The organism is Kitasatospora sp. NPDC052868, assembly GCF_044547105.1.
Taxonomy (GTDB): Bacteria; Actinomycetota; Actinomycetes; order Streptomycetales; family Streptomycetaceae; genus Kitasatospora.
On record NZ_JBITZW010000007.1, the window covers coordinates 57,672 to 223,297 of the forward strand.

The 165,626-nt window shown below is 71.9% G+C and carries 134 protein-coding genes and 1 pseudogene (1 of these 135 only partly in view); 72 read left to right on the plus strand and 63 right to left on the minus strand.

The window, feature by feature from the left end; genetic code table 11:
* The 8 genes from ACIGZJ_RS14105 to ACIGZJ_RS14140 form a co-directional block, all read left to right on the plus strand.
* A protein-coding gene (locus ACIGZJ_RS14105) for an MbtH family protein (RefSeq protein WP_396457424.1) crosses the window boundary here: on the plus strand, window positions 1–47 show its 3' portion. The gene continues 175 nt to the left of window position 1, outside the view; the window shows 47 of its 222 coding nt (coding positions 176–222); its start codon lies off the left edge, out of view; the stop codon is at window positions 45–47.
* Between the two features lie 37 nt (window positions 48–84).
* Window positions 85–1,155 carry a 4-hydroxyphenylpyruvate dioxygenase gene (gene hppD, locus ACIGZJ_RS14110; protein WP_396457425.1) on the plus strand — a complete coding sequence of 357 codons (1,071 nt, stop codon included), beginning with the start codon at window positions 85–87 and terminating at the stop codon, window positions 1,153–1,155.
* Window positions 1,145–1,987, plus strand: a complete 843-nt coding sequence (locus tag ACIGZJ_RS14115; protein WP_396457426.1) for a class I SAM-dependent methyltransferase — start codon at window positions 1,145–1,147, stop codon at window positions 1,985–1,987. Before hppD ends, ACIGZJ_RS14115 begins: the two co-directional genes overlap by 11 nt.
* Before the next feature lie 196 nt (window positions 1,988–2,183).
* The gene (locus ACIGZJ_RS14120) at window positions 2,184–3,341 is read left to right on the plus strand and encodes an LLM class flavin-dependent oxidoreductase (protein WP_396457427.1); all 1,158 of its coding nucleotides are present in this window, start codon (window positions 2,184–2,186) and stop codon (window positions 3,339–3,341) included.
* 225 nt (window positions 3,342–3,566) lie between these two features.
* Complete coding sequence (locus tag ACIGZJ_RS14125) at window positions 3,567–5,120, plus strand: FAD-binding protein (RefSeq protein ID WP_396457428.1); 1,554 nt, start codon at window positions 3,567–3,569, stop codon at window positions 5,118–5,120.
* Window positions 5,113–5,886 carry an SDR family oxidoreductase gene (locus ACIGZJ_RS14130; protein ID WP_392932355.1) on the plus strand — a complete coding sequence of 258 codons (774 nt, stop codon included), beginning with the start codon at window positions 5,113–5,115 and terminating at the stop codon, window positions 5,884–5,886. The genes ACIGZJ_RS14125 and ACIGZJ_RS14130 overlap by 8 nt, the downstream gene beginning before the upstream one ends.
* A 141-nt stretch (window positions 5,887–6,027) precedes the next feature.
* Entirely contained in the window at window positions 6,028–6,636 is a 609-nt protein-coding gene (locus ACIGZJ_RS14135; RefSeq protein WP_392932356.1) for a DUF2306 domain-containing protein, read from the plus strand.
* A gap of 228 nt (window positions 6,637–6,864) precedes the next feature.
* Window positions 6,865–7,227: a YciI family protein gene (locus ACIGZJ_RS14140; protein ID WP_396457429.1), complete on the plus strand. Its 363-nt coding sequence runs from the start codon at window positions 6,865–6,867 to the stop codon at window positions 7,225–7,227.
* A gap of 134 nt (window positions 7,228–7,361) precedes the next feature.
* Here the strand turns inward: ACIGZJ_RS14140 and ACIGZJ_RS14145 are convergent, their stop codons facing one another.
* From ACIGZJ_RS14145 to ACIGZJ_RS14155, 3 genes are all read right to left on the minus strand, one after another.
* The gene (locus tag ACIGZJ_RS14145) at window positions 7,362–8,381 is read right to left on the minus strand and encodes an alcohol dehydrogenase catalytic domain-containing protein (RefSeq protein WP_396457430.1); all 1,020 of its coding nucleotides are present in this window, start codon (window positions 8,379–8,381) and stop codon (window positions 7,362–7,364) included.
* 21 nt (window positions 8,382–8,402) lie between these two features.
* Entirely contained in the window at window positions 8,403–9,635 is a 1,233-nt protein-coding gene (locus tag ACIGZJ_RS14150; RefSeq protein ID WP_396457431.1) for a cytochrome P450, read from the minus strand.
* Between the two features lie 144 nt (window positions 9,636–9,779).
* Complete coding sequence (locus ACIGZJ_RS14155; RefSeq protein WP_396457432.1) at window positions 9,780–10,958, minus strand: acyl-CoA dehydrogenase family protein; 1,179 nt, start codon at window positions 10,956–10,958, stop codon at window positions 9,780–9,782.
* Window positions 10,959–11,212: 254 nt separating this feature from the next.
* Between ACIGZJ_RS14155 and ACIGZJ_RS14160 the strand changes: the two genes are divergently transcribed.
* From ACIGZJ_RS14160 to ACIGZJ_RS14215, 12 genes are all read left to right on the plus strand, one after another.
* Window positions 11,213–11,641, plus strand: coding sequence for an SgcJ/EcaC family oxidoreductase (locus ACIGZJ_RS14160; RefSeq protein ID WP_396457433.1), 429 nt, complete (start codon window positions 11,213–11,215; stop codon window positions 11,639–11,641).
* Window positions 11,642–11,669: 28 nt separating this feature from the next.
* Complete coding sequence (locus ACIGZJ_RS14165) at window positions 11,670–13,061, plus strand: NAD(P)/FAD-dependent oxidoreductase (RefSeq protein ID WP_396457434.1); 1,392 nt, start codon at window positions 11,670–11,672, stop codon at window positions 13,059–13,061.
* A 13-nt stretch (window positions 13,062–13,074) separates the two neighbouring features.
* The gene (locus tag ACIGZJ_RS14170; RefSeq protein ID WP_396457435.1) at window positions 13,075–14,232 is read left to right on the plus strand and encodes an epoxide hydrolase family protein; all 1,158 of its coding nucleotides are present in this window, start codon (window positions 13,075–13,077) and stop codon (window positions 14,230–14,232) included.
* A gap of 390 nt (window positions 14,233–14,622) precedes the next feature.
* The gene (locus tag ACIGZJ_RS14175) at window positions 14,623–16,131 is read left to right on the plus strand and encodes a PQQ-binding-like beta-propeller repeat protein (RefSeq protein WP_396457436.1); all 1,509 of its coding nucleotides are present in this window, start codon (window positions 14,623–14,625) and stop codon (window positions 16,129–16,131) included.
* Window positions 16,132–16,927: 796 nt separating this feature from the next.
* Window positions 16,928–18,199 carry a PQQ-dependent sugar dehydrogenase gene (locus ACIGZJ_RS14180; RefSeq protein ID WP_396457437.1) on the plus strand — a complete coding sequence of 424 codons (1,272 nt, stop codon included), beginning with the start codon at window positions 16,928–16,930 and terminating at the stop codon, window positions 18,197–18,199.
* Between the two features lie 40 nt (window positions 18,200–18,239).
* Window positions 18,240–19,403 (plus strand): inositol-3-phosphate synthase, encoded by a 1,164-nt coding sequence (locus ACIGZJ_RS14185; protein WP_396457438.1) that lies wholly within the window; start codon window positions 18,240–18,242, stop codon window positions 19,401–19,403.
* Window positions 19,400–20,284: an SCO3242 family prenyltransferase gene (locus tag ACIGZJ_RS14190; protein WP_396457439.1), complete on the plus strand. Its 885-nt coding sequence runs from the start codon at window positions 19,400–19,402 to the stop codon at window positions 20,282–20,284. Before ACIGZJ_RS14185 ends, ACIGZJ_RS14190 begins: the two co-directional genes overlap by 4 nt.
* The gene (locus ACIGZJ_RS14195) at window positions 20,281–21,174 is read left to right on the plus strand and encodes a sugar phosphate isomerase/epimerase family protein (protein ID WP_396457440.1); all 894 of its coding nucleotides are present in this window, start codon (window positions 20,281–20,283) and stop codon (window positions 21,172–21,174) included. Before ACIGZJ_RS14190 ends, ACIGZJ_RS14195 begins: the two co-directional genes overlap by 4 nt.
* A gap of 59 nt (window positions 21,175–21,233) precedes the next feature.
* On the plus strand, window positions 21,234–21,884 hold the full coding sequence (locus ACIGZJ_RS14200; RefSeq protein ID WP_396457441.1) for an EboA domain-containing protein: 651 nt from the start codon (window positions 21,234–21,236) through the stop codon (window positions 21,882–21,884).
* Window positions 21,881–22,738 carry a TatD family hydrolase gene (locus ACIGZJ_RS14205; protein WP_392932382.1) on the plus strand — a complete coding sequence of 286 codons (858 nt, stop codon included), beginning with the start codon at window positions 21,881–21,883 and terminating at the stop codon, window positions 22,736–22,738. The genes ACIGZJ_RS14200 and ACIGZJ_RS14205 overlap by 4 nt, the downstream gene beginning before the upstream one ends.
* Window positions 22,735–23,886, plus strand: a complete 1,152-nt coding sequence (gene eboE / locus ACIGZJ_RS14210; RefSeq protein WP_396457442.1) for a metabolite traffic protein EboE — start codon at window positions 22,735–22,737, stop codon at window positions 23,884–23,886. Before ACIGZJ_RS14205 ends, eboE begins: the two co-directional genes overlap by 4 nt.
* A complete protein-coding gene (locus ACIGZJ_RS14215; protein ID WP_396457443.1) occupies window positions 23,883–25,271 on the plus strand; it encodes an alkaline phosphatase family protein in 1,389 nt (462 codons plus the stop codon). Before eboE ends, ACIGZJ_RS14215 begins: the two co-directional genes overlap by 4 nt.
* 74 nt (window positions 25,272–25,345) lie before the next feature.
* On the opposite strand, the gene ACIGZJ_RS14220 is transcribed toward ACIGZJ_RS14215, so the two are convergent.
* Both ACIGZJ_RS14220 and ACIGZJ_RS14225 read right to left on the minus strand, forming a co-directional pair.
* On the minus strand, window positions 25,346–25,717 hold the full coding sequence (locus tag ACIGZJ_RS14220; RefSeq protein WP_396457444.1) for a cupin domain-containing protein: 372 nt from the start codon (window positions 25,715–25,717) through the stop codon (window positions 25,346–25,348).
* Between the two features lie 73 nt (window positions 25,718–25,790).
* Window positions 25,791–27,326: an AMP-binding protein gene (locus ACIGZJ_RS14225; protein ID WP_396457445.1), complete on the minus strand. Its 1,536-nt coding sequence runs from the start codon at window positions 27,324–27,326 to the stop codon at window positions 25,791–25,793.
* Between the two features lie 239 nt (window positions 27,327–27,565).
* On the opposite strand from ACIGZJ_RS14225, the gene ACIGZJ_RS14230 reads away from it, so the two are divergent.
* From ACIGZJ_RS14230 to ACIGZJ_RS14250, 5 genes are all read left to right on the plus strand, one after another.
* Complete coding sequence (locus tag ACIGZJ_RS14230) at window positions 27,566–28,891, plus strand: MFS transporter (protein ID WP_396457446.1); 1,326 nt, start codon at window positions 27,566–27,568, stop codon at window positions 28,889–28,891.
* Between the two features lie 103 nt (window positions 28,892–28,994).
* A complete protein-coding gene (locus tag ACIGZJ_RS14235) occupies window positions 28,995–29,933 on the plus strand; it encodes a TauD/TfdA family dioxygenase (RefSeq protein ID WP_396457447.1) in 939 nt (312 codons plus the stop codon).
* 21 nt (window positions 29,934–29,954) lie between these two features.
* On the plus strand, window positions 29,955–30,941 hold the full coding sequence (locus ACIGZJ_RS14240; protein ID WP_396457448.1) for a class I SAM-dependent methyltransferase: 987 nt from the start codon (window positions 29,955–29,957) through the stop codon (window positions 30,939–30,941).
* Window positions 30,942–30,997: 56 nt separating this feature from the next.
* Window positions 30,998–31,732 carry an FAD/NAD(P)-binding protein gene (locus ACIGZJ_RS14245; protein WP_396457660.1) on the plus strand — a complete coding sequence of 245 codons (735 nt, stop codon included), beginning with the start codon at window positions 30,998–31,000 and terminating at the stop codon, window positions 31,730–31,732.
* A gap of 79 nt (window positions 31,733–31,811) precedes the next feature.
* Window positions 31,812–32,405, plus strand: coding sequence for an alpha/beta hydrolase (locus ACIGZJ_RS14250; protein ID WP_396457449.1), 594 nt, complete (start codon window positions 31,812–31,814; stop codon window positions 32,403–32,405).
* A 189-nt stretch (window positions 32,406–32,594) separates the two neighbouring features.
* On the opposite strand, the gene ACIGZJ_RS14255 is transcribed toward ACIGZJ_RS14250, so the two are convergent.
* The gene (locus tag ACIGZJ_RS14255) at window positions 32,595–33,134 is read right to left on the minus strand and encodes a GNAT family N-acetyltransferase (protein WP_396457450.1); all 540 of its coding nucleotides are present in this window, start codon (window positions 33,132–33,134) and stop codon (window positions 32,595–32,597) included.
* 249 nt (window positions 33,135–33,383) lie between these two features.
* The gene (locus tag ACIGZJ_RS14260) at window positions 33,384–34,058 is read right to left on the minus strand and encodes a sulfotransferase family protein (RefSeq protein WP_396457451.1); all 675 of its coding nucleotides are present in this window, start codon (window positions 34,056–34,058) and stop codon (window positions 33,384–33,386) included.
* Window positions 34,059–34,340: 282 nt separating this feature from the next.
* Between ACIGZJ_RS14260 and ACIGZJ_RS14265 the strand changes: the two genes are divergently transcribed.
* The 15 genes from ACIGZJ_RS14265 (at window position 34,341) to ACIGZJ_RS14335 (ending at window position 49,828) form a co-directional block, all read left to right on the plus strand.
* A complete protein-coding gene (locus tag ACIGZJ_RS14265) occupies window positions 34,341–34,601 on the plus strand; it encodes an acyl carrier protein (protein ID WP_396457452.1) in 261 nt (86 codons plus the stop codon).
* 33 nt (window positions 34,602–34,634) lie between these two features.
* Complete coding sequence (locus tag ACIGZJ_RS14270) at window positions 34,635–35,921, plus strand: condensation domain-containing protein (protein WP_396457453.1); 1,287 nt, start codon at window positions 34,635–34,637, stop codon at window positions 35,919–35,921.
* A gap of 119 nt (window positions 35,922–36,040) precedes the next feature.
* Window positions 36,041–36,955 (plus strand): phenylalanine 4-monooxygenase, encoded by a 915-nt coding sequence (locus tag ACIGZJ_RS14275; protein ID WP_396457454.1) that lies wholly within the window; start codon window positions 36,041–36,043, stop codon window positions 36,953–36,955.
* A gap of 16 nt (window positions 36,956–36,971) precedes the next feature.
* On the plus strand, window positions 36,972–37,910 hold the full coding sequence (locus tag ACIGZJ_RS14280) for a zinc-binding dehydrogenase (RefSeq protein WP_396457455.1): 939 nt from the start codon (window positions 36,972–36,974) through the stop codon (window positions 37,908–37,910).
* Between the two features lie 135 nt (window positions 37,911–38,045).
* On the plus strand, window positions 38,046–39,317 hold the full coding sequence (locus ACIGZJ_RS14285) for an ATP-grasp domain-containing protein (protein WP_396457456.1): 1,272 nt from the start codon (window positions 38,046–38,048) through the stop codon (window positions 39,315–39,317).
* Window positions 39,314–40,606: a type III PLP-dependent enzyme gene (locus ACIGZJ_RS14290; RefSeq protein ID WP_396457457.1), complete on the plus strand. Its 1,293-nt coding sequence runs from the start codon at window positions 39,314–39,316 to the stop codon at window positions 40,604–40,606. The genes ACIGZJ_RS14285 and ACIGZJ_RS14290 overlap by 4 nt, the downstream gene beginning before the upstream one ends.
* Window positions 40,603–40,863, plus strand: coding sequence for an acyl carrier protein (locus ACIGZJ_RS14295; protein ID WP_396457458.1), 261 nt, complete (start codon window positions 40,603–40,605; stop codon window positions 40,861–40,863). The genes ACIGZJ_RS14290 and ACIGZJ_RS14295 overlap by 4 nt, the downstream gene beginning before the upstream one ends.
* 87 nt (window positions 40,864–40,950) lie before the next feature.
* Window positions 40,951–41,343, plus strand: coding sequence for a holo-ACP synthase (gene acpS / locus ACIGZJ_RS14300; RefSeq protein WP_396457459.1), 393 nt, complete (start codon window positions 40,951–40,953; stop codon window positions 41,341–41,343).
* 79 nt (window positions 41,344–41,422) lie between these two features.
* Complete coding sequence (locus ACIGZJ_RS14305; protein ID WP_396457460.1) at window positions 41,423–42,262, plus strand: cupin-like domain-containing protein; 840 nt, start codon at window positions 41,423–41,425, stop codon at window positions 42,260–42,262.
* Between the two features lie 765 nt (window positions 42,263–43,027).
* Window positions 43,028–44,125 (plus strand): hypothetical protein, encoded by a 1,098-nt coding sequence (locus tag ACIGZJ_RS14310; RefSeq protein ID WP_396457461.1) that lies wholly within the window; start codon window positions 43,028–43,030, stop codon window positions 44,123–44,125.
* A gap of 204 nt (window positions 44,126–44,329) precedes the next feature.
* Window positions 44,330–45,106 (plus strand): hypothetical protein, encoded by a 777-nt coding sequence (locus ACIGZJ_RS14315; RefSeq protein ID WP_396457661.1) that lies wholly within the window; start codon window positions 44,330–44,332, stop codon window positions 45,104–45,106.
* Window positions 45,107–45,210: 104 nt separating this feature from the next.
* Entirely contained in the window at window positions 45,211–46,020 is an 810-nt protein-coding gene (locus ACIGZJ_RS14320) for an endonuclease/exonuclease/phosphatase family protein (protein ID WP_396457462.1), read from the plus strand.
* Window positions 46,021–46,284: 264 nt separating this feature from the next.
* On the plus strand, window positions 46,285–47,565 hold the full coding sequence (locus ACIGZJ_RS14325; protein ID WP_396457463.1) for an aspartate aminotransferase family protein: 1,281 nt from the start codon (window positions 46,285–46,287) through the stop codon (window positions 47,563–47,565).
* Between the two features lie 106 nt (window positions 47,566–47,671).
* A complete protein-coding gene (locus ACIGZJ_RS14330) occupies window positions 47,672–48,370 on the plus strand; it encodes a hypothetical protein (protein ID WP_396457464.1) in 699 nt (232 codons plus the stop codon).
* A 141-nt stretch (window positions 48,371–48,511) separates the two neighbouring features.
* Window positions 48,512–49,828 (plus strand): hypothetical protein, encoded by a 1,317-nt coding sequence (locus ACIGZJ_RS14335; RefSeq protein ID WP_396457465.1) that lies wholly within the window; start codon window positions 48,512–48,514, stop codon window positions 49,826–49,828.
* 30 nt (window positions 49,829–49,858) lie between these two features.
* On the opposite strand, the gene ACIGZJ_RS14340 is transcribed toward ACIGZJ_RS14335, so the two are convergent.
* A complete protein-coding gene (locus ACIGZJ_RS14340; protein ID WP_396457466.1) occupies window positions 49,859–51,190 on the minus strand; it encodes an FAD-binding oxidoreductase in 1,332 nt (443 codons plus the stop codon).
* Window positions 51,191–51,559: 369 nt separating this feature from the next.
* The gene (locus ACIGZJ_RS14345; RefSeq protein WP_396457467.1) at window positions 51,560–51,958 is read right to left on the minus strand and encodes a squamosa promoter-binding protein 15; all 399 of its coding nucleotides are present in this window, start codon (window positions 51,956–51,958) and stop codon (window positions 51,560–51,562) included.
* A 380-nt stretch (window positions 51,959–52,338) separates the two neighbouring features.
* Here ACIGZJ_RS14345 and ACIGZJ_RS14350 point away from each other — a divergent pair, with 380 nt between their 5' ends.
* The 3 genes from ACIGZJ_RS14350 to ACIGZJ_RS14360 all read left to right on the plus strand — a co-directional run bounded on the left by ACIGZJ_RS14350 (window position 52,339) and on the right by ACIGZJ_RS14360 (window position 54,469).
* A complete protein-coding gene (locus ACIGZJ_RS14350; protein WP_396457468.1) occupies window positions 52,339–52,638 on the plus strand; it encodes a hypothetical protein in 300 nt (99 codons plus the stop codon).
* A 157-nt stretch (window positions 52,639–52,795) separates the two neighbouring features.
* Window positions 52,796–53,557 (plus strand): MerR family transcriptional regulator, encoded by a 762-nt coding sequence (locus tag ACIGZJ_RS14355; protein WP_396457469.1) that lies wholly within the window; start codon window positions 52,796–52,798, stop codon window positions 53,555–53,557.
* A gap of 165 nt (window positions 53,558–53,722) precedes the next feature.
* The gene (locus ACIGZJ_RS14360) at window positions 53,723–54,469 is read left to right on the plus strand and encodes a hypothetical protein (protein WP_396457470.1); all 747 of its coding nucleotides are present in this window, start codon (window positions 53,723–53,725) and stop codon (window positions 54,467–54,469) included.
* 406 nt (window positions 54,470–54,875) lie between these two features.
* Here the strand turns inward: ACIGZJ_RS14360 and ACIGZJ_RS14365 are convergent, their stop codons facing one another.
* The 3 genes from ACIGZJ_RS14365 to ACIGZJ_RS14375 are packed head-to-tail and all read right to left on the minus strand — an operon-like array spanning window position 54,876 to window position 56,468.
* Entirely contained in the window at window positions 54,876–55,295 is a 420-nt protein-coding gene (locus ACIGZJ_RS14365) for an arsenate reductase ArsC (RefSeq protein ID WP_396457471.1), read from the minus strand.
* 52 nt (window positions 55,296–55,347) lie between these two features.
* Window positions 55,348–56,094, minus strand: a complete 747-nt coding sequence (locus tag ACIGZJ_RS14370) for an aquaporin (protein ID WP_396457472.1) — start codon at window positions 56,092–56,094, stop codon at window positions 55,348–55,350.
* Complete coding sequence (locus tag ACIGZJ_RS14375) at window positions 56,091–56,468, minus strand: ArsR/SmtB family transcription factor (protein ID WP_396457473.1); 378 nt, start codon at window positions 56,466–56,468, stop codon at window positions 56,091–56,093. Before ACIGZJ_RS14375 ends, ACIGZJ_RS14370 begins: the two co-directional genes overlap by 4 nt.
* 89 nt (window positions 56,469–56,557) lie before the next feature.
* On the opposite strand from ACIGZJ_RS14375, the gene ACIGZJ_RS14380 reads away from it, so the two are divergent.
* A complete protein-coding gene (locus ACIGZJ_RS14380; protein ID WP_396457474.1) occupies window positions 56,558–57,061 on the plus strand; it encodes an ArsI/CadI family heavy metal resistance metalloenzyme in 504 nt (167 codons plus the stop codon).
* 81 nt (window positions 57,062–57,142) lie between these two features.
* Here ACIGZJ_RS14380 and ACIGZJ_RS14385 read toward each other — a convergent pair whose 3' ends face one another.
* From ACIGZJ_RS14385 to ACIGZJ_RS14405, 5 genes are all read right to left on the minus strand, one after another.
* Entirely contained in the window at window positions 57,143–57,967 is an 825-nt protein-coding gene (locus ACIGZJ_RS14385) for a hypothetical protein (RefSeq protein WP_396457475.1), read from the minus strand.
* 228 nt (window positions 57,968–58,195) lie between these two features.
* Complete coding sequence (locus ACIGZJ_RS14390; RefSeq protein ID WP_396457476.1) at window positions 58,196–60,517, minus strand: bifunctional polysaccharide deacetylase/glycosyltransferase family 2 protein; 2,322 nt, start codon at window positions 60,515–60,517, stop codon at window positions 58,196–58,198.
* A 35-nt stretch (window positions 60,518–60,552) separates the two neighbouring features.
* Window positions 60,553–61,194: a hypothetical protein gene (locus ACIGZJ_RS14395; protein ID WP_396457477.1), complete on the minus strand. Its 642-nt coding sequence runs from the start codon at window positions 61,192–61,194 to the stop codon at window positions 60,553–60,555.
* A 381-nt stretch (window positions 61,195–61,575) separates the two neighbouring features.
* Entirely contained in the window at window positions 61,576–62,025 is a 450-nt protein-coding gene (locus ACIGZJ_RS14400; protein WP_396457478.1) for a DUF3237 domain-containing protein, read from the minus strand.
* Entirely contained in the window at window positions 62,022–63,188 is a 1,167-nt protein-coding gene (locus ACIGZJ_RS14405) for a flavin-dependent oxidoreductase (RefSeq protein ID WP_396457479.1), read from the minus strand. Before ACIGZJ_RS14405 ends, ACIGZJ_RS14400 begins: the two co-directional genes overlap by 4 nt.
* A gap of 86 nt (window positions 63,189–63,274) precedes the next feature.
* On the opposite strand from ACIGZJ_RS14405, the gene ACIGZJ_RS14410 reads away from it, so the two are divergent.
* Both ACIGZJ_RS14410 and ACIGZJ_RS14415 read left to right on the plus strand, forming a co-directional pair.
* On the plus strand, window positions 63,275–63,778 hold the full coding sequence (locus tag ACIGZJ_RS14410) for a MarR family winged helix-turn-helix transcriptional regulator (protein WP_396457480.1): 504 nt from the start codon (window positions 63,275–63,277) through the stop codon (window positions 63,776–63,778).
* 33 nt (window positions 63,779–63,811) lie between these two features.
* Window positions 63,812–64,009 (plus strand): annotated as a pseudogene (locus tag ACIGZJ_RS14415) (protein kinase); the annotation flags it as partial.
* 323 nt (window positions 64,010–64,332) lie between these two features.
* Here the strand turns inward: ACIGZJ_RS14415 and ACIGZJ_RS14420 are convergent.
* From ACIGZJ_RS14420 to sigJ, 3 genes are read right to left on the minus strand one after another with little or no spacing between them, the layout of a single operon-like run.
* The gene (locus ACIGZJ_RS14420; RefSeq protein ID WP_396457481.1) at window positions 64,333–65,004 is read right to left on the minus strand and encodes an NAD(P)-dependent oxidoreductase; all 672 of its coding nucleotides are present in this window, start codon (window positions 65,002–65,004) and stop codon (window positions 64,333–64,335) included.
* 9 nt (window positions 65,005–65,013) lie between these two features.
* A complete protein-coding gene (locus ACIGZJ_RS14425; protein ID WP_396457483.1) occupies window positions 65,014–66,000 on the minus strand; it encodes an SDR family oxidoreductase in 987 nt (328 codons plus the stop codon).
* 26 nt (window positions 66,001–66,026) lie between these two features.
* Window positions 66,027–67,022 carry an RNA polymerase sigma factor SigJ gene (gene sigJ, locus ACIGZJ_RS14430; protein WP_396457484.1) on the minus strand — a complete coding sequence of 332 codons (996 nt, stop codon included), beginning with the start codon at window positions 67,020–67,022 and terminating at the stop codon, window positions 66,027–66,029.
* Window positions 67,023–67,207: 185 nt separating this feature from the next.
* Between sigJ and cpt the strand changes: the two genes are divergently transcribed.
* A complete protein-coding gene (cpt, locus tag ACIGZJ_RS14435; RefSeq protein WP_396457662.1) occupies window positions 67,208–67,738 on the plus strand; it encodes a chloramphenicol phosphotransferase CPT in 531 nt (176 codons plus the stop codon).
* Window positions 67,739–67,882: 144 nt separating this feature from the next.
* On the opposite strand, the gene ACIGZJ_RS14440 is transcribed toward cpt, so the two are convergent.
* The 4 genes from ACIGZJ_RS14440 to ACIGZJ_RS14455 all read right to left on the minus strand — a co-directional run bounded on the left by ACIGZJ_RS14440 (window position 67,883) and on the right by ACIGZJ_RS14455 (window position 71,640).
* A complete protein-coding gene (locus ACIGZJ_RS14440) occupies window positions 67,883–68,380 on the minus strand; it encodes a GNAT family N-acetyltransferase (RefSeq protein WP_396457485.1) in 498 nt (165 codons plus the stop codon).
* On the minus strand, window positions 68,377–69,702 hold the full coding sequence (locus ACIGZJ_RS14445) for a DUF6271 family protein (protein WP_396457486.1): 1,326 nt from the start codon (window positions 69,700–69,702) through the stop codon (window positions 68,377–68,379). The genes ACIGZJ_RS14440 and ACIGZJ_RS14445 overlap by 4 nt, the downstream gene beginning before the upstream one ends.
* A gap of 466 nt (window positions 69,703–70,168) precedes the next feature.
* On the minus strand, window positions 70,169–70,870 hold the full coding sequence (locus ACIGZJ_RS14450) for an aspartate/glutamate racemase family protein (protein WP_396457487.1): 702 nt from the start codon (window positions 70,868–70,870) through the stop codon (window positions 70,169–70,171).
* A 254-nt stretch (window positions 70,871–71,124) separates the two neighbouring features.
* Window positions 71,125–71,640 carry an RICIN domain-containing protein gene (locus ACIGZJ_RS14455; protein ID WP_396457488.1) on the minus strand — a complete coding sequence of 172 codons (516 nt, stop codon included), beginning with the start codon at window positions 71,638–71,640 and terminating at the stop codon, window positions 71,125–71,127.
* A 273-nt stretch (window positions 71,641–71,913) separates the two neighbouring features.
* Between ACIGZJ_RS14455 and ACIGZJ_RS14460 the strand changes: the two genes are divergently transcribed.
* From ACIGZJ_RS14460 to ACIGZJ_RS14475, 4 genes are all read left to right on the plus strand, one after another.
* Window positions 71,914–72,837, plus strand: coding sequence for a hypothetical protein (locus ACIGZJ_RS14460; protein WP_396457489.1), 924 nt, complete (start codon window positions 71,914–71,916; stop codon window positions 72,835–72,837).
* Between the two features lie 153 nt (window positions 72,838–72,990).
* Window positions 72,991–73,491, plus strand: a complete 501-nt coding sequence (locus tag ACIGZJ_RS14465; RefSeq protein ID WP_396457490.1) for a hypothetical protein — start codon at window positions 72,991–72,993, stop codon at window positions 73,489–73,491.
* Window positions 73,492–74,058: 567 nt separating this feature from the next.
* Window positions 74,059–74,235, plus strand: a complete 177-nt coding sequence (locus tag ACIGZJ_RS14470; RefSeq protein WP_396457491.1) for a hypothetical protein — start codon at window positions 74,059–74,061, stop codon at window positions 74,233–74,235.
* Window positions 74,235–74,918, plus strand: a complete 684-nt coding sequence (locus tag ACIGZJ_RS14475; protein ID WP_396457492.1) for a restriction endonuclease — start codon at window positions 74,235–74,237, stop codon at window positions 74,916–74,918. The genes ACIGZJ_RS14470 and ACIGZJ_RS14475 overlap by 1 nt, the downstream gene beginning before the upstream one ends.
* 225 nt (window positions 74,919–75,143) lie before the next feature.
* On the opposite strand, the gene ACIGZJ_RS14480 is transcribed toward ACIGZJ_RS14475, so the two are convergent.
* The 12 genes from ACIGZJ_RS14480 to ACIGZJ_RS14535 form a co-directional block, all read right to left on the minus strand.
* A complete protein-coding gene (locus ACIGZJ_RS14480) occupies window positions 75,144–75,599 on the minus strand; it encodes a hypothetical protein (protein ID WP_396457493.1) in 456 nt (151 codons plus the stop codon).
* 8 nt (window positions 75,600–75,607) lie between these two features.
* Window positions 75,608–77,605, minus strand: coding sequence for a polymorphic toxin-type HINT domain-containing protein (locus ACIGZJ_RS14485; protein ID WP_396457494.1), 1,998 nt, complete (start codon window positions 77,603–77,605; stop codon window positions 75,608–75,610).
* Window positions 77,602–78,234, minus strand: coding sequence for a sensor domain-containing protein (locus tag ACIGZJ_RS14490; RefSeq protein ID WP_396457495.1), 633 nt, complete (start codon window positions 78,232–78,234; stop codon window positions 77,602–77,604). Before ACIGZJ_RS14490 ends, ACIGZJ_RS14485 begins: the two co-directional genes overlap by 4 nt.
* A gap of 1,149 nt (window positions 78,235–79,383) precedes the next feature.
* Complete coding sequence (locus ACIGZJ_RS14495; RefSeq protein WP_396457496.1) at window positions 79,384–83,493, minus strand: tetratricopeptide repeat protein; 4,110 nt, start codon at window positions 83,491–83,493, stop codon at window positions 79,384–79,386.
* Window positions 83,490–84,815 (minus strand): hypothetical protein, encoded by a 1,326-nt coding sequence (locus ACIGZJ_RS14500; protein ID WP_396457497.1) that lies wholly within the window; start codon window positions 84,813–84,815, stop codon window positions 83,490–83,492. Before ACIGZJ_RS14500 ends, ACIGZJ_RS14495 begins: the two co-directional genes overlap by 4 nt.
* Before the next feature lie 20 nt (window positions 84,816–84,835).
* Window positions 84,836–86,896: a hypothetical protein gene (locus ACIGZJ_RS14505; protein ID WP_396457498.1), complete on the minus strand. Its 2,061-nt coding sequence runs from the start codon at window positions 86,894–86,896 to the stop codon at window positions 84,836–84,838.
* The gene (locus tag ACIGZJ_RS14510) at window positions 86,893–87,867 is read right to left on the minus strand and encodes an AAA family ATPase (protein WP_396457499.1); all 975 of its coding nucleotides are present in this window, start codon (window positions 87,865–87,867) and stop codon (window positions 86,893–86,895) included. Before ACIGZJ_RS14510 ends, ACIGZJ_RS14505 begins: the two co-directional genes overlap by 4 nt.
* Window positions 87,864–88,835, minus strand: coding sequence for a hypothetical protein (locus ACIGZJ_RS14515; RefSeq protein WP_396457500.1), 972 nt, complete (start codon window positions 88,833–88,835; stop codon window positions 87,864–87,866). The genes ACIGZJ_RS14510 and ACIGZJ_RS14515 overlap by 4 nt, the downstream gene beginning before the upstream one ends.
* Complete coding sequence (locus tag ACIGZJ_RS14520) at window positions 88,832–89,266, minus strand: hypothetical protein (RefSeq protein WP_396457501.1); 435 nt, start codon at window positions 89,264–89,266, stop codon at window positions 88,832–88,834. Before ACIGZJ_RS14520 ends, ACIGZJ_RS14515 begins: the two co-directional genes overlap by 4 nt.
* Window positions 89,267–89,348: 82 nt before the next feature.
* The gene (locus tag ACIGZJ_RS14525) at window positions 89,349–89,684 is read right to left on the minus strand and encodes a hypothetical protein (RefSeq protein WP_396457502.1); all 336 of its coding nucleotides are present in this window, start codon (window positions 89,682–89,684) and stop codon (window positions 89,349–89,351) included.
* A gap of 277 nt (window positions 89,685–89,961) precedes the next feature.
* Entirely contained in the window at window positions 89,962–93,600 is a 3,639-nt protein-coding gene (locus tag ACIGZJ_RS14530; protein WP_396457503.1) for a WGR and DUF4132 domain-containing protein, read from the minus strand.
* A 103-nt stretch (window positions 93,601–93,703) separates the two neighbouring features.
* Window positions 93,704–94,441: a hypothetical protein gene (locus ACIGZJ_RS14535; protein WP_396457504.1), complete on the minus strand. Its 738-nt coding sequence runs from the start codon at window positions 94,439–94,441 to the stop codon at window positions 93,704–93,706.
* A gap of 323 nt (window positions 94,442–94,764) precedes the next feature.
* Between ACIGZJ_RS14535 and ACIGZJ_RS14540 the strand changes: the two genes are divergently transcribed.
* Window positions 94,765–95,610, plus strand: coding sequence for a hypothetical protein (locus ACIGZJ_RS14540; RefSeq protein ID WP_396457505.1), 846 nt, complete (start codon window positions 94,765–94,767; stop codon window positions 95,608–95,610).
* Window positions 95,607–99,809, plus strand: coding sequence for a caspase family protein (locus ACIGZJ_RS14545; RefSeq protein WP_396457506.1), 4,203 nt, complete (start codon window positions 95,607–95,609; stop codon window positions 99,807–99,809). Before ACIGZJ_RS14540 ends, ACIGZJ_RS14545 begins: the two co-directional genes overlap by 4 nt.
* 602 nt (window positions 99,810–100,411) lie before the next feature.
* Here the strand turns inward: ACIGZJ_RS14545 and ACIGZJ_RS14550 are convergent.
* The 4 genes from ACIGZJ_RS14550 to ACIGZJ_RS14565 form a co-directional block, all read right to left on the minus strand.
* Window positions 100,412–100,621, minus strand: coding sequence for a hypothetical protein (locus ACIGZJ_RS14550; RefSeq protein ID WP_396457507.1), 210 nt, complete (start codon window positions 100,619–100,621; stop codon window positions 100,412–100,414).
* Window positions 100,622–100,695: 74 nt separating this feature from the next.
* Window positions 100,696–102,105 (minus strand): UvrD-helicase domain-containing protein, encoded by a 1,410-nt coding sequence (locus ACIGZJ_RS14555; protein ID WP_396457508.1) that lies wholly within the window; start codon window positions 102,103–102,105, stop codon window positions 100,696–100,698.
* Entirely contained in the window at window positions 102,106–102,714 is a 609-nt protein-coding gene (locus ACIGZJ_RS14560) for a hypothetical protein (protein ID WP_396457509.1), read from the minus strand.
* A 5-nt stretch (window positions 102,715–102,719) separates the two neighbouring features.
* Window positions 102,720–103,211, minus strand: a complete 492-nt coding sequence (locus ACIGZJ_RS14565) for a hypothetical protein (protein ID WP_396457510.1) — start codon at window positions 103,209–103,211, stop codon at window positions 102,720–102,722.
* A gap of 516 nt (window positions 103,212–103,727) precedes the next feature.
* Between ACIGZJ_RS14565 and ACIGZJ_RS14570 the strand changes: the two genes are divergently transcribed.
* On the plus strand, window positions 103,728–105,230 hold the full coding sequence (locus ACIGZJ_RS14570) for a recombinase family protein (RefSeq protein ID WP_396457511.1): 1,503 nt from the start codon (window positions 103,728–103,730) through the stop codon (window positions 105,228–105,230).
* A 313-nt stretch (window positions 105,231–105,543) separates the two neighbouring features.
* On the opposite strand, the gene ACIGZJ_RS14575 is transcribed toward ACIGZJ_RS14570, so the two are convergent.
* The 3 genes from ACIGZJ_RS14575 to ACIGZJ_RS14585 all read right to left on the minus strand — a co-directional run bounded on the left by ACIGZJ_RS14575 (window position 105,544) and on the right by ACIGZJ_RS14585 (window position 108,440).
* Complete coding sequence (locus tag ACIGZJ_RS14575; RefSeq protein WP_396457512.1) at window positions 105,544–106,728, minus strand: alpha/beta hydrolase family protein; 1,185 nt, start codon at window positions 106,726–106,728, stop codon at window positions 105,544–105,546.
* Window positions 106,729–106,797: 69 nt separating this feature from the next.
* A complete protein-coding gene (locus ACIGZJ_RS14580; RefSeq protein ID WP_396457513.1) occupies window positions 106,798–108,264 on the minus strand; it encodes a sulfatase in 1,467 nt (488 codons plus the stop codon).
* Between the two features lie 77 nt (window positions 108,265–108,341).
* Entirely contained in the window at window positions 108,342–108,440 is a 99-nt protein-coding gene (locus tag ACIGZJ_RS14585) for a putative leader peptide (protein WP_396457514.1), read from the minus strand.
* A 169-nt stretch (window positions 108,441–108,609) separates the two neighbouring features.
* Between ACIGZJ_RS14585 and ACIGZJ_RS14590 the strand changes: the two genes are divergently transcribed.
* Complete coding sequence (locus ACIGZJ_RS14590) at window positions 108,610–109,221, plus strand: PadR family transcriptional regulator (protein ID WP_396457515.1); 612 nt, start codon at window positions 108,610–108,612, stop codon at window positions 109,219–109,221.
* A 454-nt stretch (window positions 109,222–109,675) separates the two neighbouring features.
* Here ACIGZJ_RS14590 and ACIGZJ_RS14595 read toward each other — a convergent pair whose 3' ends face one another.
* The 3 genes from ACIGZJ_RS14595 to ACIGZJ_RS14605 form a co-directional block, all read right to left on the minus strand.
* Complete coding sequence (locus tag ACIGZJ_RS14595; RefSeq protein WP_396457516.1) at window positions 109,676–110,572, minus strand: alpha/beta hydrolase fold domain-containing protein; 897 nt, start codon at window positions 110,570–110,572, stop codon at window positions 109,676–109,678.
* A gap of 40 nt (window positions 110,573–110,612) precedes the next feature.
* Complete coding sequence (locus ACIGZJ_RS14600; RefSeq protein WP_396457517.1) at window positions 110,613–111,935, minus strand: MFS transporter; 1,323 nt, start codon at window positions 111,933–111,935, stop codon at window positions 110,613–110,615.
* Window positions 111,936–112,010: 75 nt separating this feature from the next.
* Entirely contained in the window at window positions 112,011–113,228 is a 1,218-nt protein-coding gene (locus ACIGZJ_RS14605; RefSeq protein ID WP_396457663.1) for a M20 family metallopeptidase, read from the minus strand.
* 109 nt (window positions 113,229–113,337) lie between these two features.
* Here ACIGZJ_RS14605 and ACIGZJ_RS14610 point away from each other — a divergent pair, with 109 nt between their 5' ends.
* Window positions 113,338–114,396 (plus strand): AsnC family transcriptional regulator, encoded by a 1,059-nt coding sequence (locus ACIGZJ_RS14610; RefSeq protein WP_396457518.1) that lies wholly within the window; start codon window positions 113,338–113,340, stop codon window positions 114,394–114,396.
* Window positions 114,397–114,619: 223 nt separating this feature from the next.
* Entirely contained in the window at window positions 114,620–116,116 is a 1,497-nt protein-coding gene (locus ACIGZJ_RS14615) for a cellulose binding domain-containing protein (protein WP_396457519.1), read from the plus strand.
* Window positions 116,117–117,354: 1,238 nt separating this feature from the next.
* Here the strand turns inward: ACIGZJ_RS14615 and ACIGZJ_RS14620 are convergent.
* Window positions 117,355–118,164 (minus strand): exodeoxyribonuclease III, encoded by an 810-nt coding sequence (locus tag ACIGZJ_RS14620; protein WP_396457520.1) that lies wholly within the window; start codon window positions 118,162–118,164, stop codon window positions 117,355–117,357.
* Between the two features lie 292 nt (window positions 118,165–118,456).
* Here ACIGZJ_RS14620 and ACIGZJ_RS14625 point away from each other — a divergent pair, with 292 nt between their 5' ends.
* Window positions 118,457–119,230 carry a GntR family transcriptional regulator gene (locus tag ACIGZJ_RS14625; protein ID WP_396457664.1) on the plus strand — a complete coding sequence of 258 codons (774 nt, stop codon included), beginning with the start codon at window positions 118,457–118,459 and terminating at the stop codon, window positions 119,228–119,230.
* 130 nt (window positions 119,231–119,360) lie between these two features.
* Here ACIGZJ_RS14625 and ACIGZJ_RS14630 read toward each other — a convergent pair whose 3' ends face one another.
* Window positions 119,361–120,545, minus strand: a complete 1,185-nt coding sequence (locus ACIGZJ_RS14630; protein WP_396457521.1) for an ROK family protein — start codon at window positions 120,543–120,545, stop codon at window positions 119,361–119,363.
* Window positions 120,546–120,939: 394 nt separating this feature from the next.
* Between ACIGZJ_RS14630 and ACIGZJ_RS14635 the strand changes: the two genes are divergently transcribed.
* Together ACIGZJ_RS14635 and ACIGZJ_RS14640 are read left to right on the plus strand one after the other, a co-directional pair.
* Complete coding sequence (locus ACIGZJ_RS14635) at window positions 120,940–121,635, plus strand: class I SAM-dependent methyltransferase (RefSeq protein ID WP_396457522.1); 696 nt, start codon at window positions 120,940–120,942, stop codon at window positions 121,633–121,635.
* 78 nt (window positions 121,636–121,713) lie between these two features.
* On the plus strand, window positions 121,714–122,151 hold the full coding sequence (locus tag ACIGZJ_RS14640) for a GNAT family N-acetyltransferase (RefSeq protein WP_396457523.1): 438 nt from the start codon (window positions 121,714–121,716) through the stop codon (window positions 122,149–122,151).
* A 60-nt stretch (window positions 122,152–122,211) separates the two neighbouring features.
* Here ACIGZJ_RS14640 and ACIGZJ_RS14645 read toward each other — a convergent pair whose 3' ends face one another.
* Window positions 122,212–123,423 (minus strand): LLM class flavin-dependent oxidoreductase, encoded by a 1,212-nt coding sequence (locus ACIGZJ_RS14645; protein ID WP_396457524.1) that lies wholly within the window; start codon window positions 123,421–123,423, stop codon window positions 122,212–122,214.
* Window positions 123,420–124,766, minus strand: coding sequence for an NtaA/DmoA family FMN-dependent monooxygenase (locus ACIGZJ_RS14650; RefSeq protein WP_396457525.1), 1,347 nt, complete (start codon window positions 124,764–124,766; stop codon window positions 123,420–123,422). The genes ACIGZJ_RS14645 and ACIGZJ_RS14650 overlap by 4 nt, the downstream gene beginning before the upstream one ends.
* Window positions 124,767–125,116: 350 nt before the next feature.
* Between ACIGZJ_RS14650 and ACIGZJ_RS14655 the strand changes: the two genes are divergently transcribed.
* Entirely contained in the window at window positions 125,117–125,710 is a 594-nt protein-coding gene (locus ACIGZJ_RS14655; protein ID WP_396457526.1) for a hypothetical protein, read from the plus strand.
* A 117-nt stretch (window positions 125,711–125,827) separates the two neighbouring features.
* On the opposite strand, the gene bioD is transcribed toward ACIGZJ_RS14655, so the two are convergent.
* The 3 genes from bioD to bioB are packed head-to-tail and all read right to left on the minus strand — an operon-like array spanning window position 125,828 to window position 129,130.
* Window positions 125,828–126,565, minus strand: a complete 738-nt coding sequence (gene bioD / locus ACIGZJ_RS14660; protein WP_396457527.1) for a dethiobiotin synthase — start codon at window positions 126,563–126,565, stop codon at window positions 125,828–125,830.
* Window positions 126,562–127,863 carry an adenosylmethionine--8-amino-7-oxononanoate transaminase gene (locus tag ACIGZJ_RS14665; RefSeq protein WP_396457528.1) on the minus strand — a complete coding sequence of 434 codons (1,302 nt, stop codon included), beginning with the start codon at window positions 127,861–127,863 and terminating at the stop codon, window positions 126,562–126,564. The genes bioD and ACIGZJ_RS14665 overlap by 4 nt, the downstream gene beginning before the upstream one ends.
* A 19-nt stretch (window positions 127,864–127,882) precedes the next feature.
* Entirely contained in the window at window positions 127,883–129,130 is a 1,248-nt protein-coding gene (gene bioB / locus ACIGZJ_RS14670) for a biotin synthase BioB (RefSeq protein ID WP_396457529.1), read from the minus strand.
* A 214-nt stretch (window positions 129,131–129,344) separates the two neighbouring features.
* Between bioB and ACIGZJ_RS14675 the strand changes: the two genes are divergently transcribed.
* On the plus strand, window positions 129,345–130,169 hold the full coding sequence (locus ACIGZJ_RS14675) for a hypothetical protein (protein WP_396457530.1): 825 nt from the start codon (window positions 129,345–129,347) through the stop codon (window positions 130,167–130,169).
* A 69-nt stretch (window positions 130,170–130,238) separates the two neighbouring features.
* On the opposite strand, the gene ACIGZJ_RS14680 is transcribed toward ACIGZJ_RS14675, so the two are convergent.
* From ACIGZJ_RS14680 to ACIGZJ_RS14695, 4 genes are all read right to left on the minus strand, one after another.
* On the minus strand, window positions 130,239–132,731 hold the full coding sequence (locus ACIGZJ_RS14680; protein ID WP_396457665.1) for a DEAD/DEAH box helicase: 2,493 nt from the start codon (window positions 132,729–132,731) through the stop codon (window positions 130,239–130,241).
* A 103-nt stretch (window positions 132,732–132,834) separates the two neighbouring features.
* The gene (locus ACIGZJ_RS14685; protein ID WP_396457531.1) at window positions 132,835–133,521 is read right to left on the minus strand and encodes a hypothetical protein; all 687 of its coding nucleotides are present in this window, start codon (window positions 133,519–133,521) and stop codon (window positions 132,835–132,837) included.
* A gap of 114 nt (window positions 133,522–133,635) precedes the next feature.
* Entirely contained in the window at window positions 133,636–135,897 is a 2,262-nt protein-coding gene (locus ACIGZJ_RS14690; protein WP_396457532.1) for a DUF6571 family protein, read from the minus strand.
* Between the two features lie 25 nt (window positions 135,898–135,922).
* Entirely contained in the window at window positions 135,923–136,375 is a 453-nt protein-coding gene (locus tag ACIGZJ_RS14695) for a WXG100 family type VII secretion target (RefSeq protein WP_396457533.1), read from the minus strand.
* A 226-nt stretch (window positions 136,376–136,601) separates the two neighbouring features.
* Here ACIGZJ_RS14695 and ACIGZJ_RS14700 point away from each other — a divergent pair, with 226 nt between their 5' ends.
* Window positions 136,602–137,798 (plus strand): 8-amino-7-oxononanoate synthase, encoded by a 1,197-nt coding sequence (locus ACIGZJ_RS14700; protein WP_396457534.1) that lies wholly within the window; start codon window positions 136,602–136,604, stop codon window positions 137,796–137,798.
* Window positions 137,799–137,879: 81 nt separating this feature from the next.
* Here ACIGZJ_RS14700 and ACIGZJ_RS14705 read toward each other — a convergent pair whose 3' ends face one another.
* From ACIGZJ_RS14705 to ligD, 3 genes are all read right to left on the minus strand, one after another.
* Window positions 137,880–138,779 (minus strand): aminoglycoside phosphotransferase family protein, encoded by a 900-nt coding sequence (locus tag ACIGZJ_RS14705; protein ID WP_396457535.1) that lies wholly within the window; start codon window positions 138,777–138,779, stop codon window positions 137,880–137,882.
* Window positions 138,776–139,426 (minus strand): GNAT family N-acetyltransferase, encoded by a 651-nt coding sequence (locus ACIGZJ_RS14710; RefSeq protein WP_396457536.1) that lies wholly within the window; start codon window positions 139,424–139,426, stop codon window positions 138,776–138,778. Before ACIGZJ_RS14710 ends, ACIGZJ_RS14705 begins: the two co-directional genes overlap by 4 nt.
* A 77-nt stretch (window positions 139,427–139,503) precedes the next feature.
* Window positions 139,504–140,511 carry a non-homologous end-joining DNA ligase gene (gene ligD / locus ACIGZJ_RS14715; protein WP_396457537.1) on the minus strand — a complete coding sequence of 336 codons (1,008 nt, stop codon included), beginning with the start codon at window positions 140,509–140,511 and terminating at the stop codon, window positions 139,504–139,506.
* 81 nt (window positions 140,512–140,592) lie between these two features.
* Here ligD and ACIGZJ_RS14720 point away from each other — a divergent pair, with 81 nt between their 5' ends.
* The 4 genes from ACIGZJ_RS14720 to ACIGZJ_RS14735 all read left to right on the plus strand — a co-directional run bounded on the left by ACIGZJ_RS14720 (window position 140,593) and on the right by ACIGZJ_RS14735 (window position 154,097).
* Window positions 140,593–141,654 (plus strand): ATP-dependent DNA ligase, encoded by a 1,062-nt coding sequence (locus ACIGZJ_RS14720; RefSeq protein ID WP_396457538.1) that lies wholly within the window; start codon window positions 140,593–140,595, stop codon window positions 141,652–141,654.
* Between the two features lie 379 nt (window positions 141,655–142,033).
* A complete protein-coding gene (locus tag ACIGZJ_RS14725; protein ID WP_396457539.1) occupies window positions 142,034–145,153 on the plus strand; it encodes an amino acid adenylation domain-containing protein in 3,120 nt (1,039 codons plus the stop codon).
* Window positions 145,154–145,263: 110 nt separating this feature from the next.
* A complete protein-coding gene (locus ACIGZJ_RS14730) occupies window positions 145,264–150,915 on the plus strand; it encodes an amino acid adenylation domain-containing protein (protein ID WP_396457540.1) in 5,652 nt (1,883 codons plus the stop codon).
* On the plus strand, window positions 150,912–154,097 hold the full coding sequence (locus ACIGZJ_RS14735; RefSeq protein ID WP_396457541.1) for an amino acid adenylation domain-containing protein: 3,186 nt from the start codon (window positions 150,912–150,914) through the stop codon (window positions 154,095–154,097). The genes ACIGZJ_RS14730 and ACIGZJ_RS14735 overlap by 4 nt, the downstream gene beginning before the upstream one ends.
* Window positions 154,098–154,183: 86 nt before the next feature.
* On the opposite strand, the gene ACIGZJ_RS14740 is transcribed toward ACIGZJ_RS14735, so the two are convergent.
* Both ACIGZJ_RS14740 and ACIGZJ_RS14745 read right to left on the minus strand, forming a co-directional pair.
* Window positions 154,184–155,626, minus strand: a complete 1,443-nt coding sequence (locus ACIGZJ_RS14740; RefSeq protein ID WP_396457542.1) for a serine hydrolase domain-containing protein — start codon at window positions 155,624–155,626, stop codon at window positions 154,184–154,186.
* Window positions 155,627–155,750: 124 nt separating this feature from the next.
* Window positions 155,751–159,179: an AMP-binding protein gene (locus tag ACIGZJ_RS14745; protein ID WP_396457543.1), complete on the minus strand. Its 3,429-nt coding sequence runs from the start codon at window positions 159,177–159,179 to the stop codon at window positions 155,751–155,753.
* A 287-nt stretch (window positions 159,180–159,466) separates the two neighbouring features.
* Here ACIGZJ_RS14745 and tdh point away from each other — a divergent pair, with 287 nt between their 5' ends.
* From tdh to ACIGZJ_RS14760, 3 genes are all read left to right on the plus strand, one after another.
* The gene (gene tdh, locus ACIGZJ_RS14750) at window positions 159,467–160,495 is read left to right on the plus strand and encodes an L-threonine 3-dehydrogenase (RefSeq protein ID WP_396457544.1); all 1,029 of its coding nucleotides are present in this window, start codon (window positions 159,467–159,469) and stop codon (window positions 160,493–160,495) included.
* 30 nt (window positions 160,496–160,525) lie between these two features.
* Entirely contained in the window at window positions 160,526–161,719 is a 1,194-nt protein-coding gene (locus ACIGZJ_RS14755; protein WP_392932551.1) for a glycine C-acetyltransferase, read from the plus strand.
* 294 nt (window positions 161,720–162,013) lie between these two features.
* A complete protein-coding gene (locus ACIGZJ_RS14760; RefSeq protein WP_396457545.1) occupies window positions 162,014–162,925 on the plus strand; it encodes a LysR family transcriptional regulator in 912 nt (303 codons plus the stop codon).
* A 146-nt stretch (window positions 162,926–163,071) separates the two neighbouring features.
* On the opposite strand, the gene ACIGZJ_RS14765 is transcribed toward ACIGZJ_RS14760, so the two are convergent.
* Entirely contained in the window at window positions 163,072–163,773 is a 702-nt protein-coding gene (locus ACIGZJ_RS14765; protein WP_396457546.1) for a DUF3152 domain-containing protein, read from the minus strand.
* Between the two features lie 423 nt (window positions 163,774–164,196).
* On the opposite strand from ACIGZJ_RS14765, the gene ACIGZJ_RS14770 reads away from it, so the two are divergent.
* Window positions 164,197–164,421 carry a hypothetical protein gene (locus ACIGZJ_RS14770; RefSeq protein ID WP_396457547.1) on the plus strand — a complete coding sequence of 75 codons (225 nt, stop codon included), beginning with the start codon at window positions 164,197–164,199 and terminating at the stop codon, window positions 164,419–164,421.
* A gap of 162 nt (window positions 164,422–164,583) precedes the next feature.
* On the plus strand, window positions 164,584–165,480 hold the full coding sequence (locus ACIGZJ_RS14775) for a Gfo/Idh/MocA family protein (RefSeq protein WP_396457666.1): 897 nt from the start codon (window positions 164,584–164,586) through the stop codon (window positions 165,478–165,480).
* The last annotated feature ends 146 nt before the right edge of the window (window positions 165,481–165,626 follow it).

The following is a 165,626-nucleotide window of genomic DNA, read 5'->3' on the forward strand; positions in this document are numbered from 1 at the left end:
GGCCGGGCGGCCGCGCCGGGCGCCGGCCGAGGCAACCGGACAACTGACGATACGTCAAGAGTGCGTCAAGAAAGGAGAATCGGCATGGGCCAGGAGACCTTCGAAGGCATGCTCGTCGACCACATCGCCTGCTACGTCGCCGATCTGGCGGTCACCACCGCATGGCTGGTCGACGGCTACGGCCTGGAGGTGTACGCCGGATCGCCGCCGCAGGCACCGGATCTGCGCTCGGTGGCGCTGGGCCGCAACGGCATCCGGGTGCTGCTCAGCCAGCCGCTGGTCGGCGACCACCCGGGGGCGGCGTACGTCGAGAAGCACGGCGACGGCGTGGCCGACATCGCACTGCGGGTCCCGGACGCCCGGGCCGCCTTCGCCGCGGCGGTCGGGCGCGGCGCCCGACCGGTCGCGCAGCCGGCCGAACACGGCGAGCTGGTCACCGCGACCGTGATGGGCGTCGGCGACATCGCCCACACCTTCGTCCAGCGCACGGCCCGGGCGGACGAGCGGCAACTGCCCGGCCTGGAGCCGGTCCAGGCCGACCCGGCCGGGAGGGACTGCGGCCTCCAGCAGGTCGACCACTTCGCGATCTGCGTCGAGCCGGGGCAGATCGACGCGACGGTCGCCTTCTACCGGGAGGCCCTCGACTTCGAGCTCGTCTTCACCGAGCGGATCGAGGCCAACGGCCAGGCGATGATCACCAAGGTGGTGCAGAACGGCGCGGTCATCTTCACCCTGATCGAGCCTGACCAGGCCGAGGTCAGCGGCCACCTGGACGAGTTCCTCAAGGACCACGGCGGGCCCGGGGTGCAGCACATCGCCTTCACCACGCCCGACATCGTCACCTCGGTGGCCGAGGTCGCCGCCCGGGGCATCGAGTTCCTGACCACCCCGGAGGCGTACTACCGGCTGCTCTCCAACCGGCTCACCCCGCTGCGGCACTCGGAGCCGGAGCTGGAGCGGCTGAACATCCTGATCGACCAGGACCACGACGGGCAGCTGTTCCAGATCTTCGCCCGGTCCGTGCACGCCCGCGGCACCCTGTTCCTGGAGATCATCGAGCGGCGCGGTGCCCGGTCGTTCGGCAGCGGCAACATCAAGGCGCTCTACCAGGCCATCGAGCACCAGAAGGGCAGGGGGGCGGCCGATGGCGCGTGACGCGGTCTCCGACGAGCGGTTCCGGGCGGCGGTGGAGCGGCTGCGGGTGCCGGGCATGGGAACCGAGGTGGTGGCGCCGCTGCTCTCCCACCTGATCCACCTGGCCCGGCCCAGCCGGGTGCTGGAGGTCGGGATGGGCTACACCACGCCGTTCCTGGCGAAGGCGCTGGCCGAGGCCGAGGCGCTGGCCGAGACCGAGGCCGCCGCCCTGACCCGCAAGACCCTGCCGTACCTCGCGGACGGCCGGGAGCTCGACGAGGAGTGGATCGAGACCGAGCCCGCACTGCTGCTGCCGGCCGGCTACCGCGAGCCCTACCGGCCCCGGCTGGTGGCGATCGACGACCTCTCTGACACCGGCTCCTCGGCGGCCGAGGTCGGCCGGGTGCTGGCCGAACTCGGCCTCACCGAACGGGTCTCCGTGGTCAACTCCGACATGCGCGGGGCCGTCGGCCGCCTCCCGGAGGAGTTCCGGCCGATCGACTTCGCCTGGGTCGACGCCTGGGACTGCCTCTACTTCTTCGAGAACTTCTGGGACCTGATCGCCCCCGACGGCGGGATCGTGGTCATGCACTACCTGATGACCTACCCGGAGGGCGAGGCGATCCTGCAGTACATCGCCGAGACCCAGCGGCTGCGGCCCGGCGAGTTCGAGCTGCTGAACCTGCTGGAGAGCCGGAAGCTGCGGCAGAACAGCATCACCGTCCTGCGCCGCATCAGCGGCAGCACCCCCCGGGAGTACTCCGACGCCGGCCAGCGGCCCCGGATCGGCGACCAGGTGCGCGCGGACGCCGCCGAACTGGCCCGTTCGCTCGGCGAGTCCGGCACGGACTGAACCGGGCGGCGCCCGACCGGGAGCACGGCCCCCCGGATGTGCCGCCCCGGAAATCCGGGGCGGCAGGGCGGGACACTCCGGGCCCGTGGTGCTCGAAAAACTCCTGGGCAATATGGAAGATGACGGGCCGTCAGGGCCTGGATAGATTTGAGAAAAATCCGCTGCGAGCCTTTTGCGATCAGAGGGGATCCACCGAATGGGAACACTCGCCGAGGACCCGGACGTCGTCAAGTTCGTCTACTGGGACAACCTCACCTACGCGCCGCCGGGATCGCGTCTGCCGGAGGAGTGGGACCCCAAGCTCGGGGCCCGAATCTACGAGAGCTACCTCGACCACTGCGTCGAGGCCGAGCGCCTCGGCTACGCCGGCCTCAGCGTCCCGGAGCACTTCGGCCCGTCCTCGCTCTCCCCGCACCCGAACATCATGCTGGCCGCGCTCGCCGCGAGGACGACCAGGGCGCGGATCGTCTCCGGGGTGAACCTCGCCCTGCTGCACCACCCCCTGCACCTCGCCGAGCAGTTCGCCATGGTCGACGTGCTGTCCGGCGGCCGGCTGGAGGTCGGCGTGGGGCGGCGCGGCGACCGCGCCGCGTTCGAGCACGCGGTGGACCTCATCGACGGCGCCCTCAACCGGATCGACCACCCGGTGGCGAAGGCCGATCTCACCCCCACCTCGGCGGGGTTCCTCCAGGACGTCGAGACCGCGAAGGTCACCGTCTGGCCCCGGCCGGTCCAGGAGCGCGTGCCGGTGTGGGTGGCGGCCGAGACGGACGGCTCCCTCGCCGCCGCGGCGCGCCGCGGCTGGGACGTGTTCACCGGACTGAACCTCGACCCGGCGGCCGGGGGCATGTCCAAGATCAGCGTCGAGGAGATGGTCGGGCGCCTGCGGCGCTACGAGGAGATCGGCGCGGAGAACGGGCACGAACTGTCCATGGCGAATGTCGCCGCGAGCTGCTTCACCGTGGTCGCCGACACCGATCGGGAGGCCGCCGAGATCGTACGGAAGGGCTTTGTCTCGCATATCGAAGCGGCTTCGGGATATCTGGCGCGGATGGCCGGGGCCGTCCCCGGTGACAGCCCGCTGGAGGAGCTGGCGAAGGACGGCAGCACCGGTGTGCAGGGGGTGTTCGAGGCCTCGGCCGAGTCCTACCTCAAGAACCCGTTCGCGCTGGTCGGCTCGGTCGAGACCGTCAAGGCGAAGCTGGACGCGCTGGTGACGGCCGGGTTCCGCCGGTTCGTGCTGCTCTGCGGCGGCGTCGGCAACGCGCACGAGGTCGGCTGGCAGTCGGCGGCGGCCATGGCCCAGGACGTGGCACCCGAGCTGTTCGCCGCGGCGCGGACCGGCCTGGCCTAGCGTAACCGCGGCCCGGGGGCGGCCGCATCAGGGACGTCCGGCGGGCGGGGCCGGACCGGGCGGCGGGCGGCTCTGGAGCCGCCCGCCGCCTCCTGCTTTGGCGTCGGCGGCACTCGCGCCCGCCCGTCACACCGGCCCCACCACACCGCAATCCACGAGATGTGGCGCTCGGCCGCGCCATGCGAAGGTCTGGTGCGGCAGAGGCCCCAGGAGGGACGAACGAGCATGGCTGACACGACCGTTGATTCGACCGGGCCGGTGGTGATCAGGCCCGGGGACCGCAGGTACGAGAACCTCGTCGAGGGCTACAACCACCGCTTCGTCGGACAACCCGGCCAGGTCCGCCTGGTGACCTCCACCGAGGAGGTGGTGGCCGCCGTCGACCAGGCGGTGGCGGCCGGCCTGCGGATCGCGGTGCGCAGCGGCGGGCACTGCTTCGAGGACTTCACCGCCGCACCCGACATCGAGGTGCTGCTGGACGTGTCCCAGCTCGACGGCATCTCCCACGACCCCGGGCGCCGCGCGATCGCGGTCGGCTCCGGCGCCCGACTGGGCGAGGTCTACGGAGCCCTGTTCAAGCGCTGGGGCGTGACGGTCCCCGGCGGCACCTGCCTGGAGGTCGGCGCCGGCGGCCACATCGCGGGCGGCGGCTACGGCCCGCTCTCGCGCCGCGACGGCCTGGTCGTCGACCACCTGTACGCCGTCGAGGTCGTGGTGGTCGACGAGTCCGGCCGGGCCCGGGCGGTCGTGGCGACGTCCGACGCCGACGACCCGAACCGCGAGCTCTGGTGGGCCCACACCGGTGGCGGCGGCGGCAACTTCGGTGTGGTGACCAGGTACTGGCTGCGCACCCCGGGGGCGGACTCCGACGACCCGGCCGAACTGCTGCCCAAGGCGCCGGCCCGGGTGTGGAAGCGGACGGTCATGTGGCCCTGGGCCGCGATGACCGAGCAGTCCCTCGGCACGCTGCTGCGCAACTACGGCACCTGGTACGAGAACAACGACGACGCGGACTCGCCGGCGGCCGGCCTGTGGAGCAATCTGATCGTCACCCACCGCAGCTCCGAGCTGTTCGGGATGACCGTGGTCATCGACCACGAAGGGCCGGACGCCGAGAAGGTGTTCGCCGAGCACTACGACAGCGTCACCGCCGGGGTCGGGGTGGAGCCCGCGGTGCACAGCGCCGAGGTCGTCCCCTGGTACAGCTCCTGGCTGCCCTCGTACAGCTTCCCGAACGATCCGAAGGGGCGCTACAAGGACAAGGCGGGCTATCTGCGCAGGGGCTTCACCGATCACCAGCTCGGCGTGATCTGGACCTACCTGAGCGACCCGGAGCACACCAACCCGATGTCCTGCCTCGTGCTCGCCGGCTTCGGCGGGAGGGTCAACACCGTCGCCCCCGACGCCACCGCGACCGTCCAGCGGGACTCGGTCCTGAAGGCCCTCTACTGCGCGGGCCTCTGGCAGTCCGCCGACCAGGACGAGGCGAGCCTCGCCTGGGTCCGGGCCTTCTACCACGACGTGTACGCCGAGAGCGGCGGGGTGCCCGCCCCCGGTGGCGACGGCGACGGCACCTACATCGGCTACCCCGACGCCGACCTGGCCGACCCCGCCCGGAACACCTCGGGGGTGCCCTGGTCGACGCTCTACTACGGCGCCAACTACCCGCGCCTGCAGCAGGTCAAGCAGACGTACGACCCGCGGAACGTGTTCCGCCACGCACTGTCGATCGAACTTCCGCACGGTCCATACGATTCGATGGAGGCTCAGGATGCTTGAGAACAAGGTCGTCGTGGTCTCGGGGGCCGGTCCCGGCCTCGGCAGGGCGATCGCCCTGCGCTCCGCGCAGTCGGGAGCGGACGTGGTGCTCGCCGCCCGGACAGAGTCCCGGCTCGCGGAGATCGCCGCGGAGGTGGAGCAGACCGGGCGGCGGGCGCTGGTGGTGCCGACCGACATCACCGACGACTCCTCGGCCGCCGCCCTGGTGAAGGCGGCGACGGACACCTTCGGCCGGGTGGACGCGCTGATCAACAACGCCTTCGCGGTGCCCCCGATGGTCGAGCTCGGCGAGGTCGACTTCGCGGCCGTGCGGGCGGGGTTGGAGACGGACGTGTTCGCCGCACTGCGGCTCACCCGGCTGTTCACCCCCGCTCTGGCGGAGAGCCACGGCTCCGTCGTCATGGTCAACTCGGGGGTGCTGCGGCACTCCAGGCCGCCGTTCGGCGCCTACAAGATGAGCAAGACCGCCCTGCTGTCGCTGGCCCAGAGCCTGGCCAGCGAGCTCGGCCCGAAGGGCATCCGGGTGAACACCATCGCCCCGAACTACATCTGGGCGGACGCACTTCGCGAGGGCTTCGGCCACTGGGCCGCCCAGCGCGGAGTCACCGTCCAGGACATCTACGACGAGATCGCGGCCGGCCTCGACCTCGGCCGGCTGCCCGAACCGGACGAGGTGGCCGACACGGTGCTCTTCCTGGTGTCCCCGCTGGCCCGCGCGGTCACCGGGCACTGCCTGGACGTCAACGCCGGTGAATACCACCACTGACCCTACTGGAAAACGAAAGTCGAGGATCAGCGGGTGACAGAGAAAACGGACCGGTCCGGTGGCGTGACCACCGGGCCGAGGCGCGCAACACCGGATGCGGGGAAGACGTCGAGCGCACCGAGCTGGTGGCAGAGCCCATGGGTGACAGCACTGGCCGTCCTCGTGGTCTTCAACCTGATCTACGCCTTCCCGCGCTACCTGACAGGAGACTCGCACCAGGCCCGCATCCCGCTCGACCCGGGCTTCCCCGCGCACTACGCCGTCCTGGTGGCGCACGTCGTGTTCGGCAACATCTCGCTGGTGACGGTCTTCCTCCAGGTCGTGCCGTGGATCCGCCGGCACTACCCGGCGGTGCACCGGATGAGCGGCCGGGTGTACGTCTACGCCGGAGTGCTTCCCGGTGGGTTGCTGGCCCTGGTGCTCCTGCCCTACTCCACCGCGCCGTTCGGCCAGATGGGCCTGGCCATGATGGGGCTGCTCTGGCTGGTCACCACCCTGCTCGGGTTCCGGGCCGCCCTCCAGCGGAGGTACGTCGACCACCGCCGCTGGATGCTCTACAGCTTCGCGATGGCCCTCGGCACCAGCTGGGGCCGGGTGATGAGCGAGCTGATGCAGGCCTTCCCGGGCCTGGGGATCGACGTGATGACGCTCATCGAGGTGGCCAACTGGACCGGGTGGATGGTCAACCTGCTGGTCGCCCACTGGTGGCTCGAGCGGACCGGCCCCCGGGCCGCCCAACTGGTCCGCTGACCTGGCGTCGAGCGCGCGGCCGGCCGTGGTACTCCACGGCCGGCCGCGCGCTTTCGTTCCCGGGGCCGTCTGTTCACCCGCCGGGCCGGTTCGCCCGCCGGGGACGGCCGGAGAGATTTCCCGGAAGTCCGCGGCGGGGGATGTCGAGGGCGGGCCGCCGGCTCCGACGTCTCCTGTGCAGGGCCCCGAAAGCGCCCCGGGGCGTCACGGCCGCAAGGAGTAGGAATCATGAAGTACATGCTGGTCATGCACATGAACCCGGTGCTCTGGAACGGCCTTTCCGAGGACGAGCAGCAGGCGGTCTACTCCGGCCACGGCGAGTACACCAGGATGCTGCGCGAGTCGGGCGAGCTGGTCACCACCCAGGCGCTGGCGGAGCCGGTGCAGAGCACGACCGTCAAGGTGCGCGACGGCGCCCAGCTGCTGAGCGAGGGCCCGTACCTGGAGCACAAGGAGTTCGTCTGCGGCTACTACCTGGTGGACGTCGAGACCAGGGAGCGCGCGATCGAGCTGGCCGCGCTGCTGCCGGACGCCCGGCACACCGGCGTCGAGGTCCGCCAGGTGATGTTCGAGCAGGGCCTGGAGATGTGACCTTGGCGGCCACCGCGCACACGGCGGCGGTGGGCCGGGCTGGAGGACAGCCCGACCCACCGCCGTGTACGGGTGTTCAGTCGGCGACCGCCGCAGGGCGGAGCCCCGGGCGCGAGAGCGCGGCCGACGGACCGTCAGGCATAGCTGACGACCGCGCGGAACCGCGCCTCACCCCGGTCGACCCGGTCGAAGGCCTCGGCGACCCGCTCCTTGGGATAGCTCTCGACCAGGGGCGTGACCGCCCCGGAGGCCGCCAGGTCCAGTGCCTCGGTGAGCAGGCCGAGGCCGTTGTGGGTGGCACCGACGACCTGCTGGCGCTGCGCCCAGAACGGGCTGCCGGGCGGGATGGTGAAGGAGTTGACCGGGTCGATGGAGGCCAGCACGATCCGGCCGTGCGGGCGCAGGCCCGGCAGGGTCTCGCTCGCCGTCCGGTAGGAGGTGCCGGTCACCAGGATGACGTCGGCGCCGCCGGCCTCCTTCAGCTGCTCGCCGTCGGCGACCACGTGGTCCGCGCCGAGGGTCCGGGCCAGCGGGTGCTTGTCCGCCGAGCGGGTGACGGCGACGGTCTCGAAGCCGCAGGCACGGGAGAACTGCAGGGCCAGGTGGCCGAGTCCGCCGATGCCGAGGACGGCCACCCGCTCGTGCGGCTTGGGGTCGGCGGCCCGCAGCGCGCTCCACGCGGTGTACCCGGCGCACAGCATCGGGGCGGCGACCTCGTACGACACGGCGTCCGGCAGCAGCACCGTGCTCCCGGCCGCCACCGCGACGTACTCCGCGTGGCCGCCCTGGACGGTGAGGCCGGTCATCACCGACTCCGAGCAGTTCATCCCGGACTGCCCGGTGAGCGGGAGGTTGAGCCGGCAGTAGTCGCACCGGCCGCAGGTCGACTGCACCCAGGTGGTGCCGACCCGGTCGCCGACCCGGCGGGTGGTCACCCCGGGGCCGACCTCGACGACCTCCCCGGCGGCCTCGTGCCCGAGGACCACCGGGTCGAGCGGCGGGAAGGGGAAGACCCCCTGGCTGACCCAGAGGTCGTTGTGACAGAGCCCGCAGGCATGGACCCGGACCAGCACCTGGCCGGGACCGGCCTTCGGGGTGGGGATCTCGGTGAGCTCCCAGCGGGCCTTCATCGAGGGGACGACTGCTGCCTTCATGCGCGCATCCACCCTTTCCACTCAGCGGGCCTGCGGCGTCAGCCGGACCGGCAGGGTCTGGACGCCGTTCATGATGAACGTCACCTGCGGTGCCAACTCATCGCCGGGCACCGCGAGTTCGATGTCGGGGAACCGCTCGAACAGCGCCGAGAGGGTGACCTCGGCCTCCATCCGGGCCAGCGGCATGCCGATGCAGCGGTAGATGCCGTGGCCGAAGGAGAGGTGCTCCTTGTTCGGCCGGGCGGCGTCGAAGGCGTCCGTGCTCTCGCCGTGCACGGTCCGGTCGCGGCCCACCGCCGCGAAGTTGATCAGTACCGGATCGCCCTTGGCGATGGTGACCCCGCCGAGCTCGACGTCCTCCACCGCGAAGCGGAACGGGAGGTGGGCGACGGGGGCCTCGGCGCGGAGCGTCTCCTCGATCACGTCCGACCAGGAGACCGCGCCGCTCTTGAGCAGGGCGAGCTGGGTGGGGTGGGTGAGCAGCGCCCGGGCCGCGTTGGCGAGCAGGTTCATCACCGGCTCCGTCCCGGTGGCGAGCAACAGGTGCAGGGTGCCGACCAGTTCGGAGTCGGTCAGCCGGGAGCCGTCCTCCTCCTGGGCCTGGACCAGGTCGCTGGTGAGGTCGTCCCCGGGGCTGCGGCGTTTGGCGTCGACGAACTCCTCCATCTCCCGGTGCCACTGCGCGACGTTGGCGGCCGACTCCTCCGGGGTGATGGTGGTGTCGATGTTCACCTCGCCACCGCGCAGCAGCTGGGCGCGCTCCTCGGCCGGCACCCCGAACAGGTCGCAGATCACCCGGGCCGGGACCGGACGGGCGAACCGCGTCTTGAGGTCCACCACCTCGCCGGGCTCGCAGGTGTCGAGCTCGTCCAGCAGGTCGGCGACGGCCTTCTCGACGCTGGCCCGCATGGCCTCGACCCGGCGCGGGGTGAAGGCGCTGGAGGTCAGCCGGCGCAGCCGGGTGTGGTCGGCTCCGTGGCTGGTGGTCAGGTTGTCCATCAGGACCCAGCCGATCAGCGGGAAGTCCTCGCCGATCCGACCCTCGGCGAAGTCGGTCCAGTGCTTGCGCGGATCCTTGGAGAAGCGGTGGTCGGCCAGGGCCTGCCGGGCGAGCGCGTGGTCGGTGATCGACCAGGCGAGGGTGCCGCCGGGCAGTTCGATCCGGGACACCGGGCCGTTCGCCCGGATCCGGGCGGCTTCGGCGTGGATGTCGCATCCAGCGCGGTCGATGACGACGGGGGCATGGGGTTCCACGGGTGGCCTCCGAGGGGCGGGCGGATACGGATACGGATACGCGTGCTGGTACGAGCGCAAGTACGAGTACGGGTGCAAGTACGGGTGCGGGCAGGCGGGTGGGCAGGGCCGGCCGGGGCGCGGCCCTGCCCACGCAGGTGCCTGCTACAGGTAGAGCGTGTTGGGCTCGAGCCCGCAGGCGATCCGCCCGTAGAGCTCGAGGTTGGTGTTGGGGTGCAGGATGGCGTGCAGGTTGAGCGTCTGGACGTCCCGCTCGATGCGCTGGATCGGCACCGTGGTGTAGATCGAGGAGCCGCCGCTGGCGGTGTTGAGAATGTCCACCGCCTCCTTGGCGCGCCGGCAGACCGCGCCGAGGTCGAGCCGGATCCGGGCGCGCTCCTCCAGCGTCCAGGCCTCGCCGGTCGGGCCCTTGCTGTCCAGCAGGGCGGCCGCGCGGTGGGCGTGGAACTCCGCCTCGTCGATCCTGGTCACCGCGTCGGCCACCTGGAGGTGCGTCAGCGGGGCCTCGGCCTGGCTCTCGTAGGAGGTGTAGCTGATCTTCCGGCCGGGGAGCCGCTCGAAGAACGCCTGCTTGGCCGCCTTGGCCAGCCCGAGCGCGGGAGCGCTGATGGTGGCGCAGGCGGTGGGCATGAACGGCGCCTTGTAGATCGGGGAGTCCGCGTTCGCCAGGGAGCGGTGCTGCCCCATCAGGACGGGCACCATCGGAAGCACCCGCGCCTCGGGGACGAACAGGTCGGCGGCGACGGTGGTCACGCTACCGGAGCCGCGAAGGCCGACGGTGTGCCAGTCGTCGATGATCTCCAGATCGGCCAGCGGGACCGCCACCATGATCGGCTGCGGTCCTTCCGGTGTCATCAGCACCGCCGCGTTGGTGTTCCAGGAGCTCTGCAGAGCACCGGAGTTGAACGACCACTTGCCGTTCAGCACGACACCGCCCTCGGCGGGGACGGCGACCGCGGTCGGGCTCAGGATGCCGCTCACCCGCACGTTGGGGGCGGCGAAGATCTCGTCCTGGACGGCGTCCGGGAACAGCCCGGCCATCCAGGAGCTGATCGCCCAGACCGACATCACCCAGGCCGTGGATCCGTCGCCACGGCCCAGTTCGGAGATCACATCGACCACCGTGCGCATGTCGGACTCGTAACCGCCGTAGCGGGTGGGGACCCGGAGCTTGAGCAGTCCGGACTCCTCCAGCGCCGCTACGGTCTCCGGGGACAGTCGGCGGTGCCGCTCGTGCCAGTGCGCGTTCTTCTCCAGAACCGGCACCAACTCGACGGCCCGGTTGACGAGTTCTTCCCTCGACGGGGATTCCTTGGACGTCATCGGGGCTCCTCGGGAACGGGTGGCCCGGCAGTGCGGCCGACCGTCCGGGCCGCAGTCATTGATCGGCCCTGTCGAGGCTGGCAGCCGCGTGCGGCGGCCGCATCTCCGGGATTGCGGCGTGGACCGGTCCGCTCCGCCGGCCCGCCGGTCCAGCGCAATCGGGGAGATGCAGCGTGCGGGGAGCCGGTGTGAGGCTGTGCGTCATCTGGCCACGGCCATCCGCGGCCGTGGACCGCCGGATAAGGAGAAAAGCCATGTCCGCCACTCCCTCGTCCTCCTCGTCCCCCTCGCCGAGCACCGTCGAAGCGCTGCGCGCCGTCCCCGAACTCATCGTCGCCGCCTGGGCGGAGCACGATGCCGACCGGTTCGCCGAGACCTTCACCGAGGACGGGACGCTGATCCTCCCCGGGGACGTCTTCCTCACCGGCCGCGAGGAGATCCGCGGCTTCATGGCCCGCGCGTTCGCCGGCCCCTTCAAGGGCACCCGGGTCACCGGCCGGCCGGTCTCGCTCCGGTCGCTGGCCGACGGGGTGGCCCTGGTGGTCACCCGGGGCGGCGTGCTGGCCCCCGGCGACACCGAGGTGTCGGCCGAGCGGGCGATCCGGGCGACCTGGGTGCTGGCCAAGGAGGGCGGCGACTGGCGGATCGCGTCCTACCAGAACACCCCCATCGCCGCCGCCTGATTCCGAGCCACGAGAGGAGGTGCCGGCGATGGGTACCCACGTCGGAGACCGTGCGGTCGTCCTCGGCGGCAGCATGGCGGGGCTGCTGGCCGCCACCGTGCTCGCCGAGTCGTTCGCGGAGGTCCTGGTCGTCGACCGGGACGAGCTGAGCGGGGTCGCCGGCCCCCGGCGTGGCGTCCCGCACGGCCGGCACGCGCACGGCCTGGTGGCCCGCGGCCAGCAGGTCCTGGAGGGCCTGTACCCCGGCCTGACGGAGGAGTTGCGGACGGCGGGCGTCCGGCCGGGCGACTTCAGCAGCGACATCCGCTGGTACTTCAACGGCTACCGGCTGGCCTCCGGCCACACCGGACTGCTGTCCGTCCCGGCGACCCGCCCGGTGCTGGAGTACCACGTCCGCGGCCGGGTCCAGGCGATACCCGGGATCACCTTCCTGGAGCAGTACGACATCCTCGGGCTGGAGACCACCGCCGACCGGCGCCGGGTGACCGGCGCCCGGGTCCAGCGCCAGGGCTCCGGCTCGCCCGAGGTGCTGCACGCGGACCTGGTCCTCGACATCACCGGCCGCGGCTCGCGCACCCCGGTCTGGCTGGAGGAACTGGGCTACCCGCGCCCGGAGGAGACCAGGGTCAAGATCGACCTGGCCTACACCACCCGGCACTTCCAGCTGGACTCCGACCCGTTCGGCGACGACCTGGCGATCATCCCGGTGGCCACCCCGGCGCACCCGCGCGGCGGCTTCTTCTACCGGCTGCCCGGCGAGGACAACCGGGTCGAGCTGTCGCTCACCGGCGTCCTCGGCGACCACCCGCCCACCGACCCCGAGGGCTTCCTGGCGTACACGCGGTCGCTGCCCGTCCCGGACATCTACGAGGCGATCCGGGACGCCAAGCCGATCGACGACGCGGTGATGTTCAAGTACCCGGCCAGCGTGCGGCGCCACTACGAGCGGCTGCCGCGGTTCCCCGACGGGTTCCTGGTGATGGGCGACGCGGTGTGCAGTTTCAACCCGGTCTACGGACAGGGGATGACCGTCGCCGGCCTCGAAGCGCTCGCCCTGCGCGACCGGCTGCGCCGCGGCGCGCTGCCGGACGCCCGGCAGTTCTTCACCGAGATCGCCACCGTCATCGACGCCCCCTGGGACTTCGCGGCCGGAGCCGACCTCGGCTACCGCGGGGTCGAGGGCCGCCGGACGCCCAAGATCCGGATGGCCAACGCCTACGTGAACCGGCTGCACCACGGGGCCACCCATGACGCCGAACTGACCGCGGCCTTCATCCGGGCCGCCGGGCTGGTCGACACGCCCGAGTCGCTGATGCGGCCGGGCACCCTGCTGCGAGTCCTGCGGCACTCGCTGCGCCGCCCGGTCGGCGCACCGCCCGCCGCCCCGGCGCCGGCCCGGTCCGGCGAACTGTCCAGCTGAGAGGAATCGGCATATGCGTCCCTTCCGTATCGATGTTCCACAGGCAGCCCTCGACGACCTGGACCGCAGGCTCGCGGCCACCCGGTGGCCGGGCGAACTCCCCGGCACCGGCTGGCAGCGCGGTGTCCCGCAGGGCTATCTCAAGGAGCTGGCGGAGTACTGGCGCACCGGGTTCGACTGGCGCAAGACCGAGGAACACCTCAACTCCTTCCCGCAGTTCCTCACCGAGATCGACGGGGTGGACATCCACTTCGTGCACGTGCGCTCGCCCGAGCCGGACGCCGTGCCGTTGATCCTCACCCACGGCTGGCCGGGCTCCTTCGTCGAGTTCCTCGACGTGATAGGCCCGTTGACCGATCCGCGGGCCCACGGCGGCGACCCCGCCGACGCGTTCCACGTGGTCATCCCCTCGCTGCCGGGCTACGGGTTCTCCGGTCGCCCGCAGGAGACCGGCTGGGACACCGCCCGGGTCGCCCGCGCCTGGGCCGAGCTGATGCACCAGCTCGGCTACGGGCGGTACGTGGTGCAGGGCGGCGACTGGGGCATGCCGATCTCCCTGCAGCTCGGTCTGGCCGATCCGGTGCACGTCGCGGGCGTGCACGTCAACATGCTCGCCACCTTCCCGCCGCAGGACGAGGCCGCCTTCGCGCAGCTGGACGAGGCGGACCACGCCCGGCTGGCGTTCGCCATGCACTTCGAGCAGGACGGGGCCGGCTGGCGGAAGATCCAGTCCACCCGGCCGCAGACCCTCTCGTACGGTCTGACCGACTCGCCCGTCGGTCAACTTGCCTGGATCGTGGAGAAGTTCAAGGAGTGGTCGGCGGCGGAGTCGACTCCCGAGGACGTGGTGAGCCGGGACCGGCTGCTGACCAACGTCGCGCTCTACTGGTTCACCGCCTCGGCCGGGTCCAGCGCCCAGCTCTACTACGAGTCCAACCGTCTCGACTCCGAGTTCGTCCAGACCTGGGCCGGCCCCTGGCCGCTCGCCGCGCCGGTCGGGGTCGCGGTGTTCCCCGAGGACGCCGTCCGGCCGGTTCGCCGGTGGGCCGAGGAGATCCTCCCGACGCTCGCCCACTGGTCGGAGTTCGACCGCGGCGGGCACTTCGCCGCGCTGGAGCAGCCCGAGCTGTTCGTCGGCGACGTCCGGGCCTTCGCCCGTCTGGTGCGCTGATTCCTGACCAGCCGACCTGACCCGATCGGACCCGACCTGTACCGGTCGGGTCCGGTCGGGTCCGACGGGTGGGCGTCCGCGGGGTGCGGGCAACTCGTGCAGTGCGTGCAGCTCGTGCAGTGGGTGCAACTCGTGCGGTGAGCGCGGTGCTTGCGCTGCACGCCGCGCGCTGCACACGGTGCGCGGTGCGCGGTGCACGACCCCCGACCGGCGCCCGCCCGTGGGCCCGGGCCCCTGCGCCCCGGGCCGGTGCCACCTTTCCCGACAGCCCGGCGCCGACCGGCGGCACAGGGCGGAAACGGAGTTGATGTGATCGTCAGCAGGTTCTCGAACAGCCGGTCGCGGGTGCGGCGCAAACGGCTCACACCCCGCCGCATCGGGCTCACGGCCGTGGCCGTGTTCTCCCTGGTGATCGGCCCCGCCCTCGCCGATGCACGCCCGACGACCGCCTCGGCCGCGGACACCGCCGAACTGGGGAGGAGCCGGCACGACTGGGCCCTGTCCAACGGCGACCTGGCCAACACCAGGGCCACCACCCGGACCCCGATCAACTCCCACAACGTCAAGGACCTCAAGGTCAAGTGGCGGCTGCCGCTGGACGGCAAGCCCACCTTCGCCGGCCGGATGGCCTCCAACCCGATCGTGGTCGGCGACACCGTCTACCTGATCAACCTCGAATCGGGCGTCACCGCGGTGGACAAGGAGACCGGGAAGGTCCGCTGGAAGCACGAGTTCAACAGCCCCTCGGTCGGCCCGAACGGCGTCGCCTACGCGAACGGCCTGCTCTTCGGGACGACGTTCACCGGCGCCTTCGCGCTGGACGCGAAGACCGGCCGGACGGTGTGGACGCGGGAGCTGATCGCCGCCGGCCAGGGCGGTATCGACGTCGCCCCCCAGGTCTACGACGGCACCGTCGTGGTCAGCACCGTCCCGAGCACCTTCGGCCGGTACGTGCCGGGTTCCATGGGGACGGTCTACGCGCTGGACGCCGCCACCGGCGCGCCGAAGTGGGACTTCAACACGGTCAAGGACGGTGACCTGTGGGGCCACCCGGAGATCAACAGCGGCGGTGGCCTCTGGTACGCGCCGGCCGTCGACAGCCACGGCCGGATCTTCCTGTCCGTCGGCAACCCCTCGCCGATGCCCGGTACCCCGGAGTACCCCAACGGCAGCAGCCGGCCGGGCCCCAACCTCTACACCAACTGCCTGGTGGTGCTCGACAGCAGCACCGGAAAGCTGCTCTGGTACCAGCAGACGGCCCCGCACGACCTGCGTGACTACGACCTCCAGGACTCGCCGATCATCACCACCGCCAAGGTCGGCGGGGTGCGCACCGAAGTCGTCCTGGTGGCGGGCAAGATGGGCAAGGCCTTCGCGTACCGGGCCGACGACGGCACCCCGCTGTGGACCCTCTCGGTGGGCACCCACCTGAACGACGAGGGCCCGCTGCCGGCCGAGCCCGTCACCGTGCTGCCGGGCGTCCTCGGCGGCGTGGAGACCCCGATGGCGCTTGCGGACGGGCGCCTGTTCGTGCCGTGGGTCGACGAGCCCAACACGCTCAGCGCCACCGGCGGGTTCGGGCTGCCCGACTTCACCAAGGGCCGGGGCGGCCTCACCGCGGCCGATGCGGCCACCGGCAAGGTCCTCTGGCAGCGCAACCTGCCGCAGATGGCGCTGGGCGCCGCCACCGTGGCCAACGACGTGGTCTTCACCGCCACCTACGACGGCCAGATCTTCGGCTACCGGACCTCCACCGGTGAACTCCTCTGGAAGTCCACCGCAAAGGCCGGTATCAACGGCTTCCCGGCCGTGAGCGGCAACCTGCTGCTGGTCCCGGCGGGCGCCCCCGGGCTCTCGGGCTCCGCGGCGGTGCCCGAGCTGATCGCGTACTCGCTCTGATCCGACCGACCGCACAGGCTCCACCGCTCGTTCGTCCGTAGCGACTTCACCACGACGGCCACCGGCCCGGCATCCCCGCCGTGCCGGTGGCCGTCGTGCGCGCGTTTCCGGCGCCCGTGGCGCGCGCTGCCGTCGGCGGTGACGCGTGCGCGCCGATGAGCGTCGTGCGGGCGTCTCCGAGGTGCCCTCCGGCTGTGCGCTCCGGCTGTGCCTCCCGGCTGTTCGGCGGCCGCCGGAGAATTTCCCGAACTCCCTTCCCCGGGGGATGTCGATTCCGCGCGCCCGGTGCCGACTATCCAGTGCCGGACCGAAAAATCCGGCGTCGAGGCACCCCCGTAACCTCGACGGCTCGCGGTCGTCGGGGAGGGAGTGGATGCCCGCCCCGACGACCGTCTGCCAATCGTCGGAGAGGAGAGCGCCGGACTACCGAGCGTGACGGAAAAGCCGACCGGCTGAGCCCCGGACCACCCGCGACGCCTGCCCACCCGGCCGCGGGCGGCTTCGTCGCGAGCCCCGCCGCAGCTGCGCGCGAGCGCCTCCGACTTCTCGCGCCGTGCGGTGTACCCGGGCCCTTCGGTGCCCCGCCACGCTGGCTTCCCGGGGTTGATCCACCCCATCTGACCTGCCGGGTCACCCGTCTCCCCGGTGGTCGTCTGGCTGCTGCCCAAGCCCCGGGCGGTTCTTGACCATGCTTCGTGGACACTGCTACACATCCACCGTTGCCGACCGTAATCGACGGCGGACGGATTCCCGTGGTGAGTTCCGTGGAGGGGTCATGACATTATCACCGAACGTAGTGGCCGATGGGCTGGACTTCCCGACCAGCCTGGCCTTCGACGACGAGGGCGGGGTGTATCTGGCCGAGTCCGGACTCCCGTTCGGCGGCGCCGCCCCGGGCGGGCGGATCTGGCGGCTGACCCCCGGCGCCGGCACCTCGGAGCGGGTGCTGCTGGCCGACGGCCTGGCCGGCCCGGTGACCGGACTGCTCTGGCACCAGGGGTACCTCTACGCCTCCGAGGGCGGCGCCGGCCGGATCACCCGGATCGGCCCGGACGGTGAGCGGCGGGCCATCGTCGAGGGCATGCCCGGGCCCGGCAACTACCACCTCGACATGGCCGTCGCGGGCCCCGACGGCAAGCTGTACTTCGCCCAGGGGGCGATGTCCAACCTCGGGATCATCGGGCTGGACGCCTACGAGATCGGCTGGTTGGGGCGCCTGCCGCACTCGTACGACATCCCCGGTCTGGACGTGGTGCTGACCGGCGTCAACGTCACCACCGACGACCCGCTGGCCGGTGAGCCCGGCGCGCGGACCACCACCGGCGCCTTCGCCCCGTTCGGTACCGCGACCAAGCCCGGGCAGCAGGTGCCGGCCGGGCTGCCGTGTACCGCGGCGGTGATGCGCTGCGACCTCGACGGCGGCAACCTGGAGCTGGTGGCCTGGGGCCTGCGCAACGCCTTCGGGCTGGGATTCCTCCCGGACGGGCGGCTGCTCGCGGTCGACCAGGGCGCCGACGACCGGGGGAGCCGGCCGATCGGCAACGCCCCCGACCTTCTGTTCGAGGTCCGCCAGGGCGCCTGGTACGGGTGGCCGGACTTCGTCGGCGGAGTTCCGGTGACCGACCCGGTGTTCCGCCCCGAGCGCGGCCCGCAGCCGACCTTCCTGCTGGCCGACCACGACCGGCTGCCGACCCCCGAGAAACCGGTGCTCGACTTCGAGTCCCACGTGGCGGCCACCAAGTTCGCCGTCGCCCCGCCGAGTTCGCCGCTCGCCGGGCGGCTGGTGGTCACCCTGTTCGGCGACGAGGCCCCGATGACGATGCCGTCCGGCGGCCCGCAGCTCGGACGCGACCTGCTGCTGGTCGACCCCGCCGACTGGTCCACCGCCGGCCTGCCGGCCGGCCCGCGGCTGCACCGGCCGATCGACGTCGGGTTCGCCGCCGGCGACGGCGCGCTGCTGATCCTGGACTTCGGCCGGTTCGAGATGACCGACCACGGCGTCGAGGCCAAGGCGGGCAGCGGGCGGCTCTGGCGCTGGGAGGGCTGGGACCGGCCGTCGACCGGTTGACGTGACGTCATATCACCTCTGACACGAAGGAGTTGCAGAAATGGCAGGCAGAACCGGTCTGTGGCTGATCGGGGCACGGGGGTCCGTCGCCACCACCGCCGTCTGCGGTCTCGCCGCCTTCCGGGCCGGGCTCGTCCCGGCCACCGGCTGCGTGAGCGAGCGGCTGGAGCTCGACGAGGCGGCCTTCCCCGGCTGGTCCGACCTGGTGACCGGCGGTCACGACATCGTCCACACGCCGCTGGCCAAGCGGGCCGAGGACCTCGCCGACGCCGGCGTGCTGCCCGGATGGCTCCCGGCGGCGGTCGCCGAGGACCTCCAGGCGGCCGACCGGGAGATCCGGCCCGGCTACGACCCCACCGACGACACGGGCAGCCAGGCCGAAGCGGTCGGGCGACTCGCCTCCGACATCGAGGACTTCCGGCGCAGCCGGAACCTGGAGCGGGTCGTGGTGGTCAACGTCTCCTCCACCGAGCCGCCGGTCACGGCGCTGCCCGAGCACACCGACCCGGCCGCCCTGGCGCGCGCCCTCGCCGAGCCGGGCCGCCGGGTGCTCCCCGCCGGTGCGCTGGCCGCCTACGCGGCCTTCTCGGCCGGCTGTCCGTACGTCGACTTCACCCCCTCGCCCGGTCTGCGGATCCCGGCGGTCACCGAACCGGCCGACCGCCGGGGTCTGCCGTATGCGGGCTGCGACGGCAAGACCGGCGAGACCCTGCTGCGCAGCGCGCTGGCACCGATGTTCCTCGCCCGCGGCCTGAGCGTGCGGTCCTGGTCCGGCACCAACCTGCTCGGCGGCGGCGACGGCGCCAACCTGGGCCGGGACGGGCGCGCCGAGGGCAAGCTGGCGGCCAAGACCCGCGGCCTGGCCGCCCTGATCGGCACGGAGGCCACCGCACCGCTGCACATCGACCACGTACCGGACCTCGGCGAACGCAAGGTCGCCTGGGACTACGTCTCCTTCGAGGGCTTCCTCGGCGCCCGGATGAGCCTGCAACTCACCTGGGACGGCTACGACTCGGCCCTGGCCGCGCCGCTGGTCCTCGACCTGGCCCGGCTGGTGGCGGGCGCCCACCGGGCCGGGGAGTCCGGACCGCTCGGCGCACTGGCCTTCTTCTTCAAGGACCCGCTCGGCAGCGACGAGCACCGGCTCGCCCAGCAGGAGCAGCAGCTGGCCGCCTGGGCGCGGCGGATCGCGGTGGCCCAATGAGCACCGCGCCCGGCCGGGGCGCCGCGGGTGCCTGGGCCGAGCTGCTCCGGGCGCCGGCCGCGCTCACCGTCCTCGGCGACACCGCGGCCGGGGCGGCGGCGGCCGGCCGGCCGCTGCGGGGCCGGCGGCTCGCACTGCCGCTCGCCTCGGTGGCGCTGTACTGGTCCGGGATGGCCCTGAACGACTGGGCCGACCGGGCACTCGACGCGGCCGAGCGGCCCGAGCGTCCGATCCCGTCCGGCCGGATCGCCCCGGCGGCGGCCCTCACCGCGGCCGCCGGGCTCAGCGGCGCCGGGCTGGCGCTGGCCGCCCTCGCGGGCGGCTCCGACGCGCTGCGGATCGCCGTCCCGCTCGCCGGGGCGGTCTGGGCCTACAACACCGTGCTGAAGCCGACCCCGGCCGCGCCCGCCGCGATGGCGGCCTGCCGAGCCCTGGACGTGCTGCTCGGCGCCGGAGCCGGGCGCTGGACGGCGGCCCGCACGCCGGCCCTCGCGATGGCCGCGCACACCTTCGGGGTGACCGCGCTGTCCCGGGGCGAGGTGCACGGCGGACGCCGCGGCGACAGCCGGCTGGCCCTGGCCACCACCCTCGCCGCCACCACCCTGAGCTGCGCGGGCCGGGCACCCTCCGGTCTGCACCGCGCGGCGGCCGGGCTCTGCGCGCTCAGCTACGCGGGCACCACCGGCCGGGCACAACTCGCCGCGGACGCCACCCCGTCCACGGCCGCGGCCGTCCGCACCGCCACCATCGCCGGGATCCACGGCATGGTGCCCCTGCAGGCCGCCCTGTGCGCGCGGCGCGGTTCGCTGCCGACCGCCGCACTGGTGCTGTCGGCCCTGGCACCGGCCCGCCGCCTCGCCACCCGGCGGAGCCCGACATGACCGCGCCCGCCCTCGGCTACGGCACCAACGGATTCTCCAACCACCGGCTCGCCGACGCGCTACGGGTCATCGCCGACCTCGGGTACACCGCGACCGGCCTCACCCTCGACCACCACCACCTGGACCCGTACGGGCCCGACCTGGCCCGGGAGACGGAGCAACTCGGCAGTCTGCTAGCGGAGTTGGGCTTACGCTGCGTCGTCGAGACCGGCGCGCGCTACCTGCTCGACCCGCACCGCAAGCACCACCCCACCCTGGTCTCGGAGTCGGCCCGGCCACGGATCGACTTCCTGGTGCGCGCCGTCCGGATCGCCGAGTCGCTCGGCGCCGACTGCGTGTCCTTCTGGTCGGGCACCGCCGAGCCGGGGACCGACCCGCCCACCAACCGCCGCCGGATGATCGACCACCTCGACCCGGTGCTGGCCGAGGCGCAGCGCCGCGGCGTCCGACTCGGCCTCGAACCGGAACCGGGCATGGTCGTCCAGCACCTCGACCAGGCCCTCGACCTGCGCCGGGAGCTCGGTGAGCCCGACCTGCTCGGCATCACCCTGGACGTCGGCCACTGCGTCGCCGTGGAGCCGGCCGACGCGGCCGCCTGCATCCGCCGCGCGGGCCGGCACCTGGTCAACGTCCAACTGGACGACATGCTCCCGGGGATCCACGAGCACCTGGAGTTCGGACAGGGGCGGCTCGACCTCGCGGCCACCCTGGCCGCCCTCGACGAGACCGGCTACACCGGCGTCGCGGCCGTCGAACTGCCCCGGCACAGCCACGCCGCACCACAGACCGCACAACGGGCCATGGCAGCACTCCGCCAGGCCCGGGAGACCGTTTCCGTTCAGCAGGTGCATACGGGTGCACCGCTGTCATCCACGATCGGAGACCGTTGATCATGGCGTACCGAGAGGACCACCCCTGGCTTTCCGCCGGCACCCACGGAGGGAGTCCGGTGGCGATCGTCCACAGTCTGGAGAGCCGGTGGCTGGCCGGCGCCGAGCGGCGCATCCGGCAGCGGCCCGCCGCCATCCACGACGACTTCCCGCTGGTCGGCCGAGCGGTCGGCCGGGTACCGGTCCGGCCGGAGACCGACCCGCAGGGCCTGGTCTTCGGCACCGTCGACGACCAGGCCCGCGCCCGGCTGCTCGCCGTGCTCTCCGAAGTGCTGGTCTCCGACGCCCTGGAGGCCGAGGTCGGACGGCTCTACCGGCACGGCGACGACGCCGAGCGGCGCGGCGTCCTGCGCGCGCTCCCCCTGCTGCCGGACTCCCTGGTGGACCTCGGACTGGAGCTGGTCGCCGACGCGCTGCGCACCAACGACCCGCGTCTGATCGCCGCGGCGATGGGCCGGTTCGCGGCCGACCACCTCGACCAGGCGCAGTGGCGGCAGGGCGTGGTGAAGTGCCTGTTCACCGGAGTGACGCTGCCCGCGGTCGCCGACCTGGTCGCCCGCACCGACTCCGAACTGCTGCGGATGGCCCGCGACCTGGCCGAGGAACGGCTGGCGGCGGGGCGGGAGATCACCCCCGACCTGCGCGCCCTGCTCGGAATGACGGTGCTGATGGCACTCGTACCGCCGCGGGCGGAGGACAGCCGGCGATGAGGATCTTCGACCCCCACATCCACATGACCTCCCGGACCACCGACGACTACCGGAACATGCACGAGGCCGGCGTCCGGGCCGTCGTCGAACCCGCCTTCTGGCTCGGCCAGCCCCGCACCGGCCTGAGCTCCTTCACCGACTACTTCGACGGCCTGATCGGCTGGGAGCGGTTCCGCGCCTCCCAGTTCGGCATCAGCCACAACTGCACGATCGCCCTCAACCCCAAGGAGGCCAACGACCCCCGCTGCGCCGAGGTGCTGGACGTCCTGCCGCGCTACCTCGGCAAGGACGGCGTGGTCGCGGTCGGCGAGATCGGCTACGACTCGATGACCAGGGCCGAGGACGAGGCGTTCGGGCTGCAGTTGCAGCTCGCGGTGGAACACGGCCTGCCGGTGCTGGTGCACACCCCGCACCGGGACAAGAAGGCCGGCACCGCCCGCACCCTCGCCGTGGTCCGGGAGTCCGGCACCGACCCCAGGACCGTCCTGGTGGACCACCTCAACGAGGTCACCGCGCCGATGGTCGCGGACTCCGGCTGCTGGCTGGGCTTCTCCATCTACCCGGACACCAAGATGGACGAGCACCGGATGGTCGCCGTGCTCAAGGAGTACGGCACGGCCCGTATCCTGGTCAACTCGGCGGCCGACTGGGGGCGTTCGGACCCGCTCACGCCGTACCGGGTCGGCCGGGCGATGCTGGCGGCCGGCTTCACCCCGGCCGAGGTGGACACCGTGCTCTGGCAGAACCCGATCGAGTTCTACCGCCGCAGCGGGCACCTCGTCCTCGACGAGGCCGCCCCCGCCGCCGACGCGGTCTCCGCCGCGGGCAACTCCGTTCAGCGGGGCGGGTCATGACCAGGCTCTGCTACTCGACCAACGTCCACCCGGCGGAGGACCTGCCCGGCATCCTCCGCCAACTGGACGCCTTCGCGGCCCCGATCCGCGAGCGCACCGGCTTCGACCGACTCGGCCTCGGCCTCTGGCTGGCGGCCGGGACGGCGGCGGAACTGGCCGCCGACCCGGCCCTGCTCCGCCGGCTGCGGGCCGAGCTGACGGCCCGCGACCTCGCCGTCGTCACCCTGAACGCCTTCCCCTACGGAGGGTTCCACCAGCCGGTGGTCAAGCACGCGGTGTACCGCCCCGACTGGACCGAGCCCGCCCGGGAGCGCTACACCGCCGACTGCGCCGCCGTGCTGGCCGGACTGCTGCCCGATGACGCCGACGACGGCAGCCTCTCCACCCTGCCGCTGGCCTGGCGCCGGCCCTGGTCCACCGCCGCCGACCACGCCGCCGAGCAGGCCCTGCGGCGGACCGAGGACACCCTGCGCACCGTCTCCGCGCGCGCCGGCCGCCCGATCCGGCTGGCCGTCGAACCGGAACCGGGCTGTGTCCTCGACACCGTCGCGGACGCGGTGCGCTGGCTCGCCCCCCGGGTGGACCCGGAGCACATCGGCCTCTGCCTGGACACCTGCCACCTGGCCGTCTCCTTCGCAGACCCGGCGCAGACGGTGGCCTCGATCGAACGGGCCGGCCTCGCGGTGGTCAAGGTCCAGGCCTCGGCGGCGCTGCACGTCGACGACCCCGCCGACCCGGCCGCGCGCCGCGCGCTCGCCGACTACGCCGAACCGCGCTACCTGCACCAGGTCAGGGAGTCGGACACCTCCGGACAGGTGCTCGCCGCGGACGACCTGCCGCAGGCACTGGACACACTGCCCGCCCGCGGCCCCTGGCGGGTGCACTTCCACGTCCCGCTGCACGCCGCGCCGCCGGCCCCGCTGCGCAGCACGACCGACGTGCTCCGCGCGACGGTGGCGGCCGTGGCGGCCGTCCGCGACCGGACGGTGGTCGAGGTCGAGACCTACACCTGGCCCGTCCTGCCCGGCGCCGGGACCGGCGCCGCGACCGACATCGTCGCCGGGATCGCCGAGGAACTCCGCTGGGCGAAGAGCGAGTTGGCGAACGCATCGACGCTCCGGACCACGGACGGGACGGTGAACCGTTGAAGCCGGTGATCGTGCTGGACGTGGTCGGGCTGACACCGCGACTGCTCCCGCACCTGCCGAACCTCGCCCGGCTGGCCCGGCGCAGCGGCCACGCGCCGCTGCGCACCGTCCTGCCCGCGGTGACCTGCAGCGTGCAGTCCACGCTGCTCACCGGCAGGCTGCCGGCCGAGCACGGAATCGTCGGGAACGGCTGGTACTTCCGGGAGCTCGGCGAGATCCACCTGTGGCGCCAGCACAACCGGCTGGTCACCGCGCCGAAGGTGTGGGAGACCGCCCGCACCCGACAGCCCGGCTACCGGGCGGCCAACATCTGCTGGTGGTACGCCATGGGCGCCTCGACCGACCTGCTGGTCACCCCGCGGCCGGTGTACCACGCCGACGGCCGGAAGTCGCCCGACTGCTACACCCGGCCACCCGCGCTGCGCGACCAACTCACCGAGGAGCTCGGCCCGTTCCCGCTGTTCCAGTACTGGGGACCGACCGCCGGACTGGCCTCCAGCCGGTGGATCATCGCCGCGGCCCGCCGGATCCTGCGCACCGAACGCCCCGACCTCCTGCTGGTCTACGTCCCGCACCTGGACTACGACCTGCAGCGCTTCGGCCCCAACTCCCGGCAGGCGCTGGCCGCCGCCCGGGCGATCGACGCGGAGCTGGCACCGCTGCTGGACCAGGCCGAGGCGGAGGGCGCCACCGTGGTCGCGCTCAGCGAGTACGGCATCACCCCGGCGAGCCGGCCGGTGGACATCAACCGCGAGCTGCGCCGGGAGGGTTGGCTCGACGTGTACACCCAGGCGGGGATGGAGTACCTGGACCCGTGGACCTCGCGGGCCTTCGCCGTCGCCGACCACCAGGTCGCCCACGTCTACGTCCCCGACGAGGCCGACCTCCCGAAGGTGCGCGACCACCTGCTCCGACTGCCGGGCGTGGACGAGGTCCTCGACCGGGCGGAGCAGGCCCGCTACGGCCTCGACCACCCCCGCTCCGGCGAACTGGTCGCGGTGGCCGAGCCCGATGCCTGGTTCACCTACTACTACTGGCTGGACGACGCGCACGCCCCCGACTTCGCCCGGTCCGTCGAGATCCACCGCAAGCCCGGCTACGACCCGGCCGAGCTGTTCTTCGACCCGGCGGACCGACTGGCCAAGGCCAGGGCGGCACTCGGACTGGCGCGCAAGAAGCTCGGCCTGCGCCACACCATGAACGTCGTCCCGCTGGACCCGTCCTGGGTCCGCGGCTCGCACGGCCGCCTCCCGGACTCGGCCGCCGACGGCCCCCTGCTGATCTGCACCGACCCGGCCTGGGAGACCGCCCTCGACGCCACCGGCGCCATCAACGCCAGCGACGTCGCCGCCCTCCTCCTCCGACTCCAGGGGCTACATGCCTGACCACCCGCCACCACCTGCCGCCAGCCGCCAAGTCCGTGCCCATCCCCACCAGACGGGCACGGACAACGGCGGGCCTACTCGGCTCCAGGGCCCTCGCCTTCGTCGATGAACCGGACATGCCGTTCGTCCCGGTCGTCGAACGCCGGTGCGACGGTCAGGACCATCTCCATCGCGCCGAAGTAGTGGATGCGGGTGTTCGGCGGGACCGTGACCAGGTCGGTGGCGCCGACCTCCACCGCCTCGCCGTCCAGGTAGAACACCCCTCGACCGGCGATGACGTAATAGATGTAGGAACTTCTCACATTGTAGAACTCCTGAAAGTGCCCTCGCTCGACATGCACGCGGACGACCGTCGCGGACGGGTCGCGCTGACGGTAGACCGTCAGGTCGATGCCGTGCTTGTGGAACCTCTCCGCCTCTTCGGCCGTGCGCCGGTATCCGGCCATCGTTCAATTCCTCCTGATCGGCGGAGGGAGGGGCGCCGTCCTCCCGCTGCACCCCTCCCGGCCGACGCTTCGATCAATCCGGCAGATTCTCGGCCCGCTTGCGCAGTGCCAGTCGGTCGACCTTCCGGTTGGAATTCAGCGGGAACCTGTCCAGGTGGATGTACCGGCGCGGCAGTGTGCTGGCCTGCAGCACGGCGCGCATGGCGTCGGCCAACGTCGACTCCGGAACCTCGGCGCCGGTGTAGAACACGACCAGCTCCGTCCCGTGGGCCGTGGCCCGCGCGACGGTGACCGCGTCGCGCACCCCGTCGCACTCGCGGACCAGATGGTCGACCTCCGCCAGCTCGACGCGCCACCCGTGCACCTTCACCTGCGAGTCCATGCGGCCGACGTAGGCGAGCTCGCCGTCCGGATTCGCGCGTACCCGGTCACCTGTGCGGTACCAGCGCCGGCCGTCGAAGTCGACGAACCGGCCCTCGTCGTCGGCCGGATCGAGGTAGCCGGCGATCAGCTGCGGGCCGGTGACCCACAGCTCACCCTCCTCGGGGGACTGCTCCCCGTGTTCGGTCACCAGCCGGAAGTCGTGGCCCGCGTGCACCCTCCCGATCGGCACGGTCCCGTTGATGCCTCGCTTCACCGACTCCTCGCCGGCCCAGCGGTGGTAGGAGATGCCGATCGAGAGCTCGGTCGGCCCGTAGCGGTTCTCCAGCCTGGATCCCGGCGCAGCCGCCAGCCAGTCCTCGACGTCCTGGCAGCGCAGGGCCTCCCCGCCGAAGATCGACCACTTCAGGCCGCCGAGCGCGCCCTTCTCCAACCCGCCCATCTCCCTGGCCATCCAGATGCCGCTCGGCGTGGAGTGCCAGATGGTGATCCCGTGCTCGGCGACGAACGCCGGGAGATCCCGGTACGCCGAGGGCGGCACCACCTGGATCGTCGCACCTGCACCCCAGGCGGCGAACACGTCGTGGATACCGGGGTCGAAACTGAGGTCGTAGGTCTGGCCGAGCACGTCCTGCGGTCCGAAGTCGCACCGCCTGAAAAGCTGGTCGAAATAGTGCGCGAACCCGCCGTGCGAAACGGGGACCCCCTTCGGGATCCCCGTCGAACCCGATGTGAAGAGAACGTACGCCCGGTCCGCGTGGGTCACCTGGACGGGCGCCGTGAACTCCGGATGGGACGCCACCGGAACGGTCGGAAACCCGTCGGCGAAGCCACCGGTGTCGAGGACTCGAAGGGGCCTCTCCTGATCGGTGATCTCCGGCAGGACGGCCAGTCCCCGCTCGTCCACGATCAGGGTGTCCAGCTCGGCCACCCTGATCATCCGACGGGTGAGCTCGGTGGGAAAGCCCGGCTGCAACGGGACGACCGTGGCGCCCGCGTACAGGACGGCCAGCAGGCCCGCATAGGAGGTGATGCTCTTGCCCGCCAGGACTCCCACCGCCCGGGGGGCGCCGTTCGCCACCAGCGACCCCGCCCAGCGCATGGCCGTGTCGTGCACCTGCTGGTAGGTGGCGAGCTCCGATCCGATCCGCACGGCGGGACGGTCCGGGGATGTTTCCAAGCCCTGCAGGAACCGCTCGACCAGCGTGAGGGGCACAAGCTTTGCCATTCCCTATCCCTTGGTCGTGAATGCGTTATTCGCTATGACGATCAATTTCCTATAGTCGAACCAGCAGATTACCGACCGGTCCGGCGAACCGTACTGACACCCGGCAGGGCCCCGGCGAGTGGTGCACACCGCCATCGGTATTCGCCACCAGCCGTTGTGCGTCGGCGCGGCAATCCGAAACCCCCGAGCCTGTCCTATGTCAGGAGACGTGCACCAACCTGCCCCGCTAGCGTGCGCACATGTCCCGAGCCAGATCAGCCGTCCCGCCCTCCGCCCCTCAAAAACCGTTGGCACGCCTGCTGCGCCGGATGGCCCCGCCGTCGCCGACGGCGGGTCGGGTCAGTGCTCAGGCTCTGGTCTACGGAATCGGCACCGGCAGCTTCTTCACCGCGAACGCGGTCTTCTTCACCAAGGTCGTCGGCCTCTCCGCCGCGACGGTGGGCCTGGGCCTGACCATCGCCGGGCTCGTCACCGTCGTTGTCGCCGTGCCGCTGGGCCGGGCCGCCGACCGGGTCGGCCCGAAGGTCATGTGGGCGGCGGCGTCCCTCGCAGAGGCGGTCTGCTACCTCGCCTACCCGCAGGCCCGCGGGTTCGTCGCCTTCCTGGTGGTCGTCATAACCCTGGGAATGATCAACGTCGGCGGATCTGCGGGCTACGGCGCGTATTCGCTCAACCTCTACACCGAGGAGGAGCGGATCGCGGCGCTCGCCTACAACCGGAGCGCACTGAACGCCGGGTTCACCATCGGCGCGGGGCTGGGCGGCCTGGCGCTCGCCACCGGCAGTGACACCGCCATCCGACTGCTCCCCGTCTTCGTCGGCGGGGTGATGCTCCTCAACGCGGTGATGATCCTCCGGCTCCCCGACACCGCCAAACCCGTCCAGGAGCCCACCCGTGCGGGCGGGCGGGAGCAGCGGAAGCGGGGCGGCGCGCTGCGCAACCGGCCGTTCTTCGCCGTGTCCGTCCTGGGCGGAGTCCTGTCCACGAACCAGGTGATCCTCTCCGTGGTCATCCCGCTCTGGCTGGTCGAGGAGACCAACGCTCCGCACGTGCTGCTGGCGGGGCTGTTCGCGACCAACACCCTCATGGCGGTGACCATGCAGACCATGACCGCCCGCGGCACCCACACACTGGCGGGCGCGATCCGGGCGGCATACCGCAGCGCCGTCTGCTTCGCGGCCTCCTGCGTGGTCGTCGTGTTCACCCACGGCAGCAGCGCCGCATGGCTGACCATCGCCCTCGTCTGGCTGGCGCACATCGTCCTGACCGGTGCCGAGCTCTTCCAGGCGGCGGCGGGCTGGGGATTCACCGCACTGCTGTCCGACCCCGCCCGCCGTGGCGAGTACCAGGGCGTCACCCAGGTCGGCCAGACCATCGGCACCGTGTGGGCGCCGGCCGTCTACACCTACCTCGCCATGAACTGGCACACGGCGGGTTGGCTGGCGATCGCCGCCATCGTCGTCCTCGCGGCCGTCGCCACCCCGCCGGTGGCCCGCGCCGCCGAACGCTCGCTCGGTGCGGCTGCCGAACCCTCGCCTGCGGCGGCGGTCGCCAGTCCCTCCTGAGTCCCGTGAATCAGATCCGCAGCGCCCGCGTCCTGACGTCGCGTCAGTTCCGGCGGCACGAGGGGCTGCCCATCCGGCGATGTGCGCCAGTAGGAGGAGACAAGTGAGCGGGACTTCCCCCAGGCTGCAGGAAGAGGCTTCGATTCCCTCCTTCGAGGCCCCGACCGACTCACCGCTGCCGTGGCTGCGGGACATGGCGGCGACCATCCGCGACCACCTGCTGGTCCACGGTGCGGTCCTCGTCCACGGACTGCCGATGGACGGACCGGACCGTCTGGCCGAGGCACGGGACGCGCTGGGTATCGGCGGCTTCACGCCCACCGAGGTGTTCAACCGCCGGAGGGACTTCGGGCGCGGCGTCATCTCGCCCATCAGTTGGCCGCTGGACCGGCACATCTGCCCGATCCAGGAGAACTCCTTCAGCAGGAGGTTCCCCCCGGTGGTGCTCACCGCGTGCATCACCCCTCCGGAGGGCGAGGGGCGGGCCCACCTCAGCGACGCCCGCCGGATAGCGGGCGGGCTACCCGCGCACCTCTCCGACCGCGTGCGGGAGGGCGGTTGGACCATGACCCGGGCCTTCCACGGTGGATTCGGCATCGCGTGGCCGGAGGCCTTCCCGGGGACGGACCGTGCCGGGCTTGAGGAGCTCCTGGAGGCGGAGGGGATCGAGTTCGACTGGCTCCCCAACGGCACGCTGCACACGGTGCGGCGCCTGCCCGGCGTCATCAGGCACCCGGTCACCGGGGAGGAGTGCTGGTTCAACCAGCTCTCCTTCCTCAACGCCGGCAGCCTGGATCCGAACGAACGCGCCTACATGACCAGGGCCTTCGGCCGGCACCTCCCGATGAACACCTTCTTCGGGGACGGATCACCGCTGTCGGAGGAGGACGTGGCGGCCATAGACCACGCCTACGACTCGGTGAAGACCGAGCTCTCGTGGCGCCGTGGCGACCTGCTGATCACCGACAACATCATCATGGCCCAGGGCCGATCGCAGGTGGCGGGTTCCCCTGAATTCCTGGTCGCCCTGGGCGAGAACTAGCCTTATCGAAGAGAGGGAAAGATGAGTACGCAGGCCAGCAAGGCAGAAGTTGTGGTGTCGCCGGGCGAGTTCTTCCAGATCGGGGAAACGCAGCGGATCAGGTCCGCCATCAGGCTCGAACTGACGGAGCACTCGTACCTCCCGAAGTCGGACGATCCGCGCGCCGACTGGGTTGCGAGCGTCGCGGTGCCTGCCTTCAAAACGCTTTCCCAGATGGGATTCCTTGCACCGCGGTTCTGCACGATCGGTACGGGTGCCGGTCTGGACGCCCTGGCGGCCGTGGAGATCCTGAAGGCACGCACCATCGGGTTCACCGACATCCACGACGACGTTCTCGAACACGCCCGGAGGAACATCCAGAGCAACCTCCTGGCGCAGGACGTCGAACTGGTCGGAGGCGTCGGCGACCTGCTCTCCCCGTTGGTCGGGACGTTGTCGGAGGTCGATGTGATCTACGAGAACCTTCCCAACATCCCGATGGCCGAGACCGACGATCTCGCCGACGGCCAGACGAGCTCGACCTTCATCCGGGAGCGCAGCGAGGAGATCCCCGGCTTCGCCGAGAAGAACCTCGTCACCCTGCACTACCTGGCTCTGCAGCAGGCGTACCCGGTCCTGCGGGTCGGTGGCCGCGTGCTGTCGTCGATCGGCGCACGCATTCCGATATCGGAGATCCTGGCTCTTTCCGGGGCCGCCGGTTACAACGGCAGCGTGCTGACCTACACCTGGAAGGTCCAGTCCGAGCCGCACGAGGTGGTGGGCGGATTCGCCCGGTGGGAGCGGGAGGGTCTCGGCCCGTTCCACTTCTACCCGGTGAGCGTCCTGCGGGAGGCGTTCGAAGGCCTGTCGCCGGCCGCCGCCGGTGCGCGGGCGCTGCAGATCGAGAGCGAGCTGGCGCCGTACGAGATCGCGGCGGTGGACGCCCTCGCCCTGGTCGAGAGCGGTGAAAAGGTCGGGCACACGGTGACGGTCCTCGATTCCGTCAAGGTTCCCGACCACGCACTCTGAGAGTGGCCTGAGGGCAGAATTCCATCCACGATCGTGAGGGGGAGCAGGTGTACGACGTGCGAAGTCAGCGGACGGTTGTCGCTGTCGTAGGTCTTGGTGTTGCCGGGTCGCTGGCAGCGGTGCATCTATGTGACGGGGTGTCGAATCATCCCCAGGGTGTGCCGATCGAACTGCTCCTCGTCGATCCGGGCCTTGACACCGGAGCGGTCGGGTCGGCTCCGGATTCGGGTCGGCACCAACTTGAAACACCTGCCGAGGACTTGAGTTGCTTCGACGGTGACTCCGAGCACTTCGCCCGCTGGCTGTGCCGGCGAGGTGAGTGTCCGTCTCGCGCCGACCTGCCTCCCACCTGGTACCGGTACCGGACCTACCTCGCGCACACCGTCGGCGAGTCGATAATCCAGGCCAACGGAATTGCGACGGTGCGGAGGATCAGGAGCCGGGTCGAAGAGTTCGGCACGACGGACGAGTCCGGGGTGGTGCTCTATCTGGACAGTGGTGAGGTCTGCCGGGTGGATTCCGTGGTGCTGGCGACCGGACCGAGGTACGCCTGGGTGAGGGCCGACGGCGATCGGTGGATGTCCCGACCCGTCGATGGTGCCACCCCGGACGCGGTGCCCTGCTGTGCCCGACCGGAGTCCCGTGACGGCGAGATGGACGTCGAGCCTCCTGTGTACTCCCTGTCGAACTGCCCTGATACCTGTTCCTCCGGGCCGGCGGACCAGGTGTCCCGGTTGCGCAGGGAGGCGGAAACCGTTGCTGTCGCGGTACTTGCGGGCAAAGCGCCGTGAAGGCGATCGGATAAACCAGGCGGACTTTCCGCTCGGCAAACCATTTCCCGGTAATGCGGCCCCGATATACGGTTGAGAAATGACGAACGAGAACTACGAAACGCCAATTCGGGCCGCGGTGATCGCGCCCGGAAGAATCTACGGCCCCGGTACTTCGCTGCTGATGTTCAACCGTGAGGCGGTGGCCCGACGCGGGGCGTTCATGTACCCGGTCGAATGGGAACTCGGTACCGGGGACCTCTTCGCCGACGACGTGGACGACATGATCACTGAGCGGGTGACCGCGGCGGTAAAGGCAGTCGCTTCGGCCGGTGCGAGCGAGACGGTGATCATCGCCAAGTCGCTCGGTACGCGGGCAGCCCCCGTGGCGGCCGAATTCAAGCTGCCCGCCATCTGGTTCACACCGTTCCTGGCCAGCGCGCCGGTCGCCGAAAAGACCATCGCGGCGCTGCGGCGGAGCACCGCACCCTTCCTGCTCGTCGGCGGGACGGCCGACGAGTTCTGGGACGGTGACCTCGCCCGGTCGCTCACTCCGCACGTGCTCGAGATCGAGAATGCCGATCACAGCATGTTCGTGCCCGGCCCCCTCAGGGACTCCGCCGCCGTGCTCGGAGAGGTGGCGACGGCGGTGGAGCGCTTCCTCGACGATGTCGTCTGGCCGAGCAGCCGGTAGCGCCGAAGGTCTGGCGAAGCGCCGGCCGGCGCCGTAGGGGAGCGCCGGCCCAGGCGGCACGGAAGACGCCCTGGCCGTGACCGGACCGCGAACACGCGCGGTCCGGCCACGGCCAGGGCGTCGACGTCCATCACGTGGAAACGCGCCGCGGTGCGGTCCTCCCAACCCGGCGGTTCCGTCGTCGGAGACTCAACCGGACGGCGTGACCGGGGAGTACATGCCCAGCCACTGTTCGGTGCCCCAGGCCTCGAAGCGCTCCACCTCGGTGAACCCCAGCTTCGCCGCGAGACGCATCGAGGCGGTGTTCGCGCTCTGGGTGGTGAGGACCACGGGCTCGCCGGGAAGGGCGGCGGCGAGCCAGCCGAGTGCAGCCGTGCACGCCTCGGCGGCGTACCCGAACCCCCACGCGTGGGGGAGGAGCAGGTAGCCGAGATCGGCCTTCCCCGCGGCGGCCGGGCGGCGGTGGCCGGTGGCCCTCCTGAGCAGGATCTGGCCGATCATCGCCCCGTCGAGGTCGACGACGAAGCTCCCGGGCCACTGCTCGGGCACCTCGGGCAGTTCGCGCTCGAGCTCGTCACGCGGCCGCGGGCCGCCGAGGTAGGTGTTCACGTCCGGCGAGGCGAGCAGCTCGATGAACGCCGCGCGGTCCCGGGCCTCGGGCCCACGGAGCGCCAGCCTCTCGGTCCTGATCGGCTCGGGCGGCCACACCACGGATTCCAGATGTTCCATTTCTGCACCCTAACAAGTAGTCATACCAGTGGAGTTGATGATTCCAGTGCGTCCGGGAGGGGACCGCTGCCGGCAGTCGGGTTCCGAGACCACAGGACCGGAACAGCCGCCCGGACATGCGGAAACGGCCCGCCCGCAAAGCCGGCGAGCCGTCAAGACCGGACCCGACGCCAAGGCCGGCCGGCTCCGGGTGTCGCCCTGATCCGAAGCCGACCCAATGCGGAGCCGACCCGATCCGGAGCGGCGAAGCTACAGGTTCATCCCCTGCAGGACCCTCAGCAGACTGTCGACCTGGTACTCGTTGAAGACGGCGGAACCGTTGACGTGCGGCAGCGGGGTCTCCGGGACGGGGACCTCCAGGAAGGCGCAGAGCGGCTCCCAGCCGTCCTTCGGGGACCACTCCAGAAGTCGGTCGGCCGGGATGTGCGCGCGGACCTCCTCGATGTGCCGCTGCATTCCCGCGGCCACCGTGTCCTCGTCGAAGACCTCCGGGTCGGGGCCGAACAGCTCGGCCCGGGCGTACATGCCCCGCAGCATCCGGGCGTTCCGGCGCATCTCGGGATCGGCGGCCTCCACGGCCGCTGCCAGGTGGCGGGCCACCGTGTCGCCGTACGTGAGGCCCCAGATGGTGTCCCGGATGCTGCGGGCCCACGAGTGGCCGTCCCGCACGCTGAGCAGGACCTTCGCGTCCGGGTAGGCCTCGGCCAGTTCCCGGTAGTAGAACGCTGCCGGGTAGTCGACCGCTGCCGAGTACCCGGCGAATATCGCCGCCCAGTCGGGGTTGCCCTCGTACGCGGCCATCCACTGGTTCCGATCGGCGGAGACCGAGTTCATGTGATAGCAGGGGCCGTATCCCAGCATTTCAAGCGCGATCTTCTGAGTCAGTGTCGCCGTGCGCGGCAGGCCTGCCCCGATCAGTTTCATGTGACCTACTTTACGTTCAGGGTGAGAATTAAGGCGATGATCTACCCCTGCCCTCCGGGCCCGGCTTCAGCCGGCGGCTGGAGGTGGCAATGTCAGGCATAATAGGCGGCGCACATGAATATGCATACTGACAGGTGCCAGTATCGAAGTGCCGCCCAGGTGGCGCCCGTAGGCGGATTCGCGGTGCCGGCATGATCCTGACTGTTGTCAGTACATGCGAATCGCGCCGATCGGTAGCTTCCGTTCCAAGAATTCCGATGCGGGTCTACGTTATGGGGAGAGATGTCAGAGCGTACTGAAATCCTGACCAAGATCTGGCGACAGGTCCTCGGCAGGCCGGACCTCGACGAGAACTCCGATCTCCTCGACAATGACGGGACGTCGTTGCACATGCTGCAGATCGTCGGCGAGGTCCACCGGACCCTCGGCGTCGATGTGAAGCTGCGTGAGGTGTTCACCCACACCTCGCCGCGAAGCCTCTCGGACTTCCTTGAGGGCAAGCCGGGGCGCGAATCGGCCGACTCGCATGACATCAGTGCCTGAGGCATGCAGGCGCCGCGCATCCCTGGGTCGACGGTGACACCGCCCCCGGGCAAGAACTCCCTCGGGCCGACTTCGCTCTCCGAAAAGGCGAGGCTGACCGGGGAGTTCGCCGACTGGAACAATCTGGTGCACCGGGCGGTGTGGATAACCGGGGAACTGGACGCAGCCGCGGTTCGCGAGGCATGGCGGCGAGTCTGCCGGCGCCACGACGTCCTGCGCAGGACGTACGTCTCGGCGGACGAGGCGTGCACGCACGCCGACGTCCTGGGCGAGGTGGAGTTCCACACCGCGGAGACGGACGAGGACGCGATCGAGCTGATGCGCCGCTTCCTCGGGACCCCCTTCAGCCTGGACGGCCCGGGATTCGCACGCATCGCCATCGTGCAGCGCGGCGAGCGGAGGCATCTCTTCGGGATCGCGATGGATCACATCATCACCGACCTGATCTCGTGGCTCCGTATCAAGGCGGATTTCAGGGAGTTCTACGACCGCGCCCTGGCCGGCGGTGCCGGCGAGGACGGCTACCTCGCTGAGGCGGGCAGCTACCAGAATTTCGCCTCGGAGCAGCGCCGGCTGTTCTCCAGTGCGTGGGGAGAGGAGCGCAAGGCGTTCTGGAGCTCCTACACCCGGGAGTTCGGCGCCTTTCCGCCTCGCTTCCTGGCCGATGCGGAGCACACCGGCGGGTACCGGCACCGGGTGGTCACCAGAGATCTTCCGGCGGACGCCAGGGCCAGGGTGCACGCGCTCGCGCGGCAGGCCCGGGTGACACCTTTCGCGGTGGTCTCCTCGGGCGTGCTCGCGGGTGTGCGGGAGGTGGCCGGCGATCCGACGGCAGGGATCTCCGTCGCCCACCACGGTCGCGGGCTGCCAGGGACCTCGCAGACCGCGGGGCTGTTCGTCCAAACCGTGCCACTGCACCTCGGACGCCGGTCCGCGAGTCCGCTCGAAACGATCCGGCAGGTGTCCGACCGGACCCATGACGTCTTCGAGTACGCCCTTCCGCTCACCGTTGCGGGAACGTCGTGGAACGAGACGCTGACGGCGGCCGACCAGGAGGCCGCAGGACTCTACGTCGAACTGAACGAGTACCCGAGGTCCACGTACTACACCCCGCTGTTCACCGGTACCGGGGCGGAGTACGTCGAACTGAGCCTGCCCGGCGACAAGATCTGGACCGAGACCGTGGCCGTCTCATGGAACCTGTACGAAACAGGGCCGCAGCTCGTCGCGGACTACAACGCGAACCATCTCCCGGGCGCGGCGGTGGAGGAGCTCCTCGCGGCCGCCGAGAGCTTCGTGCTCTCGGCGACCAGGATTTAGCCGCAATACCAATACCAACACCTTGATATCTCCCGAACCTCGGCTCGGAAGTCCTAACCTCGGAAGTCCTGGCACGTAACAGGACCGGGGTCTGACGCGATAAGGCTACGGTGTCCGACATGGCGGATCAATCTACTGATGCGGCGATTGACGTGACGATGCGGGGGCGGCGGCCGGGGCCGGCGCTTATCGACAACAATGACGGCGAAATATCGGTGACCTTGCCCGAGGCCCACCCCGGGTACGGCGATCAGCGGTACATCGAGCGCCGCGAGTGGATCGCCGCCACGGCGATCCACGCCCGGCCGGGGGACCAGGCTTCGCACATCGTGTACTCGGACGACGACCGTCGGGTCTGGCGGCTGGTGACCGAGGAGCTGCACGACCTCCATCAGCGCCACGCGAGTTCGGTGTACCTGGAATCACTGAGCACGCTCGGTCTTCCGTCGCACCGGCCACCGCAACTTCGCGACGTTTCGGACACGATCGAGAAGGCGACCGGGTTCCGTATGACGCCGGTCGCCGGGAGCGTCTCGGCCAGGGTCTTCTACGAGAGTCTCGCCGACCGGAGCTTCCGGTCCACCCAGTACATTCGCCATGTCTCACGGCCCGGATTCTCTCCGGAACCGGACATGATCCATGAGGTCGTCGGACACGGCCCGCACCTGGTGAACGAGCGCTGGGCGCAGCTGTACCAGCTCGCCGGAGACGCCGTGCGGCGCCTGCAGAACTCCGAGGTCGTCGAGCTCGTCTCGCGGATCTTCTGGTTCGGCGTGGAGTGCGGGCTGGTGCGGGAAGGCGGCGAGGTCAAGGTGTGGGGGGCGAGTCTCCTGTCCTCCGTCAGGGAGCTCCGGCAGTTCCAGAACACCGACATCAGGCCGCTGGACCTGGCTGCCATGGCGAATCAGGACTACGATTCGCACGCCCATCAGCCGGTGCTCTTCGTGGCGGAGTCACACGCCCGCCTGGAGGATTTCCTCGGCGAGTTTTTCACGACGGTCGAAGACGATTCGACGTACGCGGTCAAATTCTGAGGGTGGGATCTTTTTCATGAAGGCTGTCATTCGGAACTCCGAGTGCACCGAGCTCGGCGACGTCCCTGAGCCGCTGCGACCGTCCGGTTGGGTCAGGCTCCGAGTGCTGCTGGCGGCGATCTGTCGCACGGACGTCCAGGCGGCAACCGGGCTCCTTCCGCTGGGGGGTACGAGGGTCCTCGGCCACGAGGTGGTCGGGGAGGTGGTCGAATCCGACCCGACGAGCAGCCACCGGCCCGGTGACCGCGTGGCGGTGGCGCTGCCGCTGATCCCGTGCGGCGACTGCAAGGCGTGCGCGGACGGCAACCGCTGTGCTCACCGGCTCATGCTCGGCGTCGACATCGACGGTGCGTTCGCCGAGCAGGTGGTCGTGCCCGAGGCGAGCCTGTGCGCCGTGCCGGCGGACCTGCCGTTGGCGCGGGCCGCCTGCGTGGAGCCGATCGCCGCGATGTCCGCGGTGCTCGGGGCCCCGATCCGGCCCGAGGAGCGGGGACTGGTGCTGGGTTCGGGGCGGATCTCCGACCTCACGACCCGGGTCCTTCGCGCCCGCGGCTTCTCCGACGTCGAGATGGCCCCGGCCCTGGACCCGGGCCTCGGCCTCGCGGGTGACGAAGTCACCTACGGGTACTACGACTTCGTGATCGAGGCGGCCGGCACCGACGAGGCGCTCGACCTGGCGCTTCGGTCGGTCCGGCCGGGCGGAGTGGTCGTGTTGAAGAGCCGCCCGGCAGTGCCGCTCACGCTGGACGTGACCAGGGCCGTCCGCAACGACGTGACACTGGCCGCCGTCTCCTACAACGTGCTGGACGACGTCGTGCGGCTGGCCGGCGAACTCGAGATGGACGACCTCCTGGGCCCGGTCTACCCGCTGGAGAGGTTCGACGAGGCGCTGGCCGCCAGCCTGGACCAGCCGCTGGGGTCCAAGATCTTCCTTGCTCCGGACAGGGCCCTTTAGGCCGGACAGGACCTGGCACCCGTCAGGTCCGCAGAGTTCCGGCACCGAGGAGTTGCAGTGGGTTTCGCCGATCGATTGAAGCGCGATCTCGTCGGAGACGGGAATGCGCGGTTCGTCTATCTCAACAATTTCGAAGTGGAACGCAGTTGGGCCGCAGGTGAACCCAAGCTGCCGGGGGCGGGCATCGCCTTCGCCACGGCGACGGTCAACCGCATGGAGGAGATGGGCGTACTGCTCGCCGAGGCCTCCGACATCGTGCTGCTGAAGTCACCGATGGACCGCGACTACGCCGCATACCTGCGGGCGGTCGAAGCCTCGGCGAGTGAGGTGGTCGCGGTCGAGCGGTCGCTGCCGACGCGTACCGTCACGGAGGACGCGCTGGAGTCGCCCGAGACGCTGGATCTCCTGTGCGGGCTGGCGGACGGCCGCACCTACCTGATGCCGATGGGGGTCTCCGCAGCCGAGGAACGGCTCTCCGAAGCCGTCGGCCTGCCACTGGCCGGCCCGTCGGCCGAGGTCTGCAAGCGGGTGAACGGCAAGATCTACAGCCGTCGCCTCGCCGACTCGCTCGGGCTGGCCGCCGTGCCGGGGCAGGTGTGCGAGCGGGTGGCCGACCTGGCCGGGGCCGTCCACACACAGATCGCCCGCGGCGGCCGGGCGGTCGTGAAGGAGTCGCTCGGCGTCTCCGGGCGCGGCATGGTGGTGCTGCCGGACCAGGCGGCCGCGGACCGGCTGCTCCGGCTGATCGGCCGTCGCGGCGGGCAGGCCCGGGCGGACATGGTGGTCGAGTCCTGGATCGAGGACGCCGGTGATCTCAACTACCAGTTCCTGGTGAGCCGTTCCGGAGAGGTCCGGTTCGAGGCGGTCAAGGAGGCGGTCCTGCACAACAACGTGCACCAGGGGCACCGCTTCCCGGTGCCGCTCTCCGCGGAGCACCTCGCCACGCTGCACGAGTCGGCTCGGCTGATCGGCCGCGCGCTGTATGCGGACGGGTACTACGGGATGGTCGGCGTGGACGCCATGATCGGCCCGGACGGGACGTTGTACCCGTGCCTGGAGATCAACGCCCGGTTCAACATGTCGACGTACCAGAGCCGGATCGCGGAGCGGTTCGTCCCCGACGGACGGCACGCCATCGCCACGACCTTCAACCTGAGGCTGTCGAGGGCGCACTCCTTCGCGGAGGTGGCCGAGGCCCTCGGCCGCTCCATGTTCAACGGTACCGACGTTCCGGGCGTGCTGATCAACAACTTCGCCACCCTGAACGCCGGGATCGGCTCCGGGGCCGGACCGTTCCACGGGCGTGTCTACGGCATTTGCATCGCCGCCGACGCGGACTCGGCGCTCGCCCTGCGGGGCCGGGCCGAGGAGCGTCTGCGCACCCTGGTGGAGAGTGGGAGCTCATGAGGATCCAAGGCATCGCCTACACCGAGCTGGCGGAGCGCTTCGGTACGCCGCTCTACGTGTACGACGGTGATGTGCTGCTGCGGCGCCTGTCGGAGTTGTCGGAGGCGCTGCATCCCGCGCTCGACATCTTCTTCTCGCTGAAGTCGAACCCGAACGTCAGCGTGTTCGGCACCCTGAGGGAGGGCGGAGCGCACGCGGAGGTGTCCTCGCTGCTGGAGCTGCGCACCGCGCTGCTGGCCGGCGCCCGTCCGCAGGACATCATCTTCCTCGGACCGGGCAAGAGCGACCAGGAGCTGGACGCCTGCCTGCGGGCCGGGATCTACGCCATCGTCGCCGAGTCGTTCGACGAGGTGGACCGGATCGAGCACCTCGCCACCGAGCTGGGTGTCCGGCAGCGCGTCCTGCTGCGGATCAACCCGGCGTTCCTGGTCAGCGGATCCCGCCTGACCATGGGCGGCAAGCCGCGGCAGTTCGGCATCGACGAGGCCCAGGTGCTCGCCGCCGGAGACCTCACATCGCGCTACCGGCATGTCGAACTGGGCGGTATCCACGTCTACATGGGCACCCGGATCCTCGAAGCCGAGGTGATCGGCAAGAACACCCGCCATGTGCTGGAGCTGGCCGACCGGGTGGCGGCGGCCACCGGAATCCCCCTGGAGGCGGTCGACATCGGCGGCGGACTGGGGGTCGCCTACTTCGAGGGGGAGGCGGACCTCGACCCGGCCTCGCTGGCCAGGGAGATCAACCCGCTGATCGAGGAGTTCACGCAGAGCCACCCGGACACCCGGCTGCTGATGGAGTCGGGCCGCTATCTGACCGCCCCGGCCGGCGTCTACGTCGTGTCGGTGCGTTACGTGAAGGAGTCGATGGGGGAGCTGTTCGCCGTCGCGGACGGCGGCACCAACCACCACATGGCCGCGGTCGGCATCGGCTCGTTCGCCAAGCGCAACTTCCCGGTGCGACTGCTCAACCGCGGTTCCGGCGACGACGAGCTGCAGAGCTGGAACGTCACCGGCCCGCTCTGCACGCCCAACGACACCCTGCTCAAGCGTGCCGCGTTGCCGCCGCTGCGGGTGGGTGACCTCCTGGGCGTCACCCGCTCGGGTGCCTACGGCCCCACGGCCTCACCCGGCCTCTTCCTGGGCCACGGCTTTCCCGCGGAGGTCCTCGTCCGGGACGGCGAGGCGCACCTCGTGCGGAGTCGTGATCTGCCCGATGACATGTTGCGTCAACAACACCTGTACAGCCGGGTCGCACCGTCGGCCGGAACAAGAAATGAGGTCTCGTGAACCGCGAGCAGATCGTCGAGCACGTCCGCGTCGCGCTCTCCAACGTACTCGACCGGGAGATCGCGCAGTTGACCGAGGACGTCCGCCTTGTCGAGGACCTCTCCCTGGACTCCACCAGTGTCATCGAGCTGCTGATGGCCCTCGAGGACACCATCGGCGTGGAGCTGGACGTGGAGGACCTGCAACCCGAGGTGTTCCAGTCGGTCGGGAGCCTGGCCGACTACCTGGGGAAAGGGGTCTCGGGCGTGGCTGCCTGAAGCCGCCGGAGGCCGTTGGATGACCGTGACCGAAACCGCCGCACCGGCGCTCTCCCGGATGCGCGTCGCCAGGGGGAGGGGGCCGGCATGAGGATCGGCGTCGACCTGCTTGCCATCGAGAGGTTCGCCCGGATCGCCCGGCACGACCGCTACCGCTCACTGGTGTTCACCGAGGCGGAGCTCGCCCAGGCCGCCACCCTGGGGCCGGAACGCAGCGTGGAGCGCCTGGCCGGCCGCTTCTGTGTCAAGGAGGCGACCTGCAAGGTCCTCGGGCGCGGGTTCTGGCAGGGGATCCGCTGGCGGGACATCGAGGTGCTCGGCGATCCGTGGGGCAGACCCGTCGTCACGCTGAGCGGCGGCGCCCGGAAGGCCGCCGCCGAACTCGGCCTGGCCGAGGTGGTGGTGACTCTCACGCACCAGGTCGGCCTCGTGGTGGCGGTGGCGGTGGCGTTGGTCGACGACCGAGCAGGAAGCGGATGACGGTCCCGCGGGCCGTGGGCACCGTCCGCCGGCCTGCTCGACCGGTGTCCAGCCGTCCTTCACCCCAGGGGAGTCCTCAGTGACCGATCGCAGCCTGATGTCCAGCATTGATCAGAAGGAGTTCATCGAAAGCCATCTGGCGGGGAACGAGCCGCTCGTCGCACGGGACTGCTTTCCGCGGACGGGGCCGCTGGCTTCGCCGTGGAAGCTGGACCTGCTGGCGCAGCGGTTCGGCTCCTGCCGTGTCCCTGTCTTCGACGACCTGTTTGAAATGCAGCGCACGGTCGGGTTCGGCGACTACGTGTCCATGGTGGAAGGCGGGCGGTCCGGCGACGAGCCCGTCCCTTACGTGCGCTGGTATGCCAGGCAGCGCCATTTCCAGATGATCTGCGCTGATGGGGCATTCGCGGAGCTGGCGGGGAGCTGGGCGGCCCCTTCCTGGCTGCCTTCGGCGAACTACGTGTTTCCGCCCATCGAGGAGGATGCGGATCCGGTGAGGGACGGTTTCCCCGCCAAGGGCATCTTCGTCTGCGCCGCAGGCGGGCGCACCCGCCTGCACGTGGATCCATGGGCGAGCGATGCCGTCCTGTGCCAGGTCACCGGGGAGAAGCGCCTTGTCCTGTATCCCCCGGACGCGGCGGAGTTCCTGTCGGACGGGGAGGCCGTGGTCGACCTGGACCACCCGGATGACGTGCGGTTCCCCGCTTGGCGGGCGGTCCGTCCCGTCATGGATGTCACGCTTTCTCCGGGGGATGCCATCTTCATCCCCGCCGGATGGTTCCATGCGGCCGTCGCCCTCACACCCAGCGTTTCCATCACCTGGAACTTCGTGCACGAGGTGAATGCCGACCGGTTTGCCGCCTATCTCGAATCCGGTGGTTCGACCGACCCGACCGTGAGGTACTTTCGCGCGTCCTGAGGCCGGCGATCTGAGGCCGGCGTCCCGCAGTTCAGTCGACCGGCTGATCCGCAGTCCCGTCCGGGGCTGCGGCGCCGGCGATTCTCCATGCTCCGATGTGTAGCGGCGCGAAGCGCGGGGGAGCGGCCGTCGCGCATCCGTTGCGGCGGCCGCGGGTGGAGTCGTCGCCGTCGGCGGGACGGCGGACCGATGGCGGTCGGTGGCCGGGTCCGTGTGGTGGGTGGCCGGGTGGCCGGGCCCGGAGCGGCGTCGGCTCCACTCGCGGTCCGCCCGTATGCCCGCGGACTGGAGGCTTGGAGGCAGTGGCCGAGATCGTCTGCTGACGGAGGATCAGTCCGGAATCCCGTTGACGATGTTCAAGGGTAAACACTAGTGTAATTTCACATGGCATATGTCACGTGGCTGTCAGGCCGGGTGGTCATCGTGCACGCAGGGGGGGGCGAACAGCATGTGCAGGGAACGTGCCGCACGCGTCGTCGGAGCGGATCCAGCGGCGGTGGTGGAGGCCTTCGGGCTGGTCGGGGCGGCTGCCGGGGGACCGTCACGGGGCTGCCCGAATCGACGGCCCGGAGGAACCGGCCGTGGTGACACCGGGGCATCGGACTGACCCGCGGTACGCCGACGAATCACCCCCGCCAGCCGATCTTCCTGCTGCCGACGCCGCATGGCACGCCATCCGCCGGCGCCGCCGCGCCGATGCCGGAGTTCCTCCGCGCACGCCCGGCCCCCGCAGCAGTCCCACCCGAGAGGAGCTTCCGGTTTCCCATGGCACGTGACAACCAGACCGCCGGTCAGGGCGGTTCCACCGTGTCCGTCGATCTCGTCCCGAGCCTGAGCCCGGTGGACGCCGGCCAGTTCGACGGGCTCGACGGCTCGGCAGGCGCGGCCGGGTGCTACCACCGAATGGTGCAACGCGAGTCCGACGGCCGCTGGAGAACGCAGTACGCCCGGGCGACCGACGGGGAGCGGCTCCTGGCGGTGCTTCCGCTGTACACGCCCCGCGGCAGCTTCTGGGCGAACCCCGCCTACGATCCGGCCAGGTGGCCCCTCCCGGCGGGCGCCACGGACGGCGACGGAACGGACCCCGGTTCGTATCTGCTGGTCGGCGGCAATGCGGAGCTTCGCTCGGCCACCTACGTCAGCGGCGGCCTGCGGGACGGTCCCTCCTTCGAGCGGCTGCTCACGGCCGCGGCCCGCGCGGCCGCGGCCGACGACCGCGGCATGCTCTTCCCCTACGTGTACCGGGAGTTGAGGGATCTCCTCGACACCTCGTCGGGAGGCCGCATCGTCTGGGCGCCGCTGGGACAGGAGGCGCACTTCGTGGATGCCCTGGCGGACGACGGCGAGCAGCGCTACGGATCGCGGGTCAGGCGGGTCCTGCGCCGCGACCGGAACCTGATGGAGCAGCAGCGGGTGGCCACTGCGGTGCACTCCTGGCCGGAGGTCGCGGACACGGCGGCCGAGGTGATCGCCCGGCACAACACCGGCAAGGGAATCCCCGACCACCCGGAGTTCGTCCGCATGCGCTACGCCGAGTGGCTCGACTGCGAGTCGGTCGAGCTCGTCGTCTTCACCGCTCGCGCCGGCGGCGTGGAGGGCGTGGCCACCGCGCTGAGGTGGCGGGACCAACTGGACGTCCACGAGATCGCGTTGACCGGGGAGGAGAGCCCTGACAGGCTCGCCGCCTACGTGAGTCTCCTGTTCCACCAGCCGGTCCGGTTCGGGCGGACCCACGGGCTGAGGCATCTCCGGGGCGGACTGAAGGCGGCGACGGCCAAAGGCATGCGCGGCGCCGCCTTCAAGGAACTCCACGGCGGGATTCTGAGCGCCTCCGCCACGAGGGAGCTCGCGAGCAGGGTGTAGGCCGGCTCCGGCCATTCCCGCCGGGCGCGCGACGCCGGGCCGGAGCCGTTGCAGAGGTGGGAAACGCCGGCGCTACGACAGCAGCGTCATGACGGTTGATCAGGTCTGTCATCGGCAGGCCGTCGCGGGGGATGCGACGGAGGACCGATGCCGGGTCGACCTTTGAACTCCCGTGAGGGATCCAGGACGAGGAAGGTGTTCTTCATGCAGGCTGGGATTGAAACCGATGTAGAGGTGATCGTGACCTGGCGGAAGAAGGGCCGCCACCCCGGTGACCCCGGAGTCACGGAGCGCAGCAGCCTGAAGGGCGGCGATCGACTGGACTTCGGCATTTCGAAATTCAGCGGCAGACTGCAGCCCGATGCCAAGCCCAGTATCGGCGCGTTCGAGGTCTGCGGCCATCACCTCCTGTTCTCGAACCTCACCGCCGGCACCACCTTCGCCATCGAGAACCTGGAAGGCGGAACGGAGCTGGTCAAGGCGCGCCCCCGCCAGCTGGGCATGGTGATCCCGTTCGAGATCTCGCGCATTCTGATCCCCTCGGGTACCAACATCAGCGAGCTCACCGTCTTCGCGCCCCCGCCGGTCCTGCTCGGGTCCGACCAGGCCGCCGCGTACGCCGAGTCCGCGATCTCCAATCTGGACATGGCGAGCAAGTACTTCGCCGTTCTCGTCGCGCTGTGCGAGCCGCGTCTGCGCGGTTCCTCCATGGCGGCGGTGCCCTCCGCCCAGGAGGTGGTCAAACGGTTGAAGGGCACCAGGCAGTTCAGGGATGCGAACCGCAGCAGCATCAACTACCACATCGACTACCTGACGGACCGCAAGCTCCCGGTCGGCCAGTGGGCCAAGTACGTGGACGAGGGCCGCATGCACTCCAAACGCGAGGCCCTGGTGGCGTTCGCGCTCCGGTTCGACCTGGTCCGAGAGGAGCACCTCGGTCTGCTCCCCGACCTCAAGTACTCCAGTGCGCCGCGTTCCTGAGGCGATGACCTCCTGCCGCGCGGCGGCCCCGTCGCCGACAGGTGCGCTGCACGCCGACCGGGCGCGGGTCCACGAAGGTTCTCCACTCCGGACGGGATGGACTCATGAAGCCTGCACTTCTGAAGGTCGGGACCTGGAACATCGGGGGCGGAATCCTCGGCAGATCCCATCAGCGGGGCGTGGACCCGTCGCTCGACTACTTCGCGTCGGTCCTGGAGGCGGGCCGGCCCGATGTGGTCTGCCTGCAGGAGTCCCACGACTACCACGGGCGCCGGGCGAGCCAGACGGAATGGCTGGCGGGACGTCTGGGGTATCCGTACTTCGCCTCGTTCCCGACGAGCAGGTCCCACATGGTGGAGGACGCCTCCCTGGCGCTCGGGATCGTCTCCCGGTTCCCGATCCGGGGCGCTGTGTACAGGCGGTTCCCCAACCCCGGGCTTCAGGTGGTCGGCCCGAACGGTGACGACTGGACGCTGCACGACAAGGGTTATGTCGTCGGGCAGTTGGAGCTGGGCGGCGGGCTTCTCGGACTGGTCAACGGGCACTGCTATCCGCTGCACCACTTCGGCGTGAGCCCGACCGAACCGATGTTCGCGCGGATGTGGGACATGCTGACGGCCGACCTGCTGGCCGCCGGCGAGGCCGGCCCGGCCGTCGCCGCCGTCGACCTGAACCACGCACGGGTGGGAGACCTGCTGGCCGAAGTCCTGCGGCCCGGTCGGTATTTCAGCGCATTCGAAGGAACCCCCACCACACCCCAGGGCGTACAGAAGGACCACATTCTCTACGGGCATTCGATCCGGCTGCTCACCACGACGGTGGCGGCCACCAGATCCGACCACTCGTATTGCCAGGCGAGCTTTTCCGGTGTGACCGGGTCGGTGGCGAAGAACACCGCGCCAAAACTAGCATGATCGATTCAATCAGGTCAGACCCTACCGTCCTGTTACCTGTTGGGACTTCGGGGAGCCGGGGTTCAGGCAGACTGGGTTTGAGTTGCAACGGGAACGAGTGCGCCAGGTTCTTCCCGGTCACGGGACGGCCTACCCGTACGCATACCGCGGAGCGCACCGTGCGCGGATCCCGGGTGTCGGCGCCACCCGGTCCGCACGGCAATTCCCAGCCTTCCTGAACGGGAACCCGAAGTCCCGACGACCCGTCCCCTGGAGTGTTCAGACATGCAGAATTCCACTTCAACGAGTTCGCTGTGGCGGCCTTGGACGTCGATCGCCCAACAGGCCAACTCCCTGCGGATCGTCGAGGCGAAAGGCAACCGCGTCCGCGACGCGGAGGGCAGGTGGTACCTCGACGGCATCTCCGGTGTCCTGAACGCGTCCTGCGGGCACGGGCATCCACGGCTGATCGAGGCCGCGACCCGGCAGTTCCAGCAACTCGTCCACTACGACCCCATGGTGTCGAGCCATGACCCCGCCGAGACGCTGACCGCGCGGCTGGCGGACCTCCTGCCGGGCGAGCTGAACGAGACCGTCCTGCTCAACAGCGGTTCGGAGGCCACCGAGGCGGCCCTCAGGATCGCGCTGCAGTACTGGCGCAACAACGGCGAGAACCGCAACCGGGTCATCACCTTCGAGGCGGCCTACCACGGCACCACCTACCTGGCCCAGCAGCTCTCGGGGCTGCCGTTCACGGTGAGCGAGTGGGCCCCGCCCTTCCCGATCGACCACGTCTCCCTGCCCGCGTCGCCGCGCGAGATACGCACCGAAGCGGGCGCCGAAGCGCTGATCGGGCTGTTCGCCAAGGCACTTGAGGCCGGCCCGCCCGCCGCGGCGGTCATGGTCGAACCGCTGCTGGGCCTCGGCGGCTGCGTCGTGCTCCCGACCGGATTCCTCGCCGGACTAAGGGAGTTGTGCGACCGGCACGGAGCGCTGCTCATCCTCGACGAGGTGTTCTGCGGATTCGGCCGCACCGGGCGGATGTTCGGCTTCGACCACGACGGGATCACGCCGGACATCGTCACCATGAGCAAGGGCATCAGCGGCGGCTACCTCCCGCTGGCCGCCGTGACGGTCACCTCGTCGATCAAGGAGACCTTCGTCCGGGAGCCGGTCGCCCAGGGGCTCCGCTACGGGCACACGACGGGCGGCCACGCCGTCGCGGCCGCCGTCGGGAACGCCGTGCTCGACGTGATGGCGGACGAGCGGCTGGTGGAGAACTCGGCGGCCCAGGGCGCAACGCTGCTGGAGGGGCTGCGGAAGCTCGAGTCGAGCCCGCTGATCGCCGACGTCCGCGGACTCGGGTTGGTGATCGCCATCGAGGCCGATGCCCCGGAGTCCGCCGCCGCCATCGCGGAGGCCGCGGCCCGCGCCGGGGTGATGACGCGTCACGAGCGCGGCGTGATCCGGATCGCACCGCCGTTGACGCTCACCGACGACGACACGGCGGAGATCCTCCAGAAGATCGCGGCCGCCGTCGAGGCGGCGGCCGCAGCACACCGTTGAGCCGAAGGCTATGCCTTCCCGTACCCATCGATCCATCGGATCACCAGTATCCGCAAAGGGGGAAGAGGCCATGATGCGGGCTTCGTCAGAGGCGACCCTGCAAGAAGTGAAGGACCAGCTGGAACGGGTCGTGGACAGTGGAGGCGGCACGACCTTCCAAGGGTCGGAGTCGGTCGTCCGCCGTCTCTCAGAGCCCGGCGAACTGCGGGCTCTGATCGGCCGGATCATCGCTGATGAGGCCGCCCTTGCCGACATGGCCGCCCGCTCCTACTACCATGCGAACAACTTCCTGAAGGTCGTCCTGCTGGCCGGCGACAAGAACCCCTGGAAGCTGCGCCTGCACCTGTGGCATCCACAACCGGACGCCTCGGGGACCATCACGGAGGACATCCACTCGCATCGTTGGGACTTCACGACCGCGCTCGTGGTCGGCGAGTACTTCGCCCAGGAGTTCAAGATCGGCCCCGGCACCGACTACCACCACTACCGGTACCTGCCGATCGGGCAAGGGAAGACCTTCTCCCTGGAGGCGCAGGGCAAGGAGCAGTTGTACGCCGCGTTCGAGGCGGTCCTGCCGGCAGGAACGATCTACCACATCAACCACGAGGTTCTGCACTGCATCTCGCGATCCGCCGGTAAGGCCGCAGCGTCACTCGTCCTGCAACAGCCCGCGGTGGAGGACTTCACGAACGTCTACCGGACCTCGCCGGTCGGCGCGCAGGCCAAGACCGAGATCGAGGTGCAGCGGCCGACCGTCGGCCAGCTGCGGGACGAGCTGACGCTCTTCCTGACCTGGATCGCCTGACCTGGACCGCCTGGGCCGGATCGCCTGGCCTGGACCGGCTGGTCTGGACCGGCTGGCCTGGACCGGCTGGTCTCGGCCGGCTTTCGCGCCACGGCCGAACGCCCTTCGCCCACCCTGAGAACCGGCACGGAGAGTGTGCAGATGCAGCAGTCCCGCGAGATGTCCTCCCCTGAGTACGAGCGGGCTCCGGTGGAGCGGCTCGGCCGGCCGCCCGGCGCCGAGACAGCCCGATTGTTCAGAACCGCCGCACAGCGCCGGGGCCTGGCCGGGAACGACCTGGCCCTGGCCCGTGCGGCGCGGGAGGAGATCAAGCAGCGCGCACGCAGGATTTCCGAACTGGTCGACAAGGTCGAGGGACTCCCGCTGACCGCGGAGGAGTGCTCCGTTCTGCGGCCGCCCTTCGGCCGCGCCACCCACCTGCCCAGTCCCGATCGCCCGTATGTACACCTGGCCGTCCATACGGGACAGGGCGGCGTGAGCGTCACGCCGGTCTGGGCGACGGCGGACGGCGGGAACGTGGTCATCAGCACGGTGGAGAACAGGATCAAGGCAAGGGCGACGGCTCTCGATCCGATGGTCGCGCTGTCCGTTCCGGCCGGCGTCGGGAGCCAGATCTGCTTCGAGGTGGGCGGCTTCGTCAAGCAGTCGCCGGACGGGGAGCGCTCGTTGATCCGCACCCTGGCCGGCCTGTACAGCAAGCCGAAGGTCGGCGAGCAGTCGGACGGGAACTACACCAGCTGGGACCAGCGGGAACGGAACGAGCGGCTTCGGCTGGAGGTGCTGGCCTACCGGGTGCGCAACGAACTCGGCGACGATCCGGTGTCCCGGTCCGCTCCCTACGTCCGGGCGCTGGCACCGAGGTTCAGCGACGACGACCCGGATCGAGCGCCCCGGCGAGGCCCGCACGACGCGTTCTGGGGACCGGACGGGGACTACGGCGACGACGAGCCGGAACTGCGCGGGGCCCGGGACGAGTTGGCGATCCTTGGTGTGGTGAGCCAGGGGAAGGGGGACAAGTACCGCTCGCTGAGTCCCACTTACGGACACCTCGCCTGCTTCGACCGCCAGGGCCTCCTGCGCTGCCGCCAGATCGGATTCGAGGTGATCGACATCGAGGGGGAGGCCCGAATCGCGTTCCTCGCCCGGAGGGGCGACTCCGACCTGCTGCGGAGGACCCCTGCGGTGGCCCTGTCCGTCGCCAGGTACGACAGCGGGAGCGTCTGGCTGCAGTCCCAGGGAGTGCCTCGGCTGCACGACGATCCGGACCTGGTCCAGGAGGCGATCCGGCGCCTGGAGAGCCGGTACAACCGGGTCCACCACCGACTGGCACTCGACCTGGGCTCGCCCGAGCGCACCGCTGAGGGCCACGTGCTGGTGACCCTCTCCCACCAGAGGCTCAGCAGCCGGTACCGGGAGACGGAGCGGTCGCTGCGCTCCGCCGGCGGGCACGTGAAGTGAGGCGGCACGAGGTCGCCGGCGTCGCCCGGTCTACTGCACCGGGTCGCCGAGGTAGCCGGGAAAGCGGCCTTCGGGGTCGCGGGCGGCGCGGACCTGCTGGAACCTCGACCAGGCCGCGTCGGACATGGCGCGGTCGGGTCGGACGGTGAAGTCGCTGTCGCCCAGGTAACAGCCGGCCGAGTGCGGCGCCACGCGGGTCATCGTGTCGTCCAGCCACGAGCGGCACCGGGCGTCCTCCGCCGCGGTTTCGCCGATCACGTAGGCGGCGAAGTACAGGTCCGTCGACACGGAGAGTGCCATGTCCGGAAGTTGACGTGACATCAGAGGCGTGAAGTCGCCCAGGACGGTGAACGTCTTGGCGGTGGGCAGCTCGCTGAAGGCGGGTGCCAGCGCCGGGACCAGCTCCGCCGTCGAGCCGGTGAGGAAGGCGTTGTCCGCGAAGTAGCGGTGGTGGTCGGGATTGCCCCGCAGCTGCTCCGCGTTGAGGTCGGCGAAGTCCACCGGCCGGGCCACCGTGGCGGCGAGGGCCCGGCCGGCCACCGGGCAGTCTCCGAGCGCGGCGAGCGAGGCCGGGCCGCCGTCGAACGAGACCGCGTCGATGACCAGCACCGGGCGGTCGGAGCCGGGCGGAGTGCAGCCGACGGCGGCCAGTTCCACGGACGGCGGCACGTCGCGGCGCGCCGTGAGGTACCAGTCCAGCACCTCCGGGGCGAGCTCGGCGGGGTAGACGTGGTTGGAGCGGGTGAGCTGCCGGAACCGGGGGCGCGTGCGCAGCCGGAACTCGGTGACCACGCCGAAGAAGCCGGGGCCGGAGCCGCGTGCCGCCCAGAACAGGTCGGCGTTCTCGGTCTTGGAGCACCGCACCAGCTCGCCCGTCGCGGTGACCACGTCCATGGACTCGACGGACTCCGCGGCCCAGCCCCAGCCGCGGCAGTTCCAGCCGATGCCGCCCTGCAGCAGGAACCCGCCCAGACCGACGGTGGGTGCATGGCCCACGGCGAAGAACCGGTCGTGTCGGGCGAGATACGGGTCCAGGTCAAGCCCGCCGCGCACCGCCGGGCCGACCGCCACGACTGCGTCGGCGGGGTCGTAGGACATCCCGGTGAACCGGGCCAGGTCGATCAGGAGGGTGTCCTCACGCAGTGACCAGGCGGCCCAACTGTGCCCCCCGGAGCGGACCGCGACCTTCCAGCCCTCTGCCGCGGCCAGCTTCACGCCGGCCACCACGTCGGCGGTGTCGGCGGCGCACAGCACCGCCGCAGGCCGCCGCGAGGGGCGCCGCCGGTTGAAGATCCGCGAGGTCGCGGCGGCGGCGAAGCCCGTGTCACCGCTCCGCCAGAACGCTCCGGTGAAAGCCGTCATCAGTATCGATCGCCCAATCGGTCCGTACGCGCTGCAGACCAGTAGTCACAGGTTCAGGAGAAGGAGCACGCCACGCGGTGTCACGCGGACGAGGCTCCTCACGGGTGCCGCGTGACCTCTGATGGCAATCCGGTCGGGTGCGGCGGAACCGTAGGCTACTGATCGGCCTGCTGCGCAGGTACTGACATGAGCCAGGACCGCGTCGCCGGCCCCGAGGGACGGGTCGGACCGGAGGCGGCGACCGCGGCGGGACCATCGGACCCCTGACCAGGGCCATCAGCCTCTCGTCGGCCGACACGTACCCGGGCACGACGGCCGACAGCGTCTCCGATGATCTCCGGGCCCGCGGCACCGGCCGCATCGGGAGCGTCACCCGTTCGACCAGACCTGTTCCTCCCGGCCCTCGGGCACGATCTGCCGCAGCTCCGTACCGTGGAACATCCACACACGGAAGTAGACCTGTTCCTGGTCCATCACGAACAGCTGTACGAACTCGGGGCGCTCCCAGGCGATGCGCTCGACATGCGCCACCAGCCCCGCCAGGTCGGTGTGGTTGAGCGCTCCCGCATAGACGTCACACTCCGGATACTTACCGCCGCCCCAGTGCGTGTCACTGCCGGTGGTCTCCTTGAGCGAGCCGACCCATCCGACAGCGCCCGGGCCGAAGCCGCGCCGTGGGGCGGACGTCTGCAACCACTGACTCAGCTCCTCAGCACCCGACCGATCATCCGAATCCACAGAAATCATGACGTTCGCAACGTGACTCACACCAGGATTCAACACAAGCGCTGGTTGTTCCGCTACTGAGGTCCCGCAGGTGAACCACACGGATGAGCCGACACACGATTGCGGACACGTCCGTACGACAGGCCACGCGGCCTAGACCGCAGCCACTGGTCGTGGCGACCATGCGAAACCGAATCGCGGAACCCGTACGACCCCACCTGTCGGTACCCAGTCTCCTGCCTCCTGCAGTCCGTCCAGCCTGCCCTGCCCTGCCCGACAGCGCCGGTGCTGTCGGCGCCGCCGCCCACCGATGAGGAGAACCGTCGTGTCCCCACCGCGCCACCCTGCTGGCCGTCGCCGCCGCCGGACTCGAACACCTCTATCCGGACGCGGGGGAGCCGTGGCAGCCCGACGCCCTCCACATGGCCACCCACCCGCACTCGGCGCTCGTCGATCTCGGCCCCCTCCTGCAGGGCGTCGGCAAGACGGCGCTCAGCGTCCCGGACGGCCTGGTGGACCTGACCTGCGACGTGAGTCCGTGGGTGGCTCGGAAGTGGGCCGCCATCTCGGCCCACCGCAGTGAGGTCGAACGCGAGCGCCCGCTCCCCGGCATCCTGACCCGACTGCCCGAGGACGTCCGCCACCGGATCATCGCAACCGAGCACTTCATGACCTCCACCCCCCACGGCCGGCCCCGCCCCGGGCAGCTCGGGGAACCCTAGGCACCTCTGGCAGAAGGCAGGCAGCAGGAGGCCAGGCGGCAGCGGACCGCGCAACGAGGTGGGCTGCAGGGGTTGAAGTTGTCGCTACGGCAGCTTCTACCGTCGTGGACAGGGCCGGACAGTCCGGCCCGGTGAGGCGATCGTGAGGGGTGCGGCGATGGAGTGGTCGATCGCGGAGGTCGCTCGGATGTCGGGCGTGACCGCGCGGACCTTGCGGCACTACGGCGAGATCGGCCTGCTGGTGCCCGCCCGGATCGGGGTGGGCGGTCACCGCTACTACGAGGAGTCCCAGTTGCTGCTGCTTCAGCAGATTCTCGTTCTGCGGGCGCTGGGCCTGGGGCTGCCGGAGATCGGCCGGGTCCTGGTCGAGCAGGTCGACGAGGTGGAGGCCCTGCGCGATCACCACCGGCGGCTTCTCGCCGAGCGGGACCGGCTCGACGCCCTGGTCGGCACCGTCTGTCGCACGATCGCGGAACTGGAACAGTCCAGAAAGGACGGCACATCCATGACCACCATCAACCGGCCGGAGAACCTGTTCGAGGGCATCCTGCCCTCCGTGTACGAGGAGAGCCTGCGGGACTTCCCCGAGCACGCCGAGGAGGCCGCCCGGAGGGTCGCCGCGATGAGCCCGGAGCAGGTCGAGGCCGGCCAGCGTGAGCGTACGGCGCAGATGATCCGGCTGGCCGAGCTGATGGCCGCGGGCCTGCCGGTCGACGCCGGGCCCGTGCAGGCCGAGGCCGACGCCCAGTACCGGGCCCTGACCGCACTGCGCAGCGTCTCGGCTGAGGAGTACCGCGCCATCGGTCGCTCCTGCGTCGACAACGACGCGTGGCGCGCCGCGTACGAGGCGATCGCACCGGGCCTGGCCGAGTACCAGCGCGACGCCATCGAGTCCTACGCCGCCGCCCGGCTGGACTGACCCGGGGACCGGCCCGTCCGGGAGGCGAACGGCAGGGTCGACGACGCCCTGTCGTTCAGGTGAAGATTCCACCCGGGCTCCAGGACGCCCGGGGGCCCGGGAAGACATCGCGAGTGACAGGCCGCTCGCCCGGAGCGGCCCCACCGGACCACGGAGACCTCCCCGATGCGCCCACTTCCCCGCCCCGCCGCATTCCTCGCCACCGCCCTGTCCACCACCGCCCTGTGCGCCACCGTCCTGGCCGGCCCGGCGCCCGCCGCCGCGGCGCAACCTGCGGCCAGCCGGTACCTGAACGTGCACCAGTGCGTCTTCGACGCGTTCCTGCCGGCGAGCTTCGACCTCCTGACCACCGTCGTCCCCAGCCGGGACGGGCGCTTCACCGCCGGGACGAACGTCTCCGGCACCGCGGACGCGGCCCCCTCCTGCGGCCCGGGGGACGGGACCTACGAGAGGAACGTCTACTCGGCCGCCGAGGGCTACGACCTGACGGCGGGCCGCTATCTGAACCTGCACCAGTGCGTGTTCTTCGGCGACTACGACCAGACCCACCTCACCACGCTGGTGGGGGCCACGGACTTCAAGTTCACCGCCGGCACCAACGTCTCCAACACCCGTGACTCCAGCCCGAGATGCGGCAGCGGAGGCGGCGTCTACGACCCCATCCCCCTGCTGTCGAGCGCCACGCCGCTGGACCTCGCCGCCGGCCGGTACCTGAACCTGCACCAGTGCATGTACTACTTCAACGGCCGCCGCGACCACTTCACGACGGTGGCCGCGAGCGGGGACGGCCGGTTCAAGGCGGGGACGAACATCTCCAACACCCCGGACACCACGCCCTCCTGCGGCCCCGGGGACGGCCTGTACCAGCTCGTCCCCCTGCTCTCGGGTGTCAAGGCCATCCCCGTGAGCTGAGCCCGACGCCCCACCGCAGGCTTCCGCCTCACCGGGCAACCGGTGGGTGAGCGCCCAGATCGACGCCCTCCCGGACGCTCCTACGTCCGGGAGGGCGTCGAGCCGCCTGCTCGCCCCGGCCTCCTCGTCGTGCCCGACGCTGCGCACGGGACGGAGTTGCCAGGCCAGGCCAGGCGGGCTGCCCGCCCCGCCCACCGCCTCCGCGCGCCTGCGCGTCCTGTGTCCCTACACGGTCACCGGTGCGCTCTTCCTCGTCTCCAGCAACGACCGCCGCACCCGGTTCGACTTCGGCGGCGACCCCGCCAAGGTCGCCTCAACCAGCACAGCGTGCACATCCACCAGAGCCTCAGCGGTCAGCTCACCGGCCACTGACCGTTCCCGCCGCGAACCGTGACGGTCCCGGCGCTCAAGCCGTGACCTGGACGCCGAGGTCGGCGAGCAGGCCGCGGATGCGCCGCTCGATCTCGTCGCGGATCGGGCGGACGGCCGCGACGCCCTGACCGGCCGGGTCGTCCAGCGTCCAGTCCAGGTACCGCTTGCCGGGGAAGTACGGGCAGGCGTCGCCACAGCCCATGGTGATCACCACGTCGGAGGACTGCACCGCCTCGACGGTCAGGACCTTCGGGGTCTCGGCGGAGATGTCGATGCCCACTTCGGCGAGGGCCTCGACCACGGCCGGGTTCACGCTGTCCGCGGGAGCGGACCCGGCGGAACGGACCTGTACCCGGTCGCCGCCGATCCGGGTGAGGAAGGCGGCGGCCATCTGGGAACGCCCCGCGTTGTGGACGCAGACGAACAGCACGGACGGAACAGCGGGAGCAGGCACGGCACGGTCCTTCGGGGCTCAGGGGGAGGTGGAGGGGGAGGGGAGGGCGGGTTCAGGGGGTGGCCGAAGTGGCCGGGGCAGCCGGGGCCGGCCGCGGGACGGCGGCCGCCACCGGGACCGGGTGGCCGAACAGCACCGCGACCAGGCCGAGGCCCACGGCCAGGCCGACGAGCTGGGCGGCGACGAACGGTGCGACGGAGGCGGGGGCGATGCCGGCGAAGGTGTCGGTGAACGCCCGTCCGATCGTCACGGCCGGGTTGGCGAAGGAGGTGGAGGAGGTGAACCAGTAGGCGGCGCCGATGAAGGAGGCGACCGCCGCCGGGGCGAAGCGCTCGCGGCCGGTCCGGGCGAGCCCGAAGACCAGCAGGACCAGGCCGGTGGTCGCGACGACCTCGCCCAGCCAGAGATGTCCGGCGAAGCGGTCGTGGGTGGACCAGGCGACGAGCGGCCGGTCGAACATCGCGTCGGCGAGCACCGCACCGCCGATCGCCCCCGCGGTCTGGGCGAGGGCATAGGTCGCGACCTCCCCCGGGCCGGGCCCGCTTCCGGTCCGGCGGCCGGTCCACCAGGCGGCCAGCGTGACGACCGGGTTGAAGTGGGCGCCGGAGACCGGGCCGAGCAGCAGGATCAGCACGCCCAGGCCGAAGACGGTCGCCAGCGAGTTGGCCAGCAACTGCAGGCCGACGTCCTGGGACAGCCCGGCGGCCTGGATCCCGGAGCCGACCACGACCGCGACCAGCGCGGCCGTCCCGACCAGCTCGGCGGCCGCCCGGCGGCCCAGCGCGGCAGTGTCCGTCATCTCGCGTCTCCGGCGGTGGCCGGGGCGTCGAGCAGGGCGGACAACCTGGCCAGGGCGGCGGGCAGCACCCAGTAGTAGACCCAGGTCCCCCGGCGCTCGGAGCCGACCAGTCCGGCTTCGCGCAGGATCTTGAGGTGGTGGGAGATCGTCGGCTGGGACACGGCGAACGGGCCGGTCAGGTCGCAGACGCAGGCCTCGCCGCCCTCGTACGAGGCGATCAGCGACAGCAGTCGCAGCCGCACCGGGTCGGACAGGGCCTTGAACATCTTCGCCAGGTCCACGGCGGCCGCCTCGCCGAGCGGTTCGCGGACCATCGGCGAGCAGCACGCGCTCGCGTCGTCCTGACTGAGCACCTCGAGTTTCGGATTCGACATGTGTCTATGTTGACAGCCATCTATTCCGAGAGGCAAGGTCGCTGTATCGACAACCGTCGAATCAAGGTTCCCGGATCGGGGAGACCGCCATGTCCCGCGTTCAGCTCGCCCTTCGCGTCGCCGACCTCGAAGGGTCCATCGCCTTCTACTCCGCGCTCTTCGGGGTCGAGCCCGCCAAGCGCCGGCCCGGCTACGCGAACTTCGCCATCGCCGAGCCCCCGCTCAAGCTCGTCCTCATCGAGGGTGAGGCCGGGCAGGACACCCGACTCGACCACCTCGGCGTCGAGGTCTCCACGACCGGGGAGGTCACGGCGGCCACTGCCCGGTTCAAGGGCGCCGGCCTCGCCACCGTCGAGGAGAACGACACCTCCTGCTGCTACGCCCTTCAGGACAAGGTCTGGCTGCACGGCCCCGGCCGGGAGCCCTGGGAGGTCTACGTCGTCAAGGCCGACGCCGACACGCTCGACAAGGCGGTCGGCGCGCCTGACTCCTGCTGCGGCACCACCGCCTGCGGCACCACCGCCTGTGGTACCTCCGATGAGCGGGCCCTGGACGCGGTCCGGACCCCGGCCGAGGCGAAGACCGTCGGCTGAGGTGCGGCGGTCCGCTGGACCCGCCGGTGACCACAGGCCGGGTGGCCCGTCCTGTGGTCACCGCGCCCGGGGGCGGTCAGGTCAGTGCTGACCGGCCCGGCGGCGGCGCATGACCAGGACGGCGCCCACCCCGAGCAGCCCGAGGGCAGCGGTCAGGGTCAGGCCGATGTTCGCCCCGGTCGAGGCGAGGCTGCCCGTACCGCTCACCGCCGTGGAGGCGGAGGGCGAGGCCGAGTGGTCGGCGGCCGCACCGGCCGTGGAGCCGGTCGAGGAGGCGGGCGCCACGGTGGGGCTGGAGGACGCCCCGGTGGTGGCCGCAGCCGACGCCGACATGGACGCCGACGCCGACGCCGACGCCGACGGAGAGGCGGAGGCGGAGGGCGACTTGGACCCGGACGGCGACGGGCCGGTGGTGGCGCTCGGCGAGGTGGATATCCCCGGCGTGGTGGGCGTCGACGTCGCCCGCGTGGTCGGCGTGGGGCTCGGCGAGGTGCTGACGGCCGGGCAGGTGTGCGAGAGGTTGAACCACTTCACCTCGCCGCCCTGGACCTCGGCGCTGGCCGACGTCAGCTTGGCGCCCGGAGCCGACCCGACATAGGCGTGCTTGGTGGTGGGCGGCCCGAAGACGGTGATCACCTGCGGGGTGCCGTTGTCGAAGGCGACCGTGAGCTTGACGAAGTCCGTCGAGTTGCCCGGGAGGACGAAGTGCCAGCCGTCCTGATTGGTGCCGATGCTCCCGCACTTCGCCTCGTGCTCGCCGAAACCGGCAGCGGTGAGGGGAAGGTCCTGGTGGACCGGGACGGTGTAGGTGCCGGCGGTGGCGAAGGCCGAGGGCGCCGCGGGAAGGATCATGAGACTGGCGGCCGCTGCCGTGAACACGGCGCGGGTGGTGAGAGTAGCGCGCATGGTGACCGTTCGCTGTCAGTGATGGTGGGTGAGAGCGGGCCTGGCCGACGGGGCCGGCGGCGGCCGTCTCTCATGCCCCTCAGCGCCGCCGAGGGTCCCGGTGTCACACCCTGGAGCCGAAACATTCCGGATCGATATCCGCGCCGCCGGTGGAACACTCCCCGGCCGGCCCGACCCGGGGTACCCGTCCGGCTCCCGCGTCCCGGGTGGCCCCGGCGCGTCGGGTCCTCAGCCGGAGCCCCCGCGGGCCGGGTCGCGGGGCGGGTGTGCGCCCGGATCCTGGGCGGGCCAGGGCGTGCCTGGCAGGCCGGTGTGCAGCCCCGGCCCGGTGCCGGCGGGCGCCGCGGCGTGGGCCTCACGGGTCCACGCGTCGGCGAGTTCGAGGCCGGCCGGAACCGACGGGCCCGCGGGTGCCGGGCGCGCGCCGCCCGGCACCCGCAGGCTGCCGTACCGCTCCATCCGCTGCCAGCGCAGCCGCGACCCGGCGACGGCGGTGAAGACCGACTGGATGACGACCAGGTACATCAGCTGGCGGTAGACGAACTGCTGGAGCGGCAGGCTCCAGAGCGGTCCGGCCCGCTCCTTGTCCAGCCGGAAGGCATAGAGGCCCATCAGTACCTGGAGCAGCAGGAAAGCGCCCCACAGACCGATGATCCGCACCGGGTCGAGGAAGATCAGGCCGTACACGGCGAAGACGTCCACGGCCGGGGCGAGCAGCGGCAGCAGGACCTGGAACATCAGCAGGTAGAGGAGGCCCCGCCGGCCGAGCTTGCCGGCCTGCCCCCGCTGCACGAGCGCCCCGCGGTGCTTCCACATCGCCTGCAGGGTGCCGTAGCACCAGCGGTAGCGCTGCTTCCACAGGGCGCCGAGCGAGGCCGGTGCCTCCGTCCAGGCTTTCGCCCGCTCCTCGTAGACGACGCGCCAGCCGTCCCGGCACAGGGCCATGGTGAGATCGGTGTCCTCGGCGAGGGTGATGTCGCTGACGCCGCCGACCCGCAGCAGGGCCTCGCGGCGGAACGCGCCGACGGCGCCGGGGACGGTGGGCATGCACTCGGCGAGGTCGAAGAGCCTGCGGTCGAGGTTGAAACCGACGACGTACTCGATGTGCTGCCAGCGGCCGAGCAGGCCGCCGCGATTGACGACCTTGGCATTGCCCGAGACGGCGCCGACCCGGCGGTGGGCGAAGGGCTGGACGATCATGCGGACGGCGTCCGGTTCGAAGACGGTGTCGCCGTCGACCATCACCAGCAGGTTGTTCGAGGCGGCGGCGATCCCGGTGTTGAGCGCGGCCGGCTTGCCGGCGTTCTGCTGGCGGATGACCCGGACCCCGGGGAGGTTCAGGGCCTCGACGAGGTCGGCGGTGCCGTCGGTGGAGCCGTCGTCGACGACGATGATCTCCACCGGGTGGTCGGACGCCAGCAGGGAGCGGACGGCGGCCTCGATGCCCGCGCTCTCGTTGTACGCCGGCACGATCACGCTCACCTCCTCGGTGATCGGCCTGCCCCAGGCCTTGCGGCGGGTGCGCACGTGGCGTCTGGCCGCCACGAGAACGGCGACGGCGCGCAGAACGCTGATCACGCCGGCCGCCCAGAGCAGCCAGGAGAGTCCCTGCAGCAGCAGGTCGCTGGTGCGTAGCGCGGTGATGAGGGCGAGTCCCTGCCAGTGGTCGGTGCCGGTGGCCGGTCGCTCGGCGGTGGTGAGGCCGACCGCGTCGGCGACCGTGGCGAAGCGGAACCCGGCGGTGGTGAGCTTCGGGATGAGCTGGTCCAGGGCGGCGACGGTCTGACCGCGGTCGCCGCCCGCGTCGTGCATGAGCAGGATCTGCCCGTCGGTGCCCTCGGGAGTGGCGTTGGCGACGATGCGGTCGACGCCGGGCCGGCGCCAGTCCTCGCTGTCCCGGGTCGTCAGGACGGTGAGGTAGCCCTCCCGGCCGGCCCGGACGATGCTGCTCCAGCCGGCGTCGTCCAGTGCGTCGCCGGTGGAGGAGTACGGAGGGCGCAGCAGCGGTGTGGTGACGCCGGTGGCCCCGGCGATGGCGAGCTGGCTCTCGCGCAGCTCCAGGGACTGCCGCCACGCGGGTGCGGTGCCCAGATCGGTGTGGGTGAAGGTGTGCAGGCCGATCTGGTGGCCCTCGGCGACGATCCGCCGGGCCAGCTCGGGGTGGGCGGCGACCTGGGTGCCGACGGTGAAGAAGGTGGCGTGGACGTGGTGGCGCTGCAGGACGTCGAGGATCTTCGGGGTCCAGACGGGGTCCGGGCCATCGTCGAAGGTCAGGGCGACGGTGTGGGCGGCGGGTGCCACGGTGCGGGTGGCGTCGCTCCCGATGACCGGGCCGCCGGTGGTGATCTGCCGGGGGACGCCGTCGGCCGGACCGTGTGCCCGGGGTGCGCCGTCGGCCCTGCCGTCGAACATGTGCTGGGTGTAGCCCTGGATCAGCAGGGCTGCGGCGAGGGTGGCGACGAGGGCGGTCAGCAGCAGCCAGTGGGTGCGCAGCGGGACGTTGCGGACGGTGCCGCGCCTGCCCCGGCGTCGGCGGCGGTTGTTCGACAAGGGAGGTGCTACCTGCCTGGTTCGGAAGGGGCGGGTCACGGGTGGGTGGTCGGCTTGCCGCTCTGGCCGGGTGCGGCGGAGGAGCGGCCGTGTTTGGTGGCGGTGTCCGTCGGCGGGCCGGCGGCGCCGGTGGTGGGGGCGGCCTGGCCGGCGCCCGGTACCGGTGTCGGCGTCGCCTCCGCCGCGCCGGGGCTGCGGGAGCCGGTTCCCGGTACGGCGGGCGTGGTTTGCGGTGGGGCGGCCGGCGGCTTCGTCGCGCCGGCCTTGGCCTGGCTCGCGCGTGGGGACGGCGGGGTGGGCTCGGGTGCCGGCGGGGCGGGTTCGGGGGCCGGCGGGGTGCTCGGGGCGGGCTGGGGCGCCTGCGCCGAGGGCAGGAAAGGCGACTGGATGGTGGGGCCGCCGAGCAGTGAGCTGATCAGCAGGACGAAGTAGGCGGCGGCGGGAACGACGAGCACGCGGCCCACGCGGCGGACGCGCCGCTGGCGCCGGCCGGAGGAGTCGACGAAGACGGGGCGGGGCTCGGAGGCGTCCGCCGGGTCTGCTCCCGCCCCCGGCGGGGTGCTCTCGTAAGCCGGCGCGTCCTCGTACGGCGGGGTGCCCTCGTAAGCCGGCGCGTCCTCGTACGGGTGCGGGATCGGCACCGTGTCCTCGGCCGCCGGGTGGGGGAGTTGTTGCATCGCTGGATGGCCTCTGTGGGTGGGGACGGGCTTGGACCGGTACCGACGAGCCGAGCGGACCGGGTCGGCCGGCCCCGGCCGTCCGGAGCCGGGCGGCCGCACGGGTGCCGCCCGGTGGGCGGCGGGAGGGCTGTGCGGCCGGCGGACGGACTGCCCGGCGGGGATCCGGGCCGGTCGGCCGGCCGCGCGGTGCTCGTCTCGGTTGTTTCAGCGCCGCGGGCTCCACGGGTGTCACTCCTCGCCGGGGATTCACCGTGAACGAGTGCCCGGGGGCGGTCCGTCCCCGCACGTCGCCGTTCCCGCACGTCGCCGTTCCCGCACTTCGCCTCGGGTGGCCCCGCCTCCAGACGGGGGCCACCCGCGGAATGACGAGCGGCGGCGCTATGCGACGGTGTAGGCCTCGTAGCGGACGGCCTCGGGGGTGCGGGCGCCCGATGCCACGGCCAGCGTGCGGTTGAGCCACCGGTAGCCTTCGTCCCCGGTCTCGAAGCGGCAGAAGAGCCGGAAGTAGTACTCGGCGGGGTCCACCGTCTCCCCCTCGGCCAGCCTCCGCAGGACCTCGGGCGGGCCGTGGCGTACACCGCTGGTGGAGAGGTAGAGGTGCGCGCCGTCGTGCGTGCGCAGGGTGTAGCGGGTGTCGATGCTGGCCATGCCGTCGGGATGCAGCACCTGCCAGTCCGCACCGCCCGGCAGGATCACCCCGGACAGCCGCGGTCCCTCGAAGGTTCCGCCGACGATGTTGATCACCCGGCGTCTGCCCCAGTGCGAGTCGCCGAGGTCGAGGACCGGATCCAGTTCGACCTCGAAGGCGGCCAGGTGCTCCAGCTTCACCGCACGCTCCAGGACGCGCGCTCGTTGAGCAGGGCCGGGTCGAAGCCTGCGGTGCGCTTGTACGCAGCGGCGATCTCCGCCCGCTCCGCGAGCGGGACGACCTGTTCGATGTCGTCGAAGCCGCCGGGCGCCCGCTCGTGGGCGAGCCGCATGACGACCTCGGGCCCCTGGCGCCGGTTGGCGAGCTGGAGGGCCGTGGTGGCGGGTCTGCGGATCTCCTCGTACGCGGCGGCGGACCCGGTCGTGGCGAGCGAGTGGGCGAGCACCCGGGCGTCGATGATCGCCTGGGACGCCCCGTTGGACCCGATCGGGTACATGGCGTGCGCGGCGTCTCCCAACAGGACGACGTCGTCCCTGGTCCAGGACGGGAGGGGATCGCGGTCCACCATCGGGTACTCGAAGGCCGCCTCGGCTCCCGTGATGATCCCCGGCACGTCCAGCCAGTCGAAGCGCCAGTCGGCGAAGTGCGCCACGACCGCGGCCAGGTCGGCGGGGCGGTTCCAGTTCCCGCGCTCGGGCGGTTCGCCGTCCAGCGGCCGCTCGGCGATCCAGTTGATCAGCCGGCCGTCCCCGATCGGGTAGGCGACGAACTTCTGCGAGCCGTCCCCTGCCATGATCATGGACCGGCCGGTCAGGAACGGTGCGCCGTACGTCGTACCCCGCCACAGCACCAGGCCGTTCCACGGCGGCGCCCCCTCACCGGGGAAGAGCGCGGCCCGGACGGCCGAGTGGATCCCGTCGGCGCCGACGAGCAGGTCGGAGTCGTGGCGCAGGCCGGAGACCCGGCTCCCGGTCCGGACCGCGTGCGCGCCCAGGCGCTCGCGGACGGCGTCCAGCAGCAGCATCTGCAGCCTGCCCCGGTGCACCGAGTACTGCGGCCACCGGTAGCCGGCGCCGAGCCCGCGCGGTTCGGACCAGATCGCCTGGCCGTGCCGGTTGTAGTAGGCCAGCTCGGCGGTGGGGACGCCGATCGCGGCCAGCCGGTCGGCCAGGCCGAGCTCGGTCAACTCCCGTACCGCGTGCGGAAGGAGGTTGATCCCGACGCCGAGCGGACGGATCGCCTGGCTCGCCTCGTGGATGACGACGTCGTCGAATCCGGCCGCGTGCAGGCTGAGCGCGGTGGCGAGCCCGCCGATACCGCCCCCGGCGATGGTGATCCGCACAGTGCCCTCCAGGGTTGATTGTTATGGCCGTGATTGTTATGGCCGTAACAATCTCCTGTCGGGCCGCCATGCGCAAGACTCTGTCCGTGAACCGACCAGATCTCAGCTACGCCGCCTACGCCCGCGACCGGCTGGCGGGCATGCCGCCGCCGGCCGACCCGGAGGCCTTCGCGCTCGGCTACCACCTGCTGCACCTGTCCTACCTGGTCGTCGCCGACCTGGAGGGCCACATCCACCGCCCGCGCGGCTGGACGCTCCCCGGGTTCAGGCTGATGTTCAAACTCTGGCTGCTCGGCCCCACGCAGCCCGCCAGGCTTGCCGAGATCTCGGCGATGTCCCGCTCGGCCGTCACCAACGCCGTCAACACCCTCGAACGGGACGCCCTGGTCGAGCGCAGGCCACTCCCGGACGACCGGCGTGGGGTCGTCGTCGCCCTCACCGCCGCCGGCGAGGACGCCGTCCGGGAGGCCTTCGCCGAGCAGACCCGCCGTGAGCAGCAGTGGTTCGCCCCGCTCGACGCCGAGGAGCGGGCCACCCTCACCGACCTGCTGACCCGCGTCCTCGCCGCACGGCCCGAGGACGCCGTCTGAATCCTTGGCGCGGTACTGCAGGCGACGGCCGAGATCGGGCTGGAGATCCTCGCGGCGCTGGAGGCCGCCCACACCGAAGGCATCCTGCACCGGGACGTGAAGCCGCAGAACGTGCTCCTGGACTCCGACGGCAAGGCACTGCTGACGGACTTCGGAATCGCCTCCGTCATGGACACCACCCAGCCCCTGACCGCGACGGGAGCGGTGGTGGGCACGGTGGGCTACATGGCCCCGGAACGATGCCTGGCTGCCTCCGTGGCGGTTGCGGTGCTTGCTGCCGGAGGGGTGGCCGTCGGCATGCGGCTGAACAGCGGACACGGCCAGGCCGCCTCGCACGGAAAGCCCTCGCCCTCGGCGTCGACCCCTGAGACCAACAAGTCTTTCGGGGCAGAGCGCCTGGACACCACCACCCCGGCTGCCGCTCGGCCTCAACCGTCTGGGTGCGCCCGGCGGCAAGGTCCGTCGGTCGGGGACCGCCACCCTGCGCGACCGTGTCGCGCAGGGCGGGCCGCGTCGGCCGCGTTGGCCGCCGACAGCCCGTCGGCGGTGCCGCGTCAGTCGGCGATGCCGACCGCGTGGCCGATCGTCGTGGGGTCGGCGAGGGCGCGGAGCATGAAGTGCGCCACGGAGGCGCGGGAGATCCTGCTGCCGCCGCGCAGGTTGCGGTCCAGGGCGGTGCGGTAGGTGGTGGTCAGCGGGCGGTCGGTGAGTTGGGGCGGGCGGATGCTGGTCCAGGCCAGGCCGGAGGCGCGCAGGGCGTCCTCCATCCGGGCCAGGTCGGCGTAGTGCGCGCGCAGTACGGTCTTCACCGCCGGGCTGAGCAGGTGGCGCATCATCGGGCCGTCGCCGGGGTCGTGCCGCGGTGGGTTGGGGCGGCCGGGGGAGGGCACGGTGCCGATCGGCGCGGCGCTGACCACGACGATGCGTTTGACGCCGGTGGCACGCATCGCCTCAAGGGCGGCCAGGGTGCCGAGCTCGGCGACGCCGTGGTCGGACCGGCCCACCGCGCCGAGTGCCGAGAGCACCGCGTCGGCGCCGACGACGGCCGGTTGCAGGGCGGTGCCGTCGGCGGTCGCCAGGTCGGCCCGGACGACCCGGGCTCCGGAGATGTCGGCCAGCTTGGCGGGGGTCCGGACCACGGCGGTGACGTCGTGGCCCGCCGCCAGGGCCTGGTCGAGGAGGTGGCGGCCGATGCCGCCGCTGGCGGCGAGGATGGTGAGCTTCACGGTGGTTCCTCAGGTGTTCGGGCCGCGGGAGGCGGCGGCGTGTTCGGTGGTGCTGGGGAGGTCGGCGCTGGGGAGGTCGGCGCTGCGCGGGTCGGCGCTGCGCAGTTCGGTGCCGCGGAAGGTGGACGTCAGGAAGGCGGCGCTGCGGAAGTCTGCGGTGTGGTCGGCGGCCCACTCGGCGAAGGTGCGGGCGGGGCGGCCGAGGACGCCGGCCAGTTCCCCGGTCGCCGGGTGCTGCGCCCGGCCGGCGTGCCGGATGTAGCGGGCCATCAGCGCCGTGACGAACGGCTCCGGCAGGCCGTGCCGGATCATGCCCTCGGCGGCGGCGTGCGGCGGGACCTCCTGGAACCGCAGCGGCCGCCCGATGACGGCCACGGACTCCTCGTGGCTCAGCGTCTCCGGTCCGGTCAGCCGTACCTGACGGTCGATCAGATCATCGGTCAACAGGGCAAGGGCGGCGACCTCGGCGAGGTCGCGCTCGTCGAGCGGGGACTCCTGGAACCGGGCGAACGGATAGCGGACCAGATCGCCGGCCCGGATCTGCGGGCCCCAGGCCTGCAGCGCGTTGCCCGCGAACGAGGCGGCCCGCAGGCTGGTCCAGGCCAGACCGCTGTCGGCGGCGGCCTGCTCGGCCTCCTTGTTGCGGTCCCCGCGGTACCGGGAGGGCTGCTCGTTCAGCGGGTCGTCCACGTTGAGCGCGGACAGCGCCACCACCTTGCGCACGCCCCGCTCCCGGGCCAGTGCGACCAGGTCGGACGCACCGTCACCGACGGCGCGCGGGTGGAGGAAGAGCGCGGTCGCACCCTCCAGGGCGGGGGCGAGCGCGGCCGGCCCGTCGGCCGGGTCCAACCGGACCAGCCCCACCCTGTCCGGCAGTCCGAGCGCTGCCGCCGGACCGGGGTTGCGGGTGACGGCCCGCACGGGTGCGCCCGCGGCCAGCAGCTGGGATATCAGGTGGCGGCCGACGGTGCCGGTCGCGCCGGTGATCAGGTACATCAGGCGTCCTTTCGTCCGGCGCGCGGTCAGCGCACCCGGCTGAGCTTGTCGGGGTTGGTGAGGAAGTAGACGCCGGCGATCCGCTCGCCGTCCGGTGTCAGGTCGAGGACCAGGACGGCGAACGGGACGGCACCGGCGAACAACAGCGCCGAGGGGTCGCCGTTGGCCAGGCCCCAGTGCACCTGCACGCCGTCCGGTGCCCGGTTCGCGCCGCCGGCCAGCAGCCGGGCCACCTTGTCGCGGCCGTGCACCGGGTGGGCGCCGGCCGCCGTGGCCTTGCCGCCGCCGTCGGCCCAGAGCGTCACGTCGGGCGCCAACAGGTCGAGCAGCACCGTCAGGTCGCCGTCGGCGACCGCGCCGGCGAACCGCTCGGTCACCTGCTGCCGCAGCTGCGGATCCGTGCGGAACCGGGGCCTGCGGGCCTGCACGTGCTCCCGGGCGCGGTGCGCGAGCTGACGGACGGCGGCCGGACTGCGGCCCAGCACCTCGGCCGTTTCGGTGTGGGCGTAGCCGAAGACCTCGTGCAGGACGAAGACCGCCCGCTCCAGCGGGGTGAGCGTCTCCAGCACCACCAGCAGCGCGATCGAGACGGCCTCGGCGTGCTCGACCGGGTCTTCGGCAGGCCCCGCGAGCACGTCCGCGTCCAGGTGGGCCACCAGCGGCTCGGGCAGCCACGGACCGAAGTAGCTCTCCCGGCGACGGCTCACCTCCACCTGCCGCGCGAGCGCCTTGTTGACCGCCACCCGCACCAGATAGGCGCGCGGGTGGTTGATCGGGCCGGTCTCGGTGGCCCGGTTCCGGGCGCTCCAGGAGAGCCAGGTCTCCTGGAGGACGTCCTCGGTGTCGGCAACGGTGCCGAGCAGGTTGTAGACCATGGAGAACAGCAGTTCACGGTGCTCGGTGAAGGCGTGCGTGGCCGCGTCGACGCCGTCGTCCGGCGTGCTGGGCGTGTTGGGCGTGCTGGGAGTGCTGGGAGTGCTGGGAGTGCGGGGCATGCTGCCGTTCGGCGTGGCCTCGGACATCGGGGACTCCTCTCGTTGCACACCCTGAGAGTGGTGGCAGCGGGAGAGTGTGACATCCGGCCGGCCCGGGCCCTGGTACGCGGTGTCCGACGGAAGCCGAGTCGGCCTCCCGTCCCACCGGCCCGGCCCTCTGCCGCGGAAATCGGTTTCGAGTGTTGCCCCGGTGCTTCTACTGTGGCGCGGTGATGACTCAGGTGATCGTTCTCAACGGTGGGTCCAGCTCGGGGAAGTCCGGGATCGTCCGGTGTCTGCAGGCGGTCCTGCCGGACCCGTGGCTGGCCCTCGGGACAGACACGCTGGTAGAGGCGATGCCGGCGTCCATGCAGGCGTCGGACGGCGGGATCGAGTTCGCGCCGGACGGAGGGGTGATCGTCGGGCCGAAGTTTCGAACGCTGGAGGCGGCATGGATCGAGGGGGTCGCCGCGATGGCCCGATCGGGCGCCCGGGTCATCCTCGACGAGGTCTTCCTCGGCGGAGCGGACTCACAGCAACGATGGCAGAAGGCCTTGGACGGCCTGCGGGTGCTGTGGGTCGGCGTCAGGTGTGACGGGGCGGTCGCCGCGGGCCGTGAGGTGGCACGGGGCGATCGGATCATCGGGATGGCCGTCTCGCAGGCGGACGTGGTCCACCAGGGCGTGGCCTACGACCTGGAGGTGGACACCGCGCAGGCCGAGTCGATGGAGTGCGCACGGGCCATCGCCGGGTATGTCAGATGATCAACGGCTTGGCCGGGAACGGCGCGGCACGGCCTGGACCGGCACGGCGGGCGGGCGGGCGGGCTGAGCGTATGCGATCACTGAGCGCATCACACCCGTTCGTCCGGTTCGAAGGAGTGTGATGCGCCCAGGCGCCGCTGCGGGTCAGGTCACCGGCATCGACATGTAGACCGCGCGCCGCCCGTAGGACGCGGGGACGGCCACCTCCCGGTGCGAGCGGTAGCCGATGATCCGCAGCAGGATGTCCGCGCCGCGCACCGCGACCATCGAGATCCGCTCGAACCCCAGCTCCTTCGCCCGCGCCTGGAAGTACCGCATGAACTCCAGCGCGACCTCCCGGCCGCGCAGGTCCTCGGCGATCACCAGGTCGTGCACGTGCAGGTTGTCCGACTCGAACGCGGCGGCCTCCGCCTGGGCGAGGTCCGGGCAGCGCAGCGGCGGGTAGGGCAGGCTCAGCAGGTAGCCGCGGACCGTGCCCTGCTGCTCCAGCACGAAGCAGGTCTCCGGCGAGCCGAGGGCGCGGGACTGCAGTGCCTCCCGGCCCTCCGACAGGCCGTCGGCCGCGTAGGCGTCGTGTTCCAGCGCGACCACGGCGTCCCAGTCGGCGTCGGTCAGCCGCCGGATCAGGATGTCCTCGATCACCCGGCCGTCCCGTCCACGCCGGGGTGGAGGCCGTCCGCGCGGGCGGCGGCGACCATGCCGGCCCAGGCGCCCACCAGCACCGCCCAGCGCGCGGCGTCCTCCTGCGCCTCGTCCATGAGCTGCTGCCGCTTCCCGGCCACCACGTCGGCGAGTTCGGCGTACTTGCCGCCCAGCTTGCGGTAGGAGCGGTCCAGGACGTCCAGGCAGTGCTCGTTCCCGGCCCGGTCCCAGTCGACGCTGCCCCGCACCAGGTCGAGGATCGGCTCGACCTTCAGCCCGTGCTGCTCGTCCAGCAGCCCGCGGCCGTGGTCGATCATCCCGCCGTAGACCGGGTACAGGTACAGCATCGAGAGCAGGAACTTGACGAACCGCATCTGGTATGAGATGAAGCCGGCGCCGGTGCGGCGCTCGGGCGTGTAGTAGTTGACGATGTGGCGGTTGTGGACGACACCGGGCGACTGTGAGTGGACCAGCGCGTGCAGCAGGGCGTAGTCGCAGCCGATGGTCTCGATCGAGGGCAGCAGCGGCAGCACCTCGTAGGCCCGGTGGTCCAGGGCGATGTTGCACATGTAGACGTTCCAGATGTCGGGCACGCCCAGGACGGACTTGTCGCCGTCGAACGGCTCGGCGCCGACGCCCTTGAAGGAGAGGTCCACCATCGCGTCCCGCTCCTCGTCCGACCACACCGGCGGGGTCCACAGGCGCACCAGGTCGCGGTAGACGGCCGGGTCCAGTTCGAGGATCTCGCCGATGTCCACGTTGAGTTCGCCGATGAAGGAGCCGCTGACCAGCATCACCGGCCTGTCGGCGTCCGCCGGGTCGAGCTCGGAGCGGGTCACGACGGCCGCCGCCTCGCCGGCCGGGCGGCCGATCGAGAGCAGCTCGTGGTGGATCGGGAAGACCTTCTCGCCGTCGACGACCTGGAAGTCGGCGTCGTCGTTGCGCAGGTGCGTCGAGGTGCAGCCCAGGGCGGCCGCGGCGAGGAAGAGCCGGTTGACGCAGGAGCCGTACGCGACGGCCTGCGGAAGCATCATGTCGAGCAGCAGCTCGGGGTCGGCGGCGCCGGACCGCTCGGCCGCCCGGCGCAGGAAGTCCCGCTGCCGGTCGTTGCCGAGGTGGTGGACGAACACGCCGGGCGTGGGATCCAGCGCGGCCACGGCGTCCGCGTTCTTCGCGAACTCGGCGTCGTCGGTGGTGTCGAGGACGAGGAGGTGCACCTCGACCCCGAAGGTCGCGACGGCGTAGGCCGCCTCCTCGGCGAGGTCCACGATGGTGCCGGGGCAGGAACGCATGGTGGGCAGGGCGAGGCAGACACGTTGCATGGTGTGGGAATCTCCGTCTGATCGTCAGATCCATGCGCCCGTCCGAGGATCAAGGCATGGCAACGCCGCAAGGCTCACTCAAAGCCGCGGTGAGGTAGTCGAGTTGATGGGTCGGTGAGTCCCGTGCGGTGTCGGTGCCGGGTTGCGGGGCTCCGCCGGACTCGTCTGGATGACCCTGCTTCACCACGGTGGACTAGACCAACTTTGGTGTCAACGGGATGCTTTCAGGGATCGGGCGGCGCACGCCGACATTGCCCGATTGGGCAGGCGCCGCTGCCCTCGCGCGAACCTCGGCGGGGCTCGGCGGGGTGCGGTCCGTGCGTGCGGTCCGTGCGTCGGAGGTGCGCGGTGGCCAGGCTTCAGGGCTTGGGGGCGTCGGTCACGGGTGGCAGGCCCGAGGGTCGATGATCAGGGCCGCGACCTGCGTGGGCGATCTGCCGGCACCCGCAGCGTCACCTCCGCGGAGTCACCCTCCGCCGACCGCGAGCGCCGCCTCGACGGCGGCCTCGGCGTGCAGGCGGGCGGTCGGGAAGAGCGGCACGGCGCTGTCCTCGGTGCCGACCAGCAGCTCGATCTCGGTGCAGCCGAGGATCACGCCCTCGGCGCCGGCCGCGACCAGCTCCTCGATCACCCGCCGGTACCCCGAGCGCGACTCCTCACGGACGACGCCCAGGCAGAGCTCCTGGTAGATCACCCGGTGGACGAGGGCGCGCCCGTCCGCGTCGGGGGTGAGGACGGTGAGGCCGCTCGCCTCCAGCCTGCCCCGGTAGAAGTCCTGCTCCATCGTGAACGCCGTCCCCAGCAGGCCGACCTTGCGCAGCCCGGCGGCCCGGACGGCGGCGGCGGTCGCGTCGGCGAGGTGGAGCAGCGGTACGGAGGCGGCCGCCTCGACCTGGTCGGCCACCCGGTGCATGGTGTTCGTGCAGATCAGCAGCAGTTCGGCGCCGGCCGCCTCCAGGGCGCGCGCCGCGTCGGCGAGGATCGCGCCGGCCTCGGCCCAGCGGCCCTCCGCCTGGAGGCGTTCGATGTCGGCGAAGTCGACGGAGTAGAGCACCAGTCGGGCGGAGTGCAGTCCGCCGAGCCGCTCACGGGTGAGCTGGTTGAGCGTCCGGTAGTACTCGGCGGTGGACTCCCAGCTCATGCCGCCGATCAGGCCCAGTGTTTTCATGGGGCATATATAAACACCTCTGGGCCTTATCGGGAAAGTCATAAGGAATGCTTTGGTGTGTTCGTTGCCCGGCTACCAGACCTCGGCTGGATGTCGCCGCCCCGGGCGGAATCCCGGAAGGGGAGCCTCCCGGGGCGGCGACCTCCAGCCGGAGCGATGGGACCTGACCTGACCTGGGTGAAGTCGCCCCGGTCGGAAGCCCCGGGCCCACCGGCCTCGTGGAGGCGCGGTGGACCGCCCCGTTGCGGCGCAGGCTAGCCGTTGTGCGGGATGCGCGGCGGGGCGAAGGACCACTGCTGGGCCGCCGTGTAGTTGCAGGTGAAGATCTGCAGCTGGGTGCTGTCCTGCATGCTGCCGCCGGGGACGTCCAGGCACTTGTTGGACTGCGGGTTGATCAGGACGTTGCCCTCGTACCGGACCCACCGCTGGGCGTCGCTGCCGTTGCAGTCCCACAGCTGGACCCTGGTGCCGTCCGCCGTGCCGCTCCCGGCGACGTCCAGACACTTGCCGAGCGCGGACAGGGTCATGCCGATCCCGTCCGGCTTGTCGGTCCCGGCCCACGTCTGGGCGCCCGAGGCGTTGCAGGAGTAGATCTGCACCGGGGTCCCGTTGGCGCTGTTGCTGCTGCGGACGTCCATGCACTTGTTGTTGTCGAAGATGCTGATCGTGCCGAACGAGTCGGCGCTGGCCGTCCCCGGGAGGGCCGCGACGGCGATCGCCGCAGCCGCCAGCGCGGTCCACGCGTGGCTCTTCCGCATGAGGTTCCTCATGGCTTCCGTCCTCTCTCGAACCTTCGCGCCGACCTGTCGCCGACGCTCGACGAGGATCGTGGCCGAGGCCCGTGGACGTCCGGTGGACGCGGCTGTTGACGGACTGTCTACGGCCGCCGGTTAGGTCCGGCGGGGTGGATCCTGACGGGCCGCGCTACTCGAGCCATGTGCCGCCGGCCGCGAAGGAGGCCGGGGCTGTCGTAAATGCTTTCGAAGAATGAGGGTGTTTCGTGAAAGTGTTCTCCCTGCTCATCCCCCTTTTCCGGAGACACTGTGACGATCCGCCGTACCACCCTGACCACCGCCGCCACGCTGCTCGCCCTGTCCGCCGTGGCCGCCTGCAACGATGGCGACGACGCGCAGTCCGCACCGCCGGCCGCCAGTGCCCCGGCCACCTCCGCCGCCGGCGCCACCGTGAGCCCCACCGCCAGTCCCACCGCCAGTCCCACCGCCAGTCCCACCGTGATCCCCGCCGTGAGCGCGAGTGCCACGCCGACGCCGACCGCGGCGAGTGGCACCGGTGCCCCGGTCGACGCCACCGGGGCGTTCGACCCCGCGGTGGCACTGGCCCAGGCCGACCGGACGCCGTACGCCGCCACCGAGACCATGAAGACGACCGCGACGGCTGACGGCCAGGGGAGCGTGATCACCCAGACCGGCCGGATCAACTTCTACACCCCGACCCGTGAGGGCCGGATCGAAACCAAGATGACGATCGGCGACGGCGGCGAGCCGACGATCTGGATGGAGTCGGTCAACACCGGCTCGGCCGTCTTCATGCGGGACAAGAGCACGCCGGGCAGCTCCTGGAGCCCGACGGACCCCGGCAACGACAAGGCCTCCTCCGACGACGAGGGCATCGCCTATGCCAAGGCGCTCGCCGAAGCCGGGCCCGCCGCCCGCAAGGGGATGGAGCAGAAGAACGGCGTCCCGGCCTACCACCTCGGCGCCCGCCTGACGGCTGCCCAGATCAAGGCCATCGACCCCGGTGAGCACAAGAAGATGGTCGACCAGGGCGTCGGCACCAAGGACTACGACATCTGGATCGACCACGCCGGCCGCATCCTGAGCCAGACGCAGTCCATGAAGGTGCCCCGCGGCGGCACGACCGTCACCTCCGTCATCACCGTGAACTACACCGACTTCGGCCCCCGCGAGACCTTCCCCGCGCCGACCACCACCACCACCACCGGCTGACCGGCAACACCCCGCTGCGCCGCCCGCCCGACCGCCCCACCCGGGCGGGCGGCCCAGCCACGCAGCCGCGACGGTCGTGTCGGTTCCTGCCGGAGAATCATCAGGGGCGAAGACGGCGATGCAGAGGACGGGACAGCTGTGTTGAGCGACTGGGTGCGTGACGTCGTGGACCAACGGATGCGAGAGCACCTTGCCGATCCCAATCCGGACCGGATGTCACCCGCGCCGGGCCTGCGGCCGCCGGCGACGCCGGATCAGGTCGCGGAACTCGAAGGCTGGATGGGGCAGCCACTGGAGCCGACCTACGCCGAGTTCCTGCTGCAGGGCGATGGCATGGCCAACTTCGAGCACCACAAGCCGGTGTACGGCTGGCGCGACTGGATCGGCGGCGTCCCTCCGGAGGCAGGGCGCAAATTCGTCGATCTCATACAGGGAGAATTCTGCGTCGACTCCGGTCTCGAGCCGGACGTGCTCCTCGCGCCGATCTCGGTACATCGTGACGGAGCCGTGGGAATCCTCATGATCCCGCCCGGGTCGGGCCCGGGACGCTTCCTCTGGTTCGGCAACGGCGACCTGGCGTTCTTCCCGACGTTCCGGGAGATCCTCGAATGCGCAGTCGACTACGGACGGTGGAAGGACTACTCCGCGATCTAGCCGCTCCACGGGGGTCGGGAGCCGGAACGGCGTCAGCTAGCCTTCCTACGACGTGGTGCGCGCTCGGTGGCGGCCTGCTTCACAGGCCACCGCAGTACGCTGCTGTCGAAGCGCCCGTACCGGCCTCACGACGGCGCAGCCGACTCGCCGGAGTGACACCGCAGTCCGAGCGCGGATGGTCGACGCCCTGCTTGTGCGCCGTCGGCGTACGCCGCCGCTTTCCGCCATATTCATGATCAGGGCTCCCGGCAGCGACGGGTCTGCTGTCCTCGCAGGCCAGGGACCCCGGTATACGTGCGGGGCTTCCGGTGCGGGCAACCCCGGGAGGAGCGCTCATGCTCCGAGATCGATCGACGACGAATGGTCAGTGCAGGTGGAGGGGTGGGTGCGGGTGGGCCGCCTCCGGCGGCCTGCTTGTCTGGAATGTACTCCTTCCCGAGACCGTCTGTTGATGATCCGTCACTTCCTGTCGTTGGCCGCTGGTACATCAATGGCCAGAAGGGCCGCGTGGTGCGGTCCGCCGACCGAAGGGAGACCTCGATGCCGGTTCCGGAGGGGTACCACGTCGTGCGACGTCACATCCGCCGCAACCCGCGGCCGGGCGCGAAGAGGATGAGCGGCTGGACGATCGCCGGGATCTGCGCGCTGGTCTGGCTGTGGGGGCATTTCATCGGATTCGGCGACAGCGCCACGACCACGCCGAGCACGCCCGCGCCCGCCGCCTCCGCCCCCGCGGCGCCCTGATGGCCCGCAGGCGGCGTCGACTGCGTCGGCCTCACGGCACCACCGAGCTCGCCGCAGCCGGGCTCGTCGCCCTCGCGGCGGCTGTCCTGCTCTTCCAGGCGGCCGAGGCCGGCGCCCGGGTCGCCGTGCGGTACTGGCCCGTCCTCGCCGGCCTCGCGGGCGTGGCTGCCATCGGCGCGACGGCCAGGTGGGTGCGGCGCCGCGCCGAAGACCAGGCCCGTGCACAGCGGCTGGCGTCGCTGCGGCTCGACTTGGCTGGCATCGACGCCCTCGGCGACCAGGAGTTCGAATACGTGCTACGGGATCTGCTGGTGCGGGACGGCTGGAGAGCTCGGAAGGTCGGCCAGCAGGGCGACCAGGCCGCCGACGTGATCGGTCAGCACCCAATCCTGGGCCGGATCGTGCTCCAGGCCAAGCACACCAAGGTCGGCGCGAAGGTCGGCTCCCAGGTGATGTACCAGGTCAAAGGGACCGCCGGACCCGCTCACGGCGCAGACATCGCCGTCGTGATCACCAACGGCTCTTTGACTCGCGACGCCAAGGCGTGGGGCGACAAGCACCGGGTGCACTGGGTCGACCGCGACCGGCTGCGCCTGTGGGCCGAGCACGGCGTCGCTCTGCACGACCTGCTGCGGCTTCCGGCCCGCGTGGCCAGGCCCAGACCTGGCCGACCGACGGCGTGATCCTCCCGCCACCCCGATTCGGTATAGAGGGCGGCCGTGCGGGACGACGGCACATTCGATCCGCTGCTGAAGTTCATTGCAGCAGGCGGGAGGCGGTGGATCCGGACGCTCCGGCCGGTCTGACGACCGGTCTGGAGTTCCGGATCGACGAAGCCTCAGCGTGGTTCCCAGGCGTGATCCGGATCGCCTCTTGAGGTTGCTGAGGTTCCAGCAACCTCCTGTGGGTCAGAGCCCGAGTTCCGCGAGGGCCTGGTTCTCGGCCAACTGTGGGTACTCGAGGCTGAGTTCAGCCAGAACGTCGTGCCGTAGGGCAATCCAGGCGTTCCTGAGCTCAGCCAGTTCACAGACCGCTTCGATGGTGGAGTAGGTGCATGCGATTCGAATCTTCCCAGCCTCGGGCGTGAACTTGATCAGCTCGGCGTTCTCGGTAAACCCTAGCGTCGAGCCCACACCTCGCTCTAGGTAGCCCAGTACACCGTGCATCGACCAGAGGAAGTCGAACACCGGCGTCCACGACCACGGCGGAGCCAGCTGAGCCCCGTCGACCGTGAACGACAGTTCGGACAGGAAGTAGTACCAACGCAAGTCGGCTCGGCTTACCCGGGCAAGATCCACTCCCTCTTGGTGTTCTCGGCCACGGTCCACATACTGGCCGGTTCGAAGATACTCAAGCGTGACCATCAGACCCCCTACGGTCGCTCGACTGGAAAGGCATTCCGAATTTCAAGCGTGTCAGGGTCCACGTAGACTCGGACCGTATACAAGTCTTTGATCTTGTTCGGGTCTGCGTTCCGGGTCTTCCCGATCACCACTGGTTCTCCCTTCGGGTTGACGAACTTGTACTCCCATGCCTCGCCGTCCCGGTTTGGGGTGTCGAAGACTTGCTTGCCCTTCGCGAGGACGGTCCGGATGAATGCTGCCCGGCTTTGCGGGGTGGTCCTGGGCAGGAACTCGGTCTTGGTGACGTCGGGGTTGCTTCCCTCGGGCGTGTGGCCTTCCAGGATGTGGTTGTCGTCGATGACGAGCTTGGCGAGGTCCAGACCGCAGTTCAGATTCTCGTCGTTGTGGACCAGCACCGCCGTGGCGCCCACGAGCACATAGTAGGTGTGGACACCCTTGACGGTGAGGTTGTAGGCGGTGAGATCCTGCGGGTAGCCGCGGACCGAACTGACCTCGACCGTCGTTCCGTTGGGGTTTCGCAGTCCTTCGCCGGGGTTGAGGTCCGCCGCGTCGGTGAACGCACCAGTGGTGGCGTTCCAGAAGGGATGCCGGTCGGTATCGTGCAGTGTCGCACCGCCGGTGACGGTGACGTCGACCATGGCGTGCGGTCCGGCATGCCGGATTGTCTGCGTCACGGGGTGGGACGCAGTGGCCCAGGTCGCCGTATCGGTCGCGAGGACCTGCGTACCAGGAGCGATCTGTTCGATCGGCAGGCTGCTGCCGTCGGTGAGCAGGACGTGTGTACCAGCGGCGAAGCTGTTGGGGGCTTCACAGGGCGTGAGGGACGCGACCTCATCGATGATCTTCTTGCCGCCGCCGTTGGGGACTGTGGCCTGGCCCCCTTTTGCGAGAACGGAGTTGAAGGCCTCCTGCCCTGGGCCCGACCCGCCTGCTGTGTCCCAGATCTCCAGTGCTTTGTAGTGGCCGTTCGGCTTCGGGATCAGGCCTTCGTAGGTGGCTACGGGGGCGAGCAGGGCAAGGTCCGAGGCGTCGAGACGGTTGACGGCGTCGGGGTCCAGGTAGGCGGTGACGGGTCGCTTGTCGACCTTGACGCCGTTCTTCCTCGCGTAGGCGTCGATAGCCGCGTTCTTGCCGACGGGGGAGCGGGCGTCGCTGCCTGCGGACGGTCCGCCGCTGCCTGCGGACGGTGCGCCGGTGACGCGGGCGGCAGGCGGGCGGGGGGCGTCGGCGCCCCGGGCCATCGGTGTTGGGGCGGGCCGGGTGCCGATGAGGCCCTGGTTCGCGGTGGCCGCGTCCCGGAGAATCTGCTGCCGCTGGGAGATCAGTTGCTGTGATTCGTTCTGGAACGCGGTGGCTTTGGTGCCGAGGGCACGCGCCTGGGCTCCGAGTTTCGTCGCCTCCTCGAGGACCTGCGACTGCCTGGCGCTGGCTTTCGACAGTTCCGGTTCGATCGCGGCCCGTTCGGCCTGGAGCTGGGACGCTTCGGCGTCGAGTCGGGCCTTCTCCGCGTCGTACGCGCTCGCGGCCGCGGCTTCGGCAGGCAGCTCGAAGACGTGTGGTGCGGCGTTGTGCGCGGCGATCCGGGAGTTGAGGGCGGCGCTCTTGGAGTTGAGGGCGGAGGCCTTGCCCAGGGCGGTGGAGGAGTCCTTGGCCGCGGCCTCGGAGTTCGCCTTCAGGGCCGCGGTGCTCTCGGTGAGCTTGCGGGTCTCCGCCGCCAGTTCGCTCGCGCGCTGGGGCAAGGTCCCGACCTGCTGGTCGAAGGCGGTGATCCGGGTGTTGAGGGCGGCGGGGTAGCCCGCGCTCGGCCGAAGCGGCTCGGGCACGGGAGCCACGGCGGCCGGGGCGGGCAGTGCGGCGACCGGTGGATCGGCCGCCGGGGCGGCCGCGCTCTCACCGGCCATCGGGACCGGGACCAGCGCCGCCAGGAGCATCAGGCACACGCCGCGCCACGCGGCGCCCGGAACGCGGGCTGCCACCCCTCGCCGTGCCGACCGCCGCCGTGTCATGCGGTCACCTTCCCGGCGATCCGGTCCGCGATCCGCGCGACGGCCGGCCGGCCGTCGCCCGCTGAGCAGAGCGCCACCTGCAGGACCGTCCGGCCCTTGAGTCGGGCCTGGCGGTGGCAGGCCCAGCCGTCCCCGGCATCCTGTGTCGCCGTCCAGCCGACGGTGTCCCGGGTGACGGTGTCGGTCTTGTAGGTCCACATCGACGTGCTGCCGTCCGGGTCGATCCGCACGGCGGACCGGCATCCCCTGAGGCCCTCGTCCAGCCTGCGGAACGCGGCGGAGGCCTTGTCCTCGTCGGGGTAGACGCCGATGACCTGGGTCACCGTGTGGTCACCCGTCCCCGCCGGGTCCTGGTAGGTCGCGGACAGGAACGCCGTCCACTCCTGCCCGTAGACCGACCTGGTGGCCGGCCCCGCCGCCACCGCACAGCCCGACGGCTCGACCGCGACCGCCTCGGGAGGCTCGCTGCCCCTCGGCCCGGCCACCACTGTCGTCCCGGCCAGCCTGCTGACCTCGTCCGGGACGAGCAGATCCGCCTGGACCGTCCCGGCCGCCACGTGCAGGTCCCCGCCGTCCGACGCCCGCAGCCACCACCATCCCCCGCCGGCGGCCAGCCCGACGCACAGCACGGCGGCGACCGCAACCAGCAGCCTCCGCTTCGCCCGGCCCACAGGAAGCGGCCCGCCCGGCGCCGCTTCCCCGGGGAAGGCCGGCTGCGCCGCCAAGCCCTCAGGCAGCGGTCCCCGTTCGTCCGCGGGCGCCGAGGGACGGGGCACGGCACCCGCCAAACCCTCGCCGGCCGGACCCGCTTTCGGCGGCTCGATGATGAAATCGGAGTTCTCGGCCACGCCTCATCTCCCCATGACACAGCGTCAAATCGGCAAGCCTGATAACGTTCTGTGGATTTCGCCGATGCACAGAGTGGCTGATCCGGCCCACTGCGGCAAGCCCTTCTCCGCTGGTTTGAGGCCTTGCTGAGCATTCCGATCGGCGCACGCCCGACTACCCTCCGTCGTCGGAAGGGTCATTGACAGCTGCCGTCGTGACTGTGTGCCGACTCCGGCGGGGCCGACCGGCTCGTCACCGAGGACGGGCCGGTGCGGACGTACTTCATGGCCATGCCGCTCGCGAGACCGAACCGGCGCCTGATCCACAGCGGTTCCCGCGCAGGCGGCGCCGGCCGGGTTCCGGGGAGAGACGTCGAAGCGCCTCCCTCTTTGGACGCGAGTTCACAAGGCCGAACAGCATGTTCACCGACGATCTGGATTCACTCGATCGAGTGACAGGTCTTCCAGTCTGGTGGGGCGTGCCACGAGGAGCCGCGCAGGAGGGTGCACAGGAGGGCGCGCAGGGCGGCTGTCAGGTTGACCGGGGTGTGCGCCTGGGTGATGTTTGTCGATGAGCCTGGTGGTGTCGGCTTCCACGCGACACATCGCGCTCAGGAGGGGGCTGTACGCGGACTCGGCCTGAGTGATCTCCGTCCAGACCGGTACCGTCGCCGTTAGCCGACCGGCGCCGCAGAGGCGGAGCCCGGTGTGTCAGTTCGCCCAATGTCGAAGGCCTGCCGACTCCGCTCCCTCGTAGAGCTGATGGGGGCGGGCGGGAGCATGGGAGCCACGGTGGGACAGGCTCGCTCCGGCCTGTGGCAGGCCACCCCGTCTCCAGCGTGAACCCGCTGCTGACTGGCGGACCGGCCTCGGCGCACGTCGGCGCGGCCGTCGCGGTCGCCGCACCGTGGGGCGTCGAGGCACGGCCCGGGGTCAAGGACCCGGCCCTGGCTACGGACCAGTGCTGCCTCCGCCGTGGTCGTGCCAGAAGGGCGCTCGCACGGCCCGGTCGCCCCGCCCGTCGCGGGGCTCCGTCGCCGGACCGTTCCCCAGGTCGTCGAGCGAAGCTGCCTCGGTGAGGACGCTGTGGGCCTCGGCGGTGCGGCCGGCGTCCGCCAGCCGCTCCGCGAGGGCGCGGAGCATGGCCGCGAGGCCCGGGACAGCGGTGTCGGGGATCGACCCGATGATCAGACGGTGGATCCGGACGGCTTCGGCGCTCGCGGTCAGGGCCTCGTCGAACCGGCCGAGGCGGCCCAACAGCATGGAGAGGCCGACGAGGCTCGTCACCAGGTCGGGAAGGAAGAGGTCGGGCACGGCATCAGCCAGCCGGCGTCGGAGGCCGACAGCCTCGGCGGCGACGTCGAGCGCGGATTCCAGTCGGCCGTGCTCGCTCAGCCTCCCCGCGAAGTTGTCGAGGGTGGCGGCGAGGCCCGGTAGATGGGCGTCGGGACTGGCCTCGGCGAGTCGGCGTTGGATCGCCACGGCCTCCACCATCGCGGCCATGGCCTCCCCGTGGCGGCCCTGGCGGTCGAGCAGGGTCGAGAGGTTGTTCAGGCTCATGCCCAGCTCGGGGAGGAAGGCCTCGGGGTTCGATTCGGTCAGTCGACGGTAGAGGCCGACGGCCTCGGTGATGGAGTCGAGCGCGGCCGCGGGCCGCCCGGCCTGGTCCAGGCCCAGGGCGAGGTTGTTGAGGCTCCTTGCGAGATCCGGCAGACGGGCGGCGGGGTTGGCCTCCGTCAGCTCGCGCCGGATCGAGACGGCCTCCCGGTTGGTGTCCAGGGCCTCCTCGTGTCGACCGAGGTCCGCGAGCCGGGCCGAGCGGCTGTCGAGGCCGGTGGCGAGGTTCGGCAGATAGGCGTCGGGGTTCGACGAGGCCGACCGGCGCAGCAGCTCGACGGCTTCGTCCGCGGCCTCCAACGCTTCGGCGCGCCTGCCGAGTTCGCCCAGTTCGGCCGCCAGGTTGACGAGGCTCCCGGCGAGCTCGGGCAGAAAGGTCTCCGGGGCGGCCTCGACGAGGTCCCGGTAGATCCGGACGGCTTCGCGGCTGGAGTCCAGCGCCTCCTCGTGCCGGCCCGCCGTCGCCAGCCGGGTGCCCAGGTTGCCGAGCCCGGCGGCGAGGTCCGGAAGGAAGGAGTCGTGGTCCATCCCACCGAGCCGGCGCCGGAGATGGACGGACTCCGTGGTGGCGCTGAGGGCCTCGTCGAAGCGGCCCATGGACGAGAGGTGGATGCCCAGGTTGCTGAGCCCCCTGCCCAGGCCGGACAAGTGGGGGTCGGACGGGGTCTCGGCCAGCCTGCGCCAGAGGCCGACCGCTTCGGTGGCGGCGCCCAGGGCCTCCTCATGCCGGCCCGTCGCGGTGAGGCGCAGGCCGAGGTCGTCGAGGCACTCGGCGAGTCGCGGCAGGTGGTCGGGGTCGTACTCGGCGCGCGGGCGGTACTCGGCGACGAGGCGCCTGGTGAGCCGAACGGCCCAGAAGGCGAGCCGCTCGCTCTGCTTCGGAAGGCGCTGGGTCAGCCGCTCCAGCTCGCTGAGGGGGAGGTCGGGCGAGGCGGTGATCTGCTCCAGGGCTTCGAGCAACGGCTCCGGCGCCTCCGCGCGGGTGACGGCCTCGACGGCCGCGGGCCCCAGGACGCGGGAGTGGCGCACGCACAGGGCGGAGAGCTCACGGCCGAGCAGACCTGCGAAGACCTGGTGGTTCGCGGCCCGGGCATAGACGTTCAGGAGCTGGGCGAGCTGCGCGGGGGAGGCGGCGGGTACGGCTTGATCGGCGAGCGCGGGATCCTCGGCGAGCTCCCGGCCGACGAAGCGCTCGGCCAGCCGGTCGGGTTGCAGGGTCTCCCACGGGCGGGGAGGGGCGGACGGCGACACGGCGGTGATCCAGGAGCGGACCGCATCCCGTCGGTCTCGGCTCTGGTCCGCCAGGGCGGGGACCCGGCGGAGGAGCTCGTCGGCCTCGGTGCTGCTCTCGGCCCCGAAGAGGAAGGCCACGGCCAAGGTGCTGAGGAGCGTGCGCATCGACAGTACGGAAGTAACGCCCCGGGCGTCCGCCAGCAGCGTCCAGTAGCGCTGCTCGTGGCCGAGCAGCCGGTCCTCCAGCTCGTCGGGCCGCAGAGCGGGTTCCTCGTCCGCGGAGCCGGACTCGAGCTGCTCGGCGGTGTCCAGCAGATCGGCGAGCGCGGTCATGTGGAGGGCCAGTACCGTCCGGTCTCGCTCCCGGGCGAGGCGCTCGCCCGGGTAGGACCGGACGACGAGATGGTCCGCGATGGGCGGCCAGTCGTGCTGCTCCCAGCCCGGTATCCGCCTCAGCTCCAGCGCGAAGCCGCGGACCGCGCGTACGTACTCCTCCGCGGGCCGGACCTCGAACTCCTCCTGCCACGGCGGGAGTGCGGTGACCCGGGCGTCCTGGAGGAGGCTCTCGGTGAGGTGACTGGCGAGGGTCAGGCCCTGCCACCAGTCGCCCGCGGTCCGGGCGAGGAGGAGAAGTTTGAACGGCGGGTCGGGGTACTCGCGGTCGGCGACGACCTCCAGGAGTGCGCGAAGCTCGTCGGTACGGGCTTCGGCGTAGTCCACGACGATCAGCGTCGGTACGACCGCGCGCCTCAGCTCTGCCAGGCTCACGGAGTGGGCTCTCTTGCGCAGCCACAGCACCGCCGAGTTGTCGGCGGCGGCCAGGTTGGTCAGTTCCTGCGCCAGTCTGGTCTTGCCCTGGCCGCCGGCGCCGTGGATCAGATGGATGCCGAGGCCCGGTTCGCGCACCCAGTCCCGGAGCCGGGCCAGAAGGGCTGCACGGCCGCTGAACGGGAGGACCTGTCGCCGGGCCTGGAGCAGCGCGGCGGGCGTTCGCCACACGGACCGGGCCCGTGGGCGGACGCCATCGGCGAGCTCGCGCCATTCGGCGGGTTCGAGGAGCAGGTCGGCCTGCGGCAGGTGCCGGAGCAACTCTTGGCGGAACGACGGCGAGGCCATCAGCACGGAACAGGGCACCACGTGGAGCCGGTCCCGGTCCGGTTCGTGCGCGGTGGTGACGCCGGTAAGCAGGTCGTCGCAGAAGACCGCGCCGCCGCCGATCGCGCCCGGGAACGAGGCCGAGGTGGAGGAGGGCCAGTGGGCCGACGTCATCATAGCGACCTCGGTCCTGACTCCGGCCTGGCGGAGGTGGCCGTAGACGTGGTGGAGCTCCCCCGGCCGGTGGGCCGACGGTGCCTGAACCCACGTCACCCGGCATTCCGTGGTGGGCGAGTGGGTGACCAGGCGCCCCCAGCGGACGGGGTCGGCCTCCGGGGCGCGGTCGGGAGCGTAGGCGTCCAGGCGGACCAGGGCGACGTCTCCCACGTACGTGCCCTTTCCGACCCATGCGACGGAACCGCGCAGCCAGTGCTCCTGCCCCGTTCTGTACACCTCCGTCGCCGTACCGGGCTTGGGCCGGCCCGGGAGTGCAGTCAGCACCAGACCGGGCGCGATCTCGTAGCCGGAGACCACCAGACCCGGGAGATGGTCCGACCCGAGGGGCGGGCGGGTCATCGACAGCCGGACGGAGACGACCCGCCCGTCCTGTGGTCCGTCCGCCCGTCCGACCCTCGGAGCGGGGACCGGTGAAGCGGCCGGCGGATTCACCCGGGGGCGCAGCGGCACGGTCGGAGGCTCCTCCACGGCCGGCCCGCCCGCGCCGGGTGCGAGGCCGACCGGCAGGTCGACGGTGCGGAACGGGATGCCGCCGGCCGTCACCAGCGTGAGCTGGAGGCTCAGCGCCCCGGTCCCCCCGCCGGTGGCCCGGCCCGGGACCGGCAGGTCCTCGGCGACGTGGGCCACGAAGCGCGCCGGACCGTACGTCCCGCCGTACCGGTGCAGGAGGACGGCGGTGGGGCCCAGGGCCTCGATCTCGAGGCCGGGGCAGCCCGAGAGCATGCAGCCGATCGCGAACTCCTCCTGGTCGTAAGGCCAGTCGGGCAGCGGCTCGGTGCCCGCGATCTCGACGTCGACCGTGACGAGGTAGCTGAGGCCGGGCTCCACCTGGTCCGGCCAGCTCACCAGCGGGCGCAGCGGAACCGACGGCGGTGTCATTGGTCCGTCCCCTCGTCGGCCCCCGTCGGGGCGGTACCGGTCGTGCTCTCCCCGTTCGCGACGGCGCCGGGGTGGGTGAGGTGCAGGGTGGTGTCCGGATGCCCGTAGTAAACGTACAGAAAGCTGGTCAGGAAGAGTTTGAAGTCCATCTCGAGGCTCTGCTCGTCCTTGCCGGAGCTGTTCCGGGTGCGTTTCGCGTAGTGCCGCCGGTGCTCCTGGAGCACGGAGGCGAGGTTGACGGGCTGGTCCGAGGCGTCCTCCAGCAGGCGGGCCGCGAAGTCGTGCGAGTGGTCGATGTCGATGTCGCCGATGACCGCCACGACGGCGCTCGCCCCCTTGCGGAGGAAGAGTTCGACGAAGCTGCGCACCGGTCGACCCGGCAGTTGCTCGTCCTGCATCGCCTGCCCGGAGGCACAGGCGTTGAGCAGCACCGGGGGCCCGGTGTCTTGGAGCGTGTGCATCGGGTAGCCCGTGAACCGGTTCAGAGACCGGCCGCCGATGGTGAAGGTGTTCCCGGACTGCGAGTAGGCGCCGTGGGCGCGGATCATGATCAGTCCGAGCGGTTCGTCCGGCTGGTCGAGCCGCCGCATCAGGTCGTCGACGGTCCGGTACGGGGGAGCGGCCAGGTAATCGGGGAAGCCGCCGACGGGGACGTCGAGGTCCCCCTCGAGCAGCATCACCAGGCCGCCCTTGCTGGCGTGTCGCGGTGCCGAGTAGTCCCACACCCGCGGACCGTCGTGCACGCTGGTCCAGCGGACGACTGGGACGAGTTCGCCGAGCCAGCCGTCGAGTTCGCCGCCGGAGGCCACCGACCGCTCGAGGTAGAAGAGCTCCCAGGGGATGTTGTACGAGGTGTTGTCCCAGATGACGAGCTGCGGCTGCGGCGAGAAGGCGAACAGGTCCCGGATCCAGCGGACCAGTGTGCTCTGGTAGAGCCACCAGTTCCGCACCTGGTGGTAGGCGGCGGACCAGGGGCCGTCACCCCCCGCGCACACCGGGCCGGCCGCTGAGGCCGCGGTGTCCTTCATCAGCCGGGCGAGCGACAGTCCGAGCTGAGGCAGCTCCGGCTGGCTGGGCGCCGACTGGACGGTCCGCTCGTGGTGCCAGGTCATCGAGATCCTGGGCTGCTCGGCGGAACCGCTGCCGGTGACGCAGAGCATCGCAGTCCCGGGGGGCAGGGCGTCGCCGAGGCCGGCCCAGCCGGGCTCGAACTCGTCGGAGGGGCCGGGGCGCACCACGTCCTCGGCGACCGGTCCGGTCGGCGGGCGGACGGCGGGGCGCGGTGCGGGCAGGCCGACATCGGCGGCGAGGAGCCCGCGCATGGTCGGAGGTTGCGGGGTCGTCATGGCTGTGGACCCGCCTCCGGGCGGCGGTCCGCGCCGACGGGTGACGGCGGGGCGGCCGGGGGGTCGGCCCGCCCGGTGGCCGGCTCGGCCGGTACCAGGAGCGCTTCGGCGGCCAGGGCCTCGGCGAGGTCGAGGACGAGGTCGGGGTGGAGGCCGCTGTCCGGGGCGATGAGCACGGTGCGGGCGCGGGGGAGAGCCCGGACGGCGGCGGCCGCGGTGAGGGCGTCGGTGACGCCCTCCCGACCGACCCGGGCCGTCACCCGGCCGATCAGGCTGGCGTCGAGCGGCACGTTGCCGCGGCCGTCGGTCACCACGACCAGGACTGCCCGGTGGTGGTTGCCCCGGGCCCGTCGGTGGAAGCGGCGCATCTCCTGGGCCGTGAGGTCCAGGGCGTGCGCGAGCGGGCTGGCCGGGCCCGGGGAGCGTGCGACGGAGGCGAGGATCCGCGGGTCGAGGAGCGAGGCGGCCCGGTACCGCTCGGCGACTGCCTCGTTGGGTGCTCCGAGGTGGCCGAACTCGACGACGGTGACGGCAGCGCTTTCCTGGTAGGCCCAGCGGAGGAACGGAGCCAGTGGCGGGCCGAGGTCCCAGCCCTTGCGGCAGGAGTGGTCCAGCAGCAGGAACAGTGCCCGGCCGCTGTCGCGGGCGCGCCGGTACTGCCGCAGGTCCGCCGCGCTCACGGACAGCCCGCGCGGCGGCCCGGCCGAGTCCGTCGCGTCCGGGCCCGGGGCTGCTGCGAGGCGGCGGACCGCCTGGAACTTCGCGGCCTCCAGCAGGGTGGGGACGAGGGCGAGGTCGTGGAGGTCGCGAGCAGGGCGCGCACCGGTCCGCCGACCACCCGTCGGCCGCTCGGCGGAGGAGCGGTGCCTGTCGGAGCGCAGCGAGGCGAACGGGGGCAGGGCGGCGGGGTCGTCCTCCGGGTAGGGCGAACCGGGGACGGTGCCCGGTACGGGGGCCTGCTCGGGGTCGAGCGCGCGGGAGGCCGGTGCGGCGATCGCGGACGGCGGTTCGGCCGGGTCGGCGCTCTGCGGGTTCGTACCGGTGGCCGCCGCCGTCGGCCCGGGGGCCGCCGGGGGCGCCGGATCCGTGGGCGGTTCGGCGGGTAGCGGGTCCGCCGCGCGGGGCGGGACGGGGGCCTGCGACGGGGGCAGACCGAGTAGCCGGGCGGCCTCGTGCACGTGATCCGGGCCGACGTACTCGGCGTCGGCGGCCAGGACCCGGGCCGTGCGGGCCAGCGCGAGGTCCCTGCGCCGACCGGGACCGCCGGGCATCAGCGCGACGACCAGGGCGGCCGCTTCGGGGCCAAGTCGGGCGGGGCGGGGGCGTGCGCGGCGGGCGGGCAACAGCGCGCCGAGCAGCGCCAGGTCGTCGGCAGGCTCGGCGGCGCCGGTCGCCGCCGCTTCCGCCGCCGCTTCCGCCGTCGTGGCCGCCGAGTGCCGCGTGGCGGCCCGCAGCGTGAGCAGGGCCTGCGCAAGGTCGCCTGCGTCCGCCCGAAGCGGGAAACGGTCCAGCAGGTGCGGGGAGAGCCGTGCCGCCGCCGCCCGGGGCAGGGCGGCCAGCCAGCGGGTCCGGGGCTCCCACCGCAGGCTGTGCCCGAGCCGCTCCACGGAGGCGGCGTCGGAGTCGAGCAGCGCCAGCGCGGCCTGGACGACGGGGAGCGGGGCGTGCTCGAGATCGGGTACCAGTACGACCGGTGGTGGACCGGCGTCGCCCTGCTCGACGAGGGCGCCGGGCCGCAGGGCGAAGCCGCGGCCGACGGGTGCGGTCGGCAGCCACAGGCTCTCAGCGGTGGTCCACGCCCCGAGGACGACGACGGGGCCGTGCGGCCGGGCCGTTCCGCTCCCGCCGCTCCCGTTCCCGTCGTCGCCCGGTGCCGCGGGCGACGCGGCGGCGCCCCCGTCCGGCCCGTCGGCCAGGCGCTCGGCGAGTACCCGGCCGAGCAGGGACAGCAGCGCCGGTTCCAGGTCGAAGAGCAGCAGGCCGCCGAGGCGCCGCTCCGCCGCCACGCAGTCGAGCAGGGTCAGCACCCGGGCGAGCGCGGAGGGCACAGAGGTCACGCCGGCCGTCCGGCCGCGACCGACAGCACCTCGTCGACCTGCCGGTCCTGTTCCGGGCCCCAGGCCGGCAGGGAGCCCGACTCCCCGGCGGAGCGACGGTGGATCAGCGCCAGCCGGGCCACCCGCCGCACGTGGTCCGTGCTGACCGTCGAAGCGCCCTCGATCGCGGCCAGGGCCCGCGCGGCCCGGCAGAGCACCAGGTCGCCGCGGTGGCCGACCACGCGGAAGTCGGCCGCCAGCCTTCCGCAGTCGAGCAGGGTGTCCGGGCCGTACTCGACGGAGCCGAGCCGCCCCCGGGCGCCGTCGAGTTCGGCCCTCCGTGCCTCGTCGGCCGCCAGCGCGTCCTTCAGGAAGGCGGACTCCGGGTCGTCGCGCTCGGCCTCGAACTGCAGGACCGTCTCGATGATCCGCTGCCGCTGCTCGGGCTCCTGCTCGGCGGCGACCTCGGCGACCAGGCCGAACCGGTCGAGGAGCTGGGGGCGCAGTCCGCCCTCGTCCGGGTTCATGGTGCCGACGAGGGTGAAGTCCACTTCCTGGCGCTGCTCGGCCAAGCCCTCGCGCTGGACGCTGAGCAGCCCGGTCGAGGCCACGTCCAGGATGATGTTGACGAGGTAGTCGTCAAGCAGGTTGATCTCGTCGATGTAGAGGATCCGCGACGCGGAACGGGAGGCCTCCACGAGCAGCCCGTCCTCGGGTTCGGCCAGCCCTTGCATCAGCTTCTTGATCTGCCAGCCGCCGAGGACCCGGTCGTCGGTGGCTCCGATCGGCAGGGTGACGGGCAGTTCGCCCGCGACCATGAGGCTGAACGCGCGGATGGTGGTGGTCTTGGCGGTCCCGCGCTGGCCGGTCGCAAGCACCCCGCCGACGGCCGGGTCGACGTAGGCGATCTCCAGGGCCCTGCCGAGCTCCTCCTGACCGACGAGCAGGGAGTACGGCAGGATCCGCCGCCGCCCGGTGGCCGGGGCCGTCATGGGTTCCCTCCAGTGCCGCCACCGGCGGCGTAGGTCCGGGCGGGGTCCAACGGGATGCCCTGCCGCCAGAAGTCGCTCAGTTCGGTGAACAGGGTCTGTTCCTCGCCCTGCCGGGTGGGCACCTCGAACCGCAGTGCCTTGAGCAGGTCGGCCCGGTGCAGGTCGAACGCCACATGGACGCTCTCCCCGTAGCCGAGTGCCGCCTGCACCGCGCCGCGGTAGGCCGCTGCTGCCACGACCAGCGGGACCAGCGCCAGCAGCCACCACCACCCGGTGCGCAGCAGCAGTACACCCGCAACGACGGAGGTGGCCGCCATGACGGCCGCGATTCGTACGGCGCCGTCCAGGGCGTCGCGCCGGTCGTCGACCAGGGTGCGTACCTCCCCGACGAGCAGCGGGTGGAGCCGGGGCCAGGCCACCACGGCGTCCAGGCCGTAGGGGCGCCCGGCGCTGTCCTCCAGCGCGGCGAGCGCGTTGCCCAGGGTGGTCGGGCGCAGCACGTGGTCGGGGAGCGCGAAGCGCCGCCGCAGCTCCTGTCCGGCCTCCCCGGCCCGCTGGACCGCCTCCGGGCTCGGCGCGGTCGCGCCCTGGGGGAGCAGAGCGGCCGTCTCCAGGGCGCGTTTGCGCCGCCGCTGGCGGCGCAGGGCCAGGCCTCCGCCGAGCAGACGCGGCCAGGCCCCCTCGAAGAGCCGGACCAGGGGGAGTTGGAGCGGATTGAGCAGGACGCCCAGCAGCGTGACGGCGAGCACGAGCGCCACCAGTTCACCGGCGCCCAGTCCGGCGGCCGTCGCCCAGGCGGCCTTGAAGTTCAGCCCCGCCCCTTCGGGCGCCGCCCAGGCGCGGGCGCCGGCCCACACGAGCACCAGGAGGAAGACCAGCGCGGCATAGGTCGGCAGGTAGCCGAGGAGGAAGAAGCGCCGCCCGGCGCCGAGTTCGGCGGGCGGCTTGAGTGCGCCGGGAAGGTTCATCGCCGCAGTCCCATCGTGCCGTGACCGGCGACGTCGCACACCGGAAGGGCGCGCGGATCGTAGTAGGAGAGGATGCTCGAACGGTCGCAGGCGGGGACGGCGCAAACGAACCGGATCGCCTTGAACTGCTGGGAGAGCCCCGGCAGCGTGGCCCGGTCGGATCCGCCGAACTCGGGCTGGTCACCGGCGGTTCCGGCCGTCGCGACCAGCCTGCTGGGGGTGGCGATCCCGATGTCCTGCCCGTCCAGGCGGATCACGACCGCGGTCAGCCCCGGCCGGGTGCGGAACATCAGTTCCAGGCGGGACCGCACCTCGTCGGACCGCTCTTCGGCGGTGATGTCGAGCCGGTCGCCGACCTCCGCCGCACGGGCGCCGGGATCGATCAGCCGACCCAACCGAGCCTGCGCCCGCCTGACATCCTTGTTCGTCATGACCCCCCTCAGGCACGAGCGACGGGGGTCATTCTATGGTCAACTCCCTTGCCGCTGGCCCCTTTGGCATCCATATCCTCCATCATTCCGGTACCGCCCCGGCTGCGGCCGCCGGAGCGCCGGGGGTCACGAGGCCCGAGCGGCCGAACGCGACCGGATTCGGCAGGAACGCGCTGCTGCGCGAACGCGGGACCACCAACCGCGAGGTCCTGCTGGTCTGCGGAATCACCCAGGCCAAGGCCCGCCCGTCATGCCGGCCAAGCTTCTCGTCTTCGCAGACCCTGAGCGCACTGACTTCCAACTCGGCGTCGTTGTGGACGGGGAGCTCAGCCGCGCCCACGAGATTGCTCTCCTCAACCACGGCGGTGCCAAGGCTCTCGGTATGGCGGCCGTCCGCAAGCTTGAGAACCCAGCCCACCGAGGGGGTTGGCCAACGTCGACGCCGATACCTGCGCTGCGGCCAAGACCAGACAGGAGACTCCTGGCCAAGCGGGGTCGCAGCAGGCACCGGGACATTGGAGCACATACATGCGGGCGGTGTCCGCCGCCTGCTCGTAGATGCGCCGGCGGATGTCGTCGATCGGAGAGGGCGGGCGGCAAGGGCGGTTCCCAGCCTGGCGGGTGGTGGTCGTGGTCCTCGGCGCGCAGCGCGGCCAGCTCTTCTCCCGGGCGGTCGTCGGTGAGGTGGCGAAGGGTCAGAGCGTGGTCAGCTCGGTGAGGTCGGTGATCACCTCGGAGGCGATCACCGGGTCGAGCTCGGCGAAGGTCGGGAAGGTGCGGTTGTGGGTCCAGTAGTCTCCCGGGCGCCTGTCGAGCCACACCGTTTCCACACGCTGCTCGGGGTACGAGTCGAACATGCCGACGGCGATGCCGTCCTCCGGAGCGATCACCACGTAGAGGTCGGGCCCGACCCGGCGGGACAGCCACTGCTCGACGCCGTTGTCCTGGGGCTCGCCGCGCCGCCACCCGCGCCGTTCCATGCCGACCAGCCGCGTGGTGGGCAGCACCGGACCGCTCTCGAAGCGGGTCAGGCGGTGGCCGGCCCGCTCCTCGTCGGTCAGCGCGTACACCGGACGGTCGAGCTGACGGAACGGCTGCAGGATCTCGTAGTCGGCGAACAGATCCGACCAGTCGGCAAGACCCTCGCCGAGCAGGAGCGGGTGCGCCAGCCGGACGCAGGCCGTGGCCGGCAGTGCGAACCCCTCGTCCCGGACGTCCGCCAGGGTGCGGTCCTCGGCGACGCGGAACGCCGTCACCTTGCCGTCCGTCTCGGACAGCCACACCAGGCGGCGCACCAGGTGCCGCAGCAGCGGATGCCCGACGAAGAGCTGGTCGAACTCCTGCGCCGTCCACGAGCGTTGGGTGACCATCGCCTCCTCCAGGCGGCGGATCTGGTCCCCCGCCGCCGTGCGGACGTCCTTCTTGAGCACCGCGAAGCGCTTGCGTTCGGCGGGCGCCAGCGCGTCGTCGTCCCGCGCCCCCGGGGCGGGCAGGTCCTTGCGGCGGGCACCGGCCGCGTCCAGCACGTACGGCTTGAGCTGGTCGTCGAAGCCGACCGTGAACGTCCGGGTGCCGTAGTCGATGACGGTGGTCCCGTCGGCGTCCAGCCCGAAGTCCGGGACCAGACGGTCGGACAGCTGCTCCCCGGTCAGGCCCAGACCGGCCGCCACCTCGGAGATCTTCTCCTGGGCTCGGGCCTTCAGCGCCTTGAACCTCACCCGCTGTGCGATGCCGTGCAGGTGCAGCAGGGCCGTGTCGGTGCCGATGGCGGCCATCACCTCCAGGCCGTCCACCGCCCGGTGGTGTGCCTTCTCGCCCGGCCAGGCGCGGAGCACCGGCGTCAGCCGACGGACTGTCTCGTCGTCACCGAAGCGGCCGAGCACGTGCAGCGCCCACCCGTCCTGGGCCGGCATGCCGGCCAGCCGCCACTGCTCGAACACCGCCCAGCAGAACTCCGTCAGCGACCGAGGCTCGCACAGCCGGGCCACCTCGTCGAGGCCCGGGTAGGACGCCCCGGGCGCGGACAGTGCGAGCATGGTGAGCACGTGCCGCACCGCCTCGGAGGGAAGGGCGCCCTCGCCGCCGCGCAGCAGCAGCTGCGGCAGTATCACCGGCTCCGCCCAGTCGCAGGGCGGGGGCAGCTTCGCCGGGAGCGCGGTCACCAGCGAGTCGGCCGACAGCAGTGCGCCCACGGCCTCCGCCGCCTTCGGCCCGAACTCGGCGGCCACCGCGCACACCGCCGCCGCGCCGTGCGCCTCGGCGACCACCCGCAGGGCCTGCTCGGCGCCGAGCCGGGCCGCCCCGGCCTTCCCGAGCGCGGCGGGCACCAGCAGCCGGGCCGCGTCCGCGCCGTGCCGGACGAACCAGGAACGCGCGGTGCTCCCGGCCGACTTGAGGCGCACCAGCCAGTCCGTCATGGTCTCGGCCACCTGGGCGTCCAGGTACGGAAGCAGCAGGGACGCGTGCGTGGCCGGGTTCCCCACCGCGGCGGCCCGGATCGGTTCGACGGCGTCCGTCCCGAATCGGGCGGCGACTCGGCGCAGCGAGTCCCCGGAGTGCCAGATGCGCTCACCGGCGCGCCACTGCGCGAGCAGTGGCCGGGCCAACTCCTCGTCGCCGTAAGCGAACAGTGCGAGCTCGGCGTGCTGTCCGCCGTGGAGCCGCGCGTTCTCGGGCTGCCCGATCCTGGCCCGGATCGTGGCCGCGACCCGCTGCCAGTCCTCGTCCGACCAGCTCGTGTACCAGGACTCGGAGTTCGCCGCCCACGCCTCGCGCTCACCGGGCAGCCAACGCATCTGCGGTTCCTGCGGCACGGCGAGGCCGGTCAGCACGCGGGGCTTGCCGGCGGAGCGCGGCCGCGTCCACGGCGGGCTGGTGAACAGCTCCGGCAGCGAGTCGGGGCCGACCTCCGGCACCCGCTCGCCGAGATCGGTGAGCGGCTCGACCAGGGCCGCCTGCTCCGGCGTCAGCTCTGGCAGCAGTGAGAGCGCGGTCGTCCGGTGGACGGCGACGTGGCCGGTCAGGAGCTGCCGGGCGAGCTGCTGCGCGGCCGGGTCGGTGGAGTCCGCGGAGGCCTCGGCGAGCAGGCGCACGGCACGCCGGGGGAAGCGACGCAGACCGGCCAGGAGGGCGGCGCGGGTGGACTTGATGCCGTCCTGCTGGGCCAGCAGTCCCTGGAAGCCCTCGTCGGAGGGGAGCTCGGCGAGCGCGTCCAGGATCCGCTTCTTGCTGTCCTTGTTGTGGTAGCTGGTGTTCAGGTCGTGCAGCATCACCAGTGCCGCGTCGCCGCCGAGGCCCTCGGCCACGGTCGCGATGATCTCGGTGGACCATCCGTCATAGCCCAGGCTCGGCAACGGGGAGAGCTTCTCCAGCGGCTCCGCCGAGGAGAGCGAGCACAGCAGCATCGACCATTCGACGGCTGTCAGTCGGGAGCCCGACGCGACGCACTCCTCGACCCAGGCGGTCTCGGACGGCACCAGGTACGCCGCCACCACCAGGCGGGTCAGGCTGTTCCGGCAGCTCGCCAGGGCCTCGACCGCCGCACAGTGGGTATCCTCGTCGCAGGCCGCTAGCAGCGACCGGACCCGGTCCGCGGCGGGGCGGTACGCGTGGTGCCTCTGGTTGGCCCCGCGCCGCACGCGGGGGTGGACGGACTTCTGGTGGATCCAGTCGGTCTCGACGGCCGTCGTGAACAGCTCGACGGTGGCCTTGGCCGCGAACGGAAGGCCGAACTCCGCCACCCAGGCGTCCACGGCCGCACGGAGCCCGTTGTTGCCGGGATACGAGAACACGGCGGCGAGCACCGCCGCACCGAGCGGGTCCCGGCTGCCGGACTGGTGGGCGCGGGCGGCCGCGACCAGCTCCGGGTCGCTGTGCTCCGAGGCGAGCGTCTGCTCCAGCCAGTCTTCCATCTGCCGCAGCCCGTCACGGTACGAGGCCACCGGGTCCTTCCCCGGCGCGGACGGCTTCCGGGGAATGCCGCCCCGGCGCGGAATCAGGGCCCGGCGCCAGAGGTCCGGCATGACGAAGGCATCCTCGTTCTCGGGACCGGCAGCCTCGGCCGTGGGCGCGACGGGCTGCGCCACGGACACCGGATCCGCCGGAGCACCCGGCTCCGTGTCCGCCCCCGCATGGATCTCGCGGTAGCCCTTGCGCTCCTTCTCGGCGACCACCTTGGCGAGGTGCGCCTGCGCCTCCTCCACGGTCGGGAACGCCTTGACCTGCTCCCGCCCGTTCGTACCGGACCGCCCGTATCGCACGGTCACCGCGGCACCGTCGACCGCGGCTTCCCAGAACTTGTCCGAGTCGCCCTCGACGAACTCCCAGCGCCGCACAGCCCCGCCCCTCTCCTCGAACTGATGATCAGGAGACGAACGTTAGCGAGTCCCACCGACAGGTCCCGGGCCGACCGCCCCCGCACCCACCTCCCTGCCGAAATCACCGTGCGCTGGAGCCTCGTTCCTCAGCGAGCGGCGTACACGTCCTGGACGAAGCGTGCCCCGCGCCGAGCTCGCCGCGCACCCGTTGGAGGAGAAGCTGTTCGGCCGGCCCTGGCTGCAGGAGGTTCGTCGTCATGGCCGGTGCGCCGACTTCCACCACCAGGTGCTCGCACAGCCATTCCAGGTCCTGCTTGGACACGGCCGTGTCACCGCCGGTCAGGAACCCGAAGACGTTGCCCGCTTTGCGTCGGCCCCGCGCGGGCAGGTCGAACCCTCGCCAGAGGGCTTCCGCGTCGAACCGCAGCAGTGTGGTGTTCATCCCCGCCAGGAACGGCGCGTCAGAGGAGCGGGCTGGCACCATCACCGCGTTCAGTACAGCATCGTCCGGAGGTGCGTCGCGCATCACGATGCGCAACCGGTGCGCGGTGGCGCCCGCCCCGGGGCCGTCCCGGTCGGCGACGGCAGCCGCCACGAGGCGGTCCGGCATCAGCCCGCGATTGTCGGTCGTGAACGTGGCGTAGCCGAGGGGGCCTTCCTCGTCCGAGTGCTTGGACTGCGTCCGCTCACGGGATCTGTCCGCGTTGATCACCGTGAGGTCGTCGAAGCGATCGTCCGTCATCAGCTTCTCATCGACATGGACCCTGGCGATCCCGCCGAGCTGCAGGTCGACGACGCGGCCTGCCTCCATCAAGTCCTGGTACTCGTACCCGCGGTGCGCGGCAGTCAGATCACTCATGTCGGCAGCATTTTCCACCGTCGACCACCCTGCTGGCACTGAAGTGACCAAACCGCGACGAAGGCCCCGATTAGGTCCACCGGCTTTGCTGTCGCTGAGAGCTCGCAACACGATCATGGTGTCCTGCACGTGGACTGGCCATGCGCACCCACAGCGGGGCGCCGACGATGATCTGGTGGGTGCCGTCGAAGTCCCATAGCTCGGGGTCGAGCGTGACGTCGGTGTAGAACACTGCCGGCCGACCGGCGTCCGTGGCCTGGCCGAGGAGCGCAGTAGCCTGGCGTAGATATCAGTTCAACCGTGGGGGTGGGACGTTGGCAGCCGTGGTCTTCGTGCACGGGATCGCCAAGCAGTATCTGGGGCCGAGGACGATGCACGGCGGGATTGCGGCAGCTGCAGCCGACGGGGTGCGTCTTGCGGGAGGCCCGTCGCTGGCCGCCGAGGACGTGGCGGTGGCCTTCTACGGCCATGTCTTCCGACCCTCAAACGGCAAGGGCGAGACCTGGCATGACCCTGATGCGTTGACCGAGGACGAACAGGCGCTGCTAGCCGCGCTGTGGCAGTCGGCCGCCAACGAGGAACCGGACCGGGTGCCGGCCGCCAACGGACGGGCTGGATTGAAGGCACGCACTCCGCTGACCGTCCAACACGCCTTGCACGCCGTGTGCCAGTCCCGGTTCCTGGCCGGCGTCGGGGAGCAGTTCATGCTCGGTGTGCTACGCCAGGTGACTCGCTACCTGAACGACCCCGCCTTGCGTGGGCGGGTCCAGGCGGAGATCGCCGCCGCCGTCACTTCCGACACCCGGGTGCTCGTCGGCCATTCCCTTGGGTCGGTGGTGGCCTATGAGGCGTTGTGCGCCCATCCCGAGTGGAACGTGCGAACGTTGGTGACGTTGGGGTCGCCTCTGGGCATCCCGCACCTGGTGCGCGAGCGGCTACTGCCGGCGCCAGTGGACGGGCTGATCACATGGCCGGGGAGCGCCGAGAGTTGGACCAACATCTGTGACCGCTATGACGTGGTCGCACTGGTGAAGGCACTCGCGCCACTTGTCGGCAGCAGCCAGGTCACCGACCTTTTGGTGGACAACGGCTGGCAGGCCCACGCGGTCGAGCACCACCTGACTGCCGTGGAGACCGGTGCGGCCATCGCGGCGGGACTGCACGGGTGACCGAGGTGGCCCGCCGGTTCGTCATCACTGCCGGCACCGCCCGCTACCGTGACGAAGAGATCGAACAACTGCCGCATGTCCCGGGCGACCTCGACCAGGTCACCGAGGTGTTCGCCAGCATGCAGTACGGGTCGGCACTGCGCCTGCTCGACCTCGACCGGAACGAGCTGCTCGAACGCCTGATCCGCTGGAAGCGTGCGGAATCGCACAGCGGGGACGCACTGGTGGTCTACTACAGTGGCCACGGCGAGCGCAGCGACGACGGCCACCACTATCTGCTCTGCCATGACAGTGAGTTCGGCGATCCGGACCTCGCACTTGAGACTGAGGATCTGGTCACTCTCTTCGGGCGCAGCGGCGTACGCCACCTGCTGGTGGTGATCGACACCTGCTACGCGGGGCTCGGTGCGACACAGGGAGTCAAGGCACTGGCTCGCGACCTGACGCTCCGACTGGCAGCCGGCGGCCCCGCGGCGTTGGACGGGTTCGCGGTAATCGCTGCCGCCCGCCCGCGGGAACAGGCCGAAGACGGGCTGTTCGCCCAGGCACTGACGGCTGCGGTGGCCGACCCGGGCCTGGGCGGCCCACGACAGGCCAGGCTCGCACTGGAAGAGGTGGTGAGGCGGGTCAACAGCGAGCTCTTGGCGCGTGGCGCACTGCAGCGCGCGGAGTACTACATGTCCGGGGACGGCACATTCGCCTTCATGCCCAATCCTCGGCACGTGCCGGACCTGCCGCCCGAAGTGGACTTGGCCGAGCAGCGGGCATGGGCAAGCCAGACAGCTCGGCGAGAGTCGGAGTGGGCACAGCGGGTGCTCGAATTGGAGCGCCTGCTGGCGAACGAGCGGTCGGAGCTGTCAGCAGCAGGGTCGCGTGTGCCGGAGCTGGAGTCACCTGCGAGTGTGCTCGTTGAACGACCCTCCCCGGCTAACCGGTACCGCTTCGAATCGCCGCGACGCCACGACTACTTCACCGGCCGCACAGCAGCTCTCACCGTGCTCGGCGAATGGCTGGCTCGCCGTGGACGCCTGTCGCACCCCGAATACGGCGTGTTGGTCACTGGTTCCCCTGGCGTCGGCAAATCGGCATTGCTTTCCCGCCTGGCCCGGGACGGCGCGATCACCGTCAGTTTCCAGGCCCGGAATCTCACGCTGGCCGACCTGGTAGACCTGCTCGGTGACCACCTTGTCCTGCCTGCGCCGCGCACGCTGCAAGACGTGCTGTCCGCCATTGCAGTGTCGGGAGAGCCGCTCGACCTCATGATCGACGGCCTGGACGAGGCTGTCCCGTCAGAGGTGCGGCCGCTGCTGTTCTCTCTGCTACGTCCGCTGGCCGCAATGCCATCCGTACGACTACTGGTAGGTACTCGCCCACACCTGGTCGACTTGGCCGGCCCCGATTTCTGGGTCCTGGACTTGGACGACCCGCGGTGGGCGCCCCAGGAAGACCTGGCCGCATACGCAGGACTGCTGCTCACCGCACCGGATGGTCCTGGCAGCCACGGCCGGCCGCTCAACCCGTCACTGGCCGCCCAGGTCGCCACCCAGGCCGAGGGCAACTACCTGGCCGTCCGGCTGATGGCCCGGACCCTGGCCCACCGCCCGCCCAGCGCGCCGCCGGTCGAGCTGCCGAGCGGCGGCCTCGGTGCGGTCATCAGCTGGGCGCTTCGCGAGCAGTTTGGCCCGGACGAGCGCACCGCCCGCGCAATGCTGACCCCGATCGCCTTCGCCCAGGGCCGGGGTCTGCCGTGGGGGACCGTCTGGCCGGCTCTGGCCTCGTCCGTCCTGGGCAGATCGGTCAGGGGTGAGGAGATCGCGGAGCTGGTGGCAGCGGCTGGCTCCTATCTGACCGAAGCCCTCGATCCACTCGGCCGCTCGGTCTACCGGCTGTACCACGAGGCCTTCGCCGACGAACTGCGGGCCGCTGCCTCACAGGATGCCCAGGCCCAGCTGAGCCGCGCGCTCGTGGCGCTGGTCCCACCCGCGCTTGACGGCACCGGCCCGGACTGGATGGCGGCTGACCCGTACATCCGCGCTCATCTGGCCACTCACGCGGCAGCTGCCGGGCTGCTGGACGAGCTGGCCACGGACCCGCTGTTCCTGCTAGCAGCTGATCATGCAGCTCTGTTGCCAGCCCTGGACTCGGTGCGCTCGTCATCGGCACTGGCTGCGCGGCGGGTCTATCAGGCCAGTGCGGCGATGCTGCTCGGTACCCACGAACTATCAGATCGAGCAGCGCTCCTGGAACTGGCCGCCGTCCAACACGATGCACGGTCGCTCGCGGCTGCCGTCCGAGCGCGGGTGCCCAGCCGCCGCTGGGGCACTCGGTGGGCGCTGCCCAGTCGGCCGCACCGGACCATCGGTTGGTCGCCTCACTCCGTGACGGGCGCCGCCGAGCGGGTCCTCGATGGGCAGACGGTGATTGTGACCGCTGGCCTGGTGCAGGGCGTGCAAGTGTGGGACTTTGCCTCCGGCGTGGCAGTGCGGGCACCGGTTCCTGGCTGGTTCGTGCGACTCACGGTTCCGCACGACGGCGATGGTCCGCTGGTCATGACCTTAGGGGAGGGCCAGGCACAGGGATGGGACCTGGATACCGGTAGGCCCCTCGGCCCTGCTCTGCGGACCGGGGCGGTCGAGATCGCCATGTCCGCCGGCCCAGATGGTCCGATAGGTGTCCTGCTCGAGCCTGATCGGATCGAGGTGGTCGATCTGGCTGCCGGCCGGGCCATCTGCACGATCGACCCGACCTTCCCGAGCCGTCGCGCCCCGCACCTCCGGCGGGTGGCAGCGGCCTGTCAGGGCAGCGAACTGACCGTCGCTATCGCAGCCGTCGGCTGGGGGCGCAATCACACCCAGCACGCCGAGTTGGAGGTGTGGTCCGTAGACCTGGTCACCGGGAGAACCCGCCGGACGGACCGGCTCAGTCATCGCGAGCACGAGATTCAGGAACTGCGCGTGCACAACGGGACCGTGCACGTGGTCCTGTCGCATCTGGCGTCTAACCGCGGTGGAACCGTCGTCTCGCAGCGGGGGCGGATCCGGACGATGCGGGTGCATGCGATAGTACGAGGCGCTGCGATGGCGTTCCGGGACGATGGACCGCACTACTGGTACAACCGGAACGACTGCCGACTGCGCAGCGTCGACGCTGCCGGTCACCCTCGGGCGCTGGTCGATGTCGATCAGTCGGCGTACCGCCAAGTCCTACCTCTGGAGTCAACCACTCGTCCCGCCGTGGTCACCGTCGACGACCTGGCCACGTTCATCCAGGTGTGGGAGCCGACTGCTGTAGTGGAGGACCGGTACCGGCAACGCAGCCCGGTCTCCGACCCCGAAGCTGTTCCGTTCGCACTGACCAGGATCGACGGGCGGCAGCATGTTCTGCTCGGTACACGGACCGGCCTGCGGCTCCTGGATCCGGCAACAGGAGCGCAGGGCACCGGGCTATCGGTGCGCCTGACCGGCGGCAGGCTTGCCACACACCCAGACCTGCCCCCTGTGCTGGTCGGTCCACCGATGCCGCGTGGCAGACGAAAGTTGGTGCGGTACAACGCTGCGACGGACGAAGCCGTCACCATGACTGGCGACCTCGGCAGGTTTGCCCTGGGCGCTGAACTGATTCCCTGGAACGGTCAGGAGTTTCTCGTGTGCTGTTTCCTTGACCGCTTTGAACTCTGGGACAGCAGGCCCAAGTTGGTCTGCAGGGTATTCGACGGAGATGGCCACTTCTCGGTATCGGCTTCCTTCTCCATTCTGGCCAAGCGGGAGTTGGGCCTCCTGCTCGCCGCTGGGGGATCGGTGATTCAGTACGACGGCACCCGAACTCCTACCATCCACTCACACCCAGCGGCTCGGGTTTCGGAGCTCAGCTTGCTGACCTGGTGGTGCGGCAGTCCCGTGTTGTGCTTCGCCGAGCCGGAGGGGCCCCTGGTCGTCCTCGACGCCCTCAAGGGGGATGAACTTCACCGGTGGTCGAATCCGAGCCTGAGTACGCGCCATCTGGCTGCCATTGAGGTCGACGACCGCTTGGTGATGGTGACGGCGGACACCGACCGGAGGCTGCGAGTCTTCGACAGTGCCTCGTCCGACTGCCGTCTGACCGTTCACATCGGCTCGTGGATCACGGGTCTGCTCATCAGTGACGAGCACCACGTCCTGGTGCGCACCCGCAGTGGGGTGATGTCGCTGCGCCTGCTCTGACCCCTCGGTTGCTGAGGCACAACCCTGCCAGAGGCGTTTCTGACCTCGGCTCATCAAGGTGAATCTGGGCGAAGTGCCTGATGAACCTGAAGCGGTGGCTGTATCCGATGGTGTGTGAGATATGCGGATGGGGGCGGGCTAACCGCCAAGGCCCATGCCGAGACGGTGGGCGGTGTGCTGGCAGCACGTGGTGATCGCGGTACGCGGGGTGGGCATGGCGCCTTGCCTGGCTTATGTGGGGCGCAGTGAAACTATCACCGGAAGCACAGTCTGGCTGCCACTGGCGTCGATCCGAGAAAAGCCGAGCTCAGAGGTATTCTGATTGTCTGTCAGCGTTAACGGGAAGCTGTGCTTCTGGGGACGGCTGCCTGTGCTTCTTGGTGGCAGATTCACCGCGTCTCCTTTGCACCAAGATCAACACCGCTGCGTCCACCCATGGGGCTTTCTGTTCCGGGGTCTGGTGTGCGCTGGCGAGCACCGCGAAGGGCGCCTCGACGACGGCATCGACGCCGTCGCCGTCAAACGCGACTTCCTCGTCGCCAACATGCTCGCGATCCAGGCCAGTGTGGAGTGGGCGTGCGGTGGGCTTGCTGCCCTGTCGCCTACTCCAAGGCGGCGATGAGCGGAGCCCACAGAGGGTGGGTCTGGGCCGGAACGACGAGGTGGGCTTGCTCGCGGGCGCGGGTCATGACGACGTACAGCAGCCGGGAACCGCTCGGAAAGGGTTCGCCTTCGGGGCCGTAGTACTCGTCGTCGCCGAGAAGAAGGATGGTGGTGTCGGCCTCGCGTCCCTTGCTCTGGTGCAGGTTCATCACCTGGATGGGGTGCGGGCGCGGCCGGGTGTAGCCGACGAGGGTCTCGTCGTGGACTTCCCGCAGTCGGGCGGCTACGGCGTCGATTCCGAGTCCTTCGTCGAGAAGAAGCAGGGCGCGCCGGGTCTCGGACGCTGCCTGTAGCCACGACTCTTGTCCGCGGAAGGTGCCGATACGGGCGTATGCCCCCGTGAGGACTTCCGCCAGACGCGCGATGTCCGGTCCGGCGCCCCCGGCGGAGCGCAGGTCTCGCGCCAGGTCGGACAATGCGGATTCCAGCACCGTGTTTGAGCGGTTGAGCATTTGACGAGCCAGCTCCGACAGGTTCCTGCTGCGCAGGCAGGCGGTGACGTAAACAGCCAGGGCCCGTCTGACCGGTGCGTCGTCATCGCCCAGCGCGTACTGCAGCAGCGCCAGTTGCGCGGACAGCGCACCTCGGCATGCGCCTCGGTGAAGCCAATCTGCTCGTGGGCCAGGCCGGCCTCTGTGAGGGCATCCGACAAGGCCGTCGTCGCGACGTTCGTGTGGGTGAAGACGCTGACCGTGTGCCCCTTCTCGCGTGCAGCCCGGGTCAGATCGATGACCTGTTCGTACCCGGAGCCGCTCGTGTACCGGGTGACGGCCAGGCGGCCATGGGATGCAGCCACGCCGAAGGCGGGGTTGCTGAAGTCGCGCGTGCGCGCGGCCTCGGCCGCGGCCGGAAGGACGCCGGAGGGGGCGCGGTAGCTGGCCGGTTCGAGGTCGATCCGCACCGCACCCGGATGGGCCATGGCCGCCGCGATCCGTGCGGCGGGGTCCACGCCGGGCTTGAAGCTCCCCTGGAAGATGCTCTGGTTGACATCGCCCAGCAGGATCCGCCGTGCCCCGGGGGCGATCTGCTGCACGAACTCCCACTCGGTGGCGTCGGTGTCCTGGAATTCGTCGCAGATTACCAGGGAGTACCGGCCGGCGTAGTGCTCGCTCACCTTGGGCAGCGTGAGCAGCTCGGCGGCTGCGGGCATCAGCTGGTTGTAGGTGAGTCCGGGCGGGGCGCCAGGCACGAGCCGGTTGGCCTCACTGAGGACGTACTGCGGGGGAGGGAAGCCGTGGTGGGCGCCGATGCTGCTGATGATCCTCCAGGCGAAGCCGTGGAAGGTCGCCACCTCCAGTCGCGGGCGCAGCGGACCGATCACCCCTGCGGCGCGGTCGATGATCTGCGCGACCGCGGGACGGGAGAACGACAGGAACAGCACCCGGGTAGCGGCCGGAAGTTGGGTGCGCTGCCCGCTGCGGGCAGCGTTTTGGCGCAGGAGTCCCAAGTCCCGGCCGGACGCTTTCAGATGCGCGCGGGCGGCCGCCACGGCGGTGGCTGTCTTGCCCGTTCCCGCGCCGCCGGTGACCAGTACCACCGGCGCCGTGCTGTCGATGACGTCCTGCTGGTCCTTGCGTGCCTCGTAGGTCATCAAGGAGGCCGCCGGCTGGCTGGGAAGCGCCAGGTCGATCACCTACGGGCCGCCGTACGCGGGGTCCGCCGCCCGGGCGAGTTCGGTGAGCGCGTTGAGGATCAACGATGGATGCTGCGCCTTGCCGTCGCTGTAGAGAGCCTCGAGGAACTGCTCGTGGAGCCCCTGCTTGTGGATCACCTTGCACAGGTTGGACACAGCCCACTTGTCCGGCGCCCCGCTCATGGGGTCGGGGATGCTGTACTCGGTGAGCGCTGCGCTGGCGGCGGCGATCTCGGGCAGGGGAAGCCCCTCGACCAGGGCGCGTTCGATGGCCGCTCCCAGGGGGAGCCGGAGCACCACGTCGCACGAGGCCTGGATCTTGGTGAGTTCGTCCGTCGTCTGCTGGTTGTCGCGGTCGCGGTCGATGAGGACCAGGACCCGGAACCCCAGCTGCCGTGCCAGGTCGGCGATACGAGGGATCTGGCTGGTCCCCCCGTCACCGCCGGTGCCGGCGGCGACCAGTCTGACGCCATGGGCGGACAAGGGAAGCTGGGCCGGAGGCCGGTGACGGTCCACCATGCCGATCGCTGCCACGTCGTGCGGTCCCTCGGTGATCGCGACCACCGGCGCCGTCAACGCAGCCAGCAACTGTGTGTGCCACTGCCGCATTGCGCTCAGCGCCTTGCGGTCGTGATCTTGGTGAACTGGTGGTGTGAGCGGACACCGCCGTGCCGCACCAGGCGTACCACCTCCGTGGGTTCGAACGCCCGCGCCGCCTCCGGGCGCCGCGTGGACAGCCACACCTGAGCGGAGCGGGTCCGCAGCAGCGTGGCCAGGTGCTCGGTCGCCGAGGCGTCCAGCTGGTCGCCGAAATCGTCGGCCAGAACCACCGCGCCGGGCACTGTGGCCAGCAGCATCGCCTCCGCCATGGCCAGCACGGCACTGACCGTGCTGCCGTGCTGGGCGAGCCCGAGCATCCCGCCGTTGTCGAGGTGCAGCGCCGCGCGCAGGGTCCGCAGCAGGGCCGCCACCGATCCCTCCTCGGCCCGGAAGCCCACCTGCTCCGCCGTGACCGGGGTGTCCCCGATGAGGGTCCCGGCGCCTCCGACGGCCAGGACCGCGTCGGAGCGGTTGAACGTCGCGGCGTTCACCACGTAGACCTTCACGCCACGCTCTTCTGCGCGGTGTCGGCAGCCTGGACCACGGCCGGCCCATCCGACTTTTACAAATCGAGTCGTTTCCCCTGTCGGCGTCTGCCCTCTGCGGCGCGGACGGTGTGACCTTCGCCGGTGTGGCGTGCGGTGTGGTGATGGGTAGGAGAGCGCCCGGGTTCTGCCCTGCCCCGGAAGTGGTTGCGGCCGAGGGGTCTCACGGGCGCTCTCCATCTTCCGTCAGCGTTACGGGAGTTGTCTGAGGTCGAAGACCGCCGTGACGGGTGCGTGGTCGGACCAGCGCTCGGCGTGGGAGGCGGGCCGCTCGACGTAAGCCTTTGTGCAGGTAGCCCGCGAGCTTCTGGGTGGCCATCAGGTAGTCGATCCGCCAGCGGAACGACGCGTTTTCTACAAACGTCCACCCGTTCGAGTGGGGGTGGTTCGGATGCGTCGGCTGGCTTGGGCTGTTGGGGGCTACCCGTGGGCAGTATGACGACTTTGGTGCGGGTTCGGGCGGTGGTTGGTGCGCGTGTGTCGGACACGCACGGGGACGAGGGGAAGGTGTCGGACCTGATCCAGGCGGAGTCCGCCGCCCGGCACGCGCTCGCGAAGAAGTGGGAGATCGTCGGGTCGTTCGAGGACCTGGACGTCTCGGCTGAGGTCACGCCGTGGAAGCGGCCGGACCTGGGGCCGTGGCTGACCGAGCGGCAGGGGGAGTGGGACGCGTTGGTGTGGGCGAAGGTGGACCGGGCGTTTCGGTCGGCGAAGGACTGCGCGGATGTAGCGCACTGGGCGGAGGAGAACCACAAGGTCCTGGAATTCACGGACGACGGGACCACCCTGGACTACCGCAAGGGCCGGGAGTCGACGTTCGGGAACGAGCTGGCGAAGGTGTTCCTGATGCTGGCGTCGATCTTCGCGGAGATGGAGCTCAAGCGGATCAAGGCCCGGGTGGCGGGCGCGCACAGGCATCTGCGGAAGACGGACCGGTGGGCCGGGGGTCAGCCGCCGTACGGGTACCGGATCGTGGATCGGCTTGATGGTGGTCGGACGCTGGAGCCGGACCCGGTCACCTCCGAGGCGGTGCGCTACATGGGCAAGCTGCTCTTGGAGGGGCAGAGCCAGTGGATGATTGCCACGGCGCTGGAAGCGGCGGGCCTCGACACCCCCGCCACGCACGTGTTCAAGCACCAGGGCGAGACGTACTCGAGCAAGCGCAAGAAACCGCCGTCGAACCACTGGAACGCCTCGAGCATCGGCAAGATCCTGCGCTCGCCGGCGACGATGGGCTTCAAGCTGGCCGGCCGCTCCGCCAAGGCCCGCAAGCTCGCCCGCGACATAAAGGGCCTGCCGATCCGGATGGCCACGGAGGAGGAGTGGGCGGCGATCCAGGCGGTGATGGACAAGCGGTCGGTGACGAGGGAGCGCTCGAACGGGGCTGCGCGGTGGCTGGGCGTGGTGCACTGCGACCGTTGCGGGGACCGGCTGTACCGGCAGGAGAACCACGCCCGCAACGGTCGGGTCTACGAGTACTACCGGTGTGTGCGGAAGACCGGGAAGCCGGCGTGCAAGGGGCAGTCCGTCAAGGCGCAGCGGGTGACCACGGTGGTCGCCGCGCTGGTGGAGCGCCTGGCTTGCTTGCCCATGACGGTCCGGAAGTTCATCCCTGGCGAGGACCACACCGAGCAGCTGAACCACGTCGCCCAGGCCATGAAGGACCTCCGGGAGGAGAGGCGCCGCGGCCTGTTCGACTACCCCGGCGGGGACGACGAGTACTCCGAAGCCCTCGAAACCCTCGTCGACGAACGCCGACGCCTTGCCGCCCTTCCACAGCGACCTGCCGCTTGGATCGACGTCGAGACCGGCGAGACCTTCGCCGACGCGTGGACCCAGGCCGACCAGGAAGGGCGCCGCCAACTCCTCCTCGGCCTCAAAGCCCGCCTCTACATGTCGCCCGCCACCGATGGCTGGTACCTATCCGCTGAACTCGAAGCTCGCGTCGGGCACCTGGAATGCGCTGGAAGCTCGGCGTAAGTCGGGTGACCGCAGGCGCTGACGGCTGATCCTGTGCGGCCAACGGGCGTCAGATCCGCCGCGGCCCGCAGAGCCTGAGCCAGGCAACTTGCGTGCCAGCCCATGTCGTAGCTCTGCTCGAGCATGCCTCTGACCTGCGGAAACATGGACCTTAAGGGAGATCATTCCACAACCAGTGCACATACGGCGGCGATGACGATGAGGTGCGGTGAGAAGCACGGAGTGGAGACTGACCGCCGCTCAGGAGGCACGGCGGCGAGCCTGTTGGACGGGGAGAGGCGACTGCCCGGGCACTACGGGCATGCACCCACTCTCAGGCGTACTGCCGGAGAAAGTCGGCGAGTTGGTTCTCGTAGCGCAGCGGGTCGGCGTTCCACGCGGCGGTGTGGCCGGCGCCGGGGAAAGTGGCGAGTTGGACGATGCCGGGCCAGTCCTGGGCGAACTCGGCGCTGCTCGTGTAGGGGATGAGGGCGTCGTCGGTGCCGTGGAGGACGAGGACGGGCTGCCTAGGTCCGCCGGTGCGGCGGTTGGCGGCCAGGGTGTCGATGTCGTCGAGGTCCACACCGGAGCGTAGTTGGAGGACCTGGGTTTCGATGTCGGCGACGAGGTCCGGCAGTTGGAGGCCGGTGACGATGTTGTGGACGGCGGCGCGGTAGTCGAGGGCGGGCGCGTCGAGGACGACCGCGCGTACGGGGCTGCTGTCGGTGGTGCGCTGGAGGTAGGTCTCGATGATGCCGCCGCCCATGGAGAAGCCGTAGAGGACGACGGCGGCGGCGCCGTGGTCGTGGGCGTAGCGGACGGCGGCGTCGAGGTCGCGCCATTCGGTGTCGCCGAACTTCCTCGTGCCGTCCGGGTCGTGGGGTGCGCCGGGGTCGTTGCGGTAGGTGATGTCGAGGACGGGGTGGCCGAGTTCGTGCAGTTTCGGCATGGTGGCCAGCCCTGCGAAGCGGCCAGCGCCGAGTCCGTGGACCTGGATGACCCAGGTGCGGGTGCTGCCAGGGACGAACCAGGCGGGCATCGGGCCGAGTTCGCCGGGGTAGGTGACGTCCTGGTAGTCCAGGCTGACGGCTTGCTTGGGGTCGGTGGCCCACAAGGTGACTGTGATCTTCGCCTTGGCGCCCGCGATGGGTACGGTGTCGGCGGTCAGTTCACGGGTGACGGTCCGGCTGTCCTGGGTGAGGACCGGCCCGAGACGGCCCGAGTGCCTTTGCCCGGTGCCGTCCTCCTGCCAGGTGAGGCCGTAGACGCCGGGGGCACGGCTTGCCTGGTTCGCGGGCACGGTGACGGTGCTCGGGGTGGCGGCCGTGATGCGGGTGTTCAGCGGTGTGTCGTCGATGGGCTGGAGCAGCTTGCCGGTCAGTACCCAGAGCGCGGCGGCCCCGGCGCAGGTCGCGAGGACGAGGACTGCTGCGAGGGCGGTGGCCAGGCGTCGTCGCAGCCGTCCGCGACGACGCCCGGCCACCGGAGCGGGCGGATCCGGAGCACTCCGGTCAGGCACCTGGTCCTCCTTGGGAAGGGGCACGGTGCTGGGGTCGGGGTGCATGGGGGCTCCGGATCACCGGCCGGGCTAGGCCGGCGTGGGGTAGGGAAGGAGGCTGGTGTTGGTCTTCTCCCAGGCGGCCTTGAGCTCGGCGAGCAGCGCGGGCCGGCGGGTCGAGTGGTCGGCCCATTCGCTGGGGTCCTGGCTGAGGTCGAAGAGCTGGTCGCGGCCGTTGAAGAGGGGGTTCTTCGCCTTGTCGGCGCGGTAGTACTTCCACTGGCCGCGGCGCAGGGCGCGTTCCCCCCTCACCCGCCAGAACAGGTCGCGCTGCGGCGCGGCCTCGCCGCGCAGCAGGTATCCGGCGAGACTGGCGCCGTCCAGCGGGAAGGCGGGGGCGGGGCGGGCGCCTGCGACGTCGAGGAGGGTGGCGGTGAGGTCGGGGGTGAAGAGGGATTCGTGGCTGACCTGGCGGGCGTCGATACGGGCCGGCCAGCGGATGATGGTGGGCACCCGGATGCCGCCCTCCTGGAGGGAGGACTTGGCCCCGTTGAACGGCCAGTTGTGGGAGTAGCGTTCGCCGCCGTTGTCGCTGGCGAAGACGACGACCGTGTCGCGCTCCTGCCCGGAGCGGCGCAGCGAGTCGAGGACTTCGCCGACCGAGCGGTCCAGGCCCTCGACCATCTGCCGGTACTTGTCCAGGGAGCCGCCGTCCAGGTGCGCGAGGGCGAGACGGGCGACGCCCGTGTTGGCCGACCTGACGGCCTTCTCCAGCCGGGCGGCCTCTTCGGTGTCGCCCTCGGCGATCCAAGGCCAGTGCGGGGTGGTGAAGTTGAGGTTGAGCAGCCACGGCTTCTCGTGGCGGCGCTCGATGTACTGGCTCGCGCGTTCGGTGAGGATGCGCGTGTAGTACCGCAGGTCCTGGTAGGGGACTTCGCCTTCGTAGAGGTCGTACTTGCCGTTGCTGGCGAGCTTGGAGTAGTACTCCAGTGACCCGGCGAAGTTCCCGAAGAACTCGTCCCAGCCCGACCGGGTCGGCGAGTAGTCGGGCAGGAAGCCGCAGTGCCACTTGCCGATCATCGCGGTCGCGTAGCCGCTGTCGCGCAGCAGCGATGCGAGGGTGGGATGGGTCGGCTCCAGCCCAGCCGTGGCGTCCTCGAGGATCGGCTCGTCCAGGCCGGCCCTGATCCGCCCGGGATAGCGGCCGGTGTAGAGACTGAGCCGGGTTGGGGAGCAGGTCGCCGATCCGGCATAGGCGTCGGTGAAGCGCACGCCCTGGGCGGCGAGCCGGTCCAGGTTGGGGGTCTTGATGTGGGGTGAGCCGTAGGAGGAGAGGTCACCCCAGCCCATGTCGTCGGCCATGATGAACAGCACGTTCGGCCGCTTGGACTGGCGGCCGCGTGCGGCGCGGAACGGCTGCTCCTGCGCTGCGGCCAGCGATCCGGCGGCCTCCGCGTGCGCGGCCGTGGCGGGCAGGCCGACGGCTGCTGCCGCCGCCCCGGCTCCGAGGGCTCCGCCGAACGCACGGCGGGACAGCTTCTGATCGGGCGTGGACACTGTGCGCTCCTGAACAGGGCCCCGCACGGGTTCAGTGTGGGCCCGGAGTCGAAAGAAGAGAAGTGAGTGATGGGTGTTCAGGAATCGCGTCGACACAGCGCGCTGGCGACCCGCTGCAGATCGACATGCCGGCGCTCCACCAGAAGAGTCCGCAGGCCGGAGAACAGCAACTGCATGCTCCCGTACCTCCCTCTCCCGTCGGAACGCGGCTCGGGTCAGGTCGTCGCCCTGGGCCGCTGATAGATACCGAGTTCTATAGGTACGTGGCCCGGCACGTCAAGCCCGGGCCGGTAGCATGGACGCCTCGACACCCCCGCACCCACCGCTCTTCGAAAGAAACAGCCGATGCGCCTTGAGCACGTGATCCTCGGACTGCTGGCCCTTCGGCCCGTCTCCGGCTACGACATCCGCAAGTGGATGGAGGGCAAAGGCAAGTACCTGGGCTACGACGTGCAGCTGCCGCAGATCTACCGCACTCTTCCGCGCCTGGTGGACAACGGCTGGGCGGAGTTCGACCTCGACCCGCGTGAAGGCCGTCCGGACGCCAAGGTCTACCGGCTGACCGGTGCCGGCCGCGACGCACTCCTGGACTGGGCACGCTCACCGTACGAGCCGTCACCGCGTCCGGCCGACCCCGACTTCCAGCTGCGTTTCCTCTTCGCCGGTCAACTCGGTCCGGAGTACGCGATCACCGCGCTGCGTACCGAACTCGACTACCGGCTCGCCCACTTCGGGGAGCCCGGCTGGATGGACTTCACCACCCTCGGCCTCGATCCCATCCCCGACATCGACACCGCCTGGGTCCGCAAACTCCACCTCGCCGCCCACGAACACGGCTACGCCTCCACGGCCGCCTACATCGCCTGGCTCCAGCTCACCCTGGCCCGACTGGAAGGCGAAGCCGGACTGCCGCCCAGGCGCACCCCCTACCGGGGCGCACACCACGACAGCCCCTGAGGACGCCCGGGACATCGGTGGGAATCGCCTGACGTCGACTGCTCACGGGGCCGGGTCCTGAGGTGCGGATTCCACTGCTGCGGCCGTTCTCGGTGCAGGCGGATTTGGGTGCCCCGCGCTCCTGGAGGACCGCGCGCAAACACGGCCGAGGAGCGCCGCGCGGTTGCGAGGGGCCTGCTTGCGGCCGGCGAGTGGCCAAGGCCGGTGCGGGAGGCCCCGCCGTGAGGGCGTGTGAGCTATAGATGACTACGAACATAGGACTGCGATCCAGCGGCCGGTGCTTCGACCTCCAGCACGGGCCAGCGTCGACCGCAGAGGCGGATCCACCCACCAGCCGGCTTTCGTACCGTGAGGGCGTGCTGCGAATCACGGCAGGGTAGGGGTCCCGTTCCGGCCGGACGAACGAGATCCCGCAGCTCGCCGGCCGACGGCGGGCGCTCGGCGAAGGAGCGCGTCAACTCCGCAGCGCGGCACAGATGGTGGTGCGGGCGGCTCTGCCTTCGGGGATGGGCAGGAGGGGGTAGACGTGCAGCATCTCCGGAGCTTCGTGGAAGTCCAGGTCGATGCCGGCGACCGCGGCGCGGGCGGCCAGTTGTCGGGCGTCGGCGTTGAGGATGTCGCGGGTGCCGCTGAACAGCGTGATCGGGTTCAACCCGGAGAGGTCGGCGTGCAGGGGGCTGACGTGGGGGTGGTCGGTGGGGAGATCACCGCGGTAGAGGTCTCCGGCGTAGCGTGCTCCGGCGATGGCGAGCCAGGGGTCGCGGTCTTCGAGCAGGGTGATGCGCGGGTCGGTGAGGGTGATGTCCAGCCAGGGTGAGATGAGGATGGTGTGGGCGGGCCCGGGCAGTCCGCGGTCGCGCAGGTGGAGGGCGACGGCCAGGGCCATGCCGCCGCCGGCTGAGTCTCCGATGAGGCTTGGGGCTGTGTCGCCGTCGCCTTCGAGCAGTTCGGCGGCCAGGTCGGTGACGGCCGGTACGACTTCTGCTGCGGTCGCCAGCGGGGCGAGGGGGTAGATCGGAACGGTGACCCGGATGGCGGTTTCGGTGGCGATGTGGGCGATCAGCTTCCAGTGCTGGGGGGCTATCTCGTTGATGTACGCGCCGCCGTGCAGGTAGATCGCCCGGCGGCGGGCGTCGTGGCCGCGCGGGGTGACCTCGTAGACGGGCCATCCGGCGACCCGGCGGACGGTGAGGGCGACCGTGCGCTCGAGTCCGGCCGGCGGTGCGTGTCGGGTCGGCCGCAGGGATCGGGCGTGGACCTGTTCCCGGACGGCGTCCGCCGATTGGAACAGCTTCTTGGCGCCGCGGAGCCTCAGCAGGGTCGGCATCGCTCTGCTGGTCAGGCTCGGCACGGTAGGGCTCCGTCTCCTCGGTCTGCGGTGTTGTTCGGTGTCACGTCAGGTCGGTGTTCTTCGTCTCGGGCATCCGGTGTACGACGGCCAGGGCGAGGAGTAGCAGGGCCACCGTGTAGCCGAGGAAGAGGTCGCCGCGGCCGGTGCTGGTCAGCCAGGTCTGGAGGTAGGGGGCGCTGCCGCCGCAGGCGGCCACGGCGATCGCGTAGGGCAAGCCCACACCTGTCGTGCGCAGCCGGGTGGGGAACATCTCGGCGAAGACGGCGGGGGTGATTGCCGCGCCGGCGGACATGAAGAGCATGGCGATGGTCATGGAGGTGGCCAGCTGCCAGACCTGGTCCTGGATGAGCCAGTTGAGGGGGAAGGCCAGGGCGGCTCCGCCGATGTAGGAGCCGTACAGGACGGGCTTGCGGCCGATGCGGTCGGAGAGGGCGCCGAACAGCGGCAGCGCGGCGAGGAAGACGAGGTTGGCGAGGACTCCCGCCCACAGTGCGGCGGACGCGTCGATGCCCTTGAGGGAGATGGCCTGGGCCGGGGCGGAGACGGCCCAGGTGTAGTAGACGACCGTGCCGCCCAGCGTGAGGCCGATCACGCGCAGGCAGGCCGCCCGGTTCTCCCAGAAGCCTCGCCACAGGGAGGTGTGGTGTTCGTGGTCCGATGTGTCGGCCTGCTGCTCGAAGGCTTCGGTCTCCTCCAGCCTGAGCCGCGTCACCAGTGCGTACAGGCCGAGGAGTCCGCCGATGACGAACGGCACCCGCCAGCCCCACGCGTGGAGTTGATGGTCACTCAGGAAGGAGGCGAGGACGGCCGCGAGGACGGTGGCGACCATGATGCCGCAGGTGCCGGAGATGTAGATCAGGCTCGACCAGAGCCCTCGCCGCTCCCGGGGGGCCATCTCCGCGACGTAGGTCTGAGCGGCGGGGAGCTCGCCGCCGTGGGCCAGGCCCTGGACGAGCCGGGCGAACACCAGAAGGGCGGAGGCGCCCACGCCGATGGTGGCGTGGGTAGGGGCGAGGCCGATCAGCAGGCTTCCGGCGGCGGCCAGCGTGATGGAGGCGACCATTGCCGCCCGGCGTCCCTTGCGGTCGCTGAGCCGGCCGAAGACCAGTCCGCCCAGGGGGCGCATGAGGAAGCCGACGGCGAAGATCGCCAGGGTGCTCAGCAGGGCGGATTTCGGATCGGCGGAGGGGAAGAACTGCGAGGCGAAGAACGGGGTGAAGACGGCGTAGACGTTCCAGTCGTACCACTCCAGGGCGTTGCCCACGCCGGTGCCGATCACGGTGCGCAGGCGTGAGGGCTTGGCAGGGTCGGCTGGGGTGCGGGAGACGCGGGGTCTGGTGGTGGGTGATGCACTGTCAGGCATGGTTGCTCCTGCGGGGCGAAGCGAAGTGCAGCGTGGACGGGCTGCTTCGGGGCGAGCGGTGTGGGGAGGGCGTGGTCAGCGGGTGAGAGGGAGGGCGTGGGCGGCGACGGTCAGGCGGCGCAGGGCGAGTTCGGCGTAGAGCGCGGCTCCGTCGCCGAGGACGCGGTCGTCGAAGACGGCCAGCGGCGAGTGGTTGTACGGTGCGCGCCGGACGTCGCGGTCCGGCGGGCAGGCGCCCAGGACCACGAGCGCGCCGGGGACTTCGGCCAGGACCCGGGAGAAGTCCTCGGAGCCGGTGCCCGGCTGGGGTGCCCACGCGAACCGGTTCTCCCCGTGGAGGTCGGCCACCACGTCGGCGGCGAACTCGGCTTCGACGGCGTCGTTGACGGTGAGGGGGTACTGCTCGGCGTACTCGATGTCGAGGTCGAGGCCGTGCGCGGCGGCGATGCCCCGGCACAGCTGGACGGCGCCGTCCTTGATCCGGCCGTGGGAGGCGGCGGAGAACGATCGCACGGTTGCCTCGAAGCGGGCCGCGTCGGGAATGACGTTGTCGGCGGTGCCCGCGTGGAAGGCGCCCACGGTCAGGACCACCGGGTCGAACGGGTCGAAGCTGCGGGTGATGAAGGTCTGGAGCGCGGTGACCATCTCGCAGGCCGCGGGTATCGGGTCCTTCGCCAGATGCGGCATCGAGCCGTGTCCGCCCGCGCCCCTGACGGTCACGCGCAGGCGGTCGGAGGCTGCCAGGACTGGTCCCCGGCGGGTTGCGAACAGCCCGTTCGGGTGGCCGGCCGAGGTGACGTGCAGCGCGTAGGCGGCCACCGGCCGCTCACCGGAGGCGTCCAGGACTCCTTCGGCCACCATGTGGCCCGCCCCGTCGTAACCCTCTTCCCCGGGCTGGAACATGAGGACCACGTCGCCGGCCAGCTCGCCCCGTCGGGCGGACAGGAGCTGCGCGGCGCCGGCGAGCATCGCGGTGTGCAGGTCGTGGCCACAGGCGTGCATGGCGCCTTCAGTGCGGGATGCGTACGCGAGGTCGGCGCGTTCAGCGACGGGCAGCGCGTCCATGTCGGCGCGCAGCAACACGGTGGGGCCGGGCCGGGTGCCGCGCAGGACCGCGGTGACGGAGGTCAGCCCTTCGCCCGTGGTGATCTCCAAGGGCAGACCGTCCAGGGCGGCCAGAACCTTGTCCTGCGTGCGGGGCAGCGTCAGGCCCAGTTCAGGTTCGGCGTGCAGGGCCCGCCGAAGGCGGACCAGATCGCCGTGCAGGTTTCGTGCGTCCTCGCGTACCGACACCGGCATCCTCATTTCCTCGGCGTTCACCTCGCTGTCGCTCGGCGTCTTGTTGCCAGTGATGATGGATACTCGGCTCACAATCCCTCCAGATATGCAGGATCTTTCTCCCATGCCTGATCGTTTGCAGGAATCTGCACCACTCGACGAGCTCGACCTCGCCCTGGTCAACACGTTGCAGATCGACCCGCGGGCTCCCTGGTCCCGGATCGGCCAGGCCCTCGAACTCGACCCCGTCACCGTGGCCAGGCGCTGGTCGCGGCTCACGGAATCCGGGGTCGCCTGGATCACGGCACAGCCCGGCCGCGCCCAGATCTCCCAGGGGTACCTGGCCTTCGTCGAGGTCGACTGCCAGGCGGGCCGTGCCCTCGAAGTGGCCAACACCCTCGCCGAATGGCCACACGTGCTGACCGTGGAGCACACGAGCGGCGGCCGGGACCTCCTGCTCACCGTGTCGGTGCCCTCCCTGCCCGCACTCTCCCGCTACCTGCTGGAACAGATCGGCGCGCTTCCCGGCATCAGCTCCGCCCGCACCCAGCTCGGCACCCATGTCTTCGCGCACGCCACCGACTGGCGCCTGCGCTCCCTGGACCCCCGGCAGCGCGCCACCCTGACCGCAGCCCGCCCCGGCCGTACCCCCTCGACACCGCAGACGCTCACTCCCAGGGACCGCCTGCTGTGCGTCCGCCTCGGCGCCGACGGACGCACCTCGCTCACGGATCTCGCCCAGGAACTGGACGTGGGGATCACCACCGTGCGCAAACGCCTCGCCGTACTCATCGCCAACGAAGACCTCGAACTGCGCTGCGAAGTCGCCCAACCCCTGTGCGGCTGGCCGATCTCCACCACGATCTGGGCGCAGGCCCGCCTCGACGAACGGGACTCCCTCACCGCACTGATGGCCGCCGTCCCGGAGATCCGGGCGTGCATCGGACTCGCCGGGGGAACGGCGAACCTGCTCATCAGCGTCTGGCTCCGCGCCCTGCCCGACGCCCGAAGCCTCGAAGCGCGCCTCACCAGTGCTCTGCCCCAGCTGAAGGTGCTCGACCAGGCGGTCTCCCTGCGCTTCGTCAAACGCATGGGCCGCATCCTCGACCCATCCGGGCGCAGCGTACGCACCATCCCGATGGACATCTGGTCCGAACCCTCCGAGCAACCCGAGGCCAACTGACGTCCAGCCCCGGCCGCGCCTTCGCCGGGAGTTGACGGCGCGTAGGGCCGGTGGCGCCGTTGCCGAGCACTGACCGGGACTGTTGACGCCGCAATTGGTCTATGCCATTTTCTGATCACGCGGCCGAGCACCTCCACCCCCACTGACTGCTGTCACGGAGGCGCTCGGAGCTTCGCCCTGCGAGCCGTGCCGCCATCCCAGCCCCCACCTCAGGAGAAGGCCCATGAGCACGCCCTTGACCAACCGGTGGCGCCGCATCCAAGCTGCACTCACCGCTGCCGCCGTGACCGGCCTCGGTGTCAGCGCCCTGACCGCCCCTCGGGCCGAAGCCGCCGGCGAGGCCGTCACCGTTCAGTACCAGCACAGCGGCGGCGGCAGCGCCCAGATCACCCCCTGGCTCAAGGTGGTCAACACCGGCTCCGGCACAGTTCCGTTGAGCCAGGTCAAGGTGCGCTACTACTTCAAGGCCGACACCGCCTCAGCCGCCTACACCTACGCCTGCGACTGGGCCGTTAAGGGCTGCGCCAACGTGACCGGCACCTTCGGCACCCTGACCGAGCCCGGCGCCGCCGCCGACCGCTACCTCGAGATCGGATTCACCGCAGGCGCCGGATCCCTGACGCCCGGCGCCGACACCGGGGACGTCCAACTGCGCTTCCAACGCTCCGACTGGCTGACGGTCGATCAGAACGACGACTACTCTTTCGGACCGGACCAGACCACATACGCGAACTGGCCGAGGGTCACCGCGTCCATCGCAGGAGTCCAGGTATGGGGCACCGCACCCACAGGCGCCCAGCCCACCCCCACGCCAACCCCGACCAGCACGCCAACCCCGACGGCCTCCGCCACGCCAACCCCCACGGCCACTCCGACGCCGACTCCCACTGCGACCACGCCGCCGTCCAGTGGTTCCGCGCTCTTCGACGACTTCAACTACACCGCTCACACCGACCCCGCGATCGGCACCCACGGGTGGACCGTGCGCTCCGGTGGCGGCGGACCAGGAGTCTGGGGCGCCACCTGGGCGCCGGAGAACGTCACCTTCGCCAAGGACGGCGCGAACTCCGTCATGACCCTGCGGACCTCGACCGCCGGAACCGCCGAATCCACCCGGCAGAGCGAACTGAGCACTCAGGCAGCAAAGTTCAAGAACGGCACCTACGCGGCCCGCGTCCGCTTCTCCGACGCGCCGGTGAGCGGTCCGGACGGTGACCACCTCGTCCAGAGCTTCTTCACCATCAACGATCTCAAGGCGCCCATGGCCGACGACTACTCCGAATACGACTTCGAGTACCTCCCCAACGGCGGCTGGGGAGAGAGCGCCAACATCCTCTACACCACCTCCTGGGAAACGTTCCGCCCCGACCCCTGGGAGGCCGTCAACCAGCACACCGAGACCAGGACGAGCTACGCCGGCTGGCACGACCTCGTGATGACCATCGACAGCAACGCCATCGTCTTCTTCATCGACGGCAAGGAATTCGCGCGCCACGACGCCCGCTACCTTCCGGAGCGCCCCATGGTCATCGACTTCAACCAGTGGCTCATCGACTTCACCGGACAGACCTCCACCACCCCGCGCACCCACGAACAGAGCATCGACTACGTCCTGCACGTCAAGGACCAAGTCCTGACACCCGCCCAGGTCGCCGCCACCGTCGCCGCGTACCGCGCGACAGGAACGACCTTCGAAGACTCCGTACCCACCACCCCGTAGACCCAGGGCCTGTGTGCGGTTGTGATCAGTCTTCGGGTTCTGCCCCCGTCTTGGGGCAGAACCCGGTAGGGGCGGTTTGACGCGACGCGAAGGCAACTCACCGACAAGCATTGGGACTTGACCGAGCCGTACCTGCCGGTCTCCCGCCTGGAGCGGCCCGGGCGAGCGTCCTTGGCCTGGACGGCGCGGTGCCCGATCCACGGCTCACCCAGGACTTCCGGAGGGCTGTGGCGGGACTGCAGGACATCCTCGTCCGGGACGAACCCGAAGCCGCCAACGCCTTCACCGGCTGGACCTGGCTGGCCGAGCTGGAGGTCCGGGTCCCACCGGGGCTCCGGATCCAGCTCGACTCCGGGGACGGCGGGGAGGTGCTCGAGCTCCCCGTTGACGCACAGATCGACCGCACGGCCAAGGCCCTCTTCGTCTCCGCCCCGGAGGCGCTGCGGACCACTCGCGGTGGAGGCATGGCCGTGGCGAGCTTCTTCTCGGGCGAGCGGACCCACGTCGGTCACCGGTGGCGCGACCTCTGGGAGGCGGATGCGCCCGACCAGCCGCCGAGCGCAACCCCGCTCGTGTCCGCGCGTCAGCAGGATCACGAGGAGCAGCAGCGGATGAACGACCTGCTGCGGCAGCGCAAGCTGACGATGCCCGGCACTCCGGCCGCCCCGGGGAAACCGCTCCGCCCGCCAGCCTCGACCCCCGCACTGCCGGGGCCCAGGTCCGCGGTCACTCCGGCTGTGCCCGCGGCGCCCGCAGGTCCGATTGCGCCGCCCGGGGAGCGGGGGAGCCGACGCTCCGCATCATCAAGGATCCATTGCGCTTCTTCGAGGTCGAGCCCGTCGCGGACGTCAAACTCAAGGCGGTGCGGGACGTGGATGCGGAAGCCTCGGTCCTGCGATGGCCTGCCGGCGGCTCATGAGATCGGTACAGGACCCGAACGGTACGACACCCCGGCCCCGGCCAGCGCGTGCCGATCAGGTCGGGTCAGGTCCGCCTTCGCCCCAGGTCCTTCTGTACGGTGGGGCCGGAGTCGGTGGCCTGGATCACGGTCGACCCGCCGACTTTCTACAAATCGAGTCGTTTCCCTTGCCTGTGTCCGGCATGTCGGGTGTGAAGTGTGCGACCTCCGCTGTGTGGTCTGCGGTGGGGTGATGGGCAGGCGAGCGCCCTGGTTCTGCCCCGGTCGGATGTGGCTGTGACCGAGGGGGGCTCCCAGGGCGCTTCATCTTCCCTTGGCACTACTGGAGTTGGCCGATGTCGAAGACCGCGGTGACGGGTGCGTGGTCGGACCAGCGCTCGGCGTGGGAGGCGGGCCGTTCGACGTAAGCCTCTGTGCAGGTGGCCGCGAGTTTCTGAGTGGCCATCAGATAGTCAATCCTCCAGCCGGAGTCGTTGTCGAAGGCGCGGCCGCGGTAGGACCACCAGGTGTAGGGGCCGGTGCAGTCGGGGTGGAGGGTGCGGACGACGTCGACGTAGCCGGCCTCGTCGTGGACGCGGGTGAGCCAGGCGCGCTCCTCGGGGAGGAAGCCGGCGGCCTTCTGGTTGGCCTTCCAGTTCTTGAGGTCCTCGGGGCGGTGGGCGATGTTCCAGTCGCCGCAGACCGCGACCTCCCGGCCTTCGGCGGCGGCGCGGGTGCGGAGCTTGCCGAGGTGGACCAGGAACTCGGCCATGAAGCGTTCCTTTTCCTCCTGGCGTTCGGTGCCGACCTCGCCGGAAGGGAGATAGAGGCTGGCCACGGTCAGCCCGGGAAGGTCGATTTCTACATACCTGCCCGAATTGTCGAATTCGGCGGACTCGAAACCGATCGCCGTCCGCACCGGCTCCTGCCGGGAAAGCACCGCTACTCCGGCCCGGCCCTTGGCGGCGGCCGGTGCCCAGACCGCGTGCCAGCCGTCCAGGTCGCGCAGTTCGGCGGGCAGCTGTCCGGGCTCGGAGCGCACCTCCTGGAGGCAGACCACGTCCGCCTCGGTGGCGGCCAGCCACTCGATGAAGCCCTTCTTGGCCGCTGCCCGGATTCCGTTCACGTTCACACTCGTCACCACGATCACCCGGGAAGCCTACCCAGCGGGGGCCGCCCGGGTGGAAACGGCGCGGCGGGCGTGTGGCCTGCGGCGGGGGCGTTTGAGGTGACGTGAACGCGGCATGAATCCCCGCGACATCCTCGCCAACCCCCGTCATTGGTCTTGACCATCTCCGGATGCAGCCCCTAGTGTCACTTACTGCAAGGACCTTTAATAAAGAAGGACGGATAAAGCCCGCTCTCCCACCTGCCGCAACAGCGGACAGCGGGCCGGGATCCGCCCCTCTTTCGGCACGGCGGACAAACGGGTGGAGGCCATGGTGGGGACGACAGGACAGCTCGCGGCGGTACCGGAACCGAAGTACTGGCACCTGCGTACGGTGCTGCTCCGCGCCATCGACACGGAGTTCTCCACCGGTCAGGTCCTCCCCAACGAGCGCGAGCTCTCCGCCCGCTTCGGGGTGGCCCGGGCCACGCTGCGCCAGGCGCTCGACCAGCTGGAGCTGGAGGGCCGCCTGGTCCGCCGCCGGGGAATCGGCACCCTGATCGCCGCCCCCCGGGTCGGTGTCCCGGTCAACCGGCACGAGGAGGGCTGGCCGGGTACCGCCCGCAGCCAGGCCTGGCGCACGGTCGACTGCACCACCGCCCCCGCGACCGCCCGACTGGCCAAGGGCCTCGGCATCGCGGAGGGGGCCACCGTGCACACCGTCCGCCGGGTCCGCATGGTGCAGGGCCAGAACATGGCCACCGAGTCGCTGCACGTGCCGGCCTCCGCCCTGCCGCACCTGCCGGGCTTTCGCGCCGAGAGCGACCGGGCCCGTTCGGTGCTGCGCCAGCTGGAGCGCCTGGAGGTCGACGGCGAGTCCCGCGCGGTCGAGCTCGGTGTCGCCGAGGCCGAGGAGGCCTCCCTGCTGGAGCGCCCGCCCGGCACGCCCGTCCTGGTGATGACCACCCAGTACGCCGCCGCCGGCCGCCTGGTCGCCCTCGCGGTCTCCACCTACCGGGCGGACACCTGCAAGCTCACCTTCGGTGAGACCGGCCTCGTCGAGGTCACCCCCGTCGGTGCGACCTCCGGGGTCCGCACCGCCTCCTGAACCATTTGCCGCACACCCTCAGGCCAAGGCCCGGACGCTCAACGAGCGCCCGGGCCTTGGCCGTTGTACGAGCTCTTGAGCCCGAGGGGCACGCCATCGGGCACGAGGGGGCGGGCGGGCCGCCCGGGCCTCAGGCCCGGGCGGCAGCGGCGCCGGTCGGGGGGTCGACGGCGAAGAGCTGCTCCTCGACGTGGTCCAGGGCGACCCGCAGGGCGCCCATCGCGACCACCTCGGAGCCGAGGGCGGCCAGCGCCACCTCGGGCGCGCGCAGGGTGAAGCGGGCGAGGCGCTCGCGCAGCGGCTCCAGGACGCCGTCCAGACCGGCCGCCCAGCCGCCGACCACCACCAGCTGGGGGTCGATCGCCAGTACCAGGGCCGCCACGTCGTGCACCAGCCGGGCGAGGAAGCGGTCCATCGCGACCCGGGCCACCTCGTCGCCCTCGCGGGCCAGCCGCAGGACCCGGGCCACGGCGGCCTCGTCCAGCGGGTCCAGCGGCTTGCCGGTGGTGGACAGCAGGCGCTCGGGGGTCACCTCCTGGCCGAGCAGGTGGAGGGCGCCGATCTCGCCGGCGGCGCCGCCGAAACCGCGGTGCAGTCGCCCGTTGATCAGCGAGCCGGCGCCGGGGCTGAGCCCGGCCATCACGAACACGACGTCGTCAGCGCCGACCGCCGCGCCCTGCCAGTGCTCGGCGATCGCGGCCAGGTTGGCGTCGTTCTCGATCAGCACCGGGCAGCGGAACGAGCGGCGCAGCCGGGCTCCCAGGTCCAACCCGGTCCAGCCGGGCATCGCGGTGCCGAGCTGCACCGTGCCGTCCCGGTCCACGATGCCGGGGGTGCCGACGCCGACCGCCCACAGGTTGTCGCGGGAGATCCCGGCCTTGCGCAGCACCTCGGCGACCACGGTACGGACGGCGGTCAGCCGCTCCTCCGCGTCCAGGCCCTCGTCGACCGGTCTGAAGTGACTGCCGACCACCTCGCCGGTGAGGTCGGCGAGGACGACGCGGACGTCGTGCACCCCGATCTCCACGGCGAGGATGTGCCCGGCCTCGGCGCGGAACCGGAACCACCGGGCCGGGCGGCCGCGCTGGCGGCCCCCGCCGGGCTGGCCGCCGTTCTGCGGCTGGTCGACCTCGGCGACCAGGCCGGTCTCGACCAGGCCCTCGATGACGCCCTCCACCGTGGGCCGGGACAGTCCGGTGTCCCCGACCAGTTGAGTGAGGGTCACCGAGTGTCCGGCCCGCAGTGCCCTCAGCGTGACCGCGGCGTTGATCCGCCGAAGCAGCGAGGAGTCCCCTCCGGTGAGCCGATCCGCCAAGATGCTGCCCTTCGCCGTTCGCGCGACTGCCCTGGCGCGCGGTGCCGAGTGCGCGGGATCCACCTGATGGTCCGCGAGAGTCCGCCGCCCGGAACGCGGGCACGGCAGCGCTGGGCCGCCTGCGCCAAGGCCGGAGGGCATGTGCCGGATGCTACCCGGGCCCGGGCCCGGCGGGCGAGCATCTTCGCAGCTCATCCAGGCTTCGGTATCGAAATGGTACGCATCGCCTGGCGCTGCGTGATCCTGCCCGCCGGATCGCCGGGCGGGCGGCCGACGGCAGGCCGGGAGTGGGTCGACGGCAGGCCGATGACGGGTCGGCGGTGGACCGACGGCGGACCGGCGGTGGACCGACGCTTGGCCGACGGCGGGTCGGGCGGAGCTCTATGCTGCGGGCATGCTGAACGAGACGCGCACGGTTCACCCGGGCGCAAGCGCTGTGTCGGACCAGGCCTTCGTCCGGAGTGAGACCCGTCCGGCTCTCGTTCCCTTCGTCCCCGAGATCAGCCTCCACATGGCCGACGACGCCATCGCCCTGTGGGAGACGACGGAGTCGGCCCGCGGCGAGATCGGCCTGCCGCCGCCGTTCTGGGCCTTCGCCTGGGCCGGGGGGATGGGCGTCGCCCGCTATGTGCTCGACCACCCGGAGGTGGTGGCCGGGCGGACCGTGCTCGACCTGGCGGCCGGCTCCGGACTGGTCGGGATCGCGGCGGCGCTGCGGGGGGCCTCGGACGTCCGGGCGGCGGAGATCGACCCGCTCGCGGTGGCGGCCGTCGCGGTCAACGCCGAGGAGAACGGCGTCCGGGTGGACGCGTCGGTCGAGGACCTGCTCGACGGGGACGGCGGGCCGGCCGAGGTGGTCCTGGCCGGGGACGTGTTCTACGAGCGGGAGATGGCCGCCCGGTTCCTGCCGTTTCTGGAGCGGGCCCAGGCCAGGGGGGCCGTGGTGATCGTCGGCGACCCGGGGCGGGCCTACCTGCCGCGCGAGCGGTTCACCGCGCTGGCCGTCTATCAGGTACCGGTCGTCGCCGACCTGGAGGACGCCGCCGTCAAGGCCACCACCGTCTGGGAGCTCGCCCGCAGGGAGGGCTGAGGGGCCGGAGGGCGGCGGACCGTCCCGGCCCGCGAAATTCCCGGACGCCGGGCGGACGGCCCTGGTAGACACGCCCGCATGACCGACGACATCGTGCTGCGCACCGCCACCCCCGACGAGATCCCCGCCGTGCTCGCCCTCTGGGCCCGGGCCGCCAAGGGCACCAGCATCACGGACGACGCCGACGGCGTGGCCGCGCTGCTCGCCCGGGATCCGGAGTGCCTGATCGTCGCGACCCGGGCCGGTGGCGGCGAGGCCCTCCTCGGCACCGTCATCGCGGGCTGGGACGGCTGGCGCTGTCACCTCTACCGGCTCGCCGTCGACCCGGACCACCGCCGCCGGGGCATCGGTGCCGCGCTGCTGGCGGCCGCGGAGGACCGCTTCGCCGCCCTCGGCGGGCGTCGTGCGGACGCCATGGTGCTCGACGACAACCCGCTCGGGCAGCGCACCTGGACGGCGGCCGGCTATGGGCCGCAACCGGCCTGGACCCGCTGGGTGAAGCCGCTGTCGGCCTGATGCGTGACTGTCTGAGGCGCGGCGCCGGTGCGCCCGGTGCCCCGCTCGGCCCGAGCAGGCCTACGCCCGGGCCGCCGCATAGCGGCCGACCGGTCGGGTCAGGCCGAGGTGCCCGCGGAGGGTGTCCGCCGTGTACGCCTCCCGGAAGGCGCCGCGGCGGCGCAGTTCCGGGACCAGCGCGCGGGTGACGGCGGTCAGGTCGTGCGGCAGCTCGCCGGGGCGCAGGCGGAACCCGTCCAGGCCGGCCGCCTGCCAGTCGAGCAGCAGGTCGGCGAGCTCGGACGGGGTACCGGTGAACACCTCCGCGTCGGAGGCGAGCGGTGCGCCGTCCAGTTCGTCCAGGCGTTCCTTGCGCCGGGCGGCGGCGCCGGGCCGCTCGTCCAGGAAGACCAGCAGGTCGGCGAAGGCCCGCAGCGGCAGGGAGTCGGGTCGGCCGACGGCGGCCCTGGCCGCGGCGACCTCGGCGAGGACGGCCGCCGCGCCCGCGCGCGAGTGCGGCGTGACGAAGACGAGGTCGGCGCCCTTCGCGGCGAGTTCGTAGGGGATGCCGGCATGTGCGAGGACGGCGACCGGCGGCTGGCCCTGCGGCGGGCGCGGGGTGATGGACGGGCCGCGCACGCTGAAGTGCTCGCCGGTGAAGTCGACCGGGTGGAGCCGGGCGCGGTCGACGAACCGGCCGGTGGCGCTGTCGCGGATCTCCGCGTCGTCGTCCCAGCTGTCCCAGAGCCGCCGGACCACCTCGACCACGTCGGCGGCCTCGTCGAAGAGCGGGCGCAGCCGCCCGGCGATGAGCTCGGGGTCGCGGATGTCGTCCCGGGTGAGCTGTGGGGTCCGGCGGCGCCCGAAGTGCGCGGAGTCCTCGGCGCGGGCGGAGAGCTGCGGGCGCCAGCCGGCCCGGCCCCGGCTGGCGAAGTCGAGGGTGGCGATGGCGGTGGAGACGTGGAACGGCTCGGTGTGGGTGACGTTGGTGGTCGGGACGAGTCCGATCCGCGAGGTCAGTGGCGCCACCCGGCTCGCCACCAGGACGGCGTCCAGCCGGCCGCGGACCTGGTCGGTCCGGTCGTCCGGTCCGGTGAGGTCGGCGGACTGCAGGGCCAGGGCGTCCTCGAAGGTGACGAGGTCGAGCAGGCCGTGCTCGGCCTCGGCGACCAGGTCGGCCCAGTAGCCGGCGGTGAACAGCGCGCCCGGCCGGGCGCCGTCCGCGCGCCAGGCGGCGGGGTGCCAGCCGGCGCCGTCCAGGGCGACGGCGAGGTGCAGGGGCTGCTGGCTCATGAGGCCGGGGCCTCCTTCCGGGCGGCGGTCAGACCGAGGTGGTCGCGGAGGGTCGTGCCGGTGTAGTCGGTGCGGTACACGCCCTTCTCCTGGAGCAGTGGGACGACCCGGTCGACCAGGTCGTCCAGCCCACCGGGGATCAGGTGCGGGGCGATGACGAAGCCGTCGGAGCCGTCGTTCTGCACGAACTCGTCCATCGCGTCGGCGACTTCGCGCGGTGTTCCGATGAAGGTCTGCCGTCCGGTGACCTCGGTGACCAGCTCCCGCAGGCTCAGCCCGCGCTCCTCGGCGAGTTCCCGCCACTGCCGGGCGGTCGCCGCCCGGTCGGTGCGGAACAGGGCGTGGCCCTTGAGCAGCAGGCTGTCCGGGTCCGGGTCGACGTCGGGCAGCGGCCCGTCCGGGTCGTAGGAGGACAGGTCCCGGCCCCAGACCGCCTCCAGGTAGGCGATCGCCGTCTCCGGTCCGACCTGGGCGCGGCGGATCTCGGCGGCGCGCTCGTGCGCCTCCTCGGTGGTGTCGCCGATGACGTAGGTGACGGCGGGCAGGATCTTCAGGTCCTCCGGTGAGCGGCCGTACGCGGCGAGCCGGCCCTTGACGTCCCGGTAGAAGTCCCGGGCCTCGGGGAGCCTGCTGTGCCGGCTGAAGATGACGTCCGCGTCGGAGGCGGCGAACTCCCGGCCCTCCGGGGACTCGCCCGCCTGGATGACCACCGGGTGGCCCTGCGGCGGGCGCGGGGTGTTGAACCGGCCCGCGATGTCGAAGTGGGCTCCCCGGTGGGTGAACCCGCCCGCCCCGGCCCGGACGAAGCGGCCGGCGGCCTGGTCCGCGAGGACGTCGTCCGCCGCCCAGCTGTCCCACAACTCCCGTGCGGTCCGCAGGAATTCTGCGGCCCTGGTGTAGCGGTCGGACTCCGCGAGGAACCCGCCCCGGCGGAAGTTCTCGCCGGTGAACTCGTCGAAGCTGGTCACCACGTTCCAGGCCGCCCGGCCCTCGCTCAGGTGGTCCAGCGCGGCCAGCCGCCGCGCCACCTCGTACGGTTCGTTGAACGTGGAGTTGACGGTGGCGGCGAGTCCGAGCCGCGAGGTCACGGCGGCCAGGGCGCTCAGTACGGTCAGCGACTCCGGCCGCCCGACCACGTCGAGTTCGTAGACCTCGCCCTTGTGTTCGCGCAGTCGAAGCCCCTCCGCGAGGAAGAAGAAGTCGAACCGCCCCCGCTCGGCCGTCTGCGCGAAGCGGAGGAAGGAGTCGAAGTCGATCTGGCTGCGGGCCTCGGGATGGGACCAGACGGTGGTGTTCCCGATGCCGGGGAAGAACGCGGCGAGGTGGATCTGCTTACCGGGCACGACGGTTGATCGCCTCCTGGGGTCCGAGGTGAGGACCCGCCCATCCTGTGCACGGCCGCAGGCGGGAGGCAACGGATGCAATCAACTGTTCACGGGCGGAAACGCCGCGTCCGGCCGGGTTGTCCGGGGGTCACACGGCGGGCGCGGGAGGGGCCGTGAGCCTCGGGTGCGGCGGGGGTCGGGGTGGTGTCGATCCTGCGCCCGGAGCCTGCCGGGCCACCCGGTGACGCCTGCTCAACTCCCGTGGTCATCGGGTGAGTCAGGGTGCGCCGACCGGGCTGTCGGAGTGGGCGGGTACGCTGGGCGGACTTCCCCGGGTGCGGACCGGGGACACGGCCGGCGGGGGGACCATGACAGAGCACGCCACGGGTACGACACCGGCGCGGCGCGGCGGTACGGCCGGGCTCGCGGCGGGCTTCCTCGCGCTGCTGCTCGCGGCCACCGGCTGCAGCAGCGCCGGGACCACCGCGGCGCCCTCCCGCTCGGCGGCACCGGCACCGCCCACCACCGGGGCACCCGCCACGCCATCGGCTTCCTCCGTGCCGCAGTCGACGCCCCCGCAGTCGACGCCGCCGCCCGTCGTCCCGCCCGTCCTGCCGTCCGCGTCGGTGGAGCCGCCGGCGCCCAGCGACCCCGTCCCCGTGATCTACGGCTGCACGGGGGAGCAGCTCTCGGAGCCGAGGTCCTTCCCCGTGGGGTGCGGCGCCGGCACCGGGCAGTTGGACGGGCTGACCTGGAAGGACTGGGGCGGGCTGGCCGCCACCGGCACGGGTCGGCTGTGGCAGACCACGGCCGCCGGCGGCGTGGCCGCCTACCCCGCCACGGTGACGCTCGGCGGCCTGACCGGCGGCGACTACACCACCATGCGGATCTCCGCGCCCAAGGCCGACAAGGCCAACCTCGAACTCGCCCTCGCCAAGACCGGCCCGACGCTCAAGGGCTGACGCTCAAGGCCCGACGCTCAAGGACTGCCGCTCAAGGACTGCCGCTCAAGGCCGACAGCGAAGGGCCCGGCGCCGAGGCCGCCGCCGCTGCACCCCGCCGCTGCACCCCGCCGCCGACTACTGCGGCCGCTGCGCCCGGGCGAACTCCGCCGCGTCCCACCGGCCGCCGAGCGCCGGGGCCAGCGAGTCGAGCGCCCGCACGGGGAAGCCGGCCGCCACGGCGGCACCCGAGGGGAGCGCCCCGAGCAGCGGCGCGCCCGCCGAGCGGGGCAGGTCGGCGAGGTTGCAGCGGTCGGCCAGGCCGGGGGAGTCGGGCCAGGCGCCGATGACCACGCCGAGCAGGTCCAGCCCGCGGGCGGTCAGCGCCTCCGCGGTCAGCGCCGTGGTGTTGAGCGTGCCGAGGCCCGCCGTCGCGACCAGCAGCACCTGGGCGGGCAGGCCGAGGTCCAGCACCGCCCGCGCCTGGTCGGCGAGGGTGTGGCCCTCCTCGTCGTAGCGGACCAGCAGGCCCCCGGCGCCCTCGACCAGCACGAGGTCGTGCCCGTCGGCGAGTTCGGCGACGGCCTGGGCCACCTCGGCGGGCGAGACGGTCGGCCGGCCGGCCCGGCGGGCGGCGGTGTCCGGGGCCAGCGGCTCGGGGTAGCGGGCGAGTTCGCGGGTGGTCAGCGGGGCGCCGACCAGTCGGACCACCTCGTCCGCGTCGCCCCGCTCGTGCGGGGTGACGCCCGTCTGGCCCGGCTTCAGCACGGCGACCTTCAGGCCGCCCTGCAGCGCGGCCGAGGCGACCGCGGCCGTGGTGACGGTCTTGCCGACCTCGGTGCCCGTGCCGGTGACGAACAGGATCCGCGCGCTCATCCGGCCACCGCCGCAGCGGTCACGGCGGCGCCGATCCGGGCCACGTCCTCGTCGCCGGTCACATAGGGCGGCATGGTGTAGATCAGATCGCGGAACGGCCGCAGCCAGACGCCCTCCCGGGCGGCCGCCTCGGTGGCGGCCACCACGTCCACCGGGTGGTCCAACTGCACCACGCCGATCGCGCCCTGGACCCGCACGTCCTTGACCCCCGGCAGCTCCGCGGCCCCCGCCAGGCCCTCCCGGAGCCCGGCGCCGACCCGCTTCACCTCGACCTCCCAGTCCTGCCCGAGCAGCAGGTCGAGCGAGGCGTTGGCGACCGCCGTGGCCAGCGGGTTGCCCATGAACGTCGGCCCGTGCGCCAGCACCGGCATCTCGCCCCGGCTGATCCCGTCCGCGATCTCACCGGTGCACAGCGCCGCGGCCAGCGTCAGGTAGCCGCCGGTGAGCGCCTTGCCCAGGCACATCACGTCCGGTGCGACCCCGGCGTGGTCCGCCGCGAACAGCGCGCCGCTGCGCCCGAAGCCGGTGGCGATCTCGTCGAAGACGAGCAGCACGCCGTGGCGGTCGCACAGGTCGCGCAGCATCCGCAGGTAGGCGGGGGAGTGGAACTGCATCCCGCCCGCGCCCTGCACCACCGGTTCGACGATCACGGCCGCCAGCTCGTCGGCGTGGCGCTCCACCAGCTCCTCGAAGCGGGCCGCGTACCCGGCGTCCAGCGGCGCGTCGAAGCCGGCCGGCGGCTGCGGTGCGAAGAGCTGGTCGGGCAGCACGCCGCCCCACAGGTGGTGCATGCCGCCCTGCGGGTCGCAGACCGACATCGGGTGGAAGGTGTCCCCGTGGTAGCCGCCGCGCCAGGTGAGCAGCCGGCGCTTCTCCGGCCGGCCGATGGACTGCCAGTACTGCAGGCACATCTTCATCGCGACCTCGACGGCCACCGACCCGGAGTCGGACAGGAAGACGTGCTGGAGCGGCTCCGGCGTGATCTCCACCAGCCGGGCGGCCAGCCGGACGGCGGGCTCGTGGGTGAGCCCGCCGAACATCACATGGCTCATCCGGCCCAGCTGGTCGCGTACCGCCTCGTCCAGCACCGGGTGCCGGTAGCCGTGGATGGCCGCCCACCAGGACGACATCCCGTCGACCAGTTCCCGGTGCCCCGCGACGGGTTGGGCGAGCCGGAGCCGCACTCCGGACGCGGACTCGACCACGTACGGGGTGACGGTGCCGGGCATCGGCCCGTACGGGTGCCAGACGTGGGCCCGGTCGAGGGCGAGCAGGTTGTCTGCGGACAGCTGAGCCATGATGGATTCCCCGGGGTGGTCAGGCGTTGGGTGCCAGCTCGGTGCCGGCCCCGCGACGGCGGACCCGGACGAGGTCGCTGCGCAGCCCGTCACCGGCGGCCTCGGCGGCTTCCCCGGCGGCTACCTCGGTACCGGCCGGCTCGGCCGCGTCCTCGGCGGTGCCACCGCAGCCGGTGGTCGCGGCCCCGGTCGCGGCGCCGTGTCCGCCGCAGGGCCCGCAGCCGCCGCCCGTCCCGCAGGAGTCGCCCGCGGCGGCCACGTCGGACCGGTGGCGGGGCAGGGTCGCCTCGCCGGCGCCCTCCACCTCGAAGCCGGCGTCCTTGATCATGTCGAGGTCGGCCTGGCCGGCCTGGCCCTCGCTGGTCAGGTAGTCGCCGAGGAAGATCGAGTTGGCGATGTGCAGGCCCAGCGGCTGCATCGAGCGCAGGTGGACCTCGCGGCCGCCCGCGATCCGCACCTCGACGTCCGGGCAGACGAAGCGGACCATCGCCAGGATGCGCAGGCAGCGCTGCGGGGTGAGGTTCCACTCCTTGGCCAGCGGGGTGCCCTCGAACGGGATCAGGAAGTTCACCGGCACCGAGTCGGAGCCCAGCTCGCGCAGCGCGAAGACCACGTCGACCAGGTCCTCGTCGGTCTCGCCCATGCCCGCGATCAGGCCCGAGCAGGCCGACAGGCCCGCGCCGTGCGCCTTCTGCACGGTGTCCACCCGGTCCGCGTAGGTGTGGGTGGTGGTGATGCCGCCGTAGGTGCCCTCGGAGGTGTTGAGGTTGTGGTTGTAGGCGTCGGCGCCGGCCGCCTTCAGCCGCTCCGCCTGGTTGTCGGAGAGCAGGCCGAGGCAGGCGCAGATCTCGACCGCCGGGTCGGCGTCCTTGATGGCGGCGATGGTGTCGGTCACCCGGTCGATGTCACGGTCCGTCGGGCCGCGGCCGCTGGCCACCAGGCAGACCCGCTTGGCGCCGCCGGAGACCCCGGCGCGGGCCGCGTCGGCGGCCTGGTCCGGCTTCAGCCAGGTGTACTTGAGGATCTCGGCCTTCGAGCCCAGGCGCTGCGAACAGTACGAGCAGTCCTCCGGGCAGAGCCCGCTCTTCAGGTTCACGAGGTAGTTGAGCTTGACCCGGCGGCCGAACCACTGCCGGCGCACCCGCCCGGCGGCCGCGACCACGTCCAGCAGCTCGTCGTCGGTGGTGGCGAGGACGGCCAGGGCTTCTTCCCGGGTGGGGACGTCCCCGCGCAGGCCCTTGGCGGTGAGGGTATCGAGCAGATCCATGGGCTCGATCCTGCCTGCTGGCCGTCGGCCGACGCCAGAGGAAACCCACCAGAAGATCCCCGGGAGGATGTGCGAGTTGTCACAGCTCCACAGCTCACGGTAGTGGTGCAGGTCACGTCCGTGTCCACGGTGGTTACCGGCGGGTAGTGCGAGTGATCGCCAACGGCCATCCCCCGTGATCTCCGCCACCCGCGCACTGCTTAGAATCTGCGCCATGACCACGCAGGGGGAGCGCACCCCGTCACCGGGAGACAACGGGACCGAGCAGCCGGCCGGTGAGTACCGGTCCAGGAGACTCAGCGCACGCCGAACCGTGGGCTGGATCGTCGTGGTGGGCGTGGTGGCGGCCGGAGGCTGGATCATCACCCGGCCCACGCCCGGCGACTTCATACCCGGCCTCGGCCCGTCCAGCAAGGAGGCGACCAGGACGCCGCCGGTGGTCGGCAGCCCGCCGCCGCGGACCGTGACCGACCCCGAGGGCCTCAACGTCGACGTGTACTTCCCGGCCCAGCGGCCGGTCGAGGTCGGCGCCTACAAGGGCAAGCGCTCCGGCGTCCGACAGGGCCAGAACTGCACCGAGGCGCTTCAGGACCGCACCCAGGACCCGCTGCGCGACACCGGCTGCCAGGGCTACCTCACCGTCAGTTTCACCGGCCAGGACAAGCCGGTGCTGAGCAGCGTCACCGTGCTGCGGTTCGGTGACGAGGCGTCCGCCGCGAAGGCCGCGCAGGCCCTGCAGGCCAAGCCGGGTGCGCTGGCCTTCATCCTCCCGGACGCCACCACCGCCCCGGCCCAGCCGGCCGGCAGCGCCAGGACCGGCTCGGAGCCGCGGGTCGAGGCCGTCCGCTACTACGTGACCGTCGCCAGCTCGCGGCTCGCCGACGCCCACAGCGCCGCCGCCGCGCCCGCCGCGACCGCCACCGGGGCGACCCCGCTCAGCGTGCCGCCGAGCACCGCGCCCGCCGGTTCGGAGCAGATGCTGGAGGAGGCCACCCGCGCGATCTCGTACGCCGCGGGCGCGCCGTTCATCTGGATGTGACGCCAGGACCGGTCCCGGCCTCGGCCCGTGTGCCTCGGCCCCGTCCGGTCGGACGGGGCCGAGGGCGGCTCAGCCGCCCAGCCGGTCCACCGCGGTGACCCGCAGCACCGCGCGGCCCTCCTCGTCCGACCCGTAGAGGTCGACCTCGGCGCTGATGCCCCAGTCGTGGTCGCCCGCCGGGTCGTCGAAGATCTGCCGGACCTTCCAGGAGGAGTCCTCCTCCTCGATCAGCAGCATCTTCGGGCCGCGCGCGTTCGGGCCGGTGCCGAGGTCGTCGTACTCGTCCCAGTACCCGTCCATGGCGTCCGCCCAGCGGTCCGCGTCCCAGCCGTACTCGCCGTCCAGTGCGGCCAGCGCGTCGTAGTGCTCCAGCGCGACCAGCTCCACCCGGCGGAACATCTCGTTGCGCACCAGCACCCGGAACGCCCGGGCGTTGGCCGTCACCGGCGCCGGCTTGTCGTCCAGGGTGACCTCGGCCGCCTGCGGCTCGGTCGGGTTGGCCAGCTGCTCCCACTCGTCCAGCAGGCTGGAGTCGACCTGGCGGACCAGCTCGCCGAGCCAGGCGATGACGTCCTTGAGGTCGTCGGTCTTGATGTCCTCGGGGACGGTCTGCTCCAGCGCCTTGTAGGCACCGGCCAGGTAGCGCAGGACGATGCCCTCGGTGCGGGCCAGGTCGTAGTGGCCGACGTAGTCGGTGAAGGTCATCGCCCGCTCGTACAGGTCGCGGACGACGGACTTCGGGCGCAGCTCGTGGTCGCCGATCCACGGGTGTGCCCGGCGGTACACCTCGTAGGCGTGGGTGAGCAGCTCCTCCAGCGGCTTCGGGTAGGTGATGTCCTGGAGCCGCTCCATCCGCTCCTCGTACTCGACGCCGTCGCGCTTCATCTCCCCGATGGCCTCGCCGCGCTCCTTGTTCTGCTGCGAGGCGAGGATCTGGCGCGGGTCGTCGAGGGTGGCCTCGACCACGGAGACGACGTCCATCGCGTACGAGGGCGAGGTCGGGTCGAGCAGCTCGAAGGCGGCCAGCGCGAAGGTGGAGAGCGGCTGGTTGAGCGCGAAGTTCTCCTGGAGGTCCAGGGTGAGGCGGACGATCCGGCCCTCGGCGTCGGGCTCCGGCAGCCGCTCCACGATGCCGCCCTCCAGCAGCGAGCGGTAGATGGCGATGGTGGAGCGGATGTGCCGGCGCTGGGCGGCGCGGTCCTCGTGGTTGTCGGTGAGCAGCTTGCGCATCGCCTCGAAGGCGTTGCCCGGGCGGCCGATGACGGCCAGCAGCATCGCGTGGGTCACCTTGAAGCGGGAGACCAGCGGCTCGGGGTCGGCGCCGATCAGCCGGTCGAAGGTCTCCTCGGTCCAGCCGACGAAGCCCTCGGGGGCCTTCTTGCGGACGACCTTGCGCTTCTTCTTAGGGTCGTCGCCGGCCTTGGCGACCGCCCGGTCGTTCTCGATCACGTGCTCCGGCGCCTGGGCGACGACCTGCCCGACGGTGTCGAACCCGGCGCGGCCCGCGCGGCCCGCGATCTGGTGGAACTCGCGGGCGCGCAGCACCCGGACCCGCACGCCGTCGTACTTGGACAGCGCGGTGAACAGCACCGTGCGGATCGGCACGTTGACGCCGACGCCGAGCGTGTCCGTCCCGCAGATCACCTTCAACAGGCCTGCCTGCGCGAGCCGTTCGACCAGCCGACGGTACTTGGGCAGCATGCCCGCGTGGTGCACGCCGATGCCGTGGCGCACGTAACGGGACAGGTTGCGGCCGAACTTGGTGGTGAAGCGGAAGTTGCCGATCAGGTCGGCGATGGCGTCCTTCTCCGCCTTCGAGCACATGTTGATGCTCATCAGCGACTGCGCCCGCTCCACCGCCTCCTTCTGCGTGAAGTGCACGACGTAGACGGGCGCCTGCCCCGTCTTCAGCAGCTCCTCCAGGGTGTCGTGGAGGGTGGTGCGGCGGTACTCGTAGAACAGCGGGACGGGCCGGGTGGCCGAGCGGACCACCGTGGTGGGCCGGCCGGTGCGGCGGGTGAGGTCCTCCTCGAAGCGGCGGACGTCGCCCAGGGTCGCGGACATCAGCAGGAACTGCGCCTGCGGGAGCTCCAGCAGCGGGATCTGCCAGGCCCAGCCGCGGTCCGGCTCCGCGTAGAAGTGGAACTCGTCCATGACGACCTGGCCGATGTCGGCCCTGGGCCCGTCGTGCAGCGAGATCTGCGCCAGCACCTCGGCGGTGCAGCAGATGATCGGCGCGGTCGGGTTGACGCTCGCGTCGCCGGTCATCATGCCGACCTGCTCGGTGCCGAACATCTTGCACAGGTCGAAGAACTTCTCCGAGACCAGCGCCTTGATCGGCGCGGTGTAGAAGGTCCGCTTGCCCTCCGCCAGCGCGGCGAAGTGCGCTCCCGCCGCCACCAGGCTCTTGCCCGACCCGGTCGGCGTCGCCAGGATGACGTTGTTCCCCGACACCAGCTCGATCAGCGCCTCCTCCTGAGCCGGGTACAGCGTGATCCCGCGCTCCTCCGCCCAGGCGGCGAACGTCTCGTACAGCGCGTCGGGGGTGGCGGGCTTCGGCATCAGGTCTAGGAGGTTCACCCGGCTATCTTGCCTGCTCGCGTGCACCCCGGGCAAAGGCCCGGGCAAAGCCCCGGGCAAAAGCCGGGGCCTTGCCCGGGGCCGGTCACCTTGCCGGAACGGCGGGCGGGGCGTCCGCCGGGGCGATCCCCTCGCAGTGCTCGCCGGCGATCGCCTTCTGCGCGGTCCGCCAGGCGACGGCCACGTGCGAGGCCCGCAGCTCGTCGGGGCCGGTGCCCGCGGCGGCGGTGCCGGTGACCCGCACCCGGCGGTAGTGGTCCTCGGTCCGGCCCGCGTAGTCGCACCGGTAGAGCAGGTCGACGCTCGCGTCGGGCCGGATCCAGCCGGTGATACCCGCTCCGGCGGCCAGCGGCCGCGGCGGCTGGTCGGGGCGGTCGGCCGTACCGAGCCGGGCCTCCTCGAACGCGGCCTGGTCGGGCCGCTCCACGCCGACGCTCAGGACCTTCCTGCCGTGCGAGGTGTCCCAGCGGACGTCGCACCACGGAACGGTCTTCCCGCCGACCGGGTCGCCCTCCTGCCTGACCACCACCGTGCCGTCGTCCCCGGCGGCGGGCTTCAGGTCCGCCCGGGTGACCAGCGACCAGCAGGCGCTCTGCGGCAGGTCGACCGAGTTCCACGGCTGCCACGCCCAGAGGCCGGCCGCCATCACGGCCGCCAGCGGCAGCCCCACCGAGACCAGCCTGCGCCGGCGCCGCACCCGGCGGGCCTCGACCTCCGCGAAGGCCGCGCGGGCGATGCCCTGGGCGGATCCGGACTGGGTTTCTTCGGTCATCGGCTGCTTGCCGCCTTCGTCGTCGTAACCACGGGAGTGGGGAGCCGCCCCGCAGGCCGTCCGGGCCTGCGGGAGGGGTGCGCGCCGGTGGCCGCCGTCCGGTGCCCCGGCGGCTCAGCCACTTTGACCCGCGGGCTTCGGCCCGGAGGCGCCGGAGGTGTACCCGTCGTCCGAGACCTGCCCGGCCCGGCGCCGGAGCTGCTCCAGGAAGGCGGGATCGAGCCCGCTGCCCGAGGCCGCCCGGTCGAAGGTCTCCAGCACGGCCTTCTGCGCGCCGTGCTTGGCCTGGGAGACCGCCTCCTTCGCCTCGTCGTCGGCCTCGTTGTGGGTGTCGACCTTGTAGCTCTCGGCGACACCGTCCATGATCTGCTCCACCACGAAGTTGACGCCCTCACCGGCCACCGGTGCGCGCTCCATCGCCTTTCCGCCGGTGAACTCCCAGACCTTGCCGGCGATCTCACGCTTGGTGTCGATCGCCTCGTTGAAGTCCTTGTCCTCGGCGGCGTGCCTGGTGTAGACCTCGTCCGCCATCGCACCGGTGATGAGACCGGTGACCTGCCCGCCGGGCCGGACGGCGTTCTCCACGGCCATCTGGATCTCGCTCTGACTGCCGTGGCCGTGCTTGGAGATGGCGTCCTCGATCTGGACGGTGGTGTACGCCTGCTGCCCGGCGGCGATCGAGGCGTAGGCGTCCGGGTCGCGGCCCAGCACGTCCAGCAGCCGCCGGACCTCGGCGTCCTTCAGATCGGCCGGTGTGCCGGTCACGGCCGGTGCGCCCGGTCCTTCGAGCGCGGCCTGGACATCGCCCATGTACGCGGCGGTGATGTTGCCCAGGCTGCCGTTCATCGCGCCGAACAGGGCCTTGTCGCCGTGCAGTTGCTCCGGCCCGTCCTTGGTGCCGTACGTCTCGAAGATCTTCTCCGTGAGCGCGGACATCTCCGGGGTGTGCTTGGCCAGCGGCGCGTTGGCGTCGTCGTACCCCCGGCCGGTCGTCGCCGCCTCGAGGGCGTGCCCCAGGGCGCCGACCTCGAAGGCGTCCGCCGTACCGGGGTTGGGGCGCAGCGGGTAGGGCATGTCCCGCAGCAGGGAGCGCTCGCCGCTGTCGGTGAGCATCTCGAAGTACTTGTTCTCGCCGCCGTGGCTCTTCACCGAGCCGTCCGGGTTGTACGCGGTCGGCGGGTCGCTGAAGAACCTGGTCGCGGCCTCCGGGCTGTGGCCGAGCGCCTCCAGGACGGAGGACAGCGGGTTGAAGCCGTGGACGTTGCCCTTCTCGTCCGTCACACCGGTGAACTGGAACTCCTGGAACGGCGAGCCGTGCATCGCGGCCACCGCGTCCCAGCGGCCCGGGTTCTCGTTGGTGAGCTGGGTGACGTGCTCGGCGATCGGGTTGATGAAGTGGGCGTCGTAGTCGCCGTGCCGCAGGATGTTGCCGAGGATCTGGTAGCCGTACGGGCTGGACTTCGGGTTGGCCTTGGGGTCGAGCGGGATCTGCTCGCCGCCGGCCTTGCGCAGGCGCTGCTCCCAGTCGTCGGAGACGTGCGGCTGCTTGTGGCTGTCGGTGGCGGTGGCCAGGGTGAGGCCGAGGCCGTCCTGGATCCCCTTGACGGCGGCCTTGCGGGCCGGGCTGTCGGAGAAGTCGCCGCTCTGCGCCATCGCGCCGTAGGAGGCGAGGAAGGTGGCCGGCTCCTGCCCGCCGTAGAAGGCGGCGGCGAACCGCGGGTCCCCGTTGTGGTGCTGGAGCAGGCTCTGGAGCTGGGTGAGCTGGGCGTCGGTGGCCTTGGAGCCGAGGCTGAGGATCTGCGCGGCCTGCTTGGCCTCGGCCTCGGCGAGGCTGCCGACCGGGTTGCTGTTGAAGCTGCCGGAGTCGGTGCCGGTGTCGCCGGCCAGCGCCGCGGTGGCGGCGGTGTCGGCCTCGGTGGCGCGGTCGAGGGCCTTGCCGATCTCGTCGGCGGTGGCCTGCGCGTCGGACTGCCGGCCCTTGGCGTAGTCCGGGTCCTTCTTGTCCACCGGGTCGGTGGCGGGCGGCCAGTGCACGCCGCCCTCGCCGTCGACGGTGAGGCCCTTGCCGGCCGCGTGCTGGACGGCCGTCTGGAGGTCCTTCCTGGCGGCCGCGAACTCGTCGTGCGCCTCGCGCAGGGTCCGCGCGATGGCCGAGGCCTCCTCGAAGGCGGCGTGGATCTGGTCGCGGGTCCGGGTGAGCGATCCGGCGGCCGCGTCGGCGGTGGGGCCGTGCCAACCGGACTGCTGGACGGGGCCGATGACCTCGTTCTGCATCTTGGTCGAGAGGTCCCAGGAGCGGACCATGGTCTCGAAGTCGGTCGCCGCCGCGTTGAGGCTTGCGAGGTCGATGTGCTGGAGCTGGCTGAACGTCACCATGGCGGTGTGTGCTTCCCCCGGGTCCTCAGTCGTGCTGCTGAGCGAACTGGCTGTGGATCGCGGCCTCGGTGGCCTCGTAGTTCTGCGCGGTGGTGTGCAGGTTCCGGCTGATCGTGCCGATCGCCTGCTCCAGCGTGTGGGTCTGGTCGGACCACATGCTCCACGCGTTGTTGAGGCCGGCGCAGAGGCTGAACCCCATCAGTGAGGAGACCGCGCTGTTGACGTGTTCCCACGGCCGGCCGCATTCGGTGCGGACGGAGGTCTGGAGAGTGTCGGCGTTGTTCCCGGCCTGCCGGATCATTCCGGGGTTCGCCTTGACGGTCTGCCCGCCGGCGGGCGCCGGGACGGTGACCGGGGCCGTGCTGCCGGCCGCTGCCGCGGCCAGGTCCGGGAACTGCTTCTTCGCCGCGTCGGTCAGGTTTCCCGAGCCGTCGAAGAGCCACGGATTCATTCGGCGTTCGAATTCGATGTCTGCCATCTGCGTATACCCCCATGTCCAGATCGCTGGGGGAGCGTAGCCGGGTCGAACAGATGACTGAAAATCCTTGGGGGAACCTTTAGGTTCTTTGCGAGATGATGGCAGTAGAAGTGAATCGGCGTGGATATGCAGGTGGAATTCAGGTTAAAGAGATGTGAATGCAGATTCGGGCATGTGCCGCGGCGCACATTGCCCGCCCCGCGCCCGGCATGCCAGAGTGCCGCTCATGGCCCACCGCACCGCGCCCGAACCGTCCGCAGCCGCCCAGTCGGCCCCCGCCCCGGCCGCCGTCTTCGACTGGCTCGACGAGGCGGCCGAGCTGCGCGCGGGAGCCGGCCTCACCCGGACGCTGCGCAGCCGCCCCGCCGAGGACCAGGTGGTGGACCTCGCGGGCAACGACTACCTCGGGCTCACCCGCCACCCCGCCGTCACCCGGGCCGCCGCCGACGCGGCACTGCGCTGGGGCGGCGGCGCCACCGGCTCCCGGCTGGTCACCGGTACCACCGCGCTGCACACCGAACTGGAGGCCGAACTGGCCGAGTTCTGCGGGGTGGAGGCGGCGCTGGTGTTCTCCTCCGGGTACACCGCCAACCTGGCCGCGCTCACCGCGCTCACCGACCCGGACACCCTGATCGTCTCGGACGCCTACAACCACGCCTCGCTGATCGACGGCTGCCGGCTCTCCCGCAGCGACGTCCACCGCGCCCCGCACAGCGACCCGGACGCCGTTCGCGCCGTCCTCGCCGGGCGCACCCACCGCCGGGCACTGGTGGTCACCGACTCCGTCTTCTCCGTCGACGGCAATGCCGCCCGGCTGCCCGAACTCTCCGCCGCCGCCCGCGCGCACGGCGCGGCGCTGCTGGTCGACGACGCGCACGGGCTCGGCGTGCTCGGCCCCGGCGGCGCCGGCGCCCTGGCCGCGGCCGGCCTCGCGGGGGAGCCGGACACCGTCGCGACCGTCACCCTGTCCAAGTCGCTCGGCTCCCAGGGCGGGGCGGTGCTCGGGCCGCGCCGGGTCATCCGCCATCTCACCGAGACGGCCCGCACCTTCATCTTCGACACCGGCCTCGCCCCGGCCGCGGCCGGGGCCGCGCTCGGCGCGCTGCGCCTGCTGCGCGCCGAACCGCAGCGCGCCGAGCGGGCCCGGACGGTGGCCCGCAGCCTCGCCGCCCGGCTCACCGCGGCCGGCCTGCACGCCTCCAGCCCGGACGCGGCGGTGGTCTCGGTCCGCGCCCCCGGCCCGGAGGCCGCCGTCGCGTGGGCCGCGGACTGCCGCCGGGCCGGACTCGCGGTCGGCTGCTTCCGCCCGCCCTCCGTCCCGGACGGCGTCTCGCGCCTGCGGCTGACCGCCCGCGGCGACCTGACGGACGCCCAGATCGCCGATGCGGTGCGGATCATCGCGGCGACGGCGCCCGCCGGGTAGCGCTCGGCCGGGTGGCGCGTCGGCCGGGTGGCGCGTCAGCCGGTCGGTCCTGCTGCGGCGTCGACAAGCCCGCCGGTCCCGCTACGGCGCCGACAGCCCGGCCAGGCCCAGCAGGAAGACCGTCTCCGCGTCACGGCGGCCCGCCGCGGCGCGCGGGGCGGCGACGATCGCGGCCAGGGCGCGGCACCAGCCGAGCACGCGCTGCGGATCGGCCCCGGGCACCAGGGCGGTCAGCCCGGCGATCCGCCGCTCCAGTCCGGCCCGGTCGGTGACGCCGTCGACGGCCCAGTCGACCAGGTCGAAGTCGGGGTCGCCGAGGGTGGGGCGCGGATCGATCGCCACCGGTCCGGCCGGCCCGTCCAGGACGTTGCCGGGGTGCAGGTCGCCGTGTACCAGGGCGAACGTGCCGGAGTCGGCCAGCTCCAGGGCGAAGGCCCTGGCCACCGGCGGGACGACGCCGGGCGCCCGGCGCTCGGTGAGGTCGAAGAGGAAGTCCACGCGCTCCCGCAGCGGCGGCAGGGCGACGCCGTCCACCGGGGTGGAGCGCAGCGCCGACAGCACCCCGGCGACCTCCGCGGCCTCCCACGGCCGCTCGCGCAGCGTCCCGCCCGGGTGGACGTCCGCCAGCAGGAGCGCCGCCGCGTCGGCGTCGTGGTCCAGCAGCCGGACCGCCTCCGCCAGCCCCGACCAGGCCCGCAGCGCCGCCGCCTCGTGCGCGGCGACCTGCCCGTCGGGCGTCAGCTTCAGCCAGACCCGGGCGCCGTCCGCCGCCCGCACACAGCGGAACACGCGGGCCGTCCCGCCCCCGCCGGCCGCCTCCACGGTCAGGCCCCAGCGGCGGGCCAGCCGGTCCACCAGCGCGGGCAGCGCCTCGCACCAGGCCTCGGCGGCCGGGCCGAAGCGGACGGTCAGCCGGGCCCGGACGTCGGCCGGGACGGCGGTCGCCACGGTGCCCACCACGGGACCCGTGCCGGGGCTCACGGCCGCCCCACCACCAGCAGCGCCTCCGCGCCGACCGGGCGGAAGCCGGCCGCCTGGAACGCCCGGACGCTGGTCGCGTTGCCGGGCGCCTGCTGCGACCAGATCCACCCGCCCTCCGGCAGCAGGTGCCGTGCGCCGAGCGCGAGCGCCCGCCCCAGGCCCCGGCCGCGCGCCTGCGGGTCGACCTCGATCGCGCACTCCCACCGACCGGCCACCCCGCGGCCCAGGATCAGGACGCCGCCGTCGACGGCGAACACCCGCACGTCGTCGCGGTAGCGCAGGGCCCGGGCGACCCGGGGGTGCTCCCGGTCCTCGATCGGCTCCAGCGCCAGCGGCGGCTCGCCGGGCAGCCGGTCGGCCACGGTGACCAGGTCGATGTTGTTGACCACCCGTCCGGTCCGCTCGGCGAGCGCCGTCAGGAAGGGCGGACAGAGCGGCGCCGCCAGCGGGTCGCTCGGTGCGGCCGCCAGTGTGGCCCGCACCCAGGCCGGGTCCTCGTCCGTGAACACCACCGCGTGCGCCGAGAACGACATCACCCCGGTGTCGCGCGGCGTCGGCCGGCCCACCACCGTCACCGAACCGTCCGACGGCGGGAAGACCCCGCCCGCGGCATCGTCCAGGATCTCCCGCAACCCGCGCTCGCCCATGGCCCCCGTGCTCCCCTGCACCCCGTTCGGGCACCCGTCGCGGTACCCGTTCCCTTACGGAGCGCCAGGGTACAAGATCACTGTTTGCGGGCCCGGCTCGGCTGCACCCGGGGCGGCTCACCGGCCGCCTTGGGGTGGTCCGGCGGATAGGGGAGCTCGCCGTGGCCCTCGTCACGGACCTGCCGCTCGTACAGCTCCAGCAGACCCTCCAGCCGGAACGCCTGGTCGTCCATCTCCGCCTGGAGGTCGCCGAGTTCGGCGAACCGGGCGGGCAGTGTCCGCAGGTCGAAGTCCTCCGGCGCCGCCTCGTCGAGCTCCTCCCAGCGCAGCGGCGCCGAGGCGGTGGCCCGCGGCCGGGCGCGCAGCGAGTACGCGGAGGCGATGGTGCGGTCCCGCGCCATCTGGTTGTAGTCGACGAAGATCCGCTCGCCGCGCTCCTCCTTCCACCACGCGGTGGTCACCCGCCCGGGCATCCGCTGCTCCAGGACCCGGCCGAGCGCGATCACCGCGTGCCGCCCGTCGGTGAAGGTCCACTCCGGCTCCAGCGGCACGTAGACGTGCAGGCCGCGCCCGCCCGAGGACTTCGGCCAGCCGCGCAGCCCGTACTCCTCCAGCACCGCGCGCAGCTCGTGCGCGGCCCGGACGGCGTCGTGGAAGTCGGTGCCGGGCTGCGGGTCGAGGTCGATCCGCAGTTCGTCGACGTGCTCGGTGTCACCGCGCCGGACGGGCCACGGGTGGAAGGTCAGACAGCCCAGGTTGGCCGCCCACAGCACGGCCGCCGGCTCGGTCGGGCAGATCTCGTCGGCGGTGCGCCCGCTGGGGAAGGCGATCCGGGCCGTCGGCAGCCACTCCGGCAGGCTCTTGGGCGCGCGCTTCTGGTAGAAGAACTCGCCCTCCACGCCGTCGGGGAAGCGCTGCAGGGTGGTCGGCCGGTCGCGCAGGCCGCGCAGCACCCCCTCGGCGACCGCCAGGTAGTACTGCGCGACGTCCAACTTGGTGAAGCCCCGCTCGGGGTAGTACACCTTGTCCGGGTTCGACAGCCGGACGGTACGCCCGGCGACATCCAGTTCCACGGCTGAGCCCATGCCTCACACGCTAGGCGTGCTCCGTCCTCCGCGCGCTATTTCGCCGTGCGGTTGCGGGCCGCACGCGTGAGGATCGGAACCATGGACCTGCCCGTGATGCCGCCGGTCGCGCCGATGCTCGCCAAGTCGGTCGCGAAGATCCCGCCGGGGATGCAGTACGAGGCCAAATGGGACGGCTTCCGTGCGATCGTCTACCGCGACGGGGACGAGGTCGAGCTCGGCAGCCGCACCGGCAAGCCGCTGACCAGGTACTTCCCCGAGCTGGTGGAGGCCTTCCGGCGGGAGCTGCCGCCGCGCTGCGTGCTGGACGGCGAGGTGGTGATCGCCCGCGAGGGGAGGCTGCGCTTCGAGGAGCTGCTGGAGCGCATCCACCCGGCGGCCAGCCGGGTGCGGCTGCTGGCCGAGCAGACCCCGGCCTCCTTCGTGGCCTTCGACCTGCTCGCGCTCGGCTCGGACCTCCTGGTCGAGGAGCCGCTGTCGGTGCGCCGTCCGGCCCTGGAGGCGGCGCTCGCCCACGCCGCCGATCCGGTGTTCATCGCGCCCGCCTCCACCGATCGCGAGCTGGCGCAGACCTGGTTCGCCCAGTACGAGGGCGCCGGGCTGGACGGGGTGGTGGCCAAGCCGCTGGACCAGCCGTACCGGCCGGGCGAGCGGACCATGTTCAAGGTCAAGCACGAGCGCACCGCGGACTGTGTGGTGGCGGGCTACCGCGAGCACAAGAGCGGCCCGGTGGTCGGCTCGCTGCTGCTCGGCATCAACGACGAGCAGGGGCGGCTCCAGCACGTCGGCGTCTGCGCGGCCTTCCCGATGGCCCGCCGCCGGGAGCTGGTCGAGGAGCTGGCTCCGCTGCGGATGCCCGATGCCTCCGGCCACCCCTGGGGGGCCTGGGCGGACGAGCAGGCGCACGCCGAAGCCCGGCTGCCCGGCGCGCAGAGCCGCTGGACCGGCGGCAAGGACCTCTCCTGGGTGCCGCTGCGGCCCGAGCGGGTGGTCGAGGTGGCGTACGACCACATGGAGGGCACGCGCTTTCGGCACACCGCGCAGTTCCGTCGTTGGCGGCTTGACCGGACACCGGAGAGCTGCACCTACGAGCAGCTGGAGGAGCCGGTCTCGTACGACCTGGCGCAGGTGCTGGGTGGTTGACGAACCGTCGGCCCCACAGGTGATCAAGGCCTGTGCCACGGTTGCTCGGTATGCGCCTTGACGGGCATCGGTGCAGGTTGGGCGCGTACATGACGGCCCGTCCGAGGTGCGTGGACAACCCTTGACGGGGCATGGGGTCTATGCGAATCTCTCGGCAGGTCTGGGCCATTGGTCTTTCACGGGGGAAGATCGGATCCGCCTCGGTGCATCAGGGGGGATCCTGAGATGCCGGGCGGACCGGGCCGCAGCGGCCGATCGGCCGGTCCCGGGGGCGGGCCGGACACCACCCGGCGGCCGTGCCTCACCGCACCCGGATCGCCGCCGACGACGTCCGGGAGCGTGCCCCTGCACCTTCCCCGACTGCCTAAGCGAGCCGCAGATGCCCGAACTCCTCCCCGCGACCCCCTCGCCGGACGCCGCCGCCGTCCCGGCCTCGCCCGCCCAGCACGGCATGTGGCTGACCGAGCGGCTGGGGCTGGCCCGCGAGGCCCTCCACCTGCCGGTGCGGATCTCCTTCGACCGGGTCGACGCCGATGCGCTGGCGCGCGCGGTCCGTCAGGTGGCGCGGCGCCACGGGGCGCTGGGGGTGCGGCTGGTGGAGCGCGAAGGCCGGGTGCTGCTGGAACGGGCTGACCGGGACGCGGTGTTGGAGGTGGTCGACGCCACCGGTGACGACCCGGCCGGCCTGGAGAAGCTGCTGGTGGAGGAGGCCGCCCGCCCCTTCGGCCCGGACGGCGGCCCGCTGGTCCGCTGCACGCTGTACCAGCGGCCCGGTGGCGGTGCGGAGTTGCTGGTGGTGGCCCATCACGCGGTGTTCGACGGGGAGTCCAAGGACGTCCTGGTCGCCGACCTGGCCGACGCGTACGGCGCCGCGCTGCGCGGCGGGCCGGGCCAGGCGGCCGAACCGCCGCTTCTGCCACCGGTGGTGGCGCAGGCGCCCGACCCGGAGCTCGTGCGGCGCGCCGCCGACTGGTACGGCCCGCGCTGGGCCGCCGCCACCGAACCGGTACTGCCCGGGGCCACCCGCACCCCGACCGCCGCGGGCCCGGGCCAGGCCGTCGGCCGGCGGCTGGACGGCGCCGAACGCGCCGCGCTGGCCGCGGCGGCGGAGCGGACCGGCGTCACCGTCTTCGAGTTCCTGCTCGCCGCGCTGCACGGACTGCTGCACCGGTACGGCGGCGAGTCCGTGCCGGTCTCCGTGCCCCTCTCCACCCGCAGACCCGAACAGGCCGGTGAGATAGGCCTGTTCGTGAACGAGCTGCCGGTTCACCCGCCGGTCGGCCTCGGCGGCGACACCGCCTTCGACGACCTCGCCCGGGCCGTGCGCGCCGAACTGCGCGGCGGATACCCCTTCCGTACCGTGCCGTTCGGCTCGGCCGTCGCCGGACTCGGCCCCCGCCTCGGCCTGACCCCCGTCTCGCTGGGCTACCGGCAGCGGCGCGGCCCGCAGCCGCGGTTCGCGGACACCCCGGTACGGGTGGACTGGTCTGTGTTCAACGGCGCCGCCCGCAACACGCTCCACCTCCAGGTGGTCGACAGCACCGAGGGCCTCGACCTCTCCCTGCAGTACGACCCCGCCGTCCTCCCCTCGGACGCCGCGGGCCGGATCGCCGGACACCTCACGACCCTGCTGGCCGCCGCCGTCGCCGCGCCCGGCACCCCGCTCCGGGACCTCCCGCTGCTGGACGCCGCCGAGCTCCACCTGGTCACCGAGGCCTGGAACGACACCGCCCAGGCGTACCCCTCCGACCGCACCGTCCTCGACCTGGTCCGCGCCCAGGCCGAGGCCACACCGGAGGCGGTCGCGGTGACCGGCGGCGGGCGCCGGCTGACCTACCGCGAACTCCTCGCCCGGGTCGACGAGCTGGCGTCCGCCCTGGCCGCGGCCGGGGTGCGCCCCGGTGACCTGGTCGCCCTCCACCTCGACCGCACCGCCGAGCTGCCGGCCGTCCTGCTCGCCGTCCTCGCCACCGGCGCCGGCTACCTCCCGCTGGACCCGGCCTACCCGGAGGAGCGGCTGGCGTTCATCCTCGCCGACTCCGGTGCCACCCTGCTGCTCGCCGACCGCGAGCCCGCCCCGCGGGTGGCGGCCGCCGCTCCGGCGGTGCTGCGGCTCGCGGACGCGCGCGGCGGCGGCGCGCCGGTGGGCACCCTCCCCGGGCCGGAGGACCGTGCGTATGTGCTGTACACGTCGGGGTCGACGGGGCGTCCGAAGGGGGTGGGGGTGGGGCACCGGGCTCTGGTGAACCTGTTGTCGTTCTTTGCGGGGCGGTTGGGGTGTGGTGCGGGGAGTGTGTGGTTGGGGCTGACGTCGTTGTCGTTCGACATCTCGGGTCTGGAGTTGTTCCTGCCGTTGGTGTCGGGTGGGCGGTTGGTGGTGGCGGGGGACGGTCTGGCGGTGGACGGCCGGGGTCTGTGCGGGTTGGTCGCGGCCGAGGGTGTGACGCATGTGCAGGCGACGCCGTCGGGGTGGCGGGTGTTGTTGGCGGGGGCCGGTGGCGGGGTCCTGTCGTCGGTGGTGGGGCTGGTGGGCGGTGAGGCGTTGCCGTTGCCGCTGGCGCGGGAGTTGGGGTCGGTGACGGCGCGGTTGTTCAACGTGTACGGGCCGACGGAGACGACGGTGTGGTCGACGTGTGGGGAGGTGGCGGCGGGGGCGGTGTCGGTGGGGATCGGGCGTCCGATCGCCAATACGCGGGCGTATGTGCTGGATGCGTCGCGTCGTCCGGTGCCGGTGGGGGTGGCGGGGGAGTTGTACCTGGGTGGTGACGGTGTGGCCCTGGGGTATTTGGGGCGGCCGGAGTTGACGGCGGAGCGGTTCGTGGGGGATCCGTTCGGTGGGCCGGGGGAGCGGTTGTACCGGACGGGGGATCTGGTGTGCTGGACGGGCGGGGGTGAGTTGGAGTTCCTGGGGCGGATCGATGACCAGGTGAAGATCCGTGGTCATCGGATCGAGCTGGGTGAGATTGAGTCGGCCCTGTTGGAGCACCCGGCCGTCGCCGAGGCCGCAGCCGCCGTGCACGAGGAGACCGCGGGGGAGCCGTACCTCGCGGGCTACCTGGTGGTACCCGCCGGCGTGGCCCCGCCCACCCCGGCCGAACTGCGCGAGCACCTGCTGCGGACCCTGCCCGGCGCGCTGGTGCCGCAGCGCTTCCTCACCCTGGAGAGGCTGCCGCTCACCCCGAACGGCAAGCTCGACCGCCGCGCCCTGCCCGTCCCGCCGCGCGAGGCGGCCTCCGCCGTACCGGCCGCCGTGGGGCCGTCCGCCGAGGGGCCGACCGACGAGGTCGTCGAGACCGTGCGGCGGATCTGGTCCGAGGTGCTGGACCTGCCCGACATCGGCCCGGACGAGGACCTGTTCGACCTCGGCGGGCACTCGCTGACGATTATCCAGATCAGCGCCCGGATCCGCACCGCGCTCGGTGTGGAGCTCGACTTCGACGTGTTCTTCGACGTCCCCACGCCGGCCGGCATCGCCGCCGCCGTCCGCGAGCGCCGCTGACCCGGGGCCGGTGTGGTCACCCGACCAGCCGGTGACCACACCCGCCCCACCGCACGTCCCACCCGCCTCCCCCCACGGAACGCTTCCCCGTGCGCTCGAACAGGACTCCGATGACCGATACCCAGGACCTTCCCACCGACTGGTCGGCGACCAAGCAGGCTCTGCTCGCCCGGCGGTTGCGTGGTGCTGCCGCGCCGGCGCGGGTGGTGGAGCCGAGGGCGGCGGGTGTGGTGCCGCCGTTGTCGAGCGGGCAGGAGCGGTTGTGGTTCATGGAGCAGTTCGCGCCGGGTGGTTCGGCGTATGCACTGGCTCCGGCGCGGCGGTTGCGGGGGCCGTTGGACCGGGTGGCGCTGGACGGGGCGCTGGCGGATCTGGTGGCGCGGCACGAGGGTCTGCGGATGGTGTTCCCGACCTCGGAGGACGGGGTGGCGCGGGTCGTGGTCGCGGATCCGGGGCCGTTCGCGGTGCGGTTCGTGGATGCGGCGGGTGAGGCGGATCCGCAGGGGTGTGCGGCGCGGGAGGTCGGTGCGCTGGTCGGGGAGCCGTTCGACCTGGGTGCGGGTCCGCTGCTGCGGGCGCTGCTGGTGCGGATCGGGGAGGAGGACCACGTCCTGGCGCTGGTGATGCACCACATCATCTGCGACGGCTGGTCCATCGACATCATCAACCGCGAGCTGGACGCGCTCTACGCCCAGCACGCCCACGGGACCCCGGCTCAACTCCCTGTGCTGGAGGTGCAGTTCGGCGACTACGCGGCCTGGCAGCGGACCCGCCTCGACAGCGGAGCACTCGCTGCCTCCCGCGACTACTGGCGCGCCGAACTCGACGCCGTCCCCGCCCTCGACCTGCCCACCGACCGCCCCCGCCCGCCGCTGCTCACCTTCGACGGTGCTGCGACGGAGTTCCACTGGAGCAGCGAACTGGCCGAGAACATAGCCGAGTTGGCACGACGCTCCGGAGCGTCCACGTACATGGTGCTGATGACGGCGCTCCAGGTGCTGCTCGGCAGGCACGCCGGCCAGCGGGACTTCGCGATCGGCTCCGCCGTGGCCGGTCGGCTGCACCGTGAACTGGAGGGTGTGGTCGGTGCGTTCGTGAACATGCTGCCGGTCCGGGCGCGGTTGGAGGGGGATCCGACCTTCGGTCAGCTGTTGAGCCGGGTGCGGGAGACGACGCTGGACGCGTTCGCGCACCAGGAGGTGCCGTTCGAGCAGATCGTGGCGGATCTGGAGGTGGAGCGGGACGTCAGCCGCTCGGCGGTGTTCCAGGTGACCTTCGCGTTCCAGAACTACGGCGACAAGGCGGCCACCGGCCCGGTCGCGACCGCGCTGGACTCCGAGGGCTTCGGCTACGAGGCCACCACTACCCACGCCGATCTCGCCCTGTACATGCGGGAGAAGAAGGACGGCGGACTGTACGGGCTGCTCACCTACCGGACCGACCTCTTCGACGCAGGCACCGTCGATGGCTTCGTCAAGCGCTTCGAGCTGCTGATGACTGCGGCTCTCGCTGATCCTTCGGTGGCGGTGTCGCGGTTGCCGTTGGTGACGGGGGCGGAGCGGGTGGCGGTGTTGGAGGAGTGGGCGGTCGGTGGGGTGTTGCCGGCTGGTGGGGGGACGTTGACGGGGTTGTTGGCGCGGGCGGCGGCTGGTTCGCCGGGGGCGCCGGCGTTGGTGTTCGGTGATCGGGTGGTGTCGTACGGGGAGTTGGAGGGCGGGGCGAACGCGTTGGCGCGGCGGTTGCGGGCGCTGGGGGTGGGGCGTGATGACCGGGTGGCGGTGTGTTTGGAGCAGTCGCCGGAGTTGGCGGTGGCGTTGGTGGGGGTGTTGAAGGCGGGGGGTGCGTATCTGCCGTTGGATCCGGAGCAGCCGGTGGCGCGGTTGGGTCGGCTGGTGGCGGATGCGGGGGTGCGGGTGCTGGTGGTGGATGCGGTGTCGCGGGCGTTGTTCGCGGGGTTCGGGGGGGAGGTGGTGGTGGTGGATGCCGGAGTGTTGGAGGGGCCGGATCGGGGTGCGTTGGAGGAGGTGTCGGGGCCGGGGGATCTGGCGTATGTGATCTATACGTCGGGTTCGACGGGGGTGCCGAAGGGGGTGGCGGTTCAGCATCGGGAGGTGGTGAATTACCTGGTGGGGGTGGGGGAGCGGTTGGGGGTGGCGGCGGGGGCGTCGTTCGGTCTGCTGCAGTCGCTGTCGTTCGATTTCAGTATCACGATGCTGTATCTGGCGTTGACGACGGGTGGGCGGGTGCATCTGCTGCCGCGGCGGATTGCGGGGGTGGAGCTGGCGGGGGAGTTGGAGCGGGCGGGGATCGACTATCTGAAGATGACGCCGTCGCATTTGGCGGCGTTGTCGGCGGATGTGCCGGTGGAGCGGTTGCTGCCGCGGCGGGCGCTGGTGCTGGGGGGTGAGGCGTCGTCGTGGGCGTGGGCGCAGGGGTTGGCCTCGGTGGGCGGGTGCCGGGTGTTCAACCACTACGGGCCGACGGAGGCGACGGTGGGTGTGAGTGTGTTCGAGCTGGTGGCGGGTGCGGTGGCGGGGTCGGGCAGTACGCCGGTGGGCTCGCCGTTGGCGGGGGCGCGGTGTCTGGTTCTGGATGCGGCGATGGAGCCGGTGCCGCCGGGTGTGGCGGGTGAGTTGTATGTGGGCGGGCAGCGGTTGGCGCGGGGGTATCTGGGGCGTGCGGAGCTGACGGCGGAGCGGTTTGTGGAGGATCCGTTCGGTGGGCCGGGGGAGCGGTTGTATCGGACGGGGGATGTGGCGCGGTGGCGGGCCGGGGGGGTGTTGGAGTTCCTGGGGCGCGGTGACGACCAGATCAAGGTGCGGGGCTACCGGGTGGAGCCGGGGGAGATCGAGGCGGCGCTGGCGGAGCTGCCGGGGGTGGTGCAGGCGGTGGTGCTGGCGCGCGGCGAGGGCGTGAAGCAGAACCTCGTCGCCTACCTGGAGCGCCCGGGGGAGGTGGAGCCGCTGGTGCCTGCGGAGGTGCGGGCCCGGCTGCTGGAGGTACTACCGGACTACATGGTCCCGGCGCGCTACGTCTCGCTGGAGCGTTTCCCGTTGCAGGCGCACGGCAAGGTCGACCGCAAGGCGCTGCCCGAGCCGGAGGACACCCGCTCTCAGACCGGGCACGTCGAGCCCCGGGGCGAGGCGGAGGTGTTGATCGCCGGGATGTGGGTGGATCTGCTGGATCTGCCGCAGGTCGGGGCGTTGGACGACTTCTTCGAGCTCGGGGGCCATTCTCTGCTGGCGACGCAGGTGGTGGCGCGGCTGCGGCGGGCGTTTCCGGACCTGCCGGTGCCGGTGGGGGTGATGGACCTGTTCCGGCATCCGACGGTGCGGGCGCTGGCGGCGCTGGTGAGCGATCCGGCGGCGGATCGCGGCCCGCGCCGGCTGCTGCACCGGTTGACGCCGCCGCGCACCCGGACCACCGCGAGTGTGGTGTGTGCGCCGTACGGCGGGGGCAGTGCGTTGATCTACAAGCCGTTGGCGGACGCGCTGCCCGAGGACTGGGAACTGCACTCGATCGCGGTGCCGGGGCACGAGCTGGGCGAGGAGGCGCTGGGGATCGAGGACGTCGCCGCCCTGTGCGCACGGGAGATCGTGGAGAGTGTGCCGGGCCGACTGGTGCTGTACGGGCACTGCGGGGTGGGAGTGCGGTTGGCGGTCGAGATCGCACGGCTGGTGGAGGCCGCGGGACGGCAGGTCGAGGCCGTCCATCTGGGAGGGATCTTCCCCTTCGCGCGCCCGCAGGGGCGGGGCGCGGCGGTGGGGGAGTGGTTCGCGGAACTGGCGGACCGGTGGCGCAGCGACCAGGGAATGGTCAACGCGCTGGCAGCGGCAGGCCTGGACACCGACGAGGTGGAAGCAGAACAACTGCGGCTGATCGTGCACAACCGGCGAGTGGGGACGAAGGAAGCGGAACGCTACTTCACGGAGCTGTTCGCGAGCGAGGGCGGGACGATCGCTGCGCCGGTGATCGCGGTGTGCGGGGATCGGGATCCGGCGACGCAGTTCTATCAGGAGCGGTTCCGTGAGTGGCATCGGATCACCGGGACGGCGGCGGTGGTGGTGCTGGATGAGGCGGGGCATTTCTATCTGAAGTACCGGGCGCAGGAGTTGGCGGACATCGTGACGGGTGTCCACCGTTCGATCGCGGCGGGGACGGAGTCGGTCCACCACCGTCGTGAGGACTCCACCTGGTGGCTGGAGGACGTCTCCCGCAACCACGCGGCCGACCACGAACCCGACGACCCCGAACGCCCAGCCGAGACCTCCGAGATCGCCGAGACCTCCCCGGCGGCGAAGCCCGCCCGGGCGGCAAAGCGGGCCGAGGTCCGCCCGACGATGGGCCGCTTCCTCACCGTCGCCTCCGGGCAGCAGGTGTCGATGATCGGCTCGGCACTCACCGAGTTCGCCCTCCCCATCTGGATCTACCTCAAGACCGGCTCCCTCGTGCAGTTCGGCCTGCTCGCCGCCTGCGGACTCGTCCCCGGCATCCTCTCGGCACCGATCGCGGGCGCGCTGGTCGACCGCAACGACCGGCGCCGGATCATGCTCTACGGCGACCTCGCGGCGGGCGCCACCCAGGCCCTGATGCTGGTGCTCTACCTCACCGGGTCGTTGGAGGTGTGGCACGCCTACGTCCTGATCGGGGTGCTCTCCACCGCGCTCACCTTCCAACGCCTCGCCTGGGGCTCGGCCGTGCCGCAACTGGTGCCCAAGCGCTACCTCGGACGCGCCAACGGCGTGGTCCAAATGGCCTTCGGATTCGCCCAGTTCCTCGTCCCGCTGTTCGCCGTCGGCCTGCTCTCCGCGATCGGCCTCGGCGGTATCCTCACGATCGACGTGACCAGCTACGCCGTCGCCACCGCCATCACCCTCGCGGTCCGGTTCCCCGACGTGATGGCCTTCAGCCGCCGCGAGAGCGTGGCGACCGAGATCCGGGCGGGCTTCCACCGGGCCCTCGGCAGCAGGAACTTCCGGGCGATGCTGTTCTTCTTCGCGGTGCTGAACATCTTCCTCTCGCCGCTGTTCCTGCTCACCACCCCGCTGGTGCTGTCCTTCGCCCCGCTGTCAGCCGCCGGCTGGGTCTCCACGGCGGCCGGTCTGGGCGCCGTCCTCGGCGGGATCACGCTGCTGGTCTGGGGCGGGCCCCGGCGCCTGCGGCTGCGCGGTGTCCTGCTCTCCACGATCCTCCTCGCCGCCGCCTGCCTGGTGACCGGTCTGCGGCCGTCCATCGTGGTGGTCGCGCTGGGCGCGTTCGGCATGACGTACGGACTGGCGCTGGTGAACGGTGTCTACGCCACGATCATCCAGACCAAGGTGCCGCTGCGCTTCCACGGCCGGGTGATCGCCGTGAACACCATGGTCGCCTGGTCCACCCTGCCGATCGGCTTCGCCGTCGTCGCCCCCTTCGGACCGAAGCTGCTCCAGCCGCTGATGGACGGGGACGGAGCCCTCGCCGACACCGTCGGCCGGTTCATCGGCACCGGCGACGGACGCGGCATCGGCCTGCTCTACCTGCTGTTCGGCCTGGCCATGGCGGCACTCGCCCTGATCTGCCTCTGCATTCCCGCCCTGGCGCACTTCGACCGGGACGTCCCGGACGCCGAGTCCGACGACCTGATCGGCCTGGAGGCCCTTCAGGCCCGCGCCATGCCTGCCAAGTCCGCCGAGCCCGCCAAGTCCGCCGAGCCCGCCAAGTCCGCCGAGACCGCCAAGTCCGCCGAGACCGCCAAGCCCGTCAAGATCGAGGTCGCACCGTGAACAGCCCCGACGCCCTCCGCAGCCACCCGCTCACGGCGGACCAGCGCCGGCTCTGGTTCCTCCAGCAACTGAACCCGGACGACGCCGGGTTCACCATGTACCTCAACCGCCGCTGGACCGGCCCGATCGACCCGCAGGCCCTGCGCGGCGCCCTCCACCGGCTCACCGACCGGCACGAGATCCTCCGGACCCGCTTCGCCCTCGACGGCGAGGAGCCCGTCCAACTGGTCGAGCCCGCGCGGGAGATCGACCTCGTGCGGATCGAACTCCCGGTGGGCGCAACCGAGGAGGGGTTCACCGAGGCCTGCCGGCCCTTCGTGAACGCCCCCTTCGACCTCGCCGCGGGCCCGCCCCTGCGCGCCGCGCTGGTCAGTTCGGGCGAGGGCGAGCACGCCCTCTGCGTCGTGCTGCACCACATCGTCTCCGACGGCTGGTCCTTCCGGACGATGTGGCGCGAACTGCTCGCCCTCTACCGCGACGAGCTCGGCGAGGCCCCCGCCGACCTCCCGGAACTCGCCCTCCAGTACGGCGACTTCGCCCGCGCCGAGCGGGACAGGGCGGCCGCCGGGGGCGCCGAGGAGGCGTTCCGCTACTGGGCCGAGCGGCTGGCCGGGACGGGCACCCTGCGGCTGCCGCTCGACCACCCCCGGCCTGCGGACCCGGCCCACCCGGCGGGCTTCGTCACCGTCACCCTCGACCCCGCCCTCACCGCCGCCGTCGACCGACTGGCCCGTGAGCAGCGCTGCACCCCCTTCATGGTGCTGCTCGCCGCCTACCAGTGCGTGCTCGCCCGCTGGACCGGCAGCCGCGACTTCGTCGTCGGCACCCCGCTGGCCGGGCGCAACGAGACCGCGCACGAGCCGCTCCTCGGCTACTTCAGCAAGACGGGTGTCATCCGCGCCGACCTCACCGGGGAGCCGGACTACCGGACCGTCCTGCGCAGGGTCCGCTCCGCGACCCTTGGGGCGCTCAGCCACCAGGACGTCCCCGTGGAGCGGCTGGCCGCCCACCTCGGCCTGCCCGCCGACGCCGGTGCCGGTCCGCTCTACCAGGCCGTCTTCGTCCACCAGAGCCAGTACGACCTGGCCGACGGCAGCGGCGAGCCGGCCCTGCCCGCCGGGGTCCGGACCGCAAGCATGGACTCCGGCTTCGAGCAGGCCAAGACCGATCTGCTGCTGGACAGTTGGCGCACCGCCGACGGCGGGATGGCGCTGTCCTTCTGCTTCGACCGCGAGGTCTTCGAACGCGCCACCGTGGAGGCGCTCGGCCGGCGCTGCCGCACCCTGCTGAACCGGATCGTCGACGACCCGGAACTCCCGCTGCAGGCAGACTGGTTGATCGACCCGGACGAGCGCGCCGAACTGCTCGCGCTCGGCGCCGGCCCGGCCGCCGCGGACACCGCCCGCCCGGTGCTGGAGCGCTTCGCCGACCAGGTCGCCGCCCGGCCCGACGCCCCCGCCCTGGAGTGCGACGGCCGACACCTCTCCTACGCCGAACTCGACCGCCGTTCCTCGCTGTTGGCCGCCGCGCTCGGACCGGTCGCGGGGCGGACGGTGGCGGTGCGGCTCGCGCCGTCCTTCGAGCTGGTCACGGCCCTGCTGGCGATCTGGAAGGCCGGCGCCGGCTATCTGCCGCTCGACCCGGCCCACCCGGAGGACCGCCAGCGGCTGATGCTGCAGGAGGCCGGGGCCGCCCTCCTGCTCACCGCCGACGCCGGCTCCGACCTCGGCGTCCCGACGCTGCCCGTACCCGCCGACCCGAGCGCGGCAGCCGCGGTCCCCGTCGCGCCCCTGCCCGGGAGCGACCCCGCCGGCCTCGCCTACGTCCTCTACACCTCCGGCTCCACCGGCACCCCGAAGGGCGTCGCCGTCGAGCACGGCGCCCTCGCCGCCCGGGTCGACTGGATGGCCGGGCCCACCGGATACGCGCTCCAACCCGCCGACCGAATCGTCCAGTTCGCCTCCATCGGCTTCGACACCCACGCCGAGGAGCTCTGGCCCGCCCTGTGCTCCGGCGCCCGCGTCGTCCTGCTGCCCGGTGGCGGCCGCACTCTGCCGGACGTGCTCCGCACGCCCGCCGGCGCCGCCGTCACGGTGCTCGACCTGCCCACCGCCTACTGGCAGGAGCTGGTCTCGCTCGGCGACCAGACCCCCTGGCCGGCGGCGCTGCGGCTGGTCGTCCTCGGCGGCTCCGAGGCCCGGGCCGACACCGTCGCCGGGTGGCGCCACCGGCACGGCGACACCGTCCGGCTGGTCAACACCTACGGTCCGACCGAGGCCACCGTCATCGTCACCGCCGCCGAGCTCGGCGCGCCCGACGCCGGGCGCCGCCCCCCGCTCGGCCGCCCGCTGCCCGGGGTGCGGCTGTACGTCCTGGACGAGCACGGCGGCCTGCTCCCGGCCGGCGCCGAGGGCGAGCTGTCGATCGGCGGCGTCGGCCTCGCCCGCGGCTACCTGGCCCGGCCCGACCTGACCGCGCAGTCGTTCCCGCCGGACCCGTACGCCGGGGGCCGGATGTACCGCACCGGGGACCGGGCCCGCTGGCGCGCCGACGGACAGCTGGAGTACCTCGGTCGCGCCGACGAGCAGGTCAAGCTCCGCGGCTACCGGATCGAGCCCGCCGAGATCGAGACGGCGCTGACCGCCCACCCCGACGTCGCCCGCGCCGCCGTGGTGCTCCGCGACGGGCGCCGACTGCTCGGGTACGCCGTGCCGCGGCCGGGGGCCGAGCCCAAGCCGGCCGAGCTGCGCGAGCACCTCGCCCTGCGGCTGCCCGTCTACATGGTCCCGGACGCCGTCGTCCTGCTCGACACCCTGCCGCTGACCGCCAACGGCAAGCTCGACACCGCCGCCCTGCCCGCTCCCGACGCGGCCGCCGACGGTGCCCGGGAGTACGTCGCACCGCGCACCGACGCCGAGCAGCTGGTCGCCGAGCTCTGGCAGGAGGTGCTCGGCGTGCCCCGGGTCGGCGTGCTGGACGACTTCTTCGAGCTCGGCGGCGACTCGCTGCTGGTCACCAGGGTGGCCGCCCGGATCAGAGCGGGGGTGGGGCTCGACGTGCCGATCCGCGACGTCTTCGAGAGCCCCACCCCGGCCGCCCTGGCCGCCAGGATCGAGGCCCTGCTGATCGCCGAGATCGACGCCCTCACCGAGGAGGAGGCGGCCGGGCGGCTGGCCGACTGACCCCCGCCGACCGACCGCCTCGAACGCCTGCGGCCCGGCCCCCACGGGGAGCCGGGGCGCGGACGGTCAGGCCGGGTCAGGCCGGGTCAGGCCGAGGACCCGGCTCCCGACGCCGAGCCCGAGGCGGAGGCCGAAGCCGACCCGCCGGAGTCCTCCTCGGCCGGCAGGGTGAACACGTTCTGCGGCGAGACGATCTCGGTGATCGCCTGCCCGAACAGCGTCGACGGAGCCTGCCCGGCCGAGGAGATGTCCGTGTTCAGCAGCACCACCAGCGAGGCCTGCGCGAACGGCAGGTACAGCACCAGGCTCTGGTACCCGGGCAGCGAGCCGTTGTGCCCGATCCACCCGTGGTCCTCGAAGATCCCCAGCCCGTACGCCGTGCCGGGCACCCCGGTCGACGGCGCGGCCAGCCGCTGGGCCTGGGTGGCGGGCTTCAGCAGCGTGCCGGTCGCCACCACCTTGGCCCAGTTCTGCAGATCGGGCAGGTCGGAGATCATCGCCCCGGCCGCCCACGCCCAGGACGGGTTCCAGTCCGTCGCGTCCGCGACGGTTCCGTCCGGCGTCTGGTCGGTGTAGCCGCGGGCGTGCGGTTCGGGGAACGCGGCGTCGGTGGGGAACACCGTCCGCCCGAGCCCCGCCGGGTCCATCACCTGCTGCTTCAGGAAGACGTCGAGCGGTTGGCCGCTCACCTTCTCGATCACCACCCCGAGCAGCACGGTGTTGGTGTTGGAGTACTCGAACGCCGCCCCCGGCGCGAAGTTCGCCGGGTGCTTGAAGCCGTAGCCGAGCAGCTGCCGCGGGGTGAACACCTGCTGCGGGTTGGCCAGGAAGGTCTGCACGAAGACCTGGTCCGAGGTGTACGGGAACAGGCCGCTGCGCATGTCGGCCAGCTGCCGCAGGGTGATGTTCGCGCCGTTCGGCACGTCCTGGACGTACTTCGAGACGGGATCGTCGAGGCCGAGCCTGCCCTGGTCCACCAGCCGCAGCAGGCCGGTGACGGTGAAGGTCTTGGTCTCGCTGCCGATCCGCATGTTCAGCCCGGTCGACATCGGTGTGCCCGCCACCTTGTCGGCGACCCCGAACGCCTTCTGGTAGCTGCCGCCCGGCGTGGTCAGGCCGACGATGACGCCCGGGACGGCGGCCTGGGTGCGCACCCGCTCGATCGCGGCGTCCAGCCGGGCCACCACATCGGGGGTGAGCGGCACGACGGAGCCGCTCGCCCCGGCGCTCGGCGTGCCGCTGAAACCGACGGACGGTGAGCCGCTTACACCGGGCGGCAGCGAGGGCGAGGGGCTCACCGCGACCGGGACGGCCGTCACCGCGCCGGCCGCCGGTGCGTCCGCGGGCTGCGAGCCGGAGCACCCGGCGGCGGCCAGCAGACCGGCCAGGGCCAGCCCCGCCGCCGCCACCCGCCGGGCGGACCGGCGAGCGGCGGCCGGGGGAGCGGCCGGGGGAGCGGCCGCGGACGGGGTGCCGGCGGACCGTGAGGCGGACCACGGCCCTCGCTTCTTCGTTACGTCGAGCGTCATGCCGAGGCGCCTCTCTGGACCGGACGGCCCGGAGCGGCGCTCCACGAGGCCGTGGGGGAGCGATCGCCAACGTATGTCCGCCCCGCTCCGCCCGCCTCCCCGCTGGCCCGAACGGGCCCACCCGTCAGGCCGGGGCCGAGACCTCCAGAGAGCCCGCCACCACGTCCGGAGCCACCACGTCCGGAGCCGCCGCGTCCGGAGCAGCCACGTCCAGCGCCGCCGTGAACCGCGCCGCCAGCCCCGCGACCGCCTCCGGAGCGAACGCGTGCCCGTTGTACCGCAGCCAGCAGCGCAGGCTCCCGTCCGGCTGCTCGGCGACCATCAGCTCCGGCACGTGCCGGTCCCCGCCCGGAATCGGCCAGGGCACCGTGGTGTTCCGCGGCAGCTCCCACTCCTCGCAGACCACCCCGGGCAACTGCGCCGGGGCGCTCCAGCTCTCGTACCGCAGCCAGGCCGCGAACGGCACCCGCGGACTGAACTCGGCGAACGGGTACAGCTGGTGGTCCAGCGCGGCGGTCGACGCGACCCGCACCCGGTCCAGCAGCTCGGCGAACCCGGGCGAGCCGCCCGCGTCCACCCGCACCAGCAGCGACTGGACGAAGCAGCCCACCGCCCGCTCGGCCTCCGGCCTGGTCCGCCCCGGGACGGGCGTCATCAGCACCAGGTCCGACTGCCCGCTGTGCGCGGCCAGCAGCCCGGTCCACAGCGCCGCCACCGCCAGGAACGGCGTCGCGCCCAGCTCGGCCGCCCGCGCCCGCAGCGCCTGCGCCCGCTCGGCCGACACGGTGAACCGGTGCGCCTCGCTCAGCACCGTCTCCACCTCGCCCCGCCCCGGGAACGGGTCCACCGCCTCCGGCGCGCCCGCCAGTGCCCGGGCGAAGTGCTCGCGCGAGTCCGTCCAGTGCCCGTTCGACCACTCGACCAGCTCCCGGTACGCCGGTCCCGGCCGGGGCGCCGGAGCCGGGCGCCCGCGCCGCAGCGCCGAGTAGAGCACCCCCAGCTCGCGCAGCAGCACGCCGACCGACCACCCGTCGGCGACGATGTGGTGCACCGCCAGCAGCACGACGTGCTCCGCCGGGCCCCGGCTCACCACCACCAGCCTGGTCATCGGATCGCGGGCCAGATCGGTCAGCCGGTCCCGCTCGGCGATCAGCCGGGCCGACACCCGCGCGTCGTCCTCCCCGGGCGCGTCCACCAGCAGCACATCGGCCCGCGGCTGCTCGTCCAGGACCGTGCGGACCACGCCTGGTTCGGTGCCGTCCACCGGCACGAAACGGGTGCGCAGCGCCGGGTTGCGCCGTACCGCCTCCAGCAGCGCGCGGCTCAGCACGTCCGTGCGCAGCTCCTCGGTGACCCGGAACACCGCGACCACCGAGCCGACGCTGCGGCCCGGGGCCTCGGCCGTCCACCGCAGGAAGTTCTCCTGCTGGGAGGTGAGCGGCAGCTCGTGCGGCTGCGCCCGCAGCGCCCGGAGGAAGGGGGACACCTCCGCCGACCCGTCCGCCGACCCGCCCGCCGACCCGCCCGTCGACCCGTCCGCCGCCCTGTCCGCCGGTTCGTCCCGTCCGGTGGACCCCGTACGTTCGCCGGACCCGGTCCGCGTGAGCGCGACCCAGGCGGCCTGGGCCCGCAGCGAGGGCCGTTCGAAGACCAGCGCCGTCCCGGCCGCCACCCCGAACTCGGCGGAGATGGCGGCGGCCAGCTGGACCGCCCGGAAGGAGTCCCCGCCGAGCGCGAAGAACTCCTCCTCGACCGCCCGGACCGGCCGCCCCAGGACCTTGCGCCAGAGGGCGGCGAGCGCCAGCTCGGCGGCCGTCGCGGGCGCGGTGCCGCCGTCGGCGGCCGGCGCCTGGTCCTGCTCGAAGCGGGCCCGCAGCTCGTGCTTGACCACCTTGCCGCTGGGGTTGCGCGGCAGGTCGTCGGTCACCAGGATCCGCACCGGCAGCTCCGGGCGGGCCAGCCGGGCGCTCAGGAACAACCGCAGCGCGTCCAGGTCCAGCCCGTCGGCCGCCGGGACGACCGCCGCCACCGGGACGCTGCCCATCACCGGGTGCGGCACGCCGAGCGCGGCCGCGTCCGCGACCTGCGGGTGCTCGTGCAGCACCTCCTCGATCCGCAGCGTGGAGACCTTCAGCGCACCGGACTTGATGAGGTCGCCCTCCCGGTCCACCAGGTGCAGGTAGCCGTCCTGGTCGAGCCGCCCGAGGTCGCCCATCCGCACCCAGCCGTCCCGGAACACGGCGCCGCCGCGCTCCTCGTCGCCGACGTATCCGCGGGCCGGACCGGGCTGGCGCAGCCAGATCTCGCCGGTGCCGCCGGTCTCGACGGGTGCGCCGTCGGCGCCGAGGATCCGCAGGTCGCCAGGGTCGGCCGGGCGGCCCACCGAACCGGGCCGCCGGGTGTCCACGATCGCGGAGATCTGGGCGGGGGAGGCCTCGGCCGAGGTGTAGGTGTTGACCAGGGTCGCCTTGGGCAGTGCCGTCGCCAGCCCGGCCGCGACCGCCCCCGGCAGGGCGGCGGCCGAGCAGCTCACCAGCAGCACGCTGGTCAGGTCGCGCTGCTCGGCGATCCGCGAGTTCAGCAGCTCGACGGCCATCGACGGCACCAGGAAGACGGTGCCCGCCCGGTACTCCTCCACCACCCGGCCGAACTCCGCCGCCTCGAAGCGCGGCAGGCAGATGGTGGCGGGCTGCGCGGTGAGCGCGTTCACCAGCACCACCTGGGCGGCGTTGGTGCCGATCGGGAAGGCGTGCACGGCGTACCGGGAGTGCGCGTAGGGGCGCGGGCGGGGATCGCGCACCAGCCCGGCGGTCAGGCTGGCGTGGGCGGCGCGGACGCCCTTGGGCGCGCCGGTGGTGCCCGAGGTGCCGATCACCTGGGCGAGGTCGCCGGGCGACGGCCGGTGCGGCGGCTCGCTGTCGGCCGAGCCCTCGGCCTCCAGCCGGTCCAGGGCGAGGAGACGGTCCGGCGTGAAGGCGGGCTCTGACGGGCGGCCGAGGTCCGGCGTGAAGGCCGGCGCTGTCGCGCGGCCCTCGCCGGCTATCGCCCAGCGCGCCCCGGCGGCCTGCACCAGCCGGACGGTGTCCGCCGTCGACAGGTCCTCGCGGACCACCAGGGCCGCCGCGCCCGCGTAGTGGGCGGCCAGGAACGCCACGGCGTACTCCTCCCACTCCCGGTTGGTGAAGAGCAGCGCGATCCGGTCACCCGGCCGTACCCCGGCCCCGGCCAGGGCGTGCGCGGCCCGGACGGCCCGCTCGCGCCACCGCCCGTAGCTCAGGCCGCCGCCGCCCGCCGTCAGCAGGGCGACCCGGTCGGGGTGCAGGGCCGCCCGGTGGTCCAGCAGGTCGGGGAGGGTGAGCGGGCCCGGGGCGTGCGGGGCGGTGCTCGGGTTGCTCCGGGGGCTGCGCGGCGTGCTCGGGGAGCCGCTCGGGGTGCTCTGGGCGCTGATGACGACTCCCGTGGTGGCCTGCGAAGGCGGTGGACGCGACCGCGGGTCCCGCCCTGGTCGCCGACGTGGTCCAGACCGTAGCGGAGCCGTGAAGCCGTGCGCCACACCTCTTCACGTCTCGTCAGGGATCTTCACCGGACTGTTGGTTGGCGCCCGCCCGCTGGGCCGAACAGGTGGCCCCCGGCACGCCGCCGACCGCCCGCGGGCCCGGCTCGGGCACGATCGTTTAGCCCAGCTGTGGCGGCCCTTAAGAATTCCTCGATGGACCGCACCCGCCCCCACCAGGCAGATTGCTCCATGTCCGGTGCGAGGCAGGCCGCAGTAGCCGCCCCGCCGGGCCCCGCAGGCCTGCCCACACCAGGCCGCCCCACCATGCGTCAGGAGCCGCCGCAGTGAAGGCACTCGTCAAGCAGCACGCCGAGCCCGGGCTCTGGCTGATGGACGTCCCGAAGCCTGTCATCGGCCCCGGCGACGTGCTGATCAAGGTGCTGCGCACCGGTATCTGCGGCACCGACCTGCACATCCGCAACTGGGACGGCTGGGCGCAGCAGACCATCACGACCCCGCTGGTGCTCGGCCACGAGTTCGTCGGCGAGGTCGCCGAGATCGGCGCGGCCGTCGCGGACATCGCGGTCGGCGACCTGGTCAGCGGCGAGGGCCACCTGGTCTGCGGCAAGTGCCGCAACTGCCTGGCCGGCCGCCGCCACCTCTGCCGCAACACCGTCGGCCTGGGCGTCGGCCGGGACGGCGCGTTCGCCGAGTACGTCGCGCTGCCCGCCTCCAACGTCTGGGTGCACCGGGTGCCGGTCGACCTCGACGTCGCGGCGATCTTCGACCCCTTCGGCAACGCCGTGCACACCGCGCTGTCCTTCCCGCTGGTCGGCGAGGACGTGCTGATCACCGGCGCGGGCCCGATCGGCATCATGGCCGCCGCCGTCGCCAAGCACGCCGGCGCGCGCAACGTGATGATCACCGACGTCTCCCCGTACCGGCTCGACCTGGCCCGCGAGGTCGGCGTCTCGCTGGCCCTGAACGTCGCGGAGCACACCATCGAGGAGGGCCAGCAGAAGCTCGGCCTGCGCGAGGGCTTCGACGTCGGCCTGGAGATGTCCGGCCGCCCCGAGGCGCTCCAGTCGATGATCGCCAACATGACGCACGGCGGGAAGATCGCCATGCTCGGCCTGCCCGCCGAGCAGTTCCCGGTCGACTGGGCCTCCGTCGTCACCTCGATGATCACCATCAAGGGCATCTACGGCCGGGAGATGTTCGAGACCTGGTACGCGATGTCCGTCCTGCTGGAGGGCGGCCTCGACCTAAGCCCCGTCATCACCGGCCGGTACGCCGCCACCGACTTCGAGGCGGCCTTCGACGAGGCGGCGAGCGGCCGCTGCGGCAAGATCATCCTCGACTGGACCGTCTGAGTCTCCCCGACTCGCTGACTAGGAGCCACCGTGTTCGACAACGTGCGCGACGACCTCTCCGCCACCCTCGACGAGATCCGTGAGGCCGGCCTCTTCAAGCCCGAGCGGGTGATCGGCAGCCCGCAGAGCGCCGCCGTCACCGTCACCGGCGGCGGGCGGCCCGGCGAGGTGCTGAACTTCTGCGCCAACAACTACCTCGGCCTGGCCGACCACCCCGAGGTCATCGGCGCCGCGAAGGACGCGCTGGACCGCTGGGGCTACGGCATGGCCTCGGTGCGCTTCATCTGCGGCACCCAGGACGTCCACAAGGAGCTGGAGAACCGCCTCTCGGCGTTCCTCGGCCAGGAGGACACCATCCTGTACTCCTCCTGCTTCGACGCCAACGGCGGCGTCTTCGAGACGCTGCTCGACGAGCGCGACGCCGTCATCTCGGACGCCCTCAACCACGCGAGCATCATCGACGGCATCCGGCTGTGCAAGGCCCGTCGCCACCGCTACGCCAACCGCGACCTGGCCGACCTGGAGCAGCAGCTCAAGGAGACCGCCGACGCGCGCCGCCGCCTGATCGTCACCGACGGCGTGTTCTCCATGGACGGCTACGTCGCCCCGCTGCGCGAGATCTGCGACCTGGCCGAGCGCTACGACGCCATGGTCATGGTCGACGACTCGCACGCGGTCGGCTTCGTCGGCCCTAACGGGCGCGGCACCCCCGAGCTGCACGGCGTGCTGGACCGCGTCGACATCATCACCGGCACCCTCGGCAAGGCCCTCGGCGGTGCGTCCGGCGGCTACGTCGCGGCCCGCCGCGAGATCGTCGCCCTGCTGCGCCAGCGCTCGCGCCCGTACCTGTTCTCCAACTCGCTCGCCCCGGTGATCGCCGCCGCCTCGCTGAAGGTGCTCGACCTGGTCGAGAGCTCGACGGAGCTGCGCGAGCGGCTCGCCGCGAACACCGCGCTCTTCCGGTCGAAGATGACCGAGGCCGGCTTCGAGATCCTGCCCGGCGACCACCCGATCGCCCCGGTGATGATCGGCGACGCGGCCAAGGCGGCCCGTCTCGCGGAGCTGCTGCTGGAGCGCGGGGTGTACGTGATCGGGTTCTCGTTCCCGGTCGTCCCGCACGGCCAGGCCCGGATCCGGGTGCAGCTGTCCGCCGCGCACTCCACCGAGGACGTCGAGCGCGTCGTCGCCGCCTTCATCGACGCCCGGGCGGCCCTGGGGGAGTGATCCCCTGCCGGCGGCCCTCCCGTCGACGGCCCGCCCGCCGACCGCCCCGCCGCTGACCGCGCGTGGCGGGCCCGCTCGGAACCGGGCGCGCCACGGGCACCCGAGCCGCTGTGCGGCGCAGGCCGGACCGGCCCGCCTGCGCCGCACGGCACCCAGACCATCTGCCCCACCCTCCCGCCCGGGAGTGGGAAGTCGGCCCGGCCGACCTCCCACTCCCGTACGCGGAACCGCCGCAGGCTGATCACTGCCACCTGGCGGGCCCGGCCACCCGTCCGACGCTGGCAGAATTGGCCTGTGATCGACGCAAGACGGCTGCGGACCCTGCGGGCGGTGGCGGACCACCGCACCGTGACCGCCGCGGCGGCCGCCCTCTACCTGACCCCCTCCGCGGTCTCCCAGCAGCTGACCGCCCTGGAGCAGGAGACCGGCCACCACCTGCTCGCCCGCGAGGGCCGGGGCGTGCGGCTCACCGCCGCCGGGGAGATCCTGCTCGGCCACGCCGACGCCGTCCTCGCCCAGCTGGAACGGGCCGAGGCCGACCTCGCCGCGTACAGTGCGGGCGTCGCCGGGGAGGTCACCGTCGCCTCCTTCGCCACCGGCATCGGGCTGGTCCTCGCCCCCGCCATCGGCACCCTCGCCACCCGCGCGCCCGGCGTCCGCCTCAAGGTGCTGGACGCCGAGGGCGACGCGAGCCTGCCGATGGTCCTGGACGGCCGGGCCGATCTGGCCGTCGCCGTCGAGTACCGGGGCGCCCCGCGGGCGGACGACGCCCGGCTGACCAGGGTGCCGCTGTACGCCGAGCCCTTCGAGGCGGTGCTGCCGCTCGGCCACCCGCTGGCCGCCGGGCCGGGCCCGATCGCCGTCGCCGACCTCGCCGACGAGCCGTGGATCGGCCCCTACCCGGGCAACCCGTGCCATGACGTGGTGCTGCTGGCCTGCGAGCACGCCGGCTTCCAGCCGCGCCTGGTGCACTCCTCGGACGACTTCCGCGCCGTCGTCGCGCTCGCCTCGGCGGGCGCCGGGGTCGCCCTGGTGCCGCGTTCCGCGCTGCGCGGGGTGGACCTCGGGCAGGTCGCGGTCCGCCCGGTGGACAGCGCCCTGGCCACCCGGCGGGTCTTCGCGGCCGTCCGGGCCGGCGCGGACGGGCACCCGCTGATCCGCCCGGTGCTGGACGCCCTGGCCGAGGCGGCGGCGGCCTCCGCCTGAGGCCCGCGCCCCGGCCGGGGCGCGCCGCACCCGCCGCGCCCGCCGACCGGACAAGCCGAACAGGCCGGACAGGCCGAACAGGCCGGACAGGCCGGACAGGCCGGACAGGTCCGTCGGGCCGCCCGATCGGCGAGGACGGCGCGCGGCTACGGGGCGGGGGTGCCGAGCGGGATGGGCGGGCCGGTCAGGAGGGTGCCGGTCTCGGAGTAGGGCCAGCCGTTCGGCACACAGCCGTGCAGACCCTTGATCTGCTGCATCATCACCGGCGCCGGCAGGCCGGGCCCGGGGCAGTCGACGTGGCCGAGACCGATGACGTGCCCGACCTCGTGGTTGACGGCGAGCGCGTGGTAGAGCTCGGGCTGGCCGGTGTAGAACTCCGTCAGCTCGTTCCAGCGCTTGACGTTGATGACCACCTGGTGGCCCACCCCGCAGTTCACCCGGCCGCCGGTGTCCAGCCCGTACTGGCCGCATATCCGGTCGGTGGTCTCCGGGGTGGCCAGGTAGACGGTGAAGTCCACCGGGTCGGCGGGCATGCGCTGGAAGGAGCGGGTGCCGTCCGCGGTCCAGCCGCGCCGCCCGTTGCCGAGGACGGCGTCGACCTCGGCGGCGAACTGCCCGGGGCTCTCCTTGAGCCCGTTCTCGGCCCTCACCTTGTAGCGGTAGAGCTGCTCCCCGGTGCCGAAGCGCGGGGAGCCGCCGGCGGCGGTGGTGAACTCCATCGGCTTCGGTCCGGCGGCGGCCGTGCTCCAGGGGTGCCACCACAGCAGGCCGGCGGTCACGGAGCCCGTCACCGCGAGGGCGAGCGCGCCTTGCCAGGCCCTGCGCCGGGATCCGGTGAAGGCCCTCACCGGCCGCTCCCCATGGCGGGGCGGCCGTACGGACGGCGGGTCGGCCGCCGGAGGGCGGGGGGTGTCAGGAGCCCCGGCAGGGCGGTGGCGATCGGTCGGGTTCGGTCTGGGGCATGGCTGGACATGGTGGCGCTATGACTCCTGTACGGGGAAGGGAACGAGTGTACGGCTACGTAGGAAGGGACGAGCCGGACAGTGCGGATGGTTCGATCCCTCGCGCAGCGGGTCGAATCCGGCCCTTCCGGACCGCCGGCTCGCCCCCGTCACCCCCATCGCCCTCGGCAAGCCGGGTGGATCGCCACCTTCACGATCAATTTAGGTATGGCTATCTTTAGTGTGCGTGCCGTCGAGGGGGCGCCGATGGCAGGCCGGCCCGACGGCGAGATGCTGACGATGCGTCAGAATGCGGGGGAGGCTGCCGCGATGTCGGATCAGTTCCATGGATTGCGCACGGCCGTGCCGGGATCGCCGTCGGACCGGCGCGCTGCCCGTACCCCGCCGTCCAAGGGCACCGGCCCCGCGCTCGGGCCGGGTGGCGCCGAGGCCGACGCCCCGGGCCCGCCCGCCCCCGGACTGCTGGTGCTGAGTAGCGTCCTGATGGCACGCACCGCACGCCCCACCCGCCGTCCGGTCCTGCCGGGCGCCTGAGCACCGCGTACGGGAGCCGGCGGTGCCGGCGGCGGGAACGGGTGCGCGTGGCGTTCCCGCTGCGCTGCGCCCGGTGCGGGGCGAATAGGGTGGGGGTGCGGTCGATGATCACCTGTGCCCGTAGGAGAACCCATGAGTCCGATCCCTGTCCCCGATGCCCCGCTGCCGGTCGGGGTGATCGGCCTCGGCGACATCGCCCAGAAGGCGTACCTGCCGGTCCTGGCGGCACTGCCGGGGCTCGATCTGCGGCTGATGACCCGGGACCGGGCCAAGCTCGACCGGATCGGCGAGACCCACCGCGTCGATCCGGGCAAGCGGTTCACCGACCTCGGCGAGCTGATCGGCAGCGGGATCCGGGCCGCGTTCGTCCACGCGGCGACCGACCAGCACGTTCCGATCACGGAGCAGCTGCTCACCGCCGGCGTCGACGTCTACGTCGACAAGCCGCTCGACTACACCCTGGACGGCTCCCGCCGCCTGGTCGACCTGGCCGACCGTGCGGGCCGTTCGCTGATGGTGGGCTTCAACCGCCGCCACTCGCCCGGCTACGTGCAGGCGAAGGAGCGGCCGCGGGATCTGATCGTGCTGCAGAAGAACCGCGAGGGCCTCCCGGAGGCCCCCAGGTCGATGGTGTTCGACGACTTCATCCACGTGGTGGACACCCTGCGCTTCCTGGTCCCCGGCGAGGTCGAGCACGTGGATGTCCGCTCCCGGGTGCGCGACGGCCTGGTGGAGCACCTCGTCCTCACCCTGGCGGGCGAGGGCTTCACGGCGCTGGGCATCATGAACCGGGTCTCCGGCTCGACCGAGGAGATCCTCCAGGTCTCCGGCGGCGACTCCAAGCGCGAGGTCCACAACCTCGCCGAGGTGATCGACCACCGGGGCCAGCCCACCATCCGCCGCCGCGGCGACTGGGTCCCGGTGGCCCGCCAGCGCGGCATCGAGCAGGTCGTCCTGGCCTTCCTCGACGCCGTCCGCACCGGGAAGACCCTCGACGCCCACGACGCCCTGCGCACCCACGAGCTCTGCGAGCAGATCGTCCAGCGCCTGGAGTCCTGACCGCCGGCCAGGCACCCCCTGACCAGGCCGCCGCGGGGCGCCCCCCCCCCCCCCCGGGGGGGGGGCGGCCCCCCCCCCCGGCCCGCGCGGCCCGGCCGGCCCGATGCCGGGGGCGGCGCCCCCCAACAAATGCGGGTGGGGTGGGG

Bases quoted from the DNA above. Each gene is read 5' to 3' on its own strand.
- ACIGZJ_RS14685 (WP_396457531.1), bottom strand. From the start codon at position 133,521: ATGACCGAAGAAACCCAGTCCGGATCCGCCCAGGGCATCGCCCGCGCG.
- ACIGZJ_RS14380 (WP_396457474.1), top strand. From the start codon at position 56,558: ATGTCCCGCGTTCAGCTCGCCCTTCGCGTCGCCGACCTCGAAGGGTCC.
- ACIGZJ_RS14160 (WP_396457433.1), top strand. From the start codon at position 11,213: ATGTCCGCCACTCCCTCGTCCTCCTCGTCCCCCTCGCCGAGCACCGTC.
- ACIGZJ_RS14325 (WP_396457463.1), top strand. From the start codon at position 46,285: ATGCAGAATTCCACTTCAACGAGTTCGCTGTGGCGGCCTTGGACGTCG.
- ACIGZJ_RS14250 (WP_396457449.1), top strand. From the start codon at position 31,812: ATGACGAACGAGAACTACGAAACGCCAATTCGGGCCGCGGTGATCGCG.
- ACIGZJ_RS14120 (WP_396457427.1), top strand. From the start codon at position 2,184: ATGGGAACACTCGCCGAGGACCCGGACGTCGTCAAGTTCGTCTACTGG.
- ACIGZJ_RS14350 (WP_396457468.1), top strand. From the start codon at position 52,339: ATGGCCACCCACCCGCACTCGGCGCTCGTCGATCTCGGCCCCCTCCTG.
- eboE (WP_396457442.1), top strand. From the start codon at position 22,735: ATGACCAGGCTCTGCTACTCGACCAACGTCCACCCGGCGGAGGACCTG.
- ACIGZJ_RS14290 (WP_396457457.1), top strand. From the start codon at position 39,314: ATGAGGATCCAAGGCATCGCCTACACCGAGCTGGCGGAGCGCTTCGGT.
- ACIGZJ_RS14115 (WP_396457426.1), top strand. From the start codon at position 1,145: ATGGCGCGTGACGCGGTCTCCGACGAGCGGTTCCGGGCGGCGGTGGAG.
- ACIGZJ_RS14260 (WP_396457451.1), bottom strand. From the start codon at position 34,058: ATGAAACTGATCGGGGCAGGCCTGCCGCGCACGGCGACACTGACTCAG.
- bioB (WP_396457529.1), bottom strand. From the start codon at position 129,130: ATGGATCTGCTCGATACCCTCACCGCCAAGGGCCTGCGCGGGGACGTC.
- ACIGZJ_RS14560 (WP_396457509.1), bottom strand. From the start codon at position 102,714: ATGCGGCAGTGGCACACACAGTTGCTGGCTGCGTTGACGGCGCCGGTG.
- ACIGZJ_RS14310 (WP_396457461.1), top strand. From the start codon at position 43,028: ATGGCACGTGACAACCAGACCGCCGGTCAGGGCGGTTCCACCGTGTCC.
- ACIGZJ_RS14725 (WP_396457539.1), top strand. From the start codon at position 142,034: ATGCCCGAACTCCTCCCCGCGACCCCCTCGCCGGACGCCGCCGCCGTC.
- ACIGZJ_RS14205 (WP_392932382.1), top strand. From the start codon at position 21,881: ATGAGGATCTTCGACCCCCACATCCACATGACCTCCCGGACCACCGAC.
- sigJ (WP_396457484.1), bottom strand. From the start codon at position 67,022: ATGTCCGAGGCCACGCCGAACGGCAGCATGCCCCGCACTCCCAGCACT.
- ACIGZJ_RS14445 (WP_396457486.1), bottom strand. From the start codon at position 69,702: ATGCAACGTGTCTGCCTCGCCCTGCCCACCATGCGTTCCTGCCCCGGC.
- ACIGZJ_RS14655 (WP_396457526.1), top strand. From the start codon at position 125,117: ATGACAGAGCACGCCACGGGTACGACACCGGCGCGGCGCGGCGGTACG.
- ACIGZJ_RS14695 (WP_396457533.1), bottom strand. From the start codon at position 136,375: ATGGCAGACATCGAATTCGAACGCCGAATGAATCCGTGGCTCTTCGAC.
- ACIGZJ_RS14590 (WP_396457515.1), top strand. From the start codon at position 108,610: ATGCGCCTTGAGCACGTGATCCTCGGACTGCTGGCCCTTCGGCCCGTC.
- ACIGZJ_RS14240 (WP_396457448.1), top strand. From the start codon at position 29,955: ATGAGTACGCAGGCCAGCAAGGCAGAAGTTGTGGTGTCGCCGGGCGAG.
- ACIGZJ_RS14615 (WP_396457519.1), top strand. From the start codon at position 114,620: ATGAGCACGCCCTTGACCAACCGGTGGCGCCGCATCCAAGCTGCACTC.
- ACIGZJ_RS14385 (WP_396457475.1), bottom strand. From the start codon at position 57,967: ATGCGCGCTACTCTCACCACCCGCGCCGTGTTCACGGCAGCGGCCGCC.
- ACIGZJ_RS14635 (WP_396457522.1), top strand. From the start codon at position 120,940: ATGCTGAACGAGACGCGCACGGTTCACCCGGGCGCAAGCGCTGTGTCG.
- acpS (WP_396457459.1), top strand. From the start codon at position 40,951: ATGAGGATCGGCGTCGACCTGCTTGCCATCGAGAGGTTCGCCCGGATC.
- ACIGZJ_RS14730 (WP_396457540.1), top strand. From the start codon at position 145,264: ATGACCGATACCCAGGACCTTCCCACCGACTGGTCGGCGACCAAGCAG.
- ACIGZJ_RS14520 (WP_396457501.1), bottom strand. From the start codon at position 89,266: ATGACGAACAAGGATGTCAGGCGGGCGCAGGCTCGGTTGGGTCGGCTG.
- ACIGZJ_RS14600 (WP_396457517.1), bottom strand. From the start codon at position 111,935: ATGCCTGACAGTGCATCACCCACCACCAGACCCCGCGTCTCCCGCACC.
- ACIGZJ_RS14425 (WP_396457483.1), bottom strand. From the start codon at position 66,000: ATGTACCTGATCACCGGCGCGACCGGCACCGTCGGCCGCCACCTGATA.
- ACIGZJ_RS14145 (WP_396457430.1), bottom strand. From the start codon at position 8,381: ATGAAGGCAGCAGTCGTCCCCTCGATGAAGGCCCGCTGGGAGCTCACC.
- ACIGZJ_RS14225 (WP_396457445.1), bottom strand. From the start codon at position 27,326: ATGGCAAAGCTTGTGCCCCTCACGCTGGTCGAGCGGTTCCTGCAGGGC.
- ACIGZJ_RS14485 (WP_396457494.1), bottom strand. From the start codon at position 77,605: ATGACACGGCGGCGGTCGGCACGGCGAGGGGTGGCAGCCCGCGTTCCG.
- ACIGZJ_RS14395 (WP_396457477.1), bottom strand. From the start codon at position 61,194: ATGCAACAACTCCCCCACCCGGCGGCCGAGGACACGGTGCCGATCCCG.
- ACIGZJ_RS14220 (WP_396457444.1), bottom strand. From the start codon at position 25,717: ATGGCCGGATACCGGCGCACGGCCGAAGAGGCGGAGAGGTTCCACAAG.
- bioD (WP_396457527.1), bottom strand. From the start codon at position 126,565: ATGAGCGCGCGGATCCTGTTCGTCACCGGCACGGGCACCGAGGTCGGC.
- ACIGZJ_RS14700 (WP_396457534.1), top strand. From the start codon at position 136,602: ATGGCCCACCGCACCGCGCCCGAACCGTCCGCAGCCGCCCAGTCGGCC.
- ACIGZJ_RS14320 (WP_396457462.1), top strand. From the start codon at position 45,211: ATGAAGCCTGCACTTCTGAAGGTCGGGACCTGGAACATCGGGGGCGGA.
- ACIGZJ_RS14340 (WP_396457466.1), bottom strand. From the start codon at position 51,190: ATGACGGCTTTCACCGGAGCGTTCTGGCGGAGCGGTGACACGGGCTTC.
- ACIGZJ_RS14170 (WP_396457435.1), top strand. From the start codon at position 13,075: ATGCGTCCCTTCCGTATCGATGTTCCACAGGCAGCCCTCGACGACCTG.
- ACIGZJ_RS14480 (WP_396457493.1), bottom strand. From the start codon at position 75,599: ATGGTCACGCTTGAGTATCTTCGAACCGGCCAGTATGTGGACCGTGGC.
- ACIGZJ_RS14515 (WP_396457500.1), bottom strand. From the start codon at position 88,835: ATGAACCTTCCCGGCGCACTCAAGCCGCCCGCCGAACTCGGCGCCGGG.
- ACIGZJ_RS14280 (WP_396457455.1), top strand. From the start codon at position 36,972: ATGAAGGCTGTCATTCGGAACTCCGAGTGCACCGAGCTCGGCGACGTC.
- ACIGZJ_RS14275 (WP_396457454.1), top strand. From the start codon at position 36,041: ATGGCGGATCAATCTACTGATGCGGCGATTGACGTGACGATGCGGGGG.
- ACIGZJ_RS14500 (WP_396457497.1), bottom strand. From the start codon at position 84,815: ATGCGCGGGCTCCTCGCCGCCGATGTCGGCCTGCCCGCACCGCGCCCC.
- ACIGZJ_RS14665 (WP_396457528.1), bottom strand. From the start codon at position 127,863: ATGGCTCAGCTGTCCGCAGACAACCTGCTCGCCCTCGACCGGGCCCAC.
- ACIGZJ_RS14370 (WP_396457472.1), bottom strand. From the start codon at position 56,094: ATGACGGACACTGCCGCGCTGGGCCGCCGGGCGGCCGCCGAGCTGGTC.
- ACIGZJ_RS14360 (WP_396457470.1), top strand. From the start codon at position 53,723: ATGCGCCCACTTCCCCGCCCCGCCGCATTCCTCGCCACCGCCCTGTCC.
- ACIGZJ_RS14740 (WP_396457542.1), bottom strand. From the start codon at position 155,626: ATGACGCTCGACGTAACGAAGAAGCGAGGGCCGTGGTCCGCCTCACGG.
- ACIGZJ_RS14450 (WP_396457487.1), bottom strand. From the start codon at position 70,870: ATGAAAACACTGGGCCTGATCGGCGGCATGAGCTGGGAGTCCACCGCC.
- ACIGZJ_RS14770 (WP_396457547.1), top strand. From the start codon at position 164,197: ATGTCGGATCAGTTCCATGGATTGCGCACGGCCGTGCCGGGATCGCCG.
- ligD (WP_396457537.1), bottom strand. From the start codon at position 140,511: ATGGGCTCAGCCGTGGAACTGGATGTCGCCGGGCGTACCGTCCGGCTG.
- ACIGZJ_RS14475 (WP_396457492.1), top strand. From the start codon at position 74,235: ATGGCCCGCAGGCGGCGTCGACTGCGTCGGCCTCACGGCACCACCGAG.
- ACIGZJ_RS14195 (WP_396457440.1), top strand. From the start codon at position 20,281: ATGACCGCGCCCGCCCTCGGCTACGGCACCAACGGATTCTCCAACCAC.
- cpt (WP_396457662.1), top strand. From the start codon at position 67,208: ATGACTCAGGTGATCGTTCTCAACGGTGGGTCCAGCTCGGGGAAGTCC.
- ACIGZJ_RS14230 (WP_396457446.1), top strand. From the start codon at position 27,566: ATGTCCCGAGCCAGATCAGCCGTCCCGCCCTCCGCCCCTCAAAAACCG.
- ACIGZJ_RS14645 (WP_396457524.1), bottom strand. From the start codon at position 123,423: ATGAGCCAGCAGCCCCTGCACCTCGCCGTCGCCCTGGACGGCGCCGGC.
- ACIGZJ_RS14455 (WP_396457488.1), bottom strand. From the start codon at position 71,640: ATGAGGAACCTCATGCGGAAGAGCCACGCGTGGACCGCGCTGGCGGCT.
- ACIGZJ_RS14510 (WP_396457499.1), bottom strand. From the start codon at position 87,867: ATGACGGCCCCGGCCACCGGGCGGCGGCGGATCCTGCCGTACTCCCTG.
- ACIGZJ_RS14355 (WP_396457469.1), top strand. From the start codon at position 52,796: ATGGAGTGGTCGATCGCGGAGGTCGCTCGGATGTCGGGCGTGACCGCG.
- ACIGZJ_RS14585 (WP_396457514.1), bottom strand. From the start codon at position 108,440: ATGCAGTTGCTGTTCTCCGGCCTGCGGACTCTTCTGGTGGAGCGCCGG.
- ACIGZJ_RS14335 (WP_396457465.1), top strand. From the start codon at position 48,512: ATGCAGCAGTCCCGCGAGATGTCCTCCCCTGAGTACGAGCGGGCTCCG.
- ACIGZJ_RS14680 (WP_396457665.1), bottom strand. From the start codon at position 132,731: ATGCCGAAGCCCGCCACCCCCGACGCGCTGTACGAGACGTTCGCCGCC.
- ACIGZJ_RS14140 (WP_396457429.1), top strand. From the start codon at position 6,865: ATGAAGTACATGCTGGTCATGCACATGAACCCGGTGCTCTGGAACGGC.
- ACIGZJ_RS14720 (WP_396457538.1), top strand. From the start codon at position 140,593: ATGGACCTGCCCGTGATGCCGCCGGTCGCGCCGATGCTCGCCAAGTCG.
- ACIGZJ_RS14690 (WP_396457532.1), bottom strand. From the start codon at position 135,897: ATGGTGACGTTCAGCCAGCTCCAGCACATCGACCTCGCAAGCCTCAAC.
- ACIGZJ_RS14375 (WP_396457473.1), bottom strand. From the start codon at position 56,468: ATGTCGAATCCGAAACTCGAGGTGCTCAGTCAGGACGACGCGAGCGCG.
- ACIGZJ_RS14710 (WP_396457536.1), bottom strand. From the start codon at position 139,426: ATGGGCGAGCGCGGGTTGCGGGAGATCCTGGACGATGCCGCGGGCGGG.
- ACIGZJ_RS14130 (WP_392932355.1), top strand. From the start codon at position 5,113: ATGCTTGAGAACAAGGTCGTCGTGGTCTCGGGGGCCGGTCCCGGCCTC.
- ACIGZJ_RS14675 (WP_396457530.1), top strand. From the start codon at position 129,345: ATGACCACGCAGGGGGAGCGCACCCCGTCACCGGGAGACAACGGGACC.
- ACIGZJ_RS14165 (WP_396457434.1), top strand. From the start codon at position 11,670: ATGGGTACCCACGTCGGAGACCGTGCGGTCGTCCTCGGCGGCAGCATG.
- ACIGZJ_RS14640 (WP_396457523.1), top strand. From the start codon at position 121,714: ATGACCGACGACATCGTGCTGCGCACCGCCACCCCCGACGAGATCCCC.
- ACIGZJ_RS14155 (WP_396457432.1), bottom strand. From the start codon at position 10,958: ATGACGTCCAAGGAATCCCCGTCGAGGGAAGAACTCGTCAACCGGGCC.
- ACIGZJ_RS14185 (WP_396457438.1), top strand. From the start codon at position 18,240: ATGGCAGGCAGAACCGGTCTGTGGCTGATCGGGGCACGGGGGTCCGTC.
- ACIGZJ_RS14495 (WP_396457496.1), bottom strand. From the start codon at position 83,493: ATGACACCGCCGTCGGTTCCGCTGCGCCCGCTGGTGAGCTGGCCGGAC.
- ACIGZJ_RS14550 (WP_396457507.1), bottom strand. From the start codon at position 100,621: ATGAACCTGCACCAGAGCAAGGGACGCGAGGCCGACACCACCATCCTT.
- ACIGZJ_RS14255 (WP_396457450.1), bottom strand. From the start codon at position 33,134: ATGGAACATCTGGAATCCGTGGTGTGGCCGCCCGAGCCGATCAGGACC.
- ACIGZJ_RS14610 (WP_396457518.1), top strand. From the start codon at position 113,338: ATGCCTGATCGTTTGCAGGAATCTGCACCACTCGACGAGCTCGACCTC.
- ACIGZJ_RS14125 (WP_396457428.1), top strand. From the start codon at position 3,567: ATGGCTGACACGACCGTTGATTCGACCGGGCCGGTGGTGATCAGGCCC.
- hppD (WP_396457425.1), top strand. From the start codon at position 85: ATGGGCCAGGAGACCTTCGAAGGCATGCTCGTCGACCACATCGCCTGC.
- ACIGZJ_RS14265 (WP_396457452.1), top strand. From the start codon at position 34,341: ATGTCAGAGCGTACTGAAATCCTGACCAAGATCTGGCGACAGGTCCTC.
- ACIGZJ_RS14535 (WP_396457504.1), bottom strand. From the start codon at position 94,441: ATGAGTGATCTGACTGCCGCGCACCGCGGGTACGAGTACCAGGACTTG.
- ACIGZJ_RS14190 (WP_396457439.1), top strand. From the start codon at position 19,400: ATGAGCACCGCGCCCGGCCGGGGCGCCGCGGGTGCCTGGGCCGAGCTG.
- ACIGZJ_RS14315 (WP_396457661.1), top strand. From the start codon at position 44,330: ATGCAGGCTGGGATTGAAACCGATGTAGAGGTGATCGTGACCTGGCGG.